At 45.4% G+C, this 177,476-nt stretch carries 151 protein-coding genes, 1 tRNA gene and 1 pseudogene (1 of these 153 cut by a window edge); 71 read left to right on the forward strand and 82 right to left on the reverse strand.

All coding sequences use genetic code 11. The features are described 5' to 3' along the window. Positions 1 to 104, reverse strand: partial view of an OmpP1/FadL family transporter gene (locus MOX91_RS04115; protein WP_370396812.1) — the 5' portion only. It extends 1,096 nt beyond the left edge of the window; the window shows 104 of its 1,200 coding nt (coding positions 1-104); it begins with the start codon at positions 102 to 104; its stop codon lies beyond the left edge, outside the window. Between the two features lie 134 nt (positions 105 to 238). On the opposite strand from MOX91_RS04115, the gene MOX91_RS04120 reads away from it, so the two are divergent. After that, positions 239 to 823: a TetR family transcriptional regulator gene (locus tag MOX91_RS04120; RefSeq protein WP_370396813.1), complete on the forward strand. Its 585-nt coding sequence runs from the start codon at positions 239 to 241 to the stop codon at positions 821 to 823. Here MOX91_RS04120 and MOX91_RS04125 read toward each other — a convergent pair. Then, a complete protein-coding gene (locus MOX91_RS04125; protein WP_370396814.1) occupies positions 820 to 1,218 on the reverse strand; it encodes a YraN family protein in 399 nt (132 codons plus the stop codon). The genes MOX91_RS04120 and MOX91_RS04125 overlap by 4 nt on opposite strands. Positions 1,219 to 1,310: 92 nt before the next feature. Here MOX91_RS04125 and alr point away from each other — a divergent pair, with 92 nt between their 5' ends. Then, on the forward strand, positions 1,311 to 2,390 hold the full coding sequence (gene alr / locus MOX91_RS04130; protein WP_370396815.1) for an alanine racemase: 1,080 nt from the start codon (positions 1,311 to 1,313) through the stop codon (positions 2,388 to 2,390). Positions 2,391 to 2,470: 80 nt separating this feature from the next. Here alr and MOX91_RS04135 read toward each other — a convergent pair whose 3' ends face one another. The 6 genes from MOX91_RS04135 to MOX91_RS04160 all read right to left on the reverse strand — a co-directional run bounded on the left by MOX91_RS04135 (position 2,471) and on the right by MOX91_RS04160 (position 9,460). Continuing rightward, entirely contained in the window at positions 2,471 to 3,874 is a 1,404-nt protein-coding gene (locus MOX91_RS04135) for an NAD(P)(+) transhydrogenase (Re/Si-specific) subunit beta (protein WP_370396816.1), read from the reverse strand. A gap of 1 nt (position 3,875) precedes the next feature. After that, the gene (locus MOX91_RS04140) at positions 3,876 to 4,166 is read right to left on the reverse strand and encodes an NAD(P) transhydrogenase subunit alpha part 2 (RefSeq protein ID WP_370396817.1); all 291 of its coding nucleotides are present in this window, start codon (positions 4,164 to 4,166) and stop codon (positions 3,876 to 3,878) included. 24 nt (positions 4,167 to 4,190) lie between these two features. Further along, positions 4,191 to 5,309, reverse strand: a complete 1,119-nt coding sequence (locus MOX91_RS04145) for a Re/Si-specific NAD(P)(+) transhydrogenase subunit alpha (RefSeq protein WP_370396818.1) — start codon at positions 5,307 to 5,309, stop codon at positions 4,191 to 4,193. 154 nt (positions 5,310 to 5,463) lie between these two features. Further along, complete coding sequence (locus MOX91_RS04150; protein WP_370396819.1) at positions 5,464 to 7,590, reverse strand: PEP-CTERM sorting domain-containing protein; 2,127 nt, start codon at positions 7,588 to 7,590, stop codon at positions 5,464 to 5,466. Between the two features lie 157 nt (positions 7,591 to 7,747). Next, a complete protein-coding gene (ribD, locus tag MOX91_RS04155) occupies positions 7,748 to 8,830 on the reverse strand; it encodes a bifunctional diaminohydroxyphosphoribosylaminopyrimidine deaminase/5-amino-6-(5-phosphoribosylamino)uracil reductase RibD (protein ID WP_370396820.1) in 1,083 nt (360 codons plus the stop codon). Beyond that, complete coding sequence (locus tag MOX91_RS04160; protein ID WP_370396821.1) at positions 8,831 to 9,460, reverse strand: MBL fold metallo-hydrolase; 630 nt, start codon at positions 9,458 to 9,460, stop codon at positions 8,831 to 8,833. Positions 9,461 to 9,544: 84 nt separating this feature from the next. Between MOX91_RS04160 and MOX91_RS04165 the strand changes: the two genes are divergently transcribed. From MOX91_RS04165 to tsf, 3 genes are all read left to right on the forward strand, one after another. Continuing rightward, on the forward strand, positions 9,545 to 9,955 hold the full coding sequence (locus MOX91_RS04165; protein ID WP_370396822.1) for a DoxX family protein: 411 nt from the start codon (positions 9,545 to 9,547) through the stop codon (positions 9,953 to 9,955). Between the two features lie 346 nt (positions 9,956 to 10,301). Beyond that, positions 10,302 to 11,096: a 30S ribosomal protein S2 gene (gene rpsB / locus MOX91_RS04170; protein WP_370396823.1), complete on the forward strand. Its 795-nt coding sequence runs from the start codon at positions 10,302 to 10,304 to the stop codon at positions 11,094 to 11,096. Positions 11,097 to 11,112: 16 nt separating this feature from the next. Then, on the forward strand, positions 11,113 to 11,706 hold the full coding sequence (gene tsf / locus MOX91_RS04175; RefSeq protein ID WP_370396824.1) for a translation elongation factor Ts: 594 nt from the start codon (positions 11,113 to 11,115) through the stop codon (positions 11,704 to 11,706). A gap of 353 nt (positions 11,707 to 12,059) precedes the next feature. On the opposite strand, the gene MOX91_RS04180 is transcribed toward tsf, so the two are convergent. Further along, the gene (locus MOX91_RS04180; RefSeq protein ID WP_370396825.1) at positions 12,060 to 13,058 is read right to left on the reverse strand and encodes a PEP-CTERM sorting domain-containing protein; all 999 of its coding nucleotides are present in this window, start codon (positions 13,056 to 13,058) and stop codon (positions 12,060 to 12,062) included. A gap of 103 nt (positions 13,059 to 13,161) precedes the next feature. On the opposite strand from MOX91_RS04180, the gene MOX91_RS04185 reads away from it, so the two are divergent. Further along, positions 13,162 to 13,854 carry an LbetaH domain-containing protein gene (locus MOX91_RS04185; protein WP_370396826.1) on the forward strand — a complete coding sequence of 231 codons (693 nt, stop codon included), beginning with the start codon at positions 13,162 to 13,164 and terminating at the stop codon, positions 13,852 to 13,854. 40 nt (positions 13,855 to 13,894) lie between these two features. On the opposite strand, the gene MOX91_RS04190 is transcribed toward MOX91_RS04185, so the two are convergent. From MOX91_RS04190 to MOX91_RS04230, 9 genes are all read right to left on the reverse strand, one after another. Beyond that, positions 13,895 to 15,310: an FAD-binding oxidoreductase gene (locus tag MOX91_RS04190; protein WP_370396827.1), complete on the reverse strand. Its 1,416-nt coding sequence runs from the start codon at positions 15,308 to 15,310 to the stop codon at positions 13,895 to 13,897. Further along, the gene (ptsP, locus tag MOX91_RS04195) at positions 15,307 to 17,079 is read right to left on the reverse strand and encodes a phosphoenolpyruvate--protein phosphotransferase (RefSeq protein ID WP_370396828.1); all 1,773 of its coding nucleotides are present in this window, start codon (positions 17,077 to 17,079) and stop codon (positions 15,307 to 15,309) included. Before ptsP ends, MOX91_RS04190 begins: the two co-directional genes overlap by 4 nt. A gap of 90 nt (positions 17,080 to 17,169) precedes the next feature. Then, positions 17,170 to 18,756 (reverse strand): sigma 54-interacting transcriptional regulator, encoded by a 1,587-nt coding sequence (locus tag MOX91_RS04200; RefSeq protein ID WP_370396829.1) that lies wholly within the window; start codon positions 18,754 to 18,756, stop codon positions 17,170 to 17,172. Between the two features lie 6 nt (positions 18,757 to 18,762). Continuing rightward, the gene (gene ruvA, locus MOX91_RS04205; protein WP_370396830.1) at positions 18,763 to 19,365 is read right to left on the reverse strand and encodes a Holliday junction branch migration protein RuvA; all 603 of its coding nucleotides are present in this window, start codon (positions 19,363 to 19,365) and stop codon (positions 18,763 to 18,765) included. Positions 19,366 to 19,453: 88 nt separating this feature from the next. Next, positions 19,454 to 20,923 carry a glycoside hydrolase family protein gene (locus MOX91_RS04210; RefSeq protein ID WP_370396831.1) on the reverse strand — a complete coding sequence of 490 codons (1,470 nt, stop codon included), beginning with the start codon at positions 20,921 to 20,923 and terminating at the stop codon, positions 19,454 to 19,456. A 142-nt stretch (positions 20,924 to 21,065) separates the two neighbouring features. Beyond that, entirely contained in the window at positions 21,066 to 21,791 is a 726-nt protein-coding gene (dapB, locus tag MOX91_RS04215) for a 4-hydroxy-tetrahydrodipicolinate reductase (protein WP_370396832.1), read from the reverse strand. Positions 21,792 to 21,794: 3 nt separating this feature from the next. Then, a complete protein-coding gene (gene dapA / locus MOX91_RS04220; RefSeq protein WP_370396833.1) occupies positions 21,795 to 22,688 on the reverse strand; it encodes a 4-hydroxy-tetrahydrodipicolinate synthase in 894 nt (297 codons plus the stop codon). A 49-nt stretch (positions 22,689 to 22,737) separates the two neighbouring features. Continuing rightward, a complete protein-coding gene (locus tag MOX91_RS04225; RefSeq protein ID WP_370396834.1) occupies positions 22,738 to 23,265 on the reverse strand; it encodes an NUDIX hydrolase in 528 nt (175 codons plus the stop codon). Beyond that, complete coding sequence (locus MOX91_RS04230; RefSeq protein ID WP_370396835.1) at positions 23,255 to 24,292, reverse strand: DUF362 domain-containing protein; 1,038 nt, start codon at positions 24,290 to 24,292, stop codon at positions 23,255 to 23,257. The genes MOX91_RS04225 and MOX91_RS04230 overlap by 11 nt, the downstream gene beginning before the upstream one ends. A 105-nt stretch (positions 24,293 to 24,397) precedes the next feature. On the opposite strand from MOX91_RS04230, the gene MOX91_RS04235 reads away from it, so the two are divergent. Genes MOX91_RS04235 through MOX91_RS04250 form a run of 4 tightly spaced genes read left to right on the forward strand, consistent with a single transcriptional unit; the run spans position 24,398 to position 30,241 of the window. Beyond that, positions 24,398 to 25,915, forward strand: a complete 1,518-nt coding sequence (locus MOX91_RS04235; protein WP_370396836.1) for a tetratricopeptide repeat protein — start codon at positions 24,398 to 24,400, stop codon at positions 25,913 to 25,915. Positions 25,916 to 25,957: 42 nt separating this feature from the next. Then, positions 25,958 to 27,766 (forward strand): DNA primase, encoded by a 1,809-nt coding sequence (dnaG, locus tag MOX91_RS04240; RefSeq protein ID WP_370396837.1) that lies wholly within the window; start codon positions 25,958 to 25,960, stop codon positions 27,764 to 27,766. A 23-nt stretch (positions 27,767 to 27,789) separates the two neighbouring features. Next, positions 27,790 to 29,841, forward strand: coding sequence for an RNA polymerase sigma factor RpoD (rpoD, locus tag MOX91_RS04245; protein WP_370396838.1), 2,052 nt, complete (start codon positions 27,790 to 27,792; stop codon positions 29,839 to 29,841). Then, complete coding sequence (locus tag MOX91_RS04250; protein ID WP_370396839.1) at positions 29,795 to 30,241, forward strand: hypothetical protein; 447 nt, start codon at positions 29,795 to 29,797, stop codon at positions 30,239 to 30,241. The genes rpoD and MOX91_RS04250 overlap by 47 nt, the downstream gene beginning before the upstream one ends. Positions 30,242 to 30,352: 111 nt before the next feature. Here the strand turns inward: MOX91_RS04250 and MOX91_RS04255 are convergent, their stop codons facing one another. Beyond that, positions 30,353 to 31,069: a PdaC/SigV domain-containing protein gene (locus MOX91_RS04255; RefSeq protein ID WP_370396840.1), complete on the reverse strand. Its 717-nt coding sequence runs from the start codon at positions 31,067 to 31,069 to the stop codon at positions 30,353 to 30,355. Between the two features lie 84 nt (positions 31,070 to 31,153). On the opposite strand from MOX91_RS04255, the gene MOX91_RS04260 reads away from it, so the two are divergent. Together MOX91_RS04260 and MOX91_RS04265 are read left to right on the forward strand one after the other, a co-directional pair. Beyond that, entirely contained in the window at positions 31,154 to 31,318 is a 165-nt protein-coding gene (locus MOX91_RS04260) for a hypothetical protein (RefSeq protein ID WP_370396841.1), read from the forward strand. A 350-nt stretch (positions 31,319 to 31,668) separates the two neighbouring features. Further along, the gene (locus MOX91_RS04265; RefSeq protein WP_370396842.1) at positions 31,669 to 34,692 is read left to right on the forward strand and encodes an acetylxylan esterase; all 3,024 of its coding nucleotides are present in this window, start codon (positions 31,669 to 31,671) and stop codon (positions 34,690 to 34,692) included. Positions 34,693 to 34,770: 78 nt separating this feature from the next. Here the strand turns inward: MOX91_RS04265 and MOX91_RS04270 are convergent, their stop codons facing one another. From MOX91_RS04270 to MOX91_RS04300, 7 genes are all read right to left on the reverse strand, one after another. Further along, positions 34,771 to 35,208 carry a hypothetical protein gene (locus MOX91_RS04270; protein ID WP_370396843.1) on the reverse strand — a complete coding sequence of 146 codons (438 nt, stop codon included), beginning with the start codon at positions 35,206 to 35,208 and terminating at the stop codon, positions 34,771 to 34,773. Then, positions 35,190 to 35,849, reverse strand: coding sequence for a PEP-CTERM sorting domain-containing protein (locus MOX91_RS04275; RefSeq protein ID WP_370396844.1), 660 nt, complete (start codon positions 35,847 to 35,849; stop codon positions 35,190 to 35,192). Before MOX91_RS04275 ends, MOX91_RS04270 begins: the two co-directional genes overlap by 19 nt. 8 nt (positions 35,850 to 35,857) lie before the next feature. Then, positions 35,858 to 36,988 (reverse strand): TIGR02597 family protein, encoded by a 1,131-nt coding sequence (locus tag MOX91_RS04280; RefSeq protein ID WP_370396845.1) that lies wholly within the window; start codon positions 36,986 to 36,988, stop codon positions 35,858 to 35,860. A 196-nt stretch (positions 36,989 to 37,184) separates the two neighbouring features. Next, on the reverse strand, positions 37,185 to 37,868 hold the full coding sequence (locus MOX91_RS04285; protein WP_370396846.1) for a cupin domain-containing protein: 684 nt from the start codon (positions 37,866 to 37,868) through the stop codon (positions 37,185 to 37,187). Positions 37,869 to 37,930: 62 nt separating this feature from the next. Then, positions 37,931 to 38,818 (reverse strand): 3-hydroxy-5-phosphonooxypentane-2,4-dione thiolase, encoded by an 888-nt coding sequence (lsrF, locus tag MOX91_RS04290; RefSeq protein ID WP_370396847.1) that lies wholly within the window; start codon positions 38,816 to 38,818, stop codon positions 37,931 to 37,933. Positions 38,819 to 38,824: 6 nt separating this feature from the next. After that, positions 38,825 to 39,436: a DAK2 domain-containing protein gene (locus MOX91_RS04295; RefSeq protein ID WP_370396848.1), complete on the reverse strand. Its 612-nt coding sequence runs from the start codon at positions 39,434 to 39,436 to the stop codon at positions 38,825 to 38,827. A 2-nt stretch (positions 39,437 to 39,438) separates the two neighbouring features. Further along, positions 39,439 to 40,446, reverse strand: a complete 1,008-nt coding sequence (locus tag MOX91_RS04300; protein WP_370396849.1) for a dihydroxyacetone kinase subunit DhaK — start codon at positions 40,444 to 40,446, stop codon at positions 39,439 to 39,441. 342 nt (positions 40,447 to 40,788) lie between these two features. On the opposite strand from MOX91_RS04300, the gene gspG reads away from it, so the two are divergent. From gspG to MOX91_RS04320, 4 genes are read left to right on the forward strand one after another with little or no spacing between them, the layout of a single operon-like run. Next, the gene (gspG, locus tag MOX91_RS04305; protein WP_370396850.1) at positions 40,789 to 41,223 is read left to right on the forward strand and encodes a type II secretion system major pseudopilin GspG; all 435 of its coding nucleotides are present in this window, start codon (positions 40,789 to 40,791) and stop codon (positions 41,221 to 41,223) included. Positions 41,224 to 41,225: 2 nt separating this feature from the next. After that, positions 41,226 to 41,696 carry a CinA family protein gene (locus MOX91_RS04310; RefSeq protein WP_370396851.1) on the forward strand — a complete coding sequence of 157 codons (471 nt, stop codon included), beginning with the start codon at positions 41,226 to 41,228 and terminating at the stop codon, positions 41,694 to 41,696. 9 nt (positions 41,697 to 41,705) lie between these two features. Continuing rightward, positions 41,706 to 43,007, forward strand: a complete 1,302-nt coding sequence (locus MOX91_RS04315; RefSeq protein WP_370396852.1) for a Gfo/Idh/MocA family protein — start codon at positions 41,706 to 41,708, stop codon at positions 43,005 to 43,007. A gap of 16 nt (positions 43,008 to 43,023) precedes the next feature. Continuing rightward, a complete protein-coding gene (locus MOX91_RS04320; protein ID WP_370396853.1) occupies positions 43,024 to 44,484 on the forward strand; it encodes a HEAT repeat domain-containing protein in 1,461 nt (486 codons plus the stop codon). 231 nt (positions 44,485 to 44,715) lie between these two features. Here MOX91_RS04320 and MOX91_RS04325 read toward each other — a convergent pair whose 3' ends face one another. From MOX91_RS04325 to MOX91_RS04340, 4 genes are all read right to left on the reverse strand, one after another. Then, positions 44,716 to 46,419, reverse strand: a complete 1,704-nt coding sequence (locus MOX91_RS04325; RefSeq protein ID WP_370396854.1) for an SLC5/6 family protein — start codon at positions 46,417 to 46,419, stop codon at positions 44,716 to 44,718. A 104-nt stretch (positions 46,420 to 46,523) separates the two neighbouring features. Then, positions 46,524 to 48,044, reverse strand: coding sequence for a putative Na+/H+ antiporter (locus MOX91_RS04330; protein WP_370396855.1), 1,521 nt, complete (start codon positions 48,042 to 48,044; stop codon positions 46,524 to 46,526). 129 nt (positions 48,045 to 48,173) lie between these two features. Further along, on the reverse strand, positions 48,174 to 50,963 hold the full coding sequence (gene secA, locus MOX91_RS04335) for a preprotein translocase subunit SecA (RefSeq protein ID WP_370396856.1): 2,790 nt from the start codon (positions 50,961 to 50,963) through the stop codon (positions 48,174 to 48,176). A gap of 83 nt (positions 50,964 to 51,046) precedes the next feature. Then, entirely contained in the window at positions 51,047 to 51,415 is a 369-nt protein-coding gene (locus MOX91_RS04340; RefSeq protein WP_370396857.1) for a hypothetical protein, read from the reverse strand. Positions 51,416 to 51,526: 111 nt separating this feature from the next. On the opposite strand from MOX91_RS04340, the gene MOX91_RS04345 reads away from it, so the two are divergent. From MOX91_RS04345 to gmk, 11 genes are all read left to right on the forward strand, one after another. Beyond that, positions 51,527 to 53,278: a chloride channel protein gene (locus MOX91_RS04345; protein ID WP_370396858.1), complete on the forward strand. Its 1,752-nt coding sequence runs from the start codon at positions 51,527 to 51,529 to the stop codon at positions 53,276 to 53,278. Between the two features lie 3 nt (positions 53,279 to 53,281). After that, positions 53,282 to 53,923 (forward strand): MazG family protein, encoded by a 642-nt coding sequence (locus tag MOX91_RS04350; protein WP_370396859.1) that lies wholly within the window; start codon positions 53,282 to 53,284, stop codon positions 53,921 to 53,923. A 6-nt stretch (positions 53,924 to 53,929) separates the two neighbouring features. Next, entirely contained in the window at positions 53,930 to 54,655 is a 726-nt protein-coding gene (locus tag MOX91_RS04355) for a YgjP-like metallopeptidase domain-containing protein (RefSeq protein WP_370396860.1), read from the forward strand. A gap of 70 nt (positions 54,656 to 54,725) precedes the next feature. Then, on the forward strand, positions 54,726 to 56,192 hold the full coding sequence (gene glgA, locus MOX91_RS04360; protein ID WP_370396861.1) for a glycogen synthase GlgA: 1,467 nt from the start codon (positions 54,726 to 54,728) through the stop codon (positions 56,190 to 56,192). Between the two features lies 1 nt (position 56,193). After that, positions 56,194 to 58,656, forward strand: coding sequence for a DEAD/DEAH box helicase (locus MOX91_RS04365; protein ID WP_370396862.1), 2,463 nt, complete (start codon positions 56,194 to 56,196; stop codon positions 58,654 to 58,656). 2 nt (positions 58,657 to 58,658) lie between these two features. Continuing rightward, positions 58,659 to 59,402 carry an exodeoxyribonuclease III gene (locus MOX91_RS04370; RefSeq protein WP_370396863.1) on the forward strand — a complete coding sequence of 248 codons (744 nt, stop codon included), beginning with the start codon at positions 58,659 to 58,661 and terminating at the stop codon, positions 59,400 to 59,402. After that, positions 59,399 to 59,842, forward strand: coding sequence for a hypothetical protein (locus MOX91_RS04375; protein ID WP_370396864.1), 444 nt, complete (start codon positions 59,399 to 59,401; stop codon positions 59,840 to 59,842). Before MOX91_RS04370 ends, MOX91_RS04375 begins: the two co-directional genes overlap by 4 nt. A gap of 1 nt (position 59,843) precedes the next feature. After that, entirely contained in the window at positions 59,844 to 60,182 is a 339-nt protein-coding gene (locus MOX91_RS04380; RefSeq protein WP_370396865.1) for a histidine triad nucleotide-binding protein, read from the forward strand. 45 nt (positions 60,183 to 60,227) lie between these two features. Then, on the forward strand, positions 60,228 to 60,956 hold the full coding sequence (locus MOX91_RS04385) for an acyl-[acyl-carrier-protein] thioesterase (protein ID WP_370396866.1): 729 nt from the start codon (positions 60,228 to 60,230) through the stop codon (positions 60,954 to 60,956). 4 nt (positions 60,957 to 60,960) lie between these two features. After that, positions 60,961 to 61,491, forward strand: coding sequence for a hypothetical protein (locus tag MOX91_RS04390; protein WP_370396867.1), 531 nt, complete (start codon positions 60,961 to 60,963; stop codon positions 61,489 to 61,491). 3 nt (positions 61,492 to 61,494) lie between these two features. Then, positions 61,495 to 62,073, forward strand: a complete 579-nt coding sequence (gene gmk / locus MOX91_RS04395; protein WP_370396868.1) for a guanylate kinase — start codon at positions 61,495 to 61,497, stop codon at positions 62,071 to 62,073. 36 nt (positions 62,074 to 62,109) lie between these two features. On the opposite strand, the gene MOX91_RS04400 is transcribed toward gmk, so the two are convergent. After that, a complete protein-coding gene (locus MOX91_RS04400; protein ID WP_370396869.1) occupies positions 62,110 to 63,771 on the reverse strand; it encodes an AMP-binding protein in 1,662 nt (553 codons plus the stop codon). Between the two features lie 116 nt (positions 63,772 to 63,887). On the opposite strand from MOX91_RS04400, the gene MOX91_RS04405 reads away from it, so the two are divergent. Both MOX91_RS04405 and MOX91_RS04410 read left to right on the forward strand, forming a co-directional pair. Next, positions 63,888 to 64,250, forward strand: coding sequence for an FtsB family cell division protein (locus tag MOX91_RS04405; RefSeq protein WP_370396870.1), 363 nt, complete (start codon positions 63,888 to 63,890; stop codon positions 64,248 to 64,250). A 3-nt stretch (positions 64,251 to 64,253) separates the two neighbouring features. Continuing rightward, complete coding sequence (locus MOX91_RS04410; RefSeq protein WP_370396871.1) at positions 64,254 to 66,641, forward strand: alpha-amylase family glycosyl hydrolase; 2,388 nt, start codon at positions 64,254 to 64,256, stop codon at positions 66,639 to 66,641. Between the two features lie 62 nt (positions 66,642 to 66,703). Here the strand turns inward: MOX91_RS04410 and miaB are convergent, their stop codons facing one another. Beyond that, a complete protein-coding gene (gene miaB, locus MOX91_RS04415) occupies positions 66,704 to 68,083 on the reverse strand; it encodes a tRNA (N6-isopentenyl adenosine(37)-C2)-methylthiotransferase MiaB (RefSeq protein WP_370396872.1) in 1,380 nt (459 codons plus the stop codon). 150 nt (positions 68,084 to 68,233) lie between these two features. Here miaB and metX point away from each other — a divergent pair, with 150 nt between their 5' ends. The 3 genes from metX to MOX91_RS04430 are packed head-to-tail and all read left to right on the forward strand — an operon-like array spanning position 68,234 to position 70,581. After that, the gene (metX, locus tag MOX91_RS04420) at positions 68,234 to 69,370 is read left to right on the forward strand and encodes a homoserine O-acetyltransferase MetX (protein WP_370396873.1); all 1,137 of its coding nucleotides are present in this window, start codon (positions 68,234 to 68,236) and stop codon (positions 69,368 to 69,370) included. 4 nt (positions 69,371 to 69,374) lie between these two features. Beyond that, positions 69,375 to 69,992 carry a methionine biosynthesis protein MetW gene (locus MOX91_RS04425; protein WP_370396874.1) on the forward strand — a complete coding sequence of 206 codons (618 nt, stop codon included), beginning with the start codon at positions 69,375 to 69,377 and terminating at the stop codon, positions 69,990 to 69,992. A gap of 4 nt (positions 69,993 to 69,996) precedes the next feature. Further along, positions 69,997 to 70,581, forward strand: a complete 585-nt coding sequence (locus tag MOX91_RS04430; protein WP_370396875.1) for a ClpP family protease — start codon at positions 69,997 to 69,999, stop codon at positions 70,579 to 70,581. Positions 70,582 to 70,953: 372 nt separating this feature from the next. Here the strand turns inward: MOX91_RS04430 and MOX91_RS04435 are convergent, their stop codons facing one another. The 6 genes from MOX91_RS04435 to MOX91_RS04460 form a co-directional block, all read right to left on the reverse strand. Then, positions 70,954 to 71,160 carry a ribbon-helix-helix domain-containing protein gene (locus MOX91_RS04435; protein WP_370396876.1) on the reverse strand — a complete coding sequence of 69 codons (207 nt, stop codon included), beginning with the start codon at positions 71,158 to 71,160 and terminating at the stop codon, positions 70,954 to 70,956. Between the two features lie 195 nt (positions 71,161 to 71,355). Next, entirely contained in the window at positions 71,356 to 72,408 is a 1,053-nt protein-coding gene (gene lpxD / locus MOX91_RS04440; protein WP_370396877.1) for a UDP-3-O-(3-hydroxymyristoyl)glucosamine N-acyltransferase, read from the reverse strand. A 16-nt stretch (positions 72,409 to 72,424) separates the two neighbouring features. Further along, entirely contained in the window at positions 72,425 to 74,755 is a 2,331-nt protein-coding gene (locus MOX91_RS04445; protein WP_370396878.1) for an HD family phosphohydrolase, read from the reverse strand. Next, positions 74,730 to 75,728 carry a PhoH family protein gene (locus tag MOX91_RS04450; RefSeq protein ID WP_370396879.1) on the reverse strand — a complete coding sequence of 333 codons (999 nt, stop codon included), beginning with the start codon at positions 75,726 to 75,728 and terminating at the stop codon, positions 74,730 to 74,732. Before MOX91_RS04450 ends, MOX91_RS04445 begins: the two co-directional genes overlap by 26 nt. Next, a complete protein-coding gene (locus MOX91_RS04455) occupies positions 75,725 to 76,201 on the reverse strand; it encodes an HIT family protein (RefSeq protein ID WP_370396880.1) in 477 nt (158 codons plus the stop codon). The genes MOX91_RS04450 and MOX91_RS04455 overlap by 4 nt, the downstream gene beginning before the upstream one ends. A 121-nt stretch (positions 76,202 to 76,322) precedes the next feature. Beyond that, complete coding sequence (locus tag MOX91_RS04460; RefSeq protein ID WP_370396881.1) at positions 76,323 to 76,481, reverse strand: small basic protein; 159 nt, start codon at positions 76,479 to 76,481, stop codon at positions 76,323 to 76,325. A 158-nt stretch (positions 76,482 to 76,639) separates the two neighbouring features. Between MOX91_RS04460 and MOX91_RS04465 the strand changes: the two genes are divergently transcribed. From MOX91_RS04465 to MOX91_RS04495, 7 genes are all read left to right on the forward strand, one after another. After that, positions 76,640 to 78,271 (forward strand): sialate O-acetylesterase, encoded by a 1,632-nt coding sequence (locus MOX91_RS04465; RefSeq protein ID WP_370396882.1) that lies wholly within the window; start codon positions 76,640 to 76,642, stop codon positions 78,269 to 78,271. 75 nt (positions 78,272 to 78,346) lie between these two features. Further along, positions 78,347 to 82,075, forward strand: a complete 3,729-nt coding sequence (locus MOX91_RS04470) for a phosphoribosylformylglycinamidine synthase (RefSeq protein WP_370396883.1) — start codon at positions 78,347 to 78,349, stop codon at positions 82,073 to 82,075. Positions 82,076 to 82,368: 293 nt separating this feature from the next. Next, positions 82,369 to 85,794, forward strand: coding sequence for an adenosylcobalamin-dependent ribonucleoside-diphosphate reductase (locus MOX91_RS04475; RefSeq protein ID WP_370396884.1), 3,426 nt, complete (start codon positions 82,369 to 82,371; stop codon positions 85,792 to 85,794). 104 nt (positions 85,795 to 85,898) lie between these two features. Further along, the gene (locus MOX91_RS04480; protein WP_370396885.1) at positions 85,899 to 87,080 is read left to right on the forward strand and encodes a beta-ketoacyl-ACP synthase; all 1,182 of its coding nucleotides are present in this window, start codon (positions 85,899 to 85,901) and stop codon (positions 87,078 to 87,080) included. Between the two features lies 1 nt (position 87,081). After that, on the forward strand, positions 87,082 to 87,546 hold the full coding sequence (locus tag MOX91_RS04485) for a hotdog family protein (protein ID WP_370396886.1): 465 nt from the start codon (positions 87,082 to 87,084) through the stop codon (positions 87,544 to 87,546). Next, positions 87,539 to 88,267: a 3-oxoacyl-ACP reductase FabG gene (fabG, locus tag MOX91_RS04490; RefSeq protein ID WP_370396887.1), complete on the forward strand. Its 729-nt coding sequence runs from the start codon at positions 87,539 to 87,541 to the stop codon at positions 88,265 to 88,267. The genes MOX91_RS04485 and fabG overlap by 8 nt, the downstream gene beginning before the upstream one ends. After that, entirely contained in the window at positions 88,264 to 89,493 is a 1,230-nt protein-coding gene (locus MOX91_RS04495) for a beta-ketoacyl-ACP synthase (protein ID WP_370396888.1), read from the forward strand. Before fabG ends, MOX91_RS04495 begins: the two co-directional genes overlap by 4 nt. Here MOX91_RS04495 and MOX91_RS04500 read toward each other — a convergent pair. The 12 genes from MOX91_RS04500 to MOX91_RS04555 all read right to left on the reverse strand — a co-directional run bounded on the left by MOX91_RS04500 (position 89,490) and on the right by MOX91_RS04555 (position 98,826). Further along, positions 89,490 to 90,407 carry a hypothetical protein gene (locus tag MOX91_RS04500; RefSeq protein ID WP_370396889.1) on the reverse strand — a complete coding sequence of 306 codons (918 nt, stop codon included), beginning with the start codon at positions 90,405 to 90,407 and terminating at the stop codon, positions 89,490 to 89,492. The two genes, MOX91_RS04495 and MOX91_RS04500, sit on opposite strands and share 4 nt — an antisense overlap. After that, the gene (locus tag MOX91_RS04505; RefSeq protein WP_370396890.1) at positions 90,404 to 92,509 is read right to left on the reverse strand and encodes an MMPL family transporter; all 2,106 of its coding nucleotides are present in this window, start codon (positions 92,507 to 92,509) and stop codon (positions 90,404 to 90,406) included. Before MOX91_RS04505 ends, MOX91_RS04500 begins: the two co-directional genes overlap by 4 nt. Continuing rightward, positions 92,506 to 93,048 (reverse strand): LolA-like protein, encoded by a 543-nt coding sequence (locus MOX91_RS04510; RefSeq protein ID WP_370396891.1) that lies wholly within the window; start codon positions 93,046 to 93,048, stop codon positions 92,506 to 92,508. The genes MOX91_RS04505 and MOX91_RS04510 overlap by 4 nt, the downstream gene beginning before the upstream one ends. Next, positions 93,045 to 93,443: an acyl-CoA thioesterase gene (locus tag MOX91_RS04515; RefSeq protein WP_370396892.1), complete on the reverse strand. Its 399-nt coding sequence runs from the start codon at positions 93,441 to 93,443 to the stop codon at positions 93,045 to 93,047. The genes MOX91_RS04510 and MOX91_RS04515 overlap by 4 nt, the downstream gene beginning before the upstream one ends. Next, positions 93,428 to 94,153, reverse strand: coding sequence for a glycosyltransferase family 2 protein (locus MOX91_RS04520; RefSeq protein ID WP_370396893.1), 726 nt, complete (start codon positions 94,151 to 94,153; stop codon positions 93,428 to 93,430). The genes MOX91_RS04515 and MOX91_RS04520 overlap by 16 nt, the downstream gene beginning before the upstream one ends. Before the next feature lie 3 nt (positions 94,154 to 94,156). Next, positions 94,157 to 95,821, reverse strand: a complete 1,665-nt coding sequence (locus tag MOX91_RS04525) for an ApeI family dehydratase (protein WP_370396894.1) — start codon at positions 95,819 to 95,821, stop codon at positions 94,157 to 94,159. Then, positions 95,811 to 96,347, reverse strand: coding sequence for a COG4648 family protein (locus tag MOX91_RS04530; RefSeq protein WP_370396895.1), 537 nt, complete (start codon positions 96,345 to 96,347; stop codon positions 95,811 to 95,813). The genes MOX91_RS04525 and MOX91_RS04530 overlap by 11 nt, the downstream gene beginning before the upstream one ends. Beyond that, positions 96,337 to 96,588, reverse strand: coding sequence for an acyl carrier protein (locus MOX91_RS04535; RefSeq protein WP_370396896.1), 252 nt, complete (start codon positions 96,586 to 96,588; stop codon positions 96,337 to 96,339). Before MOX91_RS04535 ends, MOX91_RS04530 begins: the two co-directional genes overlap by 11 nt. 4 nt (positions 96,589 to 96,592) lie before the next feature. Beyond that, positions 96,593 to 96,865, reverse strand: a complete 273-nt coding sequence (locus MOX91_RS04540) for a phosphopantetheine-binding protein (protein WP_370396897.1) — start codon at positions 96,863 to 96,865, stop codon at positions 96,593 to 96,595. A 6-nt stretch (positions 96,866 to 96,871) separates the two neighbouring features. Then, positions 96,872 to 97,582: a lysophospholipid acyltransferase family protein gene (locus MOX91_RS04545; protein ID WP_370396898.1), complete on the reverse strand. Its 711-nt coding sequence runs from the start codon at positions 97,580 to 97,582 to the stop codon at positions 96,872 to 96,874. Continuing rightward, complete coding sequence (locus MOX91_RS04550; protein WP_370396899.1) at positions 97,579 to 98,184, reverse strand: beta-ketoacyl synthase chain length factor; 606 nt, start codon at positions 98,182 to 98,184, stop codon at positions 97,579 to 97,581. Before MOX91_RS04550 ends, MOX91_RS04545 begins: the two co-directional genes overlap by 4 nt. A gap of 117 nt (positions 98,185 to 98,301) precedes the next feature. Further along, on the reverse strand, positions 98,302 to 98,826 hold the full coding sequence (locus MOX91_RS04555; protein ID WP_370396900.1) for a GNAT family N-acetyltransferase: 525 nt from the start codon (positions 98,824 to 98,826) through the stop codon (positions 98,302 to 98,304). 308 nt (positions 98,827 to 99,134) lie between these two features. On the opposite strand from MOX91_RS04555, the gene MOX91_RS04560 reads away from it, so the two are divergent. After that, positions 99,135 to 99,773 carry a DoxX family protein gene (locus MOX91_RS04560; RefSeq protein WP_370396901.1) on the forward strand — a complete coding sequence of 213 codons (639 nt, stop codon included), beginning with the start codon at positions 99,135 to 99,137 and terminating at the stop codon, positions 99,771 to 99,773. A 123-nt stretch (positions 99,774 to 99,896) separates the two neighbouring features. Here MOX91_RS04560 and MOX91_RS04565 read toward each other — a convergent pair whose 3' ends face one another. From MOX91_RS04565 to MOX91_RS04575, 3 genes are read right to left on the reverse strand one after another with little or no spacing between them, the layout of a single operon-like run. After that, complete coding sequence (locus tag MOX91_RS04565; RefSeq protein ID WP_370396902.1) at positions 99,897 to 101,609, reverse strand: beta-N-acetylhexosaminidase; 1,713 nt, start codon at positions 101,607 to 101,609, stop codon at positions 99,897 to 99,899. 5 nt (positions 101,610 to 101,614) lie between these two features. Then, positions 101,615 to 102,841 (reverse strand): DUF1015 domain-containing protein, encoded by a 1,227-nt coding sequence (locus MOX91_RS04570; protein ID WP_370396903.1) that lies wholly within the window; start codon positions 102,839 to 102,841, stop codon positions 101,615 to 101,617. A 12-nt stretch (positions 102,842 to 102,853) separates the two neighbouring features. Further along, positions 102,854 to 103,909: a magnesium transporter CorA family protein gene (locus tag MOX91_RS04575; RefSeq protein ID WP_370396904.1), complete on the reverse strand. Its 1,056-nt coding sequence runs from the start codon at positions 103,907 to 103,909 to the stop codon at positions 102,854 to 102,856. A gap of 133 nt (positions 103,910 to 104,042) precedes the next feature. Between MOX91_RS04575 and MOX91_RS04580 the strand changes: the two genes are divergently transcribed. Genes MOX91_RS04580 through MOX91_RS04590 form a run of 3 tightly spaced genes read left to right on the forward strand, consistent with a single transcriptional unit; the run spans position 104,043 to position 107,620 of the window. Continuing rightward, on the forward strand, positions 104,043 to 104,885 hold the full coding sequence (locus MOX91_RS04580; RefSeq protein ID WP_370396905.1) for a succinate dehydrogenase cytochrome b subunit: 843 nt from the start codon (positions 104,043 to 104,045) through the stop codon (positions 104,883 to 104,885). 12 nt (positions 104,886 to 104,897) lie between these two features. Further along, on the forward strand, positions 104,898 to 106,844 hold the full coding sequence (locus tag MOX91_RS04585) for a fumarate reductase/succinate dehydrogenase flavoprotein subunit (RefSeq protein WP_370396906.1): 1,947 nt from the start codon (positions 104,898 to 104,900) through the stop codon (positions 106,842 to 106,844). A 17-nt stretch (positions 106,845 to 106,861) separates the two neighbouring features. After that, complete coding sequence (locus tag MOX91_RS04590) at positions 106,862 to 107,620, forward strand: succinate dehydrogenase/fumarate reductase iron-sulfur subunit (RefSeq protein ID WP_370396907.1); 759 nt, start codon at positions 106,862 to 106,864, stop codon at positions 107,618 to 107,620. A 93-nt stretch (positions 107,621 to 107,713) separates the two neighbouring features. Here the strand turns inward: MOX91_RS04590 and MOX91_RS04595 are convergent, their stop codons facing one another. The 6 genes from MOX91_RS04595 to MOX91_RS04620 form a co-directional block, all read right to left on the reverse strand. Continuing rightward, on the reverse strand, positions 107,714 to 108,880 hold the full coding sequence (locus MOX91_RS04595; RefSeq protein WP_370396908.1) for a serpin family protein: 1,167 nt from the start codon (positions 108,878 to 108,880) through the stop codon (positions 107,714 to 107,716). A 59-nt stretch (positions 108,881 to 108,939) separates the two neighbouring features. After that, positions 108,940 to 110,370 carry a S1C family serine protease gene (locus MOX91_RS04600; RefSeq protein ID WP_370396909.1) on the reverse strand — a complete coding sequence of 477 codons (1,431 nt, stop codon included), beginning with the start codon at positions 110,368 to 110,370 and terminating at the stop codon, positions 108,940 to 108,942. Positions 110,371 to 110,527: 157 nt separating this feature from the next. Beyond that, on the reverse strand, positions 110,528 to 110,695 hold the full coding sequence (locus MOX91_RS04605; protein WP_370396910.1) for a hypothetical protein: 168 nt from the start codon (positions 110,693 to 110,695) through the stop codon (positions 110,528 to 110,530). A gap of 140 nt (positions 110,696 to 110,835) precedes the next feature. Next, positions 110,836 to 112,158: an SPFH domain-containing protein gene (locus MOX91_RS04610; protein ID WP_370396911.1), complete on the reverse strand. Its 1,323-nt coding sequence runs from the start codon at positions 112,156 to 112,158 to the stop codon at positions 110,836 to 110,838. A 127-nt stretch (positions 112,159 to 112,285) separates the two neighbouring features. Then, a complete protein-coding gene (locus MOX91_RS04615; RefSeq protein WP_370396912.1) occupies positions 112,286 to 113,446 on the reverse strand; it encodes an aldose epimerase family protein in 1,161 nt (386 codons plus the stop codon). 99 nt (positions 113,447 to 113,545) lie between these two features. Next, positions 113,546 to 114,085 (reverse strand): lipocalin family protein, encoded by a 540-nt coding sequence (locus MOX91_RS04620; RefSeq protein ID WP_370396913.1) that lies wholly within the window; start codon positions 114,083 to 114,085, stop codon positions 113,546 to 113,548. Positions 114,086 to 114,143: 58 nt separating this feature from the next. On the opposite strand from MOX91_RS04620, the gene MOX91_RS04625 reads away from it, so the two are divergent. Both MOX91_RS04625 and MOX91_RS04630 read left to right on the forward strand, forming a co-directional pair. After that, the gene (locus tag MOX91_RS04625; RefSeq protein ID WP_370396914.1) at positions 114,144 to 115,451 is read left to right on the forward strand and encodes a DUF2157 domain-containing protein; all 1,308 of its coding nucleotides are present in this window, start codon (positions 114,144 to 114,146) and stop codon (positions 115,449 to 115,451) included. Positions 115,452 to 115,455: 4 nt separating this feature from the next. Beyond that, positions 115,456 to 115,881: a hypothetical protein gene (locus tag MOX91_RS04630; RefSeq protein WP_370396915.1), complete on the forward strand. Its 426-nt coding sequence runs from the start codon at positions 115,456 to 115,458 to the stop codon at positions 115,879 to 115,881. A 55-nt stretch (positions 115,882 to 115,936) separates the two neighbouring features. On the opposite strand, the gene lpxA is transcribed toward MOX91_RS04630, so the two are convergent. Then, positions 115,937 to 116,713 (reverse strand): acyl-ACP--UDP-N-acetylglucosamine O-acyltransferase, encoded by a 777-nt coding sequence (gene lpxA / locus MOX91_RS04635; protein ID WP_370396916.1) that lies wholly within the window; start codon positions 116,711 to 116,713, stop codon positions 115,937 to 115,939. A gap of 14 nt (positions 116,714 to 116,727) precedes the next feature. Then, positions 116,728 to 118,059, reverse strand: coding sequence for a bifunctional UDP-3-O-[3-hydroxymyristoyl] N-acetylglucosamine deacetylase/3-hydroxyacyl-ACP dehydratase (locus MOX91_RS04640; RefSeq protein WP_370396917.1), 1,332 nt, complete (start codon positions 118,057 to 118,059; stop codon positions 116,728 to 116,730). A 216-nt stretch (positions 118,060 to 118,275) separates the two neighbouring features. On the opposite strand from MOX91_RS04640, the gene clpB reads away from it, so the two are divergent. Beyond that, positions 118,276 to 120,831, forward strand: a complete 2,556-nt coding sequence (gene clpB, locus MOX91_RS04645) for an ATP-dependent chaperone ClpB (protein WP_370396918.1) — start codon at positions 118,276 to 118,278, stop codon at positions 120,829 to 120,831. 76 nt (positions 120,832 to 120,907) lie between these two features. Here the strand turns inward: clpB and MOX91_RS04650 are convergent, their stop codons facing one another. Both MOX91_RS04650 and MOX91_RS04655 read right to left on the reverse strand, forming a co-directional pair. After that, positions 120,908 to 121,168, reverse strand: a complete 261-nt coding sequence (locus MOX91_RS04650; protein ID WP_370396919.1) for an LEA/WHy family protein — start codon at positions 121,166 to 121,168, stop codon at positions 120,908 to 120,910. 511 nt (positions 121,169 to 121,679) lie between these two features. Continuing rightward, a complete protein-coding gene (locus MOX91_RS04655) occupies positions 121,680 to 123,932 on the reverse strand; it encodes a glycoside hydrolase family 92 protein (RefSeq protein ID WP_370396920.1) in 2,253 nt (750 codons plus the stop codon). A gap of 100 nt (positions 123,933 to 124,032) precedes the next feature. Here MOX91_RS04655 and MOX91_RS04660 point away from each other — a divergent pair, with 100 nt between their 5' ends. From MOX91_RS04660 to MOX91_RS04680, 5 genes are all read left to right on the forward strand, one after another. Further along, the gene (locus tag MOX91_RS04660) at positions 124,033 to 125,505 is read left to right on the forward strand and encodes a PEP-CTERM sorting domain-containing protein (protein ID WP_370396921.1); all 1,473 of its coding nucleotides are present in this window, start codon (positions 124,033 to 124,035) and stop codon (positions 125,503 to 125,505) included. A gap of 121 nt (positions 125,506 to 125,626) precedes the next feature. After that, entirely contained in the window at positions 125,627 to 126,196 is a 570-nt protein-coding gene (locus tag MOX91_RS04665) for an RpiB/LacA/LacB family sugar-phosphate isomerase (RefSeq protein ID WP_370396922.1), read from the forward strand. Further along, positions 126,196 to 126,396 carry a hypothetical protein gene (locus MOX91_RS04670; RefSeq protein ID WP_370396923.1) on the forward strand — a complete coding sequence of 67 codons (201 nt, stop codon included), beginning with the start codon at positions 126,196 to 126,198 and terminating at the stop codon, positions 126,394 to 126,396. The genes MOX91_RS04665 and MOX91_RS04670 overlap by 1 nt, the downstream gene beginning before the upstream one ends. Positions 126,397 to 126,399: 3 nt before the next feature. Continuing rightward, positions 126,400 to 126,993 carry an alpha/beta hydrolase family protein gene (locus tag MOX91_RS04675; RefSeq protein WP_370396924.1) on the forward strand — a complete coding sequence of 198 codons (594 nt, stop codon included), beginning with the start codon at positions 126,400 to 126,402 and terminating at the stop codon, positions 126,991 to 126,993. 68 nt (positions 126,994 to 127,061) lie between these two features. Continuing rightward, positions 127,062 to 127,385: a thioredoxin family protein gene (locus tag MOX91_RS04680; protein WP_370396925.1), complete on the forward strand. Its 324-nt coding sequence runs from the start codon at positions 127,062 to 127,064 to the stop codon at positions 127,383 to 127,385. Between the two features lie 229 nt (positions 127,386 to 127,614). Here MOX91_RS04680 and MOX91_RS04685 read toward each other — a convergent pair whose 3' ends face one another. Then, positions 127,615 to 131,295 carry a glycoside hydrolase family 2 TIM barrel-domain containing protein gene (locus MOX91_RS04685; protein ID WP_370396926.1) on the reverse strand — a complete coding sequence of 1,227 codons (3,681 nt, stop codon included), beginning with the start codon at positions 131,293 to 131,295 and terminating at the stop codon, positions 127,615 to 127,617. Between the two features lie 221 nt (positions 131,296 to 131,516). Between MOX91_RS04685 and MOX91_RS04690 the strand changes: the two genes are divergently transcribed. From MOX91_RS04690 to MOX91_RS04705, 4 genes are read left to right on the forward strand one after another with little or no spacing between them, the layout of a single operon-like run. Continuing rightward, positions 131,517 to 132,473: a ribose-phosphate diphosphokinase gene (locus MOX91_RS04690; protein WP_370396927.1), complete on the forward strand. Its 957-nt coding sequence runs from the start codon at positions 131,517 to 131,519 to the stop codon at positions 132,471 to 132,473. A gap of 3 nt (positions 132,474 to 132,476) precedes the next feature. After that, positions 132,477 to 134,240, forward strand: a complete 1,764-nt coding sequence (gene argS / locus MOX91_RS04695; RefSeq protein WP_370396928.1) for an arginine--tRNA ligase — start codon at positions 132,477 to 132,479, stop codon at positions 134,238 to 134,240. Between the two features lie 2 nt (positions 134,241 to 134,242). Further along, positions 134,243 to 134,779, forward strand: coding sequence for a cob(I)yrinic acid a,c-diamide adenosyltransferase (locus MOX91_RS04700; protein WP_370396929.1), 537 nt, complete (start codon positions 134,243 to 134,245; stop codon positions 134,777 to 134,779). 27 nt (positions 134,780 to 134,806) lie between these two features. Next, positions 134,807 to 135,676 (forward strand): TIGR01777 family oxidoreductase, encoded by an 870-nt coding sequence (locus tag MOX91_RS04705; RefSeq protein ID WP_370396930.1) that lies wholly within the window; start codon positions 134,807 to 134,809, stop codon positions 135,674 to 135,676. A gap of 2 nt (positions 135,677 to 135,678) precedes the next feature. Here MOX91_RS04705 and MOX91_RS04710 read toward each other — a convergent pair whose 3' ends face one another. Next, on the reverse strand, positions 135,679 to 136,830 hold the full coding sequence (locus MOX91_RS04710) for an N-acetylglucosamine-6-phosphate deacetylase (protein WP_370396931.1): 1,152 nt from the start codon (positions 136,828 to 136,830) through the stop codon (positions 135,679 to 135,681). Positions 136,831 to 136,940: 110 nt separating this feature from the next. On the opposite strand from MOX91_RS04710, the gene MOX91_RS04715 reads away from it, so the two are divergent. From MOX91_RS04715 to purN, 5 genes are read left to right on the forward strand one after another with little or no spacing between them, the layout of a single operon-like run. Further along, positions 136,941 to 139,118, forward strand: a complete 2,178-nt coding sequence (locus MOX91_RS04715; protein WP_370396932.1) for a GH92 family glycosyl hydrolase — start codon at positions 136,941 to 136,943, stop codon at positions 139,116 to 139,118. Between the two features lie 42 nt (positions 139,119 to 139,160). Beyond that, complete coding sequence (locus tag MOX91_RS04720) at positions 139,161 to 140,072, forward strand: PfkB family carbohydrate kinase (protein WP_370396933.1); 912 nt, start codon at positions 139,161 to 139,163, stop codon at positions 140,070 to 140,072. Further along, complete coding sequence (locus MOX91_RS04725; protein WP_370396934.1) at positions 140,069 to 141,328, forward strand: glutamate-5-semialdehyde dehydrogenase; 1,260 nt, start codon at positions 140,069 to 140,071, stop codon at positions 141,326 to 141,328. The genes MOX91_RS04720 and MOX91_RS04725 overlap by 4 nt, the downstream gene beginning before the upstream one ends. Before the next feature lie 6 nt (positions 141,329 to 141,334). Then, positions 141,335 to 141,991 carry a hypothetical protein gene (locus tag MOX91_RS04730; RefSeq protein WP_370396935.1) on the forward strand — a complete coding sequence of 219 codons (657 nt, stop codon included), beginning with the start codon at positions 141,335 to 141,337 and terminating at the stop codon, positions 141,989 to 141,991. 8 nt (positions 141,992 to 141,999) lie between these two features. Next, a complete protein-coding gene (gene purN / locus MOX91_RS04735; protein WP_370396936.1) occupies positions 142,000 to 142,593 on the forward strand; it encodes a phosphoribosylglycinamide formyltransferase in 594 nt (197 codons plus the stop codon). Between the two features lie 31 nt (positions 142,594 to 142,624). Here the strand turns inward: purN and MOX91_RS04740 are convergent, their stop codons facing one another. Beyond that, on the reverse strand, positions 142,625 to 143,845 hold the full coding sequence (locus MOX91_RS04740) for an MFS transporter (protein ID WP_370396937.1): 1,221 nt from the start codon (positions 143,843 to 143,845) through the stop codon (positions 142,625 to 142,627). 55 nt (positions 143,846 to 143,900) lie between these two features. Further along, positions 143,901 to 146,609, reverse strand: coding sequence for a [protein-PII] uridylyltransferase (glnD, locus tag MOX91_RS04745; protein ID WP_370396938.1), 2,709 nt, complete (start codon positions 146,607 to 146,609; stop codon positions 143,901 to 143,903). Between the two features lie 116 nt (positions 146,610 to 146,725). Here glnD and leuB point away from each other — a divergent pair, with 116 nt between their 5' ends. Both leuB and alaS read left to right on the forward strand, forming a co-directional pair. Next, positions 146,726 to 147,826 carry a 3-isopropylmalate dehydrogenase gene (leuB, locus tag MOX91_RS04750; RefSeq protein WP_370396939.1) on the forward strand — a complete coding sequence of 367 codons (1,101 nt, stop codon included), beginning with the start codon at positions 146,726 to 146,728 and terminating at the stop codon, positions 147,824 to 147,826. 5 nt (positions 147,827 to 147,831) lie between these two features. Beyond that, entirely contained in the window at positions 147,832 to 150,507 is a 2,676-nt protein-coding gene (gene alaS, locus MOX91_RS04755) for an alanine--tRNA ligase (protein WP_370396940.1), read from the forward strand. 67 nt (positions 150,508 to 150,574) lie between these two features. Here alaS and MOX91_RS04760 read toward each other — a convergent pair whose 3' ends face one another. Further along, positions 150,575 to 151,081: a hypothetical protein gene (locus MOX91_RS04760; protein WP_370396941.1), complete on the reverse strand. Its 507-nt coding sequence runs from the start codon at positions 151,079 to 151,081 to the stop codon at positions 150,575 to 150,577. 178 nt (positions 151,082 to 151,259) lie between these two features. On the opposite strand from MOX91_RS04760, the gene mutS reads away from it, so the two are divergent. The 3 genes from mutS to MOX91_RS04775 are packed head-to-tail and all read left to right on the forward strand — an operon-like array spanning position 151,260 to position 155,793. After that, on the forward strand, positions 151,260 to 153,818 hold the full coding sequence (gene mutS, locus MOX91_RS04765; RefSeq protein ID WP_370396942.1) for a DNA mismatch repair protein MutS: 2,559 nt from the start codon (positions 151,260 to 151,262) through the stop codon (positions 153,816 to 153,818). A gap of 2 nt (positions 153,819 to 153,820) precedes the next feature. Next, complete coding sequence (locus MOX91_RS04770; protein ID WP_370396943.1) at positions 153,821 to 155,302, forward strand: excinuclease ABC subunit UvrC; 1,482 nt, start codon at positions 153,821 to 153,823, stop codon at positions 155,300 to 155,302. 35 nt (positions 155,303 to 155,337) lie between these two features. After that, complete coding sequence (locus tag MOX91_RS04775; RefSeq protein ID WP_370396944.1) at positions 155,338 to 155,793, forward strand: hypothetical protein; 456 nt, start codon at positions 155,338 to 155,340, stop codon at positions 155,791 to 155,793. Here the strand turns inward: MOX91_RS04775 and MOX91_RS04780 are convergent. Further along, on the reverse strand, positions 155,790 to 156,563 hold the full coding sequence (locus MOX91_RS04780; protein WP_370396945.1) for an inositol monophosphatase family protein: 774 nt from the start codon (positions 156,561 to 156,563) through the stop codon (positions 155,790 to 155,792). The two genes, MOX91_RS04775 and MOX91_RS04780, sit on opposite strands and share 4 nt — an antisense overlap. Positions 156,564 to 156,602: 39 nt before the next feature. Here MOX91_RS04780 and MOX91_RS04785 point away from each other — a divergent pair, with 39 nt between their 5' ends. After that, entirely contained in the window at positions 156,603 to 157,229 is a 627-nt protein-coding gene (locus MOX91_RS04785) for a 3'-5' exonuclease (RefSeq protein ID WP_370396946.1), read from the forward strand. Here the strand turns inward: MOX91_RS04785 and nrdG are convergent. From nrdG to MOX91_RS04805, 4 genes are all read right to left on the reverse strand, one after another. After that, on the reverse strand, positions 157,226 to 157,726 hold the full coding sequence (nrdG, locus tag MOX91_RS04790) for an anaerobic ribonucleoside-triphosphate reductase activating protein (protein ID WP_370396962.1): 501 nt from the start codon (positions 157,724 to 157,726) through the stop codon (positions 157,226 to 157,228). The two genes, MOX91_RS04785 and nrdG, sit on opposite strands and share 4 nt — an antisense overlap. An 8-nt stretch (positions 157,727 to 157,734) precedes the next feature. Then, positions 157,735 to 160,122 (reverse strand): anaerobic ribonucleoside triphosphate reductase, encoded by a 2,388-nt coding sequence (locus MOX91_RS04795; RefSeq protein ID WP_370396947.1) that lies wholly within the window; start codon positions 160,120 to 160,122, stop codon positions 157,735 to 157,737. Positions 160,123 to 160,364: 242 nt separating this feature from the next. Then, a complete protein-coding gene (locus MOX91_RS04800; protein ID WP_370396948.1) occupies positions 160,365 to 161,849 on the reverse strand; it encodes a carbon starvation CstA family protein in 1,485 nt (494 codons plus the stop codon). Positions 161,850 to 161,862: 13 nt separating this feature from the next. Then, the gene (locus MOX91_RS04805; protein ID WP_370396949.1) at positions 161,863 to 162,939 is read right to left on the reverse strand and encodes a 3-oxoacyl-ACP synthase III family protein; all 1,077 of its coding nucleotides are present in this window, start codon (positions 162,937 to 162,939) and stop codon (positions 161,863 to 161,865) included. Positions 162,940 to 163,037: 98 nt separating this feature from the next. Between MOX91_RS04805 and MOX91_RS04810 the strand changes: the two genes are divergently transcribed. Then, a complete protein-coding gene (locus MOX91_RS04810) occupies positions 163,038 to 163,274 on the forward strand; it encodes a phosphopantetheine-binding protein (protein ID WP_370396950.1) in 237 nt (78 codons plus the stop codon). A 1-nt stretch (position 163,275) separates the two neighbouring features. Further along, on the forward strand, positions 163,276 to 164,007 hold the full coding sequence (locus MOX91_RS04815) for a GDSL-type esterase/lipase family protein (protein WP_370396951.1): 732 nt from the start codon (positions 163,276 to 163,278) through the stop codon (positions 164,005 to 164,007). A 33-nt stretch (positions 164,008 to 164,040) separates the two neighbouring features. Here MOX91_RS04815 and MOX91_RS04820 read toward each other — a convergent pair whose 3' ends face one another. Beyond that, on the reverse strand, positions 164,041 to 165,036 hold the full coding sequence (locus MOX91_RS04820; protein ID WP_370396952.1) for a bile acid:sodium symporter family protein: 996 nt from the start codon (positions 165,034 to 165,036) through the stop codon (positions 164,041 to 164,043). Between the two features lies 1 nt (position 165,037). Continuing rightward, complete coding sequence (gene hemB, locus MOX91_RS04825; RefSeq protein WP_370396953.1) at positions 165,038 to 166,054, reverse strand: porphobilinogen synthase; 1,017 nt, start codon at positions 166,052 to 166,054, stop codon at positions 165,038 to 165,040. 142 nt (positions 166,055 to 166,196) lie between these two features. Here hemB and cysS point away from each other — a divergent pair, with 142 nt between their 5' ends. Continuing rightward, positions 166,197 to 167,624 (forward strand): cysteine--tRNA ligase, encoded by a 1,428-nt coding sequence (cysS, locus tag MOX91_RS04830; RefSeq protein WP_370396954.1) that lies wholly within the window; start codon positions 166,197 to 166,199, stop codon positions 167,622 to 167,624. A 2-nt stretch (positions 167,625 to 167,626) separates the two neighbouring features. After that, entirely contained in the window at positions 167,627 to 168,499 is an 873-nt protein-coding gene (gene ispH, locus MOX91_RS04835; protein WP_370396955.1) for a 4-hydroxy-3-methylbut-2-enyl diphosphate reductase, read from the forward strand. 86 nt (positions 168,500 to 168,585) lie between these two features. Here the strand turns inward: ispH and MOX91_RS04840 are convergent, their stop codons facing one another. From MOX91_RS04840 to MOX91_RS04865, 6 genes and pseudogenes are all read right to left on the reverse strand, one after another. Beyond that, a complete protein-coding gene (locus MOX91_RS04840) occupies positions 168,586 to 169,704 on the reverse strand; it encodes an acyltransferase family protein (protein WP_370396956.1) in 1,119 nt (372 codons plus the stop codon). Positions 169,705 to 169,870: 166 nt separating this feature from the next. Next, positions 169,871 to 170,593 (reverse strand): annotated as a pseudogene (locus MOX91_RS04845) (class I SAM-dependent methyltransferase). Between the two features lie 203 nt (positions 170,594 to 170,796). Further along, positions 170,797 to 174,174 carry a glycosyl hydrolase 2 galactose-binding domain-containing protein gene (locus MOX91_RS04850; RefSeq protein WP_370396957.1) on the reverse strand — a complete coding sequence of 1,126 codons (3,378 nt, stop codon included), beginning with the start codon at positions 174,172 to 174,174 and terminating at the stop codon, positions 170,797 to 170,799. 140 nt (positions 174,175 to 174,314) lie between these two features. Beyond that, on the reverse strand, positions 174,315 to 174,512 hold the full coding sequence (locus MOX91_RS04855) for an ETRAMP family protein (RefSeq protein WP_370396958.1): 198 nt from the start codon (positions 174,510 to 174,512) through the stop codon (positions 174,315 to 174,317). Positions 174,513 to 174,626: 114 nt separating this feature from the next. Beyond that, a complete protein-coding gene (locus tag MOX91_RS04860; RefSeq protein WP_370396959.1) occupies positions 174,627 to 175,592 on the reverse strand; it encodes a hypothetical protein in 966 nt (321 codons plus the stop codon). Positions 175,593 to 175,848: 256 nt separating this feature from the next. Continuing rightward, positions 175,849 to 176,934 carry a hypothetical protein gene (locus tag MOX91_RS04865; RefSeq protein ID WP_370396960.1) on the reverse strand — a complete coding sequence of 362 codons (1,086 nt, stop codon included), beginning with the start codon at positions 176,932 to 176,934 and terminating at the stop codon, positions 175,849 to 175,851. Between the two features lie 240 nt (positions 176,935 to 177,174). On the opposite strand from MOX91_RS04865, the gene MOX91_RS04870 reads away from it, so the two are divergent. Further along, positions 177,175 to 177,262: transfer RNA gene (locus tag MOX91_RS04870), tRNA-Ser, on the forward strand. 114 nt (positions 177,263 to 177,376) lie between these two features. Here MOX91_RS04870 and MOX91_RS04875 read toward each other — a convergent pair. Further along, on the reverse strand, positions 177,377 to 177,476 hold a 100-nt coding region (locus tag MOX91_RS04875; RefSeq protein WP_370396961.1), incomplete at its 5' end, for a transposase.

Consider the following 177,476-nt stretch of genomic DNA (forward strand, 5'->3'; position numbering starts at 1 on the left):
ATATTGGACGCTCCTTGTTCTTGTATTTGAAAGCCCGCGCCGGACGAATAAAGGGCGGGTGCCAATAATAGGGCTGTTAAAGAGATTTTCTTTGAGAGTTTCATAATAAAAAAATATTCGAATAAATAAAATTGAACATTTGTTCAATGTCAATAAAAAATTGAACATTTGTTCAAAAGTTTGAAAATCCGAATTATTTTACTTGCCCAAATTGTTGTAAAATACAGTATTTATAATTGTGAAAATTACGCGTGAAAAGATATTGGAAGCCGCATTCTTCCTGATGGTGGAGACGGGGTATGACGATATAAGCATAGGCGATATTCAAAAGTTTTTGGGAATATCGCGCGGACTTTTGTACTTCTATTTTAAAAACAAGGAAGATTTGGTATTTCATGCTTGCAGGCATTTTTTCTTTGACGGCTATTTGACTGATATTGATTTGGAGAATATAACGCTCAAAGATTTTCTTATACACGTCGTAAAAGTTGAAGACGAGCTTTTGAGGTGCGGCGAGCATACTATTGATATTTTGCGCTATAACATAGTGTATTCTCGGGCAATTTTGCGCGATGAGCGTTTCAAAAAGTACTCCATCGAAGAATTTACAAAAGCTATGATGGTGATACGCAATGCAAAATTAAGGGGCGAGATTAAAGATTTATCCGAAAAATTTGTGGGAGCCACGCTTCTTTCCATATTGGGGCGCACAACTTACATCACAAAAACTCCCAACGGCGATTATGTAAAAAAGCGCATTGTTGAGGACATTTGGAATTTTTACAATCTAATAAAAAGTGATAAAACTCCAAATGCTTATTAGCGGGTTTCGTAAAGAGAAATGTCGGTAAATTCGCCTTTTTCGTTATGGATTACTTCTACTACCGAAAATCTGAAATTTTGGTTAAACGCCCTGTTTTCGCGTAAAAACTCTTTTGCGCATTTGCGGAGATTTTCGGTTTTCTTTTTTGAAGTTGCGCTGTAATAGCCGCGCACTTTCGCGTAGTAAGGGCGGCATTTAACTTCGACAAAAACTATGGAATTTGAAAATTTGTCGAAACAGATTATGTCAGTTTCAAGATGTTTGTGGCGGTAGTTTCGCTGAAGTATTTTGAATTTCTTTTCTTTTTTCAGAAATTTTGCGGCGGCGGTTTCAGCCCTGTATCCCAAGCTGTTCCTGCGCCTTAAAAATTTCAAAACAAATTCAAAAAATTTCATGGAAAAAATATTGGCTTAAAATCTTCAAGTTTCAATTTTTTTATTGCGCGGAAGGCGGGCGCGGGTCTATCTTTTTTAAGTTTTTGCATTAGATGAATACCGCTTTGAACAGGTCTTGGATAGAAATAAATTTGGGCGCGCTCGAAAATAACGTGCGCAAGATAAAAGCCGCGCTACCGAAAGGCACGGTTTACATCGCCGTTGTCAAGGCGGACGCTTATGGGCATTCATTGCCGCGCTCAGTGGTAAGATTTTTGAAGGGCGGGGCTGATATGTTTGCGGTCGCCAACATGCAGGAAGTTTCGCGCATACGCGAATTGGTTTCGTCAAAGCCGGTTCTTGTTCTAAGCCCGCTTTTGCCCGACGAGCGCAGGCTCGTATTCGAGTACGGCGCAACGCCCGCAATTTCAACCCTCGAAGAGGCTTTGGATTTCAACTCTCTTGCCCGCGAACGGGGCAGGATTTTGGATTTGCATGTGAAAATCGACACGGGAATGGGGCGTTTCGGCGTTTGGCATGAAAAGGCGGTCGAATTTTTAAGGGAAGTTAGCAAGTTTTCAAATTTGCGGATTTCAGGAGTCTTTACGCATTTGTCGTCGGCAGACTGCGATGAGAGTTATACGCATATGCAGATGCGGAATTTTACGCGGGTTGTGGAAGAATTCGGGGCGAAAAATATTCTAATCCACCTTCACGCGTCTGCGGGGCTGAACTACATAAAAGACGGCGCGCCTTTCAACGCTGTCAGGGTAGGGCTGTTGCAGTACGGAATAAGCCCTTTCGGAGGCAGATGTAAAACCATTGCCGACGTCGAGCCTGTTATGTCGTTTAAGGCGCGCATAGCGTCAATCAGCCGTAACGAAAAAAGGATTATCGCAACCGTAAGCGCGGGATTTGCCGACGGAGTTCCGTCGAATTTTTCAAAAAACGCTTGCGTGCTTGTCAGAGGCAAAAAATGCCCGATATTGGGCGGAGTGAGCCTCGACGAAACTTTGGTTGACATCGCAAACGCTTCCGAGGCAGAACAGGGAGACGAAGTCGTGTTTATCGGAAAGCAGGGCGGAGAGTGCATAGATTTACCCCTGTACAGCCATTGGACTCGCCGCATACCTTGGGAAACAATGGTTGCAATCCCCCGCCGCGTCGCCCGCGAAGTAGTTAATGTAAAATAAGTGTTCTTGCTATACCTTATTAAGGCGCAAAAAAAGCGGCGTTTGATTGCGCCGCTTTTTGGTTTTTTATGCTTTATTTATTAAGCTTGTTTGAATTTTGAAACAAGGTCGGTTATCGTTCCTTTTGCGTCCCCGTAAATCATTCGGGTGTTCTCCGCAAAGAAGAGCGAGTTTACCAAGCCCGAGAAGCCCGCGCCTTGTCCGCGCTTTAAGCAGAACACGCTCTTTGCCTTGTATGCCTCGATAATCGGCATTCCGTAAATCGGGCTCGACTTGTCTTGCGCCGCGGCGGGATTTACGACGTCGTTTGCGCCTATAACGATGGCGACGTCAACATTTTCCATAATCGGGTTTACGTCCTGCATTTCGCAAAGCTGTTCGTAAGGAACATCGGCTTCCGCCAAGAGGACGTTCATGTGCCCGGGCATTCTGCCCGCTACGGGGTGGATTGCAAAGCGCACTTCCGCGCCCTTATCTTCCAATATTGTTGCGAGTTCCTTAACTGCGTGCTGCGCTTGCGCAACTGCCATGCCGTAGCCTGGAATAAAGACAACGTTTTGCGCGGCTTCAAGAACATAGTATGCGTCGTCTGTTGAAATCGCTTTCATTTCACCTTTGACTTCGCCGCTTTTTGCCGATGTTGCGCCGAAGCCCGAGAAGAGGACGTTATATAGAGTTCTGTTCATCGCCTTGCACATAATGACAGAAAGTATTACTCCGCTTGCGCCAACCAAACAGCCCGCAACAATCAGTACGTTGTTTTGGATTACGAAGCCCGCCGCCGAAGCCGCCAAGCCCGAAAAGCTGTTTAAAAGGGAAATGACAACGGGCATATCGCCGCCACCTATTGGCATTACCGCGGCAAATCCGAGTGCAAGCGATAGAACAACTCCCGCAATCATGCATGCGTATGCGGCGTCATAGTTGCCCAAGACTATAAATGCTACTGATGAAATAAGGCAAAGCGCGGCGATTGTTGCGTTTACCGCCTTTTGTCCCGCGAATGTTTTGGCTTTGCCCGAAATCTTGCCCGAGAGCTTGCCCCATGCGTAGATTGAACCTGTGAAGGTCAATCCGCCAATCAATATTGCAAGTATTGTCGCAGTCTTGTAAAAATATGGGTTTACGGCGGGGTTTGCGCCGTTAAACTGGAAGTCTGCCCAGCCGACGAGAAGCGATGCCAAGCCACCGAATCCGTTTAAGAGCGCGACCATTTCGGGCATTGATGTCATTTTGACGTATTTTGCCATTGCCCAGCCAATTATTGCGCCAAGCGAAATTCCGCCGAAGATAAGAGCCCACATTGCAAAATCGCAATTCAAAAGTTGTCTGTCAAACAGCGTGGCGACAACAGCAATCAGCATGCTTGCCGACGATATTAGATTGCCTTTTTTAGCGGTTTCCGCCTTGCCGAGCATTTTGATGCCGAATATAAATAGGCAGGCAGAAAGAATGTAAGTTATGTTTATAAGAATTTCTCTCATCTTATTTGCCTTCCTTCTTAGTCTTGAACATGCCAAGCATTCTGTTTGTCACCAGATAGCCGCCGACAACGTTGATTGACGCAAGCACCAATGCCGCAAAACCGAGCACTGTCGCGAGGGTGTCGTTTGTGGTGCCGCCTGTTGCGATGATTGCGCCGACTATTGTGATGCCGCTGATTGCGTTTGAGCCGCTCATAAGCGGCGTATGCAACTGGCTTGGGACTTTTGCGATAAGCTCAAACCCCAAGAACGCCGCGAGCGTGAATATGAATAATAGCAATATAATTTCCATATTATTTTAATGAAATTTAAAGTTTTATTTGAAGCGTTCGTCGCGGATTTCCCCGTTTGAAGTTACGATGCAACCGTTCATAATCGGGTCTTCCAAGTTTACGGCAAAGCCCGTTTCCTTGTTTGTGAAGTGCTCTATGAAATTATAGACGTTTGCGCTGTACATCTGGCTTGCGGAAGCTGAGACATCGCTTTCAAATGTGGTGTCGCCGATAATTTTCACGCCGTTTTCGGTTTCGACGATTTCGCCGAACTTGGAGCCTGCAACGTTTCCGCCGCTTTCAGCCGCCAAGTCAACTATGACGCTGCCGCGTTTCATTGCGGCAATCATTTCTTCTGTAATGAGGCGCGGGGGCTTTCTGCCGAAGAGTTTTGCGGTTGTGATTACGATGTCTGATTGCGCACAGACTTTCGCCATCCCCTTTTGCTGAAGCTCGATTTGTTCGGGAGTAAGGGCTTTCGCATAGCCTTGTGCGGTCTGTCCCGTTTCGCCGATGTCGATTTTAACGAATTTTGCGCCCAAGCTTTTAACTTGCTCTTCCACTACAGGACGGGTGTCGAAAGCTTCAACACGCGCACCGAGACGTTTTGCGGTTGCAATCGCCTGCAAGCCCGCGACCCCGACGCCGATTACAAATACTTTAAGCGGCGAAATCGTGCCTGCGGGCGTCATCATCATCGGCATGATTTTATTTATTGTGGTTGCCGCCTTTAACACACTGTAATATCCCGCGAGGTTTGCCTGAGAGCTTAATACGTCCATTTTTTGGGCGATTGTGCTTCTTGGTATCATTTCAAAGCTTGCCGCCGTGACATTGTTGTCGGCAAAAGCCTTAATCAGCTCTTTTTCGTTAAAGGGGTCGAGAAGGCTTAAATGGAAAGAGCCTTGTTTGCGGTTTTTAATGGATTCGATTGAAGGTTTGCGCACGCACGCAACGAAGTCGGCTTGCTTTTCAAAGTCGGCTGAAACGATGTTTGCCCCTGCATTGACATAGTCGGCGTCTGCAAATCCCGCACCGGTGCCCGCGTTTGTTTCGACATTGACGCTCCAACCGAGCTTGGAAAGCTTTGCCGCATCGGAAGGAGTTATTGCCACGCGCAATTCTTTTGAGTATTTTTCAGAAGGTACAAATAAAGTCTTCATTTTGTCAAGAATGGCACAAAAAAATACTCATACAAGTTTTAATTTAAATAAAATCGAATTTATTGCGAAAAACTACATTTTTGTTATTTGTCTTTTGCGCGAAGTTTTTGCCAAAAAAAGGGAGACCGAAGCCTCCCCAAATTCGTTTATGCCTTTATTTTCTTCTTCTATACATTGCAAAAGCAAGGGCGATTGCTCCGAAGAATGCCGCAAATGTGCTTGGTTCGGGTACGTATGAGGTATATATTACCGAGAGTTCGCCGCCGTTTAGCTCAAATATCACTTCGTCGGTTTCGTCGCGCAATTTGATATTTATATTCGAGTAGTCTTCAAGCACGAGGTTGTCGCAGAAAGAAAGCCATGTGGAGCTGTCGTTTGTGTTTCTTGCATTTATAAGCTTAAAGGTTACGCCTTCTTCGTATTTTCCCAAGAGCTTGGTAAAGTCCAATTCCAATATGCCCGTGAAGTTTATGGCATTTGCATTGACGTATCCGAAGCCCGATTCGTCCGCCTGCATTCTGAGCACGCCGCCTATGGGATTTTCCGCGCTTGTGCCGTCGCCGCCCAAAATCGACATATTGTTTGAGATGTAAAATCCGTTTTGTCCGTTGGATTTTGCGCTCGATGTCGCAATGGTTATAATGCCTTGTCCGCCCGTTGAGGCTTCGTTGCCCGCGTTTAGCTGGAAGAAATATCCGAATTCGAGATTTTCGCCTTTCAAGACCAATTCTGAAACGCCAGATGCGCTTTCGTTGGTTGCGACGTTAAATCTGAGGGACTTGTCGCCGTTGCCGGGGGAAGTTCTGCCTGAAACATAGGTGTTGCCGTCGATAACCAAGCGGTTTGTCTGTGTAGAACCTTCAACTTTGGAATTTTTCATTTCGTAGTTGAAAGCCGAAACATAGTTTTGTTTTGAAACGTCGGTCGAGGTGTTTTTTATCGAGAATGTATTTGAGCCTCCCGTTGACGTGTCGCTGCCAATTGATATTGTGCTTGTTTCAACTCTTATCGAAGAGCCGTCCGCTTCAAAAATGGCATTTCCGCCTGCGCGTACTTTTGTTCCAACGTTTATTGCGCCCCCGTCATTGTAAATGGTTTCATCGCCTTCTTTTAATGCCGAAGACTGGTAAACCATAACTTGCGAATTGCTTGCAACGGATATTTTAGCCGTGCCACTTACGGCATTGGAGACGTCCGCAAGATAAATGTTATTTGCACTCAAAAGCGAATATTCGCCGACGTTTACGAAGGTATTGTATGAAGTTTCTGTGGCAGCTTCGTTGGTTGAAGTATTCAATATCAAGTTTCTTGTAATCAGCTTTGAAATATTGCCTTCCGAACCCGAAATATTTATGCCGTAATTCGCCGCCGCCTGCTTGTATGCGTCTTGACGACCGATTGCAGTTGAGCCCAAAATCATTTCAGAACCCGATTCTATGTTTACGGTAATCTTGCCGTTTTCCTTATTTGCCCATCCAATCCAGCTGTCTCCCCCGCTCGTTGCGGTAAAACCGTTTACTTCGCTGACGGCTCCCGCAGTGAATTTGGAATTATTTTTTAGTGTAATTTCTATTGGTGTATTTTCACTTGCCGCATGCCCGTATAATTGAAGCCCGCTTGCAGTTGTAGATGTTGACATGGCGGAGTTATCTAATTCAACGAAAGAGTTGCCGTTGCCGTGTATTTGCAATAGCGTTCCCGTTGCGGTTATGTCGGAGTTTTTCAAGCTTACATTTGCGGTGTGCCACAAATTTAGCCCGCCTTTCATAGAGGAGTACTGCATGTCGAGGTTTGAGAACCAAAACCTTACTGAATTGCCGACTCCATAATTTAAAGCGGAGCCGTTTTTAAGATTTACAGTTGCAAAATATAAATCATTTTCTTGTCCGCCGTATCTTCCGTCTGATATTTGTCGTGATGAGAGGTTTAGCGAAGCGTTATCTAAATTTGCGGTTGTGTATTGGTTGAAAACCGCCCACTTGTAAGTCAAATTAACATCCGTAAAATTAAATACTTTGCCATAGGCTCCAAATTCAACTGATGTGCTTTCAAGAGGCGCGCCCGCTAAATCGGGAGCTTCCAACAATGCGCTTGATGTTTTGTCGGTATAATTATATTTAACAAAATACGTCCACGGGTTGTCAGCCCAGGTTGAGGGGTCGTAAGTTGCGCTTTCCTGAATTCTCGCGTAGACAAGGGTTGACTCTATTTCCTTGCCTTCGTCAGCATCAGGGTATGTTCCCGTTTGGGCGGCTGCAAGCATCGGGGCAAGCCCTGACAAAGCAAGCGCGAATATTTTTTTCAGCAGTATATTTTGGAGTTTTCATATTTTGTATCCGTTAAAATAAAAATTAAAGTTTGAATACAAATGTTAATATGAAAATTTTGATAAATGTCAAGATTTTACTAAGGACTTAAAATATTGTTCCCACAACAAGTTATTGCAAAAAACCTCGAATACAAATGTCGGGCGGCAGTTTTTCCAAAACGGGATTTTTTATTTCGGGAGCGGGGCAGTCAAAAGCGTCAAGCGCGTCCGTATTTTCAAATACTTTTTCCGCAATATACTTAAAAGCATAATCGGCGGCGTTGCATCTTGCTATTGAAGTCAATATTTTTGCGCCGCCTTCAACCATTATTGCCGGCTGTTTTATGTCTATTTTTAAGTTTTGCCAGAAAAGTTTTTCCTCTTCACGCCTTGTTTTTATTTGCAGGATTTTCACTCCTTTTGATTTCAAAAATTCCAGATTTTCTCTCGGCGCTCCAAGGTCGCATACAACGGTTGTCAAGTCCTTGAATTTGTCGGAAAAAACTTTGTAGTTTGAGAGGTTTAATTTTGCACAGTTTAGATTTCTATCGAGGATAAATCTTAGATTTGAGTTTTCGCCGCTTTCATCCCTTATCGTAAGAGACGGATTGTCTGCCAAAAGCGTTCCGAAACCGACGGCTATTGCGGGGAAGAGGGCGCGGTAGTGCATCAGGTGCTTCCGCGCGGCTTCCGATGTTATTTGCGACGGAATGCCGCGTTTTTCGGCGATTTTCCCGTTTTTTGTCTGGGCGTATTTTATCGCAAGAAGAGCGTTTTTTTCTGTTATGAAATGGTTAAATATTATGTTTAAATCCCTGCACTCTTTTTCCAATATTCCGACTTTGCATTCAATGCCCGCGTTTTCTAAAATGCCGATGGCTTTTCCTGCGTGCGCGGGATTTGGGTCGAGAGTTCCGATGACGACTTTTTTTATTCCGCTTGCAATTATGGCATCAGTACACGCTCCCGTTCTGCCTTTCGTTGAGCACGGTTCAAGACTAACGTAAATTGTCGCCCCTTCGGGACTTTGGGTTAGGGAGTTTATTGCGTTTCTTTCGGCATGCAAATCCCCGTCTTTTTTGTGGTATCCTTCTGCTATTATTTTGCCGCCTTTTACGATTACCGCTCCGACCATGGGGTTGGGGTGGGTCTTTCCCCAGGCAAGATGTGCAAGCTCAAGGGCGCGGCTCATAAATTTTTCGTCGCAATTCATTTATTCCGAAACGTAGGGGTTTGAGTGTTTTTCGATTTCGACGCTCGTAAATTCTCCATGCCCCGGCAGGAGCTTGCAGGAGTCGGGCAGGGTGTATATTTTGTTTTTTATCGACTTTTGAAGAAGCGCGAAGTCTCCCGTCGGCATGTCGGTGCGGCCGACGCTTTGCGCGAAAATCAAGTCTCCGACAAACGCGATGTCTTTGTCTTTTATGTAAAAAATTACGCTTCCTGCGCAGTGCCCCGGGGTGTGCCTTGCTTCTATTTTGCAGTCGCCGAACTCCAAGATTTCGCCATCGTAAAGGTATTTGTCGATTTTCGGGTTTTCAAGCCCGCTTTCGCCAAACATATAGGCGTTTTGCGCGCCCGATTCTTCGACAAAAATTTTGCCTTCGGGGTGTGCGTATATTTTCGCTCCCGCGTCTTGGAATTTTTTTGCGTCCCAAATATGGTCCCAATGCCCGTGCGTCAAGAGAAGTGCGCCGACTTTTTTGCCGAAAGGCGCAAGGTGTTTTGAAACTGCGTCAAAAGAGCCTTCGGGAGCGTCGATTAAAACTGCGTCGGAATTTTCGGGGATAATCAAAAAGCTGTTGACGCCAAGCGGACCCAATTCAAAATTAAAAATTTGCATAAAGCGAATATTGGATTTAAAAAAAATTTTTGCGAGGAAATTTTTAGGCGTTAAAATAAGTTTTGTTTTTCCGAAAAAATAAATATGAACGAATGTATTTTCAGCGCGGGTGCACTTCTGCTTCGCCTCGGATTGGGAGGAGCGATGCTTGTGCACGGATTGCAAAAGTTTAAATTGATTTTAAACGGCGGAGCCGAAAAGTGGCTCGACCCGATTGGAATTGGAGCCGCAAATTCCCTTTATCTTGCGACTTTCACGGAATTGGTATGTTCCGCCTTGGTAATTTTAGGGCTGTTTACGAGGACGGCTTCGGTTTTTATTTCGATTACCATGTTTGTGGCGGCGTTTGTGTTCTTGAAAAATGCCGCGTGGTCTGACAGGGAGCTTGCTGTGGTGTTTTTATTCGGTTTTATTGCGCTGGCGGTTTTGGGCGGAGGCAATTATTCGCTTTCCAATTTGATTTTCAAAACAAATTCTCTGCTTGGCAATTTATAATAAATAAAGAAAATCGTATTTCTTTAAAAAATATTTGATAGTTTTATAAACCTGTATACCCTCATAATTATTATAGGTCGGTAAAATTTTAAAAGCGTCGGCATTCAAAATGCCGGCGTTTTTTTATGGAAACGATAGGCGGTGTTTTTGCGGATTTTTTTTTAAACGTTTTCTTGGGGAAAAATTAGAAATTTTTTAATAAAAAGCTTGCATAGTGCGGGGGATTAGTCTTTTCTATATAACTTTTACTGAATGCCACAGTGGCATTTGGTGCAAAACAACCTAAAACAATAAAAACATAGAAAGTATCCAAGGTTTTCCGCGAGGAAAATACGGAGCATAAAATATGAATATCACCGTAAAAGATTTGATGGACGCAGGCGTCCATTTCGGCCACCAGACACGCCGCTGGAACCCGCGTTCCAAGCCCTATGTGTACGACCACCGCTCGGGCGTTTCAATCATCAATCTCGAAAAGACATACGAACAGCTCGAAAAGGCTGTGAAAGTCATTGAAGACATCGTTGCCGACGGCAAAGACATTATGTTTATCGGCACAAAGCGTCAGGCGCAGGAAATCTTGCGCGAAGCCGCTTCAATGTGCAATATGCCGTTTTGCGTAAACCGCTGGCTTGGCGGCACGCTCACAAACTTTGAAACAATTTTGACAAGCCTCAAAAAATACCGCCGTTTCCTCGACATGGAAGCAAATGGCGAAATGGACAAGCTTTATGCGAAGGAAGCCGCGGCAATCCGCCGTGAAATGAGCCGCATGAACCGCAATTTTGAAGGCATCAAGGACATTTCCAAACTCCCGGGAGTAGCATTTGTTGTTGACGTAAAGACTGAAGAAATCGCAGTTGCGGAATGCCGCAAGCTCGGCATCCCCGTTGTCGCTTTGGTTGACACAAATTCCGACCCGACTTCCGTTGACTACCCGATTCCGGGCAATGACGACGCTGTAAAGAGCATTCGCCTCATCACGGAAGTTTTGGTTGAAGCAGTACAGGCAGGTTTGAACCGCCGCACAGTCCAAGTAAAAGCTCCCCGCGCGGTTGCAGGCGGAAAAGCAGTTGTTTCGGCACAGCCCGAAGTTACAATCGCCGCTGACATCGACGTGCAGAAAATCGAAAACGAATAATTGACAAGGCTTAAAAATGGCAGAAATTAACGCTAAAATGGTAAACGACTTGCGCGCTCGCACAGGCGCAGGCATGATGGATTGCAAAAAAGCCCTTGTTGAAACTAACGGCGACGCTGACGCGGCAGTCGAAGTTTTGCGCAAAAAAGGCGCGGCTATTGCCGACAAGAAAGCGGGCAGAACAGCTTCGCAAGGTTTGGTTTCGGCTTACATCCACTCAAATAACAAAGTGGGCGTTCTTATCGAAGTTGCATGCGAATCCGACTTCGTTGCAAAGAATGCAGATTTCCAGTCGTTCGTAAAAGATCTTTGCATGCACATCGCGGCAGTTGCTCCTATTTGCATTTCCCGCGAAGAAGTTCCTGCTGAACTCGTTGCAAAGGAACGCGAAATCGCAATGGCACAGCTTGCAGAAGACAAGAAGCCCGACAATATCAAGGAAAAGATTGTTGAAGGCAAGCTCGACAAGTACTACAAGAGTGTATGCTTGCTCGAACAGCCCTTTGTAAAGGACGACAGCCACACTGTTAAGGAAGTCCTCACAAACAAAATCGCCACAATCGGCGAAAAGTTGGAAATCAAGCGTTTTACACGCTACCAGATTGGCTAATCGAAAGATTAGCAAATCTGATTAAAAAACGCGCAGATTGGCTAATCGAAAGATTAGCAAATCTGATTAAAAAACGCGCAGATTGGCTAATCGAAAGATTAGCAAATCTGATTAAAAAACGCGCAGATTGGCTAATCAAAAGATTAGCAAATCTGATTAAAAAACGCTACCAGATTGGCTAATCGAAAGATTTTTAAATACAAAACGCGCATCAAAAAATTGGTGCGCGTTTTTTGCTTAGATTTGTAAACTTTGGTTTTTGTTAAAGTGCAAAAAAATACGGTATAGATTTTTACTATAAAAAAAGAGGGATTTTGTTTTGAAAATCCCTCTTTTTTTTGCGTGGTTTAAATTTATTTTTTGCGCCTGTACGCCGCAATTAAAAGCGCAATCGCTCCGAATATTGCCGCATATGTTGCGGGTTCCGGAACTGCCTGAATATTTACATAAAGCACATTGTTGTCTTTTGTAAAGCCTGCAAATTTTGCAAATTCGCCTTCCAATACGTTTTCGGCAAGAATTTGCCAAGAATCGTCAAATTTCCCCGAACCTACTTCTCCGGAATATGAATTTATAAGTGCAATTTTGTAAGTCTCTCCTGCTACAAAGTCGTCATTTAACATCAGATTTGTAAAGTCCAATAAAATTTTACCATTCAGGCTTTTTACAAATCTTGCCTGTATAACCGCAGTCGAAGCGTCAACGCATTCCAAGGAATCGTTTGTAATTGTAAAATCATAAACGGATTCAGATTGATTTTTAAATTCCCAAGGGGCAATAAACTGGCTTTTTGTAGCATTTTCAAATTTCAACGTGCCGACAGAATTTTCAATCACAAAAGTTTTGCCGTTTAGAATTTCAAGTTTTGCGCCCTCCGATATTAGGATTGTTCCGTATTGCTTCGTTGTGAGATTGTTTGAGAAAGTAACATATCCTTTTACTGTCAACAAAGGCGAAACAGTGTTTAATCCGCCGCCTCTTTCGTTGTAGAAATTACCCATATTGATATTTACATTTTCCAATATGAGTTGATTTCTGTTATGTTGATTAGTACCGGTTGCGTTAAAGCTGTATTCGCTTTTTGTTGTTGCGCCTTCGGCATTTATTGTATTCGCGCCCTTGATTGTTGTAATGCCCTTGTTTTCAAAATGCCCCGTGACTGTCAAAGAGCCGTTTGAAACGTCTATCAACGTATTGATATCGTATGGTGCAGTGTAATTTCCGTCGATTGTGTTCGCCGCCTCGTTTTCTGAATCAAATTCCCAAATTTCGTCAAAAACAGTTTCTTCTTGCGCAAAAGCGGAAACTGCAAAAATGGATAATATGGGAATAAATAATTTTATATTTTTCATAACACTTATAATCTTCTTCGAGGATATGCTTGTCAAATAAAAACACTTTTTTATGATATTTTTTTATTTTACAAAAAATCGAATATATGAGATTGATATTTTTATGAAAGCAAAAGATTTATTCGACCTTCCGAAGTCGCTTGAAGTTTTTAAAGAGTTTTTCGACGCAGACGCAGAGCCATGGGAGTGGCTTAAAAATATAAAAACCGCTTTAAACAGCGTCGATTTTTCAAAATTCGAAGGCAAAAAAGACATCCCAAGCGGAGTACATATCGAGGGAAAAGTATATATCCATCCGAGCGTGAAGCTGCCCGCGTTTGCTTCAATCACGGGGCCCGCATGGATAGGGGCGAACACCGAAGTCCGCCCGGGAGCCTTTATAAGGGGCAGTGTCATCATCGGCGAGGGATGCGTTATAGGCAATTCCTGCGAGTACAAAAATTCGCTCTTGATGGACAAGGTTCAAACTCCGCACTATAATTATATTGGTGACACGATTATGGGAACTGGGGCGCACACGGGCGCGGGTGTAATTTGCGCAAATTTGCGCTTGGATAACGCCTCTGTTTCGGTTTCGACGCCCGATGGCAAAGTTAACACGGGGCTAAGAAAAGTAGGGGCGTTCTTCGGAGAGTACGCGGAATCTGGCTGCAACAGCGTTCTTCAACCTGGCACTATTTTGATGAAAAAATCAGTCGTCATGCCCTGCATGGCTTTTTCGGGATTGCTGGAAGAAAACACAATCGCAGCTGTTAGAAACCAAATCAGAAAAATTCCGCGCCCGCCCAAGTTTTAGATGCAGGCATTTTTGAAAGCGCGGTTTGTGCCGCGCTTTTTTAACGCTTGTCCCAGGGCAGTTTTATGTCCTTGTTTTGCGCGTATTTTGAGATGTCAACTTGGCTTGTATAGCGGAGCTGGGGATTTAAAATGCCGTTAGGGTCGAGAGCGTTTTTTATTTTTTTCATCACGCAAAATTCGGCGTCGCTTATCTGCAAATTCATGTACTTTGACTTTGTGATGCCTACCCCGTGCTCTCCCGATATTGCGCCCCCGAGTTCTACGGTCTTTTCTACCGCCTTTTGCATTGCAAGAAACGCCTTTTGCTTTTGCTTTGCGTCAGAGCCGTCGTACATAAAATGTATGTGGTAGTTGCCGTCGGCGGCATGCCCGAAAGTGGGAGTTTGAAGCCCGCTTTCACTCCCCAAATCTTTAAAGTAGTCGAAAAATTCAACGGTTTTGGGAATTGGCAAAACGATGTCCTGGTTTAGTTTAGAGTTGTTTAAAAGGAACATAGCCGAAGAACAGCATCTGCGCAGTTCCCACAGCGGTTCGGCATCGTCTGCCGTTTCGAAGCCGCTTGAGAGCGTGCTTAAAATTTTTTCGAGGCTATTTTGCGAGGACTTCACTTCCTCTTTTTCCCCGTCAAGCTCAATTAAGAGCATTGCGGATTTTTCCATGTTTTTGCCCTTGAATTTTGCCGCCGCCGCGACGCTCTGCGCGTCCATAAATTCAAGCACGGACGGCATTATGTTTGCCTGCAATATTTTTTGCACGCATTCAAACGCCGCGTTGTCATAAAGAAATGCGGCGAGTGTGGTCTGCTTGAAAGGCGGGCGTTTTATAAGCTTTAAATGGGCTTCTGCAATCACTCCGAGAGAGCCTTCGCTTCCGATGAACAAATCCTTCAAATTCATTCCGACCGCGAATTTGCGAAGAGGGCGCGAAAGCTCCATTTTAGAGCCATCGGCAATGTATGCGGTAATCGCCGCGACATAGTCGCGCGTGACGCCGTATTTCGCCGCGCGAAGCCCTCCCGCATTGCAGGCGATGTTCCCCCCGATTGTCGAATAGTTTTTGGACGATGGGTCGGGAGGGTACATCAGCCCGTATTTTGCCGCCGTCTTGTCTATGTCTGAATTTATCGCGCCCGCACCGACATGGGCAGTCCATGAAGTCGGGTCTATTTCGATAAAGTTTATCGCGCTTAAATCGAGAACAATCCCCTTGAAAACAGGCAAAGCCGCTCCGCAGCATCCGCTTCCCGCGCCGCGGGGGCATACAAAAATTTTCTCTTCGTTTGCGATTTTGAGGGCTTTTGAAATATCGTCTCCGCTTTCCGCTTTTACGACAGCATCGGGGAGAAAAGAGTAGCGGGAATTGTCTATTGAGGCTTCAAGCAGGCTTTTGCGGTCTGTCAATACCTTGCCGCCTCCGATGGCGTTTTTTATGCGTAAAATGGCGTCTTGCGTCATATTTGTATGAACTCTTTCATCTTCGCGTTTCTGAAACGGCGGAGAATTGTGAGAATGTCGCGCGAGCAGTTTTGCGAAAGGGCGTCATTGCGGAGCTTGCGCAACTCTTCAAACGACGCCTTGCGGAGCATGAACTTGATTTCGCTTAACGCACCCGATGCCATGCTTAAAGAGTCCACGCCCATGCCTATCAAAAGCATTGCGAAAATCGGGTCTGCCGCGATTTCCCCGCAAACGCTGACTTTCAAATTCGCTTTTTTGCCTTCGGATACGATTTTGTCGAGCATTCTGATTACTGCGGGGTTTGCTGGATTATAGAGGTGCGCAACGTGGTCGTTTACCCTGTCAACCGCCAAAAGGTATTGAATCAGGTCGTTTGTTCCGATGCTTATGAAGTCGCAATGTTTTGCGATTAAGTCTATAATCATTGCCGCGCTCGGCACTTCTATCATTGTGCCTATTTCGATGTCGCTTGAATATTCTATGCCTTCGTTTTTAAGCGCGAGCTTTGCCTGTTCCAAGACGCTGTTTGCCCTCACAAGCTCGTTTATTCCGGAAATCATAGGGTATAAAATTCTGACTTTCCCGTAAACGCCCGCCCTTAAAATAGCTTTTAACTGCGCCGTGAAAATATCGACCCTGTCGAGGCAAAACCTTATTGCCCTGTATCCCATAAACGGGTTTTCTTCATGCCCGAATTCATTTTTGAAGGCGAGCGTTTTGTCCCCGCCCAAGTCGAGAGTTCTGATTGTTACGGGCTTGCCTTCCGCTTTGATGACCGCCGCCTTGTATGCCTCGAACTGGCTGTCTTCATCCATAAAGTTGCCCTTGTCGATAAAGAGGGCTTCCGTGCGGAATAAGCCTATGCCGTCCGAATACGACATAGAGCCTTCTTTTATGTCGGAGGCAGAGCCTATGTTAAATTCGAGCGAAACTTTGTGGAAATCCGTGGTTTCTGAAGGATAGGGCAGGGAGGAATCGAAAATTCTTTCTATCTCGCGGCGGATATTCGCAATTTCCGTGTATTTTTTCAGTGTGTCGCCCGATGGATTTACGAACAAATTGCCCTTGTAGCCGTCAATCAAAATAACGTCGCCGCTTTTTAAATTTGTTTCCTCGATGTTTATGCCGACTATGCACGGCACGCGCAGAGAGCGCGCCAATATCGCGGTGTGGCTTGTTAGTGAGCCTTTTTCCGTGATTATGCCGAGAACTTTGGTTTTATCGACAAACGCAAAATCTGAAGGCGTGAAATCCTTGCTTGCCAAAATTGCAGGTTCGCCGAGGTTTAGCGAGGATTTTTCCTCATGGCCCATGAGGTTGTTTATCATTCGCCTTGAAACATCGCGGATGTCGGCAATGCGCTCGCGCATGAACGGGTCGTCGATTTCTTCAAAGGCTTGCAGGAAGCGGTTTACGACCTCTATATAGCAGATTTCTATGTTGCGCTTTGTGTCTTGCAGGTTTGAATAGGTTTCGCTTATTATGGCGACATCCTCCAAGACCAGCAGGTGGGCGTCGAAAATCGAGCTTTCTTTCTCCCCGACTTTTTGCGCAAGCTCTTCTTTAAGCGAAACAATGTCGGTTCTGGTTTTCATCAATGCCTGCTCGAAACGCTTGATTTCGCCGTCTATTTGCGAGTCGGAAACATTGTATTCGGGGATTTGCGCGCTGGTGTGCGCGACGACAAAGACCTTGCCGTATGCCGTTCCGTTCGATACGCCAATCCCTGCAAACAACTGCTCGTTTTCCAACGCCTTTTCGCTCATTATGCTCTTTTTATTATACGGAAATGAAATTTTTGCAATATTTTTTATCGGAGCAAAAATCAGAAATTTTCTTTATAATCCGCTTCGGGTTTAGATTTTGCGTCTTGAGGGTTTTGCGTTTTTCTTGTAGATGGAAGAATCTATGCCCAAATTTTTGATTTTGTAATTCATTATTCTTTGGGAAATCCCCAAATGCCTTGCCGAGGCGGTTGCGTTGCCCCTGTGGATTTTCAAAGCTTCGCTTATCAGCTCGCGCTCAAACGAGCGCACCATTGCGGTGAAGTCAACTTCCGCTTCCTCTGAAAGTTTTGAGGTGTTGGTGGATTGTCCCGTTTGCAGGGAGGCGGGCAGATTGTAGCCGTATATAACCGAGTCCGAAGCGGATAAAACCGCGCTTTCTATCGCGTTTTCAAGCTCGCGGACATTGGCGGGCCAGTGGTATAGCATTAGAAGGTTTATCGCGGGAGTTGAAATGCGCTTTACCTTTTTTTTGTGCTTTTTATTGAATTTGTTGATGAAAAATTCCGCAAGAAGAGTGATGTCGCTTCGGCGGTCGCGCAAGTTTGGCAGATGGATAGAGAAGGCGTTAAGCCTGAGATAGAGGTCTTCGTTGAACTTTCCGCATTTTACCATCTCTTCCAAATTTTTGCCGGTGGAAGCTATGATTCGGGCGTTGCTTTTCAGCCTTGTTTTGCCGTTTATACGGTAAAAAGAGCCGTCTTGCAGATAGCGCAGGAGCTTTTGCTGGGCGTCGGGGGAAAGGTCGCCGATTTTGTCTATAAAAATAGTGCCTTCGTTTGCTGATTCCAAAAGACCTATTTTATTCGACATTCTGGCGGACGGAGAATTTTGCTCGACGCCGAAAAGCTCCGCCTCCTGCAAGGCTTCGGACATCGCCACGCAGTTTAGGGTCGCAAACGCCTTTGGCTTTCTGTCTCCCGCCGACACAATGGCGTTTGCGACAAATTTTTTACCTGTTCCCGTTTCGCCCCGTATCAAAACGGGCATATCCGACGACGCCACTTGCGCAATCATGTTTATGACTCTGCGCATGCTGTTGCACTTTCCGATTACGCCTTCGCGCGAATTTTTGTCGGAAAGTTCAAGGCGCAGGCGGCGGTTTTCTTCGAGGAGCTGTTCGCGTTCGCGGTTTTGCAAAAACAGAACCGAAACGGCGTCTGCAATGATGTTTGCGATTGTTTCAAGAAGGCTGTTGTCTCGGCGAAGGTTTGTTGTTTCGGAAACGAGGCGGTCAATCGAAAGCGTCCCGATAACGCCTTCCTGGTAAATTATGGGGACGCATATAAAGGCGATTTTCTGCCCCGCAACCCTCGTTTTTGTGCGGTTTAAAAATTCGGTTGAAGAGCGGATATCGGGAATTATTCGGGATTTCGCATGCGCCGCAACCTGCCCCGTGACGCCTTCTCCCATGCGGTAAACCCCGCGCTTTATCTCCTCTTCGGTCATTCCGTGCGAGGCTTCTATGACGAGCAAATCTCCCTGCCTTAAAGTCACTGTTCCCCTCAAAAGTCCCATTTCCCCGTTTAGGATTTCAAGAACGTCTGCAAGGAGTTTCTTTACGCTTGTACGGTGTACCACAACCATGCTTATGCGGTGCAAGACCGCCATTTCAAGCGAGTTGTAGTTTTGCCTCCAATTTCGGGTAAGGGTGTCCATATTTTCTTAGGAGCGCAGGGCGGTTTTTACGATTTCTTCCGTGGACGCGTTTTCGGGAAGTTTGGACGCTGCGTTTCGGACGGCCTTGTCTGCGTCGGAAAGCTTGAAGCCAAGAGCCGCAAGAGCCGCCACTGCGTCGGCAAATTTTGACGGCGGCAGAGGGGAATCGGGCGATGACTGCGCTCCTGACGGCTGCGATGCTGTCGCCCCGAAAGCTCCGCGCAATTCCACAATCAGCCTTTCAGCCGTTTTTTTGCCAATTCCCTGACATTTTGAAAGCAGGGCCACGTCTCCGCTTTCTATCGCGCATCTTAAAGTTTCGACGCTCATTCTGCTCATTATGTTGAGCGCGATTTTGGGACCTATGCCCGAAACTTTTTCAACCAGCATCTTGAAAAAATCGCGCTCGGAGATTGTTGCAAATCCGTACAATGTCTGCGAGTCTTCGCGGTAGATTGCATGAGTGTGCAAAAACACTTCCGAATTTATTCCGCTCAAGCGTTCGGCGGTTGTAACGGGTATGTTTACCTCGTAAAAAATGCCGTTTACGTCAATAATCGCCGAGAGCGGCGTTGCCTTAACTAACTTACCTCTAATACCCACTATCATAATGTGAACTTCCAAAAATTGCTTTTTTTATCAATAAAATACGGTAGGTATTTTTAAATTTTTTGGCAAGCTTCGAGTGAGGTTTTTTCTATTTAAATTCAAATTTTTTGCAATTTAAAATGGAAGTTTTTAAAATTTCACTCATATTTTCTTTATTCAAAATTTTTCCATTCACTTTGAAATTTTCGAATACAATTTTGGTTAGCGGAGTTTTTTTTGTGCCCTCAAAGTAGTTCTTTTTGTTTTTAGAATAATCAATTAAAATATTCCAATCTTTGAATAGAAAATTTTTAATTATTTGACTTTTTTTACCCTGTGGCGACAAGCGGAAAATATGTGTTACTGGCGTATCTGTACGCACATCTTCAAAAACGAAATTTTCATCAATGCCACCTGAATTTCGGCAGCTTAAAATACCATTGTTAAATCTATCAGATTCCCATTCTGCTCTAATTATATCTACTCGGCAAATTTTGCAATTTTTAGCAACTGAATTACTCCAATTAAGCTGAAAAATTGCGCCATTATCTAGTTGCCAGCATACAATATCCTCAACCACAATATTATCGCGATAAATTTTTATGTTGTCGTCATTCGCCCAGATGAAGCAATTTTTAATTGTGGAATTTGCATAGGCTGCAATGCCATCGCAATTATAAATCCAGCCACCTAAAATTTTTGTCCAAGATACAGTGTTATCTTTGCCCAATAGTCGCACTGCATAAAAAGAGTAATCGGCAATAACAATGCCATCAATAACAATTCCATTCGCGCCATTTTTCGCTTCAATCATATGCGACTCTCTTAAATGCAACTTCCCGCCTGACAAAACGCCTCTGCCAAAAATTTTTACGTTTGAACAAGCCTCACCGTCCATAATAAAAGCACCATAAACCCAAGCTCCGCCTTCAATGTAAATATTTTTGATGTTTTGTGGCACTTTAAAAACGCCGATATTGTGCAAGCCTTTTTTGAAATATAGCGAAGTGTCACTTCCTAAAATTGAAGAAGATAAAGATTTATTTGCGTTTTCAATAACTTTCCATTCTTGTAAATTTTTTGGCTGATTATTTTCAATAGGGTCTGCAAAAATTAACAAAACTTCTTTGTAGCCATCTTTGCCAATTTCTACCGAAAACTGTCCTGTGCGATTGAGCTTAAAAGAAAATTTATTTGCACCTAATTTTTTAACTTTTATTGCGTGGCGCGATGGAAAAATTTTTATTTCTTTATTTGTTATGTTTTTATTTACTTCTACGATAACTTCAACTTCTCCTTGAAAAGAAAAACGGCCCCAATGTATGCTTCTATCTTTAAATTTTGTTAAGGGCAAATCGTCATACTTTTCTTCGCCAATCATCCCTCTTGAATACTTATTGCAGACATTTTTATAAATAGTAAGGCTATTATTTTTATCGTCATTTAAATAGACTCGATATAAGTCTGATTGCGGCACTTCTAAATTTGCTTCTGGATACAAAACCAAGTTTTCGCCGGCGCTAGCAAAACTCATAAAAATCGATAAAAAATTTATGAAAATAAAAGCAATAATTTTCATATTTATATTAAGTTGAACTAGGCATAATTTTGTACTTTTTAAATTAAACAAATTTTTGCGGAGAAAGTTTAGGTTCTTTTTTTTAGAAATAAAAAAGGTTTCAGAGAGTTGAAACCTTTTAGAATTAGAAATTTATCTTTTTTTATTTGAGACCCAGAACGTCTTCCATTCCGTAAAGCCCCGCAGGTTTGTCTTTTACCCATTTTACGGCTTTTAACACGCCTTCCGCGAAAATTTTGCGGTCTGCCGCTTTATGGGTAAGTTCGACTCTTTCTCCGTCCGCGGCAAAAATAACCGTATGGTCGCCGACAACAGAGCCGCCGCGCAAGGAGTGCACGCCGATTTCGTTTTGAGGGCGTTCGCCGACAAGCCCTTTGCGCCCGAAGACAACTTCGTCGTCGCTTGTTCCGCGCACGGATTGGGCGATTTTCAAAAGCTTTTCGGCAGTTCCGCTCGGGGCGTCTTTTTTGAACCTGTGGTGCATTTCAACGATTTCGATGTCGTAGCTATCAGGCAGGATTTCAGCCGCGATTTTTGTGAGATAGTTCAAAAGGTTTACGCCGATTGAGTAGTTCCCCGCCCATACTATGGCGATGTCGCCTGTGTATTTTAAAATTTCCTTTCGTTGGTCTTCGGTATGCCCTGTCGTTCCTATTACGAGAGGCTTTTTGTTTTGGGCACAGAGCTTTGCGAGTTCGGGAGTCGCGTCTCTGAACGAAAAGTCGATTACGGCGTCGCAGTCTTTTATGTACTGCGAGGGATTGTCGCCCATGTCTGTCTTAAAGGCGATGTCTAAATCAGAACCGCTTGCGGCGGCGATGATTGCTTGTCCCATTCTGCCTTTGCATCCGTTTAAAAGTATTTTCATTTTTTATATAAGGTTTAAAGAGTTTAATGTTTGCATGAGCTTTATGCAGTGTTCGTCGGACATTCTGCAAAGGGGAAGCCTTACGGCGGAAGTCGCAATCATTCCCGTTTTTGCCAAGGCATATTTCGCGGGAACGGGATTGGGTTCGATGAACAAATCTTTGAAGAGCGGGAATAGCTTTTCATGGAGAGCTTCGGCTTTTTCCCATTGGGAATTCAGGCAGAAGTTTACAAGCTCGACCATCGGGGCGGGTATCAAATTTGAAGCGACGCTTACAACGCCCTTTGCGCCGCTTTTCATAAATTCTACGGTAAGTCCGTCGTCGCCGCTTAAAACGTTCATTTTTCCTTGCGCTTTTGCGTACATGTCCCGAACTTTTTCAACCTTGCCGCCGGCTTCCTTTATCGCGATGAAATTAGGGTAGGCGTTGCGAAGGCGCAGAGCCGTTTCATTTTCAATGCCGATGCCGCAGCGTCCCGGAATCGTATATAAAATTATCGGCTTTTCGGTGATTTTTGCGATTTCCGAAAAGTGCAGAAAAACCCCTTCTTGTGTCGGCTTGTTGTAGTAGGGGGCTACAATTAAAAAGCCCTCGACTCCGATTTCGTCAGCCTCTTTTGTCATATCAATCGATTCTGCGGTGGAATTAGAGCCCGTGCCCGCAACGACGGGAATTCTGCCCGCCGCAAATTCGTGTATTTTTGCAATCACTTCGATATGCTCTTTGGGCGTGAGCGTAGGGGATTCCCCCGTTGTTCCCACTGCCACGATGCCGCTTACGCCGCCTTCAACCTGCTTTTCAACAAGGGATTCCAGCGAGCCGTAATCGACTTTACCGTTTTCGTTCATCGGCGTTACAATAGCCGTCCAGACGCCTGAAAATTCTTTAATTGTCATAAATATCTTTTTAAAAAAAACGATTTAAACTTGTTTTACAACAAAATTTTCAATCTAAAACTCGGCATTTTGACTTGAAAAATTCGTACACTTTTAAAAAAGACGGGGTGTATTTGCGCGGGTTTGCCTTGGCGTCGGCTTCAAAATCTTTTATCTCGGCCCAGTCAAGGCTTGCGACTTCGTCTGCGGGAGGGTTGAAGCGCATTTCGGCGCGGCAGGCGTAAACTTTCGTAAATTCCCACCCCGTTTCTTCGCATGCTTCCAATTTCCCTATGTATTTGAAGTCTTTAAGGGAGAGTTTTACGCCCAATTCTTCCTTTGTTTCCCTTATGAGGGCGTCTTCGTATGTTTCGTTGCTATCAACATGCCCTGAGCAGGAGGTGGTGTAGGCGAGCGGATAGCTGTCTTTTGAGGCGGAGCGTTTTTGAAGCAGAATTCGGTTTTTGAAATCGAAGAAAATAGCGTGAACCGCCCTGTGGCGCAGTTTGTTTTTGTGAATTTCTGCGCGGGTTCGGGGAGCTATTACACGGTCGCAACTGTCAACCTCGTCAAAGAGTTCGTTAGGGTTAGTTTGCATTTTTTACGGATTTAAATTTTATGTCAGAGGGTCTTGGAGAGCCAAGCTGCATTTGCCTTGCGTACTCAAAAATCGGCGGGACGGGAATGGGCTTGAAACCTTTTTCAACGCGCTTGCAGTTTATGTAGTCGAGCGCAAAAAAGTCCAAAATAACGGGATTTGCCGACGCGTACAGGAGCTTTTCCGACGAAGTGAAAGCCGCGTTAAACACGCTTCCGCCGACAAACTGGACTTTTTCGTATGATAGTATCGTAAAAAGCATTGTGTCTTTTAATTCGGGAATTGCCGCGACTTCCGCAAGAGCGATAGGGGCGTTAGCGGGGCTTGAAAAAAACCTTTCGTTGTTTGACATGTTCCAAATTGTGATGTTTCCGAGGGCGGCGCACACCCCGATTCCCTGCATGTCTGTGATTACGGGCAGGTTTATCCAAAAATCGACCGTAAGAAACAGTGGGATTGGCAGGTAGCTTTTTCTCGCCTCTTTGTTGAATTTTTCGTCGCGAAAAACTCCCGCTTGCAAATCGCGCGGCATCAGCGGGTTGTCGTAAAACCAATTTTTGTTCAAAAACTCTCCGCTTTCGATGTCGCGGACGGGAGAACCCATGAAGTTGTCTTTCGAACCGAGCTTGATTTCCGAATATTTTGGAAGAAAGCCCGATTCGCGCATTTTTCGCTTTGACATGTCAACTATGCAAATGTCTTCGCTTTTAAAGCCGCGCTTTTTCAGTTCTTCTATTACCGCAATTACCAGATTTTGGGGAGTCGCAAGCCCCGCGCCAGAATTTGTGTAGATTTTAAGCCCGACTTTACCTTTTGTTTTAGGCTTTATTTGGCATAGCGCGGATTTCTCGAATTCCGAAAAGACGGCGTTTACCGCTTCGGCATAGTCGCGTTTTGAAAAATCGGCAAGCTTATATTCAAACAATATGTCGTTTGCGTCCTTAAATTCCTCTACATAGGCAAAAGATGGGATTGTCGCGCAAAATAAATGCGCAAGCAGAGTGGCATATTTTGAAAAAACTCCCATCTTTTATTCTATCGATTTAAAAATATGAAATAATTTGAAAATAAAATTTGCAAAGATTTTTTTATTTTACAATATTTTAAAAAACTGAATTTAAAATCGCGAAATATGAATTTTTTAAAAAATTTTAAGCTTTTCACCATTGCCGCAGTGTCGGCGGCATCCCTTGCCGCTTGCAAGCCCGAAACTCCCGAAGAAAAACAGCTCAGAATTTCAAAAGAGGTGGAGGAAGTAATTGCAAATTCCCAACAGTTAATACAAGCCGGAAAAGTTGATAAGGCTATCGACAGCCTCGAAGCCGCATTTGTAAGCTATGGAGACGACGTAAAAATATTTGAAGCCCTTGCATATGCCTATGCCGACAAAGGAAACCATCTTACTTCCGGAAAGTATTTTGAAAAAGCGGGCGACATAAATTTGTCGGATTCAGACATGTACGTTTACGCGGCTTCCGCCTATGAAAAGGCGGGCAATCCAAACCTCGCAATAAACGCCTACAAGAAATATTTGCAGAAAAACCCAAAGAGCCTTCTTGCATGGAAGTCTCTTGCGCGCAATTTGGAGCTTGCTGGAATGTTTGAGGACGCCTTAAACGCCTATTTTTCCGCAATCAAGAATGCGGGAAGAAGCGCGAATGCCGAGGAATCAGCACGCATAGGGGCGTTGTTTTTAAAAATAAAAAACTTGGAGCAGTCTAAAAACTGGCTTTTGGGTGCGTACAAATCCGCGCCCGCAGACGACGCCAAGCTCAGGTCGGAAATATTGGAAGGATTGGTGGAAATCTCTTTGGCGCAGGGAGATATGCCGAATTTGATAAAATATTTCGATGAGCTTGAAAAACTCGACGCGGAGCTTGTAAAGGAAAAGTTCCCCAATTTGCGCGCCCATATAGACGAGTTTAACAGGAAAATGAGAGAGGCTGAAGAAGCCCTGCAAAAGCAGAAGGAAGAGCAAGCCAAAAAAGAAGAGGAAGCGCGAAAGGCGGAAGAGGCAAAAAAAATAGAAGAGCAGAAGAAGCTTGAAGAGCAAAAGCGCATCGACGAGGAAAAAGCCGAAGAAGAGCGCAAAATTGCCGAAGCCAAGAGATTGGAAGAGCAAAAGAAGCTTGAAGCGGAAAGAAAAATCGAAGAGGAACGCCTTGCAAAAGAACGCCTGCTTATGCCTGAATACGCTTCGGAAGCGAGCGAGAAGCTCATCGAAAAAGGCGAAATAAAGGAGGCTGAAAAAATTTCTCAGACTGTCGTTTCAAAACACCCGAAATCGGCGGTTGCCTGGGCGTCTCTTTCAAAGGTTTACACTGCAAAGGGCGACAACAAGTCCGCTTTCTATTCCGCAAAGGAAGCCTTGAATGCCTCTCCTGAAAGCGTAGAGTACACCATCTTATATTTGAACGCTGCAAACAAGGTATTTTCGGTTGAAAAGTTTTTGGATACCATTTACGCCGCGCGCGAAAAATTCCCGAACAATCCCGAAATTATGCTTGGTCTTGCCCGCACTTACGTTATTTTGAAAAATTACGAAGAGGCGAGGTATAACTATATTCTCTTCTTGCAGTACGCGGATAAAAACCATCCTTTGCGTGCGGAAGTCGAAGAGGAAATAAAAAAAATTCCCGCTGCCGAATAAAATCTGCAATATTTTCCCAAAAAGAACGGATATACTGTTTTAATGCCCCGCATAAAAGACAGTTCTATTGAGGAAGTAAGAAACAGGGTTAACATAGTTGACCTTGTTTCGTCTTATGTGAGCTTGAAGAGGGCGGGTGCGAGCTTCAAGGGGCTTAGCCCTTTCACTTCGGAAAAAACGCCTTCTTTTTTCGTTTACCCCGACAAGGGCTTTTACTATTGTTTCAGCACGAGCCAGGGCGGGGACATATTTAAGTTCGTGCAAACCAAAGAGGGGCTGAATTTTCCCGAATCTGTGGAGTTTATCGCAAACCGCTTCGGCATTCCGCTCGAATACGACGCTTCGCGCGGCGCGGTGAGCAAGGCGGGGCAGTCTTTGCGAAAGCAGATTTTCGATATCCACGAAGATGCGGCAAACTGGTTTTTAAAAGTTTTTAAAGGCAATTCTGATTTCGGCAAAGCCGCCCGCAAATATTGGCACGAAGAGCGCATGTTTAAAGAAGGCTCGGAAGACGAGCTTCGCATAGGAATGTCGCCCGTTGACTGGTCGGAATTTAAGGCTGAAATAGAAAAAAAATATTCTTACGAAGCGATTGTGGAATCGGGGCTTTTCTTCGCGCCGCGAAACAAAACGAGCGTCATGGGGCTTATGCCGCGTTTTAGGGGCAGGCTCATGATATCTCTTTGCGACGTCCAGGGCAGAGTTGTCGCCTTTACAGCCCGCAAAACATCTCTTACGCCCACTGACATAGACTACGAAGAGGGCAAATATGTAAATTCTCCCGAAACTCCGATTTTCAAGAAGCAGAATATGCTTTTTAATTTCCATCGCGCGAGAAAGTCCGCAATAGAGCTTGGCTACTTCATAATAGTAGAAGGGCAGATTGACGCACTCAGAATGTATGTTTCAGGCTTTCAAAACACGGTGGCGGGGCAGGGGACTGCCCTTGGCGAAAACCAGTTTAACCTGATAAAACGCCACGTCAAAAAGTCCGTTTTAATGCTCGATGGCGACAATGCGGGGCAGAAAGCGGCGCGCAGGGTTTTGCCTATTATGCTTTCCTGCAACGTCGAACCTTATGTGTGTGTCATTCCCGAAGGCGAAGACCCCGACACTCTCATATTGAAAAACGGCGCAGATGGCGTAAAAAATCTCCTTGAAAACAAATCTACGGCGGTTTCGTTTATGGTTGACGGCTTTAAGCGGGCTTTCCCAAATCCGTCAGTCGGCGACAAGCGGCAGATATTGGAGGACATTTATTCCTTTGTTTCATGCGCGTCTTCTCATGTCGCCAAATACGAATTTTTAAGGGAGGCTTCTTCAAGGCTTGGCGCGAACTTCGACGCGGTAGTGAAAGATTACCTTGCGCGTTATTCCGATGAATTTTCACAAACGGACTCCAAAACCGACAAGAATTCGCACCAAGTATTGACAAATGCCGTTTATGATGTATTACTTATAGCTTTAAATTATCCCGACATCGCGGAAGCTTTATCTAATTGCATTGATCCCGTTTGGATTGACGGCGGGGACGCGCAGTGCAATTTGCTAAGGCGTCTGATTGCGTATTACCGCAGCGGGGAGCAGTTTGACGTATCAGAAATAGAAGATGAAGCCGAAAGGAACATTGCCTATAAAATCATGACGACTCCGAAAGACGAGATAGAAAATCCCGTTTCGGTCGCCTCTAAATGTTTTGAAAAAATACATAAAAATTATTGCGAGAAAGAAATTTTGAAATTTCAAAAAATAATGGACAGTCCCGTCTCGTCAAAAGATGAAAAAAGAGATGCATTGAAACAAATAAGCTCGATTAGGAGCCTTTTGCGGGAAACGAAATTTATTATATAATAAATATAACGATATAAATATTTATGTCAACCAAAGCAACGACAGTCAAAAAAACGGTGAAAAAAACATCAAAACCGGCGGCGGCAAAGAAAACCTCTGTCGCAAAGGCAAAGGCTCCCGCCAAAAAAACGGAAAAGCCCGCCGCCAAAAAAATCTCAAAGGCGCCAACCACGAAAGCGAAGGCGCCCGCAAAAATCCCCTCAAAAGCAGTCAAAAAGGCGTCTGATAAAAAAACCGCTCCGAAAAAGAAAGAAGAGCCGAAAAAAATCGACGCAAAAGCAAAGAAAATCGTAGTAAACGCCCCCCAGACGGCGAAGACCGCCATTCCGCAAAAGATGGAAATGCTGAAAGCGGCGGCGGAACAAGTGGTCTTTGACAAGGGCGAAAACGTTTCAAATTCAAAGCACAAAAAAGTGCTGAACGACAAGATATTGCACCTTGTAAACATCTCGAAAGAGCAGGGCTATCTTACCGTTCAAGACATCAATGAAAATTTGACGGAAAACTTAAACAATCCCGACGAAATCGAAAATATCATAAATATTCTCGAAAATTTGGACGTGGATATTTTGGACACCGACGAAGTCGAAGGCTTTAAACAGCGCGAAGTCGAGGCGGAAGACAAGCAGGTGCGCGCATCGCAGGCGGACAACCTCGACGACCCCGTAAGAATGTATTTAAAGCAGATGGGGCAGGTTCCCCTGCTTTCGCGCGAGCAGGAAGTTTCAATTTCCCGCAGGATAGAGCAGGCGGAAAACAAGGCAACGAAAGCTCTCTTTTCGGTAGCTCTCACAAACCGATTCCAAATCGACCTTGCAAAAAAGCTGATTAACCGCGAAGAGCGTTTCGATAAAATCGTTCTCGACAAAAAAATCGACAGCCGCGAAAAGTATTTCAAGGACGAGCTTCCCAAATATTTAAAAGAGGCTGAAGCCTTGGAAGACAAGCTTGAAAAGGCTTGGGAATCTTACGAAAAAGCGTCAAATCCCTCCCTTCAAAAACGCTATTTGACCTCTTTTAAAAATCTCGAAACAAAGCTGAAAGACATCTACAAGGGCTATAAATTCAAGCTCAAAGTCTTTGAGGAATTTTTGGACGGACTTTCCCCCGTTTTGAGGGAAGTCGAAGACAGCCTTTTCAAGCTTGAAGCTTTTGAAAAGAGCGGCAAAAAAATTAAAATCGGCGACGTTGGCAAAATCAAGGAGCGTCTGATAAACATTCGCAACATGTACCGCCTTGACCCCGCCGAACTTCTCACTTTGGTAAAGGAAGTCCGCCACGATATGCGCGAAGCCCACAAGGCAAAAACCGAAATGGTGCGCGCAAATTTGAGGCTCGTGATTTCAATCGCAAAAAAATACACAAATCGCGGTCTTAACTTCTTGGACTTGATTCAGGAAGGAAACATGGGGCTTATGAAAGCGGTTGAAAAATTTGAATACCGCCGCGGCTATAAATTTTCGACATATGCAACTTGGTGGATCAGGCAGGCAATTACGCGCTCAATCGCAGACCAGGCGCGCACAATCCGCATCCCCGTGCATATGATTGAAACCTTGAACAAGGTAATGCAAATCCAAAAACAGCTCTTGCAGGAATTGGGGCACGAGCCGACTCCGGAAGAAGTCGCAAACGAAATGAATATGCCCGTTGAAAGAGTGCAGTCCATCATGAAAATGGCGCAGCAACCGATTTCCCTGCAAAGCCCCGTAGGTGATTCCGATGACACAAACTTCGGAGATTTCATCGAAGACAAAAACGCCGAAAATCCGTACGACATGACGGCATATTCTTTACTTCGCGAAAAGCTTATGGACGTTCTAAATTCCCTGACTCCGCGCGAGCGCAATGTGCTAAGCTTGCGCTTCGGCTTGCAGGACGGCTATTCGCGCACGCTTGAAGAAGTCGGAAAGCAATTTGACGTGACGCGCGAACGCATACGCCAAATAGAGGCGAAAGCCTTGCGTAAAATGCGCCATCCGACGCGCAAACGCCAGCTTCACGGATTCTTTGAAGGCGAAGGAAACAATGCGGGGCCGGGCTTCGACCAGTTTAAAAAGAATAACGAAGAGTAAAATCTTCGTTATTTTCGCGCTTTGCGCTTCGATTTTTGTCGGGGCGCAAGATTCTTTTGCGCAGTCTCGCAGAAGCAAAAATGCCTTAAAGCGTTTAAAAGACTCTGCAAATGTCGAGGAAGTCGAGCTTTCCGAATTTGACGTAAAAATAGGAACAGTTGTTGCAGTTGAAGGGGATAGGGCGGTTGTAAAAATCCGCAGCTACCAAATTTTCCCTAAGTGGGAACAAATTTTTTACGCCTGCGACACATCAATGAACGCAGTGGCAATACTTAATTCAACCACCGTAAAAAATAAATCCTGCTCCCTTTTTATCATTAAATCAGGAGCCGCCCAAATCGGCGACATCGTCTTCCTAAAACAAATCCCCCCAACCATTCCACCCCCGCCAACCTCTTAGTTTTAATTCATATTTTTCCTCCACCCCAAAAAAACGGCGCAAGAGAATTTCCCTTGCGCCTTGCCATTGAACAACTTTGTGATTTTATTGTTTATTTTTGACAAGTGTTTTTTAAGGTCCTTTATAAAAATAAAGTTCATTTATTGGAATTTCGATTGTGGGTATTCCGTAGCTATTTGGCATAAATGATAGGGTTTCAAATATAAATATAAGCGAATTGCGGTTAGAAATTATAAAAGAGTTTATATATTTTTCTTTTTCTGGATCTTCCAGAACTTCGGCTTCGATATTTTGCATTTCATCCCAAAATGCGTCTTTACCATATTTAGCTTTGAGCTTTTTGATGGAAAGTTTGATAAGTGGTGTAAGATAATCTTTTGATGTATCGAAAACATCGGAAATTTTCAGTTGTTTGATTTCGCCATTTGGAAGAATTTTGAAATTCATACCCGATTCTTTAATATTTCCGTGCGCCCCATGATTATAATAATAGTAGCGATTTTTTATTGAGAGAAAATTTGGTTTGTTAATGAAAACCTCACTTGTTGCTCTAAGCTCTCCGGTATAATTTGGAGAGTCTGAACTTGCCGTAAATTCACGGAATCGAGTAAGAATAAAGTTTTCATAATCTGTATATTCGGCAAAAATGATTTTGTTTATCTTGTCTTGAGGCGAATTTTCCTGAGGATTTTCAAATTGGAATATATTGCAACACACGTCTAAGTTTACGCTATATCCCTTAACAGAACAATCATTCATGGAAAGTATAGGATCTTCTTGATTAGATTTGTCTGAATAGGCAACGAGAATTATTAAAAATGACAACAATAAATATTTTTTTCATATGAAGTTGTTGATTCTTATCTCTTAAAAAATGCGAAGAAGAAAAACTGCGCGGAAGTTGTCGGGCTTATGATGCTTGCGGGAATTCGTCCGAAAGAAGCCAAGCGGCTCGAATGGCGCGACATAGATTTTGACGACAACTCAATCAAAATCCGCTCGATATGCTTGAAGACGGGTGGCATTCGGCATGTCGAAATTTGCCCGAAGTTAAAGAATATTTTGCTTGAAATATAGACCGAGTTCCTCTCTCCCCGAAACTGGACTAAGAAGTGGAAACAGATCAGGGATAATTCGGGATTTAAGGGGCTTTGGGTTCAAGACGTATTAAGGCATACCTACGCAAGCTACTTTACGAAAAGATACTCCGACCTTCCGCGCCTCCAACTGAATATGGGACACCGCGACCTATCCCTTCTCCGTTCCCGATACGTCAATATGCAAAACATCTCCAAAACCGACGCCAAAGAGTTCTTCGGCTAAGCGTAAGCGTTAAATCTTTTTGAGGTTTATCGTTTGGGCTTGAAACGGCACATTGGTTCATATACTTTACATTCATAAATATTAAATACTTATCTGCTATAAACATGAAAAAATATATTTCCGTCTTTTCCGCTTTTGTCGCGCTTTCGGCATTTGCTGAATTTTATCAATCCGATTTCGCAAATCGCACAACTTGGTCAAATGCCGTTTGGAAAAATTCAAGCGGGGAAACTGTCGAAACCAAGCCCGCGAGCGGCGATGATGTTCAAATTCTTACGACTGCCACGGGGTACAACGATATTTGTTCCATTAACGGCGCGCCGACGTTTAAAACGTTAAAAATGACAATTACGTCTTTTATCACTTACGACGGTAATTTCAATACGACTGAGGACCTTGAAATTACGCGTCTTACAAAAGAAATCGATGGCAGGCTTGTCGCCGCTGTTTCGGGGCGTTCGCATTCGGCTTTTGCGAGAAACTGGTTATCAAATCAAGGCTCGTTTAATGTCGGCGGTAATTTAAAAATCACAAGCTATGCAACTGATACGGGGGAAACTTTGGTAAATTTGGGCGGAAGGCAAAGCGGAGAGCATCAGCCAAACAATTTCATAACATCTTTAAAAGTTACCAAAGATTTGGAGATAAAAAACGTAATTCTTGCAATTCACACGGTAAGCGGTGCAGATGTTGAAATTGCCCAAAATATTTCATTTCCCGAAAACATAAACGGAAGGGGAGGGTCGCTTATATTAAATTCAAACTATCGCTCCGACAACAATGGGCTTTTAACGCAGACTATAAAAGCGGGGGGAGTTTCGAGCTGTGAAGATTCGGCAGGCATTATTGCCACCCGCACGGGCGTTGCGTCGCTTGATAAAACCATTAGGACGGGCGTTTTGGAAATCATTGGAAACGGCGGTGATTTCTACGGAATTGTGCGCGACAACCATACGGAAGGCAGCGACGCAAGCGGTGTTGTTTCAATAATTATGAACGGCGTGGGCAAACAGACTTTCCGCAATATAAATAATTCATTTACGGGAGATACAATCGTAAAAAAGGGCGCGTTGGCGGTTTGCGGTTCTCTTGGGAACATCACAGTTGAGGGCGGAACATTTGGCGCGGTCGAAAAAGGTGTCAAGGCGAAAACGCTGACTCTCAAAGAGGGGGGCAAGCTCGACTTTAATTTGCTCGAATACGATTCTTCCATAACGCTTTCAGGCGGGCTTGTTTTGCCGGACGGAGCAAACATTTTGGATTATTTGAGCTTTTCCAAAATCAACGGGCAGTATGAATTTATGCTCATTACGGATTCTGGCAATGTTGAAAGATTTTCCTCTCTTGACGGAACTACCCGCGTTTATACAGACTCTAACGGGCTTAGTCAAACCGCGACATTCATTTATAAAAACGGCGGTTTGGGCGTGAAGTTTATAGATGCTCCAAAGGTTGAACGCCCTGCCGAGCCTGTCGATACTTCGTTTAAAATCGTACCGCTGTTTTCAAACGGCATTGTTAAAATCGGAGAGCCTTTTAAATTCCAAATAAACAATCCTCCCGATGGTGCGACTTACAAATTAACGCAGAATTTGGGCAGAAAAACCGTTGCAAGCGGCGCGCTTACTTCGGAATTGGAATTTACGCTCTCGGAAGCGGGTCAGGCCGAACTCGTTTGCGAGGGGGTTTTTGAGTCAGGTTCGGAAGGCAATGCGCAGATGCTTCACAGGTACGGCTTTATGGCATCTCCCGAGCAGGTTTCAACCGTTGATGTTCGCCCTGCAGACTTCGACAAATATTGGGCTGAGCGCAAGGCGGAAGTTGAGGCTGTCGAACCCGTGATGACTCTTGTCTTGCATTCTTCCCAGTCTCTTTATGACTTGTATTACTTCGATGTTAATTGCGACGGCGCGGATTTATACGGCACTGATTTTACTTCAAACGACATTAACTTGCGTGGCATAGTTGCCACGGGCTACTTGGCTGTTCCTAAAAACAAGGCGGGCGTTGCCTTGCCTGCATGCGTCACTTATTACGGGGCGGGTTCGTATGGCGCAGACCTAAGAGACGCTACATACTTTGCCGAACGCGGCATAATCGGAATGTCGGTAAGCCCGCATCCGGTAAAACAGTACGGCATAAATTCGGGGAACCAGACGGAAAAAACACTGACAAGCCAGGTGCAATCGCCGCATTATCGCGACAGGTGCATTGATGATGGCGATCCGAAAAAAATCTACTTTAACGGAATGTTTAAGCGCGTTTACCAATCTCTCCGCGCGGTTATGCTGATGAAAAGTGCCGACGAATCAATCGCCTTGCCTGTATGGGACGGCAAGAATTTGGCGGCTCGCGGATTTTCGCAAGGCGGCGCGCAGACATTGGCGGCGGCGTATCTTTGCCCGAATGTCAGTGTAATTACGCCTTGGTGTCCCGCAATGGCGGACTTGGGCGGAATGAAGATTGGGCGGCGTTCAGGCTGGCCCGACTGGATTAACAGCGCGTCAAGTACCCGCACATCCGCGACAATTTATTTTGACACGGCGTTAATGAGCGAATCAACGCAGGCGTCTGCCTATATTGGTACAGGCATAATTGACAATACTTGCTCGCCGAATGCGGTTGTGTCAGCATTTAACGGAATGCCGAGCGCAAACAAAAGCATTATTTACATGCAGCGCACTGCCCACGGCATTACAAGCGCTTTCGATAACGATTCGCGCGCGTTTATCATTGAAAATTTCAAGGCAAACCCCGTATCAAAAACGACGAAGCCTTACAGACAATGGGCAGTCGATTCAAATCTTTGGGGCGCGAATGCCTTGCCGAATGCAAAAAAAGATGGGGCTGATGTTTCAAATTTGGAACGCTATGCCTTTGGGAAAGACTTTATGAGTTCTGCGAAAGCCAATACATCGGGCAAAATTTCGCTGGCGTATAACACTCAAAGCTATGTTGAAGGCGTATCTATTACTCCTCAATGGAGTACGGATTTAAAGAATTGGCGGGAAGACGGTATTACAATATCTACTTCCACGGGCGAAGACGGCTCGACTTTATACGAAGCAAGCTTTAAAACTGAACCTGTGCCCCCGATATTTTTCAAGTTAAAACTTGAGCAAAATTAAGGGAAATTTTTAGACGAGAAAATGCGGATTGAAAACCAATCCGCATTTTCTTTGCGTTTACAAACGATATTGTTTTCGCTATTTTATATTGTCTAAAATTCTTTTGTGTGGAGCGGTGTCGGACGTTATTTTTGAAAAGTCTAATTCTTCTTGCGAAGTTTGTTTATTATTGTCTTGTGTTTCAGTTGGCGAAATTTTTTGCAATGAAACGATAAAAACGCCCTGCGGCGTTGAGAGCGTGGCAGTTTGTGTTTCCTCGTTAAAATTTAAAATTCTAAACCCCGAATTGGCTTGATAGTTAAAAAGTTTTATTGCCTTTTGGTTTGCGCGGTCAAAGAGGTTAAATATCCAATCCCCATCTATGTTATATGCAGAGGTGATTTTGATTTTATCTGTTTTCTGCGGAGTTTGCGCGTGGGCTTGAATTGCATAAGATATAAATGCCGCACAGAAAAACACGCAAATTTTCCGAATGTGCGGCATTGTGGCAATCAATTTTACTTCCTTTTGCGGCATGCGGCAAAGCAAAGGGCAATCACGCCGAAAATTGCGGCGTATGTCGAGGGTTCCGGCACTGCACCTGCCTGCACTGTTTTTGAGAGCGTAAAGAAGCTGTCGGAAGTATCGCCTTCGACTGACTTGTTATAAAGTTCCCACTGAAATCTTCCGGTATTGCTTGTTGATATTGTCCAATTTACCGAACTGCCCGTGCTTGTAGTGTCCGTATAGGCGGGATTTATAACGGTGTACATATCTCCATGATTTAAAATATCGTTTTGCGTATTCCACACAACCAATCCAACAGTTTCTCCGCCTGCAAAGCCGTAATCATCATTGTCGAATTTGAAAGAGTTGTTTGAATATGCGAAAAAATAGCCTTCGCCGTCTGCGTCCATAAGGCTGCCTGTTATGAGAGTTTTATAGCCAGAAGAGCTGTTTATAAAATTGCCGCGCGTAAAACTATCGCCTTCGGCAAGTTTGAAATCATCTCCAAAGCCTTTGTTATTCATGTCAACAACGAGGGCAAATTTATATTCGCTTTGAATCATTGCGTTTGTGTTGTCAAAGAATGTGCCGACGGCAAATCCCAAATCCCAAGCGGCATATGAAAGCGTTGAAAGTAGGATTAACGATAATGAGATTATGGCTTTTTTCATATTAAGTTTTATTTTGAAATATAATTTGGAGTGAATTTGCAACGGATTGAAAATTCTTCGTCGGTTGCTTTTTTGCGGAATACGAGGACTGTTCCCACTGAAAGTTTATATGTTTGCGCGTCTTGCTTGTCTTTGTCTAACCACTTGTTTGTTGCGCCGCGTTTGCGGTAGAAGAACGAGTTGTCGGGCGTTAGGTTTAAGCCTGAGCTTTTATTTTCATATGCGTAAATAATATCAACGGGGCTTGACGCCACAGATGTGGACGGGGTAAACGCGCCGCTATCGATTAGCGTGGAGGTGAGCTCATTCAATTCAAAATCGACCGCAGATGGAAGGGGAATGTATATTTCCTGGTCTTGCACGCCTTCGCCATTGTCAAGTGTAAACAACACAAATGATGTCGCGCACATTGGTATATTGCCCGAATATGAATATGTGCATGAATTATCAGGCTGGACTGCGACAAACACCGCATTGGGTTCAACCAAGACGTTTGAAGCGTCTTTTTTATCGGCATCGCACCAGTTGTTTATATCGCCGCGTTCGCGATAATAAAAACGCTGCATTGACGCGCTGTTCACCCCAATCGGATACTCCAAGCCGTCTGTTCCATAGGAAGTGTATTTATAGAGCATTGTGGCACCCGCGGTTGCCGAGATTTTTGTGGCTTTTGAAAATCCGCCGCCGTCGGGAAACAGTGTTGCCATGGTCCAGTGGGGGATTATTTGAAAAGAGTCGCCCTTTGCGATTTTTTGAATTTCGCCCGCGCCAATTTCGATTGCAACGGAAAATGCGTCATTTGAAGAAATGTCAAACCAGGCGCCTTCAAGCTCTCCCGAGGTGATTTTAAGATAGTAGTGTTCGGGCTGAACGCCGTCCGCAAATACAAATTGATTTGCGCTCCAAGCGGGTTCTCCGCCTGCAACAATTTTTGAGGAGCCTGCATTTACGCTTTCAACAACGCCCTCAAAAACAGGAGCACGCGTTGTGGTTATGCCGATATAGGCTTCGGAATTTGCGGGTATTTCGCCCGAAAAAAAACCTAATACGGGAGTTTCCACCGTAGATGCAAATACGTAATTTGCGCAAAGCGCAAAACAAATAACTGTCAGGTTATAAATAGGTAGTAGCAATTTCATTATATTATAAAAATATTTTTAAATCATAATATTAAAAAAGTACAGGGCAAGCTTTTTTTGCACATTGTGCCTTTGCGGGATAAAGATTTGGAATGATTTATAAAATGTTAAAACCTTGAAGATTGTAAAAGGCGATGGCATGAAGCGCAAAAAAGAGACTCGAGCGAGCCTCTTTTTTGCATTTTTTAAGATTATTTTAAAATTTCACGCCCGGATTTGTAAATCTCTGGGCATTGTCACCGTGGAAAACGCCGTATTCCGTGACAATCGCGCCTTCGGGACCCGCTATTTGGCTGTGCCTTGCTTCCTGGCGGTTGAGCTGTGCGATATTGCCTTTTTCAGCGGAAATCTTTATGACTTTATTTTGTGTAAAGTACTTCTTTTGGCTTTCGGGAACTTTCACGTCATATTTTGACATTTCTTCGCCGACTTCTCCAAAGCAGTATGATGTTCCCGCTCTCGCCTGCCAGCATTCCCACTTTGCGGGGAGTCCGTCTGCGGGAACATGGTAGTGTTCAACGAGCATTTGGTTGGGCAGAAGCAAAATTTCATGCCCGAAAAGACCGTTTTTCTTGTTTTCTTGCACCCAGAATATGCCACCCATTCCGACTGCGGGGAAGTCTCCCAAGCCGAAATCGGTCGCCCACATATTCTTGCGCATGTTTTCGCTGATAGTATAGCCCATTTTTTCCATCATGTCAAAATAGGCTTGCTTTGCCGCTTCTTGATTGAATTTTCCGTCTTTGTAGAACATTTTTTTATCCAATTTTGAAAAACATTTTTTTGACTGCGCGGGGCAGGTTTCTTGTGAAGTTGTCGCGCATCCGACAAATGCCAAAGACGCGAAAACCATCGCCAAAACAGATATGTATTTTTTCATTGTTATTTAACTTTATATTCTAAATCTTATAAGTTGTTTTTTATTTAAAACAAGCAAAATGTTTAGATTTTTGCAATGTCCGACTTCAAGTCGCTGAAAAGCTCAAACGCCTGTTCGGGGTTCATTTTTTCGTGAACGACCGCGCGCACCGCTTTTATCATCGCCTTGGGACATTCGCTTTGGAAGATGTTTCTGCCCATGTCAACGCCTTTTGCGCCTGAACTTATCGCCTTGTACGCCAATTCGAGGGCGTCTTTTTCGGGCAATTTCTTGCCGCCTGCAATTACTATCGGAACGGGGCAGGAGGCTACGACTTTTTCAAAGCCTTCGTCGCAGTAGTAGGTTTTAACGAATGTCGCGCCGTTTTCTGCTATTACGCGGCAGGCGAGGGCGAGGTAGCGGGCGTCTCTTGTAAGCTCTTTGCCGACTGCCGTCACTCCGAGGGTCGGAATACCGTAGCGTGCCGTCATGTCTGCGGTTCTTGCGAGATTTTCGATTGTCTTTGCCTCAAACGTCCCGCCGATTGCGACCATCGGGGCGAGGGCTGAGGCGTTAAGCCTGATTGCGTCTTCTATGTTTATCAGGCATTCATTGTTAAGCTCTGTAAGAATGGTACTGCCGGAACTCCAGCGCAGAGCGACGGGTTTTGTGCAATCCGGCGGGACGATTGAGCGCAATGTGCCGCGCGTGCACATTATGCAGTCCGCGTCTTCGATTAGCGGAACGATGGTCAAGTCCATTCGTTCCAATCCGCTCGTCGGGCCCATTATGTATCCGTGGTCGAACGCGAGCATGACGGTGTTGCCGCTTTTTTTGTTGAAAATGCGGCTCATTCTGTTTTTCACACCCCAATCGTTATGCGAAAGCCCCTTCAAAAAAAAGCCTTCTGATTTTGTTTCGATGTCGGCGCAAAAGTTTTTTGCCTCGATGTTGCCTTCGTTGTCTGCCATATGTTTTTATTTGTATGCGTTAAAAAATGCCTCGAAAATCATTGAGTTTGAAACAGCTCCCGGGTCGAGAGTGCCTATTGATTTTTCCCCGAGATTGCGCGCCCTGCCGAATTTCGCCTGTAATTTCGCGGTGTTTTGCGCGCCTTCCTTTGCGGCGTTTGACGCTTTTTCAAGAGCTTCAAGAACCGAATTTGCGCCCTGCATGGCTTCGATTGCAGGAATGAGGGCGTCAAACACTGTTTTGTCGCCTACATCTCCCTTCACGGTCGAGCGCATAGATTCAAGCCCCGTTTTGAAAGCAGAGGCAAGCTCCTGCGCGCTTAAAGATTCCGCGCCGTCTTTAATTCCGTCTGAAACTCCCATTAGAAGAGAGCCGTAAATGCTGCTTGTAGAGCCGTTTGAATGCGACATTGCGGCAAACCCCGCGTCAAAGAGTGTGCTTTTCAAATCCATTCCTGCTTGGATTGCGTCGTTTGCGGCGTTGATTGCACCTTTTATCGCAACGCCGTGGTCTCCGTCTCCGCAGGCGGCGTCGAGCTTGGAGAGGTATTCTTCATTCTCAGTGATTACTTTTGCGGCGAGGGCGAACATCGCCTTTAATTTTTCGAGAGTCAGCATAATTATTCTCCGAGGCTTACCCAGTAGGGCGCGTTTGATTTTGCCTTTATGTACTTTTCGCTTTCGTAGTCGAGGGCGCAGACAATCATTTGAAAGCCCGCCATTTCCTGTACCGTCAACATTTCGTCCACGATGCCGTTTACGAGGATAACGCCCATTTCTTCCGCAAGCTTTGCGACAGCTCTATACACTATCAAAAGCTCCATCGGAGTGCTTGCTCCCGTTCCGTTTATGATTGTGAAAATTCTTTCTCCGCGTTTTAGGTCGATTGCCTTGGCGAGATTTTCAAACATGATTTTTGCAGTTTCGTCAGCGGATAAAATTTTGCTCCTTCCGCCGCCGCCTTCGCCGTGCTGCCCCATGCCGATTTCCATTTCATCGTCGGCAAGTTCGCTGATGGGAGAGCCGTTTTGCGGATGCGTGCAACCTGTCATCGCCACTGCGAGGGTTGCAATGCGCTTGTTGAATTTTTCGGCGATGGCAAACACTTCGTCGAGGCTCTTGCCTTCTTCCGCCGCGGCTCCCGCAACTTTTATGAGGGGTATGCAGCCCGCAAGCCCGCGCCTGTCAGCCTTGGGGGCGTCGAGACCTGCGCTGATGTCTTCGGCAACCAAAATCGACTTGAACTTTATGCCTTCGCGCTCAGCCATCTTCATTGCCATATTGGAGCTCATTACGTCTCCCGCATGGTTTAAAACAACGAGCAAAATACCCGCTTCGCGCTTGAACTTGCGCATTGCCGCCAAAACCGCAACCGCGTTCGGGGCGGCGAAAATATCGCCTACCACGCTCGCGTCGAGCATTCCTTCACCGACAAATCCGCTAAGCGCGGGTTCGTGGCCCGCTCCGCCCAAGGTGATGATTGCAACCTTGTCTTCGCTTTTCGGCTTTGCTCTTGCGACTATTTTTCCGTCTTCGAGCTTGATTTTGTCGTTATAAGCTTTGCACATACCTTCCAAAAGTTCTTGGGTAAGGTTTTCGGGTGCGTTTATGAATTTTTTCATTACCATGGGTTTTCCTCTTGTTTTTTAAATTGCAAATAAAGGTTTAAAGATAAAACTTTAAGCGGATTTTCTCCTTGTTTGCAAATAAAATATAAATCAATTTTTATTTAATATTTTAAACGTCGTTTAGAATGTCAATCAAAAATTCTTTAAACCGTCAAAAATCGAAAGTTTTGCTTTGAGGCGGCTGAATTTTTGGATTTACAAATTATGCGCCGTATTTTACAAATTGGAAAATTGAAAATAGTGTTTTGCCTTGCAAGTTGTGGAAAAAACGTTTTTCGTCTTGACTTGTTTGGCGGGATTTCTAATTTCAATCGATTGAGAGATTTTTAACAGCGTTTATATATGGAGAGGAACAAGCCCGATAAATTTATGGCGGTAAGCGTCGTCGAGATGATGATTCTTTTAGGCATTATTTTTGTTCTTTGCGCGTTTTTTTACACAAATTATTTTAAGTTGATGGATAAAAGCAGACTTATCGTTGCCCGCACTTATGTTTTGGAAACTCTGCCTTCTGCCCTTGAATCTTATAAAATAGACATAGGCGATTATCCCGAGGACGACCAGGGGCTTGAAGCATTGACATATCCGCCCGTCGGAACCGAGCACAAGTGGAAAGGTCCGTACATTTCAAAAGACAATTTGCAAGATCCGTGGGGCAACGATTATCTTTACACTTATCCCAGCACGCAGGGGGACGGAGATTTCGATGTTTGGTCTCTCGGCAAAGATGGAATTCCGAGTTCGGACGACATCACAAATTGGAGAATGGAAAACTGAAAATGAAACTTGCCGATAAGCTGCTGCAAAAATTAAAACACAAAAAACTGACTCTATCCTGCGCCGAATCGTGCAGCGGAGGGCTTTTGGCTGACGCCTTCGTCAGTGTTTCGGGGGCGAGCGAAGTCTTTTTGGGTTCACTTGTGTGCTATGCCCCCGCCGTAAAGCAGGACGTTTTGAAAGTTGAAAAATCCGTCGTAAGAAGGGGAGTCGTAAGCGAAGAATGCGCTGTTTCAATGGCGGAAAAATCCCTCGAACTCTTTAATTCCGACACGGCGCTATCAATAACGGGTTATGCCGAAAAATCGGACGATGCTAATATACCCGACGGCACCATATACATTGCCGCCTCATGCAAAAAATTTACGGTTTGCGAAAAAATAACCGCAAAAAAATCTCGCAATGAAAATCGCAAATTCGCGGTGATGGCTGCGCTTCGCCTTTTGGACAAACTATTAGAAAGTAAAATATAGGAGGAAAACATGGATAGAAGAAGTTTCATAAAGGGAATGGGGGCGGCGATATTTATACCTGCCATAATTCCCGCGTCCGCGCTCGGAAGGGACGGGTTTGTAGCCCCGAGCAACAGGGTTGTGATGGGGTCAATCGGCTTGGGCGGAATGGGCTCGAACAACACAAGCTCTTTTTTGGGCGACAAGAGGGTGCAGGTGGTTGCGCTTTGCGACCCCTGCATGTCCGACAACCGTTACGGCTACGGGCACAACAACACTTGCGGGGCTGAAGTATTCAAACAGCGCAAAAATTTAAAAGACGCAAAAATCTACACCGATTTTCGCGAACTTTTGGCGCGTGAGGACATCGATGCGATTACCACTGCCACCCCGGACCATTGGCACGCCATAATAGGCATTGCCTGCGCAAATGCGGGCAAAGATGTTTACGGAGAAAAGCCCTTGACGCGCACGATAGAAGAGGGCAGGTATTTGTCAAACGCAGTGGCGCGCAACGGTATAATTTGGCAGACGGGTTCCTGGCAGCGTTCAAGGCATGATTTTTGGTACGCCGCGGAGCTTGTGAGAAACGGCGCGATAGGAAAAGTTAAGCTCATAAAAATCGGACTTCCGAGCAACAATAAAGTTCCGCCGCTTGCGCCCGAAAAAGTTCCCGACACTTTGGACTGGAACATGTGGTTAGGTCCTGCCGCGGACGTTGAGTTTCATCCGTACAGGGCATTTACGACTTGGAGATTTTTCTCGGAATACAGCGCCGGCAAAATAGCAGACTGGGGCGCGCACCATTTGGACATTGCCCAATGGGCGATGGGCTACCACATGCAGGGCGCAAAGACCATAGAGCCAATTCATGTCGAATGGCAAAAGGACGGTTTTTACGATTTGCCGACAAGCTTTGCGGTTCGCTACACTTACGAGCGCGGGGAAGTTGTGGAAATGTCCGACAAGTATCCCATGGGTCTTGAAATCATCGGGGAAAACGGCACCATTTGGGTGGACAGAGGCAGGCTTGCGTCAAATCCCATAACAATAATCGACGAAAAAATAAAGCCGAGTTCCGAAAGAATTTACGGGCTTGAAGTTCCCGGAAGCCACCAGAGCGCGTTTATCGACAGCGTCTTAAACCGCCGCGCAACCATAACAGACATTGAAACGGCGCACCGTACGAACACGGGGTGTTTGCTTGGCGAAATCGCCTATCGGACGGGCAGAAAAATCGTCTGGGATTGGAAAACCGAAAAAATAATCGGTGACGAGCAGGCTTCAAGACTTTGCTCGCGCGCCTATCGCGGAAACTGGCAGCTCGTATAAAAAAGGAGAACTTTGCATGAAAAAAATATCATTTGCTTTTTTGTTTTGCGCCTGCTCTTTCTTGGGAGCGGCGGAAATTGAAAACATTTTGGCTTTCAAAAACAGCGGCGATTCTTCCGCATGGTACCACGAGTTGATTTTGGACGCCTATAACCCCGAAAAGATGGCGGCGGCAGAGGAGCTTGTTTTGTGCGCAATGTCTAATCCTGAAATATCGGACGAGGCTTTCAGGCTTTGCGCGAAAATTTTAAAGCCTTCCGCGTCTTTAAAATCGCTCAAAGTTCTTCCTACGCTTCTTACAAAAGACGCGCATGTTATGCCGGTTTTCGACGTCTTGATTTCTTTTGAAAATCCGAAAGTTGACGAAATTCTCTTGAAGCTTTTAAATTCAAAAGACAAGAAAGTCGCCATACATTCTGCTTACGCTCTCGGAATCAGGGGTAAAACCGAAGCTTCCCAGCCGCTTTTTAACTTGGCGAAATCAAAGGATAAGAACATTTCAGATTCCGCGGTAATCGCGCTTGGGCATATAGGCGGATCCGATGCCGCAAAGGCGTTGAAAGCCTTGGCGAAAGCCCGAAACACTGATAAATTTCTCGTAAACAACGCCCTTGCGGAAGTAAGGGAAAAGTTTATCGCGCAAAAGAATATGAAGGCGGCATTGGGAATTTCACTCTCCGAGGAATTTCGCCCGGGGTTGCTTTCGCTTGCAAAACTGCGCGGAATTAAGGAAATGGACAAGCTTTTCGCGGGCGAAAACGAAGTGTCGAGAAATGCCGCACGCATTGCAAACATCGGCAGAACCTATGAAAACTCGTCGGAATTGCTTTCAAAATTCGACAAGCTTTCGGACGGCGCAAAAGCCGCGGCCATACGCTCTTTCGGGCTTTCGGGCGACAAAAAGTTCTTGAAGATAGTAGCTCCTCTTTTGAAGGACAAAAACGACATCGTTTCAATCGAGGCAATCTACGCCTGCGCATACATTGGTGATTCTTCCGTGGCGGACAAACTTGCGGAGCTTGCAATGAGCAAAGATGCAAGCGTGTACCGCCCCGCAAGATACTCTTTGGTTTTCATGAATGAGCCGATAGATAAAATTCTTGAGGCGAAATATGCCGACAAAAAGGATTTCAGAATACTCGAAGTTTTGATTAACCGCGGCAATGACAAATACCGAAAAGAACTTATAAGCCGCTTCTTTGACGAAAACGATTCCGACCGAAGCGACATTATAAAAGTTTTGGAACGCCAAATCGGCTATATAGGGCTTTCAGAAATGGCAGAGGGCTTTAACAAGGCGTCTGACGGTGTGAGAAAAGACTGCTTGCGAATATTCATCAAGGCGCTTAGCAGGGACAGTGATATTGATTTCAGAAATAAAGTTTTTGAAGAAACTCTTTCAAAAGCCAAATTCACTGAAAAAGAGTTGGATATAATCAAAACGCGCGTCCTATCGAAGCCCAAAAAGAAAAAGTAATATCAAAGCGAAAAAAATCTCCCAACAAGTTTGGGAGATTTTTTTATGCCCAATGATTTTATGCCTAAGGATATTATTTTTTGTCGCCATCGGGCTTGAAAAAGTCTTCCTTAAACATATTTTTCCCCATCATTTTTTGCGGTTTTGATGTGAGGACTTTTACAATGCAAAATACGAAAAATGAAGTAAAAACCGATACCGACAATAAAAAAGTTATCCATCCGCCAAATGTCATTTTCCGTCCTCCTTAAACTCTTTGCTTTTAAAAATCATCGCCCCGAAGAGAATTATGAGGGCGGCTATTATGGCAAAAGACGCTTGCGCCACAGGTTCTTTGCCGCTTACAAGATTTTCTATTTGATAGCTTAACTTGCCGCCGAATACTCCCAAAACGTCTTTTAAAAACCATCCCAAGAATACCAATATCAAAATTGCGGGGGTAAAATACCGCCAAATTATCGAATAATTTTTTGGCAGTTTTATCAGGGAATAGGCGTTGGCGTCTTTTACGAGCTTTTCAGCGCCGTAAGTCCATGAGAACATTATTATTTCCCAAGTTGCTATTATGAAAATCAAGGTTTGTCCGACCCAGAAGTCGAGGCTGTCTAAAGCGACCAATCCTTTCGAGAAATAGAATGAGTAAAAAGACATCAAAAACATCAAAACCGCCAGTATGAACAGGGCGAAATTTCTTGCGACGCCCAATACTTCCTGCAAAAACGCAAGGCTTGGCTGGAGAATTGAAATCGAACTTGTTATTGCCGCCAAAAAGAGGAGCATGAAAAATATAAAGCCGAAAAATTCTCCTATCGGCATCTTTAAAAACACGAGCGGCAAGACATTGAAGCCCAAGTCGAACAAGCTTGCGCAAGCTCCCGCAACGCCGCTTATGCCGAGAAAGGCGACTGCGGCGGGAACGGTAATCATTCCGCCTAAGCAGACTTCGCAAAATTCGTTTGCACTCGCGCTTGTAATGGAGCTTAGCACAACGTCGTCGGTTCTTTTTAAGTAGCTTGTGTATGAAATTATTATGCCCATGCCGACCGACATGCTGAAAAACAGCTGGCCTACTGCGGCAATCCATATTGAGGGATTCAAAAGCTGTTTGAAAAGCGAAATTTCCCTTACGCGCATTTCTTTTTGAGGCGAGGATTTTGCAATTTCGGTTTCAGCCTGTTGTATATCGGCGTCTCCCACAAGGCGTTTTACTTCAACCCATTTGCCATTTTGATTTTCTTCCAAAACAACTTTTGCGGGATTCCACATAAAGCCCATGCCTTGGTTTATTGAAGAATCGGCGCGTCCCGTGTGCTCGTGGGTGATGGTTGCAACTCTCGCTACGAGAATAAGGGCAAGCAAAATTAAAAGAGGCATCGCTATTTTGCAGAATTTTTCAATGCCCTTGGAAATTCCGAGGTAAATAAGCAAAAAATTTATTCCAAAAACCGTGAGAAAGTAAATCCAGACTTTGCTTAACGAAAACTCCAATGCGGAGCCGTTTTCGTTCACCCCGACAAAATTACCGAAGAAATCCGCCGCTTCTTTTGTAGATGAAAAATCAAGCGCGCCCGTTGCAAAATTCACGGCGTATCCCAAGCACCATGCCTCTATGTATGTGTAGTAGGAACAGATGACAAAGGGTATTACTACCGCCACGGCGGCGACGATTTTTGCAGACGGCTTTCTGAAAAACGAGTAGTAAGTCCAAGGCACGCTGTGGTATTTGTCGCCAATCTTTCTGCCGACTGTCCATTCCATCATGGCAAACGGAAGCCCTACGAGCAGAAACGACATAACGTAGGCTATCATGAATGCCGCGCCGCCGTAAAGAGCCACTTGACCCGGGAATTTCAGGAAGTTGCCAAGTCCGACCGCGCTTCCCGCAACAGCGAGAATGACGCCCATGCTTGAACTCCAGTTGTCTTTTTTGCTCATTTTTACGGTGGATTCCGATTATAAAAAAACGCAAATTTTTATTTTGAAAATGCGTTTTATTGTTAAAATTATAATTTGTATCTTACGAAATGCCTCAGGTCAAACTAAAATATGTAAAAAATCAGAGCCAAAATCACGGTCGGGGAAATTGCCCCCAAGAACAGATAAAGCGGGGAGACGCCGAAGGAAAAGTGCTTTGAAAGTATCGAAAGCCCTGCGGGGTTTGGGGCGTTTGCAATTACGGTGAGCCCGCCGCCAATCACAGCCCCCGAAACCAAGAGATATTGCTTTACAGGGCTGAAATCGGGAACGAGTGTGCCCAAGTATGTTATCGCGGCGTTGTCGTTTACGGAAGTCAAAACAATGCTTCCCAAAAACATTGTGAAGTCTCCGAGAGATGTAAGTATCGGCTCAATCCACCATGCCTGCAATGTTCCGTGGGTTACAAGCGAGGCGAGGAAAAATCCGACCAATATCGGAGTTTTCACGTTTAATTCGTACTGGTAGTGGCGGGTTGCCATAATATAGGCTATGAAAAACAAAAAGCTGAAAAGCACGATTGCCGGGTGGTGCAGGGTAAACACCGTAAATGCCAGTATGAAGAGGTGCACCGCTATTATGTATTTGGGGACATATTCTTCCGTTTCTGCAAGCGCGAGCCTTTTTTTTGCAACGAGCTTCAGGCGTTCAAATTCCTTTTTGAAGATGAAGTAGTATAGCGCAACTCCAACGAAAATGCCGACCATTGCCTTCCAGCCGAAATGCTCCATCATAAAAGGTGTGTCCCATCCCCATTTTGACGCCACCATTAAAACGGGCGGCGCGGCAAAATGCGTCAGCGTTCCTCCTGCCGAAATCGAAACGAGCAAAAGACCTATTGTCGCGTATTTTAGTTTGAGGCTCGGCTCATAAATAAAGAATTTCTTTGAAAGAAGCATTGCGCAAATTGTTATTGCGGCAGGCTCCGTTATGAAAGAGCCGAAGAGAGGGCCTATGCACAAAATCGAAATCCACCACGATGCGGGCGTTGAACCGCCGATTTTTGCGATTTTGTTTATCACTCTGCCGGTGAAAATAATAATCGGCTTGGTTGAGGCTATGCACATAATCACGACCACAAACATAGGCTCCGTATATTTTTTATCCACGAAGGCGAGGTAGTCAACATAGTCGGTCATCGAATTCCAGCCGCTTGTAAAAATCATTCCGAGAAAAAGCGGAATCAGCCAAATTCCGAAAATAGCCTCGACTTCGCCGAGAAAGTGCAGGAGCGTGGCGCGGAACGACACGGGAATCACTTTCCCGTACAGCTTGCCCTCCATTTCAAGCTTTTCGAGCCTCGCATAGTGCGCGCGCTGAACCTTGTCGCCCCAAACGTTGAAGTATCTGCTTAAAAAAGTGTGGATAATCGCCAAAAAGAAAATGATTGTTGCATACAAATTGAAAGGGTCGTATTTCACTCTTTCTTTCAATGTCTCCAAAAGGGGAATTCCGTCCGAATCGGGGTATTCGGCGAGAGCTGTGGGGTAGCGCATGTTTCCGAGAGAATCGGCATCGCCCGCAAAGCAGGCGGCGCATATTAGGGTAAAGCCCAATATGAAAGCGGCTTTTTTTAAACTTCTCATTAAAATTGTTTTTTCAAGTTGTTTAGGCATGTTTGGCGAAAAAAACGGCGGAATAAAAATTTAAATCCCGCCAGTTTATTTCGGCTTAAAGCCACGTTAGTTTGAAAAAAATTTTACGCAATAAAATTTTTACGCAATTTTTGCGCGGCGTTTGGCGTATTCTCTTTGAATTCTTGCGGCAAAGGAATTTGCTGAATTTTCGTTTAAGGAAAGCCTGAAATATTTTTTTGCGAAATCCTGCTTTATGTTTCCCAAAAGCTCCATGAAAGAATCGAACGCCTCAATTTTGTACTCGTTTAGCGGGTCTTTTTGGGCGTATGAACGCAGGTAGATGGCGTTTCTCAAATCTTCAAGATAGGCTATGTGGTTTCGCCAGTTTGAGTCGAGCGAACTTAAAAGCAGATAGCGCTCAAGCTTTTCAGAATTTTCCGCGCCTTCGTCTTTGCGCTTTTCTTCGGCGAGTTTTTTTATCTCTTCAAATACTTTGTTTGCGATTTCTTTCTTTTTCAAGTCCTCAAAATCTTTTTCATCGAAGAATGTGGGATACTTGAATGAGAGTTCGCTTGTAAGATTTTCCAAATCGCTTTGGGATATGGCATTGTCGTCTGGCGGCAAAACTTTAAAAACGGTTTGTGAAACCTCGTCTTTTAAAATGTCCAAAACCCGCACGAAGTGGTCGCTTTCGTCGATTATCTCGGAGCGTATGGAGTATATAGCCTCGCGCTGTTTGTTTGAAACATCGTCGAATTGAAGCATCCGCTTTCGGATTGAAAAGTTTTCGCCTTCGACCTTTTTTTGCGCCCTTTTTATTATTCTCTCGAAAAGGGGGTGAGAAAAAGGGCAGCCCTCGCGGTATTTCAGGCGGATTTGCTTTGCCAAAAACGACATGTCCGCGTAAAGGCGCAAAAGCTCGTCTTCAAGGGATATTATGAAAATGCTTTCCCCTTTGTCGCCCTGACGCGCGCATCTGCCTTGAAGCTGCCTGTCAACGCGGCTTGATTCATACCGTTGCGTTCCGATTACAAGCAGTCCGCCAAGCTCCTCGACGCCGTCGCCAAGCTTGATATCGGTTCCTCTTCCCGCCATGTTTGTCGAGATTGTGACGGCTCCCGCTTGCCCCGCCTGTGCGACAATTTCGGCTTCTTTTGCGTCGTTTTTTGCGTTCAGGACATTGTGCGGAATTTTGTTTATCTTTAACAGTCTGCTTAAAAGCTCGGAGTCTTCCACCGACGCGGTGCCAACCAAAACAGGCTGTCCGCGCAAATTCGCCCTGCGTATTTTTTCGGCGACAGCCTGGTATTTTTCGCGCACTGTCTTGAAAATCAAGTCGGGATGGTCAACGCGGCGGCATGGCTTGTTTGTCGGAATTTGCATTACGGAGAGCTTGTAGATGTCGGCAAATTCCTGGGCTTCGCTTTCCGCCGTGCCAGTCATTCCCGCAAGCTTCTTGTACATCCTGAAATAGTTTTGAATGCTGATTGTGGCGTATGTCTTGTTTTCGCTTTCAATTCTAACCCGCTCTTTCGCCTCAACAGCCTGATGCAAGCCTTCGCTCCATCTGCGCCCTTCCATTACGCGCCCCGTGTTTTTGTCGATAATCTCGATTTTGCCGTCTTTTACGATGTAGTCAACATCGCGCTCGTAGAGGGCGTAAGCCTTTAAAAGCTGGGACAGGGCGTGTATGCGTTCCGCGCTTTTGCAGTAGTTTGTTTTTGCGCTCGATATTGCAACCGACCTTTCCGACGGGGTTTTTGCGCTTTTTGTGATTTCTGCGATGATTTTTTGCAGGTTCGGCAAAACAAAGTCGTATGAATTTTTTTGGTTAAGCTCCCGCCTTCCGCGCTCCGTCAAGTCCGCAGACTGCTCCTTTTCGTCAACTGTGAAGTAGAGCTTCTCCTTTAATTCGTAAGCGGCGATTTTGTTTAAATCGCCCGACATTTCCAATTCAAAGTTTGAAAAATCCTTTCCGATTTTTCCGCTTTCTGCAAGCTTTCTGAAAGTTCTGTTCCGTGGCATTCCCTTTTTTACAAGCCACAACTTGCTCAAAGTTTCTTTTGACGCTTCTTTCTCTGTTTTCAGCCTGTTTGCGGCTTCGCTTGCAAGGCTGTTGCAAAGTTCGCGCTGCTTGCGGCTTAGTTTTTCGATTGAGGGCAAAAGCTCTTCGTAAATTCCGCCGATTTCGTCTTCGTCAAAGCCCGATATTATAAGGGGCGTTCTCGCTTCATCTATCAATACCGAGTCCGCTTCGTCAACAAGGCAGAAGTTAAAGCCGCGCCGGACTCGCTCTTCCGGGGTTTGAGCCATCGAGTTGTCGCGCAGATAGTCGAAGCCGAACTCGCTTGAAGTGCCGTATGTTATGTCCGCAAGGTATGCCTTCTTTTTTTCCTCCGCGCTCTGGTTTGCGTAAACACAGCCCGTGGAAAGCCCGAGCATGGAGTATAAGTTGCCCATCCATTGCGAGTCTCTCATTGCGAGATATTCGTTCACCGTCGCGATATGGCACCCAAGCCCCGACAGAGCGTTTAGATAGGCGGGGAGGGTGGCGACGAGGGTTTTGCCTTCGCCCGTCGCGATTTCTGCAACCATGCTTTCGTTTAGCGCGATGCCCCCGATTAGCTGGACGTCGTAATGGACCATATTCCATACGAGCGGCTTTCCGAAGACTTCAAAAGACTTTCCGCACATTCTGCGTGCGGCGTTTTTGACGAGCGCGTAGGCTTCGGGCATAATGCCTGAAAGGCTTTCACCTCCTTGAATTCTCTTTTTGAATTCCAAGGTTTTCTTTGGGAGGTCTTCATCTCGAAGAAGTTGGTATTCTCTTTCTATTGCGTTTATTTTTGCGGCGATTTTGCGGGCTTTTCTTTGAAATTTCCCGTATTTGAAGTCGCCGAATAGTTTTAATATCAAATTTTGCGGCATAATTATTCCAAATTAAAGTTGTTGCGCGGATTTTTCGCGCAATGTTTTTTCAGGTGTGCGCCTGATTTTTTCGGAATAAAATGTCAAAAGAGAAAAGAGGTGCTTGAAAATTCGGTTTTTGCGGAAAGCGCGGCGGCTTTTCGCGGATAAATCGGAACGAAAGCTTCAATATCAGATTTCAAGAAAACCGCAAATGGCGACGCGTTTTGCAGGGCAACGTCGTACTTCGGTTTTTTCCCAAGCCCCGAAGAAAAGTCGTGCCTTGGGCTTTTTTGGGAAGATAAGAAAGCTTTTATCGGGTCTATGGTTATTTCGCCCTTTAACGCGCTTTGTGAAAAGCTTTGGTTTTCGACGGCAACGTTGCGCGAATTTGCGCGCGCGCCCGTTCCGAAACCCGTGAATAGGTTTAGGAATACGGCGATTGAAAAAAATATAACCGTCAGATTTTTCATTTTCCAAAAAAAGATAAAGCGACGTTATGCCATGTCAAATTTAATCTTGCAACGCCCGCTTTAACTTGACGCTTCCGCGCATCTTTCTAAAATTCTTTTGATATTTTTATTATGTCGGCAAAATTTTCAAAAGTATTATCCGATTTGAACAGGGACAGGATTTTCATAGTCTTGTGCGCCTTAATCGGGCTTTTGGGCGGAACTTTGGCGGTGGCGTTCCATTTGGCAATCACATATTTGTTCAAATGGATTTGGCTTTCAGGGGGAATTTTCGGCGAGGAATACAGGGTTTTTATGATGCCGCTTTTCCCGTTTCTTGCGGGCGCGTTTGTTGGACTTTGCGTTAACGGATTTGCAAAATCCGCAAGCGGCGGCGGCATTCCTCAGACCAAGCGCGTTTTTTTCAACGATTTCGGAATTTTCAAGCTGAAAGACATTTTTTACAGGTTTTTCTTCAGCTCCGTTTTCATCGGTTTTGGCAATTCCGCGGGCAGGGAAGGCCCTACCGTGCATTTGTGCGCCGCGCTCTCGTCCGTAATCGCGCAAAAATTCGGGCTTTCAAAGCAGAAAGTCCGCGACGCAGTTCCCGCAGGCATTGGTGCGGGCATTTCGGCTTCGTTTAACGCTCCGCTATCTGCGGTAAGCTTTGTGTTTGAGGAATTTTTTGGCGGATTTTCAAACGCAAGAGGGGCGGGGGGAATTTTTATTGCGGTTGCTGTCGCCGCGGCGGTGTCCCGCATTTTGATTGGGGAAAACCCCGTGCTTGCAATCGCAAACGTAGAATTCCACACGGGCTGGTGGATGCTCGTATGCCTGCCAATTGCTGTTATTTCAGGCGTTTTGGGTCATCTTTTTCTGGGCGGTATTTTGGGGCTTCGCAAGTTTTGCCTTGGCTTTTCAAAAGTTCCGAAATGGATTTGGACTGCTCTCGGCGGGCTTTGCGTGGGAATTTTGGCTACATTGGCTTATGTTTGGTCGGGCGGGTACGATTCTGTTTTCAGCATAGGCTACAATGTGCTTTTGCCCGCCTTTGATTCGGGCGTCGCGCTAAGGTCGATGCTCGTGATTTTTGCGTTCAAGTTCGTCTGCACTTTGATAAATTACGCGACGGGCGGAAGCGGCGGGGTGTTTTCGGGGACAATCGTCATAGGCGGAATGCTTGGCGGTTCGCTCGGCGCGCTTTTTTGTATGCTTTTCGGGCTCGATTCTTCGGTCGTTGGAGCGGCTCTGATGATGGGAATAGGAGCCTGCCTTGCTTCGATAGTGAGATGCCCCATAACTTCGATACTGATGATTTTCGAGCTTACATTGAATTACTCTCTCATAATACCCATAATTTTGGGCAACTTGATTGCGTATTTCATTTCAACGAGGCTTTCACCGATAGGGCTTTACGACTCTGTTTTGCTTCAAGACGGAATTGCGCTCAAAAAAATGGCGTCTTTCAGGGGGAACCGCGATTGGGCGAATTTGCCTGTAAGCGCGATTATGACTTTTTCGGTCAAGGGAGTAAAGGCTTCGCAAAAAGCGGAGGAAGCGGTGTCGGAAATTAAAAATTCCGCGCATAGATACAGGTCTTATCCCGTATTTGACGATACAGGGGGATTTGCGGGATTTGCGAAGAGCGAAGACATATTTAAACCCGAAAATTCCGATTTGATTTGCGCCGAAATCATTTCAAGCCCTCCCAAAACTTACATCACTGCCGATACTTCAATCACAAAAGCCGCAAATTACATGATAGAGCGCGACGTCTTGGAGCTTGCGGTGGTTGACGAGCTTTCACCCGAAAAACTCTTGGGAATTTTGACATTGCACGACATTGCGCGCCAGCAAAACGCCTCCGAACCTTTTGACAAATAGCATATGGAAAGCATTGAAAATCTTGTAAAAATCATAGAAAAACTCCGCGCCCCCGACGGATGCCCGTGGGACAGGGAACAGACGCACGACAGCATAAGAGGGCATTTGCTTGAAGAGGCGGCGGAATTTTTGGATGCCGTTGACGCGAAAAATTATCCGAACATGTGCGAGGAGCTTGGAGACTTGCTGATGCACATAATGTTGCATTCTCAAATGGCGAAAGAAGAGGGCAAGTTCTGCTTCGAAGATGTTGTGAAAGAGCTTTCCGACAAGCTTGTGCGCCGCCATCCGCACGTTTTTGGGGAAGTCAAGGTCGGCTCTTCGGAAGATGTCGTAAAAATTTGGAGCGACGTTAAGGCTTCCGAAAAGAAATCGCGCCCGAAATCCCCTGATTTTTGGGAAAATTTGCCGCGCGAGCTTTCCGCCTTGCGCAAGGCGAGGGACGTTGCAAAGCACATCGGCGAAGATTCCCTGAAAAAACTTCCCGATGTCGGCGAAGACTCTGGTTTAAAGTGCGGGAAAGAGCTTTTTGAAATCGTTAAAAAGTACCGCGAAATGGGCGTAGAGCCTGAAGGCGCATTGCGCGACTATCTGAAATTTTTGCGTAAAAACACCGACAAAACTTTTACGGAAAACTCGGAATAAAAGGCGATGCCGGATTTTGTGAAGCTATCTTCAAGCGGCGGAATTTCCGCGGAATTCCCCCTTGAAATCCTGCGCAAGCCTGGGCGCAGAACCATGGTTATGCGGCTCAAATATCCGAACGTGATTTTAGTTTCGGCTCCCATGTGCGTTTCAAAGGCGGAAATTTTAAATTTTGTTGCGGGTAATTCGGACTGGGTGTTTTCGGCTCTGAAAAGCTTAAAAGAGCCTGTCGGACTGCTTGGGTATTTAAGAGAAAATCCGTATGTTTTCGAGGCGGGCAAGGCTCTCAAAGTCTCATTTTTTAATTCGCATTCCCCCAAAGGTTTTTGGATTGGGGATTTTTTGAAGGGAGAAATTGTTTTCGCGTTTCCCGACGGAGACGAAGTTGCGTTTAAAAATTTATTCTTAAAATACGCGGCTGAAAGCATCGCAAAAACCGTGTCTTTTGTGGCGCAACGGCATAATTTCAAGGTGCCGAAAATTTCCGTGCGCGACCAGCGCAGCCGCTGGGCGTCGCGCTCTTCAAGCGGGCGCATGTCTTTCAACTGGCGACTGACTTTGCTTAAATGCGAATTTCAGGAGTATGTTGTTTTGCACGAATTTGCGCACGAAAAATTCATGGATCATTCCGTTTCGTTTTGGATTTATCTAAACCGTCTCGTGGACGGCGCGCGCAGGCTTGACAAGGCAGTTTCGGCAGAGGGCGCAAAGGTCTTTAATGTGGAAAGATAGAAAATCCGCGCCCGCAAAACATTTATAAAAGATTTGCAAAATCTTCAAAAATATTAAATATTTGCCGTTTATGAAAATTCTAATGATTTCTCCCGAATGCGCCCCCTTTTCAAAAGTCGGGGGGCTGGCGGACATGGTTTCCGCCCTTTCCAAGCAGCTGGCGGGGCAGGGGCACGACGTCAAGATTTTTACGCCCCTTTATTCGTGCGTAAAAAAAGACGATTCTTTTAAAAAGGCAGTCTATTCGCTTAGCGTGCATCTGGGCTTGGGCATTGAGGAGTTTTGCGCGGTTTGGAGCAAGAATTTGGGCAAGGCGCAGGTTTACTTTGCGGAATTTAACAAGTTTTACGCGCGCGCGGGCATTTACAACGAAGGCTCGGTTTCGTATGCCGACAACGGCGCGAGGTTCGCGTTTTTGAGCAAGGCGGCTTTGGAATTTTGCGGTGCTGTAAACTGGATTCCCGACGTAATCCACTGCCACGATTGGACTACGGGTTTTGTCCCTGTTTATCTTAACACGATTTACAGATATGCTCCCATAGGCGGAGCAGCGACGGTGTTTACGATACACAACATGCAGCATCAGGGGATTTTCCCGCGGGAAATATTGGACTATGCGGGGCTTCCGTCAGGCGAAGTCTTCAATTCGCGCAACTGCGAGGCTCTTGGCAACGTCAATTTGATGAAGGGCGCGATTTACAATTCCACGAAAATTTCCACGGTTTCTCCAACCTATGCAAAGGAAATCCAGACAAAGGAATACGGCTGCGGCTTGGACGGCTTGCTCCGCTTTAAAGCCGCCGACATGGTTGGAATCATAAACGGCATAGACTACGACGAATGGAATCCGTCAACCGACAAGTTCCTGCCGGCAAACTATTCGGTTAAGGACATGAAAGGCAAGGAAATATGCAAAAAAGCCTTGCAGTCTCGCTTGGGGCTTAATTTGGATAAAAACGTTCCCGTATTCGGGGTTGTTTCGCGCCTTTACGACCAAAAGGGTCTGGACTTGCTTGCGCACATAATAGATCCATTGATGTCGAACATGAAAATCCAGCTTGCGATTGTCGGAAGCGGCGAGCAGTGGCTTGAAAATTCGTTCAAGCGTTTCGCGAATGTCTATTCGGGGAGAGTCGGGGTGCATATAGGGTATGACAACGCGCTTTCGCACCTTCTTGAAGCGGGGGCCGATTTCTTTCTCATGCCAAGCAGATTTGAGCCTTGCGGCTTGAACCAGCTTTACTCGATGGCTTACGGTACTCCCCCGATAGTCCGCCATACGGGCGGATTGGCGGATACGGTCGAGCAGTATGTCGAAGACGGGGCAAAGGGAGACGGTTTTGTTTTCTACGATGCTACGACTTCCGCCTTGTACAACACGATTGGCTGGGCCTGCTCCACTTTTTACGACCGCAAAAAGGATTTGGAAAATTTGCGCATAAACGGAATGAAAAAGGATTTTTCCTGGAAAAATTCCGCAGGCGATTATGCAAAGCTTTATATTTGGGCAAAAAACCAGCGTAGCGGCTTAATGTGATATGGCGTTTGTTCGTTCCGCACAGCGTTCTTACGATCGCGCAGCATTGGAAGAATGGTTTGAAAATTTTGACTTCTCATGGGAGTCTAAATTTTCTTCGCGCGAATTGAAAGAGGGGCGAAAGCTGTACACGGGGGGCGCGGTCCACACTTTGGAGCTTCGCAAAAATTACGCGAGCGCAAACTTGAAATTTGCAGACGGCACTATGCGCTATTGCGTTATTGATTTTGACAGGGGCTCTTTTACTCTCAGAGGGTCGAGTGGCGACGATTTCACTGATTCCGTCTGCGCGGTTGCGGGGCTTTACGAAGTCGAAGAGCTTATGGCGGACGAATTGCCGCCGTTAAAATTTGTCGCGCCTCCGCAAAAAAACATCGAAGTTGGCGATTCCGAAGAAAAATCCGCTTTGCAATCGGGGCGTTCCGAAGAGGCGGAAGAGGGCGCAATGAAGCTTTCGCTTATATTCAGGCTTAAGCGGGACAGTTTGATTTTTGCCTCCTACTGGAAAACCGATTCAGGTTTAAAGCCCGCATTCGGTGATTCGGCAATCCGCGCCGACGCTTTAAACAAGAAAGAGAGGGAAACTCTTGTAAGGCTTGCGTCTTTTGCAAGAAAGGCGGGTTTTTCATATGACGGCAAAAACCATGTTCTTTCGGACGCGTCCTCTTTCCCGCGCGCGGCGTCAAACGCAATCACGCATTGGCGAAAGTATTTCGACGTGCCAAAAAATGCCGATTTGGAGCTTGTCTTGAAAGGCATAAGAAATCTAAGCCTTAACATATCGCTTTCCTCTTCCGGCTTGGGTAATTTTTCCGCCGATTTTTCCGCTTCCTTGGACGGCGAAAAAATCGGTTTTGACGAGCTTAAAATTTTGGACGGCTTGGACGGACGGTGCGCGGTTTTGCCTAAGAGGGGCTTGGTGCGCCTCTCTCAGAAAGACGAAAGTTTGATTTCTTCCGCGAGGCAGGCTTTCGACTTGTTTAAAGGAAAACCGCCGAGGTATATGCTTTTTACGCTTTTTGACGACTCTGCCGTAAAGCTTTCGTGCGAGCTTGAAGACTGGAAGAAGTCTGTTTCTGCTTCCGCAGAGCTTCCCGAAAATTTAAAATTTTTGCGCAACTACCAGCGCGAGGGTGTCTCAAAAATATTATCGGTGTTTTCAAGCGGATGCTCGATGCTCCTTGCCGACGAAATGGGGCTTGGCAAAACCGTACAGTCTCTTGCCGCAATTTCTACAATGCACGATTTGTCGAAAAATTTTTTGATAGTCTGCCCCGCGAGCGTAATCCCCGTATGGAGAAGCGAAATTGAAAAATTCTTTCCGCATTTAAAAAGCAAAACTTTGGATTCGGACGCGGATTTTTCAACGGAAAGCGGAATTATTTGGCTTGCGAGCTATACTCAGCTTAGGCGCAACAGGCAAAAGCTTGAAAATACCGAGTTTGAAATGGCGGTATTAGACGAGGCTCAGTACATCAAAAATCCCGACTCCAAAATAAGCGCAACCTGCATGTCGATAAAATCCCGCAAGCGTCTTGCGCTAACGGGTACTCCAATCGAAAACAGGCTGACTGATTTGTGGACGATTTTCAGATGGCTTATGCCAGGGCTTATGGGAGCCCGTGCGCAGTTTGAGCGCAGAATTTCAGAAGATGTAAATTTTGCCGAAAGGCTGAGACGCCAAATTGCGCCTTTTGTTTTGCGCAGGATGAAAAGCGATGTTGCCAAAGAGCTTCCGCCAAAATTCTTTGTGGATTTGCCTTGCCCCATGAGCGAAGTCCAGAAAACCGAATATTCGCGCCTTTTAAGCGATGCCCGAAGCGCGCTCAAAAGTTCAGACAGGCGCGAAAGAATTTCCGTATTGTCGCTTCTTACGCGGCTTCGCCAGGCGTCTTGCGATCCCGCGCTTTTGCCGAATTTGTCGGGGAGCGACTTCTCCAACAGCGGCAAGATTTCCGCCCTTTGTTCGGCTCTTTCAACGGTGTTTTCAAGCGGGAAAAAAGCGGTGGTTTTCAGCCAGTTTGTGAAATTTTTGGATAGAATCAAGGCAAAGGTTTCAATCGACTTTCCCGAAGCCGAAATTTTCGAGCTTACGGGCTCGTCTTTGGACAGAAAATCCCCTGTTGACGCTTTTCAGAATGCTAAAAAATCCGCCGTCATATTTGTCAGCCTGAGGGCGGGCGGAACGGGCATCACTTTGACGGGGGCAGACTATGTTTTCATTGCCGACCCATGGTGGAATCCCGCAGTGGAAGAGCAGGCGATAGACCGCGTGCACCGCATTGGAAAGAGCGGGGACGTGATGGTTTACAGGCTTGTTTCGGAGGGGACGGTAGAGGAGAACGTGCGCAGGTTACAACTTAAAAAGAAAGCGGTTTTTGAGGAAGTTATCGGCTCTCTTTCAAAAAACAAAAAGAGTTTTGAGGAAGCCGTCTCTGAAATTTTGGACGATTTTAAGGATTAAAAATGAGGATAATATCTTGGAACGTAAACGGGCTTAGAGCCGTTCTAAAAAAGAACTTCGGCGATTTTGTAAAAGAGTATTCGCCCGATATATTGTGCTTGCAGGAAACAAAAATTTCATATGACATTTGCGGGGAAATAAGCCTGCCTTTTGAATATAACAATTTCAGTTGCGCCGAAAAAAAAGGGTATTCAGGCGTCGCGATTTTATCAAATGAAAAGCCGTTTGATGTCAGGTCTATTGAGATGGAGGGGCATCCGCAAGAGGGCAGAATTTTATGCGCGGATTTTGGCGAATTTAATTTGATAAGCGCGTATGTCCCAAATTCGCAGGACGAGTTAAAACGCCTTGCATACAGGCGCAAATGGAATGCCGACTTTGCTTCGCTTGTGAAAAATATTCCCAATGCGATAGTTTGCGGAGATTTGAACGTGGCGCATGAGGAAATCGACATAGCCCGCCCCAAGACGAACCATTTTTCCGCAGGTTTTACCGACGAGGAAAGGGCTGATTTTTCCGCGCTTTTGAAAGAGGCTTCGCTTATAGACGTTTGGCGCGACAAAAACATCGACGTTGCAGGCAAATACACATGGTGGAGCTACCGTTTCGGTGCAAGGCAAAAAAACATCGGATGGCGCATAGACTACTTTTTGGTTGCCGCCTCCATTGCGGGAAAAGTGAAAAACGCCGAAATTTTAGACGGCGTGGAAGGTTCGGACCATTGCCCGATTTTAATAGACTTATGACTTCCCATTGCGACAAAATAAGGGCTTTGAACGGCATATTGTCTTCGAGAAACGGCAATTCCGCCCGTAAATTTGAAGAAGTTTCAAGGGCGATAGACTTTGCCGTACAAAACGGAGACGCCTTGAAGCCGATTGGCGATTTCGCAAAATCCGTCATGAAGATGTACGATGAATCCGCCTGCCTTGAATTTGTTGACATAGATAGCGACTACTTTGACCCGATTTTCGCCATAAATCAAATAACAGATGCCGCAAAGCGTTTGGCGGGGCATGAAAAGCCCGTTTTGGTTGTTGCGGGAATGGATAAATCCGCAATGCGCGGCGGCAAAAACTGGTCGCAGAAAAAGCGCGAAGAATATTTTGAAAATTTAAGTGTTGTAGAAAATTTTGTTTTGCGCTACAAATCGTCAGTATCAAATATAGAAATAATATTTATTTGAGATGAAAACAGTATTCCAAAAAATCATAGACGGCGAAATTCCGAGTATGCCGGTTTATCGCGACGACAAGTGTATCGCGATAAAGGACATTTCTCCGCAAGCCCCCGTCCATATTCTTTTGATACCGATAAAGCCGATTCCGCGCCTGTCTCTTGCAACGCAAGAAGACGCCGAACTTTTGGCGCACCTTATGCTCACGGCTCCCAAAATAGCGAAAGAGCAGGGGCTTCAAGACGGTTTCAGAATTGTGGTAAATAACGGCATAATTGCGGGCGAAACCGTGCCGCATTTGCACATACACATCTTGGGTGGCAGGCAGATGGCTTGGCCTCCGGGTTGATTGCCGCGCGTGTTTTAGCATTGTTTCGCAAATTGAAGAAATCAAATGGCAAAATATTCCGATGATTACCGCGTCAGGGTCGGCGATGCCGATTCTTGCGGATTTTTAAAGCTTCCGTCGCTTCTTGGCATGATGCAAGAAATTGCAAAAGATCATGCGGAAGCGTTGGAAATTGGTGCGTCGGTGCTTGCGCCGCAGGGTTTGGGCTGGGCTTTGTCGAAGCTGCAGCTTGAAATATCGCGTTTGCCGAATTGCGGCGAGAGAGTTTTCATAAAAACCTGGGCAAGCACGCGCAGCAAAATTCACACGGAGCGCGAGTTTTTAATTTTCGACGATTTGGGCGACAAAATAGCGTCCGCGCGCTCGATGTGGATTTTGTTCGACTTAAAAAAGCGCAGAATAGAACGCTTGGATAAACTTCCGAATTGGATGCGCGACGAAGAGTTTGCCAACGATTTTACCTTTTCTGAAATTTCAAAAGCTCCGTCTGCGGATTCCCCGTTTGTGTCTAACTTCGGCGTCCGCAAAGACGACATCGACATGAACGGGCATGTCAACAATTCAATTTATTTGACTTGGGCTCTGGAGCCTGTCCCGGACGATTTTTATTCAAGCCACAAGGCGCGAAAAGTTGAAATTTATTATTTGAGCGAGGTTTTCAGGGGGCAGAGGCTTGACAGCATTTGTGAACTTGACGGAAATTTGTCGCGCCATTTGATTGTTTCGGAGGGCAGGGAGCGCGCAAGGGCGCAAATAGAATGGATTGAGGCTTAGTTTTATGACAATATTTTTATCGACTGTTATTTTGGCATCCCTGTTTTTGGTTTCGGGGCTTGCGTTTTGTTTTGAGGGGTTCAAAATCCCCGCGTTCAGATTTTTGAGAAGTCAAGCTGCGGCATTGGTTTTGGTGCCTCTTGCTGGCGCGTGGTTTTTGTGGATTTTGTACAATTTGACCGAAGCGGACTTTGGGCAGTACAAATACATATTGATGGCGATATTTGGCGGGGCGGGGCTTTTGTCTTTCAAGTATCTGCCCGATTTTTTGAGCGTCAGGGGGCTTTCGGTTTTGATGATTTTATCATTGCGCGAATTTCTGAATTCCGCGTACATGGTTGACGAGGCGTACAAATTCCTTTTCGTCTTGGACTGTTATATTTTGGTTGTCGCGTTTGTGTATTTCGGGTGTCTTCCTTACAGAATGCGCGACTTGTTTGAATGGATTTTTGAAAAAAGTGCGAGGCGCAAAATGGTTGCGGCCGTTTTTCTTTTGGAAGCGGTTTCGCTTTTTGCCGTCTCTTTAACTTATTGATTTATGGACGGAATTTTACTTGTTGTTTCGGGTCCTGCGGGAAGCGGCAAAAACACTGTCTGCGAGCGTCTGATGTCTTCATGCAAGAACATTACGCGGGCAATTACCACTACAACGCGCGCTCCGCGCCAGGGCGAAGCGGACGGAAAAGACTATCATTTTGTTTCAGTTGAGGAATTTGAAAGCGCGGCAAAGCGCGGAGATTTTTACGAATGGGCAATGGTGCATGGCAGGTACTATGGCACGTCTAAGTCGGAAATTCTCTCAAAGCTTGAAAGCGGAAAGGACGTTATTTTAATCATAGACGTTCAGGGCGCAAAGGCTTGGAGGGAAATCGCAAAAAAAGACGCGGCGGTCGCAAAGTCGCTTCGCAGTGTTTTCATACGTCCGCAGTCCCTCGATGTAGTAAGGGAGAGAATGGTTTTGCGGGGCGACGAGAAAGAAGACATAGAAAGGCGCATCAAAACCGCCGAACGCGAGCTCTTGGAGGAAAAGAATTTTGATTTTGCTTTCGTTTCAAAAACAAAAGACGAAGACTTTATTTCCTTAAAAAATATTTACGAACAAATAAAAAAGGCGTAGAAAAAAACCTTGCCAAAATCGGCAAGGTTTTTTGTTTTACTTTGAATTTTTTGCTATGCGCCTTAAGTCTCCAAGGCTTATTTTGCCCGAAGCCAACGTCGGAATTTTATCGACTTTTACGCATATTTTCGGAATCCACAAATTCGATATTCCCGCTTCAGAAAGAAGCTTGCGCAAGTGCTGCATATCAATGTCCAAAGTCGTTATTAGCACTAATTCTTCGCCTTTTGCCTCGTTTTCACGGGAAGAAACCGCGATTGTGATTTCCTCCGATTCGCTTTGCCCGAGCGCGGCGATAATGGATTCTTCAACGAGCGCGTGAGGGACCATTTCTCCGCCGATTTTGGAAAAGCGCGAAACTCTGCCTTTTATGTGGATAAATCCGTCTTTGTCGAGGCTTGCGATGTCGCCCGTAAGGAGCCATCCGTCCTTGAATTTTTCAAAGTTAAGCTGCGGGGCATTCAAGTATCCGCCAAAAACGTTTGCGCCTTTCAAGCAGAGCATTCCGTCGCTTCCGAAAGGCAAATCTTCCTCTGTTTCGGGGTGGATTATTTTTGCCTGCATTCCCGCGAAGAGCTGGCCTACGGTGTCTTTTCGAGTTAACGAATTGTAATTTCTGTACGGATTTAAAGGCAGGTTTTCGGGGAGATTTACGGAAACAACCGGCGAAGCTTCCGTAAGTCCGTATCCGATTTTATAGGCGGAGTTTGGAAATTTTTTCTCCCACATTTCCTTAAATCCGTCAGGCGTTTTTTCAGCTCCCGCTATGACGATTTTAAGGCTTTGGGCAAGCTTTGGGTCGCCCTTTATGTAATATGAGCGCAAGAATGTCGGCGTTGAAATCATGATGTTTGACTTCCACTTGTGCATTGCCTCGAAATTTTGCCTGATTTCAAGCGGGCTTGCCACTGCAACGACTTTATGCGGGAATATGGAAGTAAACCAAACTTGAATGCTCTGCCCGAAAGAATGGAAGAGTGGAAGGTTTGCATGCAGGGAATATTCGGGCGGAATAATCCCCGTGTAGTTCATTTGCAGGCAGTTTGCCATTAGGTTGCGGTGCGTCAAAACCGCCGCTTTCGGCTCGCCCTCGCTTCCGCTCGTAAAAATTATCGAAGCTTCGCTGTCGCCGCCCCGCGTCGGAATGTCGAAAAGTTTTATTATGGCGCAGGCGGGCAGTATTTTTACCGCTATAAGCTTTTTCAACACGCCCTTCTTGCCTATTTTCTTCAAGATGTCTGAAATGTCGCAAAAATTTTCACCCCACGGGAAATCGGGGAATTTCTGGCTTACTTTTTGGCGGAGCTTTTCGGAGCTTATCACGACTTTGACGCCCGATTTTCTGTAGCAGGCTTTCGCGGCCTCCGCTCCCATTGTGAAGTTTATGTTTACGCTGACTTTCCGCGCCATTTGAAGTGCGACGTTTACCGCCGCTCCCGCAATGCCTGATGGAAGGGCGATGCCTATGCGCTTTTCATCTTTAAAGTTCGATGATATGTAGTCTTTCAGGGCAAGGCATAGGGCAAGAAATGTGCCTCTGTTCATGGACTTGTCCAAAGAAGCGTCGTAAATATGATGTTCCGATGTTTTTTTGGAAAGCCCCCTGATGGTCGCGGCCGCCAAATTTTCGTTCAACCGAGGATGGGCGTTGAAATTTTCAAGCCCTATGTCTAAAATTTTCCCGTCGATGATTTTCATTAAAGTTAAGTTTGCATATTTTTGAGAAATCCGTCAAACGGATTTTTTTGCCCATGGCTTAAAAAATATAAAAAATCGCTTTACATGTCGGGCAAGTGGAAGCATATTCAGAATAAATGTCGTCAAAGGGCACATCAAGGATTGGAAGCGTCGTTATTTTTATTTTTACGGCGGCGTGCATTTTAATGGCGGCATATTTCGGCATAGTAAATTACGACGCCTATTTGGAGCGTAGAGAGTACATTGAAAAAACTGAGGCTCTCAGGCTTAAAGCCTCAAAAATAAAAGCCGATAACGACTACAAAAAAGAATATTTCGGCCGCCTTGCAAACGACGGCGAGTTTGCGGCGAGGGTCGTCCGCGAAACGCTCGGCTATGTAGGCGAAAACGAGATAATATTCAAATTTGACAAAGACGAATTTTCGGCGCGCTCCAAAAAAGGCGTGTCCGTCGAAAGAATTTCAAATAAATCTAAGTAAGCTATGGGTATTTTTAAGGCGTGGTGGCATACGCAAAGCTGCGTGGGCGTTCTTTTTGATAAAGATTTAAATTCACTGCCTCGCCTTCGCATTGAGTCGGCGGGGGAATCGATAAGCGTGCAGTCGCGCTTTGCCTCTCCCGTGGAATTTGCCGCCTACACTTCATATTTCATAAAAGACGGCGCGGTTCATTTCTTTTTAAGCCGCTCGAACTTCCACAATGTGGCAAAGCACGGCAGGGGCGAATTTTATCTCTGCGGAAATTTCAACGGGTGGCAGGACGCCATTGGAAAAGACGCGTGGAAGCTGAAAAAAGGCTCGTGCGAGTTTGAGTATGAGCTGGCTGTTCCGATTTCTTATTTCGGGGATTTGCGCAAAAAGTTTTTGTTTAAATTCGCAAACAAAGAGGGCAGGTGGTTTCAGCCGAGAGCCGACGCACCGAATTTGGAATACGATGCGGATGGTAATGCAAATTTGCGTTTTTTGTTTTCGCGCACGCATAAAAATTTCATTTTGGCGCAGTCTTCGAAAGCCTGCGATTTGCGTGAGGATTCGTATATTGTAAACGAGGACTCTTTGACAAGGCTTCGCATAGACGAGGCGGAGCTTCTGCTCGAATCCAATTACGGATGCAAAATGGGCGTTGAAATTTCGGGCGGGAAAACAACATTCAATTTCTTTGCGCCCCGCGCGGATTATGTCGAGCTTTTATTGCGAAAATTGCCATCGGACAATCCTGAAACTTTCGCGATGCAAACGGAAGACGGCGCGTTGTGGACGCTTTCTTTCAACGAAAATCTGGCGGGCAAATATTACACCTACAAAGTTTTCGGAAGGAATTTAAACGCTTCGACTTCATTCGATTTCTCGCGCGAAATCATAGACCCTTACGCGGAGCTTCTCACTTGCGCGGACGGCGTTGCAAAAATAGTCGATGCGCGTTTTGCACCGAGGGCGGAAGTTCCGTTTGTTCCGCCAAAGTGGCAGGATTTGTCGATAATGGAAATCCATATACGCGACGTGCTAAAAAACGCCCCAGAAAGCATTGCGGAGCGTGAAAAACTTGGCTTTAAGGGCATTTCAAAGTGGCTTGATTCGGACGACTGCTATCTGCTTAAAACAAACGTAAACGCGGTTGAAATACAGCCCGTGCAGGAGTTCGACAACAAGTCGGTTGCCGAGTACCATTGGGGGTATATGCCCGTAAACTGGTTCGCCCCGTCGTCGGCGTATGCGTCGGGCTTCATGACGCAGGCGGAAGATTTTGCCGAAATGGTTGACGCTTTCCACAAAAGAAATCTGGCGGTAATTTTGGATGTCGTTTACAACCATGTAGGGGAGCCGAACTATCTTATAGCGATAGACAAAGAGTATTATTTTAATACGACAAAGGATTTTGCGCTGACAAATTTCAGCGGATGCGGAAACGATTTCAGGGCGGACGCCCCGATGTCGAAAAAGCTCATAATTGAAAGCTTGAAGCATTTTGTTTCGCGCTACAACGTTGACGGTTTCAGGTTTGATTTGGCAGAGCTGATAGGATTCGACACTCTTTCCGAAATAGAAGTTGAGCTTAAAAAGGTGAAGCCCGGCATCATACTCATCGCGGAGCCGTGGAGTTTTAGGGGCAACATATCCGGCGCGCTTTTTGACGGCGGCTTTGCCTATTGGAACGACGGATTCAGAGAATTTATGCTTTCTTATGCAAAAGGCGGCGGCAATGCCGAAGGCTTCAAATACTATGTTTCGGGCTCGCAAAAATACTACGCCTCATGGCCGGCCCAAACAGTAAATTACATCGAAAGCCACGACGATTTTTGCATGCTCGACAGAATTTCCCAAACGCCCGAAAATCCGAGTGTTTCGGAAATCAAAACATACAAAATGTGCATCGCGCTGATTTTGACAAGCATAGGAATTCCCATGGTTGCAGAGGGCGCGGATTTGCTCCGCACGAAGCAGGGCGTTAAAAACACCTATTTAATGGGAGATTTAAATGCGCTAAATTACGAAAGGGGTTGCGAATATACGGGGCTTCGCTCATGGGTTAGGAGCTTTTTGGCGTTTAGAAGGTCTGATAAATCAAAGGCTTTACGTCTTGCCGACAGGTATTCGGAAGGCTATTTGGAATTTTTTAAGGCTGAAAAATCGGAGTCTTCGGGAGTCCTTTTCAACGCGGATTTGTCGGTTCGCGCAAAGATGGTTTTTGCGGCGTTCAACCCCTCCGACGCTCTTGTAAAAATGCCTCTTGGCGGATTAAATCCCGCCGATTTTTTGCAGATTGCGGACATTTCGCGTTTCGATGAAAACGGGATTTCCGACGGAAATTATTTCGATAAAAACTTCCTTTTGCTTCCGCCGAAATCCTTTGCCCTGTTTGTGCAAAAATAGGCTTTGCCGTTTTGGCGATAAATTTTCAAATGCTAAAAATTTTTTGCAAAGTTTATAAAAAACTATTCCAAGACGCCGTCCATTGCGGAAACTCCCGCGCTTATGATTTTTACGCTTACAAGCTTTCCGATTAGTTCTTCGGGGGCTTTGAATATGACTTTTCTATGGGTTCTCGTGCGCCCCATGAGGTTGCCAAGCCCGCGCTTTGCCTTGCTTTCAACAAGGACTTCCTGCGAGGTGTTTACTAATCTTTCGTTAAAATCCAAAGATTGTTTTTTTAGCATTTCCAAAAGAATTTGGTTTCTGCGCTCCTTTTCGTCTTCGGAAACATTGTCTTCAAGTTCTGCCGAAACCGTGCCCATTCTGGGGCTGTACTTGAATATGTACGCCATGTCGAAACCGCATTCTTTGAAGACTTCGCACGTTTTTAAAAAATCCTCTTCCGTTTCATTGGGATAGCCGACGATTATGTCGGTTGAAAGCGAAAAAATTTCTTTTGATGCTTTAAGAGCCTTTGCGATTTTTATGAATTTTTCGGCCGAGTATGGGCGGCGCATTTCCCTTAAAACGCGGTCGCTTCCCGATTGCAGTGGAAGATGCGCGTATTCGCAAATTTTCTCCAGACTTGAATATGCCGCAATCAGGTCTTCTTTAAAAAATGAAGGGTGGGGCGATACAAATCTTATGCGCTCAATTCCATTTATTTTGTTTATTTTTTCCAGAAGCCGGACAAACGGGCTTTTGCCCTGCACATTTGGCATTTCGCCCCTGCCGTATGCATTTACGACCTGACCTAAAAGCTGTATTTCCTTTGCACCCGAGTTTGCGAGAATTTCAGCCTCGTTTACGATGTCTTCCATCGGACGCGAGCGTTCTATGCCGCGAGTTTTGGGTACAATGCAGTATGAGCATTTCATTGCGCACCCTTGCATTATAGAGATATTTGCGCAAATCTGACTTTTTGAAAAATCGTGGAGTTTTATTAAGTTATGCGAAGTTTCGTCGTCTTCTATGTTTATGATTGCATCGTTATGCTTCCATTTTTTGCGTTCGCCTTTTTGCGGGTCTTGGGGAATGATGCCGGCTTTGCGCCTTTTTGCGATTTCTTCTATATAGTCCGCGACATACGGCGTTTTGCGCGATCCTGCTATAAAATCTATCTTGGGGACGGACTTCACAATTTCCGAGCCCCTGTTTTGGGACATACAGCCCATTACACCGATGATTGGAAATCCGTTTTTCTTTTTGTGGGAAATCCGCAAAAGCTTGCCGATTGCCTTCTGCTCGGCGGCTTCCCTGACGGAGCATGTGTTTGCCACAAACACGTCTGCTTCGGCTTCCGTGCGCGCTATTTCATGCCCGCGCAATTTAAGCTGGGCGGCAAGATTTTCCGAGTCGCGCTCGTTCATTTGGCAGCCGTATGTCTTGATGTAAACCTTCATTTTTATTCTCCAAATAAAGCGGTTTTTGCGTTTTTTTTAAAGGTCAAAATTAAAATTTTTTTGCGTTTGATTAAACTTGAAAAAAATCGGAGCCTTTGGTTTTATTTAAAGTCTATTATTTTTGGCGCATAATCCGCCGATATTTTTTATATGAACGATTTTTCATCATCAGTCCGCGAAAGCTCGTTTGGCGAAATAGGATTTGTAAGCTGCAGCGATTTTCATTGCGCAGTTCCCCTTTCGTTTGCGCTTGGCGGCGGGTTGAAGTCTTTTGACATAAGGTATGAAACTTACGGGAAGCTTAATGCTGAAAAATCAAACGCTATATTGGTTTGCCACGCGCTTACGGGCGACCACCATTGCGCGGGGATTTACTCTTTGACGGATAAAAAAGCGGGGTGGTGGAACAACATAATAGGCCCCAACAAGCCGCTTGACACAAACAAATATTTCATAATCTGCTCAAACTGCATCGGCGGCTGCCAAGGCTCAACAGGGCCTTCGAGCATAAATCCTGAAACGGGGCAAAGATACAATTTGTCGTTCCCAATCGTTACCGTAAAAGACATGGTTTTGGCGCAGTCGCGCCTGCTCGACTATTTGGGAATAGACACCCTCGCGCTCGCGATAGGCGGCTCAATGGGCGGAATGCAGGTTTTGCAGTGGGCGGTTGACTTTCCCGAAAGGGTGCGCAAGGCCGTCGCGCTTGCAACGACTTCGCGCCAAAACGCGCAGGCGATAGCCTTTAATTGCGTCGGAAGGGCGGCAATCATGCAGGACCCTCTTTGGAAAAACGGGGAGTACGAATTTGGCAATCCGCCGAGGGTGGGGCTTAGCATCGCCCGAATGATGGCGCACATAACCTATCTTTCTGACAAGGGTCTCGAAGAAAAATTCGGAAGGCAGACGCACAAAAACGGCGGCGACTATTTCAGTTCGAGTTTTGAAGTCGAAAACTACTTGCGCTACCAGGGGCAGGCGTTCGTTAACCGCTTTGACGCCAATTCTTATCTTTACATAACGAGGGCTTTGGATTTGTACGACTTGCGCGGAGAGGACGGCTCGCTTGAATCCACATTGGAAAAAGTGAAGGCAAACGTAATGACCGTAGGCTTTACTTCCGACTGGCTTTTCCCGCCTGAACAGAATTTGGAAATCGTCCGCGCCTTGCTTCGCTGTGGAAAAAACGCGACGTATGCGGAAATTGAAAGCGACCTTGGGCATGACTCTTTCTTGATAGAATCGCCCAAGCTCTACGAGCTTATAACATATTTTTTGGACGCGTAAGAACATGGCTCAAAAAACACCTACAAGCAAAAAAAGAAAAGTCGAACTCCGCGCCATAAGCGATTGGGTGTCGAAAGGCGACCGCGTTTTGGATTTGGGTTGCGGGCGCGGAATACTGCTTGAAGAGCTGATGAACGCAAAGGATGTTTACGCGCTCGGCGTCGATTTGGATTTTGAAAAAATCCTGCGGGCGGTAAAACGCGGAGTAAATGTGATGCACTGCGACATTCTGACCGCCCTCAAAACTTTCGACGACAATTCTTTCGACTGGATTATATGCTCCCGAACCCTGTCGGAGCTTGAAAACACAAAGCTTGTCATTGACGAATCTCTGAGAGTCGGCAAAAGGGTTGTCATCGGGTTTGTGAATTACGGATATTGGTACAACCGCCTGCATTTGGCATTTAAAGGGCGCAGAACCGTGAACAAAGTCTTTGAAAACGACTGGTATTGCGCGCGCCCGATGAACCAAATATCCATAGTTTCATTTAAAGAATTTTGCGCAAATAACGATATAGCTATAAACAGAAGCCATTTCTTGCGCGGCAACTGGCGCACTCAATGCAAATTTCTGCCGAATTTGATGGCGGGATACGCCTTGTTTGAAATTTCAAAAAAATAAAATTATGAATTGCGAAGAATCTGAAAAAACATCGAATAAACAAAACCCTTTCGGGGAAATAAAAAAACGCTTTTTGGAAGAGCGCAAAGTCTTTTTGTGGGGTGCGGTTGATGGCAAGTCTTCTGCGGAAATCGTCGAACAGCTCATTTATTTGGATATGCTCGACCATGAAAAGGAAATCACATTTTACATAAATACCCCCGGCGGTTCGATTTCCGACGGGATGGCAATTTACGACACCATAAAGCTCATAAAAGCCCCCGTAAAGGTTGTGGTGACGGGAATTGCGATGAGCATGGGGTCCATACTTCTTTCTGCTGCTCCAAAGGGCAAGCGTTTCTTGTTCCCGCATTCGAGCGTCATGATACACCAGCCGCTTATAATGGGCGAAATGAGCGGAACTGCAGTTGAAATGCACATTCAGGCAAAGGAAATGGAGCGCATGCGCGAGATACTAAATAAAATTTTGGCGGACGCATCGGGTCAGCCGCTTGAAAAAATCGCCAAAGACACCGACAGGGATTTTTACATGACTGCCGAAGAAACCATTGCTTACGGTCTTGCGGACGCGATAATAGCGGAAATGTAAATTTCAAGCGTTGCCATATTGCAAAAAAACGCCTTGTTTCAATATTGAAATGGGGTAGCGGTATTTTTTTTCAACGCGAATTTTGCTAAAAAAATTTTAATAGAGATTGCAGGGCTGTTTGAGCCTTGCAATTTTTTTGTTTTATGAGATTTAGCGAAAAGCTTACATTTTATTGGTTGCATATATAAGCTCGAAATAGGAGAGAGTGGCAGTTTTAATCTCCCAAAAATTTTTACATGCGCAATGTATTCAATATCTAAAAACACACTATGATTTAATGATTTGAATCTTTTAAATCATGCGTTTTTATTTGAGCAGCAGAAAAATAAAAAAGCCCGAAAAATCGGGCTTTTTACGGGTTTTATTAAATGATTACTTTAAACGTTTTTTTGCTTCTGCAACGCCGGCAAATTCCTTTGCCATGTTTGCGAGAGTTGTCGCGATAAAATTAGAACGGTTGCGATTGTCCAATTCCGCCATTTTATCGATTTGTTCAACCAACGGCTTTGGAAGACTGATTGATATCTGAGTCATTCCGCTGTCTTTTGAGCCTGATAATGATTTTGGAGTTCTGCCCATGTTTTTTTTCTTTCTTTTGGATTGAAATTTTATTTCTTAATGCTTCTAATTGTATAAAGGCAAAAGATTTATATTTTCTAATAACTTATTATTAAAATAATTGCTAATTTTTTTGTCAATTATTTTTTTCATCGGAAATAAAAAGTTTTTTTAGAAAAATTTTTCAGGTTTTTTTCGGTTTTTGAAAATCGGTTTTTATTTAGAAAAAGTCTTTTTCTCAATGCCGATTGTCTTTTCTACTTCTTGCAAGCGTTTGAAGAGATCGGGGAGTTTTTCTTTTAAAATATCGAGTTTGTGCGCCGTCATAAACGGGTATGCGGGCGTTCCCCTTACATATTCGTTCGGCTTTAAGTCGTGATTTATGCCGCTTTGCGCCCCGACTTTCGCACCGTCTCCAAGTTCGATATGCCCTACAACCCCGACTTGCCCGCCCAAAATGCAGAAATTGCCGAGTTTCGTACTGCCCGAAATTCCTGTTTGGGAGACAATGAGGCATCCTTTGCCAATGCGCACGTTGTGGGCGATTTGCACGAGGTTGTCGATTTTCGTACCTTCCCCGACGACTGTCTTGTCAAATCTTGCCCTGTCGATTGTGGTGTTTGCGCCAATGTCAACATCGTCTTCAAGGACTACTTTGCCGACTTGCGGAATGCGGATATGCTTTCCGTCCTGATAGGCATAACCGTAGCCGTCAGAGCCGATGACAGCTCCAGGCTGAACCCTGCTTCGCTTGCCGACTTCGCAATAATCCATTATTACGGCGTTTGGCATAATCCAGGCATCGTCTCCGATTACCGCCGAAACTCCGATGTAGTTGTTTGCCTGTATCCTCGCGCCTTCGCCGATTTTCGCGTTTGCAGAGACTACGACGTTAGGTCCGATAATTGCGGTTTTTGCAATTTTTGCGGACGGGTCGATTACCGCGCTCGGGTGTATCCCCGCCTTGGGCTTTTGCCACAAAACCGCTTCTATCAAGGCGCAGATTTTTGCAAGCTCTATTGAAGGATCGTCAACGAATATCGCGGTTGTGTTTTCCGAAACTCCGCCTTTGTAGGCACGCGGAAGGAGAATTGCTCCTGCCTGTGATTTTTCCACTTCATGGGCGTATTTTTTGTTTCCCAAAAAGCTTAAATCCGAGGGTTTTGCTTCGGAAAGCCCCGCAATTCCTGACAGCGTTTTGGACGTGTCGCCTTTAACTTCGGGGTTTGAGAATATTTGAAGAAGGTCTTGTATCTTGTATTCTTTCATCGTATTTTTTTTGAAATTATTTTTGCTTGTTTTGGCTCAGCGCGGCGGGCGGAGTGTTGTATTCCACGCGGGAATGGAGCATGTTTTGCAAAGTGAAAATAAAACTTTCCCTTACTTTTGCGAGCTGTTTTAGCGTAATTGAAGATTCGTCGAGCTGGTTGTCGTTCATTTTAGACTGGAAGATTTTGTCAACAAGCTCTTCTATCGAGTGCGAAGTAACGCGTTTCAGAGAACGCGACGCCGCCTCGCATGAGTCTGCGAGCATTATTATGGCGGATTCGGGCGACTGCGGGCGTTTGCCTTCGTGTCGGAATGTGCTTTCTTCAATGCCGTTGTCGCGCAGGACTTGGAGCAGGGTTTCCTTGTTTGCGTTTGCCCCCGCAAGGTTTAAAGCCTTGTTGTAAAAATAGCTTATGACGGAATTTCCGTGATGTTGCAAAATCGCGTCAAGCACGACGGGGGGCATTTTGTATCTTTTTGCAAGCTCCAAGCCTTCTCTTATGTGGCTTTTTATTATGAGTGCGCTCATTGTGGGGCTTTGGGCGTCGTGGGGGTTGTTCGCCGCCTGGTTTTCAGCAAAAAATTCGGGCTTTATGAGCTTTCCGATGTCGTGGTAAAGCCCGCCTACGGCGCATTCAAGAGGATTTGCCCCGATTTTAACCGCCGCCTGCTCCGCAATTTGCGAAACCATCAAACTGTGGTGGAAGGTCCCGGGGGCTTCCATTTGAAGCATTCTCAAAAGCGGGTTGTTGTAGTCGGTATATTCGAGCAGTGTCAGATTTGACGTAAGCTTGAACAGCCTTTCAAATATCGGTATGACGACGGTTGCGACGACCCCCGTAATAATTCCCGAAAACATTGCGATTGCCCCCTGTTTCCAGAGCATGTCGGAATTCAAGTCGTACGCAGTGCCTATGATTACGGAAAATACCGACAATATCAAACCGTACAACAGCCCTCCCGTGATGACTTGCTTTCTCGTTCTCGCCCCGTTGCAGTAAAAAATGGCAAGAAGGCTTGCGCTGAACAAAAGCACGAAGTAGTCGGGAGCAAACCCGAGCATTATGGTTGTCAGTATCGCTGAAATTAACGCCATCACAAAGCCCGTGTAGGAAGTGCAGAGCAAAACCTGCAGTATCGGACCTATCATAATCGGCGCACCGTACAAAAATATTGTGGCAAGGCTTTCGCCCGAATGTCCGACGGCTTCCGATATTTGAATAGCCGCGCGCTCTGAAAGCATATTAAAAATCAATAGCACCGAAAAAAGAACGATGCTACGCTTGCGCCTGTTGCGGGAGTTTTTACTGATTGCGAAAAACAGCGCGCTTGAAAACATCAAAAGAAGGCATATCGAAAATTCCCTTATCGTGTTTGAAACGGGATTTTGGCTCTGGTTCTTTTCCGATTCCTTTATGTAGGCATTCAAGCGCTCCATTTCGAGAGGGGAGAGCTTGCGGTTTGGCTCTATTATCGTTTCCCCTTCCGTAACCGTCACTAAAACGGGGGCGACTTTTGCGCGTGCCTCGTCGCGGTATTTTTGCGTGAGCGGCTCATTGTAAACAATGTTGGGGCGCAGTTCGGAATTGAAAATCCTGTAAAGGGCGTCCGACAAGGTTTCGGATATTCCGAGTTCATAGATGCGCTTTTTAAGTTCGCGTCGGGCTTCCGTCTGGTTGCGGCGGTATTTGCGTATGCCCCCGAAATCCAAAACCGAATCGGTCTTTGAAAACACGGGGTCGTTGTCTTCGTAAATGCCTTCGTTTACGATTTCTTTAAGGGGCGTCATGACAAGCCAAAATCGCTGCTGGCGGTTGCCGGGGGTAGTTTCAGACATTATGGAGGGCAGGTCAGCCTCGTTTATGTTGAAGCCCGTTGTTTTTTTTATGAGGTTTAAAAATGCCTCATCGCTCATTTCGGCAAGGTTTTGCTCTTCCTGCGCGCCTTTTGCGGGTTCTGCCGCCACGCTTTTCTTGCCGCGCTCTTTGGACTGAATTTGCCGCGCGTTCAAAAGCTCTATGAGTTTTGATAGGTTTGCGCCAAGCGAATCTTCATTCATTTTCACAATTTCGCAGGCTATCGGAACCATTCCCGCAGCGCGGTCTTTTTTCGCCTTTGTGCGGATTTCGCTCGGATAGTCGAACGTCATGGAAGAAACCACTCGCGCCTGGGTTTTCATTCCCATGCTGATTTGGAAATTTATGGGCTTTCTTCCCGCAAAGCAGATGAAATAAAGCGCAAAGCTCATTGCCAAAATCATTATGGCTATGAGTATTTTGTGGTGGGTTTTCAGCGAAGACTTGTTCTGAAAAACGTTGTATTTATATAGACGTTCCTTGCGTGTCATTGCTTTTATTTGATTTTTCGGAGTTTCCTGCGCGTTCGTAGGCTTCGATTATTTTTGTCACCAACCGATGGCGCACAACGTCGGATTTTGTGAAATTGAAAATTTCAATTCCCTTTATGCCTTTTAAAATTCCAAGCGCGTCTTTTAAGCCCGATTTTTTGTTGCGGGGCAAATCGGTCTGGGTGATGTCGCCCGTTATGACCATTCGGGAATTTTCGCCAAGTCTTGTCAAAAACATCATCATTTGCTCTGTTGTGGTGTTTTGAGCCTCGTCCAAAATCACGAATGCGTTTGATAGCGTGCGCCCCCTCATATAGGCAAGGGGGGCTATTTCTATAATTTGCTTTTCTACCGCCTTTCTTGCGTCTTCCTGACCCAGCATGTCAAACATTGCGTCGTGCAGGGGGCGGAGATAGGGCAGGAGTTTTTCCTGCAAGTCTCCGGGCAGAAAGCCGAGAGCTTCTCCCGCTTCGACTGCGGGGCGGGTCAAGATTATCTTTTCGATTTTTCTTTCCTGCAAAGCTTTTAACGCCGACGCCACTGCGAGATATGTTTTGCCTGTTCCCGCAGGGCCTATCCCGAAGACAATTTCGTTTTCCTCAATGGCTTGGAGGTATCTTTTTTGGCTCGAATTTTTTGCCGCGATGCTTTTGTGGCGCAAGTCTATGAATTTCGGGTTTATGAAAACTTTCAACGCCTCTTCCAGTCCGCCTTCCGACGCTTTTTGCAAAATTCCCTCGTAATCGGACATGCTAAACGATATTCCGCGGTTTTTTGCGTATTCCAAAGCCTTGAAAAACGCGCAGGCGTCCTCTGCGGACTTCGCGTCTTCAGACACTATTTTAAGCCAGTCGTCGCGCGTTATGATTTTTACGCCGAAAGTTTTTTCCGCAAGCTCTATGTTTTCAAGAGAGTCTTTGTACAAAGACGAGAGAAGTCGCGAAGATGGGAATGTCAAAGTTTTTTCAATCATGCGAACTTAACGAGTTTTTCCCAAAGGGCGTCCATTGCCTGCGGAAGCACGCGGGTATCGGATATCACGGGCATAAAGTTTGTGTCTCCGTCCCAGCGCGGGACGACATGGCAGTGCAGATGTTCGGGAATGCCCGCTCCCGCCTTTGCGCCCAAATTAAAACCTACGTTGAAGGCGTCGGGGTTCATCGCATTCTTTAATATTTGCTTTGCCTTTATAATGGCGTCAAAAAATTCTACGCGCTCTTCGCTTGTCAAATCTTCTATGTCGGCGACTTGGCGAAGCGGTATAACCAAAAGATGCCCGCAGTTGTACGGGAATTTATTCATCACAATATAGCAAAACTTTCCCTTCCACAGCAAATGAACCTTTTTGGGGTCTTGGTTCGGGATTTCCAAAAACGGATTGCCTTTCTTTTCCCCCTGCGGAATTTCTATGTATGGTATTCGCCAATATGAATGTAGTCTTTGCATTTTCAATATCCTCTTATTTTGCGGAGGACTTGTCAAGCAAAACGCTTTTGGCGAAAATACGCAAAAAAAATGACAAAGCCCATACGGACTTTGTCAAATAAATGCGTTAAAAGCCTGATTATTATTCAGCGGGCTTTGTCTTCGGGAGAGCGGTAACTCTGCCGTTATCTTTCCAAGAGTTGCGCTTTTTGAGCAAATCTATGCGTTCAAAACGCTTCAAAACGCTGCGTTTTTTTGATGATGCGGAACCGCCGCTTTTAAGAGAATTGTGTTGTGACATAAATCTGTTTTCCTTTCAAATTCAAAACCAAAAAACTAAATGCCGTTTTTTTTAAAAATCAATCTTTTTTTTCAAAAAACTTGCAGTTTTTCAAAAAATCACTCCTTTTTATGTTTTGTCTTGGATTTTTTTCGATTTAGGCGCATTATCGAGCGTTTATGAAAAAGGCGTTTGTTGCATTGTTTTTGTTTTGTTTCGCGGTTTTAGCAAATGCGGAATTGAAGTTTAAAAACTTATATTCGGACGGGCTTATATTGCAGGCGGGCGTTGAAAACGCAATCGCAGGCTATGCAAATCCGAATGCTAAAGTGGAAATCGGGCTTAATTTTTCAAACAATGCCAAAAAGACTGTTTTTGCCAAATCCGACAAAAACGGGAAGTGGATTGCAAAGCTTCCAAAAATGCCTTCAAAAACCGAGCTTGAAATCAAGGCTTCTTCGGAAGGGGAAAGCGCGGAAATCAAAAACGTGAAAGTCGGGCAGCTTTGGCTTGCGTCGGGGCAGTCCAACATGGATTGGCATTTCGACAGAGGACCGAAAACTCCCGAATATGAAAAGTATTTGAAAGACATCTGCGACGGGCTTGAAAAGCTGAAAGGCAATGTAAGAATATACAAAACGCGACAAAAGGCGTCTTTCGAACCCCTTGAAAACATTGAGGGGAAATGGCGCGAGCCTGATTTAAAAGACATAAAGTCTTTCAGCGCGCTACCTCTGCTTTTTGCGAAATACTTGTGCGAAAATCTCGGCGAACCCGTAGGGGTGATTGTTTCAAGCTGGGGCGGAAGCCCGATTGAAAGATGGATTCCGCGCGAAGCTTTCGGCTATTCCGATTTTACGAAGTCGGCTTTAAAACGCGACGCGGAGCGCGTTGAGGGGTGGCAAGAACGCCAAAAGATATTTTTGGAGCAAAGGAAAATTTGGCTTGAAAAGAACAATACTCCAGAACTTCGCAGGCAAAACCGCAAAAGCGAGCCGCGCTTCGACTACGACCCGTTCGACAGGTCAACCCCGACGCCCGCAATGCTTTTTAACGGAATGATTTTCGGAATTTACCCGACAGTCCCCAAGGGCGTAATTTGGTATCAGGGTGAATCCAACGACAAGAGGGCAAACGAGTACGGCGATCTTGCAAAAGCGATGGTTTTGTCTTGGCGCAAATATTTTAAGAGCGAGTTTCCGTTTTATTATGTTGAGCTTGCAAATCTTGGCGTGCCGCAAAAAGTTCCAGTCGAGGGCAGACATTCATGGGGCGCGGTAAGAGAGGCGCAGGGGGCGGTCTTGGAGCTTCCAAAAACGGGAGTTGCCACTTGCGCGGACGTTGGGGACGAAAAGGATTTGCATCCTCCCTACAAGGACGCCGTGGCGCGGCGTCTCGGCAATTTGGCTTTAACGCAAATTTACGGAAAGGGGGACGCAAAATCCGCATTAAGCCCTTGTTTCAAATCCGCTAAATTTAACGGCGATAATGCTGAAATTTCGATAAACAATGACTGGGGATTGCGTCTTAAAAAGGGCAAAAAATCCATTTCGGGCTTTGCCGCGAGGGGAGACGGAAAAATGAAGTGGCATTTTGCCAATGCTGAAATAAAAAACGGCAAAATTATCGTTTCATCTCCTGAAATAGGGCGCATTCAGGCTGTCAGATACGGCTGGGCAGGCAATCCCGACTTGTGCATCGAAAATAAATTTTCGATGCCGCTTCGCCCGTTTTCAACCGACAAGGGCAGTATCTTGGATTATATGGATTTAAATTCGCAAAAGGCGGAGCTTTCGTTTTATCCGGAATGACGGAAAAACTTGTTTGGTTTTTGTTTTGACTAAAATCGGCATTTGCCTATTTTTCACTTATTTATTTTTTTGAATATGATTAAGAGAGTTTTTGTGGAACATAAAGACGGTGCGCAAGCCCAAAGCTTAATGCGCGACATCAAGGCGAATTTGAAGCTCGAAAACCTTTCGGGTCTGCGCGTTTTGCAGCGCTACGATGCGGAGGGCATCGACGACGCCGATTATGCCAAGCTTAAATACACGATATTTTGCGAAGCTCCCGTGGAAAATTTGTATGAAGAAACTTTCCCCATGGCGGAAGACGAAACCGCTTTCGGAGTCGAATATCTGCCCGGGCAGTTTGACCAGAGGGCAGACAGCGCGCGCCAATGCGCCCAAATCGTGCTTTTGAAAAACGCAAATTTTGCCTGCGCGAAGATATATGTTTTAAAAGGCGCATTGTCGGAGGGGGATATTTCAAAAGTCAAGGCATACCTGATAAACGCCGTTGACAGCCGCGAGGCGTCTTTGGAAAAACCCGAGACACTGCTAAAAACCGCGTCTGCGCCAAAAGATGTGGAAATAATCGAAAACTTTACGCGAATGGACGCAAGCGAGCTTAAAAATCTCCATTCAAAGCTCGGGCTTGCAATGTCTTTGGACGACATCGCATTTTGCCAAAACTATTTCAAAAACACCGAACACCGCGACCCGTCCAAGACGGAAATAAAAGTTTTGGACACCTATTGGAGCGACCATTGCCGCCACACAACTTTCCTTACCCGCCTTGAAAATTGCGAATTTGAAAGCGGAAAGTATGCAGACGCAATCAAAAATTCGTGGCAAAAATATTTGGACGAGCGCAAATCTTTGGGCTTGGACAAAAAAGGCAAAGAAATTTGCCTGATGGACATCGCCTTGATTGGAATGAGGTCATTGCGCAAATCGGGTAAACTCGACGACCTCGAAGAAAGCGATGAAATCAACGCAGCAAGCATTGTCGTAAACGTTGACATCGACGGCAAAGAAGAGGAATGGCTTGTGATGTTCAAAAACGAAACCCACAACCATCCAACCGAAATCGAGCCTTTCGGGGGTGCTGCGACATGCTTGGGCGGTGCTATTCGCGACCCTCTTTCGGGCAGAAGCTACGTTTATCAGGCAATGCGCGTAACGGGCGCGGCGGATCCCCGCACTCCCTTTGAAGACACTTTGAAGGGCAAACTCCCGCAAAAGAAAATCGTGACAGGCGCGGCAAACGGATACAGCTCTTACGGCAACCAAATCGGCTTGGCGACAGGGCAGGTTACGGAAATTTACCACCCGGGTTATGTCGCAAAGCGCATGGAAATCGGCGCGGTGGTTGCCGCCGCTCCGCGCAAAAACGTGTTTAGAGGCGTTCCGTCGGTCGGAGACTCGATTCTTCTTGTCGGCGGCAGGACGGGGCGAGACGGCATCGGGGGCGCAACAGGCTCTTCAAAAGACCACAATGAAAAGGCTTTGGACAATTCCGCCGAAGTTCAGAAGGGCGACGCTCCAATGGAGCGCAAATTGCAGCGTCTTTTCCGCAATCCGAACGCAAGCGCAATCATCAAGAGATGCAACGACTTTGGCGCAGGCGGCGTTTCTGTTGCAATAGGCGAGCTTGCGCCGTCTCTTGAAATAAATTTGGACGCTGTCCCAAAAAAATACGACGGCTTGGATGGCACGGAGCTTGCAATATCGGAATCGCAGGAAAGAATGGCGGTTGTAGTCGATAAAAACGACGCTGAAAAGTTCGTGAAATACGCGGCTGAGGAAAACCTCGAATGCACGCTTGTCGCGGTTGTAACCGATACGGGCAGGCTTGTCATGAAATGGCGCGGAAAGCCCATAGTTGATATTTCGCGCGAATTTTTGGATACCAACGGTACGACCGCTTCCGCGCGCGCCAAAGTTGAAGCACCGAAAGATGACACTCCGTTTAAAAATCCTAATCTGGATGCTTCAAGGCAGGAAGACTGGCTGAAAGTCATGTCGTCTTTAAATTGCTGTTCGCAAAAGGGCTTGGTTGAAAAATTCGACTCTTCAATCGGCGCATGCACCGTAAACCATCCTTACGGCGGCAAAAATTTGTCAACTCCCGCCGATGCGATGAGCGCGAAAATCCCCCTTCTTTCGGGGGACACCAAAACCGGCACGATTTTTTCTTTCGGATTCAATCCCGATATTTCCCTTTGGAGCCCCTACCATGGCGCGATTTATTCCATTTTGGAAAGCGTTGCGAAAATCGCGGCAAACGGCGGCGACGTAAGAAAAATCAGGTTTACTTTCCAGGAATATTTTGAAAAGTTGCGCGACAACCCCGCAAGGTGGGGCAAGCCCCTCGCGGCTTTGCTTGGCGCGTTTGAAGCACAGATGCGCTTGGGCTTAGGCTCTATCGGCGGAAAGGACTCGATGTCGGGTTCGTTTAACGAAATAGACGTTCCGCCGACTCTCGTAAGCTTTGCAATCGTTCCATGCAATGTCGAAAACGTCATTTCCCCCGAATTTAAAAAAGCGGGGTCTGATGTCGGCGTGATTGAAATATCGGCGGGCGTTGACTTGGTTCCGAATTTCGACGAGGCCATGCAAAAATATTCCGCGCTCTTTGAGGCGATAAAGGCGAAGAAGGTTTTGTCGGCAAAAGTCGCGCGTTTTGGTGGAATTGCGGAAGCGGTTGCTGTTATGGGCTTTGGAAACGGCATCGGTTTTGAATTTGACAAGTCGTTTGAAAAAAATCCGTTTGCCCTGAACTGCGGCGCAATAGTGGTCGAGCTTGCAGACGGAGTTGCTTTTGAGGAAGTTTGCGCAAGCCCGCTTGGAAAGACATTGAGGGAAAATTCCATTCTCTTTAAAGGCTCCAAAATCGACTTGCAAAAGGTTTTTGACGCATACACTTCAACTCTTGAAGATATTTTCCCGACAAAGGCCGCCGAGCCGCAGGGGGAAATCGCAAAGATTGAATACGAGCCGAAGCAGGTGTTCCTGGCGGAATCTAAAATAGCAAAGCCCAAAGTTTTCATTCCTGTATTCCCCGGAACGAACTGCGAATACGACACTGCAAAGGCGTTTGAAAACGCGGGGGCGAAGTCGGACATATTCGTTTTGCGCAACAATTCAAATTCCGACATCGAATATTCGATTGAAGAAATGAAAAGGCGCATTGACGAATCCCAGATTTTGATGCTCCCCGGCGGATTTTCGGCAGGGGACGAGCCTGCGGGGTCCGGCAAGTTTATTGCGGCGGTATTTAGAAACCCCAAGCTTTCCGACAGCGTAATGAGGCTTTTGAAAGACCGCAAAGGCTTGATTTTGGGCATTTGCAACGGCTTCCAAGCCTTGATAAAATTGGGTCTTGTTCCGTTTGGCGAAATCAGACCTCTTGCGGAAGACGCTCCGACGCTGACTTACAACAACATCGCGCGCCACGTCAGCTGCTATGTGCGAACCCGCGTCGCAAGCCGCCTTTCTCCGTGGCTTTCAAAATGCGAAATCGGGCAAATTCACACAATCCCTGTTTCTCACGGCGAGGGGAAGTTTGTCGCCTCAAAAGAGATGCTTGAAACCCTTGTAAAGAACGGGCAGGTTGCGACGCAGTATGTCGATTTAAACGGCAATCCGTCTGCCGATATAAGGTATAACCCCAACGGCTCTATTCAGGCGATAGAGGGCATAACAAGCCCATGCGGGTTGGTGTTCGGCAAAATGGGACATACCGAACGCTTTGGCTCCAATGTCGGAAAGAACGTTTCGGGAGATAAAATCCAGCCGATTTTTGAAGGTGGCGTGGAATATTTCAGATAAAAAAGAAACGGTGTTTCCATTTTTTGAGGCGGACTGTTTTTTAGTCCGCCTTTTTGTTTTTCGCTTTATAAAAAACGCGCGGGGAATGCGGTTTTTTGCTAAATTGCAACTATTTGATTTACATCGTCTTGTGAAATATTTTAAATTATTTTTTTAATTATTTGACAAAACCTCTATTAGTGCATTGAGTGTATTTAAAACGAGATTGTAGCACGCTTGAAAACGGTTTTTAAGCGAGGTTTTTTTATCCCCGTCTTGTTTTAAGTTTTTAGTTCAGAAAGGCAAAAAAAGAAATGGCAAAAATCATAGTGGACGGCAATGTCGCTTTGGACTTGGGCAAACGCCCCGCTAAAATCGGCTTTAAAATAGACAGGCACTTTACCAAAAAAGGAGTTTGGGCTTATGACACGGCCGAGTGGGTCAGAAAGGACATTAAAATGTTTGCGGGCGGAGAAATCACATTCTCTCGCGAAAATGTCGAAGTTCCCGCGCATTGGGGCGACAACGCCCTCAAAATCACGCTCAGCCGCTATATTTTCGGTAAAGAGCCGAAAACTCCCGAATACGAAGATTCCGTAAAGCAGATTTTTGACAGAATTGCCAACACCTACACGGTTTGGGGCTATCAGCTTGGTTATTTTGACGGCGACGAAAGCGCGCTTAATTTCAACCAGGAAATGAAGTATATGCTCGTCCACCAGATGTGGGCTCCGAACAGCCCCGTGTGGTTTAACATCGGGCATTGGGAGCAGTGGAGATGGGGTCGTCCCGACTTGCGCAAAATTCTCGCGGGCAAAGGAACTGAAACTTTCTACGGCGCGGAAAACAAAAAAGGCGGCGTCGATGCCGTAAAGGCTGAAAATTCTTCCGAAAATCCGCAGGCTTCCGCTTGCTTTATTTTGGGAGTGAAAGACTCAATGGAATCGATTTTGCGCCACCAGTACACTGAAGGCTGCATATTTTCGAGCGGTTCGGGGGTCGGCATAAACATATCGTCTCTAAGAAGCGACGGCGAGCCGATAACGGGGAAGGGTGTTGCATCAGGCCCTCTTTCGTTTGACAGGGGCTGGGACAAAATGGCAGGCGCAATCAAGTCGGGCGGCAGAACAAGAAGAGCTGCGAGAATGGTTGTGATGTATTCCGACCATCCCGATGTTTTTGAGTTTGTGAACACCAAGTTCAAGCAGGAGGAAGTCGCAAAAATCGTATTGCAGGAACACAACGTCCAGCGCGGACTCCGCAAGCTTGCCGAGCAGAAGCTTCAAGACGGAAATCCCGAAGAAAAAATCGCCGCCAAGATGGTTCTTTCAATGCCGTTTGTCGTTGACAAGTCTTACGGCGCGGGCGCGGAAGACTTGCTTTACGGTCAAACTCTTTCAAACCAGAATGCAAACCATACCGTTTCAATGAAGTCGGGCTTTTGGCTCGCCTTCAAAAAGGGCGAAAAATACGCGACTCGCTGGATTTCCGACCCATCGCACATTGTCCGTAAATACGCCCCGATGGAGCTTTTGGAAATGATGGCAAAAGCTATCTGGAACAACGCGGAGCCGGGTCTTCACAATAACGACATCATAAATTTCTGGAGCACATTTGCAGACGAAGTTCAAATTGAAACGTCAAATCCGTGCTCTGAATATTTGGGACCTCTTTTCAGCTCATGCAATTTGAGTTCTTTCAATATTTTGCGCTTTTATAAAAACGGAAAGTTTGAAATTGAAAAGTTCATGCACGCATCGCGCATGGCGATGATTGCCGCCGACATCAATATTACAAAGGGCGGTTTCCCGATAAAGGAAATTGCCGTAAACACTGTTGCCTACCGCACCACCGGCATAGGGCTTGCTAACATAGGCGGTCTTTTGATGTCTTTGGGAATTCCCTACGACTCCGCAAGAGGCAGGGCGATTGCGTCGTCGCTTGCCTCGCTTCTCACTTCAAACTGCTACAATTTCAGCGCGAAAATGGGCGAAATGCTCGGCAATTTCTCGAAATACCACCTGATAAAAGGCAGCATGAAGAGGGTTCTTAACATGCACACTTTGGCAAACGAGGAATTGAAGTCGGTAATCGGAATGAAGACTTCAAACAGGACGATAAGCGACTTGCCGCAAACAGAATCTTTCACCGCCGAAGATGCCTTGCGCGGCTTCCGCCTTTCAATCGGCGAAAACAAGGTCGAGCTTGGCGACGAATGGAAAGACGTTGTGCAAAAAGCGGGAGAGCTTTGGAACGAAGTGCGCGCGTCAAAGAATTTCAGAAACAGCTTCGTTACCTGCATTGCGCCGACAGGCACGATTTCCGCGCCCCTTGGAATTTACGAAGAGGGCACTACTTCCGCAGAACCCGAATATTCGCTCGTAAAATACAAGCTTCTGGCGGAGGGCGGCACGATGGTTCTCATAAACGGGCTTGTCCCCGTTGGCTTGGCGCGTCTTGGATACACGTTTGAGCAGATTGCAACAATCGTTGCCGAAGTTTCGGGTCTTACAGGTCTTGAAAACTTCTTGGAATCCCGCAAGATAAAGGGCAGGCTCGACATTTTGCAAAATTTGAAAGACGGCGGCGCAGTCTGCATGGAAATCGCCTCCCGCACCTCTTTGTTTAAGAGCGACGAAGAATACAAGGCATTTTACAAATCGCTTCGAGCGGCTTCCGAAAAGGGCAAGCTTTCCCCGAGCGACTTTTCGATTTATTCGGGGTGCGGGCACATGGAGGGCATTCCGTGGGTCGGCGAGGAAACTCTGCGCGTATTCGACTGTGCGAACAAACCTTTCGGCGCAGAACGCTTCATTAAAACAGAAGGCCATTTGAGAATGCTTGGGGCTTTGCAGCCGTTCATATCGGGCGCATCTTCAAAAACAATCAACATGCCAAGCTCTGCGACAGAGCGCGACATCGTCGATTCAATGATTGACAGCCACGAAATGGGCATCAAGTGCATTGCAATTTATAGAGACGGCTCAAAGGCTAATGCGGTTTATTCCACAAACTTGAATTCCGCAGAAATTCAAAATGCCTGGAACGACGTCGTAAAATCCGCAACCGAAATCAGAAAAGAGGAGCACGCAAACCCGATTCGCAAGAAGCTGCCTTACCGCCGCTGGGGTCAGACCATAAAATTCTCGATTGGCGACAACATAAACGGCTTTATGACAGTCGGCATCGCAGACGACGGCAGATGTGCCGAAATTTTCGGCAGATTGGGGCAGGGCGGCTCTTTTATAAACGGTATGTTCGACGCATTCTGCAAGGCATTCTCAATCGCGCTCCAATACGGAATTCCGTTTGACGACTTCATCCAGTCGTTCCGCTATCTTTCGTTCGATCCGTCGGGCTGGGTAAAAATCGGCGATTATGACGACGAATACAAGCCCGACATCCATACTTGCAAATCAATCGTTGACCTTCTGATGCAGCTTTTGGATTGGATGTTCCCCTCTGAAAACGGCAGAAGATTGCGCTCGCTCGAACAGTCTTACATAAACACTATGTTTTCAAGCGGCACAAACACAATGTCGATAAACAACATATCGCCAATGCAAACGGAGCTTTCGTTTATCTCGCAAAAGTCCGCCAATGCGCCGAAACCTGCCGAAAAAGTCGATATGAGAACCGCCATGACATGCCCGAAGTGCGGCTCTTATGCCTATGTCTTCGACGGCAAGTGCCGCTCTTGCAGGGACTGCGGATATAAAGACGGCGGGTGCGGAGCATAGTTTGTTTTGCAAAATTTTAAAGGCGGACGCTTTTTGCGCCCGCTTTTTTTGTCTTTGTAAATTCTTATAAAGCTTGACGATTGGGGGATATAAATCCATTTTATATGCCCATTGTTATTATGAATTTCGGGCTGTCAGATTTGGGCATTGTTTGCGCGTTGGGATGCGGAAAAGAGGAGGTTTTAAAAAACGCCGCATCGTCTTCCACGGCGGGAATGTCAAAGTCTGAAACCATCATAAAAGGCGGGCAAACTTTTTTGGGAGAGGCGAACTTTCCCCTGCCCGAAATTGAAAATCCGCGATGGAACACGAGGTGCAACCGCCTTGCGCTTTCTGCTGTTTTGCAGATTGAACATAGCGTGAGATGCGCGGTCGAAAAATACGGAGCCGGCAGGGTCGGAGTGGTTGTCGGGTCGAGCAACACCGGAATGCGCGAGTTCGAGGAGGAGTATTTTTATTTTTCACAAAAAAATTCTCCTAAAAAACCATTTGCCTGTCACGGAGAGCTTGGGAATGTCGCGGAATTTATAAGCGGATATTTTAATCTTTCAGCCCCAAGCTATACCGTTTCAACGGCTTGCTCGTCGTCTGCAAAGGCGTTTGCTTCCGCGGAAAGAATGATAAAAAACAATGTGTGCGACGCGGTTATCGTCGGGGGCGCGGACAGCATTTGCAAATTTGTTGTTAACGGATTTTCGGCGCTGGGCGCAACAAGTTCCGAGTTGGCAAATCCAATGAGCGCAAACCGCTCGGGCATAAATATCGGCGAGGGCGCGGCGATGTTCCTGCTTTCAAGGGAAAATTCGCAAATCTTTTTGGCAGGAGTTGGCGAAAGCTCCGACGCCTATCATGCGACAAGCCCCGACCCGACAGGCGAGGGCGTGGCTCTTTCAATGAGAAACGCCCTTCAAAACGCGGGGCTTACTCCGCAAGAAATTGATTATGTGAACTTGCACGGAACTGGCACGGTTTTTAACGATTCTATGGAAGCCAAAGCAGTGTACGGCGTATTCAAAGACGAAGTTTTATGCTCCTCCACAAAGGCTTTGACGGGGCATTCGCTTGGGGCGGCGGGTGCGGTCGAAGCCGGATTATGCTGGCTTATGATGTCGGATTTAAACAAGGAAAACGCGCTTATCGAGCATGTTTATGACGGCGAGTTTGACAAAAAAATTGCGCCGATTTCCCTTGTAGGTAAAAACATGTTTAAAAAGGTAAAATATGCGCTCAGCAACTCTTTCGCCTTTGGCGGAAGCAATGCGTCCGTAATTTTGGGAAGGATTTAAAATGTATGAGCTTGAAGAGTTGTTGCCGCACGGCGCGCCGATGATAGTTTTAAGCGGTGTAAGAAGTTGCGATATCGAAAATTCAAAAGTCGAAACATTCTTCACTGTTTCTTCTTCCGACGTTTTTTTTGATGAAAATTCGGGCGGAGTGCCGTCTTGCTTTGCTCTCGAATACATGGCGCAGTCGATAGCCTGTTTCGTTGGAATTTTGGGGAAAAGCAAAGATGCGTCGTTTAAGCAGGAAATCGGCTTTGTCTTGGGAACTCGCAAAATGGATTTGAATATTCCTGTGTTTGAAAATTCAAAGACTTACAGCGTCAGAGCCGAAAAGGTGTTTTTCGACGAAGAGATGGCTTCGTTTGAATGCGCCATTTTCGACGAAAACAATTTTGAATGCGCCTTGGCAACGGTTAATGCATTCAAGCCCAAAAACCCGTTAAAATTCTTAAATCAAAACAATGAATAAGCGCGTACTTATAACCGGCGCAAGCAGGGGCATAGGAAGGGCAATCGCCTTGCGTTTGGCTTCCGACGGCGGCTTCGACTTGGCCTTGCATTGCAATTCAAACATTTTAGCTGCAAATTCCGTTTTGGAAGAGGCAAAAAAACTCGGAGCGAACGCCCATATCCTTCAATTCGACATATCCGACCGCGAAAGCGTGAAAAAATCCCTCGAAGCCGACATGGAAAAAAACGGCGCGTTCTGGGGAGTTGTTTTGAATGCGGGAGTGAATGCCGACGCGCCTTTCCCCATGCTTGATTCAAATATGTGGGACAGGGTTTTGCGCACGAATTTGGACGGATTTTACAATGTTCTTTCACCGATTGTGATGCCGATGGTAAGCGAAAGAAAAGGCGGCAGGATTGTCGCTCTCACTTCGGTTTCGGGCATTGCGGGCAACAGGGGGCAGGTTAATTACAGCGCGTCAAAGGCGGGAATAATCGGTGCTGCGAAGTCGCTTGCATTGGAGCTTGCAAAGCGTTCAATTACGGTAAACTGCGTGGCTCCGGGCGTCATAGAAACCGACATGACAAAAGATTTGCCCTTTGAAGAGGTTAAAAAGCTGATTCCCCTCAGGCGTTTCGGCAAGCCCGAAGAGGTTGCAGGGGCAGTATCGTTTTTGATGGGCGAAGACGCCGCGTACATTACGCGCCAAGTAATTTCAGTAAACGGAGGTTTGATATGAATAGAAGAGTTGTCGTGACGGGAATGGGCGCGATAAGCCCTCTCGGAAATTCGGTCAAGGAAAATTTCGACAGACTGCATGTCTATGAAAACAAAATCGAAGTTTTGGAAAGCCTCAAAGAATACAGCGGGCTGAATTCCAACCTCGCAAGCGTCATAAAGGATTTTAAAATACCCGAACGCTATTCGCGCAAAACTCTACGCACAATGGGCCCCGTGTCGGTAATGTCGCTTTTTGTGACAGAGCAGGCTCTCGAACAGGCGGGGATTGAGCAGGGCGGGGAGCTTATCCGCGGCGGAAGGCTCGGCGTTGCGTACGGTTCGTCGTCGGGTTCCGTTGAGCCTCTTTTGGATTTTTATTCGATGATAAATACGAAAGTCGTGCGCAACATCACATCTTCAACCTATATGAAGATGATGCCGCAGACTACCGCCGTTAATATCTCGCTTTACCTGAAAACAACGGGCAGAATAATCCCGTCGGGAACCGCCTGCACTTCGGGCAGCCTTTCTATCGGATACGCCTACGAAGCCATAAAATACGGTCTTCAAGACGTGATGATTGCAGGGGGGGCGGAAGAATTCAGCCCGACGCAGGTTGCCATATTCGACACTTTGTACGCCACAAGCTCAAAGAACGAAACGCCCAAAAAAACGCCCTCTCCCTACGATGCCGAAAGGGACGGACTTGTTATAGGCGAGGGCGCGGCTACTCTCGTCTTGGAAGAGTACGAACACGCGAAGGCAAGAGGCGCGAAGATAATTGCCGAAGTCGCGGGGTTTGCCTCAAACACCGACGGAACGCATATGACACAGCCAAACGCGCACACAATCCAAGCCGCAATCGAAAAGTCGATGGAATGCGCGGGGGTGGATTCTTCCGAAATATGCTATGTAAACGGGCATGGAACAGCGACAACACAGGGGGACATTGCCGAAACAACCGCAACCGCCGCCGCTTTCAAACGCCCCATGCCAATTTCTTCGATGAAAAGCTACATAGGGCATTCTCTCGGCGCATGCGGCGCAATCGAAGCGGCAATGACAATCGAAATGCTTAATTCCGACTGGTATATGCCCACTCTCAATTTGAAAAATGTCGATTCCGCATGTGGTGAGCTTGACTACATAATAAACGAGGGCAGGGTTATTCGCGGAGAATATGCCATGAGCAACAATTTCGCCTTTGGCGGAGTCAACACTTCTCTTATATTCAAGCGGCTTTAAGATTTAAAGAAGTCGAAAAAATTAAACCACTGCAAGGGGGTATCGAGAGCGGATTTTTCCAAAAACGCGGCGTATTCCCTTGCGAGGTTTTCTCCGCGCCTTTTTGACTTTGCAAACTCTGCCATTTTGATTGTCGCAAAATATTTTCCATTTTTTTCCGCGCAGTTTGCGAAAAACACGGGGCGTTTTAGCATTTCGGCAAGCTGGAAAACTCCGCTTGGCAGATTGCATTTTTTGCCCAAAACAATTTCTTCGAAAAACTTTTCGGGGGCGCGTTTTGAAAGCCTGTCGCCCGCTGCGATAATCAAATTTCCCCGTTCAAGCTCGGCGTCAAGATGTCCGAAAGTCGCGATGTTTATGTTTGAGACGTCCAAGAAATGGAAAGAATTTTCTTTTGATTTTGAAAGAAATTCCGTTCTGAAAATAGATTCCGACCAATTTTCGACAAGGGCGAAGATTTCGGGTTTTCGCGTTCCGAAAGCCGCCGCTCCGTTTGTGCCGAGAACTTCAAAATTGCCAATGTGCGAAAAAATCAAAAATGCGCCTTTCCCCGAATTTACAAGCGTTTTAAATTCTTCCGCGTCGTGGGAATTTTCAAAAAAAACGCAATTTTTCGGAATGCGCCCCGACAGCGAAAGCATTTTATCGAGCATCGAAAGCGCGTAGTTATAGATAAGCCTGAAAACTCTCGGCTTGGTCGGACTTATTTCTCTTCTTTTTTCAAATTCGTTCAAAACGCCGAAAAATTTTTTTGCGGAAGTTCTCGCTTCCGCCAAAAACGGGTATGCGCAAACGACAATGAAAAATATCAGAAACCGCGCGGCTCTGCGCCCAAAAACAATGCAAAACCACCAGACGATTTTTATCCTTAAAACGCCCGCGCATTTCTCTTTCTGGTTGAACCATTCGCTCATTTTTCCTCCGCAAGAAAAAGCGATATGAAATATGCAAATCCAAGCCCGAGGGCGAGCATCTCTCCGATGGAGCTTATCGCCTTAAACGACGTGAATGCAAGCGCGCCAAAGCCGATTATGCTTGTCGCAAAAGAAATAAACACGGCGTTTTTTGTAAGCGTGGAATTATTTGAATAATGGAAAATAGAATAGTCTATGCCAAGCCCCATTAAAATAAATAGAGCCAAGATATGGAATAAATTTACGTTTGCGCCTAAAATCCAAAATATGAAAATCGGAAGCCCTGCCGACAAGACCACGGGCAAAATCAGTTTGAAAAAACTCCTTCTGAAAACGAGCGCAAACATTGCGGCAAGCGCAAGAAAACTTGCCGCAATTAAAGCCGCCGAAGATTTCATGTATGAGTCAAAAATGCCGTTTAGAAATTCAGGGGGCGAAAACGTTTCAAGAGCGCAGTTTTCGTCTTTGCCCACGGGAATGATTGCAGTCCAACTGCCGTTTTCTCCGTGAAGCATGCTTGAAACGGCATCTTCAAAAAGCGTGCCTTTAAGATCTTCGATTTTAAGCGGCTTTTGCCCTTTGGGCATTTCAAATTTTTTGTTTGCGCCTATTGATTTTTGGAGCTTTTCGGCGTATTTTTCGTAAAGGTTTTCAATAAGCCTTTTGTTTTTTTCCTGGCGATTTAAAGACGGGATAAATCTTGAAATTCCGCTTGCGCCGGCGTTTTCTTCGCATGTCAAAATACTGTCTATCGAAGAGCCTTTTATTATCGCAAGCTTCTTTTCTGTGTCCTTGAATATTTCAGAAAGCGACTTCTCCTGTAGGAGCAAGTCTTTATCCGGAACGTAAAGATCCGTTGCCTGAGTTTTGAATTTTGCAAAAATCAGCCCCGAAAGCGACGCCGACACAAGCGCAATTACGGCAATGTTTTTCAGCCTGCCCAGTTTCGGGATGGGAATTTTCAATACCGACTGATTGAAATCGGGCTTCAATTTTCTTACAATCAAAGGATAGAAAAACCTCACAAATAAATACGATGAAATCAACCCCGCAATGGAAAATACCGAGATTTCTTTAAGCAAGTCGAGGCTTGAAAAATACAAGACCGCAAAGCAGACAAGCGTTGTCGCGAGCGTTTTGTTCAAGGGCTTTTCGATGCTTTTAAAGGCGTCTTCGGGGGAGAATTTTTTGCATGCGGAAAAATAATGGTATGAATAGTCAACAGAAAGCCCAATCAAACTTGTCGCAAAAATCAGGACGCATACATGGGGTTTATCAAAGAAAAATACGAGGGTAGCAAGCGCGAATACAAAGGAGGAACATAGAGATATTGCCATCGGCAAAAATATTTTGGCTGTTCCAAACGCCCAATAACCCAGCGCAAAAACCAAGGTCAAAGAAACTGCCGAAAGAAAATTTATTTCGCTTTTTGATTTTTTCGACACTTTTAAGCTGTGTATGCGTGCACCGCTTTTATAGACTTCCAAATCTTTGTTTTTTAGATTTTCAAGATTTTCAATTTTGCTTTCGAGTTCGGCGTCGGTTAAATTCAGCGTATTTAAAATCGCCGCCGCGTAGAATTTTCCGCCTTCTTCCTTCTCCAAAAAACCGTCCGACATTTTCCAACCGCCGCCGTATTCGAGGAGGCTTTTAACGTATTCTTCCAATAGAAAGAAAGGGTCTTTTGAAACCTTGAAAATCGAGGCGCGGTAGGGGGATAGAATTTTTCTTTTTGCTTCGCTTAAAATTTTTTCTCCTCCGCCGCTTTCGATTATTGCCGCGCTCTCGGGGGAAAGAATATAGCTTGAATGCTCTAAAAGAAGCGTTTTTGCCGCGTTTAATTTTTCAGAATTGTCCCTTTCAACCCCAAGGATTTTCGCGGCTTTTTCTTTTGCGGCTTCCAGCGTTTCGCGGTTTTCTGACGCAAGGACAATTCTTATTTTCGAGGAATTGTTTTTTATGAAATCAAGCTCCGCGCTCTTGTTTTTGCCGCTTGCAAGCTCAAAAATTCCATACTCGAAATCAATAGGCACGCATAGCAGAAAAAGCGCGGAAAGCGCAAAAACCGCGGCGTATATAAATCTGAAAATGGTGTCTTTCAAAGGGTTTCTTTAAATTCAATTTTTATTATGGTTCCGTTCGCGAGTTCGAGTCGGCATTTTTCAAGACCGGATTTTCCAAAGCAAAGAGTTGCCGATTCAAGCCCGTTTTTAATTTTTGATATTTTGGGTAAAAGTTTTATTACGGTTTCGACGTCTTCGTCTTTTAAAATTTCCGTTTTAAATTTGTCTTCCAAGTCCGAAAAATCCCCTTTGAAGAGCTTTGAGTTGCCTATGCCGAATTTTTCAAGAGACTGCCTTTTTGTCCCGCTTGAAGACGATATTTCGTAAAATTTGTCGGACGCAAAGAATGTAAATTCGTTTGGCGAAAGATTTTTCCATGTAATGCCGACTCCATGCTCAAAGCGAAAAACGCCTATGCTTTTTACGCTCACGCCAATATCGGGCATTTCCTTTTCAAGAACAAAAGAACCGATGGCAAGCTTTTTATCGGCGGCAAGTTTTTGAAGCCTCGCGGGGATTTCAGCGGCGAAAGCTTGCGCCAAGAAAAATGTCAATAAGAGCGTCAATAAAAATTTCATTGTAAAATCCGTTCTTTTATTTTTGCGGGCAGTTCAAAGCATGATGTCTTTGATTTAATGTTTACGCACATCTGTTTTGTTTCTGCCGAGCATATTTTTTCGCCGCTTTTGAAATCTTTTGCGATGTATTTTATGTGCAGGAAATTTTCGCTCGGAACAATCTTTGCAGATACTGAAAGCTCCTGTCCGAACTCAGAAGGGCTTATGTATTTTACGCTCATCTTGACCACAGGGAAAGCGTATCCGAGCCTTTCCATTTCGCGGTAGTCAAGCCCGATTTTTTCGAGCAGGGCGCATCTTGCCTTTTCAAAATATTTTATATAGTTTCCGTGCCAAACCACCTGCATTGGGTCGAGATCGTAAAACGGAACTTTTATTTTTACCGACGCTTCCATATAAAAATTTTCTCTTTTAAAAATTTAAAAATCCCTTCGGCGCAGAGCAGGGCATGCAGTGCGGAAATCGACGCGTTGTCTTTTATCATTCTGAAATTCGACGCTCCGTTTTCGGGATACTTTACAGCTACATCCATGTTTATTATTTGGCATCCCGCCCGCGCAAGGCGGACGATGATTTCGATATCAAAGCCCATCCGCGCAAATTTAAGGCTATGCATAACCTCTGAAACTTTCTTCAGTGGATAAATCCTAAATCCGCACATGGCGTCGCGTATTTTTACCCCCGGAACTTCAAGGGCAACCCAGAAATTCGTAATTTTCCTTCCGTAAAACCTCGAAGCGGGAGCATTTTCGTAAACAGGGCATCCGTTTATAACGGCATCTGGATTTTCCACCGACGCCTTTTTGAAGTCTTCAAATGAGCCAATGCCGTGCTGTCCGTCCGCATCTATTTGGAATACATGCGTAAAACCAAGCTCGCGCGCTTTTTCTGCGCCGCGGCAAAAAGCGGCTCCCTTTCCGAGATTTTTTTCATTTTTTGCAAAAATAAGCCCGTTTTCTTTTGCGAGGCTTTCAATCTCATTGGCTTCGCGGCTTCCGTCATCGACGAGTATCACGGGTGCGCCGAGCGACAGCAGTTTAGGCAAAAACTCCTTAAACTGTTCTGCATGGTTGAAAATGGGAACTACTATTGCAAGATTATGCATTTTTCAAAATTCCAAAACTCCCGAAGAACAGGGAAGCCCTTGTTTTGAATAGGAAAACGTGCAGGAATTTTCCCCGTTTTTTATTGAAAGCAAGACAATTTCGCGCGGTCTTATTATGTTTGAAAATTTCAGCCTTTTTACACGCTTGGGATAATCGGTTTTGTCAAAAAGCTTTTTTGCAAAGTTAATGGCAAAGTGGAGCTGGATAGCCCCCGGCAAAATTTTTGCCATCGAGAAATGTCCGTTAAAATACGCGCTCTCGGCGGCAAAAAATATTTCCATATCCGCGCCAAAGTCGTGTTTTTTTATGTCGCAAATTATTGGCTCTTCCGTCTTCAAATTAAAATTTTTTTTAATTTCGCCCTTTAAAATTTTGCCCTGAGCGTTCGTCGGAATTGAATTTACAACCTTTATTTTTCGGAGAGAAAATTTGGAGTAGAAACTTTCTTTTACGCGCCTGTTTATTTCGCTTAGAAGTTTCAGGCGACCGTTTTCCATAAAAAACCGCCTGCCTTCGGAATTTAAAACAATAAGCGCCCTAAGCGCATTGCCATCAAAATCCACATGGCAGTTTTCGACAAATTCGTGCGCCAAAACCGCATTTTCCATATCGGGAATATTAAGCTGTGTTTCGCCGATTTTAACGAGCCTGTCTATGCGCCCGAAAAAATTAAATTTTCTTCCGCCGCAAAAAATTTCCACGATGTCGTTCGTCTGAAATTCTCCGCCGAGCGCGTAGGGGGATTTGGCGAGCAGGCATCCCCGAGCGTCAATGCCGATTTCAACTTCCCCAAAAACGCTCCAAGAATCGGAAACGCCTCTGTTTCTGCTTGCAATGCCGCCGCTTTCGGTGCTTCCGAAAATCTCCGTGGGAATTGCGCCCCAAATTTCCTTTGCATCGGCGCATGCCTTTTCTTTCAAAAGCCCGCCGCTTGTCGTGATTGCAGCCACATTTTGCGGGAAATCGTAAAGCTCGCGGTGCCTTGCGACAGCTTCGATGAAAGACGGCGTTGTTATAAACAAGACTTTCTGATTTTGCTTTTGAATTGCAATAAGTGTTTCAGGATCTCTTATCGTTATTGAATGCGCGGGCATTTTTAGCGACATCGGATAAAGAAGCCTCCAAAGCATTCCATACAAATGGAAAGGCTCGCAAGTCGAAACCACCGCGCAGTCTTCAAAACGCCCCATGATACTTGCGCTGTTTTTAGTTTCATCGCTTAGAGTTGCGAAGGTTTTTTCAATCATCTTGGGCGCGGATGTGGAGCCCGACGTAAAAAAGCACACCCTGCTTTCGCGCATATTTATAAAATCGAATTCGCATTCGGGAAGGTCTTTGGGAATGTCGAATAAATTTGCAGAAAGCGTTTTCTTGTTGGTTATTACGGGCAGATTTTCGCTTTTTGAAAAATCTTCCGCCATCTTTTCGGAAGATGGAAGCATGACACGCTTTTTTGCCTGCAAGAGCGCAAAGAAAAGCGTTGCAAACAAAACGGCGTCGCCTTCGACGTACAATACAAAATCTTCATGTTTGCTCCCTGCGAAATGCGAAGCGTATCTTGCAACGTCTTTTTTCATTTGCCCAAACGAAACCGAACCTTTTTCAAGCTTGAAAGCGGCAAAGTCTGAAACATTTTCCGTAAAGAAATTTTCGGGGCTAACAAACATCTTTTAAAGCCTTTCTACGCGCCAGGTATTCGAAAAAAAACATGAGCACAATTAAAATGTAAGACAAAAATCCGTTGAATGCCGCCCAAACTTCATTCGACATAAAAACGGTCGCAAGAGAACACATGGCGAGGAAAAACATAAACACCGCCCAGGCGAAAGTCGCCTTGCGCGCGTATTCTACCCCCTTTTGGGGGAGTGCTCCGCGCATTTTTTCGCCGATAATCTGAACGAGAGGCTTTTTTTTAAGCGAAAGCGCAAATACTGCCATTACGGTGAAATTCATCACAACGGGATAGAACTTGACCAACTCCGCCCTGCCAAGAACCGCCGAAAGCGCGATGACCGAAATCCCGCCAACAAGCAGGATTTTTTGGCGGTTTATGAAAAAGCCAAGCAACACCGCGATAGTCAAAACGGCAACCGCCGCTTCGCCGCATCCGCTTTTTATCGCGAAGAAAACCGCAAACGGATAGCATGCAACGACGGCGGCCGCAATGGCTTTTACTGGCGCGCTACTTTTCATTCACAAGCTTTTCGACAATATCGACCACTTCGCCAAACGTTCTGATTTTCTTGAAATCTTCCGGATTTACGCGCTTTTTTGTCTTTTGCTGCAAGCGCACCACCAAATCGACCGCGTCTATCGAATCCAAATCAAGTTCCGTAAACAGGTTCGTGGAGTCGCTTATAGAGCTTTTTTCGCATTCAAACTCTTCGGAAAGAATGTCTTTTATAGAATTTGCAATTTCTTCTCTTGTTGCCATGTTTTTATTTTGTTTGGGTTGATAAATTTTTTATGATGTAGTCGGCTATCGTATCCACCGAAAAGAATATTTCGCTGTTGTCTTCAAATTCAGAAAACGTAACGCCGAACTTTTTTTTGATTTCCATTCCCAACTCCAAGGCGTCTATAGAGTCCAAGCCCAGTCCGTCCTTGAAAAGCGGGGCTGTCTGCTCTATGTCGTCGGGCGACATGTCTTCCAAATTTAGAGCGGTTATGATTAGCTCTTTTACTTGTTCAGATATTTCTTTTTTATCCATAAGTTGTTATATTTTTAAAATTTCCGATATTTTTGAAGTCAAAATCCTCGACTTTTTCGCGTTGCTTAAATCGGGGTTTGCTTCCGGAAAGATTGGGGCAAATTCTTGAAGCGCAAACTTCACTGTGCGGTTTGAAACGCTCAGCGGATTGGAGGTCTTCCCCAAAATCAAAGGGTCGCAAGTTATGCGCACGGGAATGACGTGGCAGGCTGTTTTTATCGCAATCCGCGCGGCTCCCGAATGCACTTTTTTGCGGGGATTGTCGCTGCGCGTGCCTTCTGGGAAAATTATGACATTTATTCCGCTTCTTATCGCGTCCGCCGCCTTGTCGATTGATGAAATATCGAACTCCTTTGTGGGAATAAATATGCTCCTTACAATAGGCCTAAGCAAAATATTGCGAAGAAGAGACTCTTTTACGATGCAAACCGAGTTTTCATAGGAGCTCATCAAAAACACGATGTCAAGCAGAGTGGGGTGGTTTGCGGCAATTACAACTCCCCTGTGCGAAGAGTTCAAATTTTTCTTTTCAAGCTTTATCAAACGGAAAAACTCCAATCCGCCGACAAAAAATTTCCACGACAACCTTAACGCAGATATTGCATGTTCCTTTGAAAACAGCATGGCAACGGGAACAACCACTATCCCCATCAAAAAGCCGCCGACTCCGAACAATGCAAAGAATATTGCGGTTAAAACTGAACGCAAGAACGTCATACTGCCGATTTTAATTTCAAAAATTTGCCGCAAATTTCTCCGCCGTTTTCAAAAAAGCATTTTAATTTTTCAAAACTCATCGGCTCTACCGAAAAATTGCCGAATTCGACGCAAATTTCGCCGCTTTCGCAATTTTCACAATAAAACGCCAGCCCGCAAGGCGGCGCACTTTCGCCGTCAATCATATCAAGCAGCGGCTCCTGTGCATATACAAACAAAACTTTGCCCGTTTCCAAAAAGGCTTCAACCAATCCCGCTTCGAGAGAATTTTCGCCCGCGGCAATGGCAGTGTAGGGAGACTTGTTCTTTTCAACAATCGAAAACATACCCATCGGGAAATTGTGCACCGAAGAAGAAAAACCGTTCGGAGAAACGCCCATACCCGAGTTTAAGGAGTCGAAAAGCTTAATGCAGTCGTTCAAACAGCCGTATCTCGATGCAAAAACAGACTTGTAGCCGCTTTTGCCGCCCGCAAGGGCATTCGCCAATTGAAAAACGATTTTGCCCGTTAGGTCAAGCTTGCGCCTTGCAAGCATCGGCAAAAACGAAACATCCGGCGACGCTCCTTCAAAAATTTTAAATCCTTTAATTTTAATGGGCATAAAAAATCTTTTTAAATAACACCCATTAACAATGCAATAATAAAATTCCGCCATATAAAGCGCATAAAAATCCCTTATGGAAAATTTTATGCTTTGGGGAACGCAAAAACTATTCTGCTAATGGCGCATTGCCAAATTTTTTAAATCGGAATAAAATTTAGCATACTCTTTAGAAGTTATCTGCCGCTGAGTGCTTAAAATGAGCATGGGGCATTCTCCAAGCCCATACCCATATCCCGGGTGTGAATGTTTATGGGGATTTTCAAAGAAACCGCATTTTTTATAAAAACGCAATCTTGCGGCCGATTGCGCATCCGTAATTTTATCTATTTCAAGAACGAGTATTTTATCGGTTGCAGACTTGAATTCTTCCATAATCTTAAAACCATATCCGCGTCCGCGCAAATCTTTATTTACGGCAAAATGTTCTATGTATATAAAATTGTCGAAATCCCAATACGAAATAAAGCCTGCAAGCACATTGTTTTCTTCATGGCAAATCAAGTGGTACCTTTCGCTTTCAAATGCCATTTTTTGCTGAAATTCAGTCCGCTGTTCGGCAAGGGGAAAACTTTCTTCATACAACCTTTTAAATTGCGGATAAATTTTGTCCGAATTGCTTTTTACCTCAATTTTATTCATGACAGATTATAGATTCAGCCTTTATCCGCAATTTACGCAAGCCAAAACAGGCAAATATTATGATTAACCGGAATACTTATTTTATCAAGGCGTGCAATACCAACGTTTCAATCTCGTTTTAACTCATTAGACATAATATATATTGTGCGACAAATTCGGATTGTTAATTATTTGGCTATCAATATGTTTGTTTGTGAGAAATATTGTTTAAAGGCATTTATTTTGCGTGCCATAATCTTTGATTTATCTTGGGAATTTTAAATTTAAGAATTGTAATTTAACAGTATTTATTGCAAGAATTTTAGAATATGAAAAAGTTAAGCGAATTTTTAATTTGTTTCTTCAAGAACATTCCCGCAAGTTCGGACGCTCAATCGGCGGCGGTTTCAATTTTTAGAATTTTTGCGGGAATTATGATGTTGCCTTACGGCTGGTCGAAAATTCAAAACTATGGCGAGCTTTCCGTAAATTTTTTCAATGACCCGATTGGCATTGGCATGTTGCCTTCGCTTTGGCTTACGCTTTTTGCCCAGATTGGATGTGCCGCAATGTTGATTTTGGGCTTACAGACAAGATTTGCCGCGTTTGTGCTTTTTATAAATATGGCGGTCGCCACAAAATTCCATTTTTTCGATCCTTTTTTCGTGAAAGCTCTGCCGATATTGTTTTTGGGCATGTATGCGTTCTTAATGGTTTCGGGCGGCGGAAAGTTTTCTCTCGACAATTTAATTTTTAGGAATGTAAAAACTGAAAATTCCGCGCGTTCAAACATGAACATTTTTTCGCGTTCCGTGAGGATTGCCGTTTGTTTTGTTCTATCTTGGATTGTCTTTTCAAACGCATTTTCGGGAATTTTTAGTTTTCTGATATTGGCTTTGGTTTTTGCGCTTTTCGCGAGCGCAATTTACGGATATTGTCCGATAACAGACATTATTAGAAAAAAGTAGTTAATTATAAAAAAGCAAGCTTGCCTGACGTTTCCATATTTGGAATTTTCTACAAAATATGCACGCAAAAAAAACTTCGGATATTTGCAAAGTCCGAAGTTTTTTGATTTTTTTAGCGAACCCCTATTCTTCCGTGCGGTTTGCAAATGCCCTCATTGAGCTTTCAAAAAGACCGCCGATTCTTGCGCGCGCAAGCCAAATTTGCTCGTATTGAGAGCGCATAACTTTGAGGGTTTTTCGCAAGTTCAAGCTTTGGATTTTTTCATCGTCGCTTGCCCTTGCAACCGTCCATTTTATAAGGTCTGCGGCAAGCGCGATTTCACCCTTGCAAACTTCGGCATCGGGGCTGTGAGGCTCCGCCTTTGAGAGAAATTCTATCGCCTTGTTTGCGCCTTCAAACATAGATTTAAAATGTTCTTCCGCGCCCTGCTCTTTAAGCTCCGCAATTTTCTTTGAGTCGGCAAAGAAAAGTTTGTTATGAAGCGAATGCAATTTCTTTGCGGGATCGCACCTGCCAAGTTCTGTAAGGGCTTTTGACATGTTTCCGGTCGGGTCTTGGAATACAAACATATCAGCCGCCTTGCAGACATCGGCTTCTTCAAAATCATCGCCCCATGCAGATTGGGCGAACGCCAAAACCGCAAGCCACATCGCGCACCAAGCCTGATGGTTGCCGTTGTCGCCCCAGTTTGTGAGCATTGCGCCCATTGCCCCCCATTTTTTCGCGGAAGAGCAAACGTCTTTTACGTTTTGATAGGCTGTATCAAGGCGTATTGCAAAACTGTTCCAAGTATTTGTTCCGCCAACCACGATGAAGTCGCGTTTTTGGTCGTGCAGAATTTTAGCCTCTTCGTCTATGGGGCTGTCGGGATAATACCCCCAGAGAAGCGCAACCAAGTCTTCGGGAAGCTCTTTTGCAAATTCAGGCTCTTCCAAGATTACGTCAGCCCAAATGTGAATTCTCTTGCCGTGGTTTTTGGCAAGTTTTGAAAGTTCTTTCACATAGTTTGCGTAAACCTTGTATTTGCCGATTTTATCGCATTCTTCCTTCGATCTTCCCGTTCCAAATTCCCACGGCTCGTCGCACCCCGCATTGAAGTTTTTGGATGTGAAGTTCGGCAAAAAGTCGTCGTAAAGAGAGCCGATGAAATCGAGAGATTCTTTTGACGGATAAAGGGTTGTGGGATACGGGCGTTCGTTGCCCATAGGGTCGATAAACGGAGCCTCGCATTCGGCAAGATGTTGGTATTCGGGATAGCGAAGCCATCTGTCCATATGCCCCAAGCTGTTCAAATTCGGGACAAGCTCGATGTTCGCGCGGGCGCAAAGAGCGTCTAAAATTTTATATTGCTGGGGAGTCATCGGAGTGCTGTCGCCCCAAACAAGCTCGTGGTTTTGAAAAGCGAAAGTATGCTCTGTATAAAGCTCGAGCCTGTTGAACTTGAAAAGCGAAAGCAAATCCACAAGGTAGGCAAGAGTTTGCATCGTCGGGACTTTACACCTGCTTATATCAAGCATAAAACCGCGAATTTTAAGCGTTGGCTCGTCAACGATTTTTAGGCATTGCACGCCCTCTTTAGAGCCTTGCGCTATCGCCTGGCGCAAGGTTTGAAATGCCATGCGCGCGCCCTCTTCACCCGAAGTTCTGATGGTTATGCCGTCTTTTGAAACATCGAGTTCGTACGCCTCTTTGCAGGGTACGGGATATGTCAAATCAAGCTTTACTTTTGCGCCCTGCGGAATTCCGGCGGGAGAGAGAATGACATCGCCCTGCTTCAAGGGCAAAAATTCTCCCTCGCGGATTTCAACCGATTTTGGTTTTGGAAAGAAAAACATGGCTTTTAGAATGTATGGACAAACAGGCCCGAGCGCAATTTCGGTTCAAACCAAGTGGATTTTGGAGGCATAATCTGACCCGCATCGGCAATCGCCATGAGCTGTTCGACGGTTGTGGGATACATCGAAAACGCAACTTTGAATTCTCCGCTATCGACAAGGCGTTCAAGCTCCTTTACTCCCTTTATGCCGCCTACAAAGTCAATTCTTTCGTCTGTGCGCGGGTCTCCGATGCCAAGAAGCGGAGAAAGCACCCTGTTTTGGAGAAGCGACACGTCCAAAGACTCAACAGCGTCCAACCCGTCAGTCGAACCGAATGCGAGCGCATACCACTCGCCGTCCAAATACATGTTCACGTTTGTGGGCGATTTCGGCTCTTTTTCAGATGTTTTTGAAACTTCGCAAACCTTTTTAAGCTCCGCCAAAAATTCTTCGGGTGTTCTGCCCGCCAAATCCTTCACAACTCGGTTGTAGGGAAGAATTTTAAGCTGTCCTGCGGGGAAGCAAACCGACAAGAACCAGTTGTAGTCTTCATCACCCGAATGATTGGGGTTCTCTTTTGCAAGATCGCGGGCGCAACGCGCGTTTGACGCGCTTCTGTGATGTCCGTCGGCGACATATGCGCACGGGATTTTGTCGAAAACTTCAACGATTTCATTCAAAAGTTTCGGATCTGAAATTTTCCAAACGCTGTGGCGTATGCCATCGTCTGCGACAAAGTCAAACAAGGCGTCTTCGTCCTTTTTGTTTTCCACGATTTCGTCGAGTTTTGTGCCGTCTTTTACCGTGAGGAAAACGGGACCCGTGTTGACGCGCAGAGTGCGGGTCAAATTGTAGCGGTCGTCCTCTTTCGCCTTGCGGGTTTTTTCATGCTTTTTGATGACATCCGCATCGTAATCTTGCGCGCTGAAAGTCGCGACGATGCCTGTTTGGGAATGGCTTCCCATCTGCTGGCGGTATAGGTACATTGATGGGGCGTCTTCCCTGATTAAATACCCGTTTTTTACGAGTTTTTCAAAATTTTCCTTCGCATGGTCGTAAACCGCCTGAGTATAAGGGTCGATATTCGGGTCGAGTTCAAGCTCGCTGCGGACAACGCGCATAAAGCTTAGCGGCTTGCCTTCGGCTTCCTTGCACGCCTGCTTGAAATTTACAACGTCGTACGGAAGGCTTGCGATGTCTTTTGCCAAGCCGTCTTTTGGTCTTAATCCTTTGAATGCTTTTATTTTCATATGTGTTTTAATTTAAAATTCGTCGTCAGATTTTGAAAGGTTTACCTTTTTCAAGAAATAATACGTGCCGTATGCCAAAAGCACGAGAAGAAGCGTCATTGCGCTGTATGTGTGCCCCCACCAGACGCCCTGCGTCATCATTGTAAATTCGCTCATTCCTCCAAGCCCTACAATGACGTTTAAGGGCAGAAAAATGATGTTTATGACCGCGAGCTGTTTCATAAGCACTGAGAGGTTGTTGCTTACAATGGAACCTCTCGCATCGCTCATTCCAACGAGAATGTTCGTGTATATTTCAGTCATTCGCACGCATTGGTTGTTTTCGACAATGATATCTTCAAGCAGTTCGCTTTCGGTTTCCGAAAACCCTATTTTTTCAGTGTCGCGCACGAGTTTTGCAAGCAGAACCTTGTTTGCGGTCGTCGCGCTCTCATAGTAGGTCAAGCTTTTGGAAAGGACGAACATTTCCGTCAAGTGGTGGTTTGAAACCGAAAACTCGATATCTTTTTCTATCCTTGCGGAAATCAATCGTATGATTTTCAAATGTTCAAGGAAGTGGTTTGTTGCATGGTGTAAAATTCTTAAAATCACTCCCCTTAAAGAACGCGCCCTCAAAGCCCCCCTGCCGTACTCGAAAAGCGGATTTTCCTCGGGTTGCACGATAATCATTTTGTCGTCAAACAAGAATATGCCGACCGATGTCACGCCAAAGCCAAGCAAGTCTTCCGCCGAATAGTTGCGCGGCTGCTTTAAAATTATGGCTATGTGGTTATCCTCAAACTCAACGCGCGAAATCTCGTCGGGGTCAAGGGCGGAATTCAGCGAGTGCGGGTCGATTTGGCAAGTGTCCACAAGATACCGCTTCTCTTCTTCCGTCGGGGATATGTAGGAGAATATTGCGCCATTCGGCGATTCTGTTATTTTGCCGTCAACAATTTCAAATGTTTTAAGCATGCAGTTCCCTTTCTTTTCGGCAAACGGCGCCCCGCCCTTGCGTTCCAATAAAAAAGCACCCCAATTCGGGACGTCCGAACCGAGTTTCAAAAAAATGTCGGGGATTTTTGGCAACTTGTCAAGAAGTAATCAATTCGGGGTAAATTTAAAGCTGTTCGGAAAAAAAAGATTGAATGTTTTTATAAAAAAATGCAAAGTCTGATTCTTTAAAAGCTACATTTATTATCAAAGTAAAAATAACAGCACTATGTCTAACCTAACAAAAACCCTGTCGTCGTCGCTTATAAAGAAATTCGTGATGGCAATTACCGGTTTTGCGTTGGCGTCGTTTTTACTCATCCACATGCTTGGCAATCTCCAAGTGTTGGAAGGCGGCCCGCACGCAATTAACGCTTATGCAAACTTCTTGCAGACTCTCCCCTGGGAAATACTGTGGGGATTCCGCCTCGGGCTTGGTTTGTGCCTTGTAATCCACTTTGCAATGGCATATCTGCTCGTAATGGAAAACAAGAAGGCGCGCCCTCAAACCTACGCAGTAAAGCAGTCGGTTGTTTCGTCCGCGGCGGCAAAAACAATGATTTATACTGGGACAGTAATATTGCTGTTTGCCGTAGTGCACATTCTGCACTACACAGTTCTTTGCTTGAACCCCGAATTTAAGTCGCTCGACTGGGTTTGCGGTTCCGGAATGTACGAAGGCAAAACTTTGCACGACGTTTACGCAATGGTAATTTTGGGCTTTAACAACGTATGGGTAAGCTTGGGCTACATCGTTGCGATGTTCGCAATCGGTTTTCACTTGGTCCACGCCGTTTCTTCAATGTTCCAGTCGGTAGGTCTCAGAAACGAACAGGTAAGATACAAGCTAAATGCAGTGGCTTTGATTTACGCCGTTGTGATTTTCGGCGGATTTTCAATCGCCCCCCTCTCCGTTTTGGTTTCAAAATTCACTCCCTGCCAAATTTTGCCCGTCAAGGAAGTCGTAAAGCAATATGAAGAACTCGCACCGAAGGCGGAAGGCAAGCCAATCTTTATCGACTACAAGTTCCTTGAATGCAAATCTTGCGACAAGGCTAACCCTGCAAAATAAGAAAGATTTTATATGAGTTTCAATTTGGATTCAAAAATTCCCGAGGGGAAAATTTCGGAAAAGTGGGATAACTACAAATTCCACGCCAAGCTCGTAAACCCCGCAAACCGCAGAAAGTACCATGTAATAGTGGTCGGTTCGGGTCTTGCAGGCGCAAGCGCGGCGGCTACATTGGCGGAACAGGGCTACAACGTTTCCTGCTTCTGCTATCAGGACTCTCCGCGCAGGGCGCACTCAATCGCAGCCCAGGGCGGCATCAATGCCGCAAAGAATTACCAGAACGACGGCGACTCTATTTACCGCCTCTTCTACGACACCGTAAAGGGAGGCGACTTCCGCTCGCGCGAAGCCAATGTTTACCGCTTGGCGCAAGTGTCGAACAACATCATCGACCAGTGCGTGGCGCAAGGCGTTCCGTTTGCGCGCGAATACGGCGGTCTTCTCGCAAACCGCTCTTTCGGCGGCGCGCAGGTCAGCCGCACATTCTACGCCCGCGGTCAAACGGGTCAGCAGCTTCTCTTGGGCGCGTATTCCGCATTGGTTCGCCAAATCGGTCTTGGCAAGGTCAAGATGTACACACGCCAGGAAATGATGGAGCTTGTGATTGTTGACGGACACGCAAAGGGCATCGTTTGCCGCAACTTGGTAACGGGCGAAATCAAGTCTTTCTCGGCAGACGCGGTTTTGCTCTGCACGGGCGGCTACGGCAACGTATTCTACCTTTCGACAAACGCACAGGGGTGCTCTGTTTCCGCGGCTTTCAACTGCTACAGAAAGGGCGCGGGCTTTGCAAACCCCTGCTTTACGCAAATCCACCCGACCTGCATTCCCGTCCACGGCGAACAGCAGAGCAAGCTCACTTTGATGAGCGAATCTTTGAGAAACGACGGCAGAATTTGGGTTCCCAAGTCAAAGGAAAATTGCGGCAAAAATCCGAACGAAATTAAAGAGGAAGACAGAGACTACTACCTCGAAAGAAAATATCCGTCTTTCGGCAATCTTGCTCCTCGCGACATTTCTTCCCGCGCGGCAAAGGAAGCCTGCGACGACGGCAGAGGCGTAGGCAATGTCGTTGGCGGCGAACGCCGCGGCGTATATCTCGATTTCGCGACGGCAATCAAACGCGACGGCAAAAAAGCCATCGAAGAAAGATACGGCAACCTATTTGAAATGTACGAACGCATCACAGGCGAAAACGCATACGAACGCCCGATGCGCATTTACCCCGCATCGCACTATACAATGGGCGGCTTGTGGGTTGACTACGAACTCCAAAGCACGATTCCGGGACTATTCGTCTTGGGCGAAGCGAACTTCTCCGACCACGGCGCAAACCGCTTGGGAGCGTCCGCGCTCATGCAGGGTCTTTCGGACGGCTACTTCGTGATCCCCTACACTCTTCCGAACTACCTCGCCCGCACAGGCGCAGGCAAGCCTTCGACAGACGGCGAAGCGTTCAAGGAAGCCGAAAAGTCGGTAAAGGACAGAATTGAAAAATTCCTCACAAAGAGCGGTTCAAAAAGCCCGCGCCACTACCATCAGGAACTTGGAAAGATTATGTGGGAATACTGCGGCATGGGCAGAAACGAAGCGGGTCTTAAAAAGGCTTTGGAATTGATTCCGCAAATCCGCGAAGACTTCTGGAAAGGCGTAAAGGTCGTCGGAGACGCAAACTGCATTAATACCGAGCTTGAACGCGCAATCCGTACGGCGGACTTTATGGAATTTGCCGAAGTCCTCTGCCTCGACGCTCTCGAACGCAGAGAAAGCTGCGGCGCGCACTTCCGCGAAGAATACCAGTACACAGAAGGCGACCAAAAAGGCGAAGCAAAGCGCGACGATGCAAACTTCTCGCACGCGGCTGTTTGGGAATACACGGGCTTTGGCAACAAGCCTGTCCGCCATCAGGAAGAAATTCTGCATGAAGAAGTTAAACCTGTCGTAAGATCGTACAAATAATAAAGAGGTGTATCATCATGAAAATAAATTTAAAAGTTTGGAGACAAAAAAACGCCGAATCGAAAGGACATTTTGAAAATTACGTTGTTGACGACATCCACGAAGACACGTCGTTTTTGGAAATGTTCGACATTCTTAACGAACGCCTCGTGGCGGAAGGCAAAGAAGCCATCGTTTTCGACCACGACTGCCGCGAAGGCATCTGCGGTATGTGCTCAATGACAATTAACGGCATTCCGCACGGCCCCGAACGCAAAACAACAGTTTGCCAGCTCCATATGCGCAAGTTCAAAGACGGCGACACTATCGTCGTTGAACCTTGGAGAGCGGGTCCCTTCCCTGTCAAGCAAGACTTGGTTGTGTCGCGCGACGCATTCGAGCAAATCCAGCAGGCAGGCGGATTTATTTCAATCCGCACGGGCGCGCCCCAAGACGCAAACGCAATTCCCATATCAAAGGAAATTTCCGACAAGTCAATGGACGCCGCACAGTGCATCGGTTGCGGCGCATGCGTTGCTGCATGCCCGAACGCCGCCGCAATGCTCTTTACGTCGGCTAAAGTCTCCCACCTCAACTACTTGCCCCAGGGTGCGCCCGAAAAAGACAGGCGCGTAATTGCAATGGTTGAAAAAATGAACGAACTGGGATTTGGCAACTGCACAAACTACGGCGAATGCCAAGGCGTATGCCCCAAAGGCATCACTTTGGATATGATTGCGAAAATGAACCGCGACTACGCCGTCGCAAAGGCAAAACAGGCCGTGGGCGCGCTTTAAGCCGTTCCTTGCAAAATAATTCCAAACAAAAAAGCGGAGCAAATGCCCCGCTTTTTTTTGCGTTATGTTTCAAGGATTGGCTCAATTTGAAATTTAATCATCATACTGTAAAAACTTTACATCTCCCTTTCCCGTAAAAACGCCTTCTAATATTATGTTTTTGCAAGAAAGCGATTTAATGTCAAATTTGCGATAATATTCATTAAAGCCAATTACAAAGAAGGCAAAAGGTTCGTTTAGAGAGAAAACATCAGGTTTTTTCCCTCCACCGAAAATGCTTGTATATAAATTTGTTGCACTTGCAACTACACCATTTCTATCAAAACGTATCTTATTTTGTGAATTTGTTTGCACAAAGTTTTTTAGCCCCAAAACGAGTTCCGCATTGAGAGAAAATATATCCTTTACCCCTAACTTTGAGATGGCCTCTATACTGTCTTTTTCTTTTGTGAAAATTTCAAAAGCAGGCATTTTAATACGCAACTTTTTTCTTGTTGCCTTGTGGAAGAATTCGTCAAATTCTCCTTCGGTTAAGTCTCTGAAAGAATAACCGTTTTTTGGCTTTGCAAAAAGCACACCGCCTGAATCAAAAAAATTGTCGAATACAAATATAAACTTTTCGTTTTCGAAGTAAAAAGAATGAATATCTTTATACAAAAATTCCACATTCAATGCATCGCTTACCGAACGATAAAACATCATTTTTTTGCTTCTATCATAAACTCTCTCCCAAAAACATTTTAAATATAAATTGCTAAACAGGAGCAAATCGAGTTTTTCAGTAGGAAGATTTATGTCGATTTTCTCGCCCATGCCAAGCGTATGTTTTTCAATGAGATTATTTATTTGTTCTGTTTGGTTTTCAGACAAATTTTCTACATGATTGATTTTACTAAAAACCGAATCAATAATATCGAGGTCTTTTATCTTTTTAAAAAAGTCTTCAGAGGCAAAAATCGCAACTCTCTTATCTATGAAATTTATTCTACTACCATGATCTTTTATGATAATTTGAGAGGGATTGTATTCGAAAAACTCATAGGAATTAAAAAGGGCTTCCAATTCTTTCAGAGCTTTGCCACTTGCAAATTTGGAAAGAATTTCAAGATGGTCGGAAAATAAAAGCGGTGAAACTAAAAAACTATCACCGTTTGAAACTTCGAGCATTTTGTCAAAATACGCAAAATTAAACGACTTTTTCCCTGATGCAAATGCGGTAAATATATAAATAAATATCCAAAATATCAAAAACTTTTTCATTTCTTCTAAATTTTATATTTAGATAAATGAATAACAAGATTAAAAATGGCAGAATGCATTTATAAATTTCTGTCGGAAGAAATTTTGTAGTTTTTCATTATTCGCGGCAGGGAGTCTTTCAGATTTTTTATGTCAACGATTATTTTTATTCCGTTATTGCTTTCCATGATGAAAAAGCCTTCGTTTTGCAAATCGTACATTTTAGCAAGCTCTTTCAGGTTTTTCACTTTTTTGCCGTTTACGGATTTTAAAATCAAGTTTCCGACTCCCTTGTAGCCTTCGGTTGACACGTCGCCCAAAGTTTGCGCAAGAATTATCGTTTCTTCGTCGGCGTCGGAGTTTGTCTTTGAGAAAAGAACCGACATTTCATCGGGCACTCTCCGATATTCGTCGAGAAGGCTTAGCGAAAGTTTCGTAAACACAAAACCGCCGACAAGCAGGTATTCGGGCGATTTGTTGTAGTAGTGCGGCGCAATTTTATGCATTGCGGCTTTAAGTTCCACATCGGCTTCAAGCTCTTTGCCGTCTCTTAGCAGGCGCAATTTCACGGTGTCGCCAAGGCGCTTGCGGTCGGTTATGACGCCGAATGAAACATTTTCTCCGCTTTCGGCAACTACATTTCCGTTGTTTAAAATTTTAAATCCGTCAATCGATAAAATCACATCTCCCTCTTTCAAATTTAAATCGGCATTCGCGAAAGTTTCCACAATCATAACCCCGCTATGATGTTTTTTCATCTTCAAAAATCTTCTGGTATCCGCCGACTGCAATGTTTGGTATGTTATGCACAAACTGCCAAACCCTTTTATTTCTCCGGATTTTACTTCGCTTAAAAAGTGTTTTATGATGTCGGTATGAATCATGTATCCCAGCCCCTCCCCCTCTTTGAAGCCCTGGAATGCAATGCCTACTATTTTGTTTTTAAAGAGAATGGGGCCTCCGCTGTTCCCCGGATTTATAGCGGCGTCAAGTTGGGCTGCGATATGATTCATGTACGGATATTGGGCGTATTGCATTGACTCGATTCTTGAAATAATCCCCTGCGTCACCGAAATGCCGTCTCCGCCCATCGGATAGCCCACAACAAAGACAGGAGTTTGTGCGGGAGGCGTATTGCCGATTTCAAAAGGTTTAATTCCGTCAAAAAAAGACTTGTCTTCGACTTCGAGCAAGGCGAGGTCGCACTGGTGGTTGACTGCTTTTACTTTTGCAGGCACGGGAATTCCGTTTTGCTCGCGTTCAACTGCGATGTAAGTCGCGTCGGCAATATTGTGCGAGTTTGTCAAAATATAGTTGCCTTCTATCACGACGCCGCTTCCGCTTGCGGCACTCTGTTCACCCGTGCGCCATGGAGAAAAGAAGTCGGGCGAACAGGAAACGGCTTCGATTTTCACAACGCCGCTTAATTGGTTTGAATTTTGCGCGGCAGCCTGCAAGGAAAAAACAGCTGATGATAAGATGAGAAACAATCGTTTAAAAAAAATTGTCATATGTCGGAAATTTAAAATTTTACTTAAATAAATTTAAAAAATATAAATACAAAGCGACGGCAAATAAAATCAAAAAAAATTTGAAATTTGTTTTTCTTAAAAAAAAACTAAAAGATAAAAAAACGGAGGCGATTAAAGCCTCCGCCTCTGTTCGGTTTTATTTTTTTGATATATAAAATCCGCAACATTTTGGAGAAAGAGAGTTTGTCGATTGCAATATCTTGCCGCACCGAATGCAATGGTATGTATAAACCTGCTGGGCGAAAGAATATATTCCCGCCAAAAACAATGCCGATATTATTGCGATTTTTATTTTTTTTGTCATAATTGCCTTCCTGTTTTTAGAGTGTTATACAAGTAATTCGCAAAAACAAAAAAAATCTCACGCATTAAAAAAAATTTTTTTTAAGAAGGAGATAAAAAAATGCGCTTCGGATTAAATTGTATAAAGCAATTTAATCCGACCTATTTTGAAGCTTTTGGATTTTCCGAAGACGATTTGTCAAGAAATTGCTTTATGAGAGCCTTGCCCGTATCGGTATTTGCCAAAGCTTCGAGCATACCGCCTATCGCGGTGCCGCCTTTAGGGGAAAAGACTTCCCTTACCGAATTTACGCCGGAATCAATATCGCCCGCATTCGCAATGACTTTTATTTGAGCCTTGCCCAAATTTTTTGCCTGTTCAATGCCGACAGCCTGGTTTGCGCGAACTTGTTCTATGCGGATTAAATATTCCTGATACGGCTTGTTTTCGCCGATTTTTGCCGCAAGTTCGGTTTGGGCGGTTACGCTTGCAAGCTGGTCAAGCTCTTTTGCCTTTGCCATCGCCTTGCCTTCGGCTTCTATGCCGCTCGCCTCTTTTTGCTTTGCTGACAAATTGGCGTCGGCTATGGTGGTGATGACCTTTGCCTCCTGTTCCGCCTTGATAATTTCGGCTTGGCGCCTTATTTCAGCCTGCTTGACTTCTTGGACTCTCGCAACTTCCATCTCTTTTTCTTTTGTGAGCTTGGCTTGCGAGGCAATTTCCTGCTGCGCGATTTGGTCTTGTATGCCGACAGCCTGGTTGACTTCCGCCTTCCTTTTGCCGACGGCTTCCGCCGCATCCTGCGCCTTGACTTCGATAATTCTCTGCGCCTCGATTTCAGCGGTTTTTGCAATTTGCCTGTTCTTGGCGACTTCTATGCGTGATTCCTTTTCAATGTCCGACTTCTTCTTTGCCATTATGTTTGATATGACCTCTTCGCCCTTCGCGTCGCGAATATCCATAAGCTCGATGTTTTTTACAGGGACAACGCCCCATTCGTGCAACTGGTTTGAAACCGCGTTCGTAAATTTTTCGCCATAGACAGAGCGTTCCGACATAATGTCTTCAAGCTTCGCGTTCGCCATTATGGAGCGGACTGCGCCTTGAACGATGCCCTTCAAGTGGTCCTGCAACTCGCCGAAAGAACCGACTTTGTTTGCGGCTTCATTGGTGTCGGCAATTCTAAAAAACGCCTTTATGTCCAAAACAAAGGGAACCCTGTCTTGGTCGTAGGCTTCGTACGCGTCCAAATTCAAGTCGAAATTTGATACGGGAAGCTCGCGTTTTGTTATGCCGAAAACGGGAATCCATGCGGGAAATTCGTAATAAACGTTTCCGCCCGCCTGCCCTTTGCCGTATGAAATGGTTTTTCTGCTATACTGCAATATATGCACCATGTTTGTGGGTACAACCCTGCGCAGGGTAACAATCCACCAAGCAAGCGCAATTATCAATATAATGGGAATAATTATTAGTGCGGTCATATTTTTATTTTGTTTTGAGAAATTATTACATATATATTTAACAGTAATTAATCAAGCTTTTAAGAAATCTAAATTTGTAATTTCCCCAAATGTTGAAAGTTTAATCTCCAACTTAAAAAATAGAGTTTTAATATCCGGGACCATACATAATATCAAATTTGTACACGGATTTTGAAGTAAAAACTTCCCCGGGCGTTATCAGGGTCGGCGGGAAAAAGTTTTTTTGGTTTGGTTGGTCGGGGTGATGCTGTGGCTCAATTACAAAACCCGCATATTTGTGGTAATATTTCCCGTTAGCGCCTTTTATGGTTCCGTCAAACCCCTGCCCTGTGTAAAGCTGCAGGCAAGGCTCTTCGGTGTAAACTTCGAGAGTTCTTCCGCTTTTGGGGCAGGTTATCTTGCAGGCCAACCCCAAGGTGTCAACGGGTTTGTTCAGCACAAAATTATGGTCGTATGCGCCGCCTCCCATTTTTAGGGCGAGCTGCGGATGGTTTACATTAAGCCTCTGTCCTATTGCCATTGAATCCAACGTAAAGTCAAAAGGCGTATCTTTTACCGAGAGCAAATGTCCTGTCGGTATCAGCTCTTCGTTTACGGGAGTGATATAATTTGCGTTGATTTTTAAATGGTGCGTCAAAATACTTCCATTGCCCGCGCCGGCAAGGTTGAAATAAGGATGCCATGTGAGGTTGCAAACCGTAGGCTTGTCAGTTGAGACTTGGTATTCGATGGTAAAGTTGTTGTCGTTATCGAGCTTGTATATTGCAACGACGTCCATATTTCCCGGATAGCCCATGTCTCCGTCGGGGCTTCTCAATGTAAACTTTACTCCTGCAAACTTTTCACCCGACAAATCCTTCCCTTTGATTTCTTCGGCTTTCCAAACTTTTCTGTAAAAGCCCTGAGAGCCTCCGTGCAGGGAATTTTTGCCCTCGTTTGCGTCAACAGTATAAACTTCATCCCCTATTTTGAACTGCGATTTTGCCAAACGGTTGCCGTACCTTCCGACAATCGGACCCAAAAAGTTCTTGTTCTTTTCGTAAGAAGAAATGTCAGGGAGATTTAAAACGACGTTTTCAAAATTTCCGTTCTTATCGGGAACAACCACGTCCGTCACTGTTGCGCCGTAAGTGATTGCCTTAACTTCCATTCCGTTTGAATTTTTTATCGTGTAGCATTCGACTTTCTCGCCGGACGAAGTTGTGCCGTAATATTCGACTTTGACGCTCTGCGCAAACAAAACCGCGCAACCAATGACCGCCAGAATTGAAACAATTTGTTTTTTCATTGCCGTATGAATTTATTTGCTTGATAAAATTTATCTTAAAGAAAAACCGCAGTTTATGTAAAGAATAAACTGCTTGGCAAATATCGCGGCAATTCTGTTTTATTTCGGGATTAAATCTTTGTTAAACAAAAGCTTGGAAACGTCGTAATTTCGTTCTTTTGCAAGGTTTATGATTTTGTTGAGAGTTTCGGCGTCCATTTGCGGAATTCTCGAAAGTATCCACAAGTACTTTTTGCCGTTTCCGCCAACTAATGCCCATTGGTAGTCTTCATCCAATTCCAAAATGAAATAATTGGCGTAAAACGGTCTGAAAAAACTAATTCTAAGCTTTGAAAAATCTTTTGGGTCCGGAGCATAGCCTCTGGCGGAAGCCGAAACCTTGCGCCCGTTTTTGTCGGTTGCGGAATTTATTATAAAAACAGTGCCGTCGCGGTTTAATTTGTAAAACGCCTGCGAATTGTATTTGCCGCGCTGAAACGAAGTGTCCAATCGGGCGATTTCATGCCATGTACCCATATATTTGTTTATGTCAACATTTCGGGCGGTCTTTACATTTGAAAACATTCCTCTGCATGCGAATACGAGAGCCGCAACGCACGCCAAAAGCATAATGATTATCAAAATAATGTTCGCTTCCACAATTATTTATTCGGCATTTTTATTGACGCGTAAAAAAATAATATGCTAAAAATAAATTATGAGTAATTTTGAAAAACGCCTGCTTGACAAATTGCCCGAATATTACGATGCAGGGCTCATTGACACATTCTCGGAACAGCGTTTGAGGAGCTATTTGAGCGAAAAATCAGCAGCTTCGGGGAAATTTTTTACCACTCTTTCAATTTACATTCTTGCGGCCGCGGTCGCGATTTTGGGGGTATTTTTGCTTTTGCAATATAACTGGGAAAATTTCCAAGACGTTACAAAACTTGTTATCGGCTTTATCCCTCTTCTTTTTTCTGCGGTTTTCGGAATTTTGTATTTTGCAAAATTTTTTAAGAATGCGCTATTTGCCGACATTGCCGCGATTTTAAACCTCCTCGGGGTAATAGCGGCAGTTCTTATAACAAACGACGTGTTTTATCTTTACGGAAGCGAATATCATGCGTGGGCGACCATAATTTTAACAGCCTTGCCGATTCCCTTTATTTTCAGGTCTTCGCTTTCCGCGCTGTTTTTAATTATTTTGACGCTTTCTAATTCCCATTTTGAAACTGCTGAAATTCAAAATCTCTTTTGTTTTACAAACGTAATATTGGCGTTTTTTATTTATAAAAAATCATATGACGACACGAGGGCTGTAAATTTTGTTTCGTACATTTTATTGTGCCTAATTTTGCCATTCATATTTTTTGTTTCCGACATTTTTTCAGCGTTTGTAAATGACGCAACATTTTTTGCGTTGGGAGCCGCAATTCCGCTTTTAAAATTTGCAAAGCAAAAAGAGATTAAAGATGTTTTCCCGATATGTTTTTCGTGGATTTGGATTATAGCGTTTGTATATATATTTTATTGCGGAAGCGTATATTTTAACACAACGCTTTCCATACGCGCTTTTTTTGAAAGCTTAAAAGAAATGCATAATTTGAACTTTCTGGCAATAGGAAGTTTTTATGCGGCAAATTTCTATTTCGTTTGCAAATTTTTCAAGTCGCTTTTCGACAAGGAAACAAACAAAGCTTATGTAGTACTCTCCGCCGTTGGCTTTTTCCCGATATTTCTTCTTAGCACAATGGAAGAAAAAGTTGACATAAATACGGTACAAAATTTTATTTGCGCCTATGTGTTTTTAAGCGCGTTTGCATTCGTCCTTTCTGCAATAAGGCGCAAGAGTTTCGTACTTTTAAACTGCGGGTCTTTGCTTGTTGTGGTTTGGGCAGTTTCAAAGTTTTTTAGCGATAATTTGGATTCTCTTTCTGTGTCAAAGTCGCTGCTTATTGCAGGACTAATCATTGCCGCTTTAAATTTTAGTTTAAGCAAGCTCTTAAAAAACATCGGGGAATAATGCTATGAAAAAAATACCGCTTTTAATTTTATTTATAGTTGTAATTCTAATACAAGCTTCTCTTCCCTTAAACACAATAACAAGCCAGTACATTACAAGAAAATACGGAGTAGAAGTGCTTGAAGATATTAAAACGGGCAACAATCGAATATACAATGATGAACACTATATTAAATTTGGCAAAAATGAAAAGATTTTCCTAAAAAAGGAAGTTGCAGAAATCTTAAAAGATAGGAATGTCAACCTAAAGACACATAGTATAAAATTAAAAGTCAAAACTTTGGGAGAAAAAAGAAGCATTGAAGATTTGATAATAGAAGGCATTGCCTTGAAAAATCCGTCAAAAGAAGATTTGGAACTTCTAAAAACCAGACTTTCAAAACAATCCGAAAGCGCACAAAAAAACAGTGATGAAATTTCGGAAAAGTAATACAGTTTTGCCATGCAAAAAAAACCGCAGCGTTTAAACTGCGGTTTTTATTTTATTAAAAACCTCTCTGGCTCGGCTCTTTTGCAAACGCTATTATCGACTTTAAAACTCTCGAAGTTTGAGCTTGCGGGTGCTCTTCCAATGCCGCAATAGCGTGCTTGCGCGAAAGCCCCCTCTTGTAAATCGTTTTAAAAGCGTAAAAAGCGAGATTTATTTCTTCTTCCGAAAAATTATTGCGCTGCATGTTCAGCTTGTTTATGGAACATGGAACTGCGGGGAAGCCGTCCGACATCATAAATGGAGGTATGTCTTTCGAGCCCTTAGAGCAACCGCCAAGCATCGAATATTCTCCGACTCTCGAAAACTGGTGAAGCCCCGCATTCCAGCCTATAACCGCGTGGTCGTCAACTCTGACGTGCCCGCCGAGAGCCGTATGCGCGCTCATAATCACGAAATTACCCACAACACAGTCATGCGCAACATGGCTGTAAGCGATGAAAAGATTGTTATTGCCAATTGTGGTAAAAGTGTTGTCGGCAGTGGCAAGATGCGCGGTCGTGTATTCCCTGAATACGTTGTTATCTCCTATTACAAGCCCCGTTTTTCCGCCTTTATATTTAAGGTCGTTTGTCTTGCCCCCGATGAAGGCATACGGAAAAACCTGGTTGTTTTTGCCCATTTTCGTAAACCCGTCAACGGTGGCATGGTGCGCAATAATTGTGCCCGCTCCCAGCTCCACTTCCGAGCCTATATAGGCGTACGCTCCAATTTCGACATCGTCTGCGAGTTTTGCTCCGTCCTCAATGATTGCAGTTGGATGAATTTTCGGCATATTTTTAAGTTAAATTAGTACGCGCTTGCGGAATCCACGAGGGTAAACATCAATGTCGCCGAGCTTACGGGCTTGCCGCCAACTTTGCATACGGCTTCCGCCGTGGCGATTTTGTTGTTTTTCACTTGCATAATTTTCGCCTCGATTTCGAGTTGGTCTCCGGGAATTACGGGTTTTCTGAATTTCACCTTGTCCGCGCTCATAAAGAATGCGATTTTCCCTTCCGCGGATACCCTGCGGAACATCAGAATGCCCGCCGCCTGCGCCATTGCTTCGAGTTGCAAGACGCCCGGCATTACGGGATTTCCGGGGAAGTGCCCCTGAAAGAACGGCTCGTTTATCGTTACGTTTTTAATCGCAGTGATTTCGTCTTCGCCCCTTACGTCTATTATGCGGTCTATCATTATGAATGGATAGCGATGCGGCATAAGGTCGATTATTCTGCGGATGTCCAAAAAGTTTTCAGTAAAAATTTTGGTCTGCGGCAAAGCTTCTTTTTTTTTCGGAGAGGCTTCCGCGTCTTTCATCTGCTCAAAGATTTTAGATGTAAGCTTTGCGTTGAAAGCGTGCCCGGGGCGGATTGCAATGATGTGCGCCTTCAAGCGGACGCCGAGAAGCGATATGTCGCCCAAAATGTCCAAAATCTTGTGGCGCACAAATTCGTCCTGATAGCGCAAAGGCTCTTTTGAAAGTATTTTGTCGCCTTTTATCACGATTGCGGAATCCAAACTTCCGCCCTGTATTTTCCCCATTTTAAGAAGAGCCTCTATGTCTTCGTAAACAGTGAAAGTGCGGGCGGGAGCGATGCCACTTGCATAGGTTTCGGCGTCAATGTCGAGAGAAAGGTGCTGTGTGTGAATTCCGCGGTCGTCTGCGGAAGTGCAGGTAATTTTAAGACCGTCGTAAGGAAGAGCTATTATCGAACGGTTGCCTTCGCTTATGGAAAGGGGCGATTTGAGTTCGTAATACTTTCTTTCGGCGTCCTGCTCGACAGGCTCTGCCTGTAAAATCAAATTGACGAACAATTTTGAAGATCCGTCCAAAATCGGAGGCTCGGCGGCGTTCATTTCGACATAAACATTGTCGATATCCATGCTCCAAAGGGCAGACATTACATGTTCTATCGTATGGAGCTTGACGTGCCCCTGCGCTATGCTCGTGTTGCGTACGAGGTCGTCAACAAGCTCTATCGACGGCTTTATTTCGGGCTTGCCGTAAATATCCGTGCGCCTGAAAACTATGCCTGTGTTCGCGGGCGCGGGTTTTAGCGTGAGCGTTACATTGGCGGCAGTGTGCAATGACGTGCCGCTTATGCTTACTTCCCTTAAAATAGTTCTTTGCTTCATTATTAAAAATTTAAATTAAAACGTATAAATTTATTTCGTAAAGCTTTTTGTGTCCGATATATTTATAAAAAGTCGATTTTTTTTGCGACAATATTTCCCCCCGCGGGTAAAAATGGCACATAAAAGAAAAAATCGGGTACTTGGAAAATTTCAATTAGAAACTTATTATAAGCAATTTAAGAAATTGGCACAAAAAGTGCTTAATATAAAAAACATATGAACAGCGAAAAATTAACCGAAAAAACCATAGAAGCGATAAACGCCGCGCGCAACCTTGCGCAGTTGAACGCAAACAGCGAGCTTAACTGCATACATTTGCTTTCAGCCCTCGTTTCTCAAAAAGACGGCGTCGTGGGCGCGCTTTTGGACAAAACTTACGGCTTGAAGTCCTCAATCGAGATGGGGCTTTCGAGACTCGTAAAAGCCCTTCCCTCTGTAAAGGGGGCAAGTGGCGAAGTTTATTTAAGCCCGTCATTTTCTTCGGCGATGGCCCGTGCAGAGGCAATCGCAAATTCGATGAAAGACGAGTTTGTTTCAACCGAACACCTTTATCTTGCAATTTTGGAAAAGCCTGAACCCTCCGAGCTTGCAAACCTCTTGAAGGCAAACCAAATTTCTTACGACGGCGCGCTAAGCCAAATCAAGGAAATGCGCGGAACAAGCCGCGTCACAAGCAAAACGCCCGAAGCCACTTACGAAGTCCTTGAAAAGTACGGCTCCGACTTGGTTCAACTAGCAAAAGACGGCAAGCTCGACCCCGTAATCGGCAGGGACGACGAAATCCGCCGCGTCGTACGCATACTTTCGAGAAAGACAAAGAATAACCCCGTTTTAATCGGCGAGCCGGGCGTCGGTAAAACCGCGATTGCCGAAGGGTTGGCCCAGAGAATAGTGCGCCAGGACGTCCCCGAAAATTTGAGGGACAAGACGATTTTTGCACTCGACATGGGCTCACTCATCGCGGGCGCGAAATACAGGGGCGAATTTGAGGAAAGACTGAAAGCCGTATTAAACAAGATAAAGGAAAGCAACGGAAAAATAATCCTTTTCATCGACGAGCTGCACACAATCGTGGGCGCAGGTAAAACGGAAGGCTCTTTGGACGCTTCGAATATGTTAAAGCCGATGCTCGCGAGGGGCGAACTGCGTTGTATAGGCGCAACCACCCTTGACGAGTACCGCCAGTACATAGAAAAAGACGCGGCGTTGGAACGCAGATTTCAAAGTGTGTTCGTGCCTGAGCCGAGTGTTGAAATCACAATTGCCATTTTGCGCGGCATAAAAGAAAGGCTCGAAACCTACCACGGCGTACAAATTCTCGACAAGGCTCTTGTCGAAGCTTCCGTTTTGTCGGACAGGTACATTTCGGGCAGACAGCTTCCCGACAAGGCAATCGACTTGGTTGACGAAGCTTGCGCGAGAATTAAAACCCAAATGAACTCGATGCCCGCCGAACTCGACGACATGCTCCGCCAAGTCATGCAGCTTGAAATCGAAGAAGCCGCGCTTTTGGGCGAAAAGAACGACGCCGACAAGTCCCGATTGGAGGAACTGCGCAAAACCCTCGCCGACTTGCGCGAAAAGTCTTCCGCATTGAAGGCGAGATGGGAAGAAGAAAAGAATACGGCAAATCTGGCGGGCAAACTCCGCGAACAGCTGGAACAGGCAAACATCAGAATGGCGAAAGCCGAACGCGACTATGACCTGACAACTGCCGCTGAAATCAAGTACGGCGAAATTCCTAAACTAGAAGCAGAACTTAAAAAAGCCGAAAAAAAGGCTAAAAAGGACGACAAGCTCGTAAAAGAAAACGTCGGCCCCGAAGAAATTGCGGACGTCGTAAGCGAATGGACGGGCATTCCCGTAAACAAGCTTGTGGAAAGCGAACGCGAAAAGATTTTGCATCTTCCCGAACTTCTGCATAAGCGCGTCATCGGACAGGACGAAGCCATAAAAAGTGTCTCAAACGCCATACTCCGCTCTCGCGCGGGTATAAAAGACCCGAAAAGACCTACGGGAACTTTCATGTTCTTAGGACCCACGGGCGTCGGCAAAACGGAGCTTGCAAAAGCCCTCGCCTCAACTTTGTTCGACAGCGAAGAAAACATCGTGAGAATTGACATGAGCGAGTACATGGAAAAGCATTCCGTCTCGCGTTTGATTGGTGCGCCCCCGGGATACGTCGGCTTTGAACAAGGCGGGCAGCTGACCGAGGCAGTCCGCCGCCGCCCCTACTCCGTCGTGCTTTTCGACGAAATAGAAAAGGCGCACCCCGATGTCCTCAACACGCTTTTGCAGGTTATGGACGACGGCATTTTGACAGATTCCCAAGGCAGGAGGGTCGATTTCAAAAACACGGTCATAATAATGACTTCGAATATCGGGGCGCGTTTCATAACAGATGCCAAAATCGAAAAAGACGGATCGCTTAACCGCGCGTCTTCCGAAGCCGTAACAAGCGAACTTCGCGGATACTTCAAGCCGGAATTCCTAAACAGAATAGACGACATCATAATCTTCAAGGCCTTGACGCAGGACCAAATCGAATCAATCGTAAAACTGCACATCGATATGCTGAACAAACGCCTTGCAAGGCAGAAGATTACGATAGAAGTAACAAAGCCTACTCTCGACAATCTCGCAATCGAAGGCTACGATCCCGCCTACGGCGCGCGCCCGCTGCGCAGGCTGATTGACCAGAAGATTGAAACTCCGCTTGCACACGCAATTGTTTCAGGAGAAATAAAAGAAGGCGGCGTCTTTAAGGTTTAAACTTAAATCCCAAAAACGGAAAGGCGGGGACAGCAAAAAGCAGTCCCCGCCTCGTTTTATTGACTATAAGAAGAAATTATAAAAGCGAATAAAGGAGGTACAAGAAATAGAGTGTTGCCGCAGTGCCCATCAGCATTAAAAGTGAAATGTTAAGCCCCATTTTGTACGAGCCGTTGTTTTCGCTTTCGGAAGTATCGACTGCCGTAAAATTCAGCTTGTAAAATCTAAAACACAAGAACGCAAAAATCACAACAAGGCTTGCGGAGACCAAAAATCCCTGCGAAAACACGACTTCCACAAAGAAATCCCAAAATCCGTATTCCGAGTATGAGTTCATCTTTCTTTCCTTAGAAAGAGCCTTCGGGCTTTACACCCGAAGGCCCCGTATCCTATTTTATACCTATAAAAAATCTACTTTCTTCTGCGGTACGCCGCAAACGCAAGAGCAACCGCACCGAAAATTGCCGCGCAAGTAGATGGCTCAGCACTCCGCCTTGAACGCGGTAAGAGCTGCTTGCGCTGTTGGAGTCGAATTTAACATTGTCAAAGGTTGCGACATAAAGCTCCAAAGATATGCGTATTGTTAATACGGTTGTTTTTTATAATATTTAATTTGTTGCTTAAAAGCCATTTATGTTATTTACATTGGCAAATGAGGATTTTTCACAAACTAAAAAATCCTTCCCAAGCCTTTATTTTACAAATTTTTATTGACAACCGTATTAACAATACGGTTACCAAAAACCGCCAAATTCATTTAAACAGAAGGATGTGGTGCAAAAAAAGTGCGGCATTTTTTTTGCCGCGCTTTTGATTGCAGCACATTCTAAAATCTTCAAATTTCTGTTTTATCTTAATTCGCTTTTGTTCGGTCTTTCAGACATTTCAAATTCAAGAACCGCTCCCGATTTCAGCTTGTCATGCGTGATATTTAGCTTTTCATGGTTTTCCCCGTTTATTTTAAGGGATTTTACATACTTGTTTTCCCTCGAATTGTTCTTTGCGATTATCTTGATTTTTTCGCCGTTTTCAAGCGCGATTTCCGCTTCTTCGAAAAACGGAGAGCCAATTTGGTAAGTCGGCTTTCCGACGTCAGGATAAAGCCCCAACATGCTCCATACGACAAACGCGCTCATCGCTCCGCCGTCCTCGTCGCCCGGAACGCCCATCAAGTCGTCTCTAAACCAAGTGTAAACAAGCGCGCGCACCGCCTTTTGGGTCTTCCACCCCTTCCCTATCCTGTTGTACAAATACGGGATGTGAAAAGACGGCTCGTTTCCCATTGAAAACTGCCCGACATTGCCCGTTTGGTCGGGAGCATGGTTTCCCCAAAATCGCCATTTCGGAAGCCCCGTCGGAGTATGGAATGTGTCGTCCAAATTTTTCTCGAAATTTTCCGCTCCGCCCATCAAGCCGACCAAATCGAGATGCGGAGCGTCCCAGCGGTAGGTCCACGCATTGTTTTCGTCGTAATAATCCCGAAAGCCCAAGCCGCCTGAAATTCGATAATCGAAAGGCTCGATAAAGTTGCCATCAAAATCTTTAGGATGGAAAAATCCCGTTTTTTTATTGAACAAATTTTCGGCGTTTTTGGCGCGATAAAAAAAGAGCTTTTTGTTTTCCGAAAAATTGCCGCCCGTTTGTTTTGGGAAATCCCTTTCAAAACATTCCAGCATTTTGTATGCGCACCAGTCGTCAAAACTCGCCGCAAGCGTCACCGCAACCGACTGGCGTTTTTCAAATGTATTTACTTCCGACACGCTTTCCGCTTCTCCCTGTTTTAGCGCGGGAAAATATCCGTTTTTTGAATAAAAATCGTCCAAAACAGTGCGATGCCCGCGATGCCACGGAATAATGCTTTCAGTCAAAAGAGTGTTGATGGAAAGCGAAACTGCCGCCTTGAAATCAAAGCCTCTGACGCCTTTTTGATAGGCGTCCAAAAAGCTTGCCACAACGTGATTGCCGTTCATTGCGTGGGCGTCGCCGAAAATCTGCGGAAAAGTCGGCAGCCATTTTTCGGAAGTCTGGTTTGCCATATCAATGTAGCTTTGCAACATTTGCGCCTCTTTTGAAGGCTCCAATAGGACGCGCAAGGGATGCGATGTGCGGTAAGTATCCCATATCCAGTCGTCGCAATAAAAGGGCTTGTCGGTTTCATGAACCGAATTGTCGTATGCGCTGTAATACCTGCCGTATTCGCTAAAATCAATCATGCGCTCGAATGTGCGCCAAAACGAAGTGTAAAAGACGCGCTTCATCTCTTCGTCGCAGGATTTTATTTTTATTTTTGAAAGGGCTTCGTTCCAGATTTTATTGCCGTTTTCCTTTAATTTTTCGATGTCAAAATCGGCAATTTCCCTTTTCAAATTATTTTGCGCGCTTTCAAAATCTATGAATGAAATCCCGTATTTTACCGAAACTTTTTGAATTTCGCTTCCAAAATCCAAAACAGCGTCAGCCCCGAGCTTTGCGACAAACGGCTTCGAGGGCTTCAATAGCGGATTTTTTTCAGGCTTGCGGGTAAAATGATATATTTTTACGTCTTTGGGCTCGGCATCGAACTCCAACGAAACGTACATTTTAACATTGTCTGCCTTGCCCGTGTTTTGAATTAAATTTATCCTGTTTTTTTCAAATTTGATTTCGCCGCTATCGACTCTTATGCGGATTTTGCGGACTTCCCCCGCGGGAGAATTTGAAAAATCGAAAGCATAAAGCGCGCTTTTAAAAGACGGCGCAAACTCAACGCCTATTTCCTGCCCGTCCAAAATGGCAAAATACGAATAAGGCGAAATTTTTTCATTGTCCAAAGTCGAAACTTCGGGAACGGATTTTCCGACAAACGGCAAAATTCCGTTGCCCGAAAATATGTTGCGGTGCGACGGAGAAACAAGAGAAAAATCTTCAACAACCCAAGTCGCAAAATCCTGCCTTTTCGGATAAACCCTGAGCATGGAGTGCGGAAGCTGGATTGTCGGCAGGCTCGGCACAAGTGTATGGCTTATGTTGCCCATGTAGGGATTTACATATTTTACATAATCTTCTTGCGCGAAAATTTCGCAAGATAACATAATTAAAAAACAAAAAACCACCCTTTTCATAAAAATTTGAAAATAAAAAATAACCGATTTGTCGCAAGCAAAATCAAATAAATATTTTTATTGCTTGACGAGTTGCGTTTTTTCATTAAAAAATAAATTTATGAAGTTAAAAACTTTATTTTATGCCTCTTTAATATTTACAGGCGTCTCAACAGGGCTTTTCGCCGCAGACATATGGCGCGCCCCCACCGAAGACGCTCCAGACGGAGATTGGACTGACGGTACTACTTGGGCAAGCGGAAATGTTCCGACAAGTTCCGATACCGCCAAAATCGACAAGCTCGAATCCAATACCTATTCCAATTCCGATGTCTCAGTCGGGCGTCTGGATTTGTTTACCGGAAATGTGATTGTTTCGGGAGGGACATTTTCGACCTCGGTTTCAATGGTTCGTGCGGGAACCCTCACGATAAGCGGAACGGCAAATTTTCAAACGACATCTGCATTTAATTCGGGCGACGGGCAAGACCATAGATATATTAGCGAAAACAAAACCGTTATAAATGTTTACGACGACGCCAAAGTTACCGACAAAAATTGGGGCGTTTTGATTGGTGAAGAAGCAAATACAATAGATTCCGTAGCCAATTTTTACGGCAATTCCGTAATTACGACAGGCAACAACAATGGCGTGAAAATCGGCAATTCGCGAACATGGGCGGAATCTGCTACGGCGAAATCCACTTTGAATGTATTTGAAAATTCCACGGTAAACGCCTCCACTCTTTATCTCTATAAAAATGCGGAATTGAACGTTTACGGAGACGCCATTTTTAACGCGTCAAACAAGGCTTATTTGGGCGACACGAAAACTAATACGGTTGCCAAGGTCAATTTAAAGGGCAATTCCGTAATGAATTTGAAAAGCTACTCTTTCATTTCCAATGCGGCAATAGTAACAGTCAGCGAAAACGCAACTTTGAATTTCACGCAAGACCTGTTTGTCGGAACTGCGGACAACAGAAGTTCCACCAATACTACCTCAGGGCATCTTATATTAAAGGATACTGCAAAACTTAACGCGCCAAGCTGTACTTTGATAATGTACGGCAATGATTCCACAATCGAGCTTCACGGCTCCAACATAAAACCTGCCGACGGACAATCTTACATGGTAAACCGCCTCGGTATTACCGAACAGGCCGACAGCATCGGAACGGGAGGCACAATTAAATTTGTCGCCGACCAAAACGGCATCTCTACGTTTAAAGCGGGCTGGATAGAATATAACAATTCCACCGCGCAAACGGGATACGCCTTGGAGCTTGATTTCACAAACTTTGCACCTGCGGACGGCGAAGGAACATATTCTTTTAACGTTATTTCCTCGGTAAACAACTGGAACGGAAGAGAAGCCAGCATTATGCAAAACTATTTTACTGAAGCCGAAATCGGCAACGAAGATCTTGTAAAAATAATAAAGGCAAACGATGCCGACTCTTACGAATTCTTTATAGCCGACGGAGGCAGAACATTCGGCATAACATATAATTATGTTCCCGAACCCTCGACATACGCGGCGATTTTCGGCGCGATTGCACTTGCGTTTGCGGCATACCGCAGAAGAAAGTAAGTCTTAATATAACAAGAATTTTAAGCCCTTCGTTTCGGAGGGTTTTTTTGTGCCATAAAAATCTTGTACTGAAACGATTTTTTTATATTTTGAAAAAAAATTTTAACAATAAAAAGATATTATGAAAAAGCTAAAAACCGTTATTTTCGCCCTGTTTTTATCAATAACGCTGATTGCAATACAGGCACAATCTGCATTTGCAATGACACCACGCCCCGGAACCGCCGTTTTGGCGTCAGACCCAAGCGGGCTTGCGCTTAAAAACGCCGTAAAGGAACTCCTGCTTCAACAAGGTTTTAAAGTGAAAGATTTGACGGGTGAAGAACGCCAAAACTATTTTGACGTCGGATTTAATTTGGGAAAGGAAATGTCCGAAAACGACTACGATTTCGGATTTGTATTTTGCGGCACGGGCATGGGGGTGAATTTGGTCGCCAACAAATTCAGCGGCGTATTCTGCGCCCTCTGCGAAAGCGTTGAGACAGCCAGGCTTTCTCGCGTGGTAAACAATGCAAACGTTCTTGCAATGGGTGGAAAAATCGTAAATCCAGAAAAGGCAAAAGAAATGGCACTTGCGTTTATTTCAACAGACTTTGCGAAAGACAACGACTTTCTAAACAAATCCTATAACCGCGTTGTAGAGCTATCAAAGGAAATTGCCGAAATAAACGCAAAATCTTCTAAAAAATAATGTACGCAAAATTCTGCCTGATTTTAACGCTTCTATGCGCCGCCCCATTCGCGCTTGCGGAAATAAAAGTGCGCCCTTCGATAGACGAAGCCACTGCAAATTCTGCGCAGTGGAACGGATTTAAAAAGACAAATTTTAAAGTGGGAAATTGCGCGGCATTCATCGTTGAACCGGAAACTCCGCGTAAAGACAAGGCGTGAGTATTGCGCCCTGCATGGTGGGGGGCTTTTGCAAATGCCGACCACGAACTTTTGAAGCAGGGTTTTTATGTGGCATTCGTTGACATGTCCTACACGGGCGCAAGCGAAGAAGCCATGAAAATTTTGGACAATATGTACGATGTCTGCACAAAAAAATACGGCTTGTCAAAAAAAGCAACTCTCGAAGGATTGAGCAGAGGCGGGCTTTCAAGCCTGATGTGGGCAAACCGTTCGCCGCAAAAACTCGCCTGTGTCTATGTTGACAATCCCGTTTGCGACGTAATGACAATATCCCCGAATTTCATAGAGGAAATACGCAGGGAATGGGGCTTGGAGAATATGCAAAACTTCAAGGGAAGCCCTATTCACAACTATAAAAAACTTGCAAAAAGCAAAGTCCCCGTGCTTTTCATTGCGGGGCTTTTGGACGAAACAGTGCCGAACGCCACAAACGCAAAGCCGTACGTCGAAGCTTTCAAAAAAGCGAAGGGCTCGATAAAATATGTTGGGAAACCCGACGGCAAACACCATCCGCACGGCTTGCAAAATCCCGCACTGATTGTGGATTTCATAAAATCGGCGTACGGCAAAATCTAATCTTAAAAATCCGCAGACAATGCGGATTTTTTTTGTAATTTTAAAGAAGTTAATCCGATAAAAAAATTATGAGTATTGAAAAAGTAAATTCACAAAATTTTGAACAAGTGTTGTCTGAAAATAAATTCGTGGTATTGGAAGCGTTTGCGACCTGGTGTGGATATTGCAAAATGTTTGCTCCTACATTGGAAAGCGTCGCAAGTGAATTTCAAGGCAAAGTGAAATTTTGCAAGATAGACGCCGATGAAAACCAAGATTACATAGAAAGTTTGGGTGTTGATTTGTACCCCACCCTGCTATATTTTAAGGACGGAAAGCAAGTAAAGAAAGTACCGAACGTCTCCACAAAAGACGCCCTTCGTTCGGAAGTTGAAACACTTTGCAATTCTTAAAAACTTTTTTATCCATTCAAAACCAACAACTAAAAAGCCAAACAATTTAATGTGCCATAGTGAAAGTTGCAGGGCTTCCGTTTCTGCAACTTTTTTATGGAAAACTGCCTGTTTGAAGATGCGCAAAGGCATTAGGCGGAGTTGATTATACTCCTTGTTTTATAAAAAACGGGAGACTGCAATTGCAATCTCCCGTGAAACTTTTATGTGAAGCTCGTTTTAAGGCAGATTATTCAGCCGCCAAAACTTTGAGCATATTTGAAAGCAGACGCCCCGCGATTGGGTCCGTCAACGCCTTATCGGTGCACATTTCAGAAACCAGCGCCTTGCCCTTGCCGTCATTTATCTGAATGAGCGGGAAACCTCGCATGGATTCTATTTTCTTTATGCGGTCTTCAGGCTTTCCTCCGTCGATGTAGGCGTGGATTTTCATCTGACCTGCAAGCTCTTTTACGTTTTCGTTGCGCACGATTTTCAATGTCGCGCTGCAAGCTTTCGGGATTTCACGCTTGTTGTTGTTGAAGTAGCGAAGCTGCATTTCGCCAATGCCGTTAAATACAGGATCGTCTTCTCGCTCCATTACGACAATATCGCCTTCGGTCGGGATAATCCAGCTTGTGATGTATTCGGGATAGGTTTTCTTTGCCGCTTCCTTGCTGTTTAGAAACAAAATTCTGCCTCCCTTTTGCTGGAACGAGCGCAGGGCTTTCGCGTCTTCATCGGAAATATCGACGTTGCCGGAAATCACCAAAACGCTCGAATTTTTGGATTTAAGCAATTCTGCGACATTGTTTACCTTGCGATATTTCACGCCCAAGAAGTCCAGTTGGGATTTTGCGTCGTTGCCGTCCAAAAGCACAATGTCGCGCTTGGCTTTGAAGGGGGTTACGCTCCACTGTTTTTTGGCGATATTCAAGTCGTACCAATTTTGTGAAATCACCTTTCCGCCTTCCGAAAGCGAAAGCTTCAACTTGGCGGCAACCTTGCCTTTCACGTCGGGAATTTTAATTTCCGGCTCGATGTATTTGCGACCATAATATTCGATTTCCGGGAAGTTGACAGTTCCGCTTGCCAAAGACTTGCCAGCAACATCAATTGACCAGTTCAATACTGTCGGCTTCAACGCTCTGCCCTTTTCGTTGTCGTTTACGACATAAATACGAGTGTGCAATTTTTCGCCCGAATAAACGTTTCTGCCCCAAAGCTCCGCGCTCACCAAGACGGGCTGCATTGCGCGCTTCATAGCAAAATATGTGGGATAAGGCTCAATGTTTTCGGCGTCGTAGCACTGCCTGAACCATGTCATGTACGCAAAGTGCATAATGCCCGAAGCCTTTTCGTTTGTCCTGCGCAAAGTTTCCGCAAGTTCGCCCGTAGTAAACGCCTGCGTCTTTAAGAAATAATCGGGATTTGCAAAGTCGTACGCCTTGTAGCCGATTAGAGTGAAGGGATTTTGGTGAATCAGCTGGTATGAGCGCGTCGGATGCCCCGTTTCGTTGTTGGGATAGCCCGTTGACATTTCCTGAGAAATCAAAGGTCTGCCTTCCGTCTTAAACGACTTTTGGAATTCGCCGTTGAAGAACTTGAAAACCGTGTGGTCATACCAGTTGTAGTATGCGTGGTTGTCGTCTATGTCGCCATCGTCAACAGTGCTCATAAAATCCGCACCGAACCTGCGCAAACCGTTTTTATGCATATAGTTGGAGTCGAAGCATATCGGGCGTGTCGGGTCGATTTTACGGGTTTCTTTCGTTACGTCGGAAATGATGGTAAACTTCTTCTTCGCCCTTTCCAAGTCCGCGTCGAGGTCGTAAAACTTCATTTCGTTGTTCGTTGTCCAGAAGAGTACTGATGGGTGGTTGCGATACTTTTTGATTACTTGCAGCCATTCGGTACGCCACAAATTCATTACGGCGTCGTTTGGAATGGGAGTTGAGTGAATCATAAGCCACGACCAAGTTCCCTCAAAGCTGATTCCTATGCCGTTTCTGTCGGCGGCGGAAACCCAAAGCTCGTTCCAAGGCGTTGTGTGTGTGCGGGTAATCTGCACATTGCCATCTTTCATCAAAGACATAAATTTATCCGCAAGCTTTTCGTCGTTCGGGCGAAGCGCAAACGGAATGTGGTTGCCGCCGCGCAACCAGAATTTGCGCCCGTTCAGATAAAGGAAGCCGTCCTTGCGCGCCTCGAATGTGCGGAAGCCCGAAACAATGTTTAAAGAATCCAAAACGTTTTTGCCTGACGACAAAGCGAACTTGAAGTCGTACAAATTCGGAGTTGTCGGCTCCCAAAGTTTGGGCTTTAAGTTTTTGACGTCAAAAGTGAATGTCTTTTCTTCGCCCGCTTTCAAGGTCTGCCCTTTCAATACAGGGGCGGAAAAAATCGATTTGCCATCGGATTTATCGGCAATGTTGGCAAAAATGTCGAACGTGGTTTTTTTGCTTGAATTATTCTTTGCGGTAAGCTCGAAAGACGCCCCGTCAAGCGAAGGCTTTATAAAGACGTCTTCAATTCTGACAGGGTCGGTAATTACAAGCTTTACGGGCTGCCAAATTCCCGCGGGATTGTCGCCGTAGAAGCAGTGCGGAATGTCGGTTACGACTTCCTTGTTCGCCTGCTTGTCGTCCTTGTTGTCGCCGACATCTTTGCGGACAGAGGAATAGTAATTTTCCATGGCGTCGCTCGTCTGCGCCGCCGCGCCCTGAATGTCGCGGATAACTTTTACAACAATCAAATTTCTTCCGGCTTTCAATTTGCCCGTTGCGTCAACGTTGAAATCGCCGAACATGCCTATGTGCGAGCCTGCCAATTCGCCGTTTATGTAAACTTCGGCAGTTTTGGACACCGCGTCAAAGTGAAGCTCCAAATGCTTGCCTTCGATTTCCCTCGGAAGCTCCACCCACTGGCGATACCATGCCGCCCCTGTCTTCTTATAGTCGAAAGTGTAATTTTCGCAACGGTCGGTTTCTGACTGGTAATATTTGTCGGAAACGCCCTTCGCTTCGTGCCCGTTCGCCGCTTTCATTGTTTCGCCGTGAAGCCAAATGCGGATGGGATTCCAAAAGCTCGGAACCTGCATGACATGCCAGTTGTTATCGTCAACGGAAGTCGAAACCGCCTTGGTCTTGTCGTTTAACTGGTATTCGGGCATAAAGAGCCAGTCTCCGTCAAGCGAAATTTCCGTGCGCGGCTTTGAAACATCGTCCAATTTCTTGCCCGCGTACTTTGTGCGTTCCTGCTTGCGCTTTTCTTCCTTTTGGGAATCCGTCAATTTTTGCACAAATTCAGTCTTTGGCTTTATTCCCTTGAATGCGTCATCAGGCAAAGGCTTGATTTCAAGATCGTCAAATTCGGTTGAAATCCAGCTGCCGCCCAAAGTCACACCGCCGCTCGGAGCAAGGTCGGAGTTATTGTCGATAACGTCAATTCTCGGGAGAATTTCATCGCCCAAAAATACGCGTATGCGATTGCCGCAAACATCGATTCTCATTTTGTACCACTGCCCTACTTCGGGATGGAAACGCAAGGGGCGCGTAGCCAAAAACTCGTCGGTGCCCATGTACCCGAGGCGCATCAAATAGATTTGGTCGAGGAGTCCGCCCTTGATGCCCACGACGTAGCGGTCGAAGCGGTTATTGTTTCTAAACCCCGCCCAGATTTGCACTTGCTCGGCGTCTTTCGGCGCGCGCGCCTTGAAAGAAAACGAGTAATTTTTAAGCTCCTTGCCGCCAAAGCATGCGTAATTGTCTTTTGAAACCAAAACGCCGTTTGCAATCTTGGTTTCCCCTCTGCCAACCGTTTCAAGTTTTGAAGCGGATTTTGAAAAATCATTTTTGTAGGCAAGGTTGTCGGCAAATAAAAACCCCGAAACCAATGCCCCCCCGAACAATAGAAGAGATATTTTTTTCATACGATTGAGAAGTTAAAAATGTGGATATTTAATTCAAGCAAAAACTTTTATTAAAATCAGAAAAAACACTTAGCCTAAAAACCGCGCCTTGTAAATCCAAAAATACCGGCCCATAAAATCGGACGCAAAAGCAAACGGCTCTCATTTGTCGGTTTTTAAACTTGACCGAAAACGCAAAGCAAATAAATTGAAAAAAATAAGAATAAAGGAATTTTTTCCGTATGAAAATAGACAACTTGAAAATATTTTCAGGGCGTGCAAACCCTGATTTGGCGAAGAAAATATGCGCGCATCTCTCTGCGCCGCTCGGCTCTGTCGTGACTGAAACTTTCCCCGACAGCGAAACTTATGTTCAAATTCTCGACCATATCAGAGGCGACGACGTTTTTATCATTCAGCCGACCTGCCGCCCCACAAACGACAATTTGATGGAGCTTTTGATAATGATTGACGCCGCCCGCCGCGCATCCGCATCGCGCATCACGGCAGTTGTCCCCTTCTTCGGCTATGCCCGTCAAGACCGCAAGGACAAGCCCGGAGTCCCAATCACCTCAAAACTCGTGTCAAATCTGTTGGTTGCGGCAAAAATAGACAGAATTTTAACTCTCGACCTGCACGCCCAGCAAATACCCGGATTTTTCGACATACCCTGCGACCATCTCTATTCTTCGCCCGTTATTTACGACTATTTGAAGAAGAACATGGACATTTCAAACCTCACCGTGTTTTCCCCCGATGTCGGCGGCTTAAAGCGCGCGCAAAGCTTTTCAAAGCTGTTTGAATGCCCCCTCGGCTTCATCGCAAAACGCAGGGTTAGCGCGGAGCATGTCGAAGCTTCCAACCTCGTTGGGGAAGTTGAAGGCAAGGACATTCTGCTTGTTGACGACATGACGGAAACCGCAGGCACGCTCGTTGCGGCGGCAAAACTTTTGCGCGAAAGAAATCCGAAGTCGGTAAGAGCTGCGGTATCCCACGCCGTTTTGACGGACAAGGCTTACGAACGCCTTTCGGACGGGCTTTTGGACGAGTTAATTGTAACAGACTCCACTCCTCCGAGCCCCAAATACGCGGATTATCCGATAACCGTTTTATCGGTAGCCCCGCTCTTGGCGGAAGCCATTTTGAGGGTGCACAACAATATGTCGGTTACTTCGCTTTTCAAAATCAAAGGCTTCTAAAACATGTCAAACATTTGGTTTCACCCTGCCAAGTCGATAGAAAAAATCGCAAGCTCGGTCGCGAAAGAATGCTTTGGAGGCGAATTTGACGCTTCCGTACGCGCCGCAGATCCGCGCTTTGCCGATTTCCAGATAAACGGCGCACTTCCATTTGCGAAAAAAGCAAAGAAAAATCCGCGCGAAATCGCCTCGAACTTTGTCGAAGAGCTGAAAAAAAGCGGTCGCTTTGACGAAAGCCTCGTTGAAATTTCAATCGCGGGTCCCGGATTTGTAAACTTCAAGCTCTCTGCCGAATTTCTCTTAAAGTGGCTTGGCAGATACAAGGGTGAAGCAGCTTTAAAAGACGCCGCAAAAAGTTTTTATAACGGCAAAAAAGTCGTGATAGACTTCCCGTCGCCAAATACCGCGAAACAAATGCACGTCGGGCATTTGCGTCCGATGGTAATAGGCGAAACAATCCAAAGGCTTCTGCGCTTTTGCGGAGCCGACATGATTTGCGACAACCATATCGGCGACTGGGGAACGAACTTCGGAATATTGATTTACGGCATAAAATCCGAAAACTACAAGCTTGACCCAGAAAACGAAAACGCGCTTGAAGACTTGGAAAGAATGTACAAGGCGGGCTCTGCAAAGGCAAAGGAAGATCCGTCCTGCGCCGACGCCGCACGCGACGAGCTCGTAAAGCTTCAAAACGGGGACCCCGAAAACACCAAACTTTGGAACGACATCGTAAAAATAAGCAAAATTTCTTTCGACAAAATGTATGAAAGAATGTCGCTTACAATAGACACGACTTTGGGCGAAAGCTTTTACCGCGATAAAGTCGGCAGAATTTACGATGAACTTACCGAAATCGGTCTCGCATGCGAAGACCAAGGTGCGTTGGTTGTATTTTTGAAAGACCACGAAAGGTTTGCGAAACAGCCGTTTATCATACGCAAAAAAGACGGGGCTTCTAACTACGCTTCAACGGATTTGGCAACGGTTTTGTACAGGGTCGAACACTTCGGTGCGGAAGAAATTGTTTACGTCACCGACGGACGCCAGCAAGACCATTTCCAACAGCTGTTTTTGACGGTAGGAAAGTGGTTCGACGCAAAAGGATACCGCAAGCCCGAATTGCGCCATGTGTGGTTTGGCACAATTTTGGGAGAGGACGGCAAGGCAATCAAAACAAAAAGTGGCGAGCCTGTAAAATTGAAGTCTCTTTTGGACGAAGCAGTCGCAAGGGCTGAAAAAATCGTATTGGCGAAAACTCCCGACATGCCAAAAGACGAAATCAAAAAAATAGCCGAAACCGTCGGCGTCGGAGCATTGCGCTATGCGGACTTGTCGCAAAACCGTTCGGGCGACTATGTGTTCTCGTGGGATAAAATGCTCGCCTTTGAAGGCAATACCGCGCCCTACCTGCTTTATGCCGTCGCAAGAATACACTCGATTTTCCGCAAAATAGGAGTTCAAGAAAATTCCGATTTTGAAAACGATGCGGCAAATCTTGAAACTCCGCAGGAAATCGAGCTTGCGCGAAAGCTTATCGCGCTTCCGGGCGTGTTTGACTTAACTCTCGCCGAATTGCGCCCCCACCTGCTCTGCACTTATTTATACGAGCTTGCGGGAGTTTTCTCAACTTTCTACAACGCAAACAAGGTGATAGTGGAAGACAAGGCGGTCATGGCAAAACGTCTGATGCTCTGTGCAAGAACGATGGAAATCCTCGAAACCGGGCTTAGACTTCTTGCGATAGAGCCTCTGCAAAAGATGTAAAAATGACCATTTCAACCAAAACGGGAGACGAAGGCACATGCTCTCTGATGTTCGGGGAGAGGGTTTTGAAGTCGTCGCAAAGAGTCTCGGCATACGGGGCTGTTGACGAGCTTTGCTCCGCTTTGGGGACGGTTAAGGCGAATTCAAAATCGGCAGATTTCAAGTCTGAAATATCGGAAATTCAAAACGCGCTGATTATGCTTATGACCGAGCTTGCAACCTCGAACAAAAAATACGGCAAGCTTGCCGAAAAGAACATAAAACTGCTTTCGGAAACAGACTTGAAAGCCGTCGAAAGCAAGGCTTCGCAAATTGAAAGCGACGGCGAAGTTTTCAAGGGATGGACGCTCGCGGGCGAAAATGTCTTGGACGCGGAGCTTAATATGGCGCGGACAATATGCCGAAGGGCGGAAAGGGAAATCGTCAAATTAAATTCCGAAGAGCCGCTTCCGCGAAAATTTATTTTGGCTTACATGAACAGGCTTTCCGACTTGCTTTATCTTTGGGGAGTTCTCGCGGCGAAAAATAAAATTTCTTAAACCGCCTAAAATCCCGATAGATTTAGTGTGGAAGAAAAAATAGCAATTTTCGGAGGCAGCGGATTTATCGGAAAAGAGCTTGCGCGTTTTTTAAAAAATTCGGGGCATGAAGTCCTGTTGGCTGACCGTAAAAATCCCGAAAGCCCGCTTTATTGGAATGCAAAAAGCGGAATTTTAAGCAAAAAAATCCTCGAAAACGCAACTGTAGTCATAAATCTTTCGGGTGAAAATATTTACGGACGGTGGACAAGCAGTAAAAAAAACGCAATTTTGTCAAGCAGAGTCTCTTCGACGGAATTTATCGCAAAAGAAATACAGTCTTTGAACCGACCTCCAAAGGTGTTCATAACTGCATCGGCAACAGGCTATTACGGAGCAAATCCAAATTTTGAATGCGATGAAAATTCCCCGAACGGCAACGGATTTCTCGCTTTTGTGTGCGCCCAAAACGAACAAGCCGCAAAAATTGCCTCGAACACGCGCGTAATCACGCTTCGGCAAGGTGTTGTCATAGGCAAAAACGGAGGAATGGTCAAAACATTAACTCCATTCTTTAAATGTTTTTTGGGCGCAAAAATTTCGGACGGAAACAACTATATGCCGTGGATTTCAATTCTCGATTTATTGAGAACATACGAATTTTTGATAAAAAACGAATTCATTTTCGGCGCGGTCAACGCAGTATCCCCTCTATATGCAAGAAATGCGGAATTTTCAGAAGCTCTTGCAAAATATTTGGATAGACCCCTGATGTTTTCCGTTCCCAAATGGATTATCCGCCTTTTTTTCGGAGAAATGGCAAATGAGCTGATTTTATCAAATCAAAAGATTTTCCCCAAAAAACTTTTGGACGCAAATTTCAAATTCCATCAACCAAAAATAGAAGATGCACTCTGAATTCAAGCCTTAAAGCAGAGTTTGCCGCCCGCAAAAACAGCCAAAATGCGTGCGTTTTCGTCCAAAAGCGCAAAGTCCGCCCAAAAGTTTTCCTTAATCCGCCCCACTCCGCTTAAATTAAGGCTTTCTGCGACGTTTTTAGAGGCGCATTCGGCAATCTTTAAAACATGCCCGCCTGTTATTTTCGCAAAATTTTTAACGGCGTCGTTCATCTTTAAAACGCTGCCTGCCAAAGCTCCGCCATCGCAAAGCCTCGCTTTTCCGTTTTTTACCGCTACCTTTAATCCGCCTAAAGTAGAAACGCCGTCTTTGAGCCACGATGCCCTCATAGAGTCGGTAATCAAAATAATTTTTTCAAAATTCTTTTTCGCAAACACAAGTTTTAGCATGTCTTCCGAAAGATGTTTTTTGTCGGCGATTATTTCAATCCATATATCGTCGAACAACAGCCCCGCCCCCGTAGAGCCTATATCGCGCGAAGTTATTTGGCTTTGGCGGTTCGCAAAATGCGTAATGCCTTTTAAGCCGAATTTCCGCGCGTTTGAAAACACGCCAAATCCCGCGGAAGAATGGGCGGAGCTTGGGAATATCCCCATATTAGAAATTTCCTTCAAGAAATTGCAGTCAAAGTCAAGCTCAGGCGCATAGGAAATTTTCTTTATCTTAAAAACATCGTTTAAATTTTTTACAAAGTCAATGTCGCAAGGCTTTAAAAATTCGGGATTTTGCGCGCCCGCCATTTTCGGATTTACAAACGGACCTTCCAAATGTATCCCCAAGAGCCTCGGCATCGACGAAAAATTCGCCTCTTCGTATTTTTTTGCGCATTCAAAGGATTTTTTCAGCGTTTCAAAAGGCAGGGAAAGCGTTGCGGGCAAAATTCCCGTTACGCCCTCTTTTAATTTTAATTTTGCAATCTCGTAAAGCGCATCAAAATCGCCGTCGCAAAAATCAAAGCCCCCCGCGCCGTGAAAATGGCAGTCGATGAATCCCGCGCTCAAAAACGCGCCACCCGCGTCGAAAACCGACTCTGCATTTTCGTCGATTTTTCTTGAAATGCGGGCAATTTTTCCGCCGTTTACGGAAATATCCGAAGGGCAAAATTCGTCAAATTCGTTTTTCAAAACGGCGTTTTTTATGATTAAATCATTCATAATCCGTAAAAAAGTAAAATTCCATGCCGCGATTTTTGCAATTTTTTATTTGCGCTCATATTCTAAAAGTTTATCTTTCATATAAAAAAGTCCATACTTAAATTAAAAAAATGAAAATATTTAAAACCGCAATTTATTGGATTGCCGCCCTTTCGGCGTCAGCGCTTTCGGCAGGCGAAAAAACAGACTTCGTAAATCCGTTTATCGGCACAGCCTACACGGGGCACGCGCTTCCGGGAGCCTGCGTGCCGTTCGGGCTTGTGCAGGCGTCTCCCGACACGGGCAACAGCTCATGGAAATACTGCTCGGGCTACAACTATGACGACAACAAAATTTACAGGTTTTCACAAACGCACCTAAACGGCACGGGCGTCGCCGACTTGGGGGACGCCGCCATAATGCCGCTTCTAAAATGCGCAAAAACCGAAAACTTCCGCAGCTCTTTCGACAAGAAAAACGAAAAGGCAAGCCCCGGGTATTACAGCGTCTATCTAAACGATGCAAAGGCGTTTGTTGAAATCACCGCAACGGAAAGAGTCGCCGTTTACAGAATTATTTTTGACGATCCGCAAAAGGCAATGCTTCTTTTTGACAATCAGTACGGACTGATTTCGGGCGAAAAAACCTTCACCTATAACACAGTTTCGGGCAAGGTGAATTTTGAATCTCCCAAACTCATTACCGGCGAGAGAAAAACCAAGATGTGGGTTTCGAGGGAAGTTTACTTCGCCGCCTCTTTCAGCTCCGAAATAAAAGAAAAAAAGCTTCTGCCGAAAATCCGCGATGATGAAAAGTCGGAGCGTTATGCGCTTGAATTCAACTTGCCCGAAAGCGGGGAGCTAATCGTAAAAATCGCAATTTCAACCACGGGAATAGATGGCGCAAAGAAAAATTTGCAGGCGGAAGCCCAAAACCTGTCCTTCGACCAAATTCAAAAAAATTCGCGCGATAAATGGGAAAAACTGCTGTCCAAAATAGACGCAAAAGGAGACAAGGCGCAGCTTGAAAATTTCTACACGAGCCTATACCGCAATTTTATCCAGCCAAACAACATCGCCGATGTTGACGGAATGTACAGGGGCGCGGACGGCAAAGTCGCAAAAGCCCCGAACGGAGCGTACTATTCGACCTTTTCACTTTGGGATACTTTCAGGGCGTCGCATCCGCTATACACCATTTTGACTCCCGAAAAAGTGGAGGATTTCGCACAATCCATGCTTCTACACTTCGATGCGTTTGGAAAACTCCCAAAATGGACGCTCTGGGGGCAGGAAAATTACTGCATGATTGCAAACCACTCCATCGCAGTCCTTGCTGAAGCGAACGAAAAAGGCATAAAAATAGACCTGCCAAAGGCTTTGAAAGCGGCAATAAAAACTTCCGATTTCGGCGATGACTATGAAAAACTCGGCTACTTTCCTTTCGACCAAAAGCGCGGGGCGTCGGTTGCGAGAACCTTGGAATGCGCCTATGACGACTATTGCGTTTATCTCCTGGCAAGAGCAGCGGGCAATAAAAACGAGTCGGAACGCTTTTTGAAACGCTCGAAGTTTTACAAAAATCTCTTTGATAAATCTACCGGCTTTATGCGCGGCAAGGATTCAAACGGCAACTGGCGGGAGCCTTTCGACGAATTTAAATTTCCCAACGGGGGCGGTTGCGGAAGAGACTATATAGAGGGCAACGCCCTGCAATACTCTTGGCACGTCAACCAAGATTTCGACGGGCTGATAAAGCTTTTCGGCGGCAATGAAAAAACCGCCATGGCTCTTGAAAAACTCTTTTCGGCGGACGAACACAAAGAAGATGCGGGGCATTCGGACGATGCCACGGGAAGAATCGGTCAGTACGCGCACGGCAACGAGCCGAGCCACCATGTGATATACTCTTTCAGCCTGCTTGGAAAGCCGCACCGCACGCAGGAGCTTGTCCGCGAGGTATTCGACAAGTTTTACATAAACAAGCCCGACGGGCTTTGCGGCAACGACGACTGCGGGCAGATGAGCGCATGGCATATTTTTAGCGCAATGGGCTTTTATCCGTTCAATCCCGCGTCGGCGGAATACGTTTTGGGCGCTCCGCAAATACCCGAAGCGCAAATAAATCTTCCCAACGGAAAAACATTTAAAATGTACGCAAAAAACCTCTCCCCGAAAAACAAGTACGTCAAAAAAGCGACTTTAAACGGAGTTGAAATAAAGAACGCAAAAATCTCGCATTCCGACATCTTAAACGGCTCTACGCTCGTTTTTGAAATGTCCGACAAGCCCGATCTGCAAAAGGAATAAAATTGTATTGAAAAAAAACGCATTTGATTTAGCTTAAAAAAAATGAAAAATAATTCCGTTTTAGTTTACGGCTCGGTTGCTTACGACTCCATAGAAACGCCCTTTGACAAGGCAGAATACATACTTGGCGGCTCCGCATCATATGCGGCGCTTGCGGTTTCTTTCTTTGCGCCCGCAAACATAGTGGCTATCGTCGGCTCTGACTTCAAGGAAGACGATATAAGAAGGCTGTCGGCAAGAGGAGTCGGCTTGGAAGGGCTTGAAATAAAAGACGGCAAACAGACTTTCTTTTGGAGGGGAAAATACCACCATAATTTCAACAAGCGCGACACTCTTGAAACGCGCCTTGGCATCATGGAAAATTACGAGCCCAAAATCCCGCAAAGCCTGTGCAATTCGCCCTATGTGCTTTTGGCGAATTCGAGCCCCGAAAGCCAGTTGAAAGTTTTGGACGCAATTAAAAATCCCAAGTTCGTTGTTCTCGACACCATGAATTTATGGATTGAAATCGCGCAAAAAGAATTGAAAGACCTCATAAAACGCGTCGATTTGCTCATTTTAAATGATTCGGAAGCCCAAGAGCTTGCGGGTGAAAACAATACTATCGTCTGCGGCGACATTCTTCGCGAAATGGGCGCAAAAAGCGTAATCATCAAAAAAGGCGAACACGGAGCAATGCTCTTTCACGAAAGCGGATTTTTCACGATTGCTTCATACCCCGTGCGCAAGCTTGTTGACCCTACAGGGGCGGGAGATTCTTTCGCGGGCGCGCTAATCGGGCATATCGCAAAAGAAGACAAAACAGACTTTGAGTCCATAAAGCGCGCAATGCTTGCGGCAACGGCGACGGCTTCAATAACGGTCGAATCGTTCTCCTGCCTCAAATTGGAGGAAGAGGGAATTGAAGAAATTAAAAAACGCGAAAACTTCATAAGGGAAATCAGCAGAATATGACGCTTGAAGAAACAGTTTTAGACATCGCAAAACGCTCCAGAAAAGCCGCCTTAAAGCTTGCAGTCGCAAGTTCCGAGGCAAAAAATGCGGCTCTTTTGAGGCTCGCCGACTTAATTGAAGAAAACGAAGCGCAAATCGTTTCGGAAAACTTGAAGGACTTGGAGGGCGCAAAAGATATTTCCGATGCTTTCAAAGACAGGCTCACCCTAAACCGAAAGCGCATTCTTGCAATGGCTGAAGGCGTCCGCCAAGTAGCCGCCCTGCCCGACCCCGTCGGCAGAATTTTGGAGGAAAAAACGCGTCCGAACGGATTGAAAATCCAAAAAATTCAAACCCCGATAGGCGTCATAGCAATCATATTTGAAAGCAGGCCCAATGTTACGATTGACTGCGCGGCTCTCTGCCTAAAAAGCGGCAACGCCTCTATTTTGCGCGGCGGCAAGGAAGCGTTCAACTCGAACATTTGCCTGTCAAAGCTAATCTCTCAAGCTCTTTCGGAAACGGGTCTTGACGGCGACTGCGTGCAGATAATCCCAACACCCGACCGCGCGGCGATGAACACCCTTTTGAAGCTCGATTCCTATGTAAACTGCATTATACCAAGGGGTGGAGAAAAGCTCATACGCTTTGTCGTTGAAAACTCAACAATCCCCGTCATAAAGCACTACAAGGGTGTCTGCAACATATTTATCGACAAGGATGCCGACGTAAAAAAAGCGGTTGAAATTTCCGTAAACGCAAAATGCCAGCGTCCGGGCACTTGCAACGCGGCGGAAAACCTGCTCGCTATGCGCGGAGCTGAAAGCGCGTTTTTGGAAGTCGCCCGCGCGCTTGCCGATAATAATGTGGAAATCCGTGCGACAAAAGAAGTTAAGGAATTTCTAAACAAGCATTCCATTCCGTCTGTCGATGCTTCCGAAGAAGACTTTTACACGGAATATTGCGCGCTTGTGATTTCCGCAACATTCGTAAAAGATGTTGACGATGCGATAAAATTCATAAACGAGCATAGTTCGGGACATTCCGAAGCCATAATAACGGAAAACGAAAAAAATGCCGAAAAATTCCTAAACGGCGTAGATTCCGCCTGCGTTTATTGGAACGCCTCAACGCGCTTTACCGACGGCTTTGAATTCGGTTTGGGTGCTGAAATCGGCATTTCAACCGACAAGCTTCACGCAAGAGGTCCCATGGGCTTGAACGAACTTTGCAGCCACAAATACAAAATTTTCGGCAAAGGGCAAACCAGAAGCTAAAAGTTTATGCGATACATATTCCGCTTGTTCAAAAGAAATCCGATAGCGTTTGTAATTTCTTCAATTCTCACGCTCGCCACGATGCTGTCAATTATCGCCTCTTTGGCAATAATAATGGTGGCAATTTTGGCGCCCAGAATTTTGCAGGAAGATTTTTCTGAAAAAACAGGATTCTTTTTGTCAACCGAAAAGCTTTTCGTAAACATAATATCGGGCGAAGTGGAAATAAACAATTTGCGGATTTCCCCTCCAAAAGAGTACAATGAAAGCAACTTTTTGACGGCAAAGCGCGTGAAGTTCAAAATAGACCCGATAAAATTTTTCAACGGCAAAATTTTGATAACCGAGTTTGAAATGGATGCGGAGCATTTAAATTGTGTAAAGATTTCCGCGGCGAAATATTCAATCCGCGATTTTATTTACGCTTTTCCGGGTTTTGCGGAGTTTGCAGACGACGATAAATTCAAATCGATTTCCATGATGATAGAAAAAATCGACTATATCGACAAGTCTGACGCAAAAATTCCGCTTCGGTGGACTTCAAAAAAAGAATTTAACATCACTCTAAACGACATCAAAAGCCCCACGCTCACAAGAAAAATAGTCGGAGAGGCTCTTGAAGAGTCCGGCGCAAACTTTGTTTTGCAAGGCGTTAACTTATAGAAATTCCCATGATAAAAACAGTAATTCTCGCAAGCGGCAAAGGCTCGAACGCGAAAAAAATCCTCGAATGCCAAAAACTCGGCAAGCTCCCCAACATAGAAATTGTCGCGCTAATTAGCGACAAAGAAGACGCCAACGCGTTGAAAATAGCCAAGGAATTCGGCGTAAAAAGCGTGTATCTCGACCCCATGAGAAAGGGAGCATTTTTCAGCGAAGAAGGTGCAAAGTTTTACTTGGAAAACCTCGAATTTTTATGCGCGGATTTTATAGTTTTGGCGGGATTTATGAGAATACTGCCCCCGTCCATAACTTCAAAATACGCAAACAAAATCATAAACCTGCACCCGAGCCTCCTGCCTTCGTTCAAGGGGAAGGACGCCATAAAACAGGCGTTTGACTGCGGAGTAAAAATAACGGGATGCACGGTGCATTTTGTAAATGACGAACTCGACGGTGGAAAAATCATCGACCAAAAAGCGGTTGAAATTATGCCCGAAGACACGCTTGAAAGCCTTGAAGAAAAAGTGCACGCCGCAGAACATGTCTTGCTACCCTCTGTCATCGCCAAAATAGGCGAAGGCAAAATTCCTTTGGGCAAATAAAAAGTGCGCGCTTAAAAAACAAGAAGCCGATTTATTCGCTTTTCTTTAAGCGCGGAGCCAAGAATGCCACCGAAAGCCCGACAAGCAGTATAAGCGCAAATGCGCTTCTAAGTCCAAACGCCTCCGAAACATACCCGATTAGCGGAGGTCCCATCAAAAATCCCAAAAAGCCGATGCTAGAAACGCCCGTAAGCGCAATACCCGTCGGCAAATTTTTTGACTTGCCCGCAAGGCTGTAGCATAGCGGAACAATGCTTGAAACGCCAAGCCCCACAAGGGCAAACCCAAGAGCAGAAACAATCACGCTTGGAACTAAAACGGCGATGAAAAGCCCCGAAGCTATAAGAATACCGCTCGCTTGCACGACCCTTATTGCGCCGAACTTCATCACAAATTTATCGGCCATAAACCTGCCTGACGCCATCATGCTCATAAAGCAGATAAAGCCGTATCTTATATGGCTTGCGTCGGCTTTTACAACGTCCTGAAAATATATCACGCTCCAATCAAACATCGTGCCTTCGCAAGACATGCTGCCAAAAGCGATGAAGCCCAAAATCACTATGTATTTGTCGAAAATAAATTTGAATTTTTGTAAAACAGGCTCTTTTTCGGAATCGGATTTCGGCGCACCGCTTTCCAAGCTTTTGGCGTCGCTTGGCAATAGATGCGGGCGCATAAAAAACAAAGTTAAAACCGCCAAAACGCCCATCATCGAAAAATGCTGAAACGGAGTTGCGCCCCACTTTACTATTTGGGTTGACGCAAGCCCGCCCAAAAACCCCGCAAGACTCCACACGCCGTGGAAAGTCGCCATAATGCTGCGCTTGTAGATTTTTTCAACCCCCACAGCCTGCGTGTTTATTGAAATATTGCACAAATTGCAGGCTATGCCGAAAAAGAAAAGCCCTATTCTAAGCTGCCAAACTTCCGACGCCAAGCCGAGCGACATAAGCGCAAGCGGATAATACAAAATAGAAAAAGTCAAAATGTTTCTGCTGCCAAACTTGGACACCAAATACCCCGAAAACGGTATTGCGCAAAATTGCCCGACGGGAATGGTAAAAAGAAGCCCGCCAAGTTCCGCGTCCGAAAGCCCCAAAGCATTTTTTATGTCTGCAATGCGAGTTGCCCAGCAGGAAAAGCCTATGCCGAACAAAAAGAAAAACGCCGACGCCGCAATGCGGTTTGACAATTTTTTTGAAATTTTCGCGCCCCAGAAATTTTGCCTGATGCAATCTCCCGTATCCATATTTTTTTAGCCGCAAATAAGGCTCTTTTTAAAAGGCAAAGTCAAGAAAAATTGCCTATAAAACCTCTTTGATTTTAGCGTCCAACCCGTCCACGGACGGATTTTCAAAATCCTTTCGAGGTTTGATTATAAAGTTATTCGTGCCCCATCCGCCGTCAACGCTTATGCGCCCGAAAACGATTTCAAAGCCGAAATCGTAAATCGCCTTTGTTATTGAGCACAATAATCCGGGTCTGTCTTTTGCGATGACTTCGACTGTCGTTTTTTGCGCTGAATTTTTTACCAGAATTCTGCACGGAAATTCCTCGTTGCGCTTCGGCGGCTGCTCAACCAAGTCCTGCCCCGCGCCGAAAATCTTTAAAATCGCGTTTGAAAACAGTTCGAGAGTGCGCTCGTTTTGAACTGCTCCGCCGCCGACGCTCGTTACGTAAAATGTGTCGATAATAATTCCGTCCGCCCTTGAAAACGCCTTTGATCCCAAAATGTTAAGCCCCGCATAAGTGAACGCGCTCGCAAGCTTGAAGTAAAGCCCGCCGAGGTCGCGGGTTACAATGGTGACGGTTGAAAGCGACATATTGGGGTCGTTGCGCCATTCAAAAACAGGCAAAGGATTAGTGGGAGTTGACGCCTGAGTGCAGTTGCGCTCCCGCTCGACATAGGTGTGGACCATATTCATGTGCAAAATCAGGTCGTCCTTGCCGTGAAAGAGGAAATAGTTTCTCGGGAGGTTGTTCAAGTAGCCCAAAGCCTCCTTGCTGCTCGTGCGGAGTTCACCCGAATTGAAAATGCCGTCGATAACCTTTTGCTTGCGCTCTTCGTAAAGAGCTTCGATTTTTTCTGGCGTAGATTGCATTTTGCGAAGGGAATTGCGGTAAAGCATCGTGTGCAATGACTGCTTGTAGGAATTCCACAAGGTTGAAGACGTGCTTTTTGAATCGCAAAACGTCATGACGTACAAGAACTTCAAACGGTCGGGATCTATGATTTTTTCGACAAAATTTTCTATTACCGTTTCGTCTTCAATGTCGTTCGACTGCCAGTAGCGCGCCATCATCAAATGGTGCCTTATAAGGAAAATCACGATTTCCTTTTCGTCTTCCGCCAAGTCAAACCTCGAAAGGATTTTTTCCGCAATTTCAGCCCCCACTTCCGCATGGCCTTTTATGCCGTCGGATTTTCCCAAGTCGTGCATGAGAAGCGCGAGGTAAAGAAGAGAGGGATTTTTGCTGTCTGAAAGCACCGCATGGTAGTAGCCGTAGGGCTCGTCTTCGACATTTGCGCCAAAAATCTTGTCAAGCTCCATAATGGTGTTGAGAGTATGGATGTCGGCAGTGTAGCGGTGATAAAATTCGTGTTGCACAAGGCAGGTGATTTCCCCGAATTCAGGTATGAATTTCCCGAGAATATCGAGAAAGTGCATTTTGGAGAGTATGGGATACACGTTCCATTCCGAACGCAAAATTTTCATGAACTCTTCGTTCGCCGCCTTGTCCGCCCTTACTTTGTCGTCAATCAAATGCGCGGAGTCGCGAATTAAAATTTCAAGCTCGTCCGAAAGCAGCACGCCGAACTGCTGGCAGCATCTGAAGACTTTTATGAGCAATGTCGGGTCTTTTCTGAAAACCGCGGAATTTTGCGCATAGACAAAGCCGTTTCTCATTATGAAACCCTCGAAATAGCGCACTTTTGAAAGATTGTCCCTGCGTATGCCAAGCGTTTCCTCGATGTCTTCGGGAAGGACGATTTTCATGCGCTTTCTCGCTGTCTTTGAAATTAAATCGACCTCGCGCAAAGAGTAGTAAATGTCGCGCATGAAACGCTCAACCCTCTTCATAACGTCGTCTTCGCGGTATCCTATCGAATAGGCGACTTTCGGCTGAAGCTCAAGGTCGAGCAAATCGTTTTCGCGGTTCGAGAAATAGTGCATCTCGTTGCGCGTCCTCAAAAGAAGCGCGTGCGCCCGCCTTAGCGACTTGTATTCGACGATTGAAATTATCTTTTTTCTTGCAAGATCCAAAAGGGATTCCGAACCTGTTTTCAATTTCGCGACCCAAAGCAATGTCTGGTAGTCGCGCAAAGAGCCGACGCCGTTTTTCACGTTGGGCTCCTGCACATACGGAGACCAATCGTACTTTTTGTGCCTAAGGGTTTTAAGCCTCAAAAGCTCCTCTATGTGGCTTTCCGCAGTATTCTTAGAAAGGGACGCAAATTTTCCCTTAAAATCCTCAAAGACATTCAAATCGCCGCAAATGAAGCGGGCGTCCAACATCGCGGTCTTTGTAAGGATGTCGGCTTGAGCGTCTTCCAACGCCTCTGAAACGGTGCGGCTCGAATGCCCCAGTTTGTAGCCGACATTCCAAAGAGGATACATGATGGCGTCAATGGCGTCGGTTTTAAATTTGTCGGCAACGCCCCTGTCAGAATAAAGAAACATTATGTCGATGTCGCTTTTTGGGCAGAGCTCGCGCCTGCCGTACCCGCCGAGAGCCACAACGCAAAAATCGCCGAAAAATTCGCTTTCTCCCGCGTTTTCCCTTTCAAACAAAGCGTGCAGGTTTGAAATTACGCAGTCAATCACGTCGCTGTTTGACCTGCAAACGGTGTAGCCCGATGCCCCGTCTTCGTGCGCCTCTTTTATCGCCAAAAACCTGCTCTCGACAAAGGGTCTCAGCTCTTTTGCTGACGGGCTTTTCCCCGCGAAAATCGCGGCGGCGCCGTCGTAAGTTTGTTTTTTTAAGAGTCGTTCTCTGGCTGTCGAAAGCATACTGTATATTTTTCGCGGTGTAATATAAATTTTTCAAAATAACATTGTCAAAGGAAAAGTATTTACAAGAGCGGAAACTTGGCTTTTAATTGCATGCAATTTTTTTTAATTCGATTATGAAAAAAACATTCAAGTTTACAGTTTTGGCGGGCGACGGCATCGGCCCGGAAGTAATGGACCAGGCACTCAGAGTGCTTGAATGCGCCTGCAAGGGCGAAGATTTCGAGCTGTCATACTCGCGCCACGACGTTGGCGGAGCCGCAATCGACAGCCAGGGCGAAGCATTGCCGAAGTCAACGGTTGACGCCTGTTCGCAAGCGGATGCAATTTTATTCGGTTCGGTGGGAGGCCCGAAGTGGGAAAATCTGCCCCCTGCAAAACAGCCCGAACGCGCCGCGCTTCTGCCGCTTCGCAAAATTTTCAAACTCTTTGCAAACATCAGACCGGGGCTTTTGTATCCTCAGCTTACCGACGCTTCCCCGCTTAAAAAAGAGCGCATACCAAACGGCATTGACATAGTATGTATCCGCGAACTCACGGGTGGCATATATTTCGGCGAAAAGAAAACCTACAAAACCGAAGATGGCGAAGACGCCGCGTGCGACACCATGAGCTACAAGGTTTCGGAAATCGAACGCATTGCGGAAGTCGCGGCGCAGACGGCAATGTCCCGCGGCAAAAAAATCTATTCCATCGACAAGGCAAACGTACTGCAAACGTCCGTTTTGTGGCGCAAGACAATCACGGCTTTCATGGAAAAGAATTACCCTGAAATCGAACTTAAACACCTCTATGTGGATAACGCCGCAATGCAACTTGCAAGAGATCCCAACCAATTCGACGTGCTGGTTACGGAAAACATGTTCGGCGACATTTTGTCCGACGAAATGGCGGTTATATGCGGCTCGCTCGGCATGCTTTGCTCTGCGTCGCTTGGCGACGGATCAAACTCTCTCGGGCTCAAATTCGGATTGTACGAACCTGCGGGCGGGACTGCTCCCGACATTGCCGGCAAGGGAATCGCAAACCCGTGCGCCCAAATTCTTTCGGCCGCAATGATGATGCGCTACTCTTTCGGCAGGGACGACATCGCAAAGAAAATCGAAGCCGCCGTGCGCAAGGCTGTCTGCGACGGCGTGAGAACTGGCGACATCGCATTCGGCAACGCGGCAGTTTCCACAAAGGAAATGGCTGACGCAATAATTGAAAGACTTTAATAAAAATGAATTCTTCGGAAATCAGAAAAAGCTTTTTGGACTTTTTTGACGCCAAGGCGCATTCCATTGTGCCTTCGGCTTCATTGATGCCGACCTCCCCCAACCTGCTTTTCACAAACGCGGGCATGAACCAGTTTGTGCCGTATTTTTTGGGCGACATGAAATCCCCGTTCAAGCGCGCGGCGGACACCCAAAAATGCATACGCGCAGGCGGCAAGCACAACGACTTGGAAGACGTGGGCTTTGACACATACCACCACACTTTCTTTGAAATGCTCGGCAACTGGTCTTTTGGCGACTATTTCAAAAAAGAGGCAATCCATTGGGCGTGGGAGCTTCTCACCAAAGTCTGGGGCTTCCCGAAAGAAAGGCTTTACGCGACGGTTTACGAGCCGAAAGAAGGCGAGCCCGCAGAGTTCGACGCGGAAGCTTACGCAATTTGGGAAGAGATTTTCGTTTCCGAAAAAATGGACCCTGAAATCCACATCAAAAAGTGCGGAAAAAAAGACAACTTTTGGATGATGGGCGAAACGGGGCCATGCGGCCCTTGCTCCGAACTCCACGTCGATTTGACGCCCGAAGGCAAGACGCAGGGTTCTTTGGTAAATTCCGATTCCCCTCTTTGCATCGAAATCTGGAATTTGGTGTTCATGCAGTTTAACGCCGAAGTTGACGGCACATTCTCGCCCCTCAAAAACAAGAATATCGATACGGGCATGGGCTTGGAGCGCGTTGCGGGCATTATGGCGACAACCAAAAATTTTGCGGATTTCTCGCAGACGTCATCAAACTACAATAGCGATCTCTTCACGGATATTTTTGCGAAAATCTCCGATATGTCGGGCAAGACCTACAAGGGCACAATCCCGTCCGACAGGGCTGACATGTCGGCGCAGGAGCTTACGGACTGCATTTTCAGGGTTCTTGCAGACCACATCCGCACCTTGTCATTTTCAATCGCAGACGGCATTATGCCGGGAAGCGACGGCAGAAACTATGTTCTAAGGCGCATTCTAAGAAGAGCTGTAATGTACGGAAAGAGGCTCGGCTTAAAACACGGCTTTTTTACACGCCTCGCGGACTCGGTTGTAAGCAAGATGTCGCCGTTCTTCCCCGAACTAAAAGAGCAGCGCGAAGTCATTTTAAAGGTTCTCGAAAACGAGGAAAAGTCTTTCGACAGAACTTTGGACACAGGCTTGCAACTCTTGGATAAAATCACGGAAAACTCTGATTTTATTTCGGGCGAACAGGCTTTCGTTTTGTACGACACATACGGTTTCCCCATTGACTTGACTGAGCTTATTGCGCGCGAACGCAAAATGACGGTAGATGTCAAAGGATTTGAAGCCGAAATGGAAAAACAGCGCGCCCGCGCCCGCGCCGCGCAAAAGAAAGAAGTAATCACGGTCGCCGACTCCGCGGACACGGTTGAAGCAACCCAGTTTGTCGGTTACGAAAAAGAAAATCTTTCAAATTTCACAACGCAAATTTCAGCTCTCGTGGAAGGAGACGGTTTCGACTTTGTGGCGGTAAAACAAACTCCGTTCTATGCCGAAAAAGGCGGGCAAGTCGGAGACACCGGCACAATCATTGCAGGCGGAAAAACAGTTGATATTCTCGACACCAAAGTAAACGCGGGCGGAGCGTACCTGCATAAAGTCGCAAAAAATTCCATACCCGCATCCCTCGTGGGCGAAGACGCCGTTTTGAACGTAAACGCAAAAAGAAGAGCCGCAATTGAGCGGCACCACAGCGCAACGCACGTCCTGCACTGGGCGCTTCGCAAAGTGCTTGGCGAGCATGTCCATCAGGCAGGGTCCTTCGTAAACGAAGAACGCCTGCGCTTTGACTTCTCGCACTTTGAAGCTCCGTCTTCCAAACAGCTGCGCGAAATAGAAAAACTCGCAAACGAAAAAATCTTGGAAAACCGCGGCGTAAAGTGGTTTGAAGTTCCATTCAACGAAAAGCCGAAAAACTGCCTCGCATTCTTCGGGGACAAATACGGAGCGGTGGTCAGGGTAATCGACATGGACGGCTTCCACGCAGAGCTTTGCGGCGGCACGCACGTCTCGGCTCTCGGCGAAATCGGAATGATAAAAATCGTCTCCGAAAATGCAATCGCGGCGGGAACGCGCCGATTGGAAGCTCTCGCAGGAGAAGCCGCGTTTGAATACGCAAACAAAATGGAGCGCGAAATCGCGGAAGCAACTTCCCGCCTTGCCTGCAAGCCCGAAGAAATTTCCGCGAAGCTGGAAAAGCTGATTGCGCTCAAAGGCGAACTTGAAAGAGAAATCAAAAACCTCAAAAAGGCGAATGCTGGAAAAGAAGCGGAAGAGATTGCCTCCGACATAATCGAATTTAACGGCGCAAGCTGGATTGTGAAAACAGTCTCCGCGGAAAACCCGAACGAACTTCGCGAGTTGGCGGTTCAAATTTCAAAATCCGTAGGCAGGGAAAACCTCGCAATTTTGCTCGGCGCAAACGCAAACGGCAAAGGCGCGATACTTTCGCTATGCTCCGACGGCGCAATAAAAAGCGGCGTCAAAGCGGGCGACATAATTAAAAAAGTCGCGGCTCTGATGGGCGGCAAAGGCGGCGGAAAGCCCGATTTTGCAATGGGCGGAGGCGACGCGAAAATGCTCGAAAAAGCGTTTGGCGAGTTTAAAAATTCGCTAAAATAAAACTTCCACTGCAAAATAAAAAAATCGCAAATGAAAATTTGCGATTTTTTTTGCGCTGAAATAAAATTTATTTTTCGGAAGCTTCCACCATCTCGGAATTGCCACTACACTCGCATGAAAGCCCGCCGTAAGTCCACGCGCAAGAAACAAAGACGCAAAACAGCTGAAAAATGCCCCAAAATATGAAGCATTTTACGATGGTCGTGCACGCCTTAACCCATTCCAATCCCCAAGTTTTTGAAACCAAAAACCTGACAAAAATCCAGTAAATGAAAACCGAAAGAATGCCCAAAACGCCAATGACGGGCATTTGAAACATGTCGGATGTAAGCAAATTCCAACAACCGAGTTTTGAGAAATCGAAAAATATTCCAAGACCCGCTCCGATTGTCAAAATCGGGAAAGCGCAAACCCACACAAAAAACTGCGCAAAAGACGTCGGAAAAAATTCCGAAAGGCACAGCGGCCGCCCCATGGAAACCAGCGACGCAATTATGATTATTGCGCCCAAAATTACGCAAGAGTGCGTTAATTGCGAAATGATTGCCATTCTGACGTGAAATCGAATTCTCATATAACTCTTTGCCTTGAAATTTCTCGTTTTATTATTTTTTTAACTCTTAAACTACGCAAGAGGTTAGTCAATATTTTAAAGTGTTCGCGCAAAAATTTATCTAAAATAAAAACTGTTTCAACTTGCGCTTTTTTGGAAAAAAAGCAAAAATGGCAAATTTAATAAAACTTCTAAAATTATGGCGGAAAAGCAGACTCCAATGATGGAACAATACTGGGAATTCAGGAAATCCCTGCCCAAGGACACCGCGCTTTTGTTCCGCCTCGGCGACTTTTACGAAATGTTTTATGACGATGCGATAGAATGCGCGCCGATTTTGGGAATTACCCTTACCAAACGCTCAAGCTACCCAATGGCGGGAATTCCATACCATGCCCTTTCGCAATATCTGCCCAAGCTTTTGAGCGCTGGCAAAAAAGTCGCAATTTGCGAGCAGGACGAAATTCCGAAAGCGGGCAAGCTCGTAAAGCGTTCCATAAACCGCATTTTGACCCCCGGTACAATGCTTGAAGACAGCCAGCTCGACAGCAGAAGCGGCAGTTTCATCATGGCGTTTAACATTTCAAAAGACTACTCTTTGCAGGCGTCTTGGATGGATTTGAGCTCAGGGGAATTTTATTGCGCGGACTTTTCTAAGCCCGAAAATTTTTTGTCGGTTTTAAGCGCGCTCAATCCGCGCGAAATTCTGCTTCCCGAATGCGGCTCCGAAAAATGGAAATCCGATGAAACCCTGATGGGATGGAACGCGATTTTCAGAAGCCTTGCCGACCTTCGCCCCGTATCGCTTTTGCCCGACTACCGATTTGCCCCGGACTACGGAGAAAACCTTGTTAAAGAGCTTCTCGGCGTCGCCAATTTAAGCGGCTTCGGTTTCAAGGCTAACGAAAACGTTTTGGGCGCGGCGGGCGCACTTGTCTTTTACGTTTCGGAAAATCTGCGCAACAAGCCGCAAAACATATCTTTTTTGCGGAAAATCGCCACCGAAAAATGCCTTTTAATCGACGCCGCGACCCAGCGCAATCTCGAAATTTTCAGAACGTCAAGCGGTCTCAAAGAAGGTTCTTTATTAGACGCGATAGACAGGACTTTGACGCCGACGGGGGCGCGGCTTCTCGAAAGCTATCTTGCCTCGCCCACAATAGAGGCGGAAGAAATCAAACGCAGGCAAAACATCGTTTGGGATTTTTTCAACGCCCCGTCCGAATCCGCGGAACTTGCGGAATACTTAAAAAACGTGCGCGACATTCCGAGAATTTTGGGGAGGCTCCAAAACCGCATACGCTCCCCGCGCGAACTCGGCGCGCTTCTTTCTTCAATAGTGCAAATAGAGCCAATCAAAAAAGTGCTTAAAGCGTGCCTCGGCTGCCCCGAAGAAAAAATCGAAAACGCCTTTGGCGATTATAGCGGGCTTGCGAACTATCTTTCAAGCGCGCTCTCCGATGAGCTTCCCGCGAAAATACAAGACGGAGGAGCCATAAGGGACGGTTTCGACGCGGAGCTTGACAACCTGCGCCTCATGAGCCGCGACAGCAAAACCTGGCTTGCAAATTTGGAGCGCGAAGAGCAGATTGCAACGGGCATAAAAAACCTGCGCATAAAATATAACGGCGCATTCGGATATTTCATAGAAATCACAAAATCGAATTTAAACCTCGTCCCTCCCCACTACATCCGCCGCCAGACAATGACAAACGCAGAGCGGTACACTACGGAAGATTTGCGCAAAAAAGAAAGGGAAATCCTGCATAGCGAAGTCGCCGCAATGGAAAGAGAAGACGCAATTTTTACAGAGGTTACGGAAAACGTACTGAAATATTTTTCTTCCCTTATGAAAACTTCGCACGCGCTTGCGGAAATCGACGTTTTCAGAGGCTGGGCGGAGCTTGCGCGGGACTGGGATTATTGCCGCCCCGAAATAGACGAAAGCGGAGAAATCTTCATTGAGGACGGAAGGCACCCCGTTGTCGAGCAGGTTTTGAAAAAAAACGGAACGTCAAAAACGCTCGCGTTCGTGCCAAACGACACAATCCTTTCTTCCGGCGAAGAGCAGATTGCAATAATCACGGGTCCCAACATGGCGGGCAAATCCACATACATACGCCAAGTTGCCCTAATATCACTTCTTGCGCAGACGGGCTGTTTCGTTCCCGCAAAATCCTGCAAAATCGGCATTCTCGACAGAATTTTCAGCCGCGTCGGAGCCTCCGATGAGCTCTCGAAAGGCAATTCGACATTCATGGTTGAAATGAACGAAACCGCAAATATTTTAAACAACGCCACATCGCGCTCGCTCATTATCTTGGACGAAATCGGCCGCGGAACAAGCACCTACGACGGGCTTAGCATTGCATGGGGTGTTGTCGAATACCTGCACGGCAAGGGCAATTCGGGTCCCAAGACGCTCTTTGCAACCCACTACCACGAACTCACGCGCCTCGAGGGCGCGCTGCCGCGCCTTGTAAACTACCGCATCGCAGTAAAAGAGTGGAACGACGAAATAATCTTCATAAGGAAAATCGAAAAGGGAGCGGCGGATAAATCTTACGGCATACAAGTCGCGCGACTTGCGGGGCTTCCGCGCGAAGTCATTGAAAGGGCAAAGGAAATTTTAAGCGAGCTTGAAGCGGAAGGATTCACTATGCGCGAACATCTTGCGCTCGAAAACAAAATCAAAAGAAAGCCGTCGGCGCGCAAGCCCCAACCTGACTGGGAATCGCGCCAAATGTCATTGTTTTAAAAATGGATTTTGAAGAAGAGCTTTCCTTGAAGGAAAAAATCCGCCGCCTGCCCGAAACAAGCGGAGTCTATCTCATGAAAGACCGCTTCGGGCAAATTATATACATAGGCAAAGCCGTAAATTTAAAAAGAAGAGTCTCGCACTATTTCCAATCGACCGCGCGGCAAAAGGCGTATTCGCCCAAAATCGCGTCGATGATTTCGCTTATCGAAGATTTTGAATTTATAAAAGTCAAGAGCGAAGCGGAGGCTTTAATTCTTGAAAGCAAGCTGATAAAGCGATGGAAGCCGCGCTACAACACACTTGAACGCGACGACAAAAATTTTCTTCTTCTAAGAGTCGAAACTTTTAAGGAACTGCCGCGCTTCACGTTTTCAAGGCATACGAAAGAAGACGGCTCGATTTACTATGGGCCGTATCTCAACACAAGCTCCATACGCTCCACCTTAAACCAGCTGAAAAAAGATTTCGGCATAATTTCATCGGACGCAAAACCGACAAAACAGCCCGACGGCAGATGGCGTTTGTACGACGATGCAAGGGCGGAAATTTTCAGCCATCCCAACGTCGTAAGCGAGGAAGAATACGCCATGAGAGTCCAAAAAGCCATAGATTTTCTAAACAACCAAAGCGGGGAAATCGTAGAAGAGCTTGAAGAAAAAATGAAGCGCGCAAGCGAGGAGCAGGATTTCGAGAAAGCCGCAAAGTTCAGGGACGCGATTTTCGCAATCGCCCAAACGTCAAAAATCCGCGAGTTAAAACAAGACCCGTCAAGAACTTCCAAAGCCGTTGCGGAACGCGCCTTGGTTTTGCTTGCAGGCGCACTTGGGATGGACAAAAAGCCCCACGCCATGGAATGCTTCGACATTTCACACATATCAGGCTCATTCACGGTGGCTTCCATGGTCAGATTTGACGAAGGATTGCCCGCAAACAACAAATACCGCCGCTTCAAAATGCACGTCAAAAATGACGACTATGCCTCCATGCGCGAAGTTGTGTCAAGAAGGTACGGAAGGCTTTTTGAAGAAAAAAAGCCGATGCCCGACCTCGTTGTGATAGACGGCGGCAAAGGGCAGGTAAAATCGGCGTTGGAAGCTTTTGAAGCAATCGGAATACCGGCCCCGAAAGTCATAGGGCTTGCCAAGCGCGAAGAAACCATAATATGTTCCGACTTTGAAGAAATAAAGCTTTCCAAAACAAACGAAGCCTTAAAACTCTTGCAACGCATCCGAGACGAAGCCCACCGCTTTGCGAACTCCTACCGCGAAACCCTGCAGCGCAAAAAGATAAGGGAAAGCATTTTGGACGATTTCGACGGGCTTGGGCAAAAGAAAAAAGAACTGCTTTTAAAAACATTCGGCTCTATTGCCGCCTTAAAGAAAGCGGACGCGGAAGAAATCAAAAGCGTGGAAGGCATAGGCCCTGAAACCGCCGCAAGGCTAAGGCTTTTTCTCGACAGGCTTCCACAAAACGGAGATTGATTTTCACAAAGACAAATTTTTACGATAAAAAAGACATGAAATACTTAAAGCACCATTTTATTTGCGCGATATTTTCGGCAGTGATAACGACCGCCATCATTTTGTTTGAGCTTTTCTTTTTGTCGTCGGCGGAAAATTTTTCAACGGAAAACCTTTCTCAAAACAAGAATTTTTACATAACTCTTGTTTGCACATACCTGCTTGTATTTTTTCTAAATTACGCACTTTCTTTGATTTGCACGGAAATTGCGGGCAAATTCATTAAAAACTGGATTTTGGTTTTCTGCGCGGGATTTGCGGTTTATTTCGCGCTCTTAAGCGTCATAATTTACGCATCGATTATAATTGGAGAACCATCGGCTTCGATAAATTTTGCGGACCTTTTCATGGCGCGGCTTAAAACCGACATAATACTGTCGCTTCAAAACTTCACAATCGCCTTTGCATTCATAAGGCTTGCAAACAAGAAAATCTCGCAAAGTAGGTCTTAACCGTTGAGCGTCGCAAGCGCGTCGCCCAAAAGCTCCGCATTCGCCGCCGCGACAAGCCCGCCTTTCTTCCCGAAGTCCGAGCCGCCAAACCAGTCCGATACTACCGCGCCCGCGCCGCGCACGCACGGAATAAGGGCGGCAAGGTCCCATATCTCCAAAACGGGATCAAGCATAATGTCGGCATTGCCCCTGCAAAGCATCATATAGCCGTAGCAATCGCCCCAAGTACGAAGTATTGAGAGCTTGTCCTCAAAATTGCGCCACGCGTCCATGTTTCTGCCCGCAAAGCGGACTTCCCTTGCGTCCGAAATCAAAGCGGTCGCGCCGTTTATGGATTTGAAATTCTGGCGCGCGTGGACAGGCTTGCCGTTAAAGAGGCAAACGCTGTTGTCGCCCAGACACCTTTCGCGCAAAATCGGTTGGTCAATCAGCCCCAATTCATAGCTGCCGTTTTTCATCAGAGCTATCAAAGTGCCGAAAAGCGGAATGCCCGAGATGAAAGATTTTGTGCCGTCTATCGGGTCGAGAACCCATTGATACTCCGCATCGGGATTTACAACGCCCCACTCTTCGCCGACAATGCCGTGTTCGGGAAAGGCGCGCATTATTTTTTCACGCAGAATTTCTTCCGTGTTTTTATCGACTTCTGTAACGGGAGTCGCGTCGGCTTTTGATTCTATTTTGTGCGCCTTGCCAAATTCTCCGCGTATATAGTCTCCGCTTAAATCGGCGAGTTCATTCATAAAATTCTTGAAATCGGGCTTTGTCATATTGTTTAATAGGCTAAGTTTGTAAGAAAAATTTTCAAGATGAAAAACGAAATTCCGATATATGCGATTGATTTTGAAGGCTCGAAAGCCATCGGCATTGTCGAGTTCGGCGTTGCGGGAATTTTAAATGGCGATATTTTCTTTTCAGATACAAAAATCTGCGCGCCCAAAAAATCCATAGATTTAAAGACGCGGAAAATCACGGGGATAACCGATTCTCTCGCCGGGCAAAACCCGCCTTTTGAAGCGCACTGCGAAATGTTTTCATCTCTTAGGCAAAACGGAATATTCGCGGCGCACAATTTCCATACGGAAGACAGCCTGCTAAGGCACTACATACCCTCGGCAGGCAGGGTTAAAAACTTTTTCACGGGAAAAGACACGCTTTCATGGTCGCCGTGGATAGACTCGCGCATTGTCTCGCGCCAAATTTTCAGCGTTGAATCGGAAAAGCTTTCGGACGTTGTTTCGGAGCTTGGACTGCAAGACGAACTTGATTTTTATGCTGAAAAAATCTGCCCCGCAACGCGCAAAAAATGGCACTGCGCCCTATACGACGCCCTTGCAAGCGCGCTTATAATAAAGCTCGCAATCCGCGAAGTTACGAACTTAAATGCCCTCGCGGAAGCCTTAAAAATAGAAACGCGGGAAAGCTCCCTGTTTTAACATTCGGCTTCGGGCTTTGAATCGCGGACGATTTTGCCGTTTTTAAGATACAAAATGCGCTGGTTTGAGCTTCCCCTGAAATAAAGGCGCGGGTCTTTTTTGGACATTACAAACCTGCCGTCAACAAGCACGTCTATATATTTTAAAATGAGCTTTCTTTCTGAATCAGAAACCAACTCTTCGTAGGTATAGCCTGTGTAGCACCAAACGTTTAAGTTTGTCCTGCTCTTTACCTCTTTTAAAAACTTCAAAAACTCTTCGGGATTAAACATTGGGTCTCCACCCGAAAAAGTTATGCCGTCCAAAATCGGATTTGATTGAAGTTCGGAAATAATCCTCTCTTTCAAGGCATCGTCAAGCTCCTCTCCCGCGCTACAATCCCAGCTCTGCGGGTTGTGGCAGCCGCGGCAACGGTGCGAGCATCCCGAAAAATACACCGCAAAGCGAATCCCGAAACCGTCTGACACAGTTTCGGGAAACACGTTTAAAACTCTCAATTTCACGGCTATTTGTGCTTTACCCTGTCTCGCTCTTCCGCCTGTTTGGAGGAATTCCAAGTTTCGAGGCTGCCAGTCAAATAACCCGTTATTCTGCGCATTCTAGATATGTTTTCGCTCTTGCAGCACGGGCAGGTATCGTAAATGACGCCCCTGAAACCGCAGTCTTTGCAAGTGTCAACGGGGTGGTTGATAGAGCCGTAGCCTATGTTTTCGTCTTTCATCGTCTTGACAATTTTCAAGATGCTTCTGACGTTCTTCTTGGCTTCGCCGTCAAGCTCGACATAGGTAATATGCCCGCCGCCCGTTATGGCGTGGAAAGGAGCTTCAAGCTTTATCTTTTCGACTATCGAAACAGGCTCCCTGACATCGACATGGAAAGAGTTTACATAATATTCGCGGTCGGTTACACCTTCGATTATTCCGTACTTTTTTCTATCCATGCGCGTAAATCTGCCAGCCAAGCCTTCCGCAGGAGTCGCCAAGACGGAGAAGTTGAGGTTGTACTTGCGCTTGTAGCTTAAAACAACTTCGTTCATCGTTTGGATTGCCTCGTAGAGAGTATCCCAGGCTTCCTTGTTATGGGCATGCCCTTCGCCAAAGAGCGCAACCATGGCGTTGTGCCCGCCGATAAAGCCTATGCCCAAAGTACCTGAATTTATGACATCGCCGACTTCGTCTGTCGGGGAAAGTGCCATACCGCCCTTCCAGACATCGTTTGACATCATGAACGGGAATTGGCAGGCGCGCGCAGTGCGCTGGTAGCAGTAGCGTTCATAAAGCTGTTCCGCCACAAGTTCCGACATATCCCTTACCTTGCGCATAAACAGGAATTTTGCTTCTCGGCGCAAGGCGTGCTTGTCGGCGTTCGGGCAATTTTCTTCCGCTTCGCGCATGGATTCGATTGCAAGGCGCGGCATATTTATCGAAGTAAACGACAAATTGCCCCTGCCAAACGAAGTTTTTTCTCCGTGCATATTTTCAAAAACCCTCGTGCGGCAACCCATCGTGGCAAGCTCGTAGCGGTAGCGTTTGGGATCGTTTATGTCCCATTTTTCGTGCTTGTTAAACGGAGTGTCAAGGAATAGGAAGTTTGGGAAAAGCGAAGTCGAAGTCGTTTTGCAGGAAAGCAAAAGCAGGTCGAAATTCGGAGCTTCAAACTTGATTTTGCCCGACATTGCGCCCTCGAAGTCGTTTATCGCCTTTTCATAGTCGGAATCGGAATACGAAACGCCATCTTTCACTTTGAAAATCTGAATCGGGAATACAGGCACTTCGCCCGTTCCCAAGCCTTCGGAAGTTGCAAGCAAAAGCTCCTTGATTACCATTCTGCCTTCGGGAGAAGAGTCTGTGCCGTAATTTATGGAGCTGAACACAACCTGATTGCCGCCGCGAGAGTGCATCGTGTTTAAGTTGTGGATAAGCCCTTCCATCGCCTGGTGCGTGTCAATCCGCGTATTTTCAAGCGCCTGTGCAAGCACCGCTTCAAATTCCTTTTCGGAAAGAGACGCACCCTCTTTTTGCGCCGCCTTTATTGCGGCGGATTTCGCCTTTTTACAAAGCTCTATCGAGGTTATTACGGGAGAGAGTGCCTTTCTAAGCTTCTTTACATCGACGGGTTTTCCGCCGTTTAAGCGCACCGCAAACTCGATTTCGGTTGCCACATGCTTTACGAAAGTCTTGCGAACTCCCGGAGCCATAAAGAAATCAAACGCCGGAATTGACTGCCCGCCATGCTGCTCGTTTTGGTTTGTCTGGAAAACAATGGTTGCGAGAGTGGCGTAGCTTTGGATTGACTGCGGAGTGCGGATGCTCCCGTTTTTGGTGTGGAAGCCGCGCTCGAAAATGTCGTCCAAGTCATACTGGACGCAAGTGGTTGTCTTGGTCGGATAGTAATCCAAATCGTGAATATGGATGTCGCCGTTGCGGTGCGCACGGGAATATTTTACGCCAAGAAGATACTTGCAGGCATAATCTTTCGTGACTTCGCTTGCAAATGTCATCATCTGCCCTGCGGGTGTGTGGGAAGACATGTTGGCGTTGCTCAAATTCACGTCGTTTTTTTCGATTTTTACAATGCCATCCATTATCCGCTTCATGGAAGTGCGCTTGTCGCGCTCCACAGTTCTCCATTCGCGGTAAATAATGTATTTTTTCGCGATGTACGGGTTTGAGCCCATCAGCTCGCGCTCTACGATATCTTGGATTTCTTCAACTGAAATAAGCTTTTTCTCGATGGATTTTACGACACGCTTTGTGATGCCGTCTATAAGCCTCTCCTCGTTTAACAGTCCACCCGCCATAAAGGCCTTGGTTATTGCCTTCTTGATTTTTTCAGGCGAAAATTCTTCCGTTTTACCGTCCCTTTTTATTATAGAAATATCTTTTGTATCCATTTTATTTTCTTTTTTTAGTATTTTTTCGAGATATGAACGCTAATCCGTCAAATTAGTAGGAGATAATGTAAGGGATTATTCGAGTTGTTTTTACCAAAAATAAAAGAGGTGTGTCAAATAAGTTTTATATTATTTTTAAATCTCTAATATACATAAACTTACAATATAGCGCAAAATCCCTCAAAAAAAACAAAAAAAGCGCGAAGTTTTTACTCCGCGCCAATCAAACATTTACAAAAATTTTACGAAATATCCGAAGAATTTAACAATTCGTCAGTAACCCCCGCCATTTTCTTGGACTTGTAAAATGCAAAGCCTAAAAAGCATAAAGATATGACTCCTGCAATCGCGTAAGACAAATTCAAGTCCAAGCCAAACCCTATCGGACCTCCATGGGCGGGAGAAATCCAGAGTATGTATGAAAGCACTATAAAAGTCATAAACATTGCGGGGAAAATCGCGATAAAGCCGTTTTTGCCGTGTCTGAAAAGCCATACCGCCCCCGCAGTCAAAGTGGACGCCGCAAGCACCTGGTTTCCCCAAGCAAAATAATTCCAGAGCTGGTTGAAGGTGTCGGCACTTTTGTTTGACCAAGCCAAAAGCGCAGTGACAATCAATATCAAGGGAAGCGTCGTAAGAAATCTCTTCATAAGGGGTTTTTGGTCGATTTTAAAAATTTCGGCAATACTTAAACGCAGAGAGCGCATTGCGGTGTCGCCCGAAGTTATCGCCAAAATCACAACTCCCATGACAGTGATGACGCCCATATAACTGCCGAGGAAATGCCCCGTTATTTTCATTAGAACATCAGTGGCTTTTATCGACATCGTTTCGGGGAACAAATTGTAAACTGCAAGACCGCCTGCCGCCCAAATCATGCCTATGACGCCTTCGACAACCATCATTCCGTAAAAAGACGAACGCGCCTCAAATTCGGTTGACATAGTTCTTGCGATTATCGGAGACTGCGTTGCGTGAAATCCCGATATTATGCCGCAGGCGATTGTTACAAAGAGAAGCGGAATTATCGGCTTTCCGTTTGCGGCAGTCCACATCTTTTCCTTGAAAGCCGCGCTTTCGGACAATAATTCAGGATTTCCGAAGAGCGAAAAAACAAGAGCCACAAAAATCGCAAACGTGCCCACGAGCAAAAGCGCGCTGAAAATCGGATAAATTTTGCCGATGATTTTGTCCACGGGAAAGAGCGTTGCCAATATATAGTAAATAAATATGCCACCAACTATCGCCCAGAATATCTGAATTTGCGGGAATGTCTTGTCGATAAGCTCCGCAGGTATGTTTATGAATACAGCGACAACCAAAAGAAGCAAAAGCATCATAAAAACGGCAAAAAAACTGTAATAGGTTTTCCCCAGATTGTCTTTTATTATGGACGGCAAATTAGCCCCTCCCCTTCGCATGCTCATCATGCCCGCCAAAAAATCGTGCGTGGCTCCCGCAATTATATTGCCTATCGGTATTATCAAAAACACGATTTCGCCAAATTTTATGCCGATGATAACCCCGATTACCGGCCCTACGCCCGCAATGTTCAAAAGCTGAATCAGCATATTTTTCATGTGCGGCAAAGACACATAGTCAACGCCGTCATGCTTTGTTTTGCACGGAGTCGGTCTGCCGTCGGGCGCAATGATTTTTTCGACAAGTTTCCCGTACGTGAAATATCCCGCAACAAGTAACAGCAATCCCAAAAAGAATAAATACATATTTTCCTCCAAATTATAATTCAAAATCCGATTCGCCTGAAAGTGTTTCAGGCAAAGTTTCGCCCGTTTTCAAAAGGGCTGTTCCCCATGAAAGCCCTACGCCGAAAGCGGAAATCAAAACTCTGGCGTTTTTTGCCACGGTACTGCGCCGCAACGCCTCGACAAGCAAAACCGCGCTGCTTGCCGCACTCAAATTGCCGATTTTTTCCATGAAATAAAACTGCTTTTCAGGCGGAACGCCAAGCATTTTGTATATCTGCGCCACCATTGTTTTGTTTGCCTGGTGCAACAAAACCTTGTCTAAATCCGCAACCGACACCCCGAATTTTTGCATCGCCTTCGAGATTTCTTCGGGAACTTTGTAAAGCGAAAAATGGAATACCGCCGCGCCGTCCATCTGCAAATCTTTTGCCGTGCGCACAGCCCCGAACTTGTCGGGAACGGGAGTTGCGGAATTTTCACTTATCGGATTTCTAAATCCGCCGTCTTTTACAATCAACGCCTCGTAAAGGCTCGAATCTGTGCCGAAGTCAACGCCTTCAATGCCGTCTTTTCCGTCCGATTTTTCCACTAAAAAGCATGCCGCGCCATCTCCATGCAAAGGCACAAGCCCGAAATCCAAAGGATTTATCAGCTTTGTTATGGTGTCTGCCACAATCAAAAGTATTTTTTTGCACTGCCCCGAAGCAATCATTCCGTTTGCAACCGAAAGCGAATAAACAAAAGCGGGGCACCCCATTGAAACATCAAAAGCTCCGCATGAGGAAGAAAGCCCGAGTTTTTCGTGCAAAACTGCGGCGGTTGACGGCAATATGTAGTCGGGCGTCTGGGAAGCGAAAACAAGGCAGTCGATTTCCTCTTTTTTTATGTTTAGCTTTTCTATCATTCTGCCTGCCGCCGCAAAGCCCAAATCGCTTGCACATACGCCTTTGGGGGCGACTCTGCGAGAGACAATGCCGCTTATTTTCTCGACGGAGCGCATTTTCTTTTCTCCGAATCTCGCCGCCAAGTCCGAATTTTGCTCGACATTTTTCGGCAAAACATAATGGCATGCCGTAATTTTTGAAAATATTTTGCAGGCGGATTCCATAAGAAAAATTTAAAATATCCCCGTTATCTGGCTTCAAGTCAAGATTTAAACCTAAGGTCTTGACTTCAAAAAGCGTTTTTTGGAAAATAATGGCAAATATGGAAAAGTTCATAGAAAACCTAAAAGAAAACGTTGACGCCTTTGAAGACGCCGAATTGACGCCCGAAACAAACTTCGTTCATCTTGAAGAATGGGATTCCATAGCCCTGCTTTCTGTGATGAGCATGATTGCTTTTGAATACCGCGCGAACGTAAAAAACGAGGAAATTTTGTCGTGCAAAACGATTTCAGAGCTGTATGAACTTGTAAATTCACGCAAAAAAATAAAGGGATAAAATGAAAAAAATAATGCTTGCCGCAATGGCGATAATTACCGCAACCGCACTTTTTGCGGGCGAGGAAACAATAAAACAGCCCTACTCTGAATGGGCGCGTTTTAACCGCTACGAAAAAGAAAACAAAGCGTTGAAAGACAAAAACACTCCGCCGCCCGACGCCGTGTTTATGGGAGATTCCATCATAGACATGTGGTCAAACGTGATTCACAAGGAATTTTTTAAGGAAAACAACTACCTCGGCCGCGCGCTTTGCGGGCAAGTGACAATCCAGATGATTGCAAGATTTCGCAAAGACGTACTTGAAATGAACCCGAAAGTGGTCGTCATTATGGGCGGCACAAACGATATTGCCGAAAACGAAGGATATACGGAGCTTGACGACATTGCGGGAAACATAATGAATATGGCGGAAATCGCTCTTTCAAACAACATGATACCCGTGGTATGCTCAATTACACCTGCGGGAGAATACAGATGGCGAAAGCGCATTTCGGACGTACCGAATAAAATAGCAAAAGTAAATGCCATGTTAAAAGACTACGCTAAAAAGCGCGGCATTATCTATCTCGACTACCATTCCGCGCTTGCCGACGAAAAAGGTGCAATGCCTGCCGACTATTCGGGCGATGGCGTGCACCCTAATTTGAAGTGCTACAAAATTATGGAGCCCCTGACAAAAAAAGCGGTGGACGAGGCGTTAAAACAATACGAATTGAAATTCAAAAAATAGCTAAAAAAAACTCCCCTAGTGGGGAGTTTTTTGTTATTTGCTTTCGATGCTGTTTGCAAAATACTTTGCAATCGCGCTCACAATCACAAGCTGAGCCGCGTGGTAAATCATGGTAGGAAGAAGCACAACCCCCGCTATCGCACTGCTTGAAAATATGACGTGCGACATCACCGAGCCGTGAACCAGAGATTTTTTCGAACCGCAAAAAAGAGCCGTTATTTCGTCTTCGCGGTTGAATTTCAGCATCTTCGAGACGCCGAATATAATGGCGTACAAAACAAAGAACATCATAATAACCCCGCCCGAAAGAACCGCCAAATTCAAAAACGAATAGCCGCTAAACATCTTGTCCGCAAACGACTGGCAAAACGAGGTGTATATTATCATTAAAATTGTGATTTGGTCGAAATAGCGCAAAGCCTTGCCGTGCTTCCGGGCAAAAGCCCCGAACCTGCGGTTTAACAAAAGACCCGCCGAAATGGGAACCAAAACCTGCAATATGAGCTTAAAAACGACATCTCCAATCGGATAGCCGCCGTTTTGCGAATCTATAAAAAGCCCCATCCAAAGAGGAGTTGCAAACACGCCTATCAAGCTTGAAATGCTGGCGTTAAAAATCGCCGCCGGAATGTTCCCCCCCGCTATCGAAACCATTACGACGGAAGACGAAACGGTTGACGGCAGAGTTGCAAGAAAGAAAACTCCGAGCCATTGATAATAATACCTGCTATTCGGACTAAAATCGACAAACTGCATTGCAAGAAGAACAATTATCGGAAACGCGATAAATGTCATAAAATGTATCGTGCAGTGAAGCCTTACGTTTTTAAGCCCCTCTTTCAACTCTTGCGGCTTCAATTTAAGCCCGTAAAAGAAGAAAATCATTGAAACGCCGAAAGAAGCCAAGTCGCCCAATGAAAAAGGCTCGCGCTCCATTCCTATCGGAGGATAGAGCCATGCTAAAAAAATGCAAAGGGCTATCGACATTATGAACCAATCGACGCCCCACTTTTTTAAAAGCCGAAACATATTATTTTTTCGATTTAAAACTTTGCGCAAAGCTTTCGGCAAAATATGTCAAAATCATGTCGGCTCCCGCGCGCTTTATTGAAATCAGCGATTCGTCGCGAATTTTATCAAAGTCAATCCATCCGTTTTGAGCGGCGGCGCAAACCATTGAATATTCACCCGACACCTGATAGGCGGCAATCGGCAAAGAGGTCGCCTGCCTCAATTTAGACACGATGTCCAAATAGTGCCCCGCAGGCTTTACCATGATTATGTCCGCGCCCTCTTTTTCGTCAAGAGATGCCTCGCGCAAAGCCTCGCGCGTGTTTGCGGGGTTTAACTGGTAGCCCGACTTGTCAACTCCCGATTTGCCCTTTTTGAGAGTGCCGACAGCCTCCCTGAAAGGCCCGTAAAACGCGGAAGCGTACTTCGCGGTGTAAGCCATAATGGCGGTATTTTCAAACCCAAGCTCGTCCAACGCCTCGCGGATTGCCCCCACCCTGCCGTCCATCATGTCGCTCGGGGCGATGAAGTCCGCGCCGGACTGCGCCGCAACCGCGCTCATCGCGACCAAAACTTCAACGGTTTCATCGTTTAAAATCCAGTCGCCATCTTTGTTCAAGATGCCGTCATGCCCGTGGCTCGTGTAAGGGTCCAAGGCGATGTCCGCCACGACTTGAAGCTCAGGAAAGCGTTTTTTTACGGCGCGGATTGCCTTGTTTTGAACGCTGTCGGGATTTACCGCCTCGTCGGCATCGTTGTTTTTAAGGCGCGGATTTATCTGAGGGAAAAGTGCCACTGCGGGAACGCCAAGAGCAAGAAGCGTTTCGCACTTTTTTAGCAGGCGGTCTATCGAAAGCCTTGAAATGCCCGGCATTGAGTCGATTTTTTCGCACTTGTTTCTGCCTTCCACAACAAATAACGGCTGGATTAAATCGGACGGCGAAAGCGAAGTTTCGGCGCACATCGCAAGCCTTGCGGGATTTCTGCGCAAACGTCTCGGGCGATGCGGCAGGTTGAGTTTGAAATTTTCATTCATGATTTTTTTGTTACTCCTAAAAATTTTTTTATCAACAATAAAAGTTCCATTGCCGATTTTAATCAAATAAAAAAGGATTTCAAACTTGCCCTTTTCGGCAAATTGAACATCATTTTTTAAATAATTTTTTGAAAGGTAATAAATGGTTCCAAGCGCATTCAACACATTATCACGCCAAAAAGAAGAATTAAAGCCGGCCGATGGAAAAATTTTCGGAATGTACTGCTGCGGCCCGACAGTTTACGGACCCGCGCACATAGGCAATTTCCGCACTTTTATAATACAGGACGTCTTGCGCAGAACGCTGGAAGTCGCAGGGATAAAGGTAAAACATGTCCGCAACATTACAGACGTTGACGACAAAACTATCCGCGAAAGCCAAAAGCTCGGCATGTCCTTAAAAGACTTTACAAAAAAGTGGGAAGACAAATTTCATGAGGACTGCAAAAAGCTAAACCTCCTCCCCCCCACCGTTGAACCGCGTGCAACAGAACATATCAAAGAGCAGCTCGACATGGTTGAAACCCTCGTAAATAAAGGGCATGCCTACCCTGTTTCAGACGGCTCGGTCTATTTTAAAATATCCACCGACGAAAACTACGGCAAGCTTTCAAGGCTCGACAAGTCTTCGCTTGCAACCCAGTCCACAAATTCCGCGGGAGACGCCAACAATGCCGACGAATACGAACGCGACAATGTTTCGGATTTCGCCCTGTGGAAAGGCAGAAAACCCGAAGACGGCGAAAATTACTGGAAATCGCCATGGGGCGAAGGTCGCCCGGGCTGGCACATAGAATGCTCCGCAATGTCGCGCAAATATCTGGGGGACACTTTCGACCTGCACGGCGGCGGAATTGACTTGTGCTTTCCGCACCACGAAAACGAAATCGCGCAAAGCGAATGCGCAACGGGAGTTTCCCCAAGCGTCCGCAAGTGGTTCCACAGCGCGCACCTCATGGTTGAAGGCGAAAAGATGTCAAAAAGTCTCGGCAATTTGTTCAGGCTCGACGACCTTTTGCAAAAAGGCTACACGCCCGCGCAAATCCGCCTTGCCCTAATATCAGGGCATTACCGCCAGCAGTTGAATTTCACTTTCAAAGGCTTGGACGACGCAAAAAGCGCGATTTCAAAGCTCGAAAAATCGCTTTCAACTTCGCTTGAAAAACTTTCAATAACAAAAGACGCTTTCTTAAAGAAAATAAAGGCGGGCGCAAAACCGGAAGGCACTGCATTCTCGCAGGCGTGGGAAACTTTGTGCGACGACATTAACGTTCCGCGCTGCCTCGGCGAAATATTTACGGCATTCGCAAAAGCCAAGGAAACTCCGCTAATCGAAGCCGACATAGACGCGCTCGGCGCAATTTTGTACGCATTGGGGCTAAAAATTTTCGAGGAAAAACCCGAAGAAAAAATCGATGCGCCCAAGGAAATCTTGGAAATTGCAAACGCCCGCTGGGAAGCAAAAAAAGCCAAGAACTACGCGCTTGCCGACGAACTGCGCGGCAAGGCGCTTGCGGAAGGCTGGGTAATTTTGGACAAAAAAGACGGTTTCGACATAAAAAAGGCATAAAAATGAAAATCATAAGGGCAAAAAGCGCGGGATTTTGTTTCGGCGTTGAAAGAGCCATCGGCATAGCGCGCAAGTGCACGGACTGCGGAAGAAACAAAGTCTATACCGACGGGCCTTTGATACACAACCGCCAAATGATGGAAAGACTTGAAGAAGAAGGCATTCTGGAAATCGGCGATTACCAAAGCTCAAACGAGCTTAAAAGCGAGCTTTCCTCAAAAAAGGCTGACGACGTGCTTGTCGTCCGCGCCCACGGCGTTTCCCCCGAACGCAGGGAATATCTGAAAAATCTGGGGCTTACCTTTAAAGACGCCACATGCCCCGACGTGGGGCGCATCGCGGGGGCGATAAAAATCCACGCCCAAAAGGGATATACAATAATCATTATGGGAGACCCAAAGCACCCCGAAGTCATAGGGCTTTTAGGGTACGCGAGCGGCAAGGGATATGTCGTAAAAAACAATGAAGACATCGACGCCCTGCCGAAGATTGAAGGGGACATCTGCCTTGTTTCGCAATCCACGATGTTCCCTGACGACTATCAGGCAATAGCGGATTACTTAAAAAAGAGATTTCCGAACTTGGAAGTTATCGACACCATTTGCGGAGCAACAAAGGAACGCCAAAAAGATGTAACCGTTCTCGCAAAGCAGGGAGCGCAAGCAATAATCGTAATTGGCGGCAGGCACTCCGCAAATACGGTAAAGCTCGCCATTATGGCAAAGCGCACAGGGCTTCCATGCTTTCACATTGAAACGCTTGCAGAGCTTAATTTGAACGAAATCAAAAAATTCGACGTTGTCGGAGTGACGGCTGGCGCGTCAACTCCCGAATTTTTAATCGACGAAGTCTGCAACGCGCTAAATAAAATTTAAATTAAAATAAATTTTGCGAAGGCATGCGGAAACCTTTCGGTTTCCGCTTTTTTTGCGCTTGCTCAAATTAAAAGATACCCCAAAAGCTATCTTCCACCGTTTATAAATCTGAAAAATCGCGGACACATTTTGCGCAAAAGCTCCGCCGCAAAAATGCAGGCGGCAATTTGAAAGATAAGCAGAAAAACAGAAAGGATGGCATATGAAAATGTATCAATATTATGGAAAACCAAAACAAATCTCTCACATATCTTTGAAATAAAAGTATGTGAACAATAAATAAAGAAAGAATTTCTAACAAGAGTATCGCTAATCTTTATTTTAAAGCGAGCCATAAGTCCGAAAAAAAATGGTACTCCGAAAATAAGAACATATGAATTGTAGCTAAAATCTATATTTTTAAAAAAATGCAAATAAAGATAAACTGCGGATGAAACGGCATACATAAAAAGAAACGTATAAAAATATTTTGCCGCAAGATTTATGAAATCAATCTTTTCAATGGCAAAAAATGCTCCAATCACAAACCAAAGCGCAAGCGTATAAGCATAATAAACATGGTAAAGCAAAAGGAATGCAAATAAAATCGTGCAAAGTAAAAATCTTTTAATCCAAAAATTCACATGCTTTGAAAACAGCATGTAAAAAATAGGAGAAAACAGGTTCATTACAAAAAGATATTTTATGTACCAAAGAGGAAGATCGCCTTTGGAATTCCAAATAAATTCAAATAGATTAAAATCCCAAAAATATGATTTTTCCGTCGCCAATCCCGATTTTACATAGAAAATTCCCAGCGAAATCCCAAACAAGTTCCAAAAAAGGTATGGAATTAAAAGAGTTTTTAAGCGTTTTTTTATCTTTCCCGCAAATGAAAATTTAAAAGTTTCGGCTTTTGTAGAATTGAAAAACAAAAATCCCGAAATAAAGAAAAAAGACGGCACTCCCAACGCGCCTATAATCTTTCTAATAGAAATAAAAACTTCATTGAAGGTATATCTGTCTGCATCGAAATAAACAGCCAAGTGATAGAATACCACAAAAATAATCGCAACAGCCTTTATACTGTTTAAAATGTCAACATGAAATTTTTTACTCTCATTTCCACCGCAAGCATAGGGTTTTAAATAACCGTATGACTTTTCAGCATCAAAGAATTTTGACACCTCTTGTAAAAAAACGTTCGTTTTTTTTGAAATATTCATATTTTGCATCGTAATTGGTTTAAATCCTTTTATTCCCGATATTTACATTGATTTTATTCAGATAAAAAAACGGCATTTTTTTTCGATTTTTTTCATGTAAAAAAAACGAATATTTTTACACCAAATTAAATATGTAAAAATTAGCAGAAAATACTCATATGTACAATTATTTTATTGCCTCGTAAGCCGCGAAGCATGAATTTTTATGCAATATTTCCGTTTTAGAAAATCCTATTTTTTCATAAGCTCAATCTGGTAAGAAAGCGAGCGCGGAGTGTCTTCATGATCTATATATTTAAATACCTTGTCCCGATAATCATCTCCTCCGATTTTTGACAGGTATTCTCCATATCTGCCCCGCATCATATTTTGAACGCCCGGAATTGAATGATCCACAAGATCTGTAATCCAAAGGCTTCCTCCTTTTTTTAAAATTGAAAATATTTTTTTAAAAGCAAATTCCCAATCTTCATCGTCTCTTAAATGGTGCAATACGGCGCAAGCCAAAACAACATCATAAAAATTTTCTTCAAGTTTTACGCTTCGAAAATCCCCGCAAAAAAATGCGCACATTTCCCCTTGCCAAAGCTCCTACCCTTTGTTTTGCCCTGACAAGCATATTTTCACTCAGATCCAATAAATCGCAATTTACATTAGGAGCGTATTCAAGCAATTTAATTGTATTGTTTCCCGCTCCGCATCCAATATCCAATATATTTGAAATAGGATTTGTGGAAACAGCGGCAGCGCAAGAAATAAGCTCCATTGCCAAAGGCGCATCCACCGTAGAAATTTGCCCTGTTGCTAAATTTGAAAAACGTTCAACATCGGCATCAAAACGGGCACGAATTTCATCTATCGTTGATTTTTTGGCATAATAATCATCCATTTTTTTATGATAAGGAAAATATTTTCCAAATATCAATTTTATTCTCCGGAAATTTAAAATCTTAAATTTTTTAACATTGGGATTTATTTACAAAATAGATATATAAAAAAATCATAAACACATGTAAAAATGCACAAAATATATAAAAGCAAAAAAAACGGCGAAGAATTAAATTCTTCGCCGTAAATCCGCCGTTTTAAAGATTATTTCTGCGGTATTATTTCATAGCCGTTAATTCGCGGGTCGCGGCTTTCGCCGTCCTTGCGCTTTGCGCCGCCCGTAAACTCAAGCTTTATGTAGCCGTTTTCGTCCGACTCCACATTTTTAATTTCAACAACAACCGCCTTGTTCACGCCGCCTGCGGCGCGAGCCACGTCAAAGTCTTTCAAAATGACCTTGCCGTTTGCCTTGACATCGAAAGCCGCCTTGCCTGCAACCTTGTCGCGGCTTGCTTCGGCGAAGTGCAAAACTACGGTGTACTTTTGCTTCTTGCCGGCCAAGAGGGACGTGTATTCGCTGTTGCCCCAACGCACTGTCCTATACATGTCATTGGGACCTACCGCCTTTGAGCCGTCAACGCACTGTTTCGGGTCTTCCCAAGTTCCGTCAGGCGCGACCTTGTAAAGCTTTGTGCCCAAAAGAATCACGTCTTGCGTCTGGAAGCCCACCGAACCCTTCAAAAAGCCGGGATCCTTTTCAAAAATCCTGCCGTTTTCTCCGCGGTTGTAGCCGCCGCAGTTGACTCTTGCAACCTTGCGGACTTCCAGCGGGCGCGCCTTGAAGTCGAAGCCCTTGTCTTCCCAATTCGAGACAGTGGCATTTTTGTTGTTCCTTACGATGTCGGAATCTTTAACTTCTACATTCCAACCGTCAATCATGACAACGGGCGAATCGCCCTTTTTCATCGAGTCTTTTGCAAATCTTATTGAAACTTCTTTATCCCTCTCGCCGGGGACAAGAGAAATGTAGTTATCTGAATAAGACACGGGCAAAATTCTCTTCTTTGATTTCTTGCCCTGAACTTGCAAGTGAATCATCAAAGCTACATTTTTAGAGGGATTGTTTAACTTCAAATCGATAATCTGTTCGTTCTTGGAAGAGCTAAGCTTTGCGTCCACCTTTATTGTTACCTTTGGCAAGTTTGCAAGTTCTTTGAACGAGCATCTTTCAAGCAATGGATAATCGCGCAATTTGCTTGCATCTTCTGGATTTTCCTTGCTGTTGCGCCAGTAGAAATTGTCAGAAATGAGTACCTTGTTCTTTCTAAGTTCAAGCTTCAAGAAGTGAATATCCGACAATTCTCCGGGCCATTCGACCTTACCAACGATTGTCCTTGATTGCGCTTTAGCGTTGACCGTAAAATCCTTTTTGCCGGCAAGCGTGCCGTTGAAATTGTAGAAAGCGACACTGCCCTTTGCGCCGTTTAGGTCGTCTTGCAAGTGGTTTATGACTTGAATTTGACCTCCGTCGGTTTCAGTAAACTGGATGTGCTGATGTTCGCAAGCCTTTTTGACGCCAAAGAAAGAAGCGTTTGTTTCTAGGTCGTACTGGATAAGCTGCCATATAAAACTCGGCTGGGAAGGAATGCTCATCCAATACAGGACGCCTTCTGCGGGCTCAAACATTCTTGCAAGTCTTCCTTCATACATCGCCTTGTGGGTCTCATAATTCATAAGCTGAGCTTTTTGCACAAAGTCCGCAAGGTTCTTTGGCGCGCCGTAGCGTTTTTCCATAAACTCCGGATACTTCCTGCCGCCGCCGGCGCAGAAATTGTGTTCAGCCCAAGAATCGGTAATGCCGTCCCATTCCGACTTCGGGAACATTCCCTGAATGGATTCGATTGTGGGAACGGAGAAACTTCCGATTTCCGTCTTGAAAGTTTCGCGCTTGTTGTAATTGGGAGCTTCAAAATAGCGCGAGTAAACCAGCGGTGGAACCCAGTCGTAAGGTCCGCCCGAGTTATAGCCGAACAATCCGCCCGAATTTGGCTGGTAATGGCGGTTCGGGTCGAGTTTTATGAGCTCATAGCGCACGATGTCGTCCAAATATTTCGGAGGGGTTGCCTCGTTTCTCGCGCACCAAATTACAAGAGATGGATGGTTGCGGTAGCGCAAAATAGTGTCGGTGACATTCGCCATGTAGTTGCCCGTCCAGACGGGATTTGCGTCGTTGAACTGCCAAAATTCCGACCAGAAAAGCATTCCATACTTGTCGCAAAGCTCGAAAATTTCGTCGCTTTGGCTCTGTCCGCCCCAGTTTCTAATCATATTGAAGTTGAGGTCGCGGTGGAGCTTCACCTGCTTTTCCAAACGGTCGTAGTCTATGCGCTTCAAGGCTTCTTCAATGCCCCAGTTGCCGCCCTTCATGAATACTCTGACGCCGTTTACGGATAGCTTGAAGTTGGGCGTTCCCTTTTCCACGCTCGGAGCGCCGTCTTCAAAGTACTTAAATTCGCGAATGCCGAAATTAAGCTTCCTTTCATCCGAAACATCATTATTGACTTCAAACGAAAGCTTCAATTCGCACAAATTTGGCTCGCCCAAACCGTTAGGCCACCAAAGTTTCAGTTTCGGACCTTTAATTTCAAGCTGAGGGAAATCCGCGGGCGTAAATTTTACAGTTTCGGTAAAATAAGGCTTAACTTCTATTTCCTTCTTGAATTTGACATCGCCGAAAGAGCCTTTTATCACGCCTTTTATCACGCCTTTTACGGGATAATCCGTAACGTTTTGCACGGGAACGTCTATGCTGACATGCGCCAAATCACGCTTTGGCAAATTGGGCAAAGTCGTTGTTATGTACGGGTCTTTTATGATGGCAGGACCTGTTGCGGAAAGAAAAACCTTGTGCCAAATGCCGCTGTTTCTGTCGCGAATGCCCGACTGCCAGTCCCAACCGACAGAGCAGCCGAAAGTTGCGCCGTCAAGCCTGCCGACGCCGCCACAAGGACCGCCCGTAGTGCCCATAATGTGTTCGGAAGGCACGCCTGTCGTCGGCTGCGGGGAAATCCTCACCGCTATTGTGGTTTCCTTGCCCGGATGCACGTCGTAGTTTCTCGTAATGTCGAAAATCCCGCGAATGAACGCGCCCTGCACGGGACCGACATACTTGCCGTTAACCCAAACTCCCGCGCTGTAATTTATGCCGTTAAATTTAAGCCAAATTCTCTTGTCCTTGAAGTCTTCGGGTATTTTTACGGTTGTGCGATACCACCAGTCTTTTTTGCACAAGTCTTCGGGTATTTTTTCAGGGCGGTTGTTTTCGTCATAGAGAGGTTCGGGATAAACCTTATTGTTCACCAAAGTCGTAAGCACGGTTCCGGGCACCGTTGCCTTGTACCAGTTGTCGGTCTTGAAGTCCCCCTTTGAGACTGAACGACCTTCTTCGGGCAACTTGCCCGACCCCTGCCGATACCAGCCTTCAATCTTTGCTTGTTTTTCGATAATTGTTGCGTCCTGCATCTGCCAGCCCGACGACAATTCAATTTGGTTTAGATTTTGAGCAGACAGCGGAGCCGCAAACAACGCAAACAAGCCCGCAAGCACTCCCATTTTCCCTTTTAATTTTTTGATTTCCATCATTTAAGTTATACAGTTGATTTTAAAAAAATATATTTTTAAGTTATCATATAAAAAAATCAAACATAAAAATCCTCCAAATTGCAAAAATTAATCTGCAAAACAGGTCCGAAAGCAAATTATGTTTTATATATAAAACAAAGTCAATATTGGCGCGGAGCATTCGTGGTCATTCCCGGAATTCCGCCTTCCCAGCTTGCGGGTCTTCCAAAAGAAGTTTGCGACTTGGTTCCCCTGTCCCTGCTCGGTTTTTGACGCTGAGTCTCAACATTGTTGCAGGCGCAAAGAAGCGAAGTTAAAGCCAATGCAAAAAACAAATAAAATATTTTTTTAAAGTTCATAGTCGTAATAATTTTATATTCAAAGAATAAATACTTATTTTAACATTCGGGCAAGATTTAAAAGACACAAAAAAAGCGCGTTTTTTAACGCGCTTTTTTGAAATCAAAAACGAATTATTCTTCTTCGGCTTCTTCTGCTTCCGCAGGTTCTGCCTTTGGAGCTTCTGCTTTCGGAGCGGCTTCTTCAGCCTTCTTTTCTTCAATGTTAACAACCTTTACAAGCTCCAACACGTCTTGCGCTTCGATTGTTTCGGGCAAGCCTTTTCTCGGGCTGAATTCAAGAATCGCAAATTCTTCGCCGGCTTTCAAAACCTTAGCGTTTGCAATCAAAACACCCTTGTTTGCCAAATTGATTTTCTGCCCGTCAGCCAACTGGTCCTTTTTGCCCTTGTTGATTGTGAGAATGTTGTCGGACTGGGAAACATTCGTAACAACTGCCGTCTGACCTTCGCCGACATAAGGAACAATGTACTTCTTTGTTATCTTTTTCTTGCCCGCTTCCAAATCAATGTCTTCGTAAGTAACGACTTCTGCCAAATCAAGAATCTTAGCCTTTTCGGAAGCAACTTCCAAATCTTTCTTAACCTGGTTTAGCTGGTTTTTCAAAACAGTGTTTTCCTGCTTCAAAGAATCTATTTGAGTATTGTCAACCTGAACATTCTTCGCCGCAACCAACTCCTTCTTGAGCTGTTCTATAAAGGCTTCTTTCTGGCTTACGCTCTTTTGAGAATCTTCCAAAGAAATTTTTGTTTTGCGCAAATCGTTTGAAAGCTTTACTTTTTCGTTGTTCAAGCGAACATTTTGATTGCGTTCGCTTTCAAGTTCTCCCGCCAAAGACTTGGCTTTCTGCGTTTGTGTGTCGAGAGAAGCTTTTGTCGCCTTCAAATCCTTGTCAAGCTTGCTTTTCTCGGCAAGGATGCCGGGAACTTGGGCGGATTTCGCAAGAAGAGTGTCGCCTTGGACACCCTGCATGTCGGCATTTGCCTGCTTTATTTGACCTTTTACATTAAACCACATCCAGACGCATGCGATTGCGCCGAGAATAGCTGCGAGACGGAGTACTAACGATAATTTTTTCATATTTTTTTGTTAAATAAATAGCTTTCAATTTTTGCCTTGGCAATTCAAAACCCTTTAATTAAAAGCCTCCCGAATTGCATTGGCATTATAAAAAGACAGACTTCCCGAAGACAGGCATAAAAACCATATCTACAATAGAAACGCCTTATAAGTACAAGAATTTTTCGTTTTTTTTCAAAGTTGTCAAGACTTATATGAAACACAAAACAAATTTTCTAAAAAAAATTCCCGCAAAAAAACAATAAAAGGCGAAGCCCTAAAACTTGTCTATCGACTTCAAAGCCTCTTCCCTGCGCTTTTCCGACTGCTTATCGTAAAGCTTTTCCATATAAGCGCGCATTTTCTTGTCGTAAGAAGCATCGATAAATAGCACCGCATCTTTATAAACAGCCGCACGCACAGAGCCGTCAGAAAGCTCGTAATTATAGCCGACGCAAGTATTCGGCTGCAAAGGAATGCCACATGTCATCTGAAAATTCGGAGTTCTGTTTTCGGGAGCGCGTCCGCCGTAATAGACGTCTTCAACCCCCACGCGATGAATTGAAAAGCCCTTGGGATTTTCCAACTTAAAATCAAACATATTGGGCTCGACAGTCCTGTAGATATTGCCATTTTTAAAATCGAAAACCATCTTTCTCAAATTGTCGGTGGCGTTGGATTTTTTTATTGTCTCGGTCGAACCGCGCTTGTTTGAATTGCCACCGCGCTTCGTGCGATCGTCCCTGCGCTTTTTGTCATCAGCGACCCTCTTTGTGTTGGCGTCGGAAGCAGTAAATTCAATATCCTTGTAAATAAGTCCCTGGACCGTCTGCAAGAAATCCCTGTCTTTCAAAACTTCAGGGCGAGGCTCAACAAAAATAAACCTGTCGTTGTTCTTTGGCAAAATTTCGGAAAGCGAAACTTTTTCGCCGGATTTTAAAGGCTTCCCTTCGGAATCATAGAAAACGCCGTGCGGAACGCCGTTTTCGTCAAAATTCACGCTCCACTTCCTGTATTCGGGGACAAAGTTTACCCTCGTCCAATAAACGCCCTCGCGCTTGGAAATGACAGCCTCCATCAAAGCTTCAAGCTCCTCGAAAGTCATGGGCTGACCCTGCCTGCGGTAAAATTCCATCACCGACAAGTCGTCCTGATAGGCATAATGGATTTCCCATCCCTGCAAGTCGTCCTGAGAATAAGTGTCGCCCATTTCAGAACGCGAAGAATTGGGGCGCTTGAAATAAAACGAATTGCGGTTTCCCTCGGGCTGCATCATCAATATGTGGCTGTAAGGAAGCTCCATCGCCTCGCGCAAAGAATCTTCAAACGGATATTGATAAGCGCCGTTTAAACGCGAATTCATACGCCTTTCGATTTCAGTGCGATCCTCGCCAACTTTGGCAAAAACTATAGAAGAGAGAATAAAAAAAGAATAGAATAAAAAAAATAACTTCCTCATATCGAAAACTAAAAAAGATTTTTTAAACAATTTCAACAAATTTCTTGAAAGAAAAAAATAAAGAAAATTTTGTTGACGAAACCTAATAAAAAAGTAAATTGAAAAACTTTAATTTATTCAGACAAATCAGTTCTGAAATAAACAGGAGAGGTGACAGAGTGGTCGAATGTGCTCGATTGGAAATCGAGTGTGCGTCAAAAGCGTACCGGGGGTTCGAATCCCCCCCTCTCCGTTTAAAAGCGTTTTAAACTGCGAGCTCAGAGAGCTCGCAGTTTTTTTGTATAAATTTTGCAAAGAGAATGAAGTTCTATTGAATAAATTGGGTCAACACCAAAGAGAGTGGATTTTAGTGAAAGACGCCGCATAGAACCAAGACCCTCAATCTGTAATTTTGGAAGTTTCGATAACCATAAGCCATTCGTTGTATCAGTTTCATTTTTCTATGG

Source organism: Intestinicryptomonas porci, from assembly GCF_033971905.1.
Taxonomy (GTDB): Bacteria; Verrucomicrobiota; Verrucomicrobiia; order Opitutales; family Intestinicryptomonadaceae; genus Intestinicryptomonas; species Intestinicryptomonas porci.

Bases quoted from the DNA above. Each gene is read 5' to 3' on its own strand.
- rpsB (WP_370396823.1), top strand. From the start codon at position 10,302: ATGAATATCACCGTAAAAGATTTGATGGACGCAGGCGTCCATTTCGGC.
- MOX91_RS04780 (WP_370396945.1), bottom strand. From the start codon at position 156,563: ATGACAAAGCCCGATTTCAAGAATTTTATGAATGAACTCGCCGATTTA.
- MOX91_RS04355 (WP_370396860.1), top strand. From the start codon at position 53,930: ATGCCGGATTTTGTGAAGCTATCTTCAAGCGGCGGAATTTCCGCGGAA.
- MOX91_RS04260 (WP_370396841.1), top strand. From the start codon at position 31,154: ATGATGCTTGCGGGAATTCGTCCGAAAGAAGCCAAGCGGCTCGAATGG.
- MOX91_RS04555 (WP_370396900.1), bottom strand. From the start codon at position 98,826: ATGAATAAAATTGAGGTAAAAAGCAATTCGGACAAAATTTATCCGCAA.
- ribD (WP_370396820.1), bottom strand. From the start codon at position 8,830: ATGAATTGCGACGAAAAATTTATGAGCCGCGCCCTTGAGCTTGCACAT.
- MOX91_RS04165 (WP_370396822.1), top strand. From the start codon at position 9,545: ATGAACGAATGTATTTTCAGCGCGGGTGCACTTCTGCTTCGCCTCGGA.
- mutS (WP_370396942.1), top strand. From the start codon at position 151,260: ATGGCGGAAAAGCAGACTCCAATGATGGAACAATACTGGGAATTCAGG.
- MOX91_RS04665 (WP_370396922.1), top strand. From the start codon at position 125,627: ATGAAAAAGCTAAAAACCGTTATTTTCGCCCTGTTTTTATCAATAACG.
- MOX91_RS04865 (WP_370396960.1), bottom strand. From the start codon at position 176,934: ATGAATTCGCGTTTAAACGGCGCTTATCAATATCCGTTTGAAGATTCT.
- secA (WP_370396856.1), bottom strand. From the start codon at position 50,963: ATGCCGCAAAATTTGATATTAAAACTATTCGGCGACTTCAAATACGGG.
- alaS (WP_370396940.1), top strand. From the start codon at position 147,832: ATGAATTCTTCGGAAATCAGAAAAAGCTTTTTGGACTTTTTTGACGCC.
- MOX91_RS04760 (WP_370396941.1), bottom strand. From the start codon at position 151,081: ATGAGAATTCGATTTCACGTCAGAATGGCAATCATTTCGCAATTAACG.
- MOX91_RS04630 (WP_370396915.1), top strand. From the start codon at position 115,456: ATGAAAAAAATACCGCTTTTAATTTTATTTATAGTTGTAATTCTAATA.
- MOX91_RS04565 (WP_370396902.1), bottom strand. From the start codon at position 101,609: ATGTTTTTCTTTCCAAAACCAAAATCGGTTGAAATCCGCGAGGGAGAA.
- MOX91_RS04660 (WP_370396921.1), top strand. From the start codon at position 124,033: ATGAAGTTAAAAACTTTATTTTATGCCTCTTTAATATTTACAGGCGTC.
- MOX91_RS04625 (WP_370396914.1), top strand. From the start codon at position 114,144: ATGAGTAATTTTGAAAAACGCCTGCTTGACAAATTGCCCGAATATTAC.
- MOX91_RS04595 (WP_370396908.1), bottom strand. From the start codon at position 108,880: ATGAAAAAGTTTTTGATATTTTGGATATTTATTTATATATTTACCGCA.
- MOX91_RS04775 (WP_370396944.1), top strand. From the start codon at position 155,338: ATGAAATACTTAAAGCACCATTTTATTTGCGCGATATTTTCGGCAGTG.
- MOX91_RS04145 (WP_370396818.1), bottom strand. From the start codon at position 5,309: ATGAAGACTTTATTTGTACCTTCTGAAAAATACTCAAAAGAATTGCGC.
- ptsP (WP_370396828.1), bottom strand. From the start codon at position 17,079: ATGAGCGAAAAGGCGTTGGAAAACGAGCAGTTGTTTGCAGGGATTGGC.
- MOX91_RS04655 (WP_370396920.1), bottom strand. From the start codon at position 123,932: ATGAAAAGGGTGGTTTTTTGTTTTTTAATTATGTTATCTTGCGAAATT.
- MOX91_RS04445 (WP_370396878.1), bottom strand. From the start codon at position 74,755: ATGACACGCAAGGAACGTCTATATAAATACAACGTTTTTCAGAACAAG.
- MOX91_RS04465 (WP_370396882.1), top strand. From the start codon at position 76,640: ATGAAAAAGGCGTTTGTTGCATTGTTTTTGTTTTGTTTCGCGGTTTTA.
- MOX91_RS04560 (WP_370396901.1), top strand. From the start codon at position 99,135: ATGAAAAAGTTAAGCGAATTTTTAATTTGTTTCTTCAAGAACATTCCC.
- dnaG (WP_370396837.1), top strand. From the start codon at position 25,958: ATGCCCCGCATAAAAGACAGTTCTATTGAGGAAGTAAGAAACAGGGTT.
- MOX91_RS04800 (WP_370396948.1), bottom strand. From the start codon at position 161,849: ATGTATTTATTCTTTTTGGGATTGCTGTTACTTGTTGCGGGATATTTC.
- MOX91_RS04400 (WP_370396869.1), bottom strand. From the start codon at position 63,771: ATGAAAATCATCGACGGGAAAATTTTAGACATAGGGCTTGAAAATTTC.
- MOX91_RS04785 (WP_370396946.1), top strand. From the start codon at position 156,603: ATGAAAAACGAAATTCCGATATATGCGATTGATTTTGAAGGCTCGAAA.
- MOX91_RS04390 (WP_370396867.1), top strand. From the start codon at position 60,961: ATGACAATATTTTTATCGACTGTTATTTTGGCATCCCTGTTTTTGGTT.
- MOX91_RS04185 (WP_370396826.1), top strand. From the start codon at position 13,162: ATGAAAGCAAAAGATTTATTCGACCTTCCGAAGTCGCTTGAAGTTTTT.
- MOX91_RS04450 (WP_370396879.1), bottom strand. From the start codon at position 75,728: ATGATTGAAAAAACTTTGACATTCCCATCTTCGCGACTTCTCTCGTCT.
- MOX91_RS04225 (WP_370396834.1), bottom strand. From the start codon at position 23,265: ATGCAAACTAACCCTAACGAACTCTTTGACGAGGTTGACAGTTGCGAC.
- MOX91_RS04190 (WP_370396827.1), bottom strand. From the start codon at position 15,310: ATGACGCAAGACGCCATTTTACGCATAAAAAACGCCATCGGAGGCGGC.
- alr (WP_370396815.1), top strand. From the start codon at position 1,311: ATGAATACCGCTTTGAACAGGTCTTGGATAGAAATAAATTTGGGCGCG.
- MOX91_RS04320 (WP_370396853.1), top strand. From the start codon at position 43,024: ATGAAAAAAATATCATTTGCTTTTTTGTTTTGCGCCTGCTCTTTCTTG.
- MOX91_RS04540 (WP_370396897.1), bottom strand. From the start codon at position 96,865: ATGGATAAAAAAGAAATATCTGAACAAGTAAAAGAGCTAATCATAACC.
- MOX91_RS04610 (WP_370396911.1), bottom strand. From the start codon at position 112,158: ATGACCGCACTAATAATTATTCCCATTATATTGATAATTGCGCTTGCT.
- MOX91_RS04550 (WP_370396899.1), bottom strand. From the start codon at position 98,184: ATGCCCATTAAAATTAAAGGATTTAAAATTTTTGAAGGAGCGTCGCCG.
- glgA (WP_370396861.1), top strand. From the start codon at position 54,726: ATGAAAATTCTAATGATTTCTCCCGAATGCGCCCCCTTTTCAAAAGTC.
- MOX91_RS04525 (WP_370396894.1), bottom strand. From the start codon at position 95,821: ATGTTTGTTAGCCCCGAAAATTTCTTTACGGAAAATGTTTCAGACTTT.
- MOX91_RS04160 (WP_370396821.1), bottom strand. From the start codon at position 9,460: ATGCAAATTTTTAATTTTGAATTGGGTCCGCTTGGCGTCAACAGCTTT.
- MOX91_RS04860 (WP_370396959.1), bottom strand. From the start codon at position 175,592: ATGAAAAAATTATCGTTAGTACTCCGTCTCGCAGCTATTCTCGGCGCA.
- MOX91_RS04460 (WP_370396881.1), bottom strand. From the start codon at position 76,481: ATGTCACAACACAATTCTCTTAAAAGCGGCGGTTCCGCATCATCAAAA.
- MOX91_RS04475 (WP_370396884.1), top strand. From the start codon at position 82,369: ATGGCAAAAATCATAGTGGACGGCAATGTCGCTTTGGACTTGGGCAAA.
- MOX91_RS04350 (WP_370396859.1), top strand. From the start codon at position 53,282: ATGGAAAGCATTGAAAATCTTGTAAAAATCATAGAAAAACTCCGCGCC.
- MOX91_RS04520 (WP_370396893.1), bottom strand. From the start codon at position 94,153: ATGCATAATCTTGCAATAGTAGTTCCCATTTTCAACCATGCAGAACAG.
- argS (WP_370396928.1), top strand. From the start codon at position 132,477: ATGTCAAACATTTGGTTTCACCCTGCCAAGTCGATAGAAAAAATCGCA.
- MOX91_RS04200 (WP_370396829.1), bottom strand. From the start codon at position 18,756: ATGGACACCCTTACCCGAAATTGGAGGCAAAACTACAACTCGCTTGAA.
- MOX91_RS04815 (WP_370396951.1), top strand. From the start codon at position 163,276: ATGAAAAAAATAATGCTTGCCGCAATGGCGATAATTACCGCAACCGCA.
- MOX91_RS04425 (WP_370396874.1), top strand. From the start codon at position 69,375: ATGGCTCAAAAAACACCTACAAGCAAAAAAAGAAAAGTCGAACTCCGC.
- MOX91_RS04850 (WP_370396957.1), bottom strand. From the start codon at position 174,174: ATGATGGAAATCAAAAAATTAAAAGGGAAAATGGGAGTGCTTGCGGGC.
- MOX91_RS04410 (WP_370396871.1), top strand. From the start codon at position 64,254: ATGGGTATTTTTAAGGCGTGGTGGCATACGCAAAGCTGCGTGGGCGTT.
- MOX91_RS04310 (WP_370396851.1), top strand. From the start codon at position 41,226: ATGAAACTTGCCGATAAGCTGCTGCAAAAATTAAAACACAAAAAACTG.
- ruvA (WP_370396830.1), bottom strand. From the start codon at position 19,365: ATGATAGTGGGTATTAGAGGTAAGTTAGTTAAGGCAACGCCGCTCTCG.
- MOX91_RS04385 (WP_370396866.1), top strand. From the start codon at position 60,228: ATGGCAAAATATTCCGATGATTACCGCGTCAGGGTCGGCGATGCCGAT.
- MOX91_RS04135 (WP_370396816.1), bottom strand. From the start codon at position 3,874: ATGAGAGAAATTCTTATAAACATAACTTACATTCTTTCTGCCTGCCTA.
- MOX91_RS04740 (WP_370396937.1), bottom strand. From the start codon at position 143,845: ATGGATACGGGAGATTGCATCAGGCAAAATTTCTGGGGCGCGAAAATT.
- fabG (WP_370396887.1), top strand. From the start codon at position 87,539: ATGAATAAGCGCGTACTTATAACCGGCGCAAGCAGGGGCATAGGAAGG.
- MOX91_RS04600 (WP_370396909.1), bottom strand. From the start codon at position 110,370: ATGACAATTTTTTTTAAACGATTGTTTCTCATCTTATCATCAGCTGTT.
- clpB (WP_370396918.1), top strand. From the start codon at position 118,276: ATGAACAGCGAAAAATTAACCGAAAAAACCATAGAAGCGATAAACGCC.
- lsrF (WP_370396847.1), bottom strand. From the start codon at position 38,818: ATGGCAGACAACGAAGGCAACATCGAGGCAAAAAACTTTTGCGCCGAC.
- MOX91_RS04685 (WP_370396926.1), bottom strand. From the start codon at position 131,295: ATGAAAAAAATATCTCTTCTATTGTTCGGGGGGGCATTGGTTTCGGGG.
- MOX91_RS04650 (WP_370396919.1), bottom strand. From the start codon at position 121,168: ATGAACTCATACTCGGAATACGGATTTTGGGATTTCTTTGTGGAAGTC.
- MOX91_RS04125 (WP_370396814.1), bottom strand. From the start codon at position 1,218: ATGAAATTTTTTGAATTTGTTTTGAAATTTTTAAGGCGCAGGAACAGC.
- MOX91_RS04700 (WP_370396929.1), top strand. From the start codon at position 134,243: ATGACCATTTCAACCAAAACGGGAGACGAAGGCACATGCTCTCTGATG.
- tsf (WP_370396824.1), top strand. From the start codon at position 11,113: ATGGCAGAAATTAACGCTAAAATGGTAAACGACTTGCGCGCTCGCACA.
- gmk (WP_370396868.1), top strand. From the start codon at position 61,495: ATGGACGGAATTTTACTTGTTGTTTCGGGTCCTGCGGGAAGCGGCAAA.
- MOX91_RS04250 (WP_370396839.1), top strand. From the start codon at position 29,795: ATGCGGGGCCGGGCTTCGACCAGTTTAAAAAGAATAACGAAGAGTAAA.
- rpoD (WP_370396838.1), top strand. From the start codon at position 27,790: ATGTCAACCAAAGCAACGACAGTCAAAAAAACGGTGAAAAAAACATCA.
- MOX91_RS04485 (WP_370396886.1), top strand. From the start codon at position 87,082: ATGTATGAGCTTGAAGAGTTGTTGCCGCACGGCGCGCCGATGATAGTT.
- MOX91_RS04180 (WP_370396825.1), bottom strand. From the start codon at position 13,058: ATGAAAAATATAAAATTATTTATTCCCATATTATCCATTTTTGCAGTT.
- dapA (WP_370396833.1), bottom strand. From the start codon at position 22,688: ATGACAATTAAAGAATTTTCAGGCGTCTGGACGGCTATTGTAACGCCG.
- MOX91_RS04535 (WP_370396896.1), bottom strand. From the start codon at position 96,588: ATGGCAACAAGAGAAGAAATTGCAAATTCTATAAAAGACATTCTTTCC.
- glnD (WP_370396938.1), bottom strand. From the start codon at position 146,609: ATGCTTTCGACAGCCAGAGAACGACTCTTAAAAAAACAAACTTACGAC.
- MOX91_RS04280 (WP_370396845.1), bottom strand. From the start codon at position 36,988: ATGAAATTGCTACTACCTATTTATAACCTGACAGTTATTTGTTTTGCG.
- lpxD (WP_370396877.1), bottom strand. From the start codon at position 72,408: ATGAAAGAATACAAGATACAAGACCTTCTTCAAATATTCTCAAACCCC.
- MOX91_RS04230 (WP_370396835.1), bottom strand. From the start codon at position 24,292: ATGGGAGTTTTTTCAAAATATGCCACTCTGCTTGCGCATTTATTTTGC.
- miaB (WP_370396872.1), bottom strand. From the start codon at position 68,083: ATGAAGGTTTACATCAAGACATACGGCTGCCAAATGAACGAGCGCGAC.
- cysS (WP_370396954.1), top strand. From the start codon at position 166,197: ATGGTTCCAAGCGCATTCAACACATTATCACGCCAAAAAGAAGAATTA.
- MOX91_RS04480 (WP_370396885.1), top strand. From the start codon at position 85,899: ATGCCCATTGTTATTATGAATTTCGGGCTGTCAGATTTGGGCATTGTT.
- MOX91_RS04140 (WP_370396817.1), bottom strand. From the start codon at position 4,166: ATGGAAATTATATTGCTATTATTCATATTCACGCTCGCGGCGTTCTTG.
- MOX91_RS04365 (WP_370396862.1), top strand. From the start codon at position 56,194: ATGGCGTTTGTTCGTTCCGCACAGCGTTCTTACGATCGCGCAGCATTG.
- MOX91_RS04570 (WP_370396903.1), bottom strand. From the start codon at position 102,841: ATGAAAATAAAAGCATTCAAAGGATTAAGACCAAAAGACGGCTTGGCA.
- MOX91_RS04640 (WP_370396917.1), bottom strand. From the start codon at position 118,059: ATGAAGCAAAGAACTATTTTAAGGGAAGTAAGCATAAGCGGCACGTCA.
- MOX91_RS04295 (WP_370396848.1), bottom strand. From the start codon at position 39,436: ATGCTGACTCTCGAAAAATTAAAGGCGATGTTCGCCCTCGCCGCAAAA.
- gspG (WP_370396850.1), top strand. From the start codon at position 40,789: ATGGAGAGGAACAAGCCCGATAAATTTATGGCGGTAAGCGTCGTCGAG.
- ispH (WP_370396955.1), top strand. From the start codon at position 167,627: ATGAAAATCATAAGGGCAAAAAGCGCGGGATTTTGTTTCGGCGTTGAA.
- MOX91_RS04325 (WP_370396854.1), bottom strand. From the start codon at position 46,419: ATGAGCAAAAAAGACAACTGGAGTTCAAGCATGGGCGTCATTCTCGCT.
- MOX91_RS04805 (WP_370396949.1), bottom strand. From the start codon at position 162,939: ATGGAATCCGCCTGCAAAATATTTTCAAAAATTACGGCATGCCATTAT.
- MOX91_RS04270 (WP_370396843.1), bottom strand. From the start codon at position 35,208: ATGCCGCAAAAGGAAGTAAAATTGATTGCCACAATGCCGCACATTCGG.
- MOX91_RS04510 (WP_370396891.1), bottom strand. From the start codon at position 93,048: ATGAAATTTTTATTGACGCTCTTATTGACATTTTTCTTGGCGCAAGCT.
- MOX91_RS04470 (WP_370396883.1), top strand. From the start codon at position 78,347: ATGATTAAGAGAGTTTTTGTGGAACATAAAGACGGTGCGCAAGCCCAA.
- MOX91_RS04530 (WP_370396895.1), bottom strand. From the start codon at position 96,347: ATGAAAAGTAGCGCGCCAGTAAAAGCCATTGCGGCCGCCGTCGTTGCA.
- MOX91_RS04375 (WP_370396864.1), top strand. From the start codon at position 59,399: ATGACTTCCCATTGCGACAAAATAAGGGCTTTGAACGGCATATTGTCT.
- MOX91_RS04405 (WP_370396870.1), top strand. From the start codon at position 63,888: ATGTCGTCAAAGGGCACATCAAGGATTGGAAGCGTCGTTATTTTTATT.
- MOX91_RS04670 (WP_370396923.1), top strand. From the start codon at position 126,196: ATGTACGCAAAATTCTGCCTGATTTTAACGCTTCTATGCGCCGCCCCA.
- hemB (WP_370396953.1), bottom strand. From the start codon at position 166,054: ATGAATGAAAATTTCAAACTCAACCTGCCGCATCGCCCGAGACGTTTG.
- MOX91_RS04265 (WP_370396842.1), top strand. From the start codon at position 31,669: ATGAAAAAATATATTTCCGTCTTTTCCGCTTTTGTCGCGCTTTCGGCA.
- MOX91_RS04275 (WP_370396844.1), bottom strand. From the start codon at position 35,849: ATGAAAAAAGCCATAATCTCATTATCGTTAATCCTACTTTCAACGCTT.
- MOX91_RS04810 (WP_370396950.1), top strand. From the start codon at position 163,038: ATGGAAAAGTTCATAGAAAACCTAAAAGAAAACGTTGACGCCTTTGAA.
- MOX91_RS04515 (WP_370396892.1), bottom strand. From the start codon at position 93,443: ATGGAAGCGTCGGTAAAAATAAAAGTTCCGTTTTACGATCTCGACCCA.
- MOX91_RS04300 (WP_370396849.1), bottom strand. From the start codon at position 40,446: ATGGTAATGAAAAAATTCATAAACGCACCCGAAAACCTTACCCAAGAA.
- MOX91_RS04615 (WP_370396912.1), bottom strand. From the start codon at position 113,446: ATGAAAAAACAAATTGTTTCAATTCTGGCGGTCATTGGTTGCGCGGTT.
- MOX91_RS04585 (WP_370396906.1), top strand. From the start codon at position 104,898: ATGAGTTTCAATTTGGATTCAAAAATTCCCGAGGGGAAAATTTCGGAA.
- MOX91_RS04725 (WP_370396934.1), top strand. From the start codon at position 140,069: ATGACGCTTGAAGAAACAGTTTTAGACATCGCAAAACGCTCCAGAAAA.
- MOX91_RS04345 (WP_370396858.1), top strand. From the start codon at position 51,527: ATGTCGGCAAAATTTTCAAAAGTATTATCCGATTTGAACAGGGACAGG.
- MOX91_RS04730 (WP_370396935.1), top strand. From the start codon at position 141,335: ATGCGATACATATTCCGCTTGTTCAAAAGAAATCCGATAGCGTTTGTA.
- MOX91_RS04430 (WP_370396875.1), top strand. From the start codon at position 69,997: ATGAATTGCGAAGAATCTGAAAAAACATCGAATAAACAAAACCCTTTC.
- leuB (WP_370396939.1), top strand. From the start codon at position 146,726: ATGAAAAAAACATTCAAGTTTACAGTTTTGGCGGGCGACGGCATCGGC.
- MOX91_RS04680 (WP_370396925.1), top strand. From the start codon at position 127,062: ATGAGTATTGAAAAAGTAAATTCACAAAATTTTGAACAAGTGTTGTCT.
- metX (WP_370396873.1), top strand. From the start codon at position 68,234: ATGAACGATTTTTCATCATCAGTCCGCGAAAGCTCGTTTGGCGAAATA.
- MOX91_RS04715 (WP_370396932.1), top strand. From the start codon at position 136,941: ATGAAAATATTTAAAACCGCAATTTATTGGATTGCCGCCCTTTCGGCG.
- MOX91_RS04590 (WP_370396907.1), top strand. From the start codon at position 106,862: ATGAAAATAAATTTAAAAGTTTGGAGACAAAAAAACGCCGAATCGAAA.
- lpxA (WP_370396916.1), bottom strand. From the start codon at position 116,713: ATGCCGAAAATTCATCCAACTGCAATCATTGAGGACGGAGCAAAACTC.
- MOX91_RS04855 (WP_370396958.1), bottom strand. From the start codon at position 174,512: ATGAACTTTAAAAAAATATTTTATTTGTTTTTTGCATTGGCTTTAACT.
- MOX91_RS04770 (WP_370396943.1), top strand. From the start codon at position 153,821: ATGGATTTTGAAGAAGAGCTTTCCTTGAAGGAAAAAATCCGCCGCCTG.
- MOX91_RS04340 (WP_370396857.1), bottom strand. From the start codon at position 51,415: ATGAAAAATCTGACGGTTATATTTTTTTCAATCGCCGTATTCCTAAAC.
- MOX91_RS04285 (WP_370396846.1), bottom strand. From the start codon at position 37,868: ATGAAAAAATACATATCTGTTTTGGCGATGGTTTTCGCGTCTTTGGCA.
- purN (WP_370396936.1), top strand. From the start codon at position 142,000: ATGATAAAAACAGTAATTCTCGCAAGCGGCAAAGGCTCGAACGCGAAA.
- MOX91_RS04455 (WP_370396880.1), bottom strand. From the start codon at position 76,201: ATGCAAAGACTACATTCATATTGGCGAATACCATACATAGAAATTCCG.
- MOX91_RS04500 (WP_370396889.1), bottom strand. From the start codon at position 90,407: ATGAGCGAATGGTTCAACCAGAAAGAGAAATGCGCGGGCGTTTTAAGG.
- MOX91_RS04580 (WP_370396905.1), top strand. From the start codon at position 104,043: ATGTCTAACCTAACAAAAACCCTGTCGTCGTCGCTTATAAAGAAATTC.
- dapB (WP_370396832.1), bottom strand. From the start codon at position 21,791: ATGAAAATACTTTTAAACGGATGCAAAGGCAGAATGGGACAAGCAATC.
- MOX91_RS04380 (WP_370396865.1), top strand. From the start codon at position 59,844: ATGAAAACAGTATTCCAAAAAATCATAGACGGCGAAATTCCGAGTATG.
- MOX91_RS04710 (WP_370396931.1), bottom strand. From the start codon at position 136,830: ATGAATGATTTAATCATAAAAAACGCCGTTTTGAAAAACGAATTTGAC.
- MOX91_RS04795 (WP_370396947.1), bottom strand. From the start codon at position 160,122: ATGGATACAAAAGATATTTCTATAATAAAAAGGGACGGTAAAACGGAA.
- MOX91_RS04370 (WP_370396863.1), top strand. From the start codon at position 58,659: ATGAGGATAATATCTTGGAACGTAAACGGGCTTAGAGCCGTTCTAAAA.
- MOX91_RS04840 (WP_370396956.1), bottom strand. From the start codon at position 169,704: ATGAATATTTCAAAAAAAACGAACGTTTTTTTACAAGAGGTGTCAAAA.
- MOX91_RS04720 (WP_370396933.1), top strand. From the start codon at position 139,161: ATGAAAAATAATTCCGTTTTAGTTTACGGCTCGGTTGCTTACGACTCC.
- MOX91_RS04435 (WP_370396876.1), bottom strand. From the start codon at position 71,160: ATGGGCAGAACTCCAAAATCATTATCAGGCTCAAAAGACAGCGGAATG.
- MOX91_RS04820 (WP_370396952.1), bottom strand. From the start codon at position 165,036: ATGTTTCGGCTTTTAAAAAAGTGGGGCGTCGATTGGTTCATAATGTCG.
- MOX91_RS04545 (WP_370396898.1), bottom strand. From the start codon at position 97,582: ATGACGTTCTTGCGTTCAGTTTTAACCGCAATATTCTTTGCATTGTTC.
- MOX91_RS04315 (WP_370396852.1), top strand. From the start codon at position 41,706: ATGGATAGAAGAAGTTTCATAAAGGGAATGGGGGCGGCGATATTTATA.
- MOX91_RS04495 (WP_370396888.1), top strand. From the start codon at position 88,264: ATGAATAGAAGAGTTGTCGTGACGGGAATGGGCGCGATAAGCCCTCTC.
- MOX91_RS04210 (WP_370396831.1), bottom strand. From the start codon at position 20,923: ATGAAAATTATTGCTTTTATTTTCATAAATTTTTTATCGATTTTTATG.
- MOX91_RS04330 (WP_370396855.1), bottom strand. From the start codon at position 48,044: ATGAGAAGTTTAAAAAAAGCCGCTTTCATATTGGGCTTTACCCTAATA.
- MOX91_RS04605 (WP_370396910.1), bottom strand. From the start codon at position 110,695: ATGACAAAAAAAATAAAAATCGCAATAATATCGGCATTGTTTTTGGCG.
- MOX91_RS04235 (WP_370396836.1), top strand. From the start codon at position 24,398: ATGAATTTTTTAAAAAATTTTAAGCTTTTCACCATTGCCGCAGTGTCG.
- MOX91_RS04690 (WP_370396927.1), top strand. From the start codon at position 131,517: ATGAAAATAGACAACTTGAAAATATTTTCAGGGCGTGCAAACCCTGAT.